This window comes from Hathewaya histolytica, assembly GCF_901482605.1.
GTDB classification, from domain to species: domain Bacteria; phylum Bacillota; class Clostridia; order Clostridiales; family Clostridiaceae; genus Hathewaya; species Hathewaya histolytica.
The window spans coordinates 1957226-2187911 of record NZ_LR590481.1 but is presented as its reverse complement, the minus strand read 5'-3'; the positions used below and the strand labels follow the sequence as shown (position 1 = coordinate 2187911).

201 protein-coding genes, 1 tRNA gene, 2 pseudogenes, 2 riboswitches and 3 other annotated features (2 of these 209 cut by a window edge) are annotated in these 230686 nt (G+C 28.6%); of the genes and pseudogenes, 163 read left to right on the top strand and 41 right to left on the bottom strand.

The window, feature by feature from the left end:
* Positions 1-1324: the 5' portion of an IS1182 family transposase gene (locus FGL08_RS10525; RefSeq protein WP_138208895.1), read on the bottom strand. The gene continues 140 nt to the left of window position 1, outside the view; only the first 1324 of its 1464 coding nucleotides appear in the window; it begins with the start codon at positions 1322-1324; the stop codon falls past the left edge of the window.
* 530 nt (positions 1325-1854) lie between these two features.
* Between FGL08_RS10525 and FGL08_RS10520 the strand changes: the two genes are divergently transcribed.
* From FGL08_RS10520 to FGL08_RS10505, 5 genes are all read left to right on the top strand, one after another.
* Positions 1855-2814, top strand: a complete 960-nt coding sequence (locus tag FGL08_RS10520; protein WP_138210748.1) for a toll/interleukin-1 receptor domain-containing protein — start codon at positions 1855-1857, stop codon at positions 2812-2814.
* 439 nt (positions 2815-3253) lie between these two features.
* The gene (locus FGL08_RS10515) at positions 3254-4771 is read left to right on the top strand and encodes a hypothetical protein (protein WP_197733550.1); all 1518 of its coding nucleotides are present in this window, start codon (positions 3254-3256) and stop codon (positions 4769-4771) included.
* 602 nt (positions 4772-5373) lie between these two features.
* Complete coding sequence (locus FGL08_RS13450) at positions 5374-5541, top strand: DNA methyltransferase family protein (protein WP_171012054.1); 168 nt, start codon at positions 5374-5376, stop codon at positions 5539-5541.
* A 43-nt stretch (positions 5542-5584) separates the two neighbouring features.
* Positions 5585-5779, top strand: coding sequence for a restriction endonuclease subunit S (locus FGL08_RS10510; protein ID WP_341472368.1), 195 nt, complete (start codon positions 5585-5587; stop codon positions 5777-5779).
* A 616-nt stretch (positions 5780-6395) separates the two neighbouring features.
* Positions 6396-8195, top strand: a complete 1800-nt coding sequence (locus FGL08_RS10505; RefSeq protein WP_138210746.1) for a hypothetical protein — start codon at positions 6396-6398, stop codon at positions 8193-8195.
* 285 nt (positions 8196-8480) lie between these two features.
* Here FGL08_RS10505 and FGL08_RS10500 read toward each other — a convergent pair whose 3' ends face one another.
* Positions 8481-8939: an ImmA/IrrE family metallo-endopeptidase gene (locus FGL08_RS10500; RefSeq protein WP_171012053.1), complete on the bottom strand. Its 459-nt coding sequence runs from the start codon at positions 8937-8939 to the stop codon at positions 8481-8483.
* 15 nt (positions 8940-8954) lie between these two features.
* A complete protein-coding gene (locus tag FGL08_RS13605; protein WP_243117977.1) occupies positions 8955-9401 on the bottom strand; it encodes a helix-turn-helix domain-containing protein in 447 nt (148 codons plus the stop codon).
* Between the two features lie 188 nt (positions 9402-9589).
* On the opposite strand from FGL08_RS13605, the gene FGL08_RS10490 reads away from it, so the two are divergent.
* From FGL08_RS10490 to FGL08_RS13595, 40 genes and pseudogenes are all read left to right on the top strand, one after another.
* A complete protein-coding gene (locus tag FGL08_RS10490; RefSeq protein ID WP_138210744.1) occupies positions 9590-9787 on the top strand; it encodes a hypothetical protein in 198 nt (65 codons plus the stop codon).
* Between the two features lie 32 nt (positions 9788-9819).
* On the top strand, positions 9820-10614 hold the full coding sequence (locus FGL08_RS10485; RefSeq protein ID WP_138210743.1) for a phage antirepressor KilAC domain-containing protein: 795 nt from the start codon (positions 9820-9822) through the stop codon (positions 10612-10614).
* 21 nt (positions 10615-10635) lie between these two features.
* A complete protein-coding gene (locus FGL08_RS13445; RefSeq protein WP_171012052.1) occupies positions 10636-10812 on the top strand; it encodes a hypothetical protein in 177 nt (58 codons plus the stop codon).
* A gap of 12 nt (positions 10813-10824) precedes the next feature.
* Positions 10825-11040: a hypothetical protein gene (locus FGL08_RS10480; protein WP_138210742.1), complete on the top strand. Its 216-nt coding sequence runs from the start codon at positions 10825-10827 to the stop codon at positions 11038-11040.
* Positions 11041-11049: 9 nt separating this feature from the next.
* Positions 11050-11970, top strand: coding sequence for a putative phage replisome organizer (locus FGL08_RS10475; RefSeq protein WP_138210741.1), 921 nt, complete (start codon positions 11050-11052; stop codon positions 11968-11970).
* Between the two features lie 87 nt (positions 11971-12057).
* On the top strand, positions 12058-12480 hold the full coding sequence (locus tag FGL08_RS10470; RefSeq protein ID WP_243117976.1) for a sigma factor-like helix-turn-helix DNA-binding protein: 423 nt from the start codon (positions 12058-12060) through the stop codon (positions 12478-12480).
* 213 nt (positions 12481-12693) lie between these two features.
* Positions 12694-13173 carry a hypothetical protein gene (locus FGL08_RS10465; RefSeq protein ID WP_138210740.1) on the top strand — a complete coding sequence of 160 codons (480 nt, stop codon included), beginning with the start codon at positions 12694-12696 and terminating at the stop codon, positions 13171-13173.
* A gap of 231 nt (positions 13174-13404) precedes the next feature.
* A complete protein-coding gene (locus tag FGL08_RS10460; RefSeq protein WP_138210739.1) occupies positions 13405-13833 on the top strand; it encodes a chloramphenicol resistance protein in 429 nt (142 codons plus the stop codon).
* Between the two features lie 23 nt (positions 13834-13856).
* Positions 13857-14336: a hypothetical protein gene (locus FGL08_RS10455; protein ID WP_138210738.1), complete on the top strand. Its 480-nt coding sequence runs from the start codon at positions 13857-13859 to the stop codon at positions 14334-14336.
* Between the two features lie 21 nt (positions 14337-14357).
* A complete protein-coding gene (locus tag FGL08_RS10450) occupies positions 14358-14702 on the top strand; it encodes a DUF6673 family protein (protein ID WP_138210737.1) in 345 nt (114 codons plus the stop codon).
* Positions 14702-15301 carry a bacteriophage Gp15 family protein gene (locus tag FGL08_RS10445; RefSeq protein ID WP_138210736.1) on the top strand — a complete coding sequence of 200 codons (600 nt, stop codon included), beginning with the start codon at positions 14702-14704 and terminating at the stop codon, positions 15299-15301. The genes FGL08_RS10450 and FGL08_RS10445 overlap by 1 nt, the downstream gene beginning before the upstream one ends.
* A 54-nt stretch (positions 15302-15355) precedes the next feature.
* On the top strand, positions 15356-15505 hold the full coding sequence (locus FGL08_RS10440; RefSeq protein WP_138210735.1) for a Com family DNA-binding transcriptional regulator: 150 nt from the start codon (positions 15356-15358) through the stop codon (positions 15503-15505).
* A 52-nt stretch (positions 15506-15557) separates the two neighbouring features.
* Positions 15558-17252 (top strand): phage tail protein, encoded by a 1695-nt coding sequence (locus FGL08_RS10435; RefSeq protein WP_138210734.1) that lies wholly within the window; start codon positions 15558-15560, stop codon positions 17250-17252.
* Positions 17252-17938 carry a distal tail protein Dit gene (locus FGL08_RS10430; RefSeq protein WP_138210733.1) on the top strand — a complete coding sequence of 229 codons (687 nt, stop codon included), beginning with the start codon at positions 17252-17254 and terminating at the stop codon, positions 17936-17938. Before FGL08_RS10435 ends, FGL08_RS10430 begins: the two co-directional genes overlap by 1 nt.
* Positions 17938-19149 carry a BppU family phage baseplate upper protein gene (locus FGL08_RS10425; protein WP_171012051.1) on the top strand — a complete coding sequence of 404 codons (1212 nt, stop codon included), beginning with the start codon at positions 17938-17940 and terminating at the stop codon, positions 19147-19149. Before FGL08_RS10430 ends, FGL08_RS10425 begins: the two co-directional genes overlap by 1 nt.
* A gap of 8 nt (positions 19150-19157) precedes the next feature.
* Positions 19158-21602 (top strand): phage tail spike protein, encoded by a 2445-nt coding sequence (locus tag FGL08_RS10420; protein WP_171012050.1) that lies wholly within the window; start codon positions 19158-19160, stop codon positions 21600-21602.
* On the top strand, positions 21592-21819 hold the full coding sequence (locus FGL08_RS10415) for a hypothetical protein (protein WP_138210730.1): 228 nt from the start codon (positions 21592-21594) through the stop codon (positions 21817-21819). Before FGL08_RS10420 ends, FGL08_RS10415 begins: the two co-directional genes overlap by 11 nt.
* A gap of 52 nt (positions 21820-21871) precedes the next feature.
* A complete protein-coding gene (locus FGL08_RS10410) occupies positions 21872-22075 on the top strand; it encodes a BhlA/UviB family holin-like peptide (protein WP_138210729.1) in 204 nt (67 codons plus the stop codon).
* A gap of 76 nt (positions 22076-22151) precedes the next feature.
* Positions 22152-23063 (top strand): N-acetylmuramoyl-L-alanine amidase, encoded by a 912-nt coding sequence (locus FGL08_RS10405; RefSeq protein ID WP_138210728.1) that lies wholly within the window; start codon positions 22152-22154, stop codon positions 23061-23063.
* Positions 23064-23329: 266 nt separating this feature from the next.
* Entirely contained in the window at positions 23330-24016 is a 687-nt protein-coding gene (locus FGL08_RS10400; protein ID WP_138210378.1) for a helix-turn-helix domain-containing protein, read from the top strand.
* An 11-nt stretch (positions 24017-24027) separates the two neighbouring features.
* On the top strand, positions 24028-24993 hold the full coding sequence (locus FGL08_RS10395; RefSeq protein WP_171012025.1) for an IS3 family transposase: 966 nt from the start codon (positions 24028-24030) through the stop codon (positions 24991-24993).
* Between the two features lie 466 nt (positions 24994-25459).
* Entirely contained in the window at positions 25460-26407 is a 948-nt protein-coding gene (locus tag FGL08_RS10390) for a hypothetical protein (protein ID WP_138210727.1), read from the top strand.
* A 42-nt stretch (positions 26408-26449) separates the two neighbouring features.
* Entirely contained in the window at positions 26450-27763 is a 1314-nt protein-coding gene (locus FGL08_RS10385; protein WP_138210726.1) for a radical SAM/SPASM domain-containing protein, read from the top strand.
* A 1-nt stretch (position 27764) separates the two neighbouring features.
* Entirely contained in the window at positions 27765-28853 is a 1089-nt protein-coding gene (locus tag FGL08_RS10380; protein WP_138210725.1) for a zinc metalloprotease, read from the top strand.
* Positions 28854-29002: 149 nt separating this feature from the next.
* A complete protein-coding gene (locus FGL08_RS13700) occupies positions 29003-29125 on the top strand; it encodes a hypothetical protein (RefSeq protein ID WP_279232955.1) in 123 nt (40 codons plus the stop codon).
* 38 nt (positions 29126-29163) lie between these two features.
* On the top strand, positions 29164-29286 hold the full coding sequence (locus FGL08_RS13695; RefSeq protein WP_279232956.1) for a hypothetical protein: 123 nt from the start codon (positions 29164-29166) through the stop codon (positions 29284-29286).
* Between the two features lie 37 nt (positions 29287-29323).
* A complete protein-coding gene (locus FGL08_RS13690) occupies positions 29324-29446 on the top strand; it encodes a hypothetical protein (RefSeq protein WP_279232955.1) in 123 nt (40 codons plus the stop codon).
* A 225-nt stretch (positions 29447-29671) separates the two neighbouring features.
* Positions 29672-31579 carry an FtsX-like permease family protein gene (locus FGL08_RS10375; protein ID WP_138210724.1) on the top strand — a complete coding sequence of 636 codons (1908 nt, stop codon included), beginning with the start codon at positions 29672-29674 and terminating at the stop codon, positions 31577-31579.
* Positions 31580-31605: 26 nt separating this feature from the next.
* A complete protein-coding gene (locus FGL08_RS10370; protein WP_138210723.1) occupies positions 31606-32301 on the top strand; it encodes an ATP-binding cassette domain-containing protein in 696 nt (231 codons plus the stop codon).
* A gap of 46 nt (positions 32302-32347) precedes the next feature.
* Positions 32348-32629: a phosphopantetheine-binding protein gene (locus tag FGL08_RS10365; RefSeq protein WP_138210722.1), complete on the top strand. Its 282-nt coding sequence runs from the start codon at positions 32348-32350 to the stop codon at positions 32627-32629.
* A gap of 6 nt (positions 32630-32635) precedes the next feature.
* Positions 32636-33829, top strand: a complete 1194-nt coding sequence (locus tag FGL08_RS10360) for a beta-ketoacyl-[acyl-carrier-protein] synthase family protein (RefSeq protein WP_138210721.1) — start codon at positions 32636-32638, stop codon at positions 33827-33829.
* Positions 33829-34269 carry an acyl-CoA thioesterase gene (locus tag FGL08_RS10355; protein ID WP_138210720.1) on the top strand — a complete coding sequence of 147 codons (441 nt, stop codon included), beginning with the start codon at positions 33829-33831 and terminating at the stop codon, positions 34267-34269. The genes FGL08_RS10360 and FGL08_RS10355 overlap by 1 nt, the downstream gene beginning before the upstream one ends.
* A gap of 22 nt (positions 34270-34291) precedes the next feature.
* Positions 34292-35350, top strand: coding sequence for a beta-ketoacyl synthase N-terminal-like domain-containing protein (locus FGL08_RS10350; protein ID WP_138210719.1), 1059 nt, complete (start codon positions 34292-34294; stop codon positions 35348-35350).
* A gap of 141 nt (positions 35351-35491) precedes the next feature.
* Positions 35492-36226 carry a 3-oxoacyl-ACP reductase family protein gene (locus tag FGL08_RS10345; RefSeq protein WP_138210718.1) on the top strand — a complete coding sequence of 245 codons (735 nt, stop codon included), beginning with the start codon at positions 35492-35494 and terminating at the stop codon, positions 36224-36226.
* Between the two features lies 1 nt (position 36227).
* The gene (locus tag FGL08_RS10340) at positions 36228-39410 is read left to right on the top strand and encodes a non-ribosomal peptide synthetase (RefSeq protein ID WP_171012049.1); all 3183 of its coding nucleotides are present in this window, start codon (positions 36228-36230) and stop codon (positions 39408-39410) included.
* A gap of 38 nt (positions 39411-39448) precedes the next feature.
* Complete coding sequence (gene fabZ / locus FGL08_RS10335) at positions 39449-39886, top strand: 3-hydroxyacyl-ACP dehydratase FabZ (RefSeq protein WP_138210716.1); 438 nt, start codon at positions 39449-39451, stop codon at positions 39884-39886.
* Between the two features lie 37 nt (positions 39887-39923).
* Complete coding sequence (locus tag FGL08_RS10330) at positions 39924-40481, top strand: 4'-phosphopantetheinyl transferase family protein (RefSeq protein ID WP_138210715.1); 558 nt, start codon at positions 39924-39926, stop codon at positions 40479-40481.
* Positions 40482-40541: 60 nt separating this feature from the next.
* On the top strand, positions 40542-40976 hold the full coding sequence (locus FGL08_RS10325; RefSeq protein ID WP_171012048.1) for an acetyl-CoA carboxylase biotin carboxyl carrier protein: 435 nt from the start codon (positions 40542-40544) through the stop codon (positions 40974-40976).
* Positions 40969-42303 (top strand): annotated as a pseudogene (locus FGL08_RS13600) (acetyl-CoA carboxylase biotin carboxylase subunit); the annotation flags it as partial. The gene FGL08_RS10325 and the pseudogene FGL08_RS13600, both read left to right, overlap by 8 nt.
* Positions 42280-44031 (top strand): acetyl-CoA carboxylase carboxyltransferase subunit alpha, encoded by a 1752-nt coding sequence (locus tag FGL08_RS13595; RefSeq protein WP_415803834.1) that lies wholly within the window; start codon positions 42280-42282, stop codon positions 44029-44031. The pseudogene FGL08_RS13600 and the gene FGL08_RS13595, both read left to right, overlap by 24 nt.
* Before the next feature lie 191 nt (positions 44032-44222).
* Here FGL08_RS13595 and FGL08_RS10315 read toward each other — a convergent pair whose 3' ends face one another.
* Positions 44223-46229 (bottom strand): methyl-accepting chemotaxis protein, encoded by a 2007-nt coding sequence (locus FGL08_RS10315; RefSeq protein WP_138210712.1) that lies wholly within the window; start codon positions 46227-46229, stop codon positions 44223-44225.
* 1149 nt (positions 46230-47378) lie between these two features.
* On the opposite strand from FGL08_RS10315, the gene FGL08_RS10310 reads away from it, so the two are divergent.
* Together FGL08_RS10310 and FGL08_RS10305 are read left to right on the top strand one after the other, a co-directional pair.
* Complete coding sequence (locus tag FGL08_RS10310) at positions 47379-47828, top strand: MarR family winged helix-turn-helix transcriptional regulator (RefSeq protein ID WP_138210711.1); 450 nt, start codon at positions 47379-47381, stop codon at positions 47826-47828.
* A gap of 11 nt (positions 47829-47839) precedes the next feature.
* Positions 47840-49201: an MATE family efflux transporter gene (locus FGL08_RS10305; protein ID WP_138210710.1), complete on the top strand. Its 1362-nt coding sequence runs from the start codon at positions 47840-47842 to the stop codon at positions 49199-49201.
* 113 nt (positions 49202-49314) lie between these two features.
* Here the strand turns inward: FGL08_RS10305 and FGL08_RS10300 are convergent, their stop codons facing one another.
* The gene (locus tag FGL08_RS10300; protein ID WP_138210709.1) at positions 49315-49992 is read right to left on the bottom strand and encodes a helix-turn-helix transcriptional regulator; all 678 of its coding nucleotides are present in this window, start codon (positions 49990-49992) and stop codon (positions 49315-49317) included.
* A gap of 492 nt (positions 49993-50484) precedes the next feature.
* On the opposite strand from FGL08_RS10300, the gene FGL08_RS10295 reads away from it, so the two are divergent.
* Genes FGL08_RS10295 through FGL08_RS10280 form a run of 4 tightly spaced genes read left to right on the top strand, consistent with a single transcriptional unit; the run spans position 50485 to position 54077 of the window.
* Positions 50485-51624 (top strand): trans-sulfuration enzyme family protein, encoded by a 1140-nt coding sequence (locus FGL08_RS10295; protein ID WP_138210708.1) that lies wholly within the window; start codon positions 50485-50487, stop codon positions 51622-51624.
* A gap of 12 nt (positions 51625-51636) precedes the next feature.
* Entirely contained in the window at positions 51637-52368 is a 732-nt protein-coding gene (locus FGL08_RS10290) for a gamma-glutamyl-gamma-aminobutyrate hydrolase family protein (RefSeq protein ID WP_138210707.1), read from the top strand.
* Between the two features lie 16 nt (positions 52369-52384).
* Complete coding sequence (locus FGL08_RS10285; RefSeq protein WP_171012047.1) at positions 52385-53671, top strand: APC family permease; 1287 nt, start codon at positions 52385-52387, stop codon at positions 53669-53671.
* Between the two features lie 25 nt (positions 53672-53696).
* Positions 53697-54077, top strand: coding sequence for a RidA family protein (locus tag FGL08_RS10280; RefSeq protein ID WP_138210705.1), 381 nt, complete (start codon positions 53697-53699; stop codon positions 54075-54077).
* Positions 54078-54347: 270 nt separating this feature from the next.
* Here FGL08_RS10280 and FGL08_RS10275 read toward each other — a convergent pair whose 3' ends face one another.
* Positions 54348-54860 carry a hypothetical protein gene (locus tag FGL08_RS10275; RefSeq protein ID WP_138210704.1) on the bottom strand — a complete coding sequence of 171 codons (513 nt, stop codon included), beginning with the start codon at positions 54858-54860 and terminating at the stop codon, positions 54348-54350.
* 234 nt (positions 54861-55094) lie between these two features.
* Here FGL08_RS10275 and FGL08_RS10270 point away from each other — a divergent pair, with 234 nt between their 5' ends.
* Entirely contained in the window at positions 55095-56441 is a 1347-nt protein-coding gene (locus FGL08_RS10270; RefSeq protein WP_138210703.1) for a glucose-6-phosphate isomerase, read from the top strand.
* A gap of 32 nt (positions 56442-56473) precedes the next feature.
* Here FGL08_RS10270 and FGL08_RS10265 read toward each other — a convergent pair whose 3' ends face one another.
* Positions 56474-57109: a DUF4397 domain-containing protein gene (locus tag FGL08_RS10265; RefSeq protein WP_138210702.1), complete on the bottom strand. Its 636-nt coding sequence runs from the start codon at positions 57107-57109 to the stop codon at positions 56474-56476.
* A 245-nt stretch (positions 57110-57354) separates the two neighbouring features.
* Here FGL08_RS10265 and FGL08_RS10260 point away from each other — a divergent pair, with 245 nt between their 5' ends.
* The 5 genes from FGL08_RS10260 (at position 57355) to FGL08_RS10240 (ending at position 62775) form a co-directional block, all read left to right on the top strand.
* Entirely contained in the window at positions 57355-57909 is a 555-nt protein-coding gene (locus FGL08_RS10260) for a manganese efflux pump (protein WP_138210701.1), read from the top strand.
* Between the two features lie 15 nt (positions 57910-57924).
* Positions 57925-59382: an aminoacyl-histidine dipeptidase gene (locus FGL08_RS10255; protein WP_138210700.1), complete on the top strand. Its 1458-nt coding sequence runs from the start codon at positions 57925-57927 to the stop codon at positions 59380-59382.
* A 123-nt stretch (positions 59383-59505) separates the two neighbouring features.
* Entirely contained in the window at positions 59506-59922 is a 417-nt protein-coding gene (locus FGL08_RS10250) for a Fur family transcriptional regulator (protein WP_138210699.1), read from the top strand.
* 48 nt (positions 59923-59970) lie between these two features.
* The gene (gene pepF, locus FGL08_RS10245; protein WP_138210698.1) at positions 59971-61776 is read left to right on the top strand and encodes an oligoendopeptidase F; all 1806 of its coding nucleotides are present in this window, start codon (positions 59971-59973) and stop codon (positions 61774-61776) included.
* A gap of 15 nt (positions 61777-61791) precedes the next feature.
* Positions 61792-62775, top strand: a complete 984-nt coding sequence (locus FGL08_RS10240) for a rhomboid family intramembrane serine protease (RefSeq protein WP_138210697.1) — start codon at positions 61792-61794, stop codon at positions 62773-62775.
* A gap of 116 nt (positions 62776-62891) precedes the next feature.
* On the opposite strand, the gene FGL08_RS10235 is transcribed toward FGL08_RS10240, so the two are convergent.
* Positions 62892-64640: an ATP-dependent metallopeptidase FtsH/Yme1/Tma family protein gene (locus FGL08_RS10235; RefSeq protein WP_138210696.1), complete on the bottom strand. Its 1749-nt coding sequence runs from the start codon at positions 64638-64640 to the stop codon at positions 62892-62894.
* Positions 64641-64820: 180 nt separating this feature from the next.
* On the opposite strand from FGL08_RS10235, the gene FGL08_RS10230 reads away from it, so the two are divergent.
* From FGL08_RS10230 to FGL08_RS10195, 8 genes are all read left to right on the top strand, one after another.
* The gene (locus tag FGL08_RS10230; RefSeq protein WP_138210695.1) at positions 64821-65834 is read left to right on the top strand and encodes a YkvA family protein; all 1014 of its coding nucleotides are present in this window, start codon (positions 64821-64823) and stop codon (positions 65832-65834) included.
* A 78-nt stretch (positions 65835-65912) separates the two neighbouring features.
* Complete coding sequence (locus FGL08_RS10225; protein ID WP_243117975.1) at positions 65913-66092, top strand: YtxH domain-containing protein; 180 nt, start codon at positions 65913-65915, stop codon at positions 66090-66092.
* Positions 66093-66323: 231 nt separating this feature from the next.
* On the top strand, positions 66324-67628 hold the full coding sequence (locus FGL08_RS10220) for a helix-turn-helix domain-containing protein (RefSeq protein ID WP_138211324.1): 1305 nt from the start codon (positions 66324-66326) through the stop codon (positions 67626-67628).
* Positions 67629-67654: 26 nt separating this feature from the next.
* Positions 67655-68926 carry a helix-turn-helix domain-containing protein gene (locus FGL08_RS10215; RefSeq protein ID WP_171012046.1) on the top strand — a complete coding sequence of 424 codons (1272 nt, stop codon included), beginning with the start codon at positions 67655-67657 and terminating at the stop codon, positions 68924-68926.
* A 156-nt stretch (positions 68927-69082) separates the two neighbouring features.
* Positions 69083-71680 carry an ATP-dependent chaperone ClpB gene (gene clpB / locus FGL08_RS10210; protein ID WP_138210693.1) on the top strand — a complete coding sequence of 866 codons (2598 nt, stop codon included), beginning with the start codon at positions 69083-69085 and terminating at the stop codon, positions 71678-71680.
* A gap of 218 nt (positions 71681-71898) precedes the next feature.
* Positions 71899-72885, top strand: a complete 987-nt coding sequence (gene galE / locus FGL08_RS10205; RefSeq protein WP_138210692.1) for a UDP-glucose 4-epimerase GalE — start codon at positions 71899-71901, stop codon at positions 72883-72885.
* A 24-nt stretch (positions 72886-72909) separates the two neighbouring features.
* Positions 72910-73842 carry an aldose epimerase family protein gene (locus FGL08_RS10200; protein ID WP_138210691.1) on the top strand — a complete coding sequence of 311 codons (933 nt, stop codon included), beginning with the start codon at positions 72910-72912 and terminating at the stop codon, positions 73840-73842.
* A gap of 141 nt (positions 73843-73983) precedes the next feature.
* Entirely contained in the window at positions 73984-74736 is a 753-nt protein-coding gene (locus FGL08_RS10195) for a polysaccharide deacetylase family protein (protein ID WP_138210690.1), read from the top strand.
* Positions 74737-74755: 19 nt separating this feature from the next.
* Here FGL08_RS10195 and FGL08_RS10190 read toward each other — a convergent pair whose 3' ends face one another.
* From FGL08_RS10190 to FGL08_RS10180, 3 genes are read right to left on the bottom strand one after another with little or no spacing between them, the layout of a single operon-like run.
* Positions 74756-75481 (bottom strand): type 1 glutamine amidotransferase, encoded by a 726-nt coding sequence (locus FGL08_RS10190; RefSeq protein ID WP_138210689.1) that lies wholly within the window; start codon positions 75479-75481, stop codon positions 74756-74758.
* An 18-nt stretch (positions 75482-75499) separates the two neighbouring features.
* Positions 75500-76858, bottom strand: a complete 1359-nt coding sequence (locus FGL08_RS10185) for a Mur ligase family protein (RefSeq protein ID WP_138210688.1) — start codon at positions 76856-76858, stop codon at positions 75500-75502.
* Positions 76859-76871: 13 nt separating this feature from the next.
* The gene (locus tag FGL08_RS10180) at positions 76872-78071 is read right to left on the bottom strand and encodes a CapA family protein (RefSeq protein ID WP_171012044.1); all 1200 of its coding nucleotides are present in this window, start codon (positions 78069-78071) and stop codon (positions 76872-76874) included.
* A 470-nt stretch (positions 78072-78541) separates the two neighbouring features.
* Between FGL08_RS10180 and pckA the strand changes: the two genes are divergently transcribed.
* Entirely contained in the window at positions 78542-80125 is a 1584-nt protein-coding gene (pckA, locus tag FGL08_RS10175) for a phosphoenolpyruvate carboxykinase (ATP) (protein WP_243117974.1), read from the top strand.
* 175 nt (positions 80126-80300) lie between these two features.
* Positions 80301-81110: an undecaprenyl-diphosphate phosphatase gene (locus FGL08_RS10170; RefSeq protein ID WP_138211322.1), complete on the top strand. Its 810-nt coding sequence runs from the start codon at positions 80301-80303 to the stop codon at positions 81108-81110.
* Between the two features lie 78 nt (positions 81111-81188).
* Here the strand turns inward: FGL08_RS10170 and FGL08_RS10165 are convergent, their stop codons facing one another.
* Positions 81189-82154, bottom strand: coding sequence for a ComEC/Rec2 family competence protein (locus FGL08_RS10165; RefSeq protein WP_138210686.1), 966 nt, complete (start codon positions 82152-82154; stop codon positions 81189-81191).
* A 282-nt stretch (positions 82155-82436) separates the two neighbouring features.
* Between FGL08_RS10165 and FGL08_RS10160 the strand changes: the two genes are divergently transcribed.
* Complete coding sequence (locus tag FGL08_RS10160; protein ID WP_138210685.1) at positions 82437-83141, top strand: lysophospholipid acyltransferase family protein; 705 nt, start codon at positions 82437-82439, stop codon at positions 83139-83141.
* Positions 83142-83262: 121 nt separating this feature from the next.
* Here the strand turns inward: FGL08_RS10160 and FGL08_RS10155 are convergent, their stop codons facing one another.
* The 5 genes from FGL08_RS10155 to FGL08_RS10135 form a co-directional block, all read right to left on the bottom strand.
* Positions 83263-83472: a DUF378 domain-containing protein gene (locus tag FGL08_RS10155; RefSeq protein ID WP_138210684.1), complete on the bottom strand. Its 210-nt coding sequence runs from the start codon at positions 83470-83472 to the stop codon at positions 83263-83265.
* Positions 83473-83581: 109 nt separating this feature from the next.
* A complete protein-coding gene (gene panD, locus FGL08_RS10150; protein ID WP_138210683.1) occupies positions 83582-83965 on the bottom strand; it encodes an aspartate 1-decarboxylase in 384 nt (127 codons plus the stop codon).
* A gap of 13 nt (positions 83966-83978) precedes the next feature.
* Positions 83979-84821, bottom strand: a complete 843-nt coding sequence (panC, locus tag FGL08_RS10145; RefSeq protein ID WP_138210682.1) for a pantoate--beta-alanine ligase — start codon at positions 84819-84821, stop codon at positions 83979-83981.
* Positions 84822-84875: 54 nt separating this feature from the next.
* On the bottom strand, positions 84876-85703 hold the full coding sequence (gene panB, locus FGL08_RS10140; RefSeq protein WP_138210681.1) for a 3-methyl-2-oxobutanoate hydroxymethyltransferase: 828 nt from the start codon (positions 85701-85703) through the stop codon (positions 84876-84878).
* 5 nt (positions 85704-85708) lie between these two features.
* Positions 85709-86563, bottom strand: coding sequence for a Rossmann-like and DUF2520 domain-containing protein (locus FGL08_RS10135; RefSeq protein WP_138210680.1), 855 nt, complete (start codon positions 86561-86563; stop codon positions 85709-85711).
* A 261-nt stretch (positions 86564-86824) separates the two neighbouring features.
* Here FGL08_RS10135 and FGL08_RS10130 point away from each other — a divergent pair, with 261 nt between their 5' ends.
* Both FGL08_RS10130 and FGL08_RS10125 read left to right on the top strand, forming a co-directional pair.
* Positions 86825-87193, top strand: a complete 369-nt coding sequence (locus tag FGL08_RS10130) for a hypothetical protein (protein ID WP_138210679.1) — start codon at positions 86825-86827, stop codon at positions 87191-87193.
* Positions 87194-87408: 215 nt separating this feature from the next.
* On the top strand, positions 87409-88479 hold the full coding sequence (locus tag FGL08_RS10125; protein WP_138210678.1) for a uroporphyrinogen decarboxylase family protein: 1071 nt from the start codon (positions 87409-87411) through the stop codon (positions 88477-88479).
* A gap of 62 nt (positions 88480-88541) precedes the next feature.
* On the opposite strand, the gene FGL08_RS10120 is transcribed toward FGL08_RS10125, so the two are convergent.
* On the bottom strand, positions 88542-91544 hold the full coding sequence (locus FGL08_RS10120; RefSeq protein WP_138210677.1) for a vitamin B12-dependent ribonucleotide reductase: 3003 nt from the start codon (positions 91542-91544) through the stop codon (positions 88542-88544).
* A 323-nt stretch (positions 91545-91867) separates the two neighbouring features.
* On the opposite strand from FGL08_RS10120, the gene FGL08_RS10115 reads away from it, so the two are divergent.
* From FGL08_RS10115 to FGL08_RS10105, 3 genes are all read left to right on the top strand, one after another.
* The gene (locus FGL08_RS10115; protein WP_138210676.1) at positions 91868-92374 is read left to right on the top strand and encodes a gamma carbonic anhydrase family protein; all 507 of its coding nucleotides are present in this window, start codon (positions 91868-91870) and stop codon (positions 92372-92374) included.
* A gap of 54 nt (positions 92375-92428) precedes the next feature.
* A riboswitch (Fluoride riboswitch) is annotated at positions 92429-92504 on the top strand.
* Between the two features lie 44 nt (positions 92505-92548).
* Positions 92549-93724: a cation:proton antiporter gene (locus FGL08_RS10110; RefSeq protein WP_138210675.1), complete on the top strand. Its 1176-nt coding sequence runs from the start codon at positions 92549-92551 to the stop codon at positions 93722-93724.
* Between the two features lie 214 nt (positions 93725-93938).
* Positions 93939-94826, top strand: a complete 888-nt coding sequence (locus FGL08_RS10105; protein WP_138210674.1) for a CvfB family protein — start codon at positions 93939-93941, stop codon at positions 94824-94826.
* A gap of 131 nt (positions 94827-94957) precedes the next feature.
* Here the strand turns inward: FGL08_RS10105 and FGL08_RS10100 are convergent, their stop codons facing one another.
* Complete coding sequence (locus tag FGL08_RS10100) at positions 94958-97627, bottom strand: calcium-transporting P-type ATPase, PMR1-type (RefSeq protein ID WP_138210673.1); 2670 nt, start codon at positions 97625-97627, stop codon at positions 94958-94960.
* 851 nt (positions 97628-98478) lie between these two features.
* Between FGL08_RS10100 and FGL08_RS10095 the strand changes: the two genes are divergently transcribed.
* From FGL08_RS10095 to FGL08_RS10080, 4 genes are all read left to right on the top strand, one after another.
* Complete coding sequence (locus FGL08_RS10095; protein WP_138210672.1) at positions 98479-99798, top strand: MFS transporter; 1320 nt, start codon at positions 98479-98481, stop codon at positions 99796-99798.
* Positions 99799-100004: 206 nt separating this feature from the next.
* Positions 100005-102071 (top strand): AraC family transcriptional regulator, encoded by a 2067-nt coding sequence (locus tag FGL08_RS10090; protein ID WP_138210671.1) that lies wholly within the window; start codon positions 100005-100007, stop codon positions 102069-102071.
* Between the two features lie 231 nt (positions 102072-102302).
* A complete protein-coding gene (locus FGL08_RS10085) occupies positions 102303-103697 on the top strand; it encodes an MATE family efflux transporter (protein WP_138210670.1) in 1395 nt (464 codons plus the stop codon).
* 95 nt (positions 103698-103792) lie between these two features.
* On the top strand, positions 103793-104215 hold the full coding sequence (locus FGL08_RS10080) for a YaaR family protein (protein WP_138210669.1): 423 nt from the start codon (positions 103793-103795) through the stop codon (positions 104213-104215).
* A gap of 26 nt (positions 104216-104241) precedes the next feature.
* Here the strand turns inward: FGL08_RS10080 and FGL08_RS10075 are convergent, their stop codons facing one another.
* Complete coding sequence (locus FGL08_RS10075; protein ID WP_243117973.1) at positions 104242-106164, bottom strand: NAD(+) synthase; 1923 nt, start codon at positions 106162-106164, stop codon at positions 104242-104244.
* A gap of 286 nt (positions 106165-106450) precedes the next feature.
* On the opposite strand from FGL08_RS10075, the gene FGL08_RS10070 reads away from it, so the two are divergent.
* The 11 genes from FGL08_RS10070 (at position 106451) to FGL08_RS10020 (ending at position 118067) form a co-directional block, all read left to right on the top strand.
* Positions 106451-106891: an NfeD family protein gene (locus FGL08_RS10070; RefSeq protein WP_138210668.1), complete on the top strand. Its 441-nt coding sequence runs from the start codon at positions 106451-106453 to the stop codon at positions 106889-106891.
* 12 nt (positions 106892-106903) lie between these two features.
* Entirely contained in the window at positions 106904-107848 is a 945-nt protein-coding gene (locus FGL08_RS10065; RefSeq protein ID WP_138210667.1) for an SPFH domain-containing protein, read from the top strand.
* Positions 107849-108023: 175 nt separating this feature from the next.
* Entirely contained in the window at positions 108024-109652 is a 1629-nt protein-coding gene (locus FGL08_RS10060) for a YceG family protein (protein WP_138210666.1), read from the top strand.
* 17 nt (positions 109653-109669) lie between these two features.
* Complete coding sequence (locus FGL08_RS10055; protein ID WP_138210665.1) at positions 109670-110764, top strand: toxic anion resistance protein; 1095 nt, start codon at positions 109670-109672, stop codon at positions 110762-110764.
* Positions 110765-110796: 32 nt separating this feature from the next.
* Positions 110797-111558 (top strand): tRNA threonylcarbamoyladenosine dehydratase, encoded by a 762-nt coding sequence (locus FGL08_RS10050; protein ID WP_138210664.1) that lies wholly within the window; start codon positions 110797-110799, stop codon positions 111556-111558.
* A 420-nt stretch (positions 111559-111978) separates the two neighbouring features.
* Positions 111979-113322 carry a Na+/H+ antiporter NhaC family protein gene (locus tag FGL08_RS10045; protein ID WP_138210663.1) on the top strand — a complete coding sequence of 448 codons (1344 nt, stop codon included), beginning with the start codon at positions 111979-111981 and terminating at the stop codon, positions 113320-113322.
* Between the two features lie 176 nt (positions 113323-113498).
* Positions 113499-115478, top strand: a complete 1980-nt coding sequence (tkt, locus tag FGL08_RS10040) for a transketolase (protein WP_138210662.1) — start codon at positions 113499-113501, stop codon at positions 115476-115478.
* A gap of 98 nt (positions 115479-115576) precedes the next feature.
* A riboswitch (purine riboswitch) is annotated at positions 115577-115678 on the top strand.
* 113 nt (positions 115679-115791) lie between these two features.
* Positions 115792-116364: a xanthine phosphoribosyltransferase gene (locus tag FGL08_RS10035; RefSeq protein ID WP_138210661.1), complete on the top strand. Its 573-nt coding sequence runs from the start codon at positions 115792-115794 to the stop codon at positions 116362-116364.
* 174 nt (positions 116365-116538) lie between these two features.
* Positions 116539-117078, top strand: coding sequence for a ribonuclease FAU-1 family protein (locus tag FGL08_RS10030; protein WP_171012042.1), 540 nt, complete (start codon positions 116539-116541; stop codon positions 117076-117078).
* Between the two features lie 78 nt (positions 117079-117156).
* Entirely contained in the window at positions 117157-117537 is a 381-nt protein-coding gene (locus FGL08_RS10025) for a NusG domain II-containing protein (protein WP_138210659.1), read from the top strand.
* Between the two features lie 26 nt (positions 117538-117563).
* A complete protein-coding gene (locus FGL08_RS10020) occupies positions 117564-118067 on the top strand; it encodes a Gx transporter family protein (protein WP_138210658.1) in 504 nt (167 codons plus the stop codon).
* Positions 118068-118100: 33 nt separating this feature from the next.
* Here FGL08_RS10020 and FGL08_RS10015 read toward each other — a convergent pair whose 3' ends face one another.
* The 7 genes from FGL08_RS10015 to FGL08_RS09985 all read right to left on the bottom strand — a co-directional run bounded on the left by FGL08_RS10015 (position 118101) and on the right by FGL08_RS09985 (position 124403).
* A complete protein-coding gene (locus FGL08_RS10015; protein ID WP_138210657.1) occupies positions 118101-118937 on the bottom strand; it encodes an RnfABCDGE type electron transport complex subunit B in 837 nt (278 codons plus the stop codon).
* A 15-nt stretch (positions 118938-118952) separates the two neighbouring features.
* Positions 118953-119531, bottom strand: coding sequence for an electron transport complex subunit RsxA (rsxA, locus tag FGL08_RS10010; RefSeq protein WP_138210656.1), 579 nt, complete (start codon positions 119529-119531; stop codon positions 118953-118955).
* A gap of 25 nt (positions 119532-119556) precedes the next feature.
* Positions 119557-120228 carry an electron transport complex subunit RsxE gene (gene rsxE, locus FGL08_RS10005; protein WP_138210655.1) on the bottom strand — a complete coding sequence of 224 codons (672 nt, stop codon included), beginning with the start codon at positions 120226-120228 and terminating at the stop codon, positions 119557-119559.
* The gene (locus FGL08_RS10000; protein WP_138210654.1) at positions 120228-120884 is read right to left on the bottom strand and encodes an RnfABCDGE type electron transport complex subunit G; all 657 of its coding nucleotides are present in this window, start codon (positions 120882-120884) and stop codon (positions 120228-120230) included. Before FGL08_RS10000 ends, rsxE begins: the two co-directional genes overlap by 1 nt.
* A 1-nt stretch (position 120885) precedes the next feature.
* Positions 120886-121818 (bottom strand): RnfABCDGE type electron transport complex subunit D, encoded by a 933-nt coding sequence (locus FGL08_RS09995; RefSeq protein WP_138210653.1) that lies wholly within the window; start codon positions 121816-121818, stop codon positions 120886-120888.
* Positions 121819-121832: 14 nt separating this feature from the next.
* Complete coding sequence (gene rsxC / locus FGL08_RS09990) at positions 121833-123158, bottom strand: electron transport complex subunit RsxC (protein ID WP_138210652.1); 1326 nt, start codon at positions 123156-123158, stop codon at positions 121833-121835.
* 693 nt (positions 123159-123851) lie between these two features.
* Positions 123852-124403 (bottom strand): QueT transporter family protein, encoded by a 552-nt coding sequence (locus FGL08_RS09985; RefSeq protein WP_138210651.1) that lies wholly within the window; start codon positions 124401-124403, stop codon positions 123852-123854.
* A 177-nt stretch (positions 124404-124580) separates the two neighbouring features.
* On the opposite strand from FGL08_RS09985, the gene nadA reads away from it, so the two are divergent.
* The 8 genes from nadA to FGL08_RS09945 all read left to right on the top strand — a co-directional run bounded on the left by nadA (position 124581) and on the right by FGL08_RS09945 (position 133212).
* Positions 124581-125483 (top strand): quinolinate synthase NadA, encoded by a 903-nt coding sequence (gene nadA / locus FGL08_RS09980; RefSeq protein WP_138210650.1) that lies wholly within the window; start codon positions 124581-124583, stop codon positions 125481-125483.
* A gap of 20 nt (positions 125484-125503) precedes the next feature.
* On the top strand, positions 125504-126832 hold the full coding sequence (locus FGL08_RS09975) for an L-aspartate oxidase (RefSeq protein ID WP_138210649.1): 1329 nt from the start codon (positions 125504-125506) through the stop codon (positions 126830-126832).
* Complete coding sequence (gene nadC / locus FGL08_RS09970) at positions 126810-127649, top strand: carboxylating nicotinate-nucleotide diphosphorylase (RefSeq protein WP_138210648.1); 840 nt, start codon at positions 126810-126812, stop codon at positions 127647-127649. The genes FGL08_RS09975 and nadC overlap by 23 nt, the downstream gene beginning before the upstream one ends.
* Before the next feature lie 68 nt (positions 127650-127717).
* Positions 127718-129010, top strand: coding sequence for a hemolysin family protein (locus FGL08_RS09965; RefSeq protein ID WP_138210647.1), 1293 nt, complete (start codon positions 127718-127720; stop codon positions 129008-129010).
* 115 nt (positions 129011-129125) lie between these two features.
* Positions 129126-130385, top strand: a complete 1260-nt coding sequence (locus tag FGL08_RS09960) for a M16 family metallopeptidase (protein WP_138210646.1) — start codon at positions 129126-129128, stop codon at positions 130383-130385.
* The gene (recX, locus tag FGL08_RS09955; protein ID WP_171012041.1) at positions 130378-131013 is read left to right on the top strand and encodes a recombination regulator RecX; all 636 of its coding nucleotides are present in this window, start codon (positions 130378-130380) and stop codon (positions 131011-131013) included. Before FGL08_RS09960 ends, recX begins: the two co-directional genes overlap by 8 nt.
* On the top strand, positions 131014-132192 hold the full coding sequence (locus FGL08_RS09950) for a transglutaminase-like domain-containing protein (protein ID WP_138210644.1): 1179 nt from the start codon (positions 131014-131016) through the stop codon (positions 132190-132192).
* Between the two features lie 66 nt (positions 132193-132258).
* Positions 132259-133212, top strand: coding sequence for a polysaccharide deacetylase family protein (locus FGL08_RS09945; RefSeq protein ID WP_138210643.1), 954 nt, complete (start codon positions 132259-132261; stop codon positions 133210-133212).
* Between the two features lie 56 nt (positions 133213-133268).
* Here the strand turns inward: FGL08_RS09945 and FGL08_RS09940 are convergent, their stop codons facing one another.
* The 3 genes from FGL08_RS09940 to FGL08_RS09930 form a co-directional block, all read right to left on the bottom strand.
* On the bottom strand, positions 133269-133619 hold the full coding sequence (locus FGL08_RS09940) for a tetratricopeptide repeat protein (protein ID WP_138210642.1): 351 nt from the start codon (positions 133617-133619) through the stop codon (positions 133269-133271).
* A 79-nt stretch (positions 133620-133698) separates the two neighbouring features.
* Positions 133699-134490, bottom strand: coding sequence for an ABC transporter permease (locus FGL08_RS09935; RefSeq protein ID WP_138210641.1), 792 nt, complete (start codon positions 134488-134490; stop codon positions 133699-133701).
* A complete protein-coding gene (locus FGL08_RS09930) occupies positions 134483-135217 on the bottom strand; it encodes an ABC transporter ATP-binding protein (protein ID WP_138211320.1) in 735 nt (244 codons plus the stop codon). The genes FGL08_RS09935 and FGL08_RS09930 overlap by 8 nt, the downstream gene beginning before the upstream one ends.
* Before the next feature lie 408 nt (positions 135218-135625).
* Here FGL08_RS09930 and FGL08_RS09925 point away from each other — a divergent pair, with 408 nt between their 5' ends.
* Positions 135626-139936 carry a 2-hydroxyacyl-CoA dehydratase gene (locus tag FGL08_RS09925; RefSeq protein WP_138210640.1) on the top strand — a complete coding sequence of 1437 codons (4311 nt, stop codon included), beginning with the start codon at positions 135626-135628 and terminating at the stop codon, positions 139934-139936.
* Between the two features lie 100 nt (positions 139937-140036).
* Here FGL08_RS09925 and FGL08_RS09920 read toward each other — a convergent pair whose 3' ends face one another.
* Complete coding sequence (locus FGL08_RS09920; RefSeq protein WP_138210639.1) at positions 140037-141059, bottom strand: ABC transporter substrate-binding protein; 1023 nt, start codon at positions 141057-141059, stop codon at positions 140037-140039.
* A 471-nt stretch (positions 141060-141530) separates the two neighbouring features.
* Between FGL08_RS09920 and FGL08_RS09915 the strand changes: the two are divergent.
* From FGL08_RS09915 to cls, 3 genes and pseudogenes are all read left to right on the top strand, one after another.
* A pseudogene (locus FGL08_RS09915) lies at positions 141531-142352 on the top strand (C40 family peptidase); the annotation flags it as partial.
* Positions 142347-142763 (top strand): peptidoglycan-binding domain-containing protein, encoded by a 417-nt coding sequence (locus FGL08_RS13440; RefSeq protein WP_243118016.1) that lies wholly within the window; start codon positions 142347-142349, stop codon positions 142761-142763. The pseudogene FGL08_RS09915 and the gene FGL08_RS13440, both read left to right, overlap by 6 nt.
* Positions 142764-143050: 287 nt before the next feature.
* Complete coding sequence (gene cls / locus FGL08_RS09910) at positions 143051-144484, top strand: cardiolipin synthase (protein WP_138210637.1); 1434 nt, start codon at positions 143051-143053, stop codon at positions 144482-144484.
* A gap of 68 nt (positions 144485-144552) precedes the next feature.
* Here the strand turns inward: cls and FGL08_RS09905 are convergent, their stop codons facing one another.
* Entirely contained in the window at positions 144553-144819 is a 267-nt protein-coding gene (locus FGL08_RS09905) for an ATP cone domain-containing protein (RefSeq protein ID WP_138210636.1), read from the bottom strand.
* Between the two features lie 111 nt (positions 144820-144930).
* Positions 144931-145155, top strand: a binding site (T-box leader).
* A 110-nt stretch (positions 145156-145265) separates the two neighbouring features.
* Between FGL08_RS09905 and FGL08_RS09900 the strand changes: the two genes are divergently transcribed.
* Positions 145266-147914 (top strand): valine--tRNA ligase, encoded by a 2649-nt coding sequence (locus tag FGL08_RS09900; RefSeq protein ID WP_138210635.1) that lies wholly within the window; start codon positions 145266-145268, stop codon positions 147912-147914.
* Positions 147915-147976: 62 nt separating this feature from the next.
* Here FGL08_RS09900 and FGL08_RS09895 read toward each other — a convergent pair whose 3' ends face one another.
* Positions 147977-148252, bottom strand: a complete 276-nt coding sequence (locus FGL08_RS09895; RefSeq protein WP_138210634.1) for a hypothetical protein — start codon at positions 148250-148252, stop codon at positions 147977-147979.
* A 196-nt stretch (positions 148253-148448) separates the two neighbouring features.
* Between FGL08_RS09895 and FGL08_RS09890 the strand changes: the two genes are divergently transcribed.
* On the top strand, positions 148449-149750 hold the full coding sequence (locus tag FGL08_RS09890) for a bifunctional folylpolyglutamate synthase/dihydrofolate synthase (protein ID WP_138210633.1): 1302 nt from the start codon (positions 148449-148451) through the stop codon (positions 149748-149750).
* Between the two features lie 47 nt (positions 149751-149797).
* Here the strand turns inward: FGL08_RS09890 and FGL08_RS09885 are convergent, their stop codons facing one another.
* Positions 149798-150040, bottom strand: a complete 243-nt coding sequence (locus FGL08_RS09885; protein ID WP_138210632.1) for a TIGR03905 family TSCPD domain-containing protein — start codon at positions 150038-150040, stop codon at positions 149798-149800.
* A gap of 139 nt (positions 150041-150179) precedes the next feature.
* Between FGL08_RS09885 and FGL08_RS09880 the strand changes: the two genes are divergently transcribed.
* Positions 150180-151046, top strand: a complete 867-nt coding sequence (locus FGL08_RS09880; RefSeq protein WP_138210631.1) for a YncE family protein — start codon at positions 150180-150182, stop codon at positions 151044-151046.
* On the opposite strand, the gene FGL08_RS09875 is transcribed toward FGL08_RS09880, so the two are convergent.
* Positions 151043-151573, bottom strand: a complete 531-nt coding sequence (locus tag FGL08_RS09875) for a DUF4364 family protein (RefSeq protein WP_138210630.1) — start codon at positions 151571-151573, stop codon at positions 151043-151045. The genes FGL08_RS09880 and FGL08_RS09875 overlap by 4 nt on opposite strands.
* A 141-nt stretch (positions 151574-151714) precedes the next feature.
* On the opposite strand from FGL08_RS09875, the gene pdaB reads away from it, so the two are divergent.
* The 3 genes from pdaB (at position 151715) to FGL08_RS09860 (ending at position 155015) form a co-directional block, all read left to right on the top strand.
* The gene (gene pdaB, locus FGL08_RS09870; protein ID WP_138210629.1) at positions 151715-152467 is read left to right on the top strand and encodes a polysaccharide deacetylase family sporulation protein PdaB; all 753 of its coding nucleotides are present in this window, start codon (positions 151715-151717) and stop codon (positions 152465-152467) included.
* Positions 152468-152670: 203 nt separating this feature from the next.
* A complete protein-coding gene (locus FGL08_RS09865) occupies positions 152671-153357 on the top strand; it encodes a single-stranded DNA-binding protein (protein ID WP_138210628.1) in 687 nt (228 codons plus the stop codon).
* A gap of 194 nt (positions 153358-153551) precedes the next feature.
* Complete coding sequence (locus FGL08_RS09860) at positions 153552-155015, top strand: IS1182 family transposase (protein ID WP_138208895.1); 1464 nt, start codon at positions 153552-153554, stop codon at positions 155013-155015.
* 147 nt (positions 155016-155162) lie between these two features.
* Here the strand turns inward: FGL08_RS09860 and dapD are convergent, their stop codons facing one another.
* Positions 155163-155870, bottom strand: coding sequence for a 2,3,4,5-tetrahydropyridine-2,6-dicarboxylate N-acetyltransferase (dapD, locus tag FGL08_RS09855; RefSeq protein ID WP_138210627.1), 708 nt, complete (start codon positions 155868-155870; stop codon positions 155163-155165).
* Between the two features lie 184 nt (positions 155871-156054).
* On the opposite strand from dapD, the gene FGL08_RS09850 reads away from it, so the two are divergent.
* Both FGL08_RS09850 and FGL08_RS09845 read left to right on the top strand, forming a co-directional pair.
* On the top strand, positions 156055-157209 hold the full coding sequence (locus tag FGL08_RS09850) for a pyridoxal phosphate-dependent aminotransferase (RefSeq protein WP_138210626.1): 1155 nt from the start codon (positions 156055-156057) through the stop codon (positions 157207-157209).
* Between the two features lie 135 nt (positions 157210-157344).
* Positions 157345-158514, top strand: coding sequence for a MalY/PatB family protein (locus FGL08_RS09845; RefSeq protein ID WP_138210625.1), 1170 nt, complete (start codon positions 157345-157347; stop codon positions 158512-158514).
* A 38-nt stretch (positions 158515-158552) separates the two neighbouring features.
* Here FGL08_RS09845 and dapB read toward each other — a convergent pair whose 3' ends face one another.
* From dapB to FGL08_RS09830, 3 genes are read right to left on the bottom strand one after another with little or no spacing between them, the layout of a single operon-like run.
* Entirely contained in the window at positions 158553-159305 is a 753-nt protein-coding gene (gene dapB / locus FGL08_RS09840; protein WP_138210624.1) for a 4-hydroxy-tetrahydrodipicolinate reductase, read from the bottom strand.
* 10 nt (positions 159306-159315) lie between these two features.
* Positions 159316-160197, bottom strand: coding sequence for a 4-hydroxy-tetrahydrodipicolinate synthase (gene dapA / locus FGL08_RS09835; protein WP_138210623.1), 882 nt, complete (start codon positions 160195-160197; stop codon positions 159316-159318).
* Between the two features lie 18 nt (positions 160198-160215).
* The gene (locus FGL08_RS09830; protein WP_138210622.1) at positions 160216-161211 is read right to left on the bottom strand and encodes an aspartate-semialdehyde dehydrogenase; all 996 of its coding nucleotides are present in this window, start codon (positions 161209-161211) and stop codon (positions 160216-160218) included.
* An 839-nt stretch (positions 161212-162050) separates the two neighbouring features.
* On the opposite strand from FGL08_RS09830, the gene FGL08_RS09825 reads away from it, so the two are divergent.
* From FGL08_RS09825 to FGL08_RS09750, 16 genes are all read left to right on the top strand, one after another.
* Positions 162051-163727, top strand: coding sequence for a peptide ABC transporter substrate-binding protein (locus tag FGL08_RS09825; protein ID WP_138210621.1), 1677 nt, complete (start codon positions 162051-162053; stop codon positions 163725-163727).
* 60 nt (positions 163728-163787) lie between these two features.
* Positions 163788-164723, top strand: a complete 936-nt coding sequence (locus tag FGL08_RS09820; protein ID WP_138210620.1) for an ABC transporter permease — start codon at positions 163788-163790, stop codon at positions 164721-164723.
* Positions 164724-164740: 17 nt separating this feature from the next.
* The gene (locus FGL08_RS09815) at positions 164741-165679 is read left to right on the top strand and encodes an ABC transporter permease (RefSeq protein ID WP_138210619.1); all 939 of its coding nucleotides are present in this window, start codon (positions 164741-164743) and stop codon (positions 165677-165679) included.
* Positions 165680-165693: 14 nt separating this feature from the next.
* A complete protein-coding gene (locus tag FGL08_RS09810; RefSeq protein WP_138210618.1) occupies positions 165694-166716 on the top strand; it encodes an ABC transporter ATP-binding protein in 1023 nt (340 codons plus the stop codon).
* A 2-nt stretch (positions 166717-166718) separates the two neighbouring features.
* Entirely contained in the window at positions 166719-167672 is a 954-nt protein-coding gene (locus FGL08_RS09805) for an ABC transporter ATP-binding protein (protein WP_138210617.1), read from the top strand.
* 693 nt (positions 167673-168365) lie between these two features.
* Positions 168366-169304, top strand: a complete 939-nt coding sequence (locus tag FGL08_RS09800; RefSeq protein ID WP_138210616.1) for an ABC transporter permease — start codon at positions 168366-168368, stop codon at positions 169302-169304.
* Between the two features lie 14 nt (positions 169305-169318).
* Complete coding sequence (locus FGL08_RS09795) at positions 169319-170263, top strand: ABC transporter permease (protein WP_138210615.1); 945 nt, start codon at positions 169319-169321, stop codon at positions 170261-170263.
* Between the two features lie 17 nt (positions 170264-170280).
* Positions 170281-171306, top strand: a complete 1026-nt coding sequence (locus tag FGL08_RS09790; RefSeq protein WP_138210614.1) for an ABC transporter ATP-binding protein — start codon at positions 170281-170283, stop codon at positions 171304-171306.
* Entirely contained in the window at positions 171306-172265 is a 960-nt protein-coding gene (locus tag FGL08_RS09785) for an ABC transporter ATP-binding protein (RefSeq protein ID WP_138210613.1), read from the top strand. Before FGL08_RS09790 ends, FGL08_RS09785 begins: the two co-directional genes overlap by 1 nt.
* Positions 172266-172449: 184 nt before the next feature.
* Positions 172450-174162 carry a peptide ABC transporter substrate-binding protein gene (locus FGL08_RS09780; protein ID WP_138210612.1) on the top strand — a complete coding sequence of 571 codons (1713 nt, stop codon included), beginning with the start codon at positions 172450-172452 and terminating at the stop codon, positions 174160-174162.
* 90 nt (positions 174163-174252) lie between these two features.
* Positions 174253-175974, top strand: coding sequence for a peptide ABC transporter substrate-binding protein (locus FGL08_RS09775; protein WP_138210611.1), 1722 nt, complete (start codon positions 174253-174255; stop codon positions 175972-175974).
* Between the two features lie 317 nt (positions 175975-176291).
* On the top strand, positions 176292-178013 hold the full coding sequence (locus FGL08_RS09770) for a peptide ABC transporter substrate-binding protein (protein ID WP_138210610.1): 1722 nt from the start codon (positions 176292-176294) through the stop codon (positions 178011-178013).
* A 120-nt stretch (positions 178014-178133) separates the two neighbouring features.
* Positions 178134-178376 carry an alpha/beta-type small acid-soluble spore protein gene (locus FGL08_RS09765; protein WP_138210609.1) on the top strand — a complete coding sequence of 81 codons (243 nt, stop codon included), beginning with the start codon at positions 178134-178136 and terminating at the stop codon, positions 178374-178376.
* A 132-nt stretch (positions 178377-178508) separates the two neighbouring features.
* Entirely contained in the window at positions 178509-179240 is a 732-nt protein-coding gene (locus FGL08_RS09760; protein WP_138210608.1) for a class I SAM-dependent DNA methyltransferase, read from the top strand.
* A gap of 18 nt (positions 179241-179258) precedes the next feature.
* Positions 179259-180137, top strand: coding sequence for an Hsp33 family molecular chaperone HslO (gene hslO, locus FGL08_RS09755; RefSeq protein WP_138210607.1), 879 nt, complete (start codon positions 179259-179261; stop codon positions 180135-180137).
* 154 nt (positions 180138-180291) lie between these two features.
* Positions 180292-180365, top strand: a tRNA-Cys gene (locus tag FGL08_RS09750).
* A 65-nt stretch (positions 180366-180430) separates the two neighbouring features.
* Here the strand turns inward: FGL08_RS09750 and FGL08_RS09745 are convergent.
* Complete coding sequence (locus tag FGL08_RS09745) at positions 180431-181129, bottom strand: DUF6873 family GME fold protein (protein WP_171012040.1); 699 nt, start codon at positions 181127-181129, stop codon at positions 180431-180433.
* A 127-nt stretch (positions 181130-181256) separates the two neighbouring features.
* On the opposite strand from FGL08_RS09745, the gene ytxC reads away from it, so the two are divergent.
* The 16 genes from ytxC (at position 181257) to FGL08_RS09665 (ending at position 201307) form a co-directional block, all read left to right on the top strand.
* Positions 181257-182156 (top strand): putative sporulation protein YtxC, encoded by a 900-nt coding sequence (gene ytxC, locus FGL08_RS09740; protein ID WP_138210605.1) that lies wholly within the window; start codon positions 181257-181259, stop codon positions 182154-182156.
* 61 nt (positions 182157-182217) lie between these two features.
* Positions 182218-182431 (top strand) — a binding site (T-box leader).
* 94 nt (positions 182432-182525) lie between these two features.
* Positions 182526-184433, top strand: a complete 1908-nt coding sequence (gene thrS, locus FGL08_RS09735) for a threonine--tRNA ligase (protein WP_138210604.1) — start codon at positions 182526-182528, stop codon at positions 184431-184433.
* A 214-nt stretch (positions 184434-184647) separates the two neighbouring features.
* Entirely contained in the window at positions 184648-185160 is a 513-nt protein-coding gene (gene infC / locus FGL08_RS09730) for a translation initiation factor IF-3 (protein ID WP_415578623.1), read from the top strand.
* Between the two features lie 29 nt (positions 185161-185189).
* Positions 185190-185387, top strand: a complete 198-nt coding sequence (gene rpmI, locus FGL08_RS09725; protein ID WP_138210602.1) for a 50S ribosomal protein L35 — start codon at positions 185190-185192, stop codon at positions 185385-185387.
* 25 nt (positions 185388-185412) lie between these two features.
* Positions 185413-185775 carry a 50S ribosomal protein L20 gene (gene rplT / locus FGL08_RS09720; RefSeq protein ID WP_138210601.1) on the top strand — a complete coding sequence of 121 codons (363 nt, stop codon included), beginning with the start codon at positions 185413-185415 and terminating at the stop codon, positions 185773-185775.
* A gap of 292 nt (positions 185776-186067) precedes the next feature.
* Complete coding sequence (locus FGL08_RS09715) at positions 186068-187420, top strand: TrkH family potassium uptake protein (RefSeq protein ID WP_138210600.1); 1353 nt, start codon at positions 186068-186070, stop codon at positions 187418-187420.
* 12 nt (positions 187421-187432) lie between these two features.
* Positions 187433-188092, top strand: a complete 660-nt coding sequence (locus FGL08_RS09710; RefSeq protein ID WP_138210599.1) for a potassium channel family protein — start codon at positions 187433-187435, stop codon at positions 188090-188092.
* A gap of 19 nt (positions 188093-188111) precedes the next feature.
* A complete protein-coding gene (locus FGL08_RS09705) occupies positions 188112-188915 on the top strand; it encodes a TrmH family RNA methyltransferase (RefSeq protein ID WP_138211319.1) in 804 nt (267 codons plus the stop codon).
* A gap of 33 nt (positions 188916-188948) precedes the next feature.
* Positions 188949-189171, top strand: a binding site (T-box leader).
* 75 nt (positions 189172-189246) lie between these two features.
* A complete protein-coding gene (gene pheS / locus FGL08_RS09700) occupies positions 189247-190266 on the top strand; it encodes a phenylalanine--tRNA ligase subunit alpha (protein WP_138210598.1) in 1020 nt (339 codons plus the stop codon).
* A gap of 43 nt (positions 190267-190309) precedes the next feature.
* Positions 190310-192688, top strand: coding sequence for a phenylalanine--tRNA ligase subunit beta (gene pheT / locus FGL08_RS09695; protein WP_138210597.1), 2379 nt, complete (start codon positions 190310-190312; stop codon positions 192686-192688).
* Between the two features lie 212 nt (positions 192689-192900).
* Complete coding sequence (locus tag FGL08_RS09690; protein WP_171012039.1) at positions 192901-193830, top strand: cell division protein ZapA; 930 nt, start codon at positions 192901-192903, stop codon at positions 193828-193830.
* 99 nt (positions 193831-193929) lie between these two features.
* A complete protein-coding gene (locus FGL08_RS09685; RefSeq protein WP_138210595.1) occupies positions 193930-196281 on the top strand; it encodes a U32 family peptidase in 2352 nt (783 codons plus the stop codon).
* A gap of 27 nt (positions 196282-196308) precedes the next feature.
* Entirely contained in the window at positions 196309-198669 is a 2361-nt protein-coding gene (locus FGL08_RS09680; RefSeq protein ID WP_138210594.1) for an endonuclease MutS2, read from the top strand.
* 31 nt (positions 198670-198700) lie between these two features.
* Positions 198701-199180 (top strand): 2-thiouracil desulfurase family protein, encoded by a 480-nt coding sequence (locus tag FGL08_RS09675; protein ID WP_138210593.1) that lies wholly within the window; start codon positions 198701-198703, stop codon positions 199178-199180.
* A gap of 47 nt (positions 199181-199227) precedes the next feature.
* On the top strand, positions 199228-200250 hold the full coding sequence (locus FGL08_RS09670) for an alpha-hydroxy-acid oxidizing protein (protein WP_138210592.1): 1023 nt from the start codon (positions 199228-199230) through the stop codon (positions 200248-200250).
* Between the two features lie 217 nt (positions 200251-200467).
* Entirely contained in the window at positions 200468-201307 is an 840-nt protein-coding gene (locus FGL08_RS09665; protein WP_138210591.1) for a hypothetical protein, read from the top strand.
* 33 nt (positions 201308-201340) lie between these two features.
* Here the strand turns inward: FGL08_RS09665 and FGL08_RS09660 are convergent, their stop codons facing one another.
* Positions 201341-202804, bottom strand: a complete 1464-nt coding sequence (locus FGL08_RS09660) for an aminotransferase class I/II-fold pyridoxal phosphate-dependent enzyme (RefSeq protein ID WP_138210590.1) — start codon at positions 202802-202804, stop codon at positions 201341-201343.
* A gap of 400 nt (positions 202805-203204) precedes the next feature.
* Here FGL08_RS09660 and FGL08_RS09655 point away from each other — a divergent pair, with 400 nt between their 5' ends.
* The 23 genes from FGL08_RS09655 to FGL08_RS09545 form a co-directional block, all read left to right on the top strand.
* Positions 203205-203795, top strand: coding sequence for a 50S ribosomal protein L25 (locus FGL08_RS09655; protein WP_138210589.1), 591 nt, complete (start codon positions 203205-203207; stop codon positions 203793-203795).
* Positions 203796-203957: 162 nt separating this feature from the next.
* A complete protein-coding gene (locus FGL08_RS09650; protein WP_138210588.1) occupies positions 203958-205658 on the top strand; it encodes a phospho-sugar mutase in 1701 nt (566 codons plus the stop codon).
* 105 nt (positions 205659-205763) lie between these two features.
* Positions 205764-206843: a tetratricopeptide repeat protein gene (locus FGL08_RS09645; RefSeq protein ID WP_138210587.1), complete on the top strand. Its 1080-nt coding sequence runs from the start codon at positions 205764-205766 to the stop codon at positions 206841-206843.
* A gap of 22 nt (positions 206844-206865) precedes the next feature.
* Entirely contained in the window at positions 206866-207774 is a 909-nt protein-coding gene (gene galU / locus FGL08_RS09640; protein ID WP_138210586.1) for a UTP--glucose-1-phosphate uridylyltransferase GalU, read from the top strand.
* A gap of 213 nt (positions 207775-207987) precedes the next feature.
* Entirely contained in the window at positions 207988-209835 is a 1848-nt protein-coding gene (locus FGL08_RS09635; RefSeq protein WP_138210585.1) for a polysaccharide biosynthesis protein, read from the top strand.
* A 138-nt stretch (positions 209836-209973) separates the two neighbouring features.
* On the top strand, positions 209974-211290 hold the full coding sequence (locus FGL08_RS09630; protein ID WP_138210584.1) for a nucleotide sugar dehydrogenase: 1317 nt from the start codon (positions 209974-209976) through the stop codon (positions 211288-211290).
* 79 nt (positions 211291-211369) lie between these two features.
* A complete protein-coding gene (locus FGL08_RS09625) occupies positions 211370-212662 on the top strand; it encodes an oligosaccharide flippase family protein (RefSeq protein WP_138210583.1) in 1293 nt (430 codons plus the stop codon).
* 7 nt (positions 212663-212669) lie between these two features.
* On the top strand, positions 212670-213707 hold the full coding sequence (locus tag FGL08_RS09620) for a hypothetical protein (RefSeq protein WP_138210582.1): 1038 nt from the start codon (positions 212670-212672) through the stop codon (positions 213705-213707).
* Between the two features lie 103 nt (positions 213708-213810).
* Positions 213811-214914, top strand: a complete 1104-nt coding sequence (locus tag FGL08_RS09615) for a Gfo/Idh/MocA family protein (protein ID WP_138210581.1) — start codon at positions 213811-213813, stop codon at positions 214912-214914.
* A gap of 18 nt (positions 214915-214932) precedes the next feature.
* Positions 214933-215682: an acyltransferase gene (locus tag FGL08_RS09610; protein ID WP_138210580.1), complete on the top strand. Its 750-nt coding sequence runs from the start codon at positions 214933-214935 to the stop codon at positions 215680-215682.
* A gap of 412 nt (positions 215683-216094) precedes the next feature.
* Positions 216095-217618 carry a polysaccharide deacetylase family protein gene (locus FGL08_RS09605; RefSeq protein ID WP_138210579.1) on the top strand — a complete coding sequence of 508 codons (1524 nt, stop codon included), beginning with the start codon at positions 216095-216097 and terminating at the stop codon, positions 217616-217618.
* 93 nt (positions 217619-217711) lie between these two features.
* Positions 217712-218809, top strand: coding sequence for a leucine-rich repeat domain-containing protein (locus FGL08_RS09600; RefSeq protein ID WP_138210578.1), 1098 nt, complete (start codon positions 217712-217714; stop codon positions 218807-218809).
* A gap of 7 nt (positions 218810-218816) precedes the next feature.
* Entirely contained in the window at positions 218817-220199 is a 1383-nt protein-coding gene (locus tag FGL08_RS09595) for an O-antigen polymerase (RefSeq protein ID WP_415578616.1), read from the top strand.
* Positions 220200-220232: 33 nt separating this feature from the next.
* Entirely contained in the window at positions 220233-221321 is a 1089-nt protein-coding gene (locus FGL08_RS09590; RefSeq protein ID WP_138210576.1) for a glycosyltransferase, read from the top strand.
* A gap of 176 nt (positions 221322-221497) precedes the next feature.
* Complete coding sequence (locus FGL08_RS09585) at positions 221498-222580, top strand: glycosyltransferase (protein ID WP_138210575.1); 1083 nt, start codon at positions 221498-221500, stop codon at positions 222578-222580.
* 14 nt (positions 222581-222594) lie between these two features.
* The gene (gene wecB, locus FGL08_RS09580) at positions 222595-223653 is read left to right on the top strand and encodes a non-hydrolyzing UDP-N-acetylglucosamine 2-epimerase (RefSeq protein ID WP_138210574.1); all 1059 of its coding nucleotides are present in this window, start codon (positions 222595-222597) and stop codon (positions 223651-223653) included.
* A 117-nt stretch (positions 223654-223770) separates the two neighbouring features.
* Positions 223771-225021: an O-antigen ligase family protein gene (locus tag FGL08_RS09575; RefSeq protein ID WP_138210573.1), complete on the top strand. Its 1251-nt coding sequence runs from the start codon at positions 223771-223773 to the stop codon at positions 225019-225021.
* A 144-nt stretch (positions 225022-225165) separates the two neighbouring features.
* A complete protein-coding gene (locus tag FGL08_RS09570) occupies positions 225166-225819 on the top strand; it encodes a sugar transferase (protein WP_138210572.1) in 654 nt (217 codons plus the stop codon).
* Between the two features lie 70 nt (positions 225820-225889).
* A complete protein-coding gene (locus FGL08_RS09565; protein ID WP_243117972.1) occupies positions 225890-226621 on the top strand; it encodes a WecB/TagA/CpsF family glycosyltransferase in 732 nt (243 codons plus the stop codon).
* Positions 226618-228027 (top strand): flippase, encoded by a 1410-nt coding sequence (locus tag FGL08_RS09560; RefSeq protein ID WP_341472377.1) that lies wholly within the window; start codon positions 226618-226620, stop codon positions 228025-228027. Before FGL08_RS09565 ends, FGL08_RS09560 begins: the two co-directional genes overlap by 4 nt.
* A gap of 13 nt (positions 228028-228040) precedes the next feature.
* Positions 228041-229159, top strand: coding sequence for a glycosyltransferase family 4 protein (locus tag FGL08_RS09555; RefSeq protein WP_138210571.1), 1119 nt, complete (start codon positions 228041-228043; stop codon positions 229157-229159).
* A 315-nt stretch (positions 229160-229474) separates the two neighbouring features.
* Entirely contained in the window at positions 229475-230110 is a 636-nt protein-coding gene (locus tag FGL08_RS09550) for a cyclodeaminase/cyclohydrolase family protein (RefSeq protein WP_138210570.1), read from the top strand.
* A gap of 148 nt (positions 230111-230258) precedes the next feature.
* Positions 230259-230686 carry the 5' end (the start) of an Eco57I restriction-modification methylase domain-containing protein gene (locus FGL08_RS09545; protein WP_138210569.1) on the top strand. The gene runs 1315 nt beyond the window's last position, so only the first 428 of its 1743 coding nucleotides appear in the window; its start codon is at positions 230259-230261; the stop codon falls past the right edge of the window.

The following is a 230686-nucleotide window of genomic DNA, read 5'->3' as shown; positions in this document are numbered from 1 at the left end:
CAATTTTATATCTCTCTTTTGATTTTTCTTTAAAAAAATCAGTTTCTTGAAATTCAATATGTTTTTGATGCGTATTCGTTTTGATTGAAACTGAGTATGATTTAGTTTTAGCACCTTCTTTATAGCACCCTTGTTTTAAAGGGCAACACTGACACTTTTTAACATCAAAAAAATAAGAAATTACTGTACCTAGTCCATCTTTGGCATGTTTTTTAGGTCTAGTACTAGTTTTCTTAGTACTCATATGGCCAGCTTCACACGCATACATATCTGCATCTTTATTATATTCAAACTTCGTTTTAGTTTGTCTTTTGTTACCATGAGATACTGATTTACTAAGCTTTGCAATTAGATTTTTTTCACTTTCATTTACATATTCTATATTTTCTTTTTCTGAATAAGCTGCATCTCCAATAATATTTTCTATGTTTAAGCCAGAGGCTTCGCTCTTTTCAATAAGTGATTTTAGTTGTTTTCCATCGTGTTTTTCTCCCGAAGTAACTACAGCAGCAGTAATAATACGTTCCTCAGTCATTGCAATATGAGTTTTATACCCAAAGAAAGATGTATCAGCAGTTTTGTGTCCAACTTTTGCGTCAGCATCTTTAGAGAATGACAAAACCTCTAAATCATCTTCGATTGTTTCTTTTAATAAATTTAATTTTTCTTTTACAGCTGGATAACTTGAAATGACCTCTTCTTTTTCAATAACTGATATAAGTTTTTGACAATACTCTATTTCATCCTCAAGAAGACCGTTGTTAACTTTATTAGGAAACCTTGCTTTCATTGACTCATCAATGTTATAAACTGACTTTCGAAGTTTTTTAGATTGTTCAATTAAAACTTCCCTAGGTGTTTTTTGATTGTATCTAGCTTTGGTATGAGTTGAATCAACAATAATTGATTTTGATTTTATAATTTCCTTTTCCAATGCTATTTCTACGGTTTTAGAAATTAGCATGTCCATTAGATTAGTGTCCTTTAAGCGTAGCTTTCTAAATTTAGTTAAAGAACTTGGATTAATTACATCCTCCTCCGGAGCCATATCTAAGAAATATTTAAAAGACATATCATATTTAGAGCGTTCAACAACATCTACATCAGAAATATTGAAAATAGTTTTTAGTAAAAGATATTTAAACATTCTTATTGGGTCAATCGCTCCGCGACCGTTATTATTGCAATATGTAGAAACTAATTCATCGTAGATGAATGAGAAATCTACCATTTCTTTAATCCTTCTCAACATATTATCTTTAGGGATAATCCTATCATATATATCACCATATTCGCTTAATATCATCTTTTGATGCATTAACATAAAATCACCTGCTTAAATTAGTAATATAAAAATTATACTAAAAAATAGACATAACATCTACACAAACTGTAGTGTTATGTCTATTAAGATTAGGAGGGTACTTTTTCAGTACCCTCGAGAAATTGCTCTTTTTTTATTTGTGTTAGACTTAATTAATATTTTCCATTTTGAAATGTTGCTATGTTTATGATACTTAACCCATACCTATTATAAGAATGACATGAGCATGAAGTATAGGTAAATCAATGGTCTTGAGGCTCTATACTAAATTAATTTGAAATTTTAGAAATAACTATTTATAATAGGATAATTTTATATAGTTAATAAGTTGCATACATAATCTAGATAGGCTATAGTTTTTGTAGGGCGGTTAAGGATTATAATGAAACTAAATATAATCTAGAATAATTAAAAAAATTTAGTATATAGTATATACTTTAAATAATTATTTTAAGATTAATTATGGGTCATCATAGTATAGCATAAGATAATATTTATGTTGAGAAAATAAATGAAAGAAGGTTATTTATATGAGTAGGAATAAAAAGGGAGATGTATTTTTATCATACTGTTGGGCAGATAAAGAAATTGTTGATGATATAGATAATTATTTTCGCAATCGTGGAATTGTTTTTAGAAGGGATAATAGAGATATTGAAGCATGGGAAAGTATTCGGGCATTTATGAACTCTATAAGAGAAAGTGACTATATGATACTTATAATAAGTGATAGATACTTAAAATCAATTAATTGTATGTATGAAATTTTAGAATTAGTGAAAGAACGAGAATATAAGAATAGAATAATTACAGTTGTATTAAACAATAAAATATATGATACAATGGAAAGGTTAAATTATATTAAATATTGGGAGAAAAAATACAATAACTTAAGCAGAAAAATTTCTGAAATAAATTGTTTGGAAAATGTAGGGAAGTCAATAGAAGATTTAAAAAGAATTAAGCAGATATCTCAAACTATTGGAGAGTTTTTGGACTTAATAAGTGATTTGAATAATCCATCTTCACAAGATGTTAAGATAGAAATTTTGAAAAAACTAAATGGAAAACATATTGGAATCGATCAAAAGATAGATGGGTTTGAAATTTTTTTAAATGCTCTAGATGAATGTAAGTTTATAGAGTTAGCTCTTTCAGCAGAAAATCCATATGGTGAAAAGAAGTATATTTTGGAAAAGTATGATGTAGACAATGATATTCATGGAGTTAGCATGAAATTTTATTTAAAAGATATAAATAATGCAGAGGAGCTTAAATTGATTGTTTCAGATATTACACGAATAGAAAAAAATACAATGGAAAGTGAGCAGCATAAGAAGTTTTATATGTGCTGCAAAGATAGAATCGCTGAAGATAAATATAAACAATTTATTAAAATGAAAAGTTATGGATTTAAAAGCGATCCCCAAGAGGAATTTGATTTATTAAATAGGACGCAAAATATTCATAGATGTATACTGTTATTTTAATCTTTGATTAATTTTTTAATAGATGCTTATTTAGTACATTAAAATTAATGAAAGACTTGTGAATTTAAAGGAATTTACGAAGAATTAATACTGGAATACTATATATGCAAGTAAATACATTATATTTTAATACAACTTAAAAAAATCCCTTCTGCTAAGTTAATGACACGAATTTCTCCAAATAATGAATGAAAATACTAATACAACAAAACATTGATAACAATGGCGTCAAGTAGGATTGGTCAACAAGTCAATCCCTTATAAATGTATAGATAAAGCCATAAAAATAGTCTAAATAATAAACAAAACTCCTGATTTTTCTCTGACCTAGCTTGTTAGTGATGTGCTATAATAATGACATAAGCATGAAATATAGGTAAGTCAATGCATTAGAAGTTCTATTTTAATTGAAACTATTAATAAGGTAGGAGAGTATTAATTGGATATTTTTTCGACACGTGAAATAGCTGTTATGATTTGGTCTTCAGTGTTTTTATTTTTTATACTCAAATATAAAAATACTAGAGAATCTATTGCTAATATAATAGAAATTTTATTTTCTAAAGTCATTATAATACCATTTATATTAATAATGAGTTACTCAGTATTTTTATTATTTGGATTTACGAGGTTTAAAATAAAAGAATATATTGAATTTAAGGAAGTAATCATGTGGTTATTATTTTCGGGGGTTCCATTATGTTACAGTGTAGCAACAAAAGCACCAGATAAAAATCATTTTAAAGAAATCATTAGTAAAAATATAAAGTTTGTAATTTTAGTGGAGTTTATTATATCCACATTTACATTTTCATTAATAATAGAGTTATTAATATTGCCTATGTGCACTTTATTATTTATGTTGGAAGCAGTATTTAGTATGAAAAAAGAATATAGGGGAGTAAATAAATTTATTTCTAATATCTTAGCAATTGCAGGGTTTATTATATTATATATGTCATTTTCTTTAGCAATAAAAAATTACAAAGAACTTAATTCAATTAAATCTTTGGTAAGTATATTAACACCAATTATGTTATCAATATTATATTTACCGATTATTTTTTTATTTGGGATATGGTTTAATTACGATAATATTTTCTTTAGGTTAAAAACTAACTTTAAATATAACTTTAAAGTTTTAAAGAACAATATTAAGAGGGATAAAAGAATAAAATATAAATATAAAATAGTAAAAGTTGATGACATATCAACAGGAGTTGCAAAAAGAAAATCTATAACAATTATTTTAGAAGAGCAATATGGTTTAAAAGATATAGAAAACATATGCATAGAGCAGTTTGCTAAATATAATTATAAAAATGATGTAGTATGGATATATGTTGCAACTAATAAAGAAAATTATATAATATCAAATTGGATAGTGCAAGCTCAATGGATAAGTTCTAAATTAGAAAACAAATTTAGACCTATGAAAATTGGTGAAATGATAAAAGATGATATCAATTTCAAATATAATAAATCTTATTATAAACAAGAAGAATATTATAGGAGAAATATATTCAAAGATGATAAATCATTATTTATAAATAATATGAAATTATATGATAAGGTCTCATCTATATACAACATAATGTCAGGAGGTTTTGAAGATAGAGAATTTAACGGTTTTTTTAATATATGTCAACAATATAAAGATTGTATAAATAATATAAGTTATAAATATGGGGATATAGGAATTTCAAAGAGTATTGAATTTGAGGACTATCTGCAAAGGTTTCAAAATTATATAGCATTGATAGGGAATATAATATTAGTTACTTTAGATGAATCAAGAGAATTTAAAAATAAAAAGTATTTAATTCAATCAAATATGGAAGAACTAGATAAAGTAATATCTAAAATAGAAGGTGAAAGATATTATTGGATGAAGAAATTAGGGATAACTTTAGAGGAGTATGAGCGAGCTAAATTCAAAGAGAATACTGTGGATTAGCTATATTAAATACGACAAATTAAATTAGAATAATAGTATAGTATAACTATATATCATGGAGAGTAATTATTGTTAGAAAAAAGTATAGCAAAGATTATAAAAAGTAAATAGTAGTTTTAATTAATAGGGAAAAGTTTAGTGTATATTAATAGAGAATAAATTCATTGGGAGAAAGTATATATCTTAATTACAGGAATTTATCAGGGAATTTTTAAAAGGAGGGTTTTAGCTATACAAGAATGAATAATCAGTTGTTAAAATAGACAATACTTATACTTAGTTAGCTCTATTCGACAAGTGACCCTCCTACAATTAGCTAAGACATACCGTGTCAAGCTAATGACATGAATATGTTTTAATAATAAGAAAAATTAAAAACACAATAAAATATAATAAACAACAATATTAGAGAGATTAACTAATAAAGCAATTCTCTCTACAATTATGTCCAAAACCATAAAAATATCCCAATGTTCATCTAATCCTGCTTGTGGTACTGCTGGATTTTTAATAATTAATTAGAATATATATTAGAGAAATGTACAAACCCTGATAGTGTATTTACAGATGAAGAAGGAAATCTGTATAACAAGATTGAGGACATGATGGGAAGTGAAGAATGGAAACATTTTAAAACTGAAATATTATATGGATTTGACTTTGACTCATTCATGTTTATAATAACTTTAATGAACCTAATGCTTCACAGTATAGGTAATCCTAATGTAAGACAAATGGATTCATTATCTAAAAACTATCTTGAGAAGTGAATCTTTTGTTAGTTATATTAGTGAGAAAATTGCAGGTGCGAAAATGCCTAGGGTATCTATGAATGATTTTAGAATTTTTTATGTAGCTGTACCTCCTATTGAATTACAAAATGAGTTTGAAGACTTCATTAAGCAAGTTGACAAATTGAAATTTGAAATGGAGGAGAGTTTAAAAGCATTAGAGAATAACTTTAATTCTTTGATGCAAAGGACATTTAATGGGGAGTTGTTTAATTAAGAGGTTTTTCTGCGATGACTACTCGCTCTAATGATTCCGTCTTATTCGAGATGAGATTAAGGAGCGACTACGTCCCTGAATAATGATTTCTAAGTTAAAGCTATATTTAAAGTTAAGAAGTCTATTTGTATGTTAAATAAATTAATATTATTGAAGAAATTTATTCAAATAATCAATGTGTTTGAATATCAATGGTAGTTAAGGATAATTTTTGAAATTAAGATAGCAAAAAATAATATAATATAAATGAAAGAAAATACAATGAATAATCAATAATTTGTATAACCATTGCAAGAAATTTAATGATTTTGCTTTATAAAAAATTATTATATGTTTTAAATACTAGAAGAAGATAAATGGTTTTGGATAGGGAAAGAAGAAATAGTGGACGGTGATTATGAGATTTGTATAAATAAGTATAAGGAAATAAAAAGTGTAGCTTTATAAAAACAAATAAAGAGTGCAATCGTCATGAGGGGAATTACCAAGGTAACCCATTTTCACGAGAGAGGCACTCATTTTTCTCTAATAATACTATATGCATTATGATATAATATTATATCATGTTTGTCAATAAGATGTAATAAAAAGGAAAAGTAACAACTAGAGGTGACAAATGAATACACAAAAAAAATTATCTGCTAAAAAATATTTTGTTTTTGCTTTTAAAAAATATATATCAAATGAAAATAAAATTTTATCAAAAAAGTTACAACCAAGTATAAGAGAATTGTTATTGGATTATATAAATGTTTATGAAGATATAATTCATAATGTTGATAATAAATTACTTATAAAAGCTAAAAAGGATTTAATCGGAGCTATAATATTTTATTTGAATGAAAGTGTTTTTTACAATAAAAAAATATATAAAGAAGAAATAGATTTTTTAATAAAAGACTTAGGAAATGCTAAAGATGGAAATTTGAATCAATTTGATGAGATAAAAATTTATAATAAGTGTAAATCTATAGTTAAGAAAATAGACAATGATAATATATATAGACATTTAGTCGAGGCAATTAAAAATACTTGTAGTTATGAAGAAATAGATGGAATTATCCAAGCTATGATTAGTGAGTTATTATATGATGGCTTTTCATTAAAATATTTAGAAAAATGGTATAATTCGGATATTTCAAAGTTTTTAAGTAAAATTGAACATGATAATGTAGATCAGATAATAGATTTGTTTTGCCAGTTATTTAAAGAAGATAGTGATTTTAAGTATTATTTAACTATAAAAAGTAAGGTAAAATTAGAAGAAAAAATATATTTAAGTTGTAATTTAATAATGAAAAAGGAAAACTATAGTGAATTATCGCTAATTAGTATTAAAGATGATAAAGAAACTAAAAATTATCTTCAGTATGGACAGGATATTAATGTTTATAGTATAAAAATTAAGGCTAAAGATTATTATAAAGGATTAGAAATAATAATCGACTCCATAGTATCATATTTCCAAATGATAAATTATCTAAGTGATGATAGCTATATTATGTTAAATGATAAAATAGTGGTTAAAATATCAGATGGTGTTTATGAAAAAATAAGAAAAGAAATGTATGATGAAAATATAATTTTTCATGAAACGGAAAGAAGAGAAAAAGGAGATATAAAGGACTTTATATCTTATAGAGATAAAGTATATGCTAAAGGGGTGGGAATAGATGAAATCCCCAATATTCAAAGGACCATAAATATAATTAAAGGTCAAAAGAAACAATCTAAAGAAAATAGATTAATAAATCTTTGGTCTGTTCTTGAGTATATGTTAACTTTTCATAGAGGTGATAGTATAATAGCAAAAGCTAAAGATATAATTCCCAAGGTTTGTTGTTTGTATGTATTAAAAGATAAAATAAATTTATTTTGGAATAGTTTAAATCAATATAAATCTTCGTCGTATGAGATTATTGGAGAAGTAATAAAAAGTTGTAGAGTTTATGAAGATGAGTATAGATATGATTTGGAGAAATTTATAAGTTTTGTTTGTATAAGAGGCGAAAATATAGTTAAAGAATTTGAATTTAATGATGTCTTGAAAAGAGGTATAGCTGAAATAGGTTCTTTATTATTTGATGTAAAAAATAGAAGTAATTTAATAAGAAAACTATCTATAGAGGTAGAAATGGATTTAATTAGAATTTACAGGTGTAGAAATATTTTAATACATTCTGGAAATAGAGATATTAAAAATATTAACTATAAAACTCTAAGATTATATCAATATAACAATAATATTTTGGGTTTGATAATACATTATAAGAGGAATAACCCAAGTTTAACTATTGAAGAAATATTAAATTCAATAGAATATACATATAAAAGATATATTAATAGTATTGAGAACGGAGTTGTAGAAGATGATTTAGTTAATCTGTGTAGACCTAAATATCTGTTTATTGAATAGATAGAAGTTAGAAGAATAATAAAGGATTATTTAATTGATGCAAAAAGCATTTTTGGGTATTAATCTAAATTTAACTGGAAAAATCTTTATGAAAAATTTCATATCACATATTAAATTTTAAGAAGCTATCAGTGGAGTAAACCTAAGTTCTATTAACAGTAATCATATAAATGTCTTAAATTATTTATGGAAGTTTATTTACTCCTCTTTTATCTACAACCACAAATAACATCATTTCCTCCAATACTATAATTTAGCCAGTTACTTAGTTTAAGTAACTGGCTTTTAAAAAATCTTTATTATGCCTAAGCAAGGCTCAAAGTATATTATATAATTGTCTATTTCACAGCATACACCGTATTTTGCTTTGTAATATGATATAGCGTCTTTTAGAAATTCTTCGGTTATGTTTAAATATTCTGCCATATCAAATGAGTTATGTGCTCCATTTTCGAAGGCTTTAATTATATTTTTAATTCCCACAAGTCTTTCGTAGCCCCATTTTCTAGCTATATATTCTTGTTTTCTATTTTGAATTTTGGATTGATCAGTGATGTCACCTACAGTTTTATGAAAATGCCCTAGTTCTTCAACTAATACACAACATCTTTCTTTGTCTGTTTTCAATCTTTTGCTAATAGCTATTCTATTACCTTTGCATAGGCCATCTTTAGTCTTCAAGTCTATTTCTTTAACTTGTATGTTAAGCTCAATTGCTTCTTCAAGTAAAGCGTTATAATTCACCAAATCACCCCATAATTATTCCCATAAATTATCATCATCCATTAGATTTAAATCACGTTGAATATCTTCTTTAGAGAAGTTACCATCCCTATCGTGCGCTGCAAATGGTATCAAATAGTCTTTTTCTTCATAGGTATATTTTCTTATTTCTGTAAGTTCCTCAACTCTTTTAGCTGCTTCTTTTTTTCCCTTTTTGTTTAGTTTATTAAAGTTTGATAATAAGGTAGTTTCTTCTTTACATAATCCATTATGATTTTTATCTTTTTCTAGTGGTTCAAAGGTTTTTATATCTACATTTAATATATCGCATATCTTAATGACCCTATCAACTGCCATACCACCGATATCTTTATCTAATGCACTTGTTAATGTTGTGCTTGGTATTTCTGCAATTCTTGCAAATTCTCTTATACTATTATATTTGCTTAAAATAATACTCTTTAACTTTTCAGTTTTAGTCATTTTTAGATCACCACCTTTCCCTTACTATATAATACCATATCCAGAATGAAATTTCAATCATTTTAAACGAAATATCATCTAAGAAATAAAAATAATTTAAAATACACCAAAAAAATCGTTGACTTTAAACGAAATATAGTTTAATATAAATTCATAAACGAAATATCGTTAAGTAGGGGGATAGGCATATGTATAACAATTTAGAAGCGGAAATTGCCAGAAAAAAAATAAAAAAGCTATTAATTGCAAAAGAAATAGGACGTACTTATAATACTTTAAATTTAAAATTAGCTGGCAAATATCCATTTACTTATGATGAGGCATTAATAATTCATGAGAAGTTTTTCCCAGAGTGCAATTTCAAAGATTTATTTAAAAAGTCATAGGTAAAAAACTTAAACTAAACAGGGGTGATTAAATGGATAATTTAAAGGTGTTTAATAATCAGCAGCTTATACCATTAAAAGAAAATGAAACTGGTGAAGTGTTAGTAAACGGAAGGGATATATATGAATTTCTAAAAGTTCAACAAGATTTTTCTGATTGGATTAAAAAACAATTTCAAATGATTGGAGCAGAGGAGAATAAAGACTTTACTTGCTTCCCTTTTAAAAGGGAGGGGAATAATGCAACTTTAATAGAATATGCTCTAACTTTAGATAGTGCAAAGGAAATTTGCATGGTGGCAGGTGTAGCTCCAAGGACTAATGATGAAACAAAAAAACTTAGTAGAGAGGCACGACAATATTTTATAAAGGTAGAAAAGGCATGGAATAGTCCGGAAATGATAATGAAAAGGGCCTTAGAGATTGCGAATAAAACTGTGGAAAATCTAAGGCTAGAAAATCATGAGCAAAAGAAACAACTTGAAGAACAAAAACCAAAGGTATTATTTGCAGAGGCCGTATCAACTTCCAAGACTTCAATATTGGTTGGAGAGCTTGCAAAGATTTTAAAGCAGAATGGTGTTGATATGGGACAAAATAAACTTTTTAAATGGCTTAGAGATAATGGTTATTTGGTTAGAAGGACCGGAAGTGATTACAATATGCCAACTCAGTATAGTATGAGTTTGGGATTATTTGAAGTTAAGCAAACAGCCATAACTCATAGTGATGGACATATAAGCATAAGCAAGACACCAAAGATTACAGGAAAAGGTCAGGAGTATTTTATTAATAAGTTTATTAAAAATCATTATATAAGTTTATGATAGAGTGGGGGATTTTTAGGTATGAGTAAAGCGTTAGAAGTTCTAATTAAAAGCATTAATTCACAAATAGTTACATTAAATCATAATAATTTTAAAATCTATGATGAGGAAAATCCAACATGGAATATAGAGATTATTTATTATGATAAATCAGAGGACAAACTTTATTTTAGGTGTAGGGAAGATGATAAAGCATAAGTGGGTGATTAAATGATAAGAGAATATACAACTAAATCAGCTATGGTTACAGAAATTATAGAAGACGAATGCCATAATAATAGAGCCGAATTTAATGGAGCTGATGGATTGAGAACATCAAGAAAGTGTTTATTTATAGATTATGAAAGCGATAATTCCGAAATAGTGGTTCACAATTTAACAGAAGAGGAGTTAATAGAGATTAAGAATATAATAGGAGATCTATAGGAGGAACATATGTCGGAGGTAAAGTGGATAAAAATTGTTACGGATATATTTGATGATGAGAAAGTACTGCTTATAGAGAGCATGCCTGAAGCTGATAGCATAATAGTTATTTGGTTTAAATTATTATGTCTAGCAGGTAAAAAGAATAATAGTGGGGTATTCCTGTTAAATGACAGGATACCCTATACAGATGAAATGTTATCAACTATATTTAGAAGACCTATAAATACTATAAGATTAGCATTAAAAACCTTTGAGGGTTTTGGAATGATAGAAATGGTGAATAACACTATAACTATTCCTAATTGGAGTAAACATCAGACTTTAGACCAGATAGAGGAAAGAAATAAATACATGAAAAATTATATGAGGAATTATAGGGAAAAACAAAAACTTTTAGCTAGTGGAGAATGTGAAGTTAACGGTAAAGTTAACAGTAAAACTAACAATAAAATTAACAGTAAAGTTAATGTTAGCGAACTAGAAGAAGAAGTAGAAAGAGAAAGAGAATTAGATATAGATAATAATAATATATCTAAAGATGCACTTAATACTAAAGTACAACCTATAGTAGAGAAATGGAACAGTTTAGAACTTCAGAAAATCATATCAATTAATCCAGGAACTAATAGATATAAACTTTTAAATGCAAGAGTTAAGGAATATGGATTGGATAAGGTTATATATGCTATAGATAATATAAATAAATCTTCATTTTTAAAAGGACAAAATAATAAGGGATGGACCATAACCTTTGACTGGTTAATTAAACCTAATAACTTTATAAAAGTTTTAGAGGGAAATTATGAAGATAAAATTCCTACAAATAATTTTAAAAGAAAATATGATAAAAAGAACAGTTTTTGTGATTATGAACAAAGAAACTATGATTTTAATGATCTAGAGAGAAAAATATTAGGGTGGGATTAATAATCTGCGGCATGTTTTATTGGAGAGTGGAATATTTGATTTAGAATCTAAAGGTTGTTACGTATAATGGAAAAAGAGGTGATTTGTATGAATCAATATAAGAGAACGGAAGATATATTACATAATTACAAAACAATAAAAGCAGAAATTAAGAATATACTAATTGAAATAGAGGATATAGAAAATTCATATAGAGGTGTAAGAGGTGTATCTTATTATGATATGCCTAAAGATCATAATATTAGTAGTTCTGTAGAGAATGAAATAGAGCAGAAGGAAAAGAAAATTGAATATTTAAGTCAACTTGTAATAAAAAAAGAAAATCAAGTTAAACGTATTGATAATGCATTGGAGACTTTAACAGATTCTGAATATAAAATAATTAAATATAGGTATTTTGATAAAATATCAAATAGAAAATTAGCTGAAATACTTGATTTGACAGAACAAAATACATCGATTATTAAAAGTAAAATAATAAATAAAATATCAAAGCTAATATTTTTTTAAACAAATATTAAATAGATATTAAACATATATTAAGTCATAGTTAAAATACTGTGCTAAACTATTATCATAAAGAGTGCTGGGAAAACCGGTGCTCTTTTTTACTATGCATAGTGGTTAAAAAGTGATTCTATAAAAATTATAGAATGTAATCAAAGTTAAATACAACTTAAGTTAAGGTATTAAAAAATAATAAAATAGAGAGGAATGATATAATTGACAATTAGAAAAAGACAAATTCAAGCTAACTATTTAAAAGTAAACGACAAATATGAATTATTAGGTACAGGTTTTACAGAATTAAACGAGAATCCAGGTGCACAATCAGCTAGTAAAAGATATATAAATCAATCTAGTGCTATACAATCTGTTACAGGCTATGAGTGGAACACATCTTTTAATGCTGACCAAATACTAAGTGAAGCTGCCATAGAACACATAAAAAGTGTTGGGGAAATGCAGAAAACAGGTGTTGATACAGAAGCAGAATATATAATTGTAGATTTAGACAAGCCTGCTGAAACTACAGGATTTAGAGCAAGAAAGCTTAAGGTAGCTATAGCAGTAGAAGCTTTTGAAGCTACTGAAGGTGAACTTGGAATGACAGGAAGTTTCTTAGGTATTAGTGATCCAATAGAAGGAACTTTTGATACAAATGAAAAAACATTCAAAGAAGGTTTTAAGCTTAAAGCTTAATTTTAAATACCCTCAAGAGCATAAGGATTAATAATTAATATTACGCTAATAAAATAGCTACGCCCCAAAAATCTAGATATGAAGGGGATAAATGAACAATAAATATTATGCTAATAGAATATTAAGATTTAAGTAAAAAAGTGAGCTTGAGGGTGAAATATAGGATAAATAAACATATATAAAACATAGCATTGAAAAAACAATAGCTGATTTTATAGGAGGCAGGAATAAATGATAATAGATAAAATTACAAACTATATAAGAACTTGCCCTCACCTAGATATCTTTAATAATGCTATAAGGTTAAATGTAGATTATTTAGATTCTAATACAGATACCTATTCTATAGAAGAAATTCAGGGAGAACCTATATTAAAAAAATACATTAATGGCGACAGTATATGTCAGTATGATTTTATATTTACGTCTAGAGAATCATTTGGTGATGAGGTATTTAAAAATATAGATAATAGTGGATTCTATGAAAAGTTTGTAGAATGGATTGAAGATCAAAATCATAATAAAGTATTTCCCAATCTAGAAAATGGGCTTGCACCTCTTGAGATTAAAGTTACTAGTACAGGGTATGCTTTTCCAGTAACAAATAACACAGCTAAATTTCAGATACAACTGAGGTTAAAGTATTTTAAAAAGAAATAATAAAATAGAGAGGAATGATATAATTGACAATTAGAAAAAGACAAATTCAAGCTAACTATTTAAAGATAAATGACAAATACGAATTATTAGGTACAGGTTTTACAGAATTAAACGAGAATCCTGGTGCTCAATCAGCTAGTAAAAGATATATAAATCAATCTAGTGCTAGTCAGTTTATTACAGGGTATGAATGGAACACATCTTTTAATGCTGACCAAATACTAAGTGAAGTTGCCATAGAACATATAAAAAATATTGGTGAAATGCAGAAAACAGGTGCTGATGCAGAAGCAGAATATATAATTGTGGATTTAGATAAGCCTGCTGAGGCTGCAGGATTTAGAGCAAGAAAATTTAAGGTAGCTATAGCAGTAGAAGCTTTTGAGGCTAATGAAGGTGAACTTGGAATGACGGGAAGTTTCTTAGGTATTAGCGATCCAGTAGAAGGAACTTTTGACACAAATAAAAAGACATTCGTAGAAGAGTTTACACATAAAGCTTAATTTTAGAAAGGGGACAAGATTATGAAAATTAATGGAGTAGAATTACAAGATTTAGATATATTAGATGTAGAGGTGGCTGAAAAATACGAAAAGGCACTAGAAAACGTTGAAGATGTATCAAAAAATGTACAAGATATGAAAATATCTGAAAGTATAAGAACTCAATGTAATGCTATTTTTGAAGTATTTAACATTATGTTTGGAGAAGGCACTGATAAGAAAGTATTTGGTGCTGAAACTAATTTATTAACTTGTTTAAAAGCTTTTGAAGAGCTTGCAACCCAAATGAATGCTAAAAGTGTCGAGATGGAAAAACTAGCTAACAAATATTCTCCTAATAGGGCACAAAGAAGAAATAAAAAGTAATGAATATTCTTATAGATATTTTACCTACTACAGTAAATATAGAGGGGGAAGATTATGAAATTAATTCAGATTTTCGTACTTCTATTTTATTTGAACTTTTAATGCAAGACCCTGAATTAAACCATGAGAACAAGGTTATACAGGTATTACAGCTTTATTATTCAACAATACCTAAAAATATTAATGAGGCAATAGAGAAAATTCTATGGTTCTATAGGTGTGGTAAAGATGAAATTAAGTCTAAAAATAAAGGAGCAGGTAAGACTATACAGGTTTACTCCTACGAATATGATGATGACTATATTTATTCTGCATTTTTAGATCAATATGGAGTTGACCTTCAGGATATGGAGTATTTACATTGGTGGAAATTTAAAGCTATGTTTAAAAGTCTTAAAGAAGATAATGAGCTAGTTAAAATAATGGGTTACCGTGTTATTGATTTAGGTAAAATAAAAGATAAAGAGCAAAAGAATTATTATAAAAAGATGAAAGAGCTTTACAAAATTCCAACTAATATAAGTAAAAATGAAAAAGAAAAGCTTAATAAAATAGAAGAAATATTACTTAATGGTGGGGATTTAGATAAAATATTATAATATATTCTTAAGCATCTACTAGTTAGTAAGTGCTATTTTTATGTTTAAAAGTAGGTGGTTAATATTAAAGACATAAGATGCCCTTATTGTAATCAGTTACTTTTAAAAGCTGACTACATTAAAGGTGAAGTAAAATGTACTAGATGCAAAAAAATAATTAAATTAAAAGTTATACAGAGAACAGAGCCTAGAGCCACACTATAGAGTAGTGAGCCAGTGTCTGTCTTTTTATTTTATATAAAAGGCAGGTGAAAATATGAGTAATGCAGTGATTTTAGTAAATGTTAATATGAATATTCAAGCTGCTAAAGAAGCTGAAAAAGAAGTAGAAGGACTGGCTAGTAAATTAGGTAAACTAGCTAAAACAGGGTTAAAGGGTCTTACTGATGGTGTAATTGCTGCTGGAGGAGCATTAAAAAAATTATGGGACATAGGTGTCAAATGTAATAGTGATATGGGAAGCAATGTGAGCACTATAAAAAATGCTTTTAATTCTCTTGCAAGTGAAGCATTTGCACCCCTAGCTGATACATTAAAAGATACTGTATTACCTGCAGCTTTAGGTCATATTGATACATTAAGTAAAGAATTTAAAGAGAAAGGTATTACAGGACTTGTAGGGGCAATTGGGGAAATAGCAGCAAAGATGCTAAGTAATATATCTAGTAATTTACCTATGATTATGAACATAGCAATGGACATAATACAGAGTTTCATAGATGGAATAAAGGGTAATTTACCACAGATAGTAAGCTCGGCTATAAAAATTATCGTAAGTTTGGCAGAAGGAATTTTAACAATGTTGCCAAAGATATTGGAGTTAGGATTACAACTAATAATAGAATTAGCTAAGGGATTAGCGGAATCTATACCTACAATGCTACCTGCAATAATAGAGGTTGTTATAGGCATATGTGACATGATAATAGATAATATAGATACTATTATAAGTGTAGGTATAAAACTATTACTTGCGTTAATACAAGGAATAATGGATTCTTTACCAACCCTAATAGAACATATTCCAAGAATAATTAATTCATTTTGTGATGCTCTATTCTGTAATTTACCGACAATTTTAAAGGCTGGTGTAGATATATTATTAACTCTTATAAAAGGTATAATTGAAAGTATACCTACATTAATAGCTAATCTTCCACAGATTATCCTTGCTATAGTTAATGTTATGATGTTATACGATTGGATATCTGTTGGTAAAAATTTAATTCAATTTATAGGCAATGGATTTTCTTCTATGGGAAAAGGTCTATGTACCATAGCAAGTGATATAGCTAAATGGGTACACAATGCAATAACAAGTATATTTACAGGCGGCTTCAGTTGGGGAGGAAATCTTATCTCTAGTATAGGCAATGGTTTTTCAGCCATGAGTACTTTCTTAGCAGAGTCTGCAAGAGGTGTTGCAAGGTACGCATTAAGTGCCATTACAAGCATATTTACAGGTGGAGTTAATATAGGTAAAAATTTAATTTCAGGAATTTGGACTGGAATTAAGAGCATGCAACAATGGATTTTAAATAACATCTCTACATTTGCAGGATGTGTAATAAGTGGTATTAAAGGTTTCTTTGGTATACATTCACCATCAAGAGTTATGAGAGATCAGGTAGGAAAGTACCTAGCACAAGGTATAGGATTAGGATTTGAAGATGAATCTTCTGATTTAGAAAATACTATAGAGAAAGATTTATCTAGTTTAGTTGGTAAAATGCAAATGGCAGTAGATTATAATGTAGCAAGTACCACTGCTGGAATTGTTGCTAGCAGGAATATTCCAAGTGAAGTATCTACTGTAACACATAATAATGATAATGGATTAAATGTTAATATAGAAAGCTTTGTGAACAATAGAAAGCAAGATGTAAGAGAGTTTGCAGAGGAACTAGAATTCTATAGAGGAAAATTATCAGTAGGAAAAGGAGGAGTATAATGAAGGACGGATTTATATGGAAGGGCATTCATAGCAATGAAAAGAAGTTTAAAATCATATCACTTCCATCAATATCAACTTTTGAAAAGAGAGAAGATAAAATAATTGTTCCAGGCAGAAATGGATACCTTATTAATACTGATAATACTTACGAAGGAGAAGTAAAATCAGTTGAATATGATTACTTTGATGATAAATTTGACGATATAAAAAAGTGGCTCACAGGAAGTGGAGAAGTTATCTTTTCAAATGAGCCTGATAAATATTATAAAGCCAGAATAATTAATAAAATAACTTTAGATCAAGTATTAAAAAAGTTTCATAGTGGAGTAGTCCAATTTGAGTGCCAACCTTTTGGATATTTCATAGATGGAAAGGACTCTTTGGAATTAGAAAAACCAACTAGCTTACACAATCCAGGTACTATATATTCGGAGCCAACTTTAACTATCTGGGGAACAGGAGATATAACCCTAGAAATAAATACAGAAACTATTAAATTAACTGGTGTAAATGAATATATAACATTAAATTCTGAATTAGAATTATGTCATAAAGAGAAAATACACAATCAAGGATTTAGAATGTATGGAGAATTTCCTAGATTTGAAGTAGGGGAGAATAAAATAAGCTGGAAAGGTGACGTATCTAAAGTTGTAGTAGAACCGAAATGGAGGTGTTTATAATGGCTAAAAGTATATATAATTTACCAATAGATATTAAAAAAGAAATATACGATAAAATAACAGTAAAACAAGAAGATACTAAATCAAGATATTTAAATATAACCTTAACTGATAACAGCCTGCCAATAGATTTAACAGGACATACAGTTAAGATTTTTATTTTAAAACCTGATAAATCTAAAATATTTAATAATGTAAAAGTTTTAAATCCTAAAGAAGGAAAAATAGAAGTTGAATTAACTACACAAGCATTACTTCTACCAGGAGATATTAATTTAGAGTTAGTGATCTACGGAAGCGACAATAGTATATTAAGTTCAAAAATACTTTCTATATGCATAGAGAAGAAATTGCGAGATGATAAAGTCATAGAAAGTACCAATGAATTTGGGGCACTTGGAGATGCGCTTACAAAATTAGGACAATGGGAAGGCATGTTCCAAAGCAAATATGACAATGTGGAAAATAATTATAAAAAAGACTTAACTTATGTTAAAAATCGCTTTGTAGATAAAACTAATCCAGTTATGAACAATTCAGCATTAGTACAAACAGCTGAAGGTGGAGATTCTGCCATACGTGTTAAAAATAATAAAGGTTCTATGAGAATGGTAACATCAAACGGAGTTTCATATCTTCAATCAGAATGGGTTGGTAAGGAACCTTCACCAACAGAATTAAGGATAACTGGGGATGCATCTAGCAATTTAAGCAATTTGGATTTAAAAGCGGATAATGTAAATATTAACGGCGATAAGTTAAATGCGAGAAGTTGGAAATTATCCCAAGCTAGTGATAACACTGGAACCATATTAACTAATTTATTAGCAAATAAAGAGTTAAGGTTAGGTAATGGTGGTAATGTTGCATATGGGGATAAGTTATTAGCTTTCCAAGATGATATTGTTAAGGTAGATAATCCAACAAAAGAATCTACAAGAATAACTATAGCAGGTAAATTTGTAATAGTTAGATATACCTTGAAAACTTCAGTTGATACAGGAAATCAGTTAAATGGAGCATATTTTGCATCGTTTAGTAACATCAATGCATATATGTCTCAGTGCTTGGGCGGATTTGGAAGTGTTGAAAATGGTATAGAACGTATTCAAGTAACACCAGGTGGAGGTAAATTTACAGCATATATAGTTAGTAATGTAAATAGTTTTAGTGGAAGAACCGTTTATGTTACATTATATGGATTGAAGTAGGTGATATTTTGATAAGTTTATATAATGCTAATGAAGTAGACTTTAATCATAATGGAACTATTATAAAGCCTACTGCATGCAAGGTTACAGAGGAGTTAAATGGTATATTCGAGTTAGAATTAGAACACCCATTAGATAAGGAAGGCAGATGGGAAGAGCTATTAGAAGAGAATATAATTAAAGCAAGTACCCCAAGGGGAGACCAGTTATTTAGAATTTATAAAAAAGTAAAGACAATGTCTAGTATATTAATTTATGCTAGGCATATTTTTTATGATTTACTTGATAATATGCTAGTAGATGTAAGAATAAAGAACTTAAAAGGCAATGAAGCTATAAAATCCATTTTTAATAATACGTTAAACCCAAATAAATTTAATGTATCTAGTAATATTCTAAAAGCTTCTACAGCTCATTATTCTATGAAAAATCCTGTGGAAGCTTTATTATCTGATAATGAAAACTCTTTTTTAAATTCTTGGGGTGGAGAACTTCTTAGGGATAATTTCAATATTCATATGGATTTTAAAATAGGCATTAATAATGGGGTTAGAATTAAGTATGGAAAGAATCTTTTAGGAATTAAAGAAGATTTAAACCTAGATACAGTTGTAACAAGGATAGTTCCATTAGGTTACAATGGGATAATGCTAGATAAAAGTAAACCTTATGTAGATAGTCCTTTAATAAATATTTACGGAAATATAAAGACTAAAGAAATAAAATTTGATCATATAAAACTAAAAGAAGATGCACAAGAGGGGGAAACTGGATATACACTTCAAGAAGCTAGGAAAAAGCTTATAGAAGAGTGTAAAAAGATTTTTGAAAATGGTCTTGATAAACCAGCAGTATCCTATGAAGCAGACTTTTTATTATTAAGTGAAACAGAGGAATATAAGGATTATAAAGTCTTAGAAAATGTAAATCTTGGAGATACAGTAACCATACAACATAAGAAATTAAATATAGATCTACAATCTAGAGTAATTGGTTATGAATACAATTGTTTAACTAAGAACTTTAATAAGCTAAACTTAGGTAACTTTTTAGGGGATTATATTAAATCTACTAATCAAATTTTAAGAAAAGCTGAAAAGATATTTAATGATAATGGAACTGTAAATCCAAATCAATTACAAGGGGCAATTGATTTTCACCAAGTAAAAATGAAGGCCATGAAGGATGTAGCTAAGCCTCAAGATGTTCTAGGAATAATATTCGAGGATAGGTTAATAGGAAGCAAAACTTATGGAGCCATGGCACTTGGAACTATGGGATTTATGATTGCAGATAGTTTTAAGCCAGGTACAGATGAATGGGATTTTAGAACCTTTGGTACTGGATCAGGATTTACTGCTGACTTACTTAATGCAGGGATATTACAGAGTTTAGATGGAACTATGAAAATTGATCTAGACAATGCAAGATTTTTAATGTATGAATTTGGCAAACGTGCCATTGAACTAAAAAATAACAGTGTTGTATTTTACGACTGGGAAGGTACAGAAGAAGTTGGAAAGTTATATTCAGCACAAATGGTGGATAATCCTAAACAAAAAGGCATTGACTTAGCTTGTGAACCTGGTAGTTTTTTATCATTATCTCATAAGCCACGCGGAGAATCTTATTATAAATCATATATGACTTTTGATAATAAGGCATTACAAGAACCGTTTCCAATAAAGTTCAATGAATCATTTAATGTAGGAGATGTTTCTCAATATTGGTGGGATTGGAAAACGAAAGATATAGACGCTATTATGTATTCATCAGATGATGGTACCTTATGTTTAGGCCATAATCATAAAAAGAATATATGCCTAGGAACATACTGGATAGGTGATAAATTCTTATCCCCTACACTTGAGATTAAAAATCCTCGAAATGATAAGTATGGCTATGGTATGTGGGTTTATCAGAGTGCTTGTGCAGATAAGGATTTACATGTTAATGGCAACTTCACCGTAGCTGGACAAAAGAACTGTGTTCAAAAAACTAAATTCTATGGTGATATAACATATAACTCCTATGAAACTCCTGGTTCTTGGCTAGGAGATTATTACTTTGGATCTATAGGAGAAGATGGTGTATGTTATGTAGAATTAAATGATAAATTTATTGAAAGTGTAAATACAATTATTAAATATCATGTTATTTCATCTATATACAAAGGCAAAATAAATGAAATAGAAACTTTGGAAAGGTTCGTGAAGGTAACAGGAACTCCAGGAACAGAATTCTCTTTAAATATAATTGCAAAAAGGCGTGGCTTTGAAAGTGTAGAGAATGAAAGTATAGCTACTAGAGAAATACAAAGCTATGAGGATATTGTACCTGTACAACCTTACCCAGAAGATGATGATATATTAGAAGAATCAGTAAAAAAAGAAGTAGAAGAAACTTTTAAGAGAGAAAAATTATTTATGGAGGAGATTATATATGATAACTAAAATAACAAGCATTTCTATTATTAATACAAGTGTAGGAGATAGGGTAGCATATACCTATACTACACTAGACGATGAAGGTAAAATATACAAGGAAAATGTTAAGGGCGATTTTGTGGCATTTAATAAAGAAGTGCTAGATCATGTAGTAGCAATAAAAGAATATGTAAAAGAAAATAAAATAAATAAAGAACTTAATAAAACAGAAGAAGATAAATAATAAAAACTTAGGTATAAAAAATCTAAATATTTTATTATTTAGTGAGGTGCATATGGAAAATCAAATTTTAAAATATCTTTTAACTCAAGGAGCTTTTGCAGGATTATTTACTTACTTGCTATTTTATGTACTCAAAGAGAACTCTAACAGGGAAAATAACTATCAAAATATAATCCAAAAGCTAACTGATAAGTTTAATTTATTAGATGATGTAAGTAAAAAGGTAGATAAAATAAAAGAAACATTAGATAAATAAAGCCAAGATTATATATCTTGGTTTTTTATTTAATAATCCATTTTATGTGAGGTTATGATTAAGGGAGGAATGTATTATGAAAATAGCAGTTGATACAGGGCATACTCTTACAGGTTCAGATACTGGAGCACAGGGCAATGGATTAAGAGAAGAAGTTTTAACTAGAGAGGTAGGAAAGTATCTTATACCTAAATTAAGAGCATTAGGTCATACAGTAATAGAATGTGCATTAGATAATGCGAGTACTCTAGTTCAAAGTTTATCACATAGATATAGCACTGCTAATAACAATGATGTAGATCTATTCATCTCAATACATTTTAATTGCTTTAATTCATGTGCATATGGAACAGAAATATATACATGGAAAGGAAAAGAAACATATAGGTCAGATGCAGTTTTAAAGAATTTAGTTTCTTTGGGTTTTAGCAATAGGGGAATAAAAGATGGTTCTAAATTAGCAGTTATTAAAAATACAAAAGCTGAATCCATGCTTATAGAGGTGTGTTTTATAGATAGCTCTACGGATATAGCAATATATAAAAGTCATGGTCCAGAGAAAATAGCAGATGCTATAGTAAAAGGTTTAGTAGGAGAAAGTGCAAGCACTGAAGCACAAAAACCAGTAGAGTCTACATCACAAATAGGATCTAAAAAGACATGGGAAATTAATATTCAAGGGGATGTAGTAAGAAGTTTACAAGAGGAATTAAATAAGCAATTTGGTGCAGGAATTAAAGTAGATGGATATGCTGGGGACAATACTGTAAATAAATTAATTACTGTAAGACAAGGTGCAAGAGGTAACATAAGTAAGGTAGTCCAAGAACTTTTAATAAGGAAAGGTTACAGTGTAGGAAGTTATGGAGCAGATGGAGTTTTTGGACAAGGAACATATAATGCAATTCTGCAGCTACAGAAGAAAAATGGACTTTCACAAGATGGAATTGTAGGGAAAAATACATGGAAGGTACTTTTAAAGAAGTAGTAAAAATAAGTAATATATAATAGCATATAAATCTTACAGTTATTTGATACAGAATAATTTATACTGAGTTTGTAGTATTTAGTAATTATCTTATTAAATAAACATTTGATAAAAATTATCAAATGATGTATACAAAAATTACAAGTAATGTTATAATTAACTTATGAAATTAGTCCCCTAAAATATATGAGGTAGTTGTGGTTTTGATATGATCCCTCTAAAGTAGACACGGTAAATAACCAAATCTATTTTGGAGGGATTTTATTATGTCTAGATCACGTTATTCAGCAGAACAAAGAATAATGGCTGTTGAAGATTATTTAAGTGGAAGAAAAAGTATGCAACAAATATGCTTAGGCCTTGGAATTTCAAGTCGTGAAGCAGTACGACGATGGGTACTTTTATATCAAATTCATGGAGCCACAGCATTTGATACAAGCCAAAAGAATAAAAGTTATTCTAAAGAATTTAAAATCAAGATTGTTGAAGAATACATTGCTGGAATCGGGTCAGTCACAGAGCTTGCTGCAAAATATAATATTCCAGGAGTTAATACCCTACAACAATGGATTTTGAAGTATAATAGCGATATGGAACTCAAAGATTATGATCCAAAACAGGAGGTCTATATGGCTGAAGCAAGAAGAAAAACAACATTTAATGAGCGTAAAGATATCGTCAAATATTGTATTGAACACAAAAGAGATTATAAAGCTACTGCTGAAAAGTATGATGTTTCCTATAGTCAAGTTTATAATTGGGTACATAAATATGATGCAGTCGGAGAAGAAGGATTAACAGACAATCGTGGACGTCATAAATCAGATGAAGAAGTAGATGAACTTGAAAAACTTCGTCGTGAAAACAAACGTTTAAAGCGACAGCTTGAGGAAAGGGATATGACGGTAGAGTTGTTAAAAAAAGTGAAGGAATTCGAAAGGAGGCGATTCTAGCCAAGGGAAAATTGGAGCCTAAATATCTTACTATCCAGTATTTCAATCAAGAAAAGAACTGGGATGTAAGTTGTATGTGTCAGCAATTAAACGTTTCTCGTGCTGGTTACTATAAGTGGCTTCATCGTGAAAAGACTGCAGATGAATTGGAAAATGAACAAATAGCTTTATGGATTAAGGAATACGATGAAAAATTCAAACATACCTTGGGATACCGCCGAATGCGTAACTATATCAATCGTGATAAAGACAAGCATTATAGTAGACGAAGAATTCAACGAATCATGCATGTATTAGGCGTTAAATCAGTAATTCGTAATCATAAAAAACCTTATCGTCATTCTACTCCAGAAACAACGGCAGGGAATGTTTTACATAGAGAATTTGAGGCTGCAAAGCCTAATGAAAAATGGGCAACTGATGTAACAGAATTCAAAGTACCAACGAGCAATAAAAAAGTGTATTTGAGTGCTATCTTAGATTTTTATGATAGATCTGTGGTGTCTTATGTATTAAGTAATCGAAATGACAATAAGCTTGTATTTGATACTTATGATTTAGCTTTGTCAAAGAACCCCGATGCTATGCCGATGTTTCACAGTGACAGAGGATTTCAATATACAAGCAAAGTATTTCAAAAGAAGCTTCAAGAACAGGGAATGACGCAATCAATGTCACGAGTTGGGTGTTGTATTGACAATGGACCAACAGAAGGCTTCTGGGGAATCATCAAATCAGAAATGTATTATATATCTAATTTCAGCACGGAAGAAGAACTAAGACAGGCAATAGCAGAATATATCGAGTACTATAATTCTGGAAGGTATCAGGAACGTTTTGATAATCTGACACCTATGGAGATTAGAAATGCTGCTTTACAGTCAAAGCAACCTAAACAATATCCGATTCCAGAGAATAAGCGTATACAAGCTTATAAGTCAGAATTAGAAGCAAAGAAACAGAAACAAATCGCATAAGAAATGCGATCAGAAAAGTGGTCGCATCATCTTATACATTTTTAATTATTTTACCTGTCTACTTGACAGGGGTCAGTTCATTTATGCCACAACTACCTCATTTTTTATTTATAAAACCTACAAAATTGTAAAAAAAAGAAGTAAATTTATTTTTTACAATATATGCTTTTAATAATACATTATTAAAAAAATTAACAGGAAATCATTAGAATTTTACTTAACTTTTAGAATTTCCTATCGATAAACATAATAATAGATATTTTCACATTTTCTGATAGATAATTCATGAATAATTTATGAAGAATATCTAAATAATCTACAAAATGTAAAGTGTTATTGTGATATATGGAAAATAAAAGTACATTTTTTAAAATTTTTGCAGGAAAATAAAAGAATATATAGAATAAAAAAAGTATAACAATATATATTTTTTAGAATTAAATTTTGGCGAAAGTAGGAGAAGAAAATGTTAAGTTGTGATATAGCAACAGTGACAAGTATATTGAAAAATGTAAAATACGAAGAGGCAATATTGGTAGGCGGACTTGGTAATATTTTATATAGAACTTCCTATAATAAACATAATATGTACATGGCCAATGGGAGAGGGGTCATGCTAGTTGATGAATTATTAGATAAGTTACAAGTAGCATATAAAGAATTAACAATGGATGAATTATATAAATTAAATAAGAATGATTATAAAAATGTATTAATAATTACACCTATACAATTAGTGGATCATATAGAAAAAATCAATAAAAAAGCAAGTCAATTTTTAAATACTTACTCGACTTTTAGGTTAGTAGACATAGAAAAAGATACTATTATATTAGAATTAGCTTCAGATGTAGAAGAAGTATATAAACGAATAAACAAGGAGCAATTAGAAATAATAGAATCTTTAAAAGTTATGCCTTTGGATATAAATATTAAGTATATATACATAGAAAATGATTATGAGTTTAGACAGGATAAAATAAACCTGCAAATAAATAAGTCCGTAGCACGATTTTTAAATTCAGAGCAAGTTAATGAAGAGGAATATGGTTGGTGGAAAGGTGATGTTTTTTATGAAAAATTATTTCATAGTATCAAGGAATGGGAATCTCACCAAATAAAAGTTATAAAGTTTATTTTATATCAAAGCTTATTATCTGGAAGTTCTTTTTTCTATAGAAAGGAATTTAGTGAGGCATTAGATTTACTAGAATTGCAGGATACCTCACCTATATCCCAATTAGAGGAAGCGGCTAAGAATTGGAGAAACTTAGGAAGGCATTTAAAAAATCATCTTGCAGAACAAAAGGATATAGACTTTGATTATGTGGAGCAGCTTATTAAAAATATTAAATATAATGAACTAAGTTCATTTAAAAATTTACAAAAACAGCTTGTTTATATTACTAAATAGATTAATGGGGAATCTAAAATTAATATTAAAAGGAGAAGTAACATGCTTTTTAAAATAGAGGATAACATATGGTTTGATAATAACAAAATGTTAATTTTAAGGGGGAATTACTCAGAAGATAAGTATGAAGAATATATCAGTGAGAGTCCAGATATTAAAATAAAAAATAGATTTAATGAGAAATGGAGACCAACAATAACATACTTATCCGCTGTAAATTGTAATTTAAAATGCAGTTATTGTTATGCCGATGAGGGAACTTATGGGGATCATCATAAAAAGAAATATTTTACGGCAGAAACTTATATAGAAACATTTGACCATTTCTATAAAATGTTTGATGGGATTAAAGCAGTATCTTTCTTTGGTGGAGAGCCATTATTGAATTATAAACATATTAAGAAGTTTGTGGAATACATACATAATAATTATCCAAAAGAATGTATACCAGAATTCGGTATCAATACAAATGGAACAATAATTAATAGTGATATTAAAGAGTTTCTGGACAAGTATAAAATTTCTATGGGTACTAGTTTAGACGGAAATAAAAGCTTAAATGATTTTAATAGAAAAGGTGACGGTATTCCAAGTGTGTATGATAAGGTGGTAGACACATTAAACTATTTGGAAGATTTAGATGTGCATAAAATTATACAATTTACATTAACTAAGGTACATGTTGATGAATATGAACCTGGAAAGTTAAAAAAATGGTTATCAGAATTAGAAAAGTTAAACATAGAGGCCTATGAAATTATTCCTGTAACAAGTAATAATAAAGAATTGAAAATTGATATAAGCGATGAAAAAGTTCTAACAAAGTTTAAGAGTATGTGTGAAGAAATGGCGGATTACTATTTAGGCAAAATTGCTTCTGGAAAAGCAGAAAAAGTTCCAAGAATGTTTGTTGGAATTTTGATGAGAATTATTCAACGAGAATATCATCAAGATTGCTCTGCAGGATATTCCTTTACCATTACACCTGATAAGATTATATATCCATGTCACTGTTTTTCTGATAAAAAAGAATTTGCTTTGGATTTCAGTGAACTTTTAACAAAAAACGATTTTATGAATAATAAACGATTTTATGAAGCTAGATTAGCTACAAGAGAACAAGTTTCAGAATGTAAAGAATGTATAGCTAAAAATGTTTGTGGAGCATGGTGTAAAGGATTAACATTTGTTGAGACTGGAAGCCTAGAATCTGTGCTAGAAGCAAGATGTATAATGGTAAAAATTTTAGTTGAAAAGATAGTTAAATTTTTGGTCAGTGAATACCCTAAAAATAAGGAAAATATAAGAAACAACATTATTAAATATAATAATAATGCATTAAGGAGAATAATATAAGGTGAAAATAAAATCGGAAGTAGAATATAAAGTTAATAATACGATTTTAGGTAAACAGCTTATTGTTGGTATTCGCAAAAAAAATAGTTTTATAAAATTTGATAAAAGTCATATTGACTCCACAATATCATTAATTGATAAGTTAAAAGAAAACGAAATAGAGGAAAGTATGGAACTCTTAACCCCTGTACAAAAACAAATAATAGATGGTTTTGAAAAGATAGGTTATTTAGATAATGGTGTAGAGGTAAAAGAATCCTTTAATGAATTTAATAAGATAGGTAAAAAGATTATTGAAATCTCACCTAAAAACTTTCAAAAGTTAAAGTTTAATTCTTATACTAAATTTTTTATATTTTTCACAATGTTAACTACGCTATGTTTATTAGGAGTGGCCTTAAACAAGCAACATATACCAAAAACTATTGATTATATTAATATGAGCATACCAGAAATTATATTTTCTATAACATGTTTTCCAGTATTAATATTAGGATTACATGAAATAGGACATTATATTATGGCTCAATTTATGGGGATAAAAGTTACTAAAATGACATTTGGTTGGTTTGTTATATATCCTATTGTATTGGTTCAATATGAAGGTATGCATTTTTACTCTCTTAAAAGAAAACTTACTGTAATTATAGGTGGAATTTATGGAAACTTTTTATGGGGAACCATTGGACTAGTTATTAAAGCTATGATGCCAAATCAACAGAATATCCTATTGGATTTATGGATTACATCTCACTTTGCATGTATTTTAACTAATTTGAATTTGTGGGGAATGACAGATGGCTATTTCCTTGTTACTTCCATAACAGGAATTATGAATTTAAGATTTAAAGGTTATAAGTTTTTAAACAATTTATTATGTAACAAAAAACAACATATGGACAAGCAACATGCTATTTGCGGTGTAATGCTTTTAGCCTTGTTTATATTAGGGTTTATCAATATATCTTTTCAAATAGTTTATGTATTTACGTTATTTTCAATAAACAAAATAATAATGATAGGCTTTATTATCCTTTCAATTAGTTTCTTATCTATTAAGTTTATACTTAGAATAATAAAAGCTTTTTAAAGATTTAAGATAACTAAAGCTTATAGGAATGTTTTTTAGAAATTTGTTAAGTTAGAAAAACTTAACCATAGGTTTGCAATCTTAAAAAATTTATATATTACAAATATGAATTTTCTTTTAAGATACATAATTAAGGGGGGTGAAATAGCATGAAAGACAACAAGAAGATTAATAAAGAGTTAGAACAACCAGAATTAAAAGTAGAAGTATTCGAGGAAATCGAAGATATCGTAACAGCTAACTGGACAGGTTGTGCAAATTGCTGTAATTAATGTCACACTACTTAATAAAGTAAGGGGGTGAAAATAGCATGAAAGATAATAAAAATACTAATAAAGAATTAGAGCAACAAGAATTAAAAGTAGAATTATTCGAAGAAATCGAAGAAATCGTAACAGCTAGTTGGACAGGTTGTGCAAGTTGCTGTAGTTAATACCACATTATTGAATAATTTATGGAGGTGAAAATACATGAAAGACAATAAAAAGATTAATAAAGAGTTAGAACAACCAGAATTAAAAGTAGAAGTCTTTGAAGAAATAGAAGATATTGTAACAGCTAACTGGACAGGTTGTGCAAATTGTTGTAATTAATAACAACTATATAAACATAACAACTAAAGCATTACTTCTAAACTTGTATATAGTTTAAGAATTTATATAGTAAATTCATACTTATTAAATACTAAAATTAAAGGTTTTTTATGAAAATTAAACATGTTTATCGAACAAAATTATAATTTACTAATATGCATTAGATAAACATGTTTGTTTTCTATAATAAATTTTAAGGGTTTATAAAGGAGGTGTGGTGGACGCTTGAAACAGTTAGTCTTACAATTAAGCAAAAGTAGTATTAAAGAAAGAATGGCAGCATATATCACGAACATACTAAACATTACAATAATTACCACGTTCATAATGGTTATATTAGAGTTACAAAGAATCCAAGCGGATATAAAAACTGTATCTAAAGATGAAAATTTAGCTAAGTTTACCGCAGTGTTAATTTGTATTTCCGTAGTAATTATTATTTTTACCTTATGGATAATATGTATTGTACATAAGACATTATTTATGCAGAGACAAAATTTTAATATTAATTTAAAGTTAGCTGGAATATCAAGTAAGAAACTTAGTCAAATCTATATATTAGAAGCACTTTTTATGCAACTACCAGTTATACCTATAGCCATAATATTAGAGCAGATTTTATATTATTTTATGGCAACTTATTATGAATTTCATATGAAATTTATCCCTATAAGTATGGTGCTCGTAGGAATATTAGCCCATTTGGTTATTATTAGTATATGCCTTATGTTTACTATGAGGAAATTAGCTAAGTTTGATGTAGTTGAGAAAATGAGAGGTAAGAAAAGTACAGATAGTTTAAAAACCATGGGTAAATTGGAATTTATTAAATTTATTATAGGGTGCACTGCCATGGTAGCTAGTCTCATTTTTAAACTTATTACTAAATCACAGGATAATACAATCATAAATTGCGTGCAAATAGCAGGTGCCTACTTATCCTTTGATGCTATTTTAATATTTATGCAGTATATCCTAATGTGGATTGGAAAAACAATCAAAAGTAGGACACTTGTATTAGCACAAATGAATATTTTAGGATACTACAAGAAAACAGAACCTATTATGGTAACACTAATAATAGGTATTATGTTAAGTGTAGGACTTAATGGTATGTTTTTAACATGTAGAGAGATAGGTAGAAAAACTGTAGAACAAAATGTTTATTTTAAGGATCTAATTATATACCAACGTTATAATAAAAAAGTTACTCAACCAGATTTAGAAAATATGATTTATGCTATAGACCCAGATGCTCAAGCAGCATTTTCATTTGGACTAAAAGTTTTAGATAGCGAAGGTGTAAAAAACGAAATTACAGGAATAGATGAGGGGTATCTTAAATATGGGGAAAAGATGGAACTCGTAGATGGTACAGATATTTCTAAAGTTATTAATGATGAGAATTGGGATGGGATTTTATTACCAGAATATTTTATATCCGAAAAAAAATTAGGTAAAAAGTATAAGGTTTCATTAAATGGAGAAGCATTAGAGTTTACAATAAAAGGACGTTTTATAGCAAATGGATCTAGAGGGCGTTATGGATTTGTAAGCAAGGCATACTTACAAAAACAGCTAGGTTTTAAGGGACTTGTTAACATGATTCATTTGAAGAAAGGTAATCAAATTTTATTAGATAAACTTCTTAAGTATGAAAATTCACCTAATATAGATCATATATCCAAAACAGATATAGCTAACAATAGCTATGAAAATGCTATAAAAGGAACAGAGATATTTGAGATAGGAGCTTTCTGTATAATACTTTGTGCCTTATTAATGTTAGTTAATTACTTTACAATCATATCTAAACAAAATAATTTGGATGTAGCAAGATTTAGGGCTATGGGAATGAACAAGAAGTTTATGATAAAAACCTATATTACTGAAATTTTAAGTATAGTTACGCAATCAAGCATAATTGGATTAGTATTTGCGTACATCTTTGAATCAGTAGGTGTAAAAATGGTATTACCATATATAGATGTTGTAATAGAGCCTATTATGCCTGTTCAATATGTAATAATGATAATAATAATGGTATTAGTTATAAGTATTATTATCATGTTAAATACAATAAAAGATTCATTAGGTAATAAGTATATTGGTTTTTTAAAATTTAGAGATTAAAGCATAAGTTGAAGAGGTGAATAAATATGAAAGGTTTCGATGTACAGACATCTAATGTTTCTTTTAGTGTAAAAGAAGGTAATGTAAAGAGGAATATATTAGATGATATAAGTTATAATTTCGAGGGCAATAAGATAACAACTATAGGAGGACCATCAGGTTCTGGAAAGACTACATTATTATATGCACTTGCAGGGATACTTAATATAGATAAAGGTGATGTGCGTATTGGAGAAAAATCTATATACGGTATGTCTTTAAAAGAAAGGGACGATTTTAGATTACATAATATAAGTTTTATTTATCAAAATCTGAATCTTTTCTCCTTTATGAATGTGGAACAAAACATACTACTACCATTTATGTTAAGAAAAGAAGAAGTTAATGAAAAGGTTAGAGAAAAGATGGATTATTATCTAGACCTTATGGAACTGGGGAATATTAAGAAAAAAGATATTCAATCTTTATCTGGTGGGGAACAGCAACGTATAGCTATAATCAGATCTATTATAGCAGATATGAAACTTATTTTAGCCGATGAACCTACAGGAAACTTAGATAAGCAAAATACAATAAAATTTATGAAATGCTTAACAAAGATTAAAGAGGATAGTGATACTACCATTATTATAGTAACACATGATGAGAATGTGTATGATTTTGGGGATAACAAATTAAAGCTTGATAATGGACAAATAGCTGAAAAGAACGCAAAGCAATAATATATTAATAACAACTATAAATGTATGAAAGGAACTGAGTGATAATATGACACATAACCAATTTAAAAAAGAAGTTTTAGAAATGATAATTGATGAATTAGGATTAGAAGATATTAATGTGGAAGAAGTTAATTATGATGCACCATTATTTATGAGTATAGATGAGAATGAAGAAGGATTAGGTCTTGATTCAGTAGATGCACTGGAGATAGTAGTAGGAATTAAGAAAAAATATAAACTTAAAATTACAGATGAAGATAAGAATGTATTAAAAAGTATTTCTACTATTGCTGAGTATGTACACTCTCACATGATAAAGGAGGAATAAAAAGAAATGGAGAAAGGGGGAGGGAGAAGAGTAGTAGTAACATCAATTGGGGTATTAAATAGTAATGGAAACACAACAGAAGAATTTTTTAGAAACTGTATGCAAGGTAAAGTGGGAATTGATAAATGTACAATATTCAATACAGAAAAATTAAGAACAGATTATGTAGGGGAAATAAAAAAAAGTTTGCCCTATGAAATAGATAAAGATAAACAGGAAACAAGAGTAACAAGCATTTTTAAGGATTTAGTAAAGCAAATGCTTGAAGATAGTAATTTATCAGTAGAAGACATACAGAAGTTAGAGGAAAGAGCGTGTATGTCTATAGCAACATCAGTTGGATCAAATGATTATATTATAGGCTATGTAAAACATAATTTAAAAGATTGTTTAGTTAATAATAATTTCTCCCAATTTGCTAGTATTTGTGGAGTAAATGGTCCATGTTATACGAATACATCAGCCTGTGCAGCAGGAACATCAGCTGCGGGTACAGCCTATTCTTTGATTCATTCAAATAGGGCAGATTTAGTAATAGTAGTTGGAATGGATCCTCTTACAGAATTCTCTTGCTACGGTTTTCATTCATTGCAGAATATGAGTGATAAACCTTGCAAACCTTTCGATAAAAACCGAGATGGTATTAATATAGGTGAAGGTGGTGCTATTTTTATATTTGAAGAATATGAACATGCCCTTAATAGAGGAGCTAAAATATACGGTGATATATGTGGATATAGTATAGGAAATGATGCATACCATTCAACTAGTCCTGATCCAACAGGGGAAGGTGCCTTAAGGGTGATGAAAAATGCACTTACTCAGGGTGGAATAGATGCAGAGAAGTTAAATTATATTAATGCCCATGGAACTGGAACTTTATTAAATGATGAAATGGAATTAAAGTCAATATCAGGCTTAGATAAGCAAGACCCAATCTATGTATCATCAACAAAATCAATGGTAGGACATTGTCTAGCTGGAGCAGGAGCAATTGAGCTCGCAGCTACATTATTAAGTGTTTATCATGATGTGGTTTTTCCTACAGCTACTTTGGAAGAGAGCCAATTAACTTATGATAATATTAATCTAATTAAAAATAAAGGTATATATGAGAAAGTAAACTATGCCTTATCAAATTCATTTGCATTTGGAGGTAATTCAGCAAGTATATTGGTAGGAAAGGGTAAGGACACATAATGGGTGAGAAATATATAACTTATGAGCATAAAGTATATCCAAGGTTTGAAGATACAGATGCATATGGAATTATACATCATAGCAGATATTTAACATATATAGAAGAGGCAAAAATAGCTTTTTTAAGTGATAAAAAGATGTTTGATAGTGACGTAATTGATGAAAAGGGAGGAAAATTTCCTGTATTAGATCTATATATCAAGTATATAAAAGCTGTCCATTATAAAAGTAAAGAACCTATATTAATTAAGTTGAAATTTATTGCAGTGGAAAATATAAAAATTAAATTTAAATTTAAATTATTTTATGAAAATCAAAAGATTGTGGTTGGGGAAATGACACATGTATATATAGATTCTAATGACAAATTAAGATTTGATATACCAGAAAAGATAAAAAGTAGGTATGAGACCATATTAAATGAAAAAATAGAAACTTAATTAATGAATAGGAGAATTATATATGAACAAAATCAGTATTATAGGGATTGGCGGTATTACTGCTTTAGGAACGGATATAAATGATATATGGGAAAAGTTAAAAAGCGACGAAGAAGTCAATATAGACTATGAATGTGAATATAATATTCCTTTAGTAATTAAGAAAAATCTTTTAAGAAGAATGGATAGATTTTCACATATGGGAGTTTATGTTACAACAAAAGCAATTGAAGATCTTAAGGAAGATTTAAGTAGTATTCCTAAACAGCGTATTGGAACTATATTCTCAACGGGATATGGACCTATGAAAACAAATATAGAATTTTGTAGACAAGTAGTTGAAGATGAACCGGATTTTTGTAGCCCAACAGTATTTTCAAATACTGTTGCAAATGCATGTTTAGGACACATATGTATGTTATTTAAATTCACTGGAGTAAGTACTATGCTCATGGGAAGTAATAACATAGGATATTCAGTAATGCTTATGGAGGAAAATAAGGCAGATTACATTGTAGTGGGAAGTATAGAAGAGCCTGATAGTGAATTAATTAAAGCTTTTAAGTCACGACAAGAGTTAAGTTATCCAATATCTGAGTGTGCATTGGCTCTTATACTTAAAAGAGAGGGTTGTTCAGAAACAAATAAGGGATATTGTAATATTGAAACATTTTCTGAATGTAATTTAGGAATACATCCTTTTAAAAAAATATTAGATAGTCATAGTATAGAATATAAAATTAGGCGCACAATTGAAAATACTATAAAACAATCTATAGATAAGAAAATTGATGCAATTATTTGTTCAGGAGATCCAATATGCATTAACAACCATGAAATTAAAACAATAAATCAATTAGTACCTGAATGTAAGGTAGTAGATAAGACTAAAGAATTATTTGGAGAAACCTTAGGAAGCACATTAAATTTAAATGTTGCCATAGCAGCCTTATGTATAAAAAATCAGCTAATTCCAAAGTCAATTACAAATACTAATCAAGATATTAAAAATCCTAAGCAAATATTAGTTTGTGGATATGATATATCAGGTAATTATACAACAATATTGGTAAGCAAATAGAAAGAATTGATTCAATTCTTAGAAAGTTAATTAATGCAAGAGGGGCTAATATAAGGTATGAGAAGTTAGGATGTTTTGGAGTTTATTTTAAAAGATAATTACTCTTTGTATTAATGTAAGGTATAGAAAGTAGGGATAATTATGTTAGAAAATAAAAATGTAGTAATAACAGGTGGCTCTAAAGGAATAGGTAAGGCTATAGTAGAAGCCTTTATTCAAAAAAAAGCTAACATCATTTTTACATATAATAATTCAGAAGAAGAAGCAAATTCAATAATAGAACAAAATGCAAATTATAAACATTTACTAAAGGCATATAAATTAGATGTTACCAATAGTACTGAAATTTCAACATTTGAAGAGTATATAGAAGAGCTTATCCCTAATGTAGATATTTTAGTTAATAATGCAGGTATAGTACATGATGATTCATTTATATTTATGGACAATCTTAAGTGGGATAGTGTGATTAAAACTAACTTATATGGCTGTTTCTATATATGTAAGGCTATACTTCCTATGATTTCAAGTAAAAAAGGAGGAAGTATAATCAATATTAGTTCAACATCTGCAGTAAAAGGGGCACCAGGACAAAGCAATTATTGTGCTTCTAAGGCAGGAATTATAGGATTAACGAAATCACTAGCAAGAGAATTTGCTAAAAAAAATATTCGTGTAAATGCTGTTGCGCCTGGGTTTATTGATACTGATATGATTGATACGGATAATAAAAAAATACAAGAAAGTATTCGAGAAATATCAATGAAAAGGTTAGGTAAACCTGAAGAGGTAGCTAATGTAGTAGTATTTCTTGCAAGTGAGGCAGCATCGTACATAACTGCACAAACAATAGTTGTAGATGGAGGAAGAGTATAAAGTGGATAATTTCTTATTAAATCAAGAAAAATATTGTAATAATGATTTTTTGAATGAATTTAATAGGAATTCAGTTATTTATGATACAAAGTTAACACTGATAGACTTATTTAAAAATGCAGTTACCTTGTATGGTAATGATATTGCTTTAAGAGATATAAATGGAAGTTTAACATACTTAGAGTTGGATAGAAAATCAGATTGTATTGCTATGAATATACTAAGAAATAATCTTGTTATGCCTGAAGTTATAGCTATTAATATGAAAAGGAGTAAGGAATATATAGTAACCATGCTAGGTATTTTAAAAGCTGGAGCAGCCTATATGCCATTAGATGAAATATATCCAGAAGAGAGAATAAGATATATGATGGAGAACAGCAATACAACAATGGTTATAGTGGATAGTAAGGAAAAAATTTATACAGATAATGCAATTAAGTATTATCCTTATTTAGAAATAAGTTATATAAGAAATGAAGAGGAAAAAGTAAATATAAGTTCTAAACTATCAAGTCAATCAAATGCATATGTGATGTATACATCAGGTTCAACAGGAAAACCAAAAGGTATAATCATAACACATCAAAATCTAGTAAGTTTATTCTATGCATGTCAAAAAGATATATTGGATATTCATAATCAAGTAAGATTGAATTTTGCAGTAATCGCACCATTTGTATTTGATATAAGTCAAGCCATGGTATATTTAAGTCTGTTTCATGGAAATGTATTACATGTCACTCCTAATGAATGTAAAAAACATGGCCAAGCATTAATTGAATATTATAACAAATATAATATTCATATTAGTGATGTTACACCTAGTCATTTAAGACTTATTGCTGATTATTTAGAAAGTGAACCATTAAACTACTTATGTGTTAAACATTTAATTACTATAGGAGAAACATTACCACTTAATCTTGCAAAAAGGATAGTTAAGTTAGCTTTAGATAAAGATTTTATATTAACTAATACATATGGTCCAACGGAATGCACAATATTGGTTACCAAATACAAAGTAAACAAAAGAATCATAGAAGATCTTCAAAATGTTCATATTGGAACACCAATAGGGAATTCGAAAATTTATATATTAGATGATAAAAAAGAAATTTGCCCAATAGGTGTAGAAGGCGAAATATATATTAGTGGAGATTGTGTGGGAAAAGGATATATAAACAATGATAAATTAACGAAACAAATATTTACTTGCGATATATTTGATGGAAGCAAGACGATGTATGCTAGTGGTGATATTGGAAAATGGACAATTGATGGAAATATCGAGTATATAGGTCGTAAGGATAAACAAATAAAAATAAATGGACATCGTGTAGAATTAGAAGAAATTCAATACCGAATAGAAATGTATCCTGGAGTTAAGGAAGCTAAGGTGCTCGTAGATAAGAGCAATTCATTAGAAAGAATAGTTGCATATTTCATAGTAATAAAGCCAATAGAAATAGATCAATTATTAAAATATATTAAAAAACATTTGCCATATTATATGATTCCTAGTCATATTACGCAAATAGAAACTTTTCCGTATAACAACAATGGAAAAATAGATGAAAGAAAATTATTAACATATAATACTAAAAGTACATATTCTTATTTAGATCAAAATTATTCTCATAATCAAAGACAAATACTTAAAATATGCGCAAATATTCTAGGGAAAAGTTATATTACATTAAATGATAATTTTTTTGAATTAGGGGGAAGTTCTATAGATTTACTTATGTTTAGTATAGAGGTAAATAAATACTTTAAAGTTAAGGTATTTATTCATAAATTATATGCAGCTAAAAATATAGGTGAATTTGTAACGTATATAGAAGAATTAAAAGATAAATCTATAAATAAGGTATCGGTGGCAATAAAATCACAAGATAAAACAAAATATATAAATGTTTTGCAAGGTCAAAAAATAATACTAGACAAAGAAAGTAAGCTAGTAAAAAAAGGAATAAAACATACTCAATATGAAGGAATAACACTTATATATATTGTAAAAGTAAACAAATACATTAATTATGACAGATTAAAAAGTGCAGTAACATTAGTTATAGATAAACATGGAATATTAAGAACAACTTTTACTAAAGAAAAAAATAAATATTATATGAAAGAACATACTCATTCAATAGATTATATTCGAAGAATAGATATTACTGAATCATGTCCTACAGAGGATTATAAGAATTATCTTAATACTTTAGAAATGAATCATCTTCCATTATTTGAGGTTATATTACTTGAAAAAAAAGAACAACAAAAGATACTAATTAATGTACATCATGCAATTATTGATTTTATATCAATAAGTATCTTACTTAAAGAAATTTTTCGTGCATATGAAGAAGGTTGCTTAGAGGAAATTGATACAAGCTATTTTGATTATATACAAAGATGCAATATGAAAAAGAACATAAACAATAATGAATTTTGGAAGAATGCTATTGAGAATAGAGATGGAATCACCTACATACCAGCAGATATAGAAGGTGAAGACTATTTTTGTTATGAATTTATAAATATACCAGTTGAAATACAAAAATATATAGAGCTATTAAGTAGGACATATAACGTAAGTGAATATAATATTTTATTAGGTATTTTTGGATTATTAGTTTCTATTTATACAAAGAGAAAAGACATTATAATTGGCACTTATATACCAGGAAGAGATTATGATACGCATAGTGAAACAATAGGAATGTTCACAGTGGCAGTTCCAATTAGGATGTATATAGATTATGATAATACATTTAATAAGTGTATTGATAATTTAAAATCATACTTGATTAAGGTGTTTGAAAATCAAGATATTACCTTGTCTGAAATATATAAAAATATGTCATTTGAGGAAGTGCTAAAGGGAGAACTCTTTACTATATTATTTAATTATGAAAGTATGCTGAAAAATCATCCTTGTTATAAAGAATATAGGGTAGATGTAAATACTATTAATTATAATCCAGATATTACTGATAAAGATATATATTTTGGAATAGTAGAAGAAACAGATAATCTAAGAATAGAGTTAAAATATAATAAAAAAAATCATTCAAAAGAAAAAATGAATAAATTTATCAAAGATTATTTTAACTTGATTAAATGCATTGCGGAAAGACCAGATGTAAAAATACGCAGTATATTAAAAGAAACACAATAGATAATTTAAATAATTAGTTTGAGAGAAAGGAAATAAACATGCAAGAAATATTAGATTTAATACCTCATAGATATCCATTTTTATTAGTAGATAGGATTTTGGAGGTAGTACCAGGGAAGTTTGCTAAAGGTATAAAAAATGTAAGTTATAATGAGCCTTATTTTCAGGGACATTTTCCTAATAATAAGATTATGCCAGGAGTTCTAATTATTGAAAGTCTTGCTCAAATGTGTGCAATTATGTATGCAACAGATATAGACAAGCAGAGTGATAATATAAATGTAGCTGATAAAATAGGTTATCTTGCTATGGTTAAAAACATGAAATTTTTTCAAAATGTTGTACCAGGTGATCAATTGTTATTAGAGGTAAAATTAGATACACAGATAGGTAACTTATTTAATATTAAAGCTAAAGCATTTGTGGATAATAAGAAAATTGCCTCAGGAATATTAGTAGTATCTAAGAAAGATTAGATATTTTCACGTATATGTAAGGAGAATTATTCAATAAATGCAAATATATATATATGATAAAAAAAACAGTTACATAAAAAATAGTACTTTAAAAAGTAAGGTAATTAAAAAAATAATAGGCATCAATGAAGAGAGGGAAATTTACAAATCCAAGTATGGGAAACCGTATGTGCCTAATTATCCTAATATATATTTTTCAATTAGTCATTCATATGATTATTGGGTAATGGTGGTTAATGATTACCCTATAGGAATTGATATAGAAAAAAAAAGAGATATTAATTCTTTTGATGAAATCATACAACTTTTACACAAAGATGAAGAAGAATATTTATCTATTCATCGTAAGGATTTTTTCAAAGTATGGTGTTTTAAAGAAAGTTATTTAAAGTTATTGGGGGTTGGACTTAATATTCCTCTTAAATCTTTTTCAGTAGTACAAGAACAAAAATTTAAAAAATCAATAGGGATGTTTTCATTAAGATGTCTTTATATAGTTGAGGGATATGAAATAGTTATATGTACTAAAAAAGAATATGATAAAAATGAAATAGAAGTAATAGACGTTAATAAATTTTTGAAAGATAAAAAATAAATTATTATTTTTTAATATATATGTACATAGTTTAAAAACGTATAAATGGTAGGTGAGATTATGGATATAAAAAACTTAGAAGAAATTGCAAAAATATTAAAAAAATACGACTTAGATAAAATTTGTTTAGAAACGGATGGTTTTAAATTAGATATTAGTAATTCAAATCAATCTTGTAAGTCTCAATCAGATGATAATGATAAATATAGTAGTCCAGTTAAAGTTGTTGAGGATGAGGATATTTATGTTCTTAAATCACCTTTAGTAGGAGTTTTTCATATCTCTAAAAATATTTATACTAAAAGCAGTTATTCAGTTGGCGATAATGTTAAAGAAGGACAACCTCTATGTACAATTGAAGCTATGAAAATGTTTAATGAGGTTTTATGTAAAAATAATGGCATTTTAATTGAAATATTAGTTTGTGACGGAGACTTTGTTGAGTATGATCAAGAACTTTTTAAAATAAAAAGGCAAGGGAAAGAAAATGTTTAAGAGAATATTGATTGCAAATAGGGGAGAAATTGCCGTAAGAATTATTAGAAGTTGTCGTGAACTTGGTATAGAAGTTGTTGGGATTTATTCCACTGAAGATAAACATAGTATGCATGTTAAGTTATCGGATATAGCAGTTTGTATAGGTCCACCACAGGCAACTGAAAGTTATTTAAATATGAATAAAATAATTTCAGTAGCTAAATTTTATAAGGTTGATGCAATTCATCCTGGATATGGTTTTTTAGCTGAAAGTTCAGAATTTGCAAAGCTATGTTTAGAATTTGGTATTAAATTTATAGGACCTTCATCAGAGGTAATTAGTTTAATGGGAAATAAGGCCTTAGCAAAAAGAAAAATTAATAGTTTAGGAATTCCGATTATTCCAGGGTCAGATGGTATAGTAACAGATGTTAATGAGGGAAAAAACATTTCTAACCACATAGGATATCCAATACTTATAAAAGCTGCTAATGGCGGCGGTGGAAGAGGTATTAGGGTTGTATATACTGAAGAAGACTTTGAAAAAATGTTTGAAGTTTGTAGGGAAGAATCTTATAAGGCATTTAATTGTGGTGAACTTTATATTGAAAAATATATTTTAGCACCAAGGCATATAGAAGTTCAGGTATTAGCAGATGAACATGGTAATGTAGCAGTTTTAGGAGAACGTGACTGTAGCATTCAAATAAGGAATCGAAAGCTTATGGAGGAGTCACCGGCTAGTATATTGGATCATAATGTTAGACAGAAATTATATGATGCATCTAAAAAGATTGTTTCTAAGAGTAATTATGTTAATGCAGGGACTATTGAATTTTTAATAGATGAAAATAAAAATGTGTATTTTATGGAGATGAATACAAGATTACAAGTGGAACATCCAGTTACAGAAATGGTAACAGATGTAGATTTAGTAAAAGAACAAATAAACATAGCTGAAGGGAAAAAAATTAAATTTAATAAAGAAAATAGTATTAGAAGCGGTCATTCTATTGAGTGCCGAATAAATGCAGAAGAATATAAAAATGGTCTTTGTCCTAGTACTGGAGTAATTACAAATTTAAATATTCCAGGAGGAAATGGAGTAAGGGTTGATTCAGCACTATACATAGGATTAAAAATAACTCCAATATATGATTCCAATATTGCTAAGTTGGTTGTCTATGGAAGAGATAGAGAGGAATGCATAAGAAAGCTTAGAAGGGCATTAAATGAATTTGTTATAGAGGGAGTTCAAACAAATATTAAATTTTTACTTGCAATACTAAATAATCAGTTGTTTGTAAGTAATAAGCAAAATATTTGTACGATAAATGAGTTAATAAGAAAAAGATATTTTGAAAATCTATGTTTAAGAGATAGAGATGAAGCTAAAGAATATATAGCGGCTACACTACAAGAAACTAAAATAAAAGAATCTTCTTATACAGTTTGTCCATCATGTAAAAAAGAATTGAAAGATACTGATATAACTAATATTAATGTATGTAATAATTGTAATTATCATTTTAAAATGAATTGCATTGATAGATTAAAATTAATTTTTGATAAAAGAAGTACAGAGTTATTTGATGAAAATATTTATAGTGAAAATCCAATAGAATTCCCAGGTTATGATGATAAATTAGAGCATTTAATAAACACATTAAATATAAAAGAAGCAGTCATAACTGGAAAAGGAGAGATATTTGGAAGTGAAATCTATTTTGGAATAATGGACTATAGATTTATTATGGGGAGTATGGGGTCCGTAGTAGGGGAGAAGCTTACAAGAATGGTAGAGAGGGCAACAGAAGAAAGTAAGCCCATTATTATTTTTACAGCCTCAGGTGGGGCAAGGATGCAGGAAGGTATGATATCACTATATCAAATGGCAAAAGTAGTTGCAGCAATTGAAAAGCATAGCCAAAAAGGATTATTATACATTAGCGTACTAACAGACCCTACTACAGGAGGTGTTATTGCTAGTTTTGCATCTATTGCAGATATTATTATTGGAGAGCCTAATGCAACTATAGGATTTGCAGGTAAAAGGATAATAAAAAATACTACAAATGAAGAATTTCCTAAGAATTTTCAAACCTCGGAGTTCTATTTTGAAAATGGTCATATAGATATGATTTGTGAAAGAAAAAAAATGAAAAAAACTATATCTGATATTATATCTTTTTATACTATAAATATAGATAGTAAGCTAAAATTAGCACAGTATAAAAATATTAGTACTACCTTTTCACATAAAAACCCAAAAGAAATTAGTCCATGGCATAGGGTTAAGTTAGCAAGAAATTCTAATAGACCTAATTTTCAAGATTATATTAATTATATATTTAATGATTTCATAGAATTACATGGTGATAGAATTTGTAGTGATGACCCAGCAATTGTAACAGGGGTTGGATATATTAAAGGTATTCCTGTTACTGTTATACTAAGTGCGAAGGAAAAAAGCTTAGATAAAAATATTACCAGAAATTTTGGTATGGCCAAACCAGAGGGTTATAGAAAGGTTATGAGAATAATTAAACAAGCAGAAAAATTCGGACGACCAGTAATAAGTTTTATTGATACCCCAGGTGCACATTGTTGTGTGGAAGCAGAAAGAAGAGGGCAAGGTGAAGCTATTGCAAATTGTATAAGAAGCTTTACAAAATTAACTACTCCGAGTATTGCTATTATTACAGGGGAAGGTGGTAGTGGTGGAGCTCTAGCTACTGGAGTTGCAGACTGGATTTTTATTATGGAAAATGGAATTTATTCAGTAATTTCACCTGAAGGTTGTGCTTCAATACTTTTTAAGAACAAAGCAAAGGCTAAGGAAGCAAGTGAATATCTAAGGTTAACCTCAGATGAACTTTTAAAATTAAATATTGTAGATGAGGTAATATCAGAACCCAATGGTGGAGAAAATATAGATAGTGAATATTTAACAAATAACATAAAGACTAGGTTGTTTAATAAATTAATAGAATTATTAAATCTCGATACCAATATACTTTTGCATAATAGATATAATAAATTTAGAAAATGTGGAGTATTTAAAGAAATATAGTCATTAAAAGATAATTAATATAATGCATGATTTTGTAAATATCTTATTGTATATATAAGAAATAGTTATCTAGGTGCCTTTACTTAAAAATAGTTAATGCCATCTAAAACAATTCTATCAATAATAAAAAAAGTTGAAGCAGTATATCAATTATCATTATACTTCTTCAACTTTTGTTTTAAATTATTAGTTTACTCAGTTTTAAATTTATTCATTTCATTTAACATATCCTGTGTCATTTCATTTAAGCTTTGAGCTGTGTTAGCCACTTCTTCTGATGATGCACTCATTTCCTCAGAAGATGCAGATATTTCTTCTGCAGAAGCAGATATTTCCTGTGATATAGATGCTATAGTTTCTGATTTAGTTAAAATTTCATCCTTATTTTTTTCTATAATATTAGCTGAACTGTTTATATTCTTTATTTTAGGTATCATACCTGTAACGGAATTTGATATTTCAATAAATGAATTCATAGCCACATCTGCAATAGATTTTTGACCATTTAATTTTTCATTTACGTCCTTTGAACTTTTAACCATATCATTAGCATCTTCTAAAACTCCATTTACTATGGAATATATATCCTCCGAAGATTTTCTACTCATTTCAGCAAGTTTTCTTATTTCCTCTGCTACTACTGCAAATCCTTTTCCTGATTCTCCAGCACGGGCGGCTTCTATAGCAGCATTTAAAGCTAAAAGGTTAGTTTTTTCGGATATATCATTTATAAAATTAGTTATCTCATTTATCTTTTGTACATTAGATTCCATAGTAGATATTTTCGCTTCAAAGTTTTCAAATACTTCGGTTAAGTTTTCCATAGAAGTTACAAGCGTATTCATATCTTTATTGCTAATATTGGCCTTTTCATCTATATCTTTAGATATTTCATCTATCTCTTCTATGTTATTTACTGTTGAATTTATTTTATCACTAAAATCATTAAGCATAGATACTATTTCTGTTAAGGCTTCTGCTTGGCTAGAAGCTCCACTAGCTACTTCTTGTATTGCTGTTGATATATTTTCTGTAGTAGCTGTGAATTCTTCTGATATAGCTGCTAAATTATTTGCTCTACTGTCTATATCAAAGGAATTTCCTTTTAAACTATTTATCATACTGCCTATAGAAAGAACCGTTTTAGATAGAGCCTTTGCCATATGACCTATCTCATCCTCTTTTTTCTCTATTTTTGAATCTATATTAGCAGTTAAATCCCCTGTTGCAACGATATTTAAACTATCTTTCATAGATATTAAATTATTAGATATTTGTGTAGAAATAAGCCAAATACAAACTAAGGCTGCACCTACTCCTAAGATAGATATTATAATTATATTTCTTGTAATTTGAGATACCTCTTTTAAAACTTCATTTTTAGGTGCATATATACCTAAAGACCATCCTGTACTTTTTATTGGGCTATAACTTATATATTTTTCAGATCCGTTAAATTTATATTGTCCAATACCTTCTTTTCCTTCAATCATAGACTGTTCTATAGCAGCGATTGCTTTTAATTCACTATTGCCTTTAGAATCCTTTATACTATTTTCTCTTTTAATAACAGCTTCTTTATTTTTATGAGCTATTATGGTTCCTGTAGAATCTAGCACATACGCTCCTCCAGATTCTCCAACCTTAATATTATTTGAAATATTACTTAAGGCATTTCCTTCTCTTATACACACAAGAACTCCTAAAATATTATTATCATTTTTAATTGGAACTGCGTATGCTACTAATAAAGTTTTGTTATCTAGCTTATTTATAAAAGGCTCTGATACATTACTTTTACCACCTATAGCTTTTTGAAAATAAGGTCTATCTTTTATATTTACCTTATCACCAGTAGTTTGTATTAGATTACCATTGTTATCTGCAATGCCCATATTAACATGTTCATGCAACTTAACTTCTTCATCTAATATAATCTTCTTTCTATCCCATCCTAATTTTGAATCTTTTATTGTTGGCATATTTGCTATAGTTTCTAATGAATCAATAGTACCGTTAATACGTGCCTCCGTACTTTGAACTGCTTGTCTACTTACTTCTAACATAAGATCCGATGCTTTTTTCTCTATCATTTTTTTTGACATAATATATGTTGTAAATGATATTGCAATACAAATTACTAAAAAAAGTGATAGAAAATATGTAACCATCTTTGCCCTCATGGTTTTAAATTTCATTTGTCTTTCCTCCTCGTAAAATAATACTTATTAACATTATCGTTAATTATAAGAAAACATTTTGCATTATTTTAAAAAAATTGTCGATTTATTAATTTAAAGTCTAAATGAAATGTAGAATATGGTATTATGTGGAGTATAATATAAAACAATGGAAAAAAGGATTGCAATAAAACCTATTAAATAATTATTGCAATTAATTTTAAATTTGAAATACAAGGAGGGTATAAAAGTTAGGAAATAGTATATGCTTTTATTATATTCATTTTTAGTGTATTATTAATTTAATAATACACGGAGGGGATGCAGATGAAGGGGAAAAGTAAGTACATAGCAGTATTATTATGTGTTTTAGGACTTATTTTTGGTGTAAATTATTTGTATCAAGGTGATTATATAAAAGCTATTTCATAACAGTGGGTTGTGGATGATTTTATATGGAGGTTTTACGAAATTATAAGAGCTCTCGAAAATAAATGATATAGATAGAAGTATAATGCAAAATAATAAAAGGAGGTTTGAAAAACCTCCTTTTATTATTTTAATATTTAATATGGCACCTAAGCATTACTTTTTAAATGTAAAAATTCTTTTAATTCATCAATAATTGATTCACCACTAAAAGTTTTTATAGCTTTAGAATAAAAATCTATTGTTTTATTTAAATTTAAATTTGCATGTATTATAGAGAATATGCTATCAATAATAATTAATAGAGTTATTAAATAAAAAAATTAAATAGAAGTTTATGTTTTTTATAAAGCTCTGAATAGAACATACTTGCTTTATTTGAAATTGATTTTAGATATTCAAATAACAATATGCACCTAAAAGTGAAAACAGTGAATACTAAAGATAGTTTGGGGAGAAAATTGTGGAGTATTTATCGGCGACAACCCCATTCCTATATAGACTAAAACACGTTAATTAATGATTTATTTATAAAACATAATAATCTTCTTATTTTCAATAAAATATTTTATCCCAATTATTTAATATACTAACAGGTATATATTAATATTAATCTCTTAATAAAACAATTATAAATAAAAGGTGAATTAACACTTATTTTAGTTGATTTTTGAACTAAAGATATATATACTAATAAATATAGTTTAAAAATAAACTAAATTGAAAGAGGGTTTATAAATGTCTTTTTACAAAGAAGAATCTAGTATTTTTTATATTTATTTTCAAATAATAAAAAAGTATAAAAAATACATGGAAAAGTTACTAGCAGATTTTGAATTAGCACCATCAGAAATAGATGTATTAACTTTTTTAGTGAATAATTCAGATAAAAATATTACAGCAAGTGATATTAGCATGTGTAGAGGAATTTCTAAGGGGTTAGTATCCCGTGCTGTTCATTCATTAGTAATTAAGAAGATAATTGAATTAAAGGAGAATCCTGAAGATGGTAGATCCGTGTATCTTAGAATTGTAGATGAAGAGGATAATTTAATTAAAGAAGTAAAAAAAATAAATGAAAAATTTAAAACACAATTAGTTAAAGGTATAGATAGTAAGGATTTTCAAATATTTTTAGAGATTAATAATAAAATGTTAAACAATATAAAATCTATAGAAATAGAGTAGGGGGTTAAGAAATGGAGGAGAGAAATCCTTTAGGAACAGAGAATGTAAAGAGTTTATTATTTTCCTTAGCCATACCAGCTATAATAGGGCAGTTAGTTAGCTTACTTTATAATATGGTTGATAGAATGTATATAGGTCATATTCCAGAAGTAGGAGGAAATGCCTTAACAGGTCTAGGGGTTACGGCACCGCTTTTAATTATTATATCAGCATTTTCTGTATTGGTAGGCATGGGAGGAGCGCCAAGGGCTTCTATTAAAATGGGGGAGAAGAATAATAAATCAGCAGAAGAGATTATGGGAAATTGTTTTATAACTTTAATTGTAATATCAGTTATATTAACGATTTTCTTTTTAATATTTAATGAGAAATTATTAGTCCTCTTTGGAGCAAGTGAAAAGACATTACCTTATGCATTAGAATATATGAAAATATATACCTTAGGAACAATTTTTGTTCAGTTGGCAATAGGAATGAATCCTTTTATAAGCTCTCAAGGATTTGCAAAAATAAGTATGATCACTGTATCAATTGGAGCTGTTGTAAATATAATATTAGATCCGATTTTTATATATGGATTTAAAATGGACGTAAAAGGTGCGGCACTTGCAACAGTTATATCTCAAGCTATATCAGCCATTTGGGTAATTCACTTTTTAAAAGGTGAGAAGACTAATTTAAAATTAAGAAAAGAAAATTTTAAGATAGATAAAAGAATAATGGGACCAGTATTGTTATTAGGACTGTCTCCTTTTGTAATGCAAGTAACAGAAAGTTTTATTATTATAGCATTTAATGCTAACTTACAAAAGTATGGCGGAGATGTGGCAGTAGGTGCAATGACAATATTATCTGCTGCTATGCAATTTACATTCTTACCACTATCAGGATTAACTCAGGGTGCACAACCTATAATGAGCTATAATTATGGTGCTAAGAATAAAGGAAGAATGACAGAGACCTTTAAATATTTATGTATCTCAACAGTGACTTATAGTATATTGTTTTGGTTATTTATTATGGTATTACCAGGATTATTCTCCAAACTATTTACAAGTGATAAAGCTATAATAGGCATGGCCACACAGGGACTTAGAATATATATGGGAGGGGCTTTTGCATTAGGAGTACAAATAGCTTGTCAACAGACATTTATTGCTTTAGGAAATGCTAAAACTTCCTTGTTTTTAGCATTACTTAGGAAGGTATTTTTATTAATACCACTTGTTTTAATATTGCCTAAGTTCATGTCAAATAAAGTTTTTGCAGTATTTTTAGCAGAGCCAATATCAGATATAATAGCAGCAACGGTAACAGGAATATTATTTTATAGAGAATTTAGTTCAACTTTAAGTAAAATAAATTTCAATTAAAAAGCTTCAAATTCTTATTTATAAATAAGAATTTGAAGCTTTTTTGCAAATTAATCATAGAACACGTAATATGATTAATTTGATTTTAATTTTCTTATAAAAAACATATACAATTACATACTCTTTATTTTTTGAAGATATCTATAAATAGTTGGTTCGGAGATTTTTAATTGTTTAGCTAGCTCAGTTACAGCACCTTTCAATAAAAATACACCATCACTATTTAGGTTAGCTATGATTTCTAATCTGTCGTGTTGTTTTAATTCATTTATATTCTTATTTTTCATAAGAAGTACGTCATTTATTGCATTTTCAACTATTTCTTCTATTGATGAAGTAAAGCGTTCAGTATCCTCTAGAATAAGGTTATTTTTTTCAGGTTGAAGAATGTTAAAATTGTCTTCTAAAAGAGAAGTTACTTCTTTTAATTTATGGAATATAGTTTCATCTGTATTAATGCATAAAAGACCTATAAGAGTGTCTTTACTATCTCTAATAAAGAATGTAGAGGATTTTAGTTCACAATTAAATTTACTATAACCATTATAATTAAGCATATATTTTTTGTTTTTATTATTTTTTTCATTTCTTATCATTTTTAAAGCGAAATTAGTTATGGGGGCACCTACTGTTCTTCCCGATACATGACCATTAGATATGGCGATTATTGAATTATCTAAATTACATAAGTCATGTAAAACTACTTCACTATTTTTCCCTAAGACATTTCCTAAGAATTCAACTAAAGGGATATATCTTTTTAATATAGGATTTATATTATCTAAGTCCATGTTATTCACCTCAACACCATTAAACTTTATATTTTAAATAAAATTATATAAAATTCCTGACAATATTTATTATAAAAAGTTTAGTGATTTAAAAATCATATTAAATAAATATTCGCTTTAATTCCTAAGATATACTATGTGGCGGGAAAAATCAATATAGTAAATAAAATCTTTTGGAAAAGCCTTAACTTTTAATTTACTATTTAAGTTTAGTATATTAAAAATATTTGGCATTTGAAGATTATAAAAAATTATTAAAATAATTAAATGTGATAAAATTTTCTCACTACATATATAACAGTTTATATAAATATTAGACTTTAAAATAAATATAAAAGATAAAATTGTAATAAAAGGGGAAAAGTTGTTGTAATTTAAGAATGAAACTTTAAATTATTCAGAAATTTTATATTATTTTTTATTGACACACAAATTTTTTGCAATTATAATAAAAACATAATAATAAATTATTATTAAAAGGAGATTGTGCTAATGAAATACGGAACTAAGTTATTACACGGATATACAGTTGTAGATGAAGTAACAGGGGCTGCATCTGTACCTAAATATCAAACTTCAACTTTTCATCAGATAGACATGGATAGAGGACAAGAATTTACATATACTAGATTTGGAAATCCAACACGTACAGCAGTAGAAGAAGCTATTTGTTGTTTAGATGACAGTAAATATGGCTTTGCTTTTTCTTCAGGAATGGCAGCAATTAGTAATGTACTTCTTTTATTTTCAAAAGGAGATCATATCGTAGCTTGTCAAGATGTGTATGGAGGTGCCTTCCAACTTTTCACAGAAGTTTTACCGAGATTTGGGGTTGATGTTACATTTGTTGATGAAACCTCAGTTGATTGTTGGGAGGGTGCAATTACTGAAAGAACAAAGGCATTTTATATAGAGACTCCTTCTAATCCTACTTTAAAAATTACTGATATAAGAAAAGTTACAGAATTAGCAAAATCAAAAGGTATATTAACAATTATGGATAACACTTTTATGTCACCTATGTATCAAAAACCTTTTTCTTTAGGTGTTGATATTTCTATAAATAGTGCTACAAAATTTTTAAATGGTCATAGTGATGTTGTTGCAGGTTTAGTATCTACTAATAATGAAGAGATTGCTACAAGATTAAAATGCCTTCAAATCACAATGGGTGGTATTTTAGGCGTAGAAGATTGCTGGTTATTATTAAGAGGATTAAAAACTATGCATTTAAGAATGGAAAAATCAGTAGAAAATGCTATAAAGATAGCTGAATTCTTAGAAAAACATCCTAAAGTTAAAAAAGTTTTCTATCCAGGTCTTAAGTCACATGAAGGTCATGAAATTCATATGAAACAAGCGGAAAATGGTGGGGTTATAATATCATTTGATTTAGAAACTTATGAAAATGTTGTTAAGTTTTTAGAAAATGTAAAAGTTCCTATTGTAGCGGTTAGTTTAGGTGGAGTAGAATCTATTTTATCTTATCCAGCGAAAATGTCACATGCATGTGTCTCTAGAGAAGAAAGAATAAAACAAGGAATTTCAGATGGTTTACTTAGACTTTCTGTAGGTGTTGAGGATGTTGAAGATTTAATTGAGGACTTAAATAATTCTTTAAATAAATTATAGGAGGTACTAAAGATGGATAAACCCGTTATTGGAATATCAGGTAGTTTAATAATTGATAATGGAGGTATGTTCCCAGGATATAAGCGTTCTTATGTAAACGATGATTACGTACAAGCTGTTATTAATGCAGGAGGGATTCCATTTATAATTCCTTTTTCTAAAGATAAGTCATTAGTAGAAATCACAGTTGAGCATATTGATGGATTAATTTTATCAGGTGGGCATGATGTTTTTCCATTGAATTATAATGAGGAACCGGATCAAAAGTTAGGGGAAGTATTTCCAGAACGTGATGAATTTGATTTTGCATTAGTGGCTGCAGCTAAGAAAAAACAAATTCCTGTTTTCGGGATTTGTAGAGGTTTTCAAATTATTAATGTAGCACATGGAGGAACACTTTATCAAGATCTATCTTCTAGAGAAAAAAAATGCATTAAACATTCCCAAGGACATTCTCCAAGTTTAGGTACTCATTCTGTGAAAGTAGAAAAAGATAGTATGCTTGCCTCTATTTTGGGAACAGATATAAGAACAAATAGTTTCCATCACCAAATTATAAAAGATGTGGCTCCTTCTCTTAAAGCTGTAGCTTATGCTTCAGACGGAGTAGTAGAAGCTATTGAAAGTAGTGCTGGAGAGCCTATATTTGGAACTCAATGGCATCCAGAAATGATGGCAGCAACAGAAAGCTCCATGTTAGATTTGTTTAAACATATTATCAACTTAGCAAAAAATAATAAATAATAAGGAATGGTGAATTGTGAAAGATAAATTGAAACTTCCAAGTATTATTCTATTAGGTTTAAACGCAATTATAGGTTCAGGTATATTCTTACTTCCAAATAAAGCAATGGCACTTATAGGACCAGCTAGTATTGGAGTTATATTATTTGATATGTTACTTGTTATCAGTATTGCTCTTTGTTTTGCAGAAGCTGCAGGTATGTTTAGCAAAAATGGTGGACCTTATATTTATGCTAAAGAGGCATTTGGTGATTTTGTAGGTTTTGAAGTTGGTTTTATGAAATGGGCTATTAGTATTATAGCGTGGGCAGCCATGGCAGTTGCATTTGCAACTGCACTTGGAAAGGTATGGGCTCCAGCAGAAAAACCATTTACCCACAATTTAATTGTAGTAGGTATTCTTGTAGGATTAGGAATTGTAAATATTTTAGGAGTTAATCTTTCTAAAATCCTTGGAAATATTATTACTGTTTCTAAATTAGTTCCTTTAATAATTGTTATCGCCGTAGGAATATTCTTTATTAACGGAAATAATTTCACTCCAATATTCTCAGGACCTAACGGAAGTTATGTATCAGGTTCTTTCGGAGCAACAGCATTATTAATGTTTTATGCATTTACCGGTTTTGAATCAATAGCAGTAGCTGCAAAAGACATGGAAGAACCACAAAAAAATCTACCAAAAGCAATAATTATAGTTATGTTTATAGTATCTATATTCTATATATTGCTACAAGTAATTTCTATTGGAGTTTTAGGAAAACAACTATCTACTGAACTTACTCCAATTCAAGCAGTTGCAAGAACTATTATGGGACCATTTGGAAGTGCTTTAGTAGCTGCAGGAACTTTAATTTCAATTGGTGGAATTAACGTAGCTGCTGCATTTATAACTCCTCGTAGTGGAGTTGCCTTAGCTGAAGATGGTTTAGTACCTAAGGTAGTTGCTAAACAAAGTAAAAAAGGAACACCATATGTTGCAATTATTATTACTGTTTTATTAGCTATTCCAATAGCTCTATCAGGAAGTTTCACTACTTTAGCAGCTATTAGTGTAGTTTCAAGATTTGTTCAATATGTTCCAACATGTTTAGCTATAATTGTCTTAAGAAAAAATAAGAACTTAACTAGTTCTTTTAGAGTACCATTTGGTCCAGTAATTCCTATTATAGCAGTTTTAGTAAGCTTTTGGCTTTTAATACAATCATCTATGCAACAAATAGTTTGGGGATTAGGTGGATTATTAATAGGCGTTCCATTTTATTTCATAATGCAATATTCAAATAAAAAAAAGGCAGAATAATTATGTTAGAAAGAAGGAAATAAAAATGAAGAAAGTTATTCAATCAGAATTAGCACCTGCAGCTATAGGACCTTATGTTCAGGCAGTAGAAGTCAATGGATTAGTTTATACTTCTGGACAATTAGGAATAGATAAAGCTACAGGAAAACTAGAGGAAGGTATTGAAAAACAAGCAAAACAAGTAATGAAAAATTTAGAATATGTTCTAAATGAAGCTGGTTGTACATTTAAAGATATAGTTAAAACTACAATATTTTTAGATAATATAGAAGATTTTGCAGTTGTTAATGAGATATATGGAAGCTGCTTCGAAGGAACATATCCTGCTCGTAGTGCATTCCAAATTGGAAAATTGCCACTGGGAGCTAAAGTAGAGATAGAAGCCATTGCAGTAATGCCTAAATAATAAAAAGAATTATATAATAAATTTATTATAGAGCAATAATTAGGGGGATGAATAAAATTTATTCATCCCCCTTTATAATAACAAATAAAATTTTTAGTTATAATTTTATGGTTTCATAGTTTAATCAAATTGTATACTCTTTACAAATTACATTTTAAATTTTAAAATCAGTTATAAACTTTACAATATACACTTTACATTTTACATTAAAATTTTAAATAATAATTGTATAAGGTTTTTTATATAACTAAAAATTTATTTGAATATTATCTACTCTATCTCTACAAAATTATTGGCATTAGCTTGTTGAATACAAGATTCTAAATTGTTAATTTCACTTTGAAGTCTAAGTTTTTCATTTTTATATTTTTCTATATCAAAGTTTAAGTCTTCAACTCTATAATAGGCATTTGAACCATTGCCATCAAAATATCTTTTTAGAGATGGTTCTTTAGAACATAATTCATCTAATAAAGCTAATTGCTTTTTTAAGTTATTCATATGATTTAAAGTTTCTAAAATAGTCATGCCTTTAGTTGCTATAATTTGAGAATTCGCTTTAGAGAGTTTATTTTTATAAGTTTCTAGTTTATGTAGACATTCTATATAAAGATTATATTTATTATTAAAGTCTTTTACGTTATTTAAAATAGTTTCTTTCCCATCTAATTCTCTATGCTTAATAATTATACTGTTTTTTACAATTTCTGATGAGCTAGTGTAAACTTTGTCGTTAGTTTGATTAATAAGTAAAATTAATTCTGATAAAGTAATTTTTTTCATAGGAATTACTCCTCTCGACTAAATATTGTATGGTAATTATATCATATAATAAATATGTTTCATATTTAAATTTTCTTAGTTTACAAATTAAATTTTATGCTGTTTTGGGACTATACTGTTACTATATTGATATTGTTTTTCTTTATGTATATAATAAAAAATATTATGAATAATAAAATCTACCTATATATTAATATAAATTAAAGGGGAGTATAGTAAATAGGAGGGCATAATATGTCAAAGATTACATTGGATTTAAACAAGGCAATACCATACTTAAGTAGTGATGAAGTTATGAAAATGCAAGGTGTAGTAACTGAGGTACATAACCAGTTACAAAATAGAACAGGTGAAGGCAATGATTTTTTAGGGTGGTTAGACCTTCCAGTAGGTTATGATAAAAGTGAATTTGAAAGAATTAAAAAATCCGCAGAAAAAATACAAAACAATTCTGAGGTTTTAATTGTAATAGGTATTGGTGGTTCATACTTAGGAGCCAGGGCTGCTATAGAAATGTTAAATCATTCTTTTTATAATTATCTTCCAAGAGAGAAGAGAAAAACTCCTGAGGTATATTTTGTAGGAAATAATATTAGTTCAACTTATATTACGCATTTAATAGACCTTTTAGGACATAGGGATTTTTCTGTTAATGTAGTTTCAAAGTCAGGAACAACTACAGAACCTGCCATTGCTTTTAGAATATTTAAGGAACTTTTAGAGAAAAAGTATGGAAAAGATCAGGCTAAGGAAAGAATTTTTGCAACTACAGATAAATCAAAAGGAGCATTAAAATCACTATCAGATAAAGAAGGATATGAGACTTTTGTAATTCCAGACGATGTTGGAGGAAGATTTTCAGTTTTAACAGCAGTAGGATTACTTCCAATAGCTACGGCTGGTATAGATATAGGAGAAATAATGCAAGGCGCTAGAGATGCTAGAGAATATTATAAAGATCCTTCCTTAGAAAAAAATTCTTGTTATACTTATGCAGCTGCTAGAAATTGTCTTTATAGAAAGGGAAAAACAACAGAAATATTAGTTAATTATGAACCAAGACTACAATATATGTCAGAGTGGTGGAAACAGCTATATGGTGAAAGTGAGGGGAAAGATGGAAAAGGAATTTTCCCTGCTTCAGTTAATTTTTCTACGGATCTTCACTCTATGGGACAATATATACAAGATGGATTAAGAAATATTTTCGAGACAGTTATAAATGTGGAAAAGTCTACAGAAGAAATAATTTTAAAAGCAGATAAAGAGGATATTGATGGACTAAATTATCTTCAAGGTAAGACTATAGATTTTGTAAATAAGAAAGCTTTTGAGGGTACAGTGCTTGCTCATAATGATGGAAGAGTTCCTAATTTTATATTAAATCTTCCAGAGATAACTCCATATTATTTCGGATATTTAGTTTACTTCTTTGAAAAAGCTTGTGCAATAAGTGGATATTTATTAGGAGTTAATCCCTTCGATCAACCAGGAGTAGAAGCATATAAGAAAAATATGTTTGCACTTTTAGGGAAACCAGGGTTTGAAGAATTGAAAAAAGAATTAGAAGAAAGAATATAAAAAATAATCCCCGATTTAGGGGATTATTTTTATTAGCTGTAAAAGTTTATATAGGAATTACCATCTAAAGGAATAAGCACTTGTAGTGGCGGTTCATCATTTAAAAGCCCTACAGCGTAAATTGTGTAAAAATTATTTGGTCTTAAAGCTATGTTAGGTACATATAATACAGAGGTCGTTGTGCCAGAAAGTCGTACATCTACATCATATACTCCAGGAGGTAGTTCTACATAACCTTGCAATTGTCTATAGGAAACATTTTTAAATAACGTTTTTCCTTTAGTGGTTACAATATCTAGTGGTGGGGTATTAGGAGATAAATGTGCAAATCGAAGGTATGATTTTCTGTTATCTGGAGTTATTTTAGGATCTAATATAGGTAAAAGTGCCAAGGATTCAGGACCCTTACCAATACCTGCTATGGTAAGAATTTTATTTGGTGCTATGGTTAGACTTTGATCTAATAATAATACATTTTTATTGGATGCAGGATAAATCTTCACATTATAGTTACCGGCAGGGAGAGGTAGATATTCAGTAAAACCCCTATATTGTAGATTTCTTATTACAGGTATATTATTTATATAAACGTCTACGGAAGGAGTTTTAGGGGATGCATGTAAAACTCTTATAAAAGATTTTAAATAACTTGGAATTTCATTATTCATAAACTAACACCTTTCAAAAATTATCTCATCCATATTATATGCTTATAAATTAAATTTGACAGTGTATTTATATTTTTTAGTTTTAAATATAAAATTATTGATAGCAAATATTATATAATATATAATCAATGTATAGAAATTTCTGATTAATTTTTTAAGTTTTTGCTAGTAAATCTAAATTCACAAGAATTTTTATGTGTTTTATATAATATATTTTAAAAAAGTGTGAGTTTAGAGGGATGAGATTGAGTTTAAATTATTTATTATTATTTGCATTAGCTTTATCATTAGATGCTTTTGGAGTGGCTTTAGGTATAGGTATAAATCCACTAGTAAAATTTAAAAATAAAGTAGCATTTACTTTATCTTTTGGATTTTTTCAATTTTTTTTCTCTTTTCTAGGTGCATATGGAGGATTTTTATTTGGTAGGTACATATTATGTTTCCCTAAAGTTTTAGGTGGGGCAGTTGTAGCTATTGTTGGAATTATGATGATTAAAGAGGGAATGGAAGAAAAGAAAGATAATAAATTAATTTTAAGTGCAAAAACTAATATAGTATTAGGTGCATCTGTAAGCATTGATGCTATGGTTTTAAGTTTTACTGTATTAAATAGATTTAAAAATTTAAGGTTTTTGCTTAACAGTACTATTCTAATAGGGCTTGTAGCCTTAGTGATGACTGCAATAGCATTTTTAATTTCTAAGAAGTTAAAAGAGATTGAAATTTTTGAAACATATGCTGATTTCATTAGTGGTATAATATTAATATTATTTGGAATAAAAATGATGTTCTTATAGAAAGGATGAGGATTTATGTTAGAGACACTAAAAAATCTAAAGAGTTATGAAGTTTTTAAATATTTTAAAGAAATGAACCAAATACCGAGAGGATCAGGAAATGAGAAAGCTATAAGTGATTGGTTAGTTAATTTCGCAAAAGAACATAATTTAGAAGTAAAGCAAGACGATGTTTTAAATGTAATAATAAGAAAACCTGGAACTAAAGGATATGAAAATTCACCTACAGTAGTACTTCAAGGACATATGGATATGGTATGTGAAAAGGAAGCTGGAAGCAATCATGATTTTACAAAGGATCCTATTGCATTTATAGTAGAAGGAGATACACTAAGAGCAGATGGAACAACTTTAGGAGCTGATAATGGAATTGCTGTTGCCATAGGACTTTCTATATTAGCATCAGAAGATATAAGCCATCCGCCACTAGAAGTATTAATTACAACAGAAGAAGAAACAGGCATGGGTGGAGCTCAAGGTCTTGATCCAAAGGATATTACAGGAAGAATGTTAATTAATATAGATTCTGAAGAAGAAGGAAAACTATTAGTTAGTTGCTCAGGTGGAGTAAGAGAGATAATAAGTCTTCCAATTGAAAGAAAAGATATGGAAAATGGAAAAGGTGTCTATAAAATTGTAGTAGGTGGGCTACAAGGAGGACACTCTGGAATGGAAATTAATAAAGAAAGAGGTAACTCTAATAAGATTATAGGACGTATTTTAAATGATTTAAGTGAGAATATGGACTTTAATATTGCATCTATAAATGGTGGGGCTAAAATGAATGCTATTCCTAGAGATGCAGAAGCAATAATTGTTTTAGATGAAAAACACAGTGAAACTTTAGAAAATAAGATTTCAGAGTGGAATAAAATATTAAGTGTTGAGTTAAATGCTCAAGATCCAAATGTTAAAGTATCTTTAGAAAAGGCAGAATGGACTAATAAGATATTTACATGTGATACCACTGAAAAAGTAATTCAAATGCTTATGTTAATACCTAATGGAGTTCAAGGTATGAGTATGGCTATAAAAGGATTAGTTGAAAGCTCAACTAACTTAGGTGTTGTAGTTATAAAAGATGAGGTTGTGGAATTTGAAAGTTGTATAAGAAGCTCAGTACAAACTCTTAAAGAAGATATAGTAAGAAGAGGAAAGGTAATAGCTAAGTTATTAGGCGCAAAAATTGAGTTTATTGCAGATTACCCAGCTTGGGAGTATAATCCTAATTCAAAATTAAGAGAAAAGTTTATAGAAATATATAAAGAATTACATGATAGAGAACCAGAAATTGATGCAATTCATGCTGGGCTTGAGTGCGGATTATTTGGTGGCAAATTCAACGGTGAAATGGATATGATTTCACTAGGACCAGATATGTTTGATGTTCATACTCCAAAAGAGAGTGTAAATATTCCTTCTACAGAAAGAGTATATGAATATATTTTAAAAGTATTGGAGAATCTAAAATAAAGTTAGTGTAAATAAATCCTATGATAATAGTCATAGGATTTTTTCTTTTTATGTGTTAAAATTAGATATAAAAGATATAGAATATAAGATTTTAGATTAGGAAGTTAAAAAGAGGTGAACCTCATGAATGAAAAAGAGTATTTGAAAAAAGCCAGAATAAAGATAACAAATGGAAGGCTTAATATTTTAAAGATTTTTACCAAGAATTCATCTCCGATAAATGCTGAACAAATATATTTATCCTTGAGAGAAGACGACGTTAAGATAGATTTATCTACAGTTTACAGAACATTGGAACTATTTGAAGAAAACAACATTATAACCAAAATAATATCAGAAGATCATAGAATGAGTTACATATTAAGAGAGAAAGGGCATAAACACATTATAGAGTGTTCTCTTTGTCATAAAGAAGTAGAATATGATTGCCCGATGCCACAGATTAAAGAGATTTTAAAAAAAGAGACTGGATTTTATGTAACTTGTGGAGACCTTAATTTAGAAGGGGTTTGCGATTGCTGTAAAGAAAAAAATAAATAATATTTATTTTTTTCTTTTATATATTTTTAATTAAAGGGGGACTTTGTTATGGGGACAAACTCAACTATTAAAACAAGACAAGAAATTGATAAGAAGTATAAATGGGCTATAGAGAATATTTATAGTTCTTTAGATGAGTTTGAGAAAGATTACTCAAAAGTTAAAGAAGAAGGAATTAAATTAAAGGAATTTCAAGGTAAGTTACATGTAGGAGAAGAACTTCTAAGATTTTTAAAGAAAGATGAAGAGGTTTGTAGACTTGCAGATAAACTTTTTGTTTTCTCAGCATTAAAATATGATGAGGATACAACAGTAACAGAATCACAAGTAATAAAGAAAAAGATGGATTCTTATATGACAGAACTTGCAAGCATTAGAGCATTTTTTATACCTGAAATATTATCTATAGATAATGAGGTTTTAGAGAAAGAAATATCAAGAATTCCAGAACTTGAAACATATAGATTTTATTTTAAAACAGTACTAGAAGCAAAACCTCATATGTTAGATAAGGAAAAAGAAGAATTAGTTGCAGGTATTTCAGATTCTTTCGGAGTTCCAGTAAATGTTTTTGAAATACTAACTAGCTCTACAATGAATTTTCCAACTATAGAAGATAAAGATGGAAAAGAGTTTAAATTAAGTGATAGTAACTTTACAGGACTTTTAAAAAGTAAAGATAGAACATTAAGAAAAGCTGCTTTTGAAGGCGCTTTTGGAACATACAAGCAATTTAGTAATACCTTTGCAACTTTAATGACTTCTTCAATGAAGAACTTCGCAAGCATGGCTAAGACAAGAAATTATAAAGACTCATTAGAGTATTCATTAAAACCTAATAATATACCAACAGCTGTATATTATACAACTATAGATACTATAAATAAAAATTTACAACATCTTCATAAATATATTGCATTAAAGAAAAGATTATTAAACTTAAAAGAAATGCATATGTATGATATTTACATGCCAATAATTGAAGAGATAGAAGATTATACTCCATATGAAGAAGGGGTAGAACTAGTTAAAAAAGGATTAAAACCATTAGGGGAAGAATACTTAAATGTTTTCCAAAATGGTATTGATACTAGATGGGTAGATGTATATGAGAATAAGGGTAAAAAAGGTGGAGCTTATTCTTGGGGAACTTATGATATACCAGCATATGTTCACCTAAACTACACTAACCACTATAATGATGTTTCAATGTTAGCACATGAAATGGGTCACTCAATCCATTCACATTACTCTAACAAAAATCAACCATATATATATTCAAATTATAGTTATTTCTGTGCTGAAGTTGCATCTACAACTAATGAGTCTTTACTTATTAGCTATTTAATAGATAATGAAGAAGATAAGTATAAGAAAATGTTCTACATTGCAGCTCAATTAGAACAAATGAGAGTAGTTGTATTTAGACAAGCATTATTTGCAGAATTTGAATTAAGAGTGCATGAAGAAATTGAAAAAGGTAATATTCTTTCAGCAGAAGAATTATGTAAAATGTATGTTGAATTAAACAAAAAATACTATGGAGATGCTATAATAGTTGATGAGGCTATAGGCACAGAATGGGCTAGAATACCTCAATATTATATGGACTATTATACTTATCAATATGTAACAGGATTTGCAGCTGCTAATTCCTTTAGTAAAGCTATATTAGAGGAAGGTGAAGAGGCAATAGAAAGATATATGAATTTCTTGAAGAGTGGTTCTTCTGATTATTCAATAGAGCTTTTAAAGAAGGCTGGGGTTGATATGACATCTCCAAAACCACTTCAAGATACTATGGATATCTTTGCTGAAAGGTTAGAAATGTTAGAGAAATTAATAAACGATTAGGAGAGTTTATAATATATGACTAAAAACACTAAAACCTTTATGGATATTTTAATAAATAAAAAAGGTTATAGGGTCATAGAAATAGACGGTGAAGGAAAGGTGCCAAATGTTTGGTGCCTTTCTTATAATAAATTAAATGTTGAGCAATATTTTTTAATTTTAAATCCGAAAACTTATAGCTATGCCTCTATGTATGAAAATATTATTTTAAATAACACTAAAAATAGTAATGGATATATTAGCATATTTAAAATATTAATATTAGAAAAAGAGATGAATATTCCTATTGCTAGAGACACTCTTATTTTAAATTTTGAATTAAAAAGTTTTCAATTAGCAGGTGAATTGGGTAAGGAAAATTTAAATGATTTTGAAGAAGCATTAAATGAAGTTGTTACTATAAATGATAGAAAACATAATGTATTTAAGGAAAGCAAGGTAACTACAACTTTTATAATTATTAATATTTTATATTTTCTAGTTTCTCTGTATTTTAACTTGAGGGCAGGTGCAGGGATCGTAGATATAGATATCTCTGTTTTATATGCACTAGGTTCTAATACCAATATTTCTATACTTAATGGTGAATATTATAGATTTTTAACTAGTATGTTTTTACATGGGGGAATAGTACATTTAGGTTTTAATATGTATGCTTTATATTCTATAGGTCCTTTAGTAGATAGGGTATATGGCTTTAAAAATTTTATTAAAATATATTTAATTTCTGGAATTACGGCATCTTTTATAACATCTTTTAATTTACAAGGTATTTCTATAGGTGCCTCAGGTGCAATTTTTGGTTTACTAGGAGCTACTTTAATTTTTGCATATAAACTTAGGAACAACATAGGTAAAGGTTTTTTATATAATATAATTATTGTTATAATTACTAACATATTTATAGGAATAACCTTACCTAACATAGATAATTCTGCTCATATAGTTGGACTTTTATCTGGAATGTTAGTGAGTCTTATACTTTATAAAGAACAATAAGTTAACTGTGGCTGTTATTAGCACAAATATTTCTTATAAAATAAGCACTATACATTATAAATAGTAATAAATAAAAAGCTGAAATGAATTTTAAAATTCATTTCAGCTAATTTTATTTATGATGCTTTATTTAAAATTTTATTTATGTCTTGGTCATATAAAGTTTCTACTTTCAGTAGTTCTGAAGACATATTGTCTAGGAGATATTTATTTTGTATTATTAGATTTTTCGTATCATCATACAACTTTTGTATAGTAGATTTACACTCGTCTACAATTACATGATTAGTATTCACTCCGAACTTATTTAGCTCCTCAATATTAAGTAACCCTAGGCTTTCTCCCATACCGTATCTGGTTACCATATTAAAGATTAAGTCTGTTGTTTTTTGAATATCATTATAAGCACCAGTTGTAATATTATTTTCTCCAAAACAAACTTCCTCAGCAGCCCTACCAGCTAAAAGTACCATAATTCTATTTTTAAGATAAGTTTTATTTCTAAAAAGCCTATCTTCAGGAATGCTTAATGTATAACCACCAGCGCCCTTAGTACTTGGTATAATTGTAACTTTAGAAACCTTTTCTTCTGGTAGAAGAAGATGCGATACTAAAGCATGTCCACTTTCATGAACCGCAGTTATTTCTCTATCCTCATTCTTTATATAATCCCTATTGACCTTCTCATAACCTGTTAGAACGATAGAAAAAGCTTTATCAAGTATTCTATCATCAATAAATTCACTTTCCTCATTACAAGCTATTATAGCAGCCTCATTAATCAAACTTTCCAGCTTAGCACCTGAGAAATAAGCAGTTTTTTTCGCCCATTCTTTTATATTTATATTATTTGAAGGTTTATTCTCTAAATAAAGTTCTATTATTCTCTCTCTAGCAGTTAAATCAGGTAAGTTTATTTCTATATGCCTATCAAATCTACCAGGTCTTAAAAGAGCAGAATCGAGAATATCAAGCCTGTTAGTTGCAGCTATGACTATTATACCTTCTTTTTCATTGAAACCAGACATTTCTGTAAGTAAGGCATTTAATGTTTGATCTTTTTCATCAGAACTACCACTACCAGAACCGCCATCTCTCTTCTTACCTATAGCATCTATTTCATCTATAAATATAACAGCTTTTCCATGCTTTCTAGCTTTTTTAAATAAATTTCTTACACGACCTGCACCAACACCTACATACATTTGCACGAAGTCAGAACCAGATACTGCATAAAAGGGTACTTTTGCCTCTCCTGCAATGGCTTTAGCAAGAAGAGTCTTTCCTGTACCAGGATCTCCATAGAAAATGATACCCTTTGGCATTCTTGCACCATATGAAGTATATTTTTCAGGATTTTTAAGAAAATCAACAATATCTTTAACGCTATTTTTAGCTTCATCATTTCCTGCTACAAGTGAAAAGTTGTAAGGTGAGTTCTCTATAGCTTCTACATTTAAGTTTGATGCAGAAAACATGCCTTTAGATTTTACTTTATGATTTTTAAAAGAGGAAAACACTAGAAACCCAAAAGATATAAATAATAAAACAGATGGAACTAATTCAGGCATTAAAAGAAATGAGTTTTCATATACTTTAATATTTTTATTTAATAAGTTTTCCTTAAAATTTTCTTTTCTAGGATTATCAGTTTCGTATACTTGTCCGTTTTTTAATTTTATCCTTATTTTAGGTGAGTCATTTAAATAAACTGAGGAAACTTTATTAGTGTTTATATCAGAAATAAAACTAGTATAATCTTTTTGAAGGTTTTTTATATAAACTAATTTAACAAAGATCAATATAGTGAGGGAAACTAGAGTAGCAACTAATGAAATCTTCCATAAATTTTTCTTCAAATTCATCTATTATCACCTACCATATAATTATATTTACTAACTGAGTGTAATTATATTGTTTTTTTATATGTATGTCCAATTAAAATCATAAAATATGGTTATGTAATTTCTGCATAAATTATATTTAATATCCTTAGATATTAGTGTATACTAGAATAAAAAGGTAAAGTATTAGAGGTGAAACTATTGAATATATCCAATGTGAAAATACTTTTAAGCGAAGAGGACTTATTGAGTATTTTTAAAGAAATTATTGTATATGGAAAAATAAAAGGTTTAGATATAAGTTCAGTAAACTTCGAAGGTGATAAATTAAACATAAAAGGAACCTATAAGTTTAAAATTAAAATACCATTTAGTGTGAAAATAAGCTTTATGTACTTAAAAGATAATATGCTAAAGTTAAAAATAAATAAGGTTTCCATAGCTAGCTTAGGCATATTTACTTTTATAAAAAACTTTGCATTAAGAAAACTTTTAAAGGATTTCATGGTTATAGGAATTATAAGCTATAAGGATCAAGTGTGTATAGAACTAGATACCTTATTTACAATAGTTCCTTATGTATCCTTAATTCTAAAGAACATAGATTTAAAAGAGGACAAGCTTTTTGTAGAATGTGAAAAATTAGATGTAAATTTAGAAAAGAAATATATTACTTTTAATGAAGCTCTTAAAGCTAATGAAAAGATTAAAAGTGTATGGGAATTAAATGAGAAACCAGAAATTTATGAGGAGAAACCTTTAAATAATAAAAATAAAATTGAAGATGGTTATTCTATAGTTAGAAATGATATTGAAAGTAGTGCAAATAATACAGAGTATAAAAATGCCATCAAATATGCTTTAATATTGCCAGATTTAATAGCACTTTTATATAGACTCTTTAAAGAGCCGAGAGTAGATAGAACCAGTAAAATTATATTAGGAACTGTTATGGCATATATAGCTACACCTATAGATATTATACCTAATAAAATTCCCTTTGTAGGTAAAATAGACGAGCTAGCTTTAGTATTTTTTGCCTTTGATAGAATATTAAACTCTGTTCCCCAAGAAGTTATACTTCAGAATTGGGAAGGTAATGATGATATAATCTTTATTATAAAAGAAGGAGTAAGTTTTATAAAGCCTTTAGTAGGTGGAGAAAATGTTGATAAAATTTTTTCTTTTATTAATTCAGGGTTAAAAAATATATAAAAATTTAGAGTTAAGGTTTAAAATTTTGAAAAATACATACCCTATAAGTGATAATATTTATAGAAAGGGTGTGTTAAAATGGGATCAAAATTTTTTAGAGGTATGACAACAGGAGCTTTAGTAGGAATAGCAGCTGGAATGATGATGCTACCTTCAATGGATAGAACAACAAGAAGAAGAATAAAAAGGGCTGCTAAAACATTTAGAGGGACAACAACAGGCATGATGGATTCTATGATGGGAATGATGAATAGATAAATTATAGATTATAGAAATTAAATTTAATAGTATTATATGTTTCTATTAAGTATATCATAAAACACCTTATATTTAAAAATATAAGGTGTTTTAATTTTATTATATAAAAATATTTATATAATTTTGCAGTAATATATAAATTTATGCTATAATATTCTTAATATTTTATTAAAAATTTTAAATTTTATTAAAGATTTCAATACCTTGTAAAGGAAGAGTGAATGTATGGACATGGAGATTCTGTCTTTGGGAGAGAAAATAAAAAGGAAGAGAAAAGAACTTAATATGACTCTTAAAGATTTGGCAGGGGAAAGAATAACACCAGGTCAAATAAGTCTTGTTGAGTCTGGCAAATCTAACCCTAGCATGGATTTGTTAGAATATCTAGCTCAGTCATTAAATACTTCTGTAGAATACCTAATGGAATCGGAAGAAAGCCAAGCAGAGAAAATTTGTGTTTTCTTTGAGAATATTGCAGAAGCACATATGTTAGATAATGATTTAATTAAGAGTGACCAGTATATAGAAAAGGCTTTATATTATGCTGAAATATATAAATTGGAATATACTAGGGCTAGAACTTTATTTTTAAGAGGAAAAATTCATATGCTAAAATCTGAGATGGCTTTAGCACAACAATTATTCCTTTCTGCCAATGTAATGTTTATAAAGCATAATAAGCATGAAGAAGTAATAAATACATTTTTAAACTTAGGAATAATAACTTTAAAATTAAAAGCATATCATTCATCTTGCACTTACTTTCAACAAGCTGAAAAGGTTTTTCTAGACAACAATATAGGGAATGACTTTTTAATAGGAGAAATTTACTATTATATAGCATATACCTTCTTTAAATTAGAACAAATTGAAAAATCTATAAAATACTCTTATGTAGCACAGGAAAAGTTTAAACAACTAAATGATAAAAATGAATATGCTAAGTCTTTATTATTAATATCAGACCAATATTCTAAAAAAGAGGATATGGAAAATGCTATTAAATACTCTGAAAAAGCTTTAGAGGTATTCAAAGAAATACATGATGTAGAAAATATATCTGAAATTGAAAATAGCTTAGGAAGACTATTTTCAGATTTTGGTAATATTGATGAAGCTTTTATACATTTAGAAAGAGCCAAGCAGTTAAGGAATAATAACAAAGATCCGAAACTAATAGAGACTCTAATTACAATGTGTGAAAATTATATAAGACTGAAAGATATAAAAAGGTCAAAAGAGATCTTAGAAGAGATAATGGTTGAGGTTCATAATGGAAATAAAAAGGCTCTAGTTAAATACTATCTTTTGAAATATAGAATAGACATGCAGGAAGAAAATTTTATTGAGGCAGAAAATACTTTAATAATAGCACTGAATTTTGCGAAAAGCATGAATTATATAAAAGAATCTGCTGAAATTTCCATGATGATAGGAAAATTCTATATAGATAAGGGGGATGAATCTTCAGCTGCTAAGTATTTAAGCGACGGAGTTGATATGTTTAAGGAATTAGGAATTATTAATTATGTATAATGCTACTTGAATGGGTGAGGTTGAGTATGGAAATATTATCAACAGGGGAAAAAATAAAAAAATCTCGTGTATATAAAGGATTAACTTTAAAAGAATTATGTGGAGATAAGATATCCGTATCTAAAATGAGTTGTATAGAAAACAACAAAATAAAACCAGATCTATGGGTATTAGAGTTTACAAGTAATAAATTAAATATCGACTATAATTATTTGAAAAAAGATGTAGAGGATCATTTAAAAGAGAATCTAGAATTAATCGAAACATATCCTTTAGATATGGAAGGGTACGAGAAAAAGTTAAAATATAATCTAGAATATTCTCAAGATTATAATTATCCTCAAATTTCTATGAAGATTATGCATCTATTATTTCAATATTACTTAAATAATAATGATATTCAATCTTTAGAAGAATTACAATGTACATATTATGATATTTATCAAAAAGCATATAGTATAGAAAATCAGGAAATATATTATATGGATATGGCTAATTACCTTTATATGAGTAAGGAATATGTACAAGCAGCTAACTACTATGATAATGTAATAAAATCTATTACTAGTAGAGAGGATTGTAATGTAGAATATTATACTTTACTTGTAAAAGCTATTTATAAGGAAGCATATTGTTATGTAAAGCAAAAGGATTATGAAAAGGCTTATGAGCTTGCTATGAAAATTAGTGATTATATGGAACATATCGATGATCAGTTACTAAAGGCTAATTGTTATCATATGATGGCATTCTTATGTCTAAGAATGAATGATGATAGATTTTTAGCATATGAAAAGAAATCACTTAGGTTATATAAGGAAAAACATTTTGACAAGGTAAAAGCATTTAATGAATATGCAGATATAATGATAGAATTAGGACTTATGTCTGAGGGTATGGAATATATTGAAAAAGCTTTAAAGGTATGTCCTGATGAACCGAAAGAAAGAGTAGTAGAATATAAGCTCATGCTCACAGAAACCTTAATAAAAGGTAACTTTATAACAAAGGCGGAAGAAATAAATAGTGAGATTTTAAATATAGCTATAGAGTTAAATAATTTAATATTTATAGAAAAGGCTTATCATAATAAGTCCATTATTTGTATGATGCAAGATAATGATTACTCAGCTGAAATGTATATGAATTTATCTTTAGATGCTTTAGTTAAATTTGGTACAAAGAAACAATTGTATAATAGATATTTAGAACTGGGTAAAATGTATTATAAATTTAATAATACAATGGAAGCTTTAAAATATTTTAATCTTGCAATAAAAATGGAAAAGTACATATGATAAATTAGATTAACAAAAACATCTTATATTAATTTTATATAAGGTGTTTTTGTTTTAAAAAATTTAATTATATTTTTTGTCATATAGTATTATAATAAAAGTTAATAGGAAAAATATATGAAAAGTGATTTAAATTATAGAAAGGAGAGAGCAATATTGGATATTGAAAAACTTACTATAAAGGTACAAAAATCTATTAATGAAGCTCATGGAATTGCAGTAAAATATAATCATCAGCAATTAGAATCAATCCATTTATTTGAGGCTTTAATTTCTGAGGATGAATCACTTATCCCTAATATATTTTCTAAGATGGGTGTTAGTATAAATAAGTTAAGGGAAAAAACTCATATGGAGTTAGAAAAAATGCCAAAAGTATTAGGAGAAGGAGCTAAAACTTCAGGTGTATATCCTACAAGAAGATTCGAGGAAGTATTTATTAAAGCTGAGGAAATATCTAAAAGATTTAAGGATAGCTATATAAGTGTGGAACACCTAATTCTTGCTATGATGGAATTAGAGGATAAGGGAGCTGTAGGTGATATATTAAGAACCTTTGGCATAACTAAAGATGGCTTCTTAAAAGTTCTATTAGAAGTTAGAGGAAACCAAACTGTGGATACTCAAGACCCAGAAGGAACATACGATGCCTTATCTAAGTATGGAAGAAATCTAATTCAAGATGCAAAAAAACACAAATTAAATCCTGTTATAGGTAGAGATGATGAAATAAGAAGGGTAATTAGGATTTTATCAAGAAGAACAAAAAATAATCCTGTACTAATTGGAGAACCAGGAGTAGGTAAAACTGCTATAGTTGAAGGAATCGCCGAAAGGATTGTAAGAGGAGATGTTCCTGATGGTCTAAAAGATAAGATAGTTTTTTCTTTAGATATGGGAGCTTTAATAGCTGGAGCTAAATACAGGGGTGAATTTGAAGAAAGACTGAAAGCTGTATTAAAAGAAGTTAGTTCTAGTGAAGGAAAAATAATATTATTTATAGATGAGATTCATACTATAGTAGGTGCAGGTAAAACAGAAGGTTCTATGGATGCAGGAAATCTTATAAAGCCAATGCTTGCAAGAGGAGAGCTTCATTGTATAGGAGCTACAACTTTCGATGAATATAGAAAGTATATAGAAAAAGATAAGGCACTAGAGAGAAGATTCCAACAGGTTCTAGTTGGAGAACCTACAGTGGATGAATGTATTACGATTTTAAGAGGGCTTAAAGAAAAATTTGAGATATACCATGGGATAAGAATACATGATAATGCAATTGTAGCAGCAGCTAAGCTTTCAAATAGATATATAAATAATAGGTTCTTGCCAGATAAAGCTATAGATTTAATTGATGAAGCTTGTGCTATGATAAGAACAGAGATAGATAGTTTACCTGAAGAAATGGATGATATAAGAAGAAAAATATTTAATCTTCAAATAGAAAAAGAAGCACTTTCAAAAGAAAAAGATGAGGTTTCAAAGGAAAGATTAAAAGAAGTTGAAAGAGAATTAAGTAACCTTAATGAAAATGATATAGAGTATACAGCAAGGTATGAAAGGGAAAAATCTCAAATTGATGAAGTTAAATCATTGAAAGAAAAAATAGATAATTATAAAGCAGATTTAGAAAAGGCTGAAAGAGAATATGATCTAAACAAAGTTGCTGAAATAAAATATGGAGTAATTCCAAGCTTAGAAAAACAACTAAATGAAAAAGAAAATCAATTAAAGGGAGAAAATTCATCCTTACTTAAGCAAGAAGTTACAGAAGTTGAAATATCAGATATAGTATCTAATTGGACTGGTATTCCTGTAACTAGATTAGTAGAAGGTGAAAGATTAAAACTTCTTAGATTAGAAGAAGAACTTGAAGAAAGAGTAATAGGTCAAAGTGAAGCAGTTAAGGCTGTATCTAATGCTGTAATAAGAGCACGTTCAGGACTTAAAGATCCTAGAAGACCTATAGGTTCATTTATTTTCTTAGGTCCTACAGGTGTAGGTAAGACTCAACTAGCTAAAACTCTAGCTAACAATTTATTTGATAGCGAAGACAATATTATTAGAATTGATATGTCAGAGTATATGGAAAAGTATGCTGTGTCTAGATTGATTGGAGCGCCTCCAGGATATGTTGGATATGAAGAGGGTGGACAATTAACAGAAGCAGTTATAAGGAATCCATACAGTGTTATTTTATTTGATGAAATCGAAAAAGCACATGAAGATGTATTTAATATTTTCTTACAAATATTAGATGATGGAAGACTTACAGATAATAAAGGTAGAGTAGTAGATTTTAAAAATACTATAATAATTATGACATCTAACATGGGAAGTTCATATTTACTAGAAAATATGGAAAGTGGAGAAATTTCACAAGAGGTAAGAGAAGAGGTTTTAGATGAACTTAAGTTTAAATTTAAACCAGAATTTTTAAATAGGCTTGATGATGTCATAATGTTTAAAGCTCTCGGAGTTAAGGATATAGAGAAAATAATAGATATATTCTTAGAAGATACAAAGAATAGATTAAGAGAAAAAAGTATAGAGCTTAAAATAACTGAAAAGGCAAAGAGTGTTATAGCAAGAGAGGCATATGATCCTATCTATGGGGCAAGACCTTTAAAGAGATATATAGAAAACAATATAGAAACTGTACTTGCAAGGGAAATAATAAAAGGTGAAATTTATGAAGGAAGTACAGCTATAATAGATGTGAAAAACGATGAAATAATAGTAAACAAGTTATAAGTTTTAAAATAGAATTTTAGAATATTAAAAAAGGATTTACTACTTAATATAAAATTTAGACGTAGTAAATCCTTTAATTAAATAAATTTAGAATAACTATTGTATAAATATAGTATAAGGAATAAAATTGAATGAAATTTAAATAAATGATATACTAATTATAGGAAATATTAGTTCGAAATAATTATAGAAAAGGTTTTCTAAAAGGAGTGAAATAAATGAAAGTTTTAGTTTGTGGTGGTGCTGGATATATTGGAAGTCATATGGTAGCAGAACTATTAGAAAATAATCATGAAGTTATAGTATTAGATAATTTTCAAAAAGGTCATAGGGATGCTATTTTAGGTGGGAAAATATACGAAGGTGATATAAGAGATAGAAAAATTTTGGACAAGGTATTTAGTGAAAATAATATAGATGCAGTTATAGATTTTGCTGCAGAATCCTTAGTTGGGGAAAGCGTAGTAGAACCCTTAAAATATTTTAATAATAATGTATATGGAACAATATGTTTATTAGAGGCTATGAGGGATTATGATGTTAAATACATAATATTCTCATCTACAGCAGCGACTTATGGAGAGCCTGAAAATATTCCCATAGTAGAGAATGATAAAACTTTCCCAACAAATCCATATGGAGAGTCTAAACTAGCTGTGGAGAAAATTCTAAAATGGTGTGACAATGCATACGGTATAAAGTATACTGCATTAAGATATTTTAACGCAGCAGGAGCACATATAAACGGAAAAATCGGAGAGGATCATAGTCCAGAAACTCATTTAATTCCAATAATAATGCAAGCAGTTTTAGGTAAGAGAGAGAAAGTATTTATTTTTGGAGATGACTATAATACTAAAGATGGAACATGCGTTAGAGATTATATTCATGTTACAGACCTTGCAAGTGCACACCTCTTAGCCTTAGAAAGGTTAATGAGGGGAGAAGAAAGTGATATATATAACTTAGGTAATGGAAAGGGATTTTCAGTAAAAGAAGTAATAGATACAGTAAAGAAAATTGCAGGTAGAGATTTTAAGGTAGAAATTTCTGAAAGACGTGCAGGAGACCCAGTCACTTTAATTGCTTCATCAGAGAGGGCAATTAAAGAACTTGGATGGAAGTCTAAGTACGATTCATTAGAAACTATAATAGAAACTGCTTGGAACTGGCATTTAAATCATTTGGAAGGATATGAAAAATAGAATATAGTATTGGAGATTGGGGTTATGTTTAAGGAAGTATTATTTAAAGGGGTAAAAACTTTAGAATTTGAAAATGATATTTTAAGAGTTAAGATAATTCCTTCAATAGGAGGAAAAATAGCTTCTATTTATCATAAAGTAAAAGACTTTGAACTTCTTTTTCAAAATAAAGAGGATAATTATAAAAAACCAGAACTTTATTCAAAATTTGAAGAATATGATGCTGCAGGATTTGATGATGCATTTCCTACTATTGATCAATGTAAAGTAGAAATAGAAGGTAAAAAAGTTATATATCCAGATCATGGTGAAATATGGACTTCAGAATTTAATTTAGATTTAGTTACTGAGAATAGTATTACATTGAGTTTTAAAAGCTCTATATTACCATATATATATACTAAAAAAATTTCTATAGATAAAGAAACTATAGATATAAATTATTTTATAAAAAATATTGGAGAAGATGATTTCCCATGTATTTGGACAGCACATTATTTAGTTAATTGTGAAGAAGATATGGAAATAAATTTTCCAGAAGGCACAAAAGAAGTGGTAAATGTTCAAAAAAGCTCTATGCTAGGAAATGTTAATGAAATACATACATATCCAGAAACAAAAGATTTAAATGGAAAAGATTATTGTTTAAACAGAGTATTAAACATTAATAGTAGTCATACTGAAAAGTATTATGCTAATAAAAAGGTAGAAGAAGGCTATTGCTCTATTTATTATAGGAGTAAAGATATAAGGTATAGCTTAAGTTATGATAGGGACATATTGCCTTATTTAGGTTTTTGGGTTACAGAAGGTGGATTTAGAGGTGATTATAATTGTGCCTTAGAACCAACTAATGGATACTATGATAGTATACAGATTGCATCTAAAGAAGATAAACTTTTTATTTTAAAAAGTGGACAGGAATTAGAATTTACTATGACTATAGGATTAAGCTAAATATTTAATTTTTAGATGTATAGAATAATAATTATTTATTTAATTATGTAAACTTTTGTTTATTAAAGAATATTTATATATGTTTAAACAACTTTAAAATGCATATCCTAAATTTATAATAACTTAAGGAGATGCGTAATAATGAGAACCAAAAGAACTTTGAGTTTAATGTTAGTTTTTATCTTAGTTATTTCAGTATGTTTTTTAAATACAAATATAGCTAAAGCAGAAGAAGAAAAAAAAGAGAAGGTGATATATCTTACTTTTGATGATGGGCCATCTCCTAATAATACTTTAAAAGTTTTAGATATATTAAAAGAGGAAAAAGTAACAGCAACTTTCTTTTTAATAGGAGAAAGTGCAGAGAAATATCCTCATATAGTGAAGGAACTTAATAAAAATGGTATGGCCATTGGAGCTCACAGTTATACACACAAGACATCATATATTTATAGATCACAAGAAAACTATAAGGAAGATATGTGTAAATGTGTTGCTTCACTAGAACAAATTATAGGCAAGGACTTAATTAATATAATAAGAATGCCCTGCGGTTCTAGTACAAATATTTGTAATAAAGCAGTAAAAAAGGAAATTAAGAAGTGTGTTTTAAATAAAGATCTATATTATATTGATTGGAATGTTACTGGAGAAGATGCTATAGGAAAAAATGTACCTAAGGCTAAGATTAAAAGAAATATTTTAAAGACTACAAAGGGTAAGAATGAGGTAGTATTACTTTTACATGACGGATACTATAACACCACGACTAGAGAAGTTTTAAGAGATGTAATACAGCATTATAAAAAGGAAGGTTACACATTTAAAAATCTAAAAAACTTACCTAAAGAAGATATAGAAAGATTAAAAAATCTAAAGGTTTTAAACAAATAAGACAGCTATTTTAGCTGTCTTATTTGTTTGAATATGTTTTAACTATATGTTCTTTTGCATTTAATTCTAAAGAATCATCTAAGGGTTCTAAAGTTAATTCTGGATATTTAGGTTTTAATGCTGATAATAGAAGTCTGTCAGCAAGCTCAGGGTTTTTTGATAATAGAGATCCATGAAAGTAAGTACAGAAGGTATTTTTGTAAATACAACCTTCATATCCGTCAGTTCCATTATTTCCATATCCTGAAATTATTTTTCCAAGAGGCTTTACATTACCAATATAGGTTCTACCAGAATGGTTCTCAAATCCAACATAAGTTTCCTTAAACTCTTCATTATATATTATGGTATTTCCTATGAATCTAGTATCTCCAGCTTCCGTATAGATGTCTAGTATAGAAAGACCTGGAAGTTTTTCTCCACTTGGTGTGGTATAATATTTTCCTAGAAGTTGATATCCACCACAGATACTTAAAAATACTTTTCCGTCTTCTATGTATTTTTCAATATTATTTTTCTTAGTTTCTAATATATCGTTTGATACTATAGATTGCTCAAAATCTTGCCCACCACCAAAGAGAACAATATCATATAAATCATTTTGAAAATCTTCTCCAATAGATAGGTTGTGTATATTTACTTTTATACCTCTTTTTTCTGCTCTATATTTAAGAACTAATATGTTCCCATAATCTCCATATACATTTAATAAATCTGGATATAGATGGCATATATTTAATTCCATAAAATCTACTCCTTTAAGTTACCAAATTTCTTTTGCATATCCTTTAGCATTTAAGAATTTTCTAAAGTCGGTCATTGCAGTATAAGTAGCTAAAATATAAGTAAAATCTTCTGTGTTGGATTTAATTGACTCCACGATATTTTCAAAGTCATTACATATAATAAAATCTTTTTCATTAAATCCACAAATTTTTAACCTAACGGCCATATCATATTTTCTCATACCAGATACTATTATTTTACTTACGTTTAATTTTTTTAGTTTTTCAAAGTCTACATCCCATATCCAAGATACATCTCTACCATCAGCATAATTATCATTTAACATAAAACTTAAATTTATTTTTCTTTTATCCAATAATAATGTATTTAGAGCTTCATCGTATCCAGCTGGATTTTTAACTAGAATAATTTTTATTTTTTTATTATCTATAGATATTTCTTCTTGACGACCAAAGCTACTTTCCTGGTTTTCTAAAGACTTATTTATATTTTGTTTATCAATAGAAAGTTCAGAACCTATTGCGTACGCACATAGTGCATTATATATATTATAAGTACCAGGTTGATTTATTAGTATTTCTTCATTATTAATCACAACTGTTGAACTATTAGGAGTTTTATCTAAAACTTTTTCAACTTTATATTTTAATTCAGGGTGCTTATAACCACAATTAGGGCAATAGTAATCCCCTAGGTGATTATAAGTTACAAAATTATATTTATAGGAAGTTTTGCAGAACTTACAAAACTTTGCATCAGAGTTAATATGGACTTTATTAGATTCTGAGTCATAGCTTTCAAATCCATAGTAAATAACTTTATTTTTAAGATCTAAACTTCCTAAAAGAGATTCATCACCATTTAATACAAGGGTAGAGTTAGGCACATTTTGTACTCCATCTAGGATCTTCTCAAGAGTAGTATACACTTCTCCATATCTATCTAATTGGTCTCTAAATAGATTAGTTATAGTGATTATTTCTGGATTTACATGTTTAGTTATAAACTTTACATTAGCTTCATCTACTTCAATAACTGCAAATTTTTCATCATTATTATTTTTAAATGAAAAGTTTGATACAAAAGAAGTTACAATTCCAGGATAAAGATTTGCACCAGAGGAATTAGTTATAACTTTTTTGCCAGTAGATTTTATTATATTGTATATCATATTAGTAGTGGTAGTTTTGCCATTTGTTCCTGTTACAAGGATGACTCTGTAGCCTTTAGCTACTGTATTTAGAATGTTTTTGTCTATTTTTAAGGCGATTTTTCCAGGAAAATTAGTACCTCCTTTAGAAAAAATCTTGCAAAGCTTTATAATTGTTTTAGAACTTATAATACTGAAAAAAGATTTAATATTAATTTTAGTCACCGCCTCTTAAGCATTAATGTTTTTCAAAATGAAACTCTTCTGAAATGTTAAAACCTGCCCTCGGAGAAATTTTATTTAATCTTTGTAATATCCTAGCACCTGAATCACCTTTTAAAGGAGTAGGGCAGTAATCGTTTTTATAATTTACAGAGGATATTCTACAAGGGATTGCTTTAATACCTGTTTCTATAAGTTTATCATTTTTAAATTTAAACTGAGTTTGAAGTATAATTGTATCTTTGTCCTTAGGGTTTGTATTTCCACCAAAACAAAAATTACCTAAACTATAGCATATATATTTTCCTTTATATGTTTCAATACCTTGAAGTACGTGTGGGTGATGGCCAATTATTAAATCAGCACCATTATCTATAGAGAACTTAGCAAGTTTCTTTTGAAACTCTATAGGATAATTTTGTCTTTCCATACCCCAATGAAAATTTATAATTACGATATTTCCTTCATTTTTTAACTTAACTATTTCATTTTTAAGTTTTTCAAAATTTATATTTTCTTCCCAACCTCTATATCCTAAAAAAGCAAACTTTTTATTTTTAATAGTAGTCTTCCAAATGGTGCCTTCGCCAAAAAAATTTACACCTTCATTTTTAAGAGTTTCTTTTGTATCATCAAACCCTTTTTTATTATAATCATAAATATGATTATTAGCAATATTAACAGCTTCAATAGATCCTAAAGTTAAGGCCTTTGAATAAGAAGGTGGAGCCTTAAAGTTAAAGGCTTTAGGCATTTTATTAGTAGCATTAGTAAATGTTGTTTCTAAGTTTGCAACAGTAAGATCATCGTTCTTAAAATATGTTGCTACATTTTTAAAAAAATAAGAATAATCCATACCTTTATTTGCAAGTACTACGGGGAGGGTTTCACCAGAAAACTTTGAATCGCTACCTATAGTACAATCTCCAACAGAAGAAATTAAAACTTCTGTATGGGTATCGGGTTTTGGATTAGATATATTTTCTTTTTTAGGTGTGCTTATATTTTTCTTAGATGAATCTTCATTTTTTATATCTTGCTTTGCTGTAATAGGGGTGGAAGTATGTTTACTACCTTTAGATTCAATTAAATTACTTGCAATAAAAATTACGGAACTTATAATGCCAAGTAATAAGACAAATAGGATAACAAAAAAGAAATGCTTTAATCTTTTTTGTTGCCTACCAGTTAAATTAGTAGTTCTTTTGTTAGCCAAATTAAAACCACCTTTCTTTAAGTAGTACAATTATATTGTATCAATTTTTACTCTTTAAAACTAGAATAATAAGTAAGTTTGTAGGAAAAAGATTAAGTAAAATAAAACTTTTTATTATATATTATTGGTTATAATAAGACATTTCTTATGAAATTCTTACAATAATTCATAAAATAATAGCAAATAATGTTGAAAAAGATCATATGCAATATTGTGCCAAGTATAATGGTGATGTAACTTATTTATCATATTATTAAAAATAAAATCAGGCATTTAACTTTTGGAAGCATTGTAAAATACACTTTTTAAGGAAAAATTAATTTATTAAAAATAAAAAATGTGTTATACTAATTAAGGAATTAAAATCAATATTAGTATTATATGAGTAGAAATTGAACAAAAAATAATTTTTAAACATAATTAAATGTCATAAATTAAAAGGTTTAGTAAATTCATAGGGAGTGAATTAAATGGGTAATTGTATAAAAGAAGATTTACAAAAAATGAACATAGAAACTTCAAAAGAAATATATGTAAATCTATCTTCTGCTAAATTAGTAGAAGAGGCTGTTAAAAGGGGAGAAGGTATTCTAGCAAACAATGGTTCATTGGTTATAAATACGGGTAAATATACAGGAAGATCACCTAAGGATAGATTTATTGTTAGACATGAGAGTATTAATGAAAAGATAAACTGGGGAAGCAGCAACCTTCCTATAGAAGAAGAAGTATTTGATAAATTATACAATAGAATGTGTGATTATTTAAAAGATAAAAATTTATATATATTTAATGGATTTGTAGGAGCTATGAAAGAGCATAGATTATCCATTAGAGTAATTAATGAATTAGCATCTCAATCACTTTTTGCAAGTTCATTATTTAGAAGGCCAAGTGAAGATGAATTAAAAGAACATAAACCAGAATTTACAGTTATTGCAGCACCAGGTTTAAAAGTAGATCCAAAGGAATATGGAATAAATTCAGAAGCTTTTATATTAGTTAACTTTAATAAGAGAATAGTTTTAATAGGTGGAACTCAATATTCAGGAGAAATTAAAAAATCTATGTTCTCTGTAATGAATTTCTTACTACCAGAGAACAATATATTCCCAATGCACTGTTCTGCAAATATTGGAGAAGAAGGGGATACGGCTATTTTCTTTGGACTATCAGGAACAGGGAAGACAACATTATCTGCAGATAAAGATAGAAGATTAATTGGTGATGACGAGCATGGATGGTGTGATCAGGGAGTATTTAATTTTGAAGGTGGATGTTACGCTAAGACTATAAAGTTAAGCAGAGAAAAAGAGAGAGAAATTTATGATGCTTTAAAATTTGGAGCTATATTAGAAAATGTAGTTTTAAATGAAAATAGAGAGCCAGATTATGATGATGGAAGTAGAACAGAAAATACAAGAGGAGCATATCCACTACATCATATTTGTAATTTAGAGGAAAGCGGAAAAGGTGGACATCCCAACACTATAATTTTCTTAACAGCAGATGCTTTTGGAGTACTACCTCCAATTTCAAAGCTTACTAAGGAAAGTGCTATGTACCACTTTATGTCAGGATATACAAGTAAACTTGCAGGGACAGAAAGAGGAATTACAGAACCTAAAGCTACTTTTTCAGCATGTTTTGGAGAGCCATTTATGTTAATGAGTCCTTATGTATATGCTAAACTTTTAGGAGAAAAAATTAATAAGTACAATACAGAAGTTTATCTTGTTAATACAGGATGGATAGCTGGTGGATATGAAAAAGGTTACAGGATGCATCTTCCATATACTAGAGCAATGGTAAGAGCAGCTTTAAAAGGAGAGCTTAAAAATGTGGAATACGTTAAAAATGAAAGATTTAATGTCTTAGTGCCAACAGAAGTTCCAGGTGTACCATCAGAATTATTAAATCCTAGAAATACGTGGGAAAATAAAGAAGAGTACGACATTAAGGCTAATGAACTTGCAGAAAAGTTCATAGAAAACTTTAATAAATACAAGGATGTACCAGAAGAAGTTATAGAAGCTGGTCCTAAAAGTATATAGTACAATATAAATTAAAAAATGACTTACAAATCCAGGCATTTGTAAGTCATTTTTTAGTATTAATTTATTAAAATTTATTTACAAATGTATTATTGTTAAATAGTTTATAGTATAATAAAAAAGTATGATTATTATACATAATTAAAAAACTAGAAAAGGTGGAAAAAGAATGGATATAATCTTAATATTAAAGTCTATTATTATAGCCATCGTAGAGGGGATAACAGAATTTTTACCTGTATCATCTACAGGTCATATGATAATAGCTGGCCACTTTATAAATTTTAAAGGTGAGTTCGCTAATTTATTTGAAATTGTAATTCAACTTGGAGCTATACTAGCTATAGTGGTTTTATATTGGAATAAAATTTGGACAACCGTAGTGGAATTTTTTACTTTAAAACAGAGAGGATTAAAGTTTTGGTTCACTATTTTGGTAGGGGCTATACCAGCTGCGATTTTAGGAGTTTTATTTGATGATATGATTGAAGAAAAACTTATGAATCCATTCACTGTAGCACTTGCTTTAATCGTTGGGGCAATATTAATGATAATTATAGAGGGCAAATTTAGAAATAGAAATGGAATACAAGAAATAGAAGATATAAGTTATAAAAAAGCTTTTATTATAGGTATGTTTCAATGTTTAGCTATGTGGCCTGGAATGTCAAGGTCAGCATCTACAATTATGGGTGCATGGATTGTAGGATTAAACACTGTAGGAGCTGCAGAATTTTCATTCTTCCTAGCACTTCCTACTATGGTAGGTGCATCAGGGTTGAAACTTTATAAAAGTGGATTTAACTTAACAACAAATGAAACAATTGCACTTGTAGTTGGATTTGTAGTATCTTTTATAGTAGCTATAGTTGTTGTAAGGCAATTTATAGAATATTTAAAGAAAAAACCTATGAGGGGTTTTGCAATCTATAGACTTATATTAGGTTTTGTGATTTTAGGTCTTATGTACTTTAAATTCTTTTAATTACTATTTATAAAAAATAACTTTATATAATAAGTTGGGACTGTCTTATCTAATATTTTAGAGACAGTCCCAATTTCTTTATTTCTTATTTAATTTTTGTATATTACTTCCGTCACTTACTAAAATGATATCACCGTCTATGTCTGTTCTATAAGTTTTTATTTGGAACTCTTTAATTTTACTTAAAGTTTCCTTATGTGGATGACCATAATTATTTCCTTTAGCGCAAGATACAATTCCTATTTTAGGATTAACTTTTCTTAAAAAGTCTTTTGAAGAAGAAGTGCTACTTCCATGATGTCCAAATTTTAATACATCAGCACTTATATCAAAGCCTTTAGCTAAAATTTCTTTTTCACTTAAAGTTTCTGCATCGCCAGTAAATAGGAATCTATTCTTTCCATAAGTTAATTTTACTACAGCAGAATAGTTGTTTAAGTCATCATACTTATCTTTATTTGGAGCTACAAATTCACATTTTAAATTTTTATGAATATCTAATTTTAGACCTGCTTTAGCAGTGGTGATTTTTAGTCCTTTACTTTTAAGATTTTTAAGCATCCACTCAAAACTTTTAGTATTAGCAGAAACTTTAGGGGCTATAAATTCACCAATTTCAAATTCACGAATCACATCATCCATGTTACCTATATGATCTTCATGAGGGTGAGTTGCAATAACAAAGTCTAGCCTTTTAACACCAGTCCTTCTTAAATAAGTAAGAAGTTGTTCACTAGATTTATTAGGACCAGCATCGATTAAAAGATTTTTTCCTTTAAATTGAATTAACTCTGCATCTCCTTGTCCAACATTTATATAATGTATAGTCAATTTATCTTTTACAGATTCCTTCACAGCATTAGTTTTAGGTTTATCTGTATTTTTTTGTGAAGTGTTTTTAGATATATTTTTATTTTCTGTAGAAACTTTTTCTTTTTTATTTGAGTTTTCAGTATTGTTCTTAGGACTACATCCGGAGAATAATAAACTTAGGGATAAAAATATACTTATAGATACAAAAAATAGTTTGTTCAACTTTTTCATATAGTTATTGCTCCTTTTCATCAGTTATATAAGGTAATTATAATTGTATAAATACTATTTAACAATGGATTTGTAGTATTTTTAAATATTCAAAAAGTTTTTCAATGAAGATAAAATGATTAAAGAATATAATAAATAATCTTTAATTATAATATTAAATTAGAAATGATAAGTAGGAATACTGTAAGTGATGATTTTAGTACAGGTTAAGAGTAATTGAAAAAAAATATATATAAATGTATAATATTTATGTGACAAAGTAAAATTTGAAAGGAAAAAATTATGAGAACGTACATACTTTTTTTAGAATTTGGAATATATATGATAGGTTGTTTTTTCAAGAAAATAAAGCATACTAGTTTAAAAAAGAAATCTAAGGAATTATCAGGTGAATATTTAAGAAAGGTAGTTAATGGATGGTCCAGCTTTATAATAAGAAAAGTTCCAATGAAACTTGATGTAAAGGGGATAGAAAATATTCCGGAAGAGGCATGTTTGTTCGCATGTAACCATCAGAGCTTATTAGATATACCTGTTATGTTAAATGTAATACCTAGGAAAGTTGGATTTGTAGCTAAAAAAGAACTTAAAAAATCACCTATGATAACATACTGGATGGAACAAATAAAATGTGTTTTTATAGATAGACAAAACCCTAGAGAAGGTATTAAGGCTATAATTTCAGGAAGTGAATATTTAAAAGAAGGTCACTCTATGCTTATATTCCCAGAAGGGACAAGGAGTAGATCTTCAAATATGAATGAATTTAAAAAGGGTAGTTTAAAGATGGCTTTTAAATCAGGAAGACCTATAGTTCCAGTTACTTTAGATGGAACTTATAAAAGCTATGAAGGGAATAATAATAAGTTAAATGGAAGTGAAGTTAAAATAATTTTTCACGAACCAATCTATTTAAATGATATGTCTAAGGAAGAAAAAGATAGTATACACTTAAAGGTGCAAGATATAATAAAAAGCTCAATATAAAATTAAACTTTTTATATGATAAATGATTTAAACTTAGATTATAAAATTAAGATTTAAAAATTAATTTTAAGACTAAAGAATTAAAACCCCATATGGGGTTTTAATTTTTAAAATACTTTAGTTACTGTTCTTCCACAGCTTCTCTATCTCTTCCATAAAAAGAAATAGCATATAATCCAGCTAATCCAACTAGTGAATAGATAACTCTAGTGAACGCTGTCATTGTACCAAATAAAGTTGCTACAAGATCAAATCTAAAGAAACCTATAAGTCCCCAGTTTATAGCTCCGATAATAACAAGAGTAAGTGCAATAGCATCTAAAGTTTTCACTGTTATACATCTCCTTTATTATGAATTTCATACTTATTATTAGCATTTTTCGATATATTATAAGTTTTTGAATGAAAAATTTAAAGGAGAATAGTTATAATTATGGAGATTATTTTATTTCTCCATGAGATTCGTAGTTAGTAACTTCAGATACTCTATTTTTTTCATCTACAAAAACTACAGTAGGATTGTATTTTTTAGCTTCTTTCTCATCCATTAAAGCATAACTCATAATTATAATTTTATCACCTTTTTGAACTAGTCTAGCAGCAGCACCATTTAGACATATCATGCCACTGTTTTCTTCTCCTGGGATAACATAGGTTTCTAATCTTTCTCCATTATCAATATCTACAATTTGCACTTTTTCATATTCTAATATTCCAGAAGATTTTAAAAGAGCAGTGTCTATGGTAATACTACCTACGTAGTTTAGATTAGCTTCTGTAATAGTTGCACGATGTATTTTCGATTTAAGCATAGTAATATGCATTTATTCCACCATCCTATTTTATAATAATGTTATCTATAAGCCTAGTTTTTCCTATATAAACTGCTATAGCAATTAAAGTTTCATTAAGAATTTTCTCTGTGTCTTTAATAGTATTAAAATTTACAACTTCAACGTAATCTACCTTTGCAACAGGTTCACTAGAAATAATAGATAAAATTAAATCTTTTATTTTATTTGCAGAAGTCTCACCTTTCTCTATTTCTTTCTTAGCTTCCAATAGACTTTTATTTAAAACTAAAGCAGAGTTTCTTTCATCTTGAGATAGGTATGTATTTCTAGAACTTTTAGCAAGTCCATCAACTTCTCTTACTATAGGACAAGATACTACCTCTATATCAAAGTTTAAATCTTTAACCATCTTTTTTATAACAGCTAATTGTTGAGCATCTTTTTCGCCAAAGTAAGCTCTTGTAGGATTAACTATATTAAATAATTTTGAAACTACAGTACAAACACCATCAAAATGACCTGGGCGTTTTGCACCACAAAGTCCATTTGCAAGATTTTTTAATTTTACAGAAGTTAAAATTTCTTCTGGGTACATTTCTGAAACTTCTGGATTGAAAATTATATCAGCACCAGCACTTTCACAAAGTTTACTATCTTTTTCTATGTCCCTAGGATATTTATCATAATCTTCATTAGGTCCAAATTGAATAGGGTTTACAAAGATGCTTACTATAACTTTATTATTTTGAGAATGAGCTTTTTCTATAAGACTTTTATGTCCATCATGTAAATATCCCATAGTAGGAACTAATCCTACTGAATATCCTTCACTCTTCCATTCATTTATTTGCTTTCTTACTTCAGTAATACTTTTTAATATTTTCATGATATTCACTGCAATATGCAGTTTCACATCCTTTCTATAGAGTATTCAATATGTCTAATATAATTTTTTTAAAGTATCTTCAGAAATTTTAAAACTATGTTCTGATGAAGGGAAGGTTCCATTTTTTACTTCAGAAATATAGCTGTTTATACCTTCTCTCATAACATCTCCTACATTTGAAAAGGTTTTAACAAATTTAGGCTTAAGATCTGAAAACATATTTAACATATCGTGATATACTAGTATTTGTCCATCACATCCAGCGCCAGCACCAATACCTATAGTAGGGACAGATATTTCTTTGGAAATTATTTCAGCTAGTTTTGCAGGTATACATTCTAAAACAATAGCAAATACACCGGTTTCTTCTAGTTTTTTTGCATCTTCTATTAACCTTTTTGCATTTTCTTCATTTCTGCCTTGGACTTTAAATCCACCAAACATATTTACAGATTGAGGAGTTAAACCTATATGACCCATAACAGGTATTTGAGCTTTAACAATAGCTTTAATCTCTTCTACTACAGAAGCCCCGCCTTCAAGCTTCACGGCAGAAGCACCACCTTCTTTTATTAATCTTCCAGCATTTTTTACAGCATCGCAAATTGAAGTTTGGTAAGACATAAAAGGCATATCTCCAACTACAAGTGTATTTTCTGTACCTCTAGTTACAGCTTTGGTATGATGTATCATGTCTTCCATAGTTACACTTAGTGTATCTTTATATCCTAAACAAACCATTCCAAGTGAATCACCAACTAAAATACCGTTTATCCCTGTATCGTCCATTAATTTAGCAGTAGAGTAGTCATAGCAGGTTAGCATGGTAAGTTTTTCACCCTTTGCTTTTGATTCCAAAAAAGTTGCTACTGTATTTTTCATTTTAATTATACCTCCATAAGGATTTTTTCTAATTTACTATAATCCCTTTTTTTATTTTTTTCTTTTGAAAGTTTTAATAAATTTAAAGATAAAATTTTATAAAGTTCCCTATGCTCTTTAGGAATTGCATCTAAATGATGAATTATAGTACCTATATCATCTCTTTCAATGGGACCTGTGAGAGACGATATAAAGCCTTTATTCTGTATATTTTGTACGTTGTTAAGCATTAAGGGCATTAAAGCATTTAAGGCTTGATTTTCTTCAACCCCACAAAGCTCTAGATAATTTGTACCTAGATTTAATATAGATAAAACTAAATTAGACACAGTTACATTGGCTAAATGATATAAATATTTATCATCTTTAGAAATTATAAAGGAATTGTTACCTAGAAAATTTATAAAATCTTTTACAATACTAATTTTTTCGTTAAATCCTTCTATGGAAAAATAGGCATCTTCTAAGCCTATATATGAGGTATGTTTATCTGAAAAGGGCCACATTGGGTGGATTGAAAATCCATATGCACCAAATTTGTTTATGTCTGTAAATACATCAGAACTCAAGGAACCACTTGCATGAGCAAGGAATTTATTCTTTAAGTTATTACAGAGTTTTAGAGAATTCCATACATTTTTTATTTCATCATCAGGAGTAGTTATGAATATTAAATCACTACTTTCTAATAAAGAATCCATGGAATCGAAAGTGTGTAAGGTTAAATGTTTATGTACAAATTCTTCTGATTTTAGAGAATTGCAAAAAAAGCCACTAACTGTTATACCTTTTTTCATAAAATACTTTGCAAGGTTACAACCAACCTTTCCTGCTCCAATAAAACCAATATTATTAAACAATATTATCACCACCAGTCTTAAATATACTGGTTCCGTAAGTTGTCTTATTCCTATAGAAGGATATAAGCACTAAAATATAAACACTAACAATAAACAAACGGTGCAGTTCTTTCAGATAAGATACTACCCAAAAAAATTTTAACATATATTTTTTACATATCCAACAAATTAAGAATTTTCAGATTTAAAAATAAACTTGATAATATCTCCAAAATATTCAATAATAATATTGGTATATATTTTTTAAGGAGGAAGACGTAAATGAGAATTTTAATGGCGTTATTGTCTACATTATTATTTGCTGCAATTGGTTTTGTTATTTTTGCTTTTTTAAGAGAATTTGTTTTTTCAAAAGTAAAAGTGAATAAATGGATAATTCTTAGTATTACCATTCTAATAGTTGTCCTAACATCATATTTTGGAGTTTCAGGTAAGAGTATATTGGGAAGATATATTTTACCTACAATTTATGTAATATTTTTCTTATGGTTTTTAGATACATCAGGATTATTTAATGCTGTTGAAAGCAAAGGTAAAACCTATGAACAGAATAAAAATAGAAAAAAAGATGTAATTAGACCAAAAGCTAAGCCTAATAGAGTAAAAAACACAAATAAAAATGATAAATAATATAAAATTAATAATTAAATAGGAATAAAATACTTAAAGTATTCACTATTTAAAATATAAATAACGAATATAATGCCTATAGTTTTTTTTTATTAGACTAAAAATCCTCAATAGTATAGAATCGGATAAGGGGATATATGGTATAGGATACTATAAAATCCTATATAATCATTATGAAAAATCCCTAGAATTTTACTAGAGGGGAAATGTTATATATGTTTAGGGAAATAAAATGTGATGAAATGACTTCAAAGGAAAGAATGAAGGCTTTTGCCAGGGGAGAAGAAGTAGACAGAATTCCTTGTTCTCCTATTATGGGCGAAACATGCGCACCTTTATTTGGAATATGGCCAAGAGAACATAATCATTCTGCAGAATTAATGGCTAAGGTAGAGATAGAGGTATATAAAGCATTTAAGGCTGATGGAGCAGGAATAGGTACAGGATTAAGAGGGGTTGCTGAGGCTATGGGAACAGAACTTGTATATCCAGAGAAAAGTATGTCTTATGTAAAGGAACCTCTTCTAAAATCCTATGATGAATTACATAGGCTTAAGCCAGCAAACCCTCATAAAGACGGTAGGTTACCTCTTATTTTGAAGGCTCTTCAGATGATAGATAAAGAAGTAGGGCATGAAGTAGGTGTTTCAACAGATATAGCAGGACCTATAAGTGTTGCATCTGCCATCCGCGGGGCTGAAAATTTAATGAAGGATATTAGAAAATGTCCTGAAAAAGTACATGAATTATTGGAAATAGTTACAGAGAGTAATTTACTATTTATTGATGCTGCTTGTGAACTTGGGTATGGAGTAGGCTTTTCAGATCCTGTTGCATCTTGTAGTATGATTAGCTCTAAGCAATTTAGAGAATTTGCTAAGCCATATTTAAAGAAGTGCATAGATAGGGTTGCCTATTGGAGAGGTGCAGGAGCATTATTACACATTTGTGGTAAGAGTAAAGATATATGGGAAGACATGGTGGAACTTGGTATTTCAACACTAAGTATAGATAATGTTGAAGATTTAAGTGAAGCAAAAAAACTAGTAGGGGACAGAGTTTGCTTAGTTGGAAATGTTAGACCAGTAGAAACTGTAAAAATGGGTTCTATTGAAGATATATATAAAGAATGTAGTACTTGTATAGAAAAAGGATGGGACAATCCTAATGGATATATTTTAAGTACAGGATGTCAAATTCCTATAGGTACAAAGAAAGAAAATATACAGGCTTTAATTGATGGTGCTAGGATTTACGGAAGCAATTATAGGATTCCAAGGAAATAATAGTGATAAAAGCTCTACCGCAGATATACGGTAGAGCTTTTATATTAATAAAATTATAAATTTTAGCTACATCCAGTAGTAGTACCACAGTCTAGGCATACTTTACAAGTACCATTTCTAACCATTCTAGTACTAGCACAATTAGAACAAACCTCTGTATACAATCTTTCACCATCTATTTCATCTTTACTTGTAGTGGTGTTTTCTGAATTAGTAGGAGCGATTATATCATTAGCATTATTTATAGCATTATAAGGAAGATCGTAACTGTCAGGTTTAACTTGGCAACGACTAAAATCCCCATTTTCAATATCTATAACTTTACTTATTAAGTCTGAAATAGAAGTTACATATTTGATGTAAGGGTGCTTTTGAACAAAACCATATGGTTCATATTTTTGGCCTCTTAACATCTTAGCTATATCTTTTGGTGGTACATGGTATTGTAGCATAACTGAAATTGACTTAGAAAGAGAATTTAAAAGTCCTGTAATAATAGTACCTTCTCTATCTGTAGTTATATAGATTTCGCAGATCTCCCCATCCTCACGTCTATTTACAGTAGTATATACTTTAACATCATCTATTTGCGCAGGATGAGTAGTTCCCATTCTAATACCTTCTGGTTTATCCCTTTCAGAGTATTTAGAGTAGTGAAGTTCTTTAGCTTTAGCTAATAATTCACTATAGTTTAGATCTTCTAATTTTTTATTTTCTCCATCAGTTAAAGTAGTATTAAGTGGTTGGCTAGCCTTTGAAGAATCTCTATATAATGCTATACCTTTAACACCTAACTTCCATGATAGAAGAACTACTTTCTTAAAGTCATTTATTGTAGCATTTTTAGGTAGATTTACTGTTTTTGAAATAGCACCAGATATTAATGGAGTAATAGCAGACATCATTAAAACATGGCCTTCAGGTGATATATATCTTTCCCCTGAACCGCATTTATTTGCAGTATCAAAAATAGTTAGGTGTTCTTCTTTTAGATGAGGAGCTCCTTCTATTTTTCCATCTACTATTTTTTCATATTCATATCCATCTTCATTTACAGTTTCTTTTCTTAAAATATATTCTAAAATATCATTTATTTGTTCTTCAGTATAACCAAGATTTTTAAGAGATAATTCTATAACTGGGTTAACTATAGTCATATATCCGCCACCAGATAATTTTTTGTATATAAAGTGACTGAAGTATGGTTCAATTGATGTAGCACCACAATCCATGGCGAAGGATATTGTTCCTGTTGGTGCAATAACTGAAACTTGAGCATTTCTATAACCATGCTTTTCTCCAGATTCTAAAGCACGAAGCCATGATTTTTTAAGCTCTTCTCCTAAATAATCTAATCCAATTTCTTTTAGTATGTTATGTTTAACTTTAATTGGTTCATAGTTTAGACCTTCATAAGCTGATTCTAATGCACCAGCAACTCTTGAGTGGTTTCTTATAACTCTCAACATATGATCTTTATTTATGTCATATTTTTCAAAGGCACCTAACTTTTCTGCCATTAAGGAAGAAACATAATATGATTGGCCAGTTAATGTACCAATTAAGCTAGCTGTTAGGTTTCTTGCAGCTTCTGACTCATATGAATATCCCATTACCATGAATAAAGATGCTATATTAGATATTCCAAGACCAGTTGTTCTAAATAAATGTGTCTTTCTTGCAATATCTTCTGTTGGGAATTGTCCCCAATGAATTGAAGCTTCAAGAGCTAATTGTAATAAACTAACTAAATGAGTGTATTTTTGAATTTCAAATTTCTTAGTTTTTAAGTTATAGAATTTGAAAATATTTATTGAAGCTAGGTTACATGCTGTATCATCTAAGAATGCATATTCACCACATGGGTTTGTTGAGTTTATTCTATTATGTTTAGCATTATAAACACCATCTTCTCCACAAGGACAAGTATGCCAAGCATTAAAAGTATCATCAAATTGAGGGGCAGGGTCGGCACATTTCCATGCGGACTCGTTAAAGGCATCCCATAACTCTTGTACTTTAACATTTTTATTTATACTTTTATCAACTCTTCCAGAAAGTTCTATCTCTGCATTAGGTTCTTTCTTTAAGTTTTCTACTTTATCCATGAATTTATCGGAGAATCTTATAGAGTTATTTCCGTTTTGTCCTGAAACAGTTTCATATGCTTCACCTTCAAAGCTAATATCATATCCCATTTTTCCAAGAGCACGGACTTTATCTTCTTCATTAGCTTTCCATGTCATAAATTCCATTATCTCTGGATGATCAACATCTAAGATTACCATTTTTGCTGCACGGCGAGTTGTTCCTCCAGATTTTATAGCCCCAGCATTTCTATCAAAGGATCTTAAAAAACTCATTAATCCAGAAGAAAAGCCTCCGCCAGATAATCTTTCACCTTTAGCTCTAATGGTTGAGAAGTTTGTTCCTGTACCTGAACCACCTTTAAATAATTTAGTTTCAGTTACAAACTGCTCAGATATAGAATGCTTTCCAAGTAATTTATCTTCTATAGATAGGATAAAGCAAGCTGATGCCTGAGTTCTTGTATAGAAATCTTTTGATTTAACTGCTTTACCTTCTTTTTCATCATAATAAAAATTATTATTGCTATTTCCCTTTATTCCATAAGCTAAATTTAATCCTGTATTAAACCATTGAGGTGAGTTTGGAGCATACATTTGATTTAAGAATGCATAAACCATTTCATCATAATAGATAGATTTTTCTTCTTCAGTCTCTATGATTTTTTCATCAATAAGTGCTTCTGTCCAGAAACTTACTAATCTATGTGCTACTTGCTTCATACTATTTTCGCAGCCTAACTTGGTGTTTACACCAGCTTTTCTAAAATATTTTGAAGCTATAATATCACAAGCATTTTGTGAGTAATGGATAGGAAATTCTAAATCTTTCATATCTACTAAGACTTTATTAGTTTTATAATCCTTTAAGATTACATTTACTTTTTTCCAATTAAATAGATCGTATACTGTAATATCTTTTCGGTTTTCTAATTCTTTTGTAAAGACTCTTTTAAAAATGTTATGGATTTTATGCATAATATACTATCAGTAGCTTAAAAATATAAGCTACATCTAGTGTTCACCTCCTAATAAATTATAAACGCAAACAAAATACTATATATAGTATTTTGTTTTTCAATCAAACACTATATATAGTATTATATGATATAAAATATATAATTTCAATAAAATAATTTTAATAAAAATAATAATAAAAATTGTACTTATATATAATACCATAATATATGCTGAGGAGCTAATTTTCAGTATTTTTAATTAAATGATATTGATTTACAATATAAAATATATACAATATAATTTAAATATATTATTAAAATCGTAGGAAGAAGGGATTTAGTGTGATAATAGAATTTAATAATGAAAAGCCTATTATTCATAATGAAACTTTTATTGCAGAAAATGTGGTATTGGTGGGAGAAGTTATTTTAGAAAGAGACGTTAATATATGGTATAATTCTGTGCTTAGAGCAGATATAAATAAAATAACTGTAGGTGAAGGCACTAATATACAAGAAAATTCTACAGTTCATGTGGCACATGAATATGGAGTTAAAATAGGGAAGAATGTTACAATTGGACATAACTGTGTTATTCATGGATGTAATATTGGAGATAATACCCTAGTAGGAATGGGTTCTATAATATTAAATGGAGCGGAAATAGGAGAGAATACTTTGATAGGGGCAGGAAGTGTGGTAACTGAAGGAAAGACAATACCTTCAGGGGTACTTTGCCTTGGTTCTCCAGCAAGGGTAATAAGAAATCTGACAGAAGAAGAGATTATCTCATTAAGAAATTCTTCTAAAAATTATGTGGCACTATCAAAAGCATATTTAAATAAATAATTAATATAAAATATTATTGAAATGGAGATAAATTAATTATATAATGTTTTTAGCTAAATATATGGAGATGAAGCTCTCCTGAAAAGTATTTTTTCAAATCGCTTGTTATGCTAATGGCTTCTACGATGTTAATCGTAGAAGTTTTTTGTTTGTAAAGAATGAGGAGGAGATTAAATGATACAGAGTATAGCAATTATTTTATTCTTTGGTTTAATATTTAATAAAATCTTATCTAGTATTAAAGTACCAGGAATATTAGGTATGATAATACTTGGTGTAATTATTGGACCATATGGCTTTAACATACTTCATCCATCTATATTAAATAATAGTAGTGAAATTAGGAACATGGCCTTAATAATAATTTTACTTAGAGCTGGACTTGGTCTTAATAAAAGTATACTTAAGAAAGTAGGTATAACATCTATAAAAATGAGTTTTATTCCCTGTATATTTGAAGGGATAACTGTAATGATGATTTCAAAAACTTTACTTAAAATTTCTTATATAGAATCAGGAATGTTGGGGTTCATTCTGGCAGCTGTATCCCCAGCTGTTATAGTACCTTTTATGCTTAAATTAAAGAAGAATGGAAACGGAATGGATAAAGACATTCCGGTTATAATACTTTCTGGTGCGTCTATTGATGATATCTTTGCCATTACATTATTTGGTGTCTTTATTGGGATTTTTAGTAATACTGGAGATAGTATAGGAAAGGTTATGTTAAACATACCAATAGAGATAATAGGTGGCATAATATTAGGGGTGTTTTTCGGATTTGGTTTAAATTGTCTTCTTACAAAATTTAAAGATAGATTAAATTCTTTAGAAAAGCTCTGTTTGCTTCTTTCTATAGCTTTCTTATTGAAAATTTTAGGAGACTATACTAAAGTTTCAGGTTTACTAGCTATAATGACTTTAGGTTTTTGTTTACTAGAAAAAAATGAAGAGGAAGCCATTATGTTAGAAAATATGTTAAAGAATATATGGTTCTTTGCGCAAATATTTCTCTTTGTATTAATAGGCTCAGCAGTAGATGTGAATGTAGGATTAAAAGCTGGCATACTAGGAATAATAATAATAGCTATAGGTTTAGTAGGGAGAAGTGTGGGAGTTAATATAGCTTTAATAGGCTCTAATTTAAACTTTAAGGAAAGATTATTTTGCTCTATAGCATACTTACCAAAAGCTACAGTTCAAGCTGCTATTGGTGCCATTCCATTATCAAAAGGAGTTCCATCTGGTGAGATAATACTTGCTATAGCAGTTTTATCTATAATAATAACAGCACCTTTAGGAGCCATGGGAATTGATTATACAAAGGATAGATTACTTAATAAAGCATAGGCTGAAATCAAAATAAATTGAATAAACATAGCCTTAATGGTATACTTTTCATAGATAACAGACATTTACTATTTCATATTGATAGAGTAGTAAGAGAAGGTTTTGAGAAGTTTATATATATGGTATTTTAAATTACCTTTTATGGAATTATAAGAATAGTATTTAGCAAACTTATTTAAAATTAGATAAATACCGGAAGAAAAAGGAGAATTTTATGATAAAAGTAGGAGAATTTAATAATTTAGTAGTAAAAAAGAAAAGAGATTTTGGATATTTTTTAGTAGAAGATATAGACATAGTAAAATCAGAAGAGATTTTGCTTCCCTTTAGTAGTGTAGAAGGTAAAGAGTTTGAGGTTGAAGACCAAATAGAAGTCTTTATATATAAAGATTCAAAGGACAGAACTATAGCTACATGCAAAAAACCTTTGGCACAAGTAGGGGATATAGCTCATTTAAAGGTTGTAGACCAAACTAAGATAGGTTGCTTTATAGATTTTGGACTTGAAAGAGATATTTTGGTGCCATTTAAAGAAATGGCCTATGAGCTTTCAGTAGGTGAAAGTTATTTATTTTACATATATCTAGATAAGACAGGAAGAATATCTGCAACTACCTATATTGATAAGTACCTTCATAATACAAATCATTTTGAAATTGGAGAAGAGCTAATGGCAACGTCTTATGGCGAACAAACCAATGGTAGTGTTATGGTGGCTATTCAAAATCTATATAGAGCTGTAGTTTTAAAGAAAGAGAATTTCACAGGTATAAGACCAGGTGAAATAGTCAGTGTTAGGGTAAAGAGATATTATGAAGATGGAAAGATTGAAGTAACACCAAGAAAAAAGAGATTAGATGAAAAAAATGATCTAGAAGGTGCTATAATTCTTTATTTAAAACTACATGATGGTCATATGAAATTTAATGATAATTCATCACCTGAACAAATTAAATCCACATTTAGATGTAGTAAAAATGCTTTCAAGAGAGCTTTAGGTGGACTTATGAAAAAAGGAATGGTATCACAGGATAAAGAGGGAACACACTTAGAAAGAGAAAATCCTATTAAAGAAAAAAAGAAAGTAAGCCTAATTATATAAAGAAGGATAACAGGAAAAATTCTAATAAAAATGATAAAAAGCCTTCTAAGAAGGAAAACAATGAAAATAAGTTTTTTAATAAGTTTGTAGAAAAATAAAAGTAAGGGGGTCCTAATGGACTCCCTTACTTTTTATGTTAAATTCTCTTCTCTTTTGCGTTTAAATATTTTAGCTATTTCATTTAATATTAATGGTATTATACTTAAACCACTTACGAATAACCAATCTATAGCTGTTAAATCATGTACATTAAATATTTTAGCCAAGAAAGGTAATGTGATAATAACGTCTTGTAGGAATATACCAACTAATATAGATACGACTAAATATCTATTAGTAAATAAACCTATTTGGAATATAGATTTACTTTCATTTCTCATGTTTAATGAATGAACTAATTGAGATACACTTAAAACTACAAAGGCCATAGTTTGTGCATGTCTTAAAGCATCTTCACTAATGTTTTTAGGGAACAGTGGGAATAATCCAGTAGTTCCACTAAATACTCTAGCACCAATTACAAAGGCTGCTAAAGTTAATAATCCTATTAAGGTACCATTTAATATTAGGCTAAGGGTAGATCCTTTAAATAAACTGTCCTTAGGATTCCTTGGTTTATTTTTCATAACATCAGGATCACCTGGATCTACACCAAGAGAAAGGGCAGGTAAGGTATCTGTAATTAAGTTAACCCATAGAATATGAATAGGTTCTAATGGAGCTTTCCATCCAAGTAGTATAGCAAAGAATAATGCTATGATTTCTCCTATATTACAAGAAATAAGGAATATAATAGATTTCTTTATATTATTAAATATATTTCTTCCTTCTTCTATTGCACTTATTATAGTAGAGAAATTATCATCAGTTAAAATCATATCAGATGCACCTTTAGCAACATCAGTACCAGTAATACCCATAGCTACGCCTATATCTGCAATTTTTAGTGAAGGGGCATCATTTACTCCGTCACCAGTCATAGACACAATGTTTCCTTTTGATTTAAAGGCTTTAACAATTTTAACTTTATGTTCTGGTGAAACTCTTGCAAATACTCTTAATTCGTCTATTTTTGAACTTAATTCCTCGTCAGACATCTTATCAAGTTCTGAACCAGACATAACTTGTGATTCATCTTCTGCTATATTTAACTCTTTAGCAATAGCAAATGCAGTTTTCTTGTGATCACCTGTAATCATAACTGTTTTAATTCCAGACTTTTTACATATAGCTATAGAATCTTTTACTTCAAGTCTTGGAGGATCTATCATACCTACAAGTCCTATGAAGATTAAATCTTCTTCTAAAGAGTCAATTTCAATATGAGAAGTTGAAATTTCTTTATAAGCAGAGCCAAGTACTCTTAAAGCTTCATCTGACATATTATAGGAATTATCTAATATTTGTTTTCTTATATCATCAGTTAAGTCTTTAATTTCTCCGTTAGAATAGTATTTTGTACATATTTTTAGAAGGTTATCTATAGCACCTTTTGTCATAACTAAGTATTTTTCATCAAATTTATTTACTGTAGTCATCAGCTTTCTATCTGATTCGAAAGGTATTTCATTTATTCTAGTGTACTCTGAGTCTAGTTCTTCTTTAATTAAATTTTTATTAAATCCTGCTTCTAAAAGAGCTATTTCAGTAGGGTCTCCTGTTTTAGAGTCTGCAGAATAAGTAGCATCATTACAAAGGATAAGATTTTGAAGTAATAATTTTTCAGTTTTATCTTCTAAATTAATCTTACCTATGTCCTGTAATACACCGTTGGAGTAGTATTTTGTAACAGTCATTTTATTTTGAGTTAAGGTACCTGTTTTATCTGAGCAAACTATATTTACAGAACCTAAGGTTTCAACAGCAGGTAGTTTTCTTATAATAGCATTTTCTTTAATCATCTTTTGTACACCCATAGCTAAGACTATAGTAACAATAGCAGGTAATCCTTCAGGAATTGCTGCTACAGCTAGACTTATGGCTGTTAAGAACATTTCTAATATGTTTCTACCTTGAAGTAAGCCTATAACAAGCATTGCACCACAAATACCTAGAGCTCCAATTCCAAGGAATTTTCCTAGTTCTTCAAGTTTCTTTTGAAGAGGAGTTTGACTATCTACATCTTCATCTAACATTTTAGCAATTTTACCTATTTCAGTATTCATACCAGTACCAACTGCTATTCCAATACCTCTACCATAGGTAACTAAAGTAGACATGAAAGCCATATTTTTTTGATCTCCAAGAGGAGTATCTCCTTCTTTTAAAACTAAATTACTATTTTTCTCTACAGGAACAGATTCCCCAGTAAGAGCAGATTCCTCTATTTTTAGGTTAGCTGTTTCCACTAATCTTAAATCACATGGGATATATCTACCAGCATCTAAAATAATAACATCTCCTGGTACAACTTCCTCAGAAGGTATTTCACTTAAAGTCCCATTTCTTTTTACAACAGCTTTTGGGGTAGATAGTTGTTTCAAAGCTTCTAGGGCCTTTTCAGCTTTTGCCTCCTGAATTATTCCCACAATAGCATTAACTAGAATAACTATACCTATAATAATTGCATCACTTACTTCTCCTAAAAATCCTGAAATCAATGCTGCAGCTATAAGAATAAAGATTAAAATGTCATTTAACTGAGCAAGGAAAAGTTGAATAAGAGTTTTTTGTTTTTTACCAGCTAATTTGTTTTCACCATATTTCTCTAAGCGTTTTTTAGCTTCTTCTGAACTCAAACCAGCACTTGGAGAAGTATTAAGTTCTTTTAAAACCTCTTCATTGCTTTTACTGAACCACATAATATCACCTCTTTCATAGTATTAAATATAATTATAAAATTTATTATAGAATATTAAAAAAACCTTTGTCCTAAATGTTATTTAGGACAAAGGTCTTGCAAACTCGTTAAAAGAGTAAGTTGTCCGGGATATACCGTAATGACGAACAACTAGAAGCGTAAAAGCTTATGCTACTCCCCTTTGTTTAAACTATATGCTGATTATAACATAGAGTTTAAACTGTTTTCAATATAAATTAAGAATATTATTCCACGTATGCATTTTCCATATGATTTATTATTTTAATCGTTAAAGTTAAAATAAATATATATAAAATAATATATATTTATTATTAAAATTTAAAAATAAAAGAAATTTCATAATATTTTTATAGATAAATATGAAATTTATTCCAAGTTATTAGTGTAGTATTTAGTCGTAATTTGTACAAAAAGAAGTTTTTATATAAATGTGATTCAAATGTTTTAAAAAGTCATATTCTATGGATAAATTAAATGTATAAAATTTAACATAGATAAATGTATTAAAAGGCATTTCAAAATAAGCTTTATTTGATTTTATAATAGATTTTTAATAATGATTTTAAATATAAATAATTAGAATTTATTAATACATATTTTTATAAAAACGAAATAAAAAAACCACATAAAATCAATTATTGAACTATTTTATAAAGTATTGCTTTTCTTAACAAAATGGACTATATTTATTTGTGAAATTACAAATTCGTACAAGGCCTGTATGAAAAAGACCATTTTTTAATACTTAATATTTAATGTTATTTAATATATGTAAAATTTAAATGTATTTTAAACTAGTTAAAACAATAAAAAACAATAGGGGGTAAACAAATGGATAAAAGATTTAAACGTAATAGTTGGATGTTTATTATTGCCTACATATTTATGGGAATATTAGGTGGAGTATCCCTAGATACAATGGTAACCTTCCTTGATGCATCTTCAGCTACAAAAGGTATTGCAGCTAGTATGTCAATCATAATGGGGGTAGGTTTCTACGGTGGAGCAGCACTTTTATTAATAGTACCTAAGTTAGGATATAAAAAAGTACTAGCTTTTTCACCAATATCAATTATTATCGGAATTCTTCTTATTACTAAAGTTGAATCAGTTCCAGTAGTTGCAATAGCAGCTTCAGTAATTATGATTGGGGTTTGTATGTTTGATGCTATATTATCACCATTCTTAAGTTGTTATACTTTAGAAGAAGAGAGAGAAAGAGTATTCTCTACTACATTATGGACTAATATTGCTGGTATGGTATTTGGAACATGGTCAGGTGGTAAATTAATTGCAAATAGATTTGCATCTAGATTAAATGTAGATTATGCGCAAGCAAAGGCTTTAACATCTAAAATAGCAGAGTTTAATCCAGAGCAATTATCAGCTTATATAGGAGCTCACAAAGATGCGCTTCTAATTTATGCAGGAGTTGCAGTAATAACTCTTATACCTATTTTATTCATAAAAGAAATTGATACAGATTATAAGAAAGTTAAAAAAGAAAAGAAAGAAAAGATTAATTGGAATGCTTTCTTTAATAAATACATAATATTATATATAGTTTTCGCATTTTTAATAAGATTAGGGGCATCATTAATTACTCCATACTTCTCAGTATTCCTAAGCAGAATGGGAATAGATAGAGATACTACTTCACAACTTATTTCTTACCAGTATTTTGCTATGGTTATATTTATATTTGTATCTCCATGGATTGTTAAAAAGTTAGGAAGAGTTGTATCTTTAGGTGGACTAGCCTTAACATCAATACCATTTATGCTTTTAATTGCAAATGGTGCAGCTTTCGGAAGCCGTATGGTCGTGGCAGTTGGTATCGGACTATTCCTAAGATCAGGATTCATGAATGCAGCTCAACCAGTGCAACAAGCATTACCAATGGAATTTGTTAATAAAGAGGCTAGACCAGCGTACAATGCTGTAATATATGTTGCCCAAGGACTTGCACAGGTAATAGCAGGTATACTAGGAAAGCAATTCTTATTCTCTAGACCAAATGGATATTCAATTGCTTACTATGTTACAGGAACAATTTATGCGATAGCTGCTATTATGTTGTTAGTAGTATTTACAAAACAGTACAATAGACCTAAATTGAAAGAAGAGAAAACAGAAAGTCCAGTTGCTTAAGTAATTTAATTATTAATAATAAAAAACGTCGTAGATAATACGGCGTTTTTTTATATTATAATATATAATATATTTAATGGTATAAGATAGAAAACTTTAATATACGTAATAATAAGGTAAATTACACAGTCTATAAGTGGAAAGGTGGTGAACTTTAGTGTGGAATTGGTGTCTTACATACTACACCAACCTACTAAAGGTAAATCATGAGAAATGAATATATAACTTACAATAATAATCTACCTATAAAAGTTGAATTAGTAAATATAAAAGAATATCCTATTCATTGGCATGATTCTATAGAGGTACTTATGGTATTACAAGGGAACATAACTGTAACCATAGAATCTGGGACTTATACGGTATCGGAAAAAGAAGTTGAGATTATTAATGTTGAAGAGGCCCATCGTATATTCTCTGAAGATGATAATAAGGTATTGATGTTCCATTTAGATCCTAACTTTTTTAAGAGATATTATGATGATATTAGAAATATGTTTTTTTATACAGATACCTCTGATAAAGTGGTTCAACATGATGAAAAATATCAAGTTTTAAGAAAATATTTAGCCATAATGCTTTGTGAATTTGTTCAAAAAGGTGATGATTATGATGAATATATTGAAGAGACCATGATTGAACTTTTATATCATTTAATAAATAATTTTCATTATCTTATGTATGAAAAGGAAGAACTTAGAGAAAATGAGGTTCAACTAGAGAGATATCACAGAATAATAAAGTATATATATAATAATTATGATAGTAAGATAACTTTACAAGATATAGCTAAAAAAGAATTTCTAAGCTCTCATTATTTATCTCATGAAATTAAAAATACTATGGGATTAAGCTTTAAGGAATTTGTTAATTTAACTAGAGTAGAGGAATCTATAAAACTTTTATTAGATACGGATATGACTATATCGGAAATATCTCAAGAAGTAGGATTTTCACATTCAAGATACTATAATAAAAATTTTAAAATACACTATAAAATGACACCTATGCAGTTTAGAAAAAAATATAAAATAGATGAAGATAAGCTAGAAGAATTAAGGGATATAAAGTATTATGATTTAAAAGAAGCTTTAGAAGAACTTTCCATTTACTTAGAGGATTACGATAGGTTTAGCTACGAAGATAGACTAATTAAACTTTCCATAGATGCATCTAAAAATAGTGGTTCATTTAATAAGGAATTTAAAGAGGATCTTGTTCTGCCTAAGGCGTGGGAAGTTAAAAATCAACATTATATGGATCAATTAAGATATATCCAGAAAGAGATTGGATTTGAGTATGGTAAGATAGGTGGATGGTTTTCTGAAGAAATGGGTATATTCTCTGGTAATAGTTTTATAAATTTAAGTAATGCAATGGAAGTCATTGAGTTTATACTATCCATAGAATTAAGACCCCATATAATATTGAAAGAGGATATAGGAACGAAGAAGTTTGGAGAATTTCTCGTAAAATTCATAGAGTTTTTTATTGATAAGTATGGAAGTTATGAAGTAGGAAAGTGGAAGTATTCAATAAGTAATAAGCTCCCAGAGGAAACTAAAGAAGAACTTCTAAAAATATTAGGAGAATATGGTCTAAAAGTTGTTGATGAAAATATAAAAGAGGATAATAATCCTATATATGATACTTCATACATGTTACCTTACATTATACATAAGATTATAAATGAAAAAAACATCCAGGGAATAAACGTAATGGATCATATAAGTTTATGTAAAGATGCTAAAAATGAAGTGTTTTGGGGAGGAAAGTCTCTTTTAAATTGGCAAGGTATAAAGAAACCATCCTATTATGCATATTACTATCTAAGTAGATTAGGAGATATAGTAGTTGAAAAAGGGGATGGGTACATAGTTACATCTAAAGGAGATAAATTTCAGGTTATCTTATATAATTATGATGATACTATGGAAGAGATAATAGATTTTAATAATTTAAATAAATTAAGAGGTAAAAGAAATGCAGCTCAAAAGAATATATCCCTTAATATTAAAAATCTTTCTGGAAGTTACAGAATAACTATATATGAAGTTAGTGAAAAATTAAATACATTTTATAGTCAGTGGTTAGATATGGGATCCCCTAAAAGAATAGAAGAGGAAGAGAAGAAAATAATTAGTATTGCATGTCAACCTAGAATTAAGTTTGTTTGCAGTAAAAAAAATATAGTTCATCATTTAGGTATAAAAATAAAAGGATATGGAGCTGTTTTAATAGAGTTTATCCCTATAAATGTACCTAAAGTGTAACTAAAAGTACAAAAGCACCTTTAAAAGGGTGCTTTTGTGCTTTATATGGAAAAAATGGTTTTAATAAAGTACGTAAAAATGTACATTTTTGTTCACAAGTAAGTGAATGCGGTATATAAAAAAAGAATCTATAATATAGTTAAGAAGTATGTTTTGAAAGTGAGGGATTAATGAAGTGATAATAGATGTTAAAAATATTAATTCAAAATATATAAATAAGAGAGGGATATTATGGGAATTGACGATAAGATATTTACTGACGGGAAGGTAGAAAAGGTATTATTAAAATTTGCTATACCTGCTGTAATAACTTTATTAGTTTTAGAACTTTATAATATGGTAGATACTTTCTTTGTGGGTAGATATGTAGGCCCTAATGCTATAGGAGCTTTAACTATAGCCTTTCCAATACAAAAGTTAATGGTATCTACGGCACTTCTTATAGCAATTGGTACAAGCACCACTGTTGCTAGATACCTTGGAGAAGAGAACTATGATGATCTTAAGAAAACTATAAAAAGTGCTCTAAGTTTAGGTATTATTTCAATGACTATTTTGCCAGTAACTATATATATGTCACTAGATTGGTTATTAATAAAAATCGGATCAACTCCAAATATTTTACCATTGGCGAAAGAATATGTAACAATTATATTAATAGGTGGAATATTTCAATGCCTAACACTTATTATGTGTTATATAATGACTGCATTAGGTAATACTAAAATAATGCTTATAGCAACCACTGCAGGTGCCATCGGTAATGTAATAATAGACTTTATATTAGTTAAAATATTTGGAGTGGGTGTGAAAGGGGCAGCTATTGCCACAGTAGCTTCACAATTTATAAGTTTCTTAGTAGCGTGGTATGTTTATGCCGATGTACACAAAAAGTTCAATTTAGGATTAGGTTTAGGATTTTGCCGTGGGGCAGTTAAAATAATAGTATCAGTAGGATTTACAACTTTTATAATAGAATTTTCTGATGCTATAGTAGCTACTTTATTAAATAATATGTTGTCAGATTTTGGTGGAGATGGTGCTATAGTAATAGTAGGAGTAATTACTAGAATATCTATGTTCCTTTATATAACAATGCTTGGAATAAGCTCCGCAATGCAGCCTATAGTTGCCTTTAATTATGGAGCTAACAATTTTAAAAGGTTAAAAGAAACAGTTAAAAAGACAATTATAACTGCATCAATTACTTGTGTTGCCTTATGGGCAACTATGATGATATTTACAAAACAAATAATAGGTAGTTTCTTAACTGATCCTGCTCTATTAAACGATGCTGTTAGAGCTTTTAGAATTTGTATATCAGTATTCCCTATAATAAGTCTTTACTATATAGCAACTTATTACTATCAGTCTATTGGACAGGCTAATGTAAGTTTTATTCTATCTATATATAGGCAACTACTAATATTTATTCCTGTTTCTATATTATTTATAAAGTTATGGGGAGTAAATGGAGCTTGGATTACTTATCCCGTAGTGGATGTAATAGCTGCTGTAACAGGATATATATATATTAATAAAGCTAATAGAGAATTACATGAGGAGTATGAAGAGTATAAAGAAGCTAAAAAACAGAAAAAGAATAGAAATCCTTTAGAAGCATAGCATAAGCTATGCTTTTTTATTTAGTCTATAGAATTTTATTATTTTTTGGTATACTTATTATAAGAGTAAATTTGTTGTGAGATTGAGGTGAGATTATGGAGATAGGAAGAGTTGGCAGAAATGGAAAAGTAATGACAGAAACTAAAAAGGTTACTGGAAAAAAAGATTTTTCTAATAGCATGAATTTTGCAAAACAAAAAAAATCAAAAGAAGAGATTAAAAAATTACTTGAAACTATAAAGAAAAAAGGAAATAGACTTGCTATTATTAAATCTTATAGTGATGTTAAGAATTATAAAAATCTTATTAGAGAGTATTTACAATCTGTATTAGAGCATATGTATAGTGTAAATAAAGATATAAGCTTTTGGCAGGCAGGATATTTTATAACAGTAGAAACTATAGATAGGAAGCTAGAGGATTTAACAGAAGAGCTTTTAAAAGAAGAAAAAGAACATATAAATATAGCTTCTACTATAGATGAGATTACTGGATTATTAGTAGATATATATAGATAGGAGCAGTATAAAGCTGCTCCTAATTTTTATTTATAGTTTAGAAAGTCAACATAGCTACTGTCAGAAGGCATTTTTAAATCTCCCCTTGGAGATAAGCTTATACTTCCGACCTTTGGCCCATCAGGCAATGCTGAACGTTTAAATTGTTGAGTAAAGAATCTAAATAAGAATTTATCTAACCACTTTTTAATAGTATTTTCATCATAATCTTTTTTGAAAGCATGTTTTGCTAAAAAATAAATTCTTTCAGGTGATGCCCCTTCTTTCATAAAATGATATAGGAAAAAGTCATGTAATTCGTAAGGTCCAACAATATACTCTGTTTTTTGAATTATATCTCCATTACTATCCTTAGGCAGTAGTTCTGGACTAACAGGCGTATCTAAGATATCTTGTAATATATCTCTACAATCTTTAAATTCTTCTGAATGCATAGAAGCATAATTAACTATATACCTAACTAAAGTTTTAGGTATAGAGGAGTTTACAGAGTACATAGACATATGGTCTCCATTATAAGTACACCAACCTAAGGCTAATTCAGATAAATCTCCAGTTCCTATTAAAAGCGCATTATTTTTATTAGCAATGTCCATTAGAATTTGAGTTCTTTCTCTTGCTTGAACATTTTCATAAGTCACATCATGGATTTCCCTATCATGGTCAATATCTTTAAAATGTTGAATACATGCATCTACTATATTAATTTCTTTTAACGTAACTCCTAAAGTTTCACATAAATCTAGGGCATTATTATAAGTTCTATCAGTAGTACCGAATCCAGGCATGGTTATGGCAAAAATATTTTTACGAGATACTTTTAGCATATCAAAAGTTTTAATTACCACAATAAGTGCTAGAGTGGAATCAAGTCCTCCAGAAATGCCTAATATAGCTTTATTTATATTGGTATGTTCTAATCGTTTTGCCAAAGCATTACTTTGAATATTTAAAATTTCTTCAAAACGATCATTCATAAGTTTTTCATTACTTGGAATAAAAGGATGTTTATTAATAATTCGATCAAAGTTTTTTATTGATGTATTCCTAAATTCAAATGTTATTTGTCTAAAACTTAAATTAGTATTTGAATAATTCTTTTTAAAACTAGTATTTTTTCTTCTTTCCGATGCTAATTTTTCTAAATCAATTATAGAATAGATAACTTCGTTATCACGATTGAACCTTTTATTCTCATTTAATATAGATCCATTTTCTGATATAATTAAATGACCACTAAAGCATAAGTCTGTGGAAGATTCATGTACACCTGAAGAGGAGTATATATAAGCACACATACAGCGAGCACTTTGGTTTTCAACAAGACTCTTTCTATAAGTAGATTTACTTACGAGTTCATTAGAAGCAGATAGATTACAAATAATATTTGCCCCATCCAAAGCTGAATATGAGCTAGGTGGAATTGTAACCCACAAGTCTTCACATATTTCATATGATATTTTTACATTTTTATATTTAAAAATTAAATCTGTACCAAAAGGTATGTTTTCTTGAAAATATAAATCCACAGAAGAGCTTTTAATATTTAATCCTTCTGTAAACCAACGCTTTTCATAAAATTCACTATAATTAGGCAGATAACTTTTAGGGACGATACCTAGAATAGTACCTTCAAAAATAATTACAGCGCAATTATACAAGTTATCCTCATGTAAAATAGGTGCGCCAATAGAAATTATCATATCTTTATTTAAAGAAATCTCACATAATTTATGTAAAGCTTTATTTGATTCTTCTATGAGTTTGTTTTGAAAAAATAAATCTGAGCAAGTATAGGAAGTAGTGCATAGTTCTGGAAAAACAACTAATTTAGCCTCGTTTTTAAGCGCATCTTGTATACAAATATTTAAATTTTCTAAATTATAACTTATCTCTGCAACCTTTGTTTTAGGACATGCAGTAGCTACTTTTATAAAAGGAATTTTCATAATAATTCACTACCTTTCTTATAAAACGGATTTTTATAACATACGAAAAACTAGCATTTCACTTATTATACCACTGAAGATTATTATATAGTATTATATAGAGGAAATTAATATTTTATAAAGAATAGATTATTTAAGAAAAAAGGATATAGAATTAGGAAAAACGTATTAAGGGGTATTTAATATTACTTTTAGGGTGAAAATAAAACTTTTAAAAAGAATTAAAATACTGTATTATTAATATAACAAATTAAACCATGAAAATATATTTTAGGGAGGTGATATAATGGAGTGGAGTATGTTTACTATTTGGATAATAATAGCTTTATCTACACTTTTTATAGATGTATTTACAAGTTCCATATTATTTGTTTGGTTTAGTATAGGATCGATATTTTCATTAATAGCTTTAAGTTTTGGACTTGGAAGCACACCTCAAATTATTATTTTTATAGTAACAAGTTTAATCGGATTAGTCTTGGGATATCCATTGGCTAAAAAGTTTAATAAAAGATCAAGTGAAAAGGTAAAAACTATGGAACAGAGCTATATAGGAAGAGAGTTTACAGCAGAGGAAGTTATAAAATTAAAATCTAATATAAAAATAAATGGTGTATACTGGACTGTTGTAAATAAAGGGGGAGTGATAGAAAAAGGTAATAGGTTTATAATAGTGGGTATAGAAGGAAATAAGTTAATAATTAAAAATTTAAAGGAAATAAACTAGGAGGGAATAGTTATGGGACCAATAATACTTATAGTTATTTTAGTTTTTGTTGGATTGACAGTATTGTCTTCAATAAAAGTAGTTAACACAGGTTATGTTTATATAGTAGAAAGATTTGGGCAATATAATAGAACTTTAGAGCCAGGGTGGCATACAACTATACCATTTGCTGATTTTGTGAGAAAGAGAATTTCTACAAAGCAACAAATTTTAGATATCCAACCTCAAAGCGTTATAACTAAGGATAATGTTAAAATATCTATAGATAATGTTATATTTTATAGAGTAATAAATTCAAAGGATGCAGTTTACAATATTGAAGATTATAAATCAGGTATAATATATTCTACAATTACTAATATGAGAAACATAGTTGGTGATATGACATTAGATGAAGTATTATCAGGAAGAGATAGAATTAACTCTAAACTTTTAGAAATAATAGATGAAATTACAGATGAATATGGAATTAAAATTCTTTCTGTAGAAATAAAAAATATAATTCCTCCAGCTGAAATACAAGAAGCTATGGAAAAGCAAATGAGAGCTGAAAGAGATAAAAGAGCATTGATACTTCAAGCAGAAGGACAAAAGCAAAGTGAAATTGCTAGAGCTGAAGGAGAAAAACAAGCTAAGATACTTGAAGCTGAGGCAGCTAAGGAGGCTAATATTAGAAAAGCAGAAGGTCTTAAAGAATCACAATTATTAGAGGCAGAAGGTAAGGCAAGAGCTATAGAAGCTATATCAAAAGCAGAAGCAGATGCTATAGTTAAAGTTAATAAAGCTATAATCGAATCTGGAACAAATGAAACTGTAATTGCATTAAAGCAAATTGAAGCCTTAAAAGAAATGGCAACTAATCCTGCAAATAAATTAATATTACCTAATGAAGCTTTATCAAGTTTAGGTAGCATAGCAGCTATGGCTGATGTATTAAAAAGTGAAAAACAAAAGTAAATATTAAAATAATAAACCCTACTAGGTTAAACCTAGTGGGGTTTTACATAACAATCAAAAATATCTTAATAAGTTTCTCAATAAAATTAAGACAATATTTCATTAATTATTAGTAGTTAATATGATATACTATATAATATAAAATCATAGGTATTTAAAGGGTGAAAAGTTGATTATGAAAGCTAGATTAAGTAATATACAAATAAATGCTACGAATTTAGAATTGGATGATAAAATCTGGGAGGCATTAAAGACACCTTTAACACATAGAAAGGGTTATAAATTAAATTCTAATGTGGTTAAACTACCAGCATATTTTTATAGATTTATTGGCATAAAAGAAGATGAAGAAGCTTATTATGATGAAATTTTAAGACTTCATAAAGAACTTATGTTTCTAGGACCGCTATATTTAAATGTTTCCAATGGTTTTACAAAGGATATCGGAGTTAAAATTCAAAGTGTACTTTGTAATATAAAGGAAGGGAGTTTAACTAATGATATAGGATTTTTAATGCAAAAAGTAGATCAGAACTCTCTTTTAAAGGGATTTAATAATTTATATTTTGGGGAACAAGTAAAAAATAATTTGAAAGTAGTATTAGAATATTATAAAAATATAGCTAAGGGTGAAGTAAAATTAAATGAAATTTTAGCTTACTTAATATATTGGGCAAATTTTTATATTCCTGATTTAACAGTCAATTATGATTATGAGGAACTTAATCCTAAAGTGATTTATTACGGTAAGGTATATGAGGAAGAGAGTTTATTTTTGATATTACTTTGGACGCTAGGAATAGATGTATTATACTTTTGTACAGAGGATGATGAGGTTTTCAAAAAAGTTGATCCCAACAATACTTTTTCAAGAGAAGTCATATATTCAAAACGTTGTAGTATAAAAGAATTACCAAAAACTTTTACTGAAAGAATTGGTACTGTAGCCTATGGTGCTAAAGAGGAATTAGATAGAATATTATATAATGATAAGGGTAATTTTTATAGACCTTGGCAGTTTTCAGAGTATAAAGTAAAACCTATTACCTTAAAAACCACTTTTGAAGAGATATTTATATGGATGAAAGAGCCTGGAAGTATGAGACAGGGATGGAAGGTTGAAAATGACACAGTATATATTCCTAATATATTTGGTAAGATAATAGGTACTAAAGAAAATGGGGAAGATTACTTTAGACTTATAGATAATATAATAAATGAGAAAAATACTATTTTTGTAGATAAGTTACCTATTATAGACTATATTCATTTAGAATATAGTAAGTTTAATGAAGTTTATCCTAAAGATAGTCTATATTTCGACGTAAATAAAATGATAAATTCTTCATGGTGGCGTTATGGAGAATTAAGGATGGGGATGCAAAGAGCTTTAGGAGAAGCTATAAAGGAACTTTGCTTGAATCCTGTAATATATAATAAGCAAAATGAAAAAGCTAGAGATTTTCAAGTAGAGATATTTTCTGTATTAATAAGTAGTATAGATAAAAAATTTCAAGAACTTCTACAGTCCTTTGATTATACAGGAGCAATTCCTAAAATAGTTATATATAATAATGAACAAAATGGAAATGTATCTATGGAAGATTGTGTCCTTCTAACATTATTAAACTATATGGGTATTGATATATTTGTATTTAATCCATCTGGTTACAGTGATATTGAGAACTATATATATGAAGATTTATACGATACACATACCTTAGATAAGATGAGGTTTAATTTAGGATTTAGAAAACCAAAAGAAAAGAAAAAAGGAATATTTCAAAGAATATTTGGATTTTAATTTGGGAGGAATGTTCTATGGAGAATAATATAGATAATTCAATTATTGAAATTAAAGAAGATGATATGAAAGATGTTGCAAATAAATTTAAAGAGGAGTTACAGGACTCAAAGGAAGTTATGGCTCTTACCACAAAAATAAATATTAATGACGGAAATGCTATTTTGGATTTTGGTAATGAACCTGCTAATAAAATAGCTGAGTTTTCAGATAGAATATTAAAAAGTATAAAAACTTCTAGTGTTGAAGGTTCTAGTGAAATGATAAAACAACTAACTTCAATTATGAAGAAATTTGATAAAAATGATTTTATAGAAGAAAAACAAGGGTTTTTTCAAAGATTATTTAATTCACCTTCAAAAGCCATAGAAAAGCTTATGGGTAAATATAAAACCATAGGGGGAGAAATAGATACTATATATACGCAATTAACAGGTTATAAAAAAGATATAAATGATGTTAATATCATGTTAGATGCCATGTATGAAGAAAATGTTCATTATTATAGAGAATTAGAAAAGTATATAGCAGCTGGTAAAATTATTGAACATGACATAGAAGAAAATCTTCTTCCTAAATTAGAAAAAAAGGCAGCAGATAGTGGAGATCAGATGGATATTATAAATGTGGAGAATATGAAGAATTCTTTAGAGCTTTTAAAGCAAAGAATATATGACCTAGAGATGGGAAAAGTCGTATCCCTTCAAACTGCTCCACAGATTAGAATTATTCAAAAAGGTAACTATAAGCTTGTATCTAAAATTCATTCTGCCTTTGTGGTAACTATACCAGTATTTAAAAATGGTATTATTCAGGCAGTAGCTTTAAAAAGGCAAAAACTTGTGGCAGATTCTTTAAGTGAATTGGATAAAACTACAAATGAACTTCTTATAAAAAATGCAGAGAATATAAAGAATCAGAGTGTGGATATAGCAAAACTTGCAGGATCATCAAGTGTTAAGATTGAAACTTTAGAACAAACTTGGAACACTATAATGCAAGGAATAGAAGAAACAAAACAAATAGAGGAAGATAATAAGAAGAACAGAGAAGAAAGTTTAGTAAAAATAAGAGATATGCAAGAACAAATGAAAGAAAAATCTATAGTCTAGATTATAAATAGATTAGCTGAAGGGAAGATAGCATGGTGAAACATTCATTATCAAGAACAGAACTTTTAGTAGGCAAAGAAGCACTAAATAAACTTAAGAATTCTAAAGTAGTTGTACTAGGGATAGGCGGAGTAGGTAGTTTTGCAACAGAAGCTTTAACAAGATCAGGAGTAGGGAATTTAATATTAGTTGATGTTGATACAGTTTGTGTTACTAATATTAATAGGCAAGTTATTGCAAACTATAATACTATTGATAAACCTAAAGTAGAGGTCATGAGAGAAAGAATTTTAAGCATAAATCCTAAATGTAATGTTGATATTTATCAACGTTTTATAAATAAAGATAATATGAAGGATATTATACCTACAGATGTAGATTATGTTATAGATGCAATAGATACAGTTTCTTCAAAAATTGATGTAATAGAATACTGTGTTAAAAACAATATAAATATTATAAGTTCAATGGGAACAGGTAATAAATTAGATCCAACTAAGTTTAAGGTTACAACCTTAAATAAAACTAAAATATGTCCTTTAGCAAAAGTAATGAGACATGAATTAAGAAAAAGAGGTATAGAAAAGGTAAAAGTTCTTTATTCAGAAGAGACACCTAGAAAACCTAAAGTTGAAGATGTAATTACTAGTAAAGAAGTGTGCATAAGTAATAATGCAAGTGAAAAACGGCCGACTAAGAGGCAAACTCCTGCAAGTATATCTTTTGTACCACCTGTGGCAGGTATGATAATTGGTGGAGAGGTTATAAAAGAAATAATAAAAGAATATCTATAAAAAATAGCTCCTTAAAGTTTAAGGAGCTTTTAATTATTAATGTCAATTCCTATTCATCCATTATTATAATGGGGGGCATTGAATAAGTTTATGACTTAATATGATGTGATGAGGAAACTTTAAGTTATTTTGCGGTATATTTTTAATATTCTGAAAATAACGTAAAGTTGTATTTGTAATTATAAGGATACCATAATTAATTTAACATGTAAATAAGAAATTGAATAAATTATAAAAAAGTTTTAATATTCTGTATAAATGTATAATATATAAGTTAAATCTATAGTTAATATTTAGCTATACATTTAATTAATAATACTATTTCACTTTATTGGTATATGATATAGTTTTTAGTAACATTATTTAATATACATATACATAGGAGGTGAATATTTAGTCTTATACAGACTAAATGATATTATGAGTATAGGGAAAGGAAAAAACTCAAAAGGGAACCCCATAGCATTATTACCAATGTTAGTATTTTTAGTTCTATATCTTGCAACATCTATAATAACAGCTGACTTTTATAAAATGCCTGTTATTATAGCTCTTTTAGCAGCATGTATAGTAGCCTTTATAATGAATAGAAAGGAATCTATAGATACTAAGTTGGAGTTATTTGCTAAAGGTGCGGGAAATTTAGATATTATAATAATGATTCTTATCTTTATCTTTTCAGGTGCTTTTGCAAGTGTAGCCAAATCTATGGGATCCGTAGAATCTACAGTAAATATAGGGTTAAAATTTTTACCGAGTAATATTTTAATTGCAGGTGTGTTTTTAATTTCATGTTTTATTTCACTATCAATTGGTACATCCATGGGGACTATAGCAGCACTTGCACCTATTGCATTAGGTATAGCAGAGAAAATAGGAGTATCAAATGCCTTAGCTATAGGGGCTGTTGTTGGAGGATCAATGTTTGGGGACAACCTATCAATGCTTTCAGATACAACCATAGCAGCTGTTAGGACACAAGGTACTAATTTGAAGGAAAAATTTAAGATAAACTTATATATGGTGATTCCTTCTGTTATTATAACTACAATGATATTAATATTTATGACTAAAGGTGCTAAAGTTAATTTAACAGGTAATTATGAATATAGTTTAATAAAAGTAGTTCCATACATAGTGGTATTAGTTGGAGCATTATCTGGAATAAACGTTCTTACTGTATTAGTTACAGGGGTTGGGCTTGCAGGTATTATAGGGCTTGCAACCAAATCTTTTGGAGTATGGGAATTTTTAAAAGCAGCTAATGAAGGAATTTTAGGTATGTCAGAACTTATAATAATATCTATGTTAGTTGCAGGATTAGTCCAGATAATAAGTCATAATGGTGGAATTGATTACATGTTATACATAATTAGTAAGAACATGAAGAGTAGGAGAGGCGCTGAACTTGGTATAGCCTTCTTGGTAAGTTTAGTAAATCTTTGTACAGCTAATAATACAGTATCAATTGTAATTACAGGTTCTATAGCTAAAAATGTAAGTGAGGAATATGGAATAAGTCCAGCTAAGACAGCAAGTATACTAGACATATTTTCTAATGCAGTTCAAGGTATTATTCCATATGGTGCACAGTTATTATTAGCATCTACTCTCTCAAAGATATCACCAATAGAAATAATGAGATACTTGCATTATCCTTATCTTATGTGTATAGTATCTGTAATTTGTATAATAGTTGGTTTTCCAAAAGATAAGAATACAAAGCTTAATGAAAAAACAGAAAAATTCTCTATTGTAAAATAGAATATAAATTATAAAACCTGCTAATAACTAAAATGCAGGTTTTATAATTTTAATTTACTGTGAAAGTTAAAAAAACTAGATAACTCACTAGATATATTCTAAAAGCTGTTTTATAATTAATGAGGGAAACTTTTATACAAAATAATTAATAAGTTATACAAATGGGAGGTAAAGTGATGGATATTAATGAATTAGTTGTAAAGAATATAAGAATGCTTTCGGTTGAATCAATAGAAAAAGCAAATTCAGGTCATCCAGGATTACCATTAGGGGCTGCTCCTATGGCGTACACTCTATGGAGCAAAGTGATGAATCATAATCCAGAAAATACTAACTGGGTAAACAGAGATAGATTTATTTTATCAGCAGGACATGGCTCTGCATTATTATACTCTTTATTACATACTTTTGGATACGATCTTTCAATTGAAGATTTAAAAAACTTTAGACAATGGGGAAGTAAGACTCCAGGACATCCAGAGTATGGCCATACAGTAGGTGTTGAAGTAACTACAGGACCACTTGGTCAAGGAATTGCAAATGGTGTAGGTATGGCTATGGCAGAGGCACATTTAGCTGCTAAATTTAATAGAGAAAATTATAGTGTAATTGATCACTATACTTATGTTTTAGCAGGTGATGGATGTATGATGGAAGGAATTGCATCAGAAGCTTCATCTTTAGCAGGAACATTAGGTTTAGATAAGTTAATAGTTTTATATGATTCTAATAATATTTCAATAGAAGGAAATACAGATATAGCATTTAGAGAAGATGTAGCTAAAAGATACGAAGCTTACGGATGGAATGTTTTAACTGTAGAAGATGGAAACAATATAGAAGAAATAGAAAAAGCTATTTTAAAAGCTAAAGAAGATAAAGACAGACCATCATTAATAGTTGTTACAACTACTATAGGATATGGTTCACCAAAACAAGGTACAGCTGCAACACATGGTTCACCTTTAGGAATTGAAGGGATGAAGTCTACAAAAGATTTCTATAAGTGGTCTGAAGGAGAAGATTTCTCCGTACCAACAGAAGTAAAAGAATTCACTGAAAGTATGAAAAAACTTGGGGCAAAGAAGGAAGCAGCTTGGAATAAGTTATTTGAAGAATATAAAGAAAGTTATCCAGAATTAGCTAAGGAATGGGATAAACACTTTAATCAAGATTTAACTGAATTTATAAATAACGAAGATTTATGGAATCATGAAAGTTCAGTTGCTACAAGAGCAGCTTCAGGAACAATTATAAATAAATTAACTAAGCTTATGCCAAACTTGTTTGGTGGTTCTGCAGACCTTGCACCATCAAACAATACAAACATGAAAGGCTTAGGTGAATTCTCTAAAGAAGATAGGAATGGTGCTAATATACACTTTGGAGTAAGAGAACATGCCATGGCTGCTATTGGTAATGGTATTGTAATTCATGGTGGATTAAGAAGCTTTGTAGCTACATTCTTTGTATTCTCTGACTACATGAAAGCTTCTATGAGATTATCAGCTTTAATGAAATTACCTTTAACTTATGTTTTAACTCATGATAGTATTGGTGTAGGAGAAGATGGTCCAACTCATGAGCCAATAGAACATTTAGTAGCTTTAAGAAGTATTCCAAACTTTACAGTATTTAGACCAGCAGATGCTAGAGAAACTACAGCTGCATGGGTAGCTTCAATGGAACGTAAAGATGGACCAACAGGACTTGTATTATCAAGACAAAAGCTACCTTTACTAGAAGGTACAGGAAAAGAAGCTTTAAAAGGTGCTTATATATTAAAAGAAGCTGAAAAGGAAACACCAGATGTTATATTAATGGCATCAGGTTCAGAAGTATCTTTAATATTTGAAGCTGAAAAAGAATTAAGAGAAAAGGGCATAAGTGCAAGAGTTATTAGTATGCCATCATGGGAACTATTTGAAGAGCAAGGGGAAGAATATAAAGAGAAAGTTCTTCCTAAGAATGTAAGAAATAGAGTTGCAGTAGAGGCAGCTTCTTCTATGGGTTGGCATAAGTATGTAGGATTAGATGGAGATATAATATCTATGGATACTTTTGGTGCTTCAGCTCCTGGAAATATATTATTTGAGAAATTTGGATTTACTGTAGAAAATGTAGTTGAAACTGTATTAAGACAATTAAATAAATAGCAATTTTAAAAGGAAGTTGCAGAGCTGCAACTTCCTTTTATACATATTTTATAAAGATTATATTTACATATATAATCTTTTATATTATTATAGTTTTTAATAGGTTTTAGAATTGTACTCATATATATTTGACAATAAGGGTCGAATGTTTCTACGGGGTTGCCTTAAACTATCCCACTATGAGTAAGTAATTTTAATTTTATGGACATACATAAATTTTAATTAGTTACTTCTAGTCTGATATCAGTTTTCTAGGGATTTTATTATTTAAGGAACTTTCTAAAATAATTCATATATAGGAAGGATGAAAATTTTGGAGTTATTAAAACAAAAAATTCTAAAAGAAGGTAAAATACTAGAAGGTAATATTCTAAAGGTGGATATGTTCTTAAATCACCAAATGGATGTAAAACTTTTTAATGAAATGGGAAAAGAATTTAAAGAGAGATTTAAAGGTGAGAAAGTAGACAAAATACTAACCATAGAAGCTTCAGGAATAGGTATAGCTTGTATAGCATCTCAATATTTTGATTATGTACCAGTAATTTTTGCAAAAAAATTTCAAAGTGCTAATTTAGATACAGAATGCTATCAATCTGATGTGTTTTCTTATACAAAACAAAAAAGATATAATGTTAGAGTAAGTAAAAACTATTTAAATAAAGGTGAAAGAATTTTAATTATTGATGATTTCTTAGCCAATGGAAGAGCAGCTTTAGGGCTTATAGACATTGTAAGGCAAGCGGGAGCTGAACCTGTTGGAATAGGTATTGTTATAGAAAAAGGTTTCCAAATAGGAAGGTCAGAGATAGAAAAAGAAGGAGTTAGAGTAGAATCTTTATCAATATTAAAAAGTATAGAGGATAACAGACTAACCTTCAAATAAGCATTGTGTTACTTATACATAAAGGAATATATTAATAAATATATGAAAATAACTGCGGACATATGGTTGCAGTTATTTTTTATTAATTTAATATTTATAGTAAAAGAAAATTCCTGTACAATTTATACTATATATGATATTTTCAATTTATATAATCATGGAAAGGGGATAAAAATGAAGGTTAAATATGCAGATCATATAAAATGGAACAGAATATTAGAAAAAGATTTTAATTTTAAATACATAGATAGAGATGAGTTTAGGGGATATGCTGCTATATCTTATTTTAAGAAGGTTACAGCTCCACGTTATGCAGAAATGAATGGTGTAGACTATCTAATATTAGATGAAGGGCATACTTGGATTCAATATTTTCCAGAAGGTCTAAATTATGCAGTAACAGTTATGTTTGATTGTAATAAGAAAATAGTTCAGTGGTATTTTGACATTTGTACCAGTAACAAAATAGATGAAAGGGGAATTCCATATTTCAATGATTTATATCTTGATGTAGTTCTTTTACCTAAGGGGGATACTATGTTATTAGATGAAGATGAATTAGAAGAAGCACTTAAAATAGGGGATATAACTGAGGAAGAATATCATATGGCTAAAGAAGTAGCGGAAGATATTTTGAAGGAATTAAAAGAAGATAAAAATTCGATAGTTCATTTTAGTAAGGTTAATCTAAAGGAAATGCAAGAAATTTTATAGACATTATTAGAATTTTACAATAGTGATATAAGTTATAGTATAATAATAAAATAAGTATAACTGATGGAGAGTTTACCTATGAAAAAAGGAGATAAGTTTATTTTAGTATTTGTAGCGCTTATATTTTTAACAAGTATAGGATCTTTATGGTTTTATAGAACTGGTAAGCAAGAAAATCAAATAGCTGTAATAGAGAAAGACGGTAAAGTTTTGCATAAAATAGATATTAAAAATCTAAAAGAAAAAAAAGAAATTAAAATAGAATTAGAAGATGGTCGTTATAATATTATAGAAATAGAAAAAGGAAGAATTAGATTTAAGGATGCTAATTGTAGAGATAAAGTTTGTATAAGAAGTGGATGGCTTTCCCGAAATGGAGATATGGCTATATGTTTACCTAATAGAGTTTCCATTAAAATTTTAGGGGAAAGAGAAGATGTAGATGGAGTAGCTTATTAGATAAATGTAGAACTGGACGTGATGTTATGAAAAATACCAAAAAACTATTATATTTAGGGTTTTGTATAGGGATTGCACTTGTAATATATTTTGTGGAGGCACAGATACCTGTACTTTTCCCGGGAATAAAATTAGGACTTGCTAATTCTGTTTCTTTATTTGTACTATTTTTTTTCGGATGGAAAGAAGCCATATCAGTAATGATAATCAGAACTTTCTTGGGTTCCTTATTTGGAGGGAATTTATTTGCTTTCTTTTTTAGTCTTTCAGGTGGTTTATTTAGTAATATAGTTACTATAATAGCATTAAAATATTTTAAAGAAGATGTTAGTATAGAATGGCTAAGTGTGTTAGGTGCTGTTTTTCATAATATAGGACAACTTTTAATAGCAGCATTTTTAATAAGAGATTTTAGGATATATTTTTACTTCCCAATATTAAATATATCATCAATTATAACTGGATACTTTACAGGAATAGTCACAAAAAACTTATATCTCAGGCTCAATAAAATTAAGCATATTAAATAAAAATAGGTTACCTTAAGGTAACCTATTTTTATTTTAAGCATTCACTTTAATTTCGTTTACTTTAATTTCATTTCCATATGCTCTAATTACTTTTGTAGGACATTTTTGAACACAATTCATACATAAAGTACATTTATCCTTATCTACTACTGGTAAATTATTTTCCATAACAATAGCACCTTCAGGACAATTTCTTGCACATAATCCACAGGTTATACATCCAACATTACATGCATCTTTAACTTCTTTAAGTTTGTCTTTAGAGCTACAAGCAACTCTAATTATAGCTGATTTTGGTTTTATCTCTATTAAATTCTTAGGACATGCTACTGTACAGGCAGCACATGCTGTGCATTTATCATCATCTACAATGGCAACACCATCTACCACATGTATAGCATCAAATTTACAAGCTTTAACACAGCTTCCTAAACCTAAACATCCATAAGTACAAGATTTATTTCCACCACCAGGAATCATAGCAGCTTGCTGACAATCCATTTGGCCATAATATTCACCATTAAATTTAGCATCATTGCAAGAACCTACACATTTTACAAAGGCCTTTTTAGGTTCTCCCATGTCAATTGAGACTCCCATAATTTTACCAATTTTTTCAGTAGCATCACTAGCTGCAACTGAACATAAATTTGCTTCGGCTTCTCCACTTACTACAGCTTCTGCATAGGCATCGCATCCAGCATATCCACATCCTCCACAATTAGCACCAGGTAGACAATCTCTAACTAGGGGTACTCGTTCATCTACAGGAACATGGAATTTTTTTGATGCATAACCTAGTATTACCCCAAAAACTAGTCCTAACCCACCTAAGCTAAGAGCGGGAAATAGTATTGAATTTAATTCCATAATAGCACCTCCAAATTAGTGAAATAGACCTTGGAATCCTAAAAATGCAATGGACATTAATCCAGCTGTAATTAAGGATATTGGAAGGCCCTTCATAGATTCTGGCATAGATTGATTTTCATCTAATCTTTCTCTTATACCAGCAAGTAAAACAATGGCAAGCATATATCCAAGTCCAGATGCAAGCCCAGATATAACAGATTCAATCATAGTGTATTTTTCATTCATATTTATTATAACAGCACCTAGTATAGCACAGTTAGTAGTTATAAGTGGTAAGAATATACCTAAAGCACTATACAAAGAAGGGCTTGTCTTTTTTATAAACATTTCTACAAATTGAACTAAGGATGCAATAACTAGTATAAATGCTATGGTATATAAGTAGGTTAGATTAAGTGGTATTAATATTGTATGATAAACTATATATGATATAAATGACGCAAGTACCATAACAAAAGTAACAGCACAACCCATACCAAAAGCAGTTTTTACTTTCTTCGAAACTCCAAGGAAAGAGCATATACCTAGAAATTTTGAAAGAACAAAGTTATTTACTAGTAAAGCACTTAAAAAAATCATAAATAATTTCATTTATTTCACCTTCCCCTATATTAGGTTAGTTATCGTGTTTAACAGAGCAACTAGCACAGTTTCCACTACAACCAGCAAATTCTTTTATTCTCTTATTTTCTTTTTTCTTCTTAGCATTTCTATAATTAATTAAGGCCATTAAAATACCAAGAGTAAAGAAAGCACCAGGAGCTAAAATCATTATAATTGCAGGTTGAAAAGATGCTGGCATTATCTGAAATCCAAAAACTTTACCAGTTCCAAAAAGTTCTCTAATCATTCCTATAATACCTAGTGAAAAAGTAAAGCCAAGTCCTTGACCTAAACCATCAAATATAGAAAGTATAGGACCATTTTTAGACGCAAAAGCTTCAGCTCTTCCAAGTATTACACAGTTAACAACTATAAGAGGAATAAAAATTCCTAGAGATTTATAAAGTGAAGGTACAAATCCTTGCATTAGTAGTTGTAATAAGGTAACAAAAGATGCTATAACAACTATGAAAGAAGGAATACGTATTTTTTCAGGGATAAATTTTCTAAGTAAAGATACAACAAAATTTGACCCCATTAGTACTACTGTAGATGCAAATCCCATACCTAAAGCATCTTTAGCACTAGTAGTTACCGCAAGAGTAGGGCACATTGCAAGTACCTGAATAAATATTACATTTTCATTTAAGACACCATTTTTAATTCTCTCTAAAGGAGTATACATTATTTACTACCTCCTTTTAATGTATTATTATATAGTTTAATTGCTTCGTTAACTCCAGAAGTTATGGATTTTGAGGTTACAGTAGCGCCTGTTAGAGCTGTAATATCATTTTCTGTAGCTTCTTTTGAATCTGTAGTGGCGCTGGATGTAGCTTCTACGTCTTTTTTTTCATTAGAGCTTTTTTCTTCATTATCCTTTTTAGAAGAGGATTTTACAACATTAATATCACTTTTAGCAGATTTTCCTTTATATTGATCATAAAATTCGGGTTTAGTTGAGTTTGCACCTAAACCAGGTGTTTCAGATTGGCTTAGTATTCTAACACCTTCAACAGAACCTTCTTTAGATATACCAACCATTAATTCTATTAATCCACCATAGCCCTTAGTCTTAACTTTTATAGCATGACCAACAAGGTTGCTGCCTGATTTGGCTTCATTTACTTCTATTATATTTTCAGGAAGTTTAATATCTACTTTATTAAAATTATCTGCCTTAGAAAGAATTTCTTTCATAGCTTCTGTATTTTGTTTTTGTGCTTGCTTTTCTATAGGTCCTTTAGTTATAGTGTAGGCTAAACCTAATATTACACCAGCACAAGCTGTAATAATAAGAAGTATAAGACCTAATTTAAATGTATTTTCTTTTTTCTCCATATTATTTCACCCCCCCAAAAGTTTTAGGAGTAGTGTATTTATCAATTAATGGCACGAATAAGTTCATTATTAATATAGAATAGGATACACCCTCAGGATATCCTCCAAATAGACGAATAACAGTTGCAATAATACCACAACCTATTGCAAATACTATTTGACCTTTTTTGGTAACAGGTGATGTAGTGTAATCGGTTGCCATGAAGAAAGCACCTAGCATTAATCCACCAGTAAATATTTCATATAAACCGTTTCCAGTCATGAAACCGTTTCTGCCTATGATAGTAGTTAATAAGGCAACAGTACCTATATACATTACAGGTATTTCCCAAGATATTACTCTTCTATATAATAGATAGGCAGCTCCTATTAAAATAGCTAGAGCAGAAGTTTCCCCTATACAACCACCAATGTTTCCTAGGAATACACTTGATAAGGAAGGTAGATTTTCAAAGCCACCTCTTAAAGCAGCAAGTGGAGTTGCAGTGGTAACACCATCTATAGTCCAAGTAGTCATAGCTACAGGCCAAGATGCAAGTAAAAATGCTCTAGCTGCTAAAGCGGGATTTACTATGTTTTGGCCTAAGCCACCAAAAAACTGCTTAACAACAATAATTGCAAATGCACAACCTATAGCAACCATCCATAGTGGAATTGTGGCAGGTACATTGAAAGCTACTAATAAGCCTGTAACTAATGCACTATAGTCATTTATTGTAACTTTTCTATGGGTTAATTTTTGCCATAGATATTCTGATAAAAGTGAAGATAAGATTGCAGTTAAAATAACAAATAACGCTTTCCATTTAAAAAAGTATATTCCAGCTATAGTAGGAGGAATTAAAGCTATAACTACATCTCTCATAATAGTCTGAACAGAATCTTTTGATCTAATATGAGGAGATGACGATAAAGTTAACATTGGTTCATTCATTTAAGTCACTCTCCTTACTTTGTTTTCTTTTTGCTGTTAATCACAGAACGCTTTGCAGTACGAATAGATTGTATAAGATGTCTTTTTGCAGGACATACAAAAGTACAACATCCACACTCAATACAATCTAAACCATGAAGAGACTCAAAATCTTCAAGTTCAGATCTATTAGCAAGTGAGTCTAATTTGCATGGTATAAGTCCCATTGGGCACGCTTGTACACATCTTGAGCATCTAATACAATTTGTTGGTTCTGGTAGTACAGCAGCTTTACTTGTAAGACAAAGAATTCCAGATGTTCCTTTCATCACAGGTACATCTAAAGTACTTAAGGTCATTCCCATCATAGGACCACCAGAAATAATTTTAACTGGCTCTTCACTAAAGCCATTGCAAGCATCTATAAGTTCTTTTACAGAAGTACCTAATTTTACTTTTAAATTCTTAGGCTCTTTAATAGCATCTCCAGTTATAGTTACTACACGTTCTATGAGTGGAGTCCCCAATACTACAGCTTTATAAATTGCTTCTATAGTAGCTACGTTTTGAACAATGCAACCTACATCAGCAGGGAGTTTTCCAGAAGGTACCTCTCTTTTAGTTATAGAATAAATTAATTGTTTTTCTGCCCCTTGAGGATATTTTGTTTTTAAGGCTTTTACTTCGATATTTTTTTCTTTTTCAACTAGTTTTTTCATTGCTAATATGGCATCAGGTTTATTATCTTCTATGCCTATATATCCTTTAGCTTCTGGGAATAGTTTAAGTACAATTTTTAATCCTTCTATTATATTTTTTCCTTGTTCTAACATAAGCCTATGGTCACAAGTTAAATAAGGTTCACATTCAGCACCATTCAATATGATAGAATCTACTTTTTTATCTTCTGGAGGTGATAATTTTATATGCGTTGGAAAAGCAGCGCCTCCCATACCCACAATACCTGAATCCTTTATAATTTCTTTTATTTCTTCCACTGAAAGAGTTTTATAGTCTCTTTCTTTTAATTCAGAAACTATGTTTTCATATTCACCATCATTTTCAATAATGATTGACATTACTTTTACTCCACTAGCAGTCATTAGTGGAGTGATATTTTTTACAGTTCCAGAAACACTGCTATAAATTGGAGAAGATACAAAAGCTTTTGATTCTGCTATTTTTTGTCCTACAAGAACCTTATCCCCCTTTTTGACTAAAGGTTCACAAGGTGCTCCAATGTGTTGAGAAAGAGGGAATACTAAGTCACCTTTTGGTAAGAACTCTTCTATTTTCTTATTTTGAGTAAGAATTTTACCATGGGGCGGATGAATTCCCTTTTTAAAAGTTAGTAAGTTCATTTTATTACTCCCCTTCTAATATTGGATTAGAAAATTAAATTTATATTATTATAAATTAATACATGCCTTACGCATAAAGTTAGGTATGTAAAATAAAATCAATAGTTAAAATAAAGTTGTTTTTATAGAATTAATTTTATTATTAATTTCATGTAGGTAGAAAAATTGTTAAAAAATAAATTTTCTAATTTACATGAAATATTTGTTTTAATTAGATGAATTTAATGTATTTTAAAAAAATTCAATTTATTATTGATATAATTACAGATATTTTTACATTAATGAACAAGATTTTCTTTATATGAATTATATTTTAACATATATAGAGCGAAATTTACAGTAGTGAATTTTACACTAATGATTACTATAATTATGGTAAACAGTAAATATATTACTAATACTGAATCTTTTACAATATTAATCTAATATTTAACTTCATTTGTTATTTTATAAAATTTATGTTTTATGTTTATATATGAAGAAGTTCTATACTGTAGTTTTTCATTTAAAAATATAATAAGGATTTCTAATATTAAAAGTATAATTAGTATAATTAGTAGTTTTTTAAACTTTTTATTCATTAAATCAAATCCTTTTCAATATCTATTTAATTAATACTATGAGAATAAAAAAGAAATTATAAATAAAAAAATAAAAGCTTAGAAACTAAATAGTTTCTAAGCTTTATTATCCTTATTTTAATATCTTATTTAGAGATTTATTTTTCTCAATTATTGACATTAAGGGTAGACCAAGTCCATAACAACATACAAGTTGGCCAACGCCTACGTATATCATGTTTAAGTAAAGGGGCATATCTTTCACATATAATATTTTTAGCATAGTTCCTATTATAATAGCATTTATTAAAACTGAAGGTAAGGGAGCAAGAACTTTTTTATATTTTAAGTTACTTCTACCTATATAATAAGTTAGAATAGCTGCTATAAGTGTAGCTATAGAACCAAAAATTAGATCTGGTATACCCATTGGACTTATAATATTAGATGCAATACATCCTATAAAAAGCCCATAAATTGCGTAGGGTGAGAAATAAGGTAAAACTGTTAATCCCTCCGCGATTCTAAACTGAACTGGACCGTAACTTAAAAAGCTTAAAGCTAAAGTTAAGGCAGCATAGATAGCAGCTAGTAAAGCTGCAAAAGTAATTTTTTGCGTCTTAGATTTACTATTGTGCTTTTCTTTCACGATGTTCTTAGACGCCTCCTTTGAATTTTTTAACATAATAATCCCTCCGTAGTTTTATTTAAAGACAGGATATTGCGAACTGTCCTATAAAATTTTAATATAATATTTATTATTAGTCAAAAGTAAATTTTTATTGATTTAATAAGAACATAGTGATAACATTATTTTCACAGGTGTATATACACCTGTGAAAGAAAAATAACGAGGTGTAATATGAGGGATATAAGAGAAGAAATTTTAAGACTAAAAAAAGAGAGAAATGCTATTATATTGGCGCATTATTACCAAAATCCAGATATACAGGATATTGCGGATTATGTTGGGGATTCATATTATTTGAGTAAAGTAGGTAAAGAGACAGATGCTGATGTAATTGTATTTTGTGGTGTTAAATTTATGGCAGAGGGAGCTAAAATTTTGTCACCAGAAAAAAGAGTTCTTTTAACTCATGAAGATGCACTATGTTGTATGGCTTTAATGGCAGACAAAGAGGGTATAGAAGAGATGAAAAAAAATCATCCCAATGCTAAAGTTGTTTGCTATGTTAACTCATCTGCTGAAGTTAAAGCTTGTTCCGATGTTTGTTGTACGTCATCTTCTGCACTTAGTATAATAAATAATTTAGAATCAGATGAGATTATATTTGTTCCAGATAAAAATTTAGGATCTTATGTTGCTGAGAAAGTTAAGGATAAGAAAATTATATTATGGCACGGATGTTGCAATATTCATGACCATATAGAACCTAAAGATATTATAGATGCGAAAAATAAATATGGAGAGGATATTGTAATTTTAGCTCATCCAGAGTGCAGGAAAGAAGTAAGGGATATGGCTCATTATGTAGGAAGTACTGCTGGAATCATAAAATATGGTACTGAATGCAAAAGTAAAAAGTATTTAATAGTAACTGATGAGGGGGTTATTCATCAACTAAATAAAAATAATAAAGATAAAGTTTTCTATAGTTTAAATATGAGGTGTAATAGCATGAAGATAACTACTTTAGAAAGAGTATATAACTGTCTCTTACATATGGAGGGGGAAATAACTGTAGATGAATATATTAGAAAAAGAGCATATAGTGCATTAGAAAACATGCATAGATTAGGATAATAAATGGGGTAGAGGATATTATGATTAAGGAAACAGAAGTCTTAATAATAGGTTCTGGAGTTGCTGGATTATATTTTGCTTTAAACTTAGATAAGAAGATTAAAGTTACCATAGTAAGTAAAGGTGATTTAAGAGAATGTAATTCTTATCTAGCTCAAGGAGGAATTTCAAAAAGAAGAGATTTTAACGATACAGAGGCTTATTTTGAGGATACTATGAAAGCAGGGCTTTACAAAAATAATATTGATAATGTTAGGATTATGATAGAAGAATCAGAAAATAATATAGATAATCTATTAAGTTATGGAGTTCCCTTTGATAGAAGTGAGGGTAAATTAGATTATACAAAAGAGGGTGCACATAGTGATTTTAGAATAGTGCATTGTAAAGATAAAACAGGAGAAATTGTTACCGATACCTTAATAAGAGAAGCGAAAAATAGAGATAACATTAAAATATTGGAAAATGTAAATATTATAGATTTAATTTCTATGAATAATAAATGTTACGGGGCAACAGGAATTTTAAATAATAAAAAAGAGATAATCAGGATTTATAGTAATTATACAGTACTTGCATCAGGTGGTATAGGTGGTTTATTTAAAAACTCAACTAATCAAAGAAATTTAACAGGGATAGGATTAGCTTTGGCAATTAAACATAATATAGATTTATGTGATATAGGGTTTATACAATTTCATCCAACAGCATTGTATGAACAAAGTGAAGGAAAGAAATTTTTAATTTCGGAATCGCTACGAGGTGAGGGAGGAAAACTTGTAAATATTAACAATGAAAAGTTTGCGTGCGAATTGCTTCCTAGAAATATTTTAACAAAGGCTATTTTAGAGGAAGAAAAGAATACTAGGGTTCCCTACGTTTTACTGGATGTAACCCACCTAGGGGAAGATTTTATTAAGTCTAGATTTCCTGGTATATATAGTGGTTGCTTAGAAAAAGGAATTGATATAACCAAAGAAAAAGTTAGAGTTACACCGGTGCAACATTATTTTATGGGAGGGATAAATGTAGACTCTTATACTAGAACATCTATGAAAAATTTATTTTCTTGTGGTGAATGTAGTTGTACTGGAGTACATGGAGAAAATAGGCTAGCTAGCAACTCTCTTTTAGAAGCATTAGTATTTTCTAAAAGAGGCGCAGAATTTATAAATAAAAATATGTGCAAAACGGATATGGTTAATTTTATAAGTCATATAAAAAATTTTCTATGTAAATATTCTTACGAAGAAGCAATTAAAGAGGATAAAAAAAATACAAAACTAGCTATAGAAAAAATAAAAGAAGTTAGGAGGGATATTCAAGATGAATTGGTTTATTATAGATAAAATTATAAAAGATGCTTTAAGTGAAGATATAAGTTTTGGAGATGTAACTACAGAGGGGATAATTTCGGAAGAGAGTTTTTGTAGTGTAGATTTAATTGCAAAAGAGGAAGGAATTATTGCTGGGATTGAAGTGTTTAAAAGGGTTTATAGTATAGTTGGGGAAGTAGATGTTGAGTTTTTTATATCAGAAGGAGAAAAGGTTAATAAGGGACAAGTTATAGGCATAGTAAAGGGGAGAACAAGAAAGGTTTTATTAGGGGAAAGAGTTTCTTTAAACTTACTTCAAAGATTAAGTGGTATAGCAAGTTTAACAAGGAAATTCGTAGATAAGTTAGAAGGAACTAAGGTAAAGTTACTGGATACAAGAAAGACAACTCCTAATTTAAGAATTCTAGAAAAATACGCAGTTAGAGTTGGGGGAGGATATAACCATAGGTTTAACTTAAGCGATGGAGTTTTGATAAAAGATAATCATATAGATGCAGCTGGTGGAATAAAAGAAGCTATTGAAAGAGCTAGGGAATATGCTCCTTTTGTAAGAAAAATAGAAGTAGAAGTTGAGAATTTAGAAGAAGTAAAGGAAGCTCTATATGCAGAGGCAGATATTATAATGCTTGATAATATGAATGTAGATACAATAAAAGAGGCTTTGAAAATAATAGATGGGAAAGCAGAAGTTGAAGTTTCTGGAAATGTAACTTTAGATACTATAAAGAGTATTGCAAATACTGGTGTAGATTATATATCATCAGGATATTTAACTCACTCTTACAAGGCTTTTGATTTAAGTATGAAAAATCTTAGAATTTTAAAATAGAATGCGTAAAATTTTATAAATAGCACAAACTAATAGGGAATCTAACTCTTATTAGGTGGTGAATTAATATGAAAGATTTACTTATAATAATACTTTTAATAGGAGTAAACGGTTTTTTTGCGGCAGCAGAAATAAGTATAATATCTTTAAATGAACTTTCTCTGCAAAAAAGAGCAGAAGACGGAGATAAAAAATCTATTCAACTACTAAAAATATTAAAGGAACCTAGTAAATTTTTGGCAACAATACAGGTAGGAGTTACTTTAGCTAGTTTTTTTACATCAGCATCTGCTACGGTAGTATTAGTGAAAATCTTTGAAAGAGTTTTTAAAAATAGTAATATAGATTTTTTTATAATATATAGTCAAAGGCTAGCTTTTATAATAGTAACATTAATAATTTCTTACATATCACTTTTATTTGGGGAATTGATTCCTAAAAGAATTGGATTAAAAAAATCTGAAAAAATAGCAAATAAATCTATTAGAATTATAAATGTTTTAGATAAAATAGCAAGACCATTGGTATATTCCCTTACGTATAGTACAAATTTTTTTATAAAATTATTATTTGGTAAATTAGAAGATGAAGATAAGAATATTACAGAAGAAGAAATTAAAATGCTAATTGACGTAGGAGAAGAAAAAGGACTATTTGGTAAAACAGAAAAAGAAATGATAAATAGTATATTTACCTTTGATGATTTAACTGCTTTCGATGTTATGACTCCTAGAATTGATATGGTTTCTTTAAATTTAAACTCTGATTTTAAAGAGGTTTTAAGCTTTGTAAAGGAAAATAAACGTTCAAGAATACCTATTTATGAAGAATCTCAAGATAGGATAGTAGGTATACTATATGCAAAAGATTTAATTAACTTCTTTGATACAAAAGAAGAATTTTATATGAAAGATATAATTAGAGAACCTTTTTTTGTTACGGGATATATTAAGATAGATCAATTATTTAAAGAAATGCAGATTAAAGGTACTCATATGAGCATAGTAATAGATGAATATGGCAGTACAGCAGGACTAGTGACTATGGAAGACTTAGTTGAGGAGATATTCGGAAATATTTATGACGAATATGAGGAGCATGTAGAAGACATATATGCTAAAGATGAAAATGAATTTGAGGTAGATGGTGGAGTTAGTATTTCCGAATTAAATGAATCATTAGGTTGTGAGCTACAGGATAATTATGATACTATAAGTGGTCTTATATTAGATAGTCTTGGTAGATTTCCTAAAGTTGGAGAAAATTTATTAATAGAAGGATTTAAATTTACTATATTAGATATAGAAGACAAGCGGATTAAAAAGATTTTGATAAATAAAGATTTTAATAGACAAAAATAATTAAAAGTATGTTATCCTTTAGAGATAATATACTTTTAATTTTTATAAAATAGTTATAAAAATAAACAATCAGTTAATTTAAATAAAAGTGATATAAACTTAAAGGAGATTATAGATGCAGGACAAGGTATTTAATTCAGAAATTATAAAATTAGAAAATGGATTAACTATAGTAACTATAAAAAGAGATACAGGGTTAATTTCTATAAATTTAGGTGTAGGGGTTGGAGCAATAAACGAAACAAAAGAACAAAAGGGAATTAGCCACTTTATAGAGCATATGCTTTTTAAGGGAACTAGTATTAGGGATAATGAAGGGCTAAATAACGAGCTTGAGAATTTAGGTGGCGAATATAATGCTTACACAGATTATACTTGTACAGTGTACACCATTGATGCCTTAAAAGAGGAACTTGAAAATTCATTAGACTTACTTTCTGATATGTTGATAAATTCACAATTTAAAGAAAAAGAAATAGAGAAGGAAAGAGGTGTGATTTTATCAGAATTAAGAAGTAGTAAGGATGATATAGAGGAATTAAGCTTTAAAAGAGTAAAAGAATTAGCATTTTCTGAAAGTCCATTGAGAATTGATGTTCTAGGTACAGAGGAACATATAAAAAGTTTTAATAGAACAAAACTTATAAATTATTATAAGGATTATTACGTACCAAATAATTCTGTAATTTCAATAGTTTCATCATTTGAACATAATGAGGTACAAGCCTTAGTGAAAGAATATTTTTCTATTTGGGAAAATAAAACTATAAGTAAACCTCATATTAAAAGTGAAAATAACAAAAAAGTAACCTTCACATCTTATAAAAAGGATATAGAACAAAGTACTATAGTATATTTATATACATTTTATGGTTTAACTAAAGAAGAAGAATTAAGCTTAAGAGTTTTAAACCATAGATTTGGAGAGAGTTCAAATTCAATATTATTTAGGGAGCTTAGAGAGAAAAGGGGACTTGCATATGATATATATACTCATATGGACTGTTCAAACAATATAAAAACATTATATATATACACAGCTGTAGAAGAGGAAAATGTTGAAGATACTTTAAAATATATAGATGAGTCTATAAGTGATATTAAAAATGAACAAATTAAATTTGATAGTGATACATTAAATCTTATTAAGAAAGTTTTTAAAACATCTTTAATATCTACTGTAGAGAATGTACAAGAATTAGGCCATTATGCTTTGATACAGGTTATGGAAGATGAGAGTATTTATGAGTTCATGAATGATGTAAAAAGATTAGAAATGATAAAAAATGGCCATATTTATGATATAGCAAGAAGAATTTTAAAAGATCCAACTATACATATTTTAAAACCAGAAATGAGTGAAGAAGTTGAATAATATTATTACTAAAATTGAAGTTCAAAAGTTTAATAAAGAAAGGGTTAATATATATGTAGACGATGAATTCTTTATAGGTTGTAGCATGGAACTTATATATATAGAAGGAATAAAAAAAGGCGAGGTAGTTCATAAAGAAAAGTTACAAAGTATAATTACAGAAGATAATTTTATGAAGGCAAAAAGTAGAAGTCTTAGATACTTGGGCAAATCTCATAAGACTGAAAAAGAAGTAGTAGGTAAATTAAAAGAAGAAGGATATGAAATAAGTATAATCGATAGAACTATATGTTTTTTAAAAGAGTACGACTTTATAAATGACGAGAGATATGTGGAATTATTTGTTAAAGAAAAATTAAAAAAGTGGGGAGAAAATAGAATAAAGTATGAACTTTTAAGAAAAGGCATAGAAGAAAAGTTGGTATTAGATAAAATATATAGTATAGACTCTGAAGAAAAAAATAAAGTATTATATGAAGTTGCTTTAAAAAAATATAATTCTCTTATTAAAAGTGAAAATGATTCATTTAAGATTAATAGGAAATTAAATGATTATCTTTTAAGGAGAGGATATGGTTTTGATGAAATAAAATCCGTAATAAATAAAATAGTAAAAGCAGGTGACTAAATGATTATAGATCCAATATCTTTAATACTTATATTAGCATTTTTCTTACCAATTCTAAAAGGATTTTTAATGAGCTATAGATCAAATGATCAAAAAGATACTATAAATAAGTTGTTAAGTAGTATATCATTTACACTAGCTATTTTTATAGGTATAAAGTTTTTTAAAAGTATAGTATTAAAAAGTGATTTCATAAAGGGATTAGAACTAGATTGGCTTTTTAATAGTGAATTATTCAAATTTATAAATAAAAATCAGACAATGATGTATTTAGTAGTTATGCCTTTAATTGTATTTATAATATATATGATTTTAAAGTGGGTAGCTATAGGAATATTTTCAATAATACTTTATCCTATATTTGATATTATAGAAAAGTTTTCTAGGAATCGAAGTAGTATTTCAAGAAGGATTTTAGGAGCTATATTTAAAATTCCTAGGGCTATTGCATATATTATCATTATTTGTCTTATTTTTAATTACTTATCTACATTTAATTTATTAAAGGCTAAGATAGATTTAAATTCTTATTTAGAAAAGTCAGAGCTATACGATACCGTGTCTAAAAAGATCTTAGTTCCTATATCAAATTCTGACATAGCCAAAAATTTACCCAATATATTAAGTGATTCTTTTAAGATAGAAACCTCTGAGATAAAAAATACTATACCTACAAAAAGTAATAGTAATAAGAAAGTAATAGTATATTATAATGGTGTTACTTTGGAGGAAGCAATCAAATCTAATGAAGAAATAGATAATTTTAGTAAAAAGTTAACAGAAAATAAAGTGGGTAAATACAATAAGTCTTATGCTATATACTCTTGGATATCTTCAAATATAACATATGATTATGATAAAGCTAAGAGGATATTAAACAATGATTTTTCTAAAAAGTCTGGTGCTATTAGTAGTTTTTACTCTAAAGAGGGTATTTGTTTTGATTATTCAACCCTTTTTGTAGTCATGTGTAGAGCAAATAATATTAAAACAAGAATAATAACTGGAAAAGGATTTGATGGACGTAGCTGGGTAAATCATTCATGGAATCAGGTATATATTGAAGATAAGAAACAATGGATTAATGTTGATACTACTTTTGGAATAGGCGGAAAGTATTTTAATAATGAAAAATTTGATTTAGATCATAAAGAATCAAAAATAGCTGGGGAATGGTAATAAAATGTTCTAAAAAAGTTAAAAAGTGGTATAATGGTTAGTAAGAACTGTTTAGGGGGAATTTAAATGAAGTCAGAAAAAGAAAAGGAGAATATTAAAAATAAGAAAAAAAATTTAAATGAAAAAATAAAAAGACGAAATAAGCGTATGGACTTTTTTATATATTCCGGTTGTTTATTTGGTATATTCGCATTAGGTATATTTATAGGTTGTCAGCTTTTTAATATATCTACAGAAAGTCAAAAGGCTTATGCTAAAGTAAATGATATTAATAGTAAAAAAGAAGATTTAAAGATAGAAACCAATAAAGCATCTATTAGTACTAAAGCTTTAGAAACATTTAATTCTACTACTAATAAAAAACTTACTAAGGAAAATACGGTTAATTCTAATGTTGAAAATATAAAACCACAGAATAATGAGAAGTTTAAGGATGAAAAGATTTGTTATTTAACTTTTGATGATGGACCAACTAAAAATGTAACCCCAGAGATACTTAATATTTTAAAATCTAAGGATGTAAAAGCAACTTTTTTTGTTTTAGGTAAAATGGCTGAAGTGAATAGTGATTTAATATTAAGAGAAAAAAGGGAAGGCCATTTAGTTGCAAATCATACTTACTCTCATGATTATAAACATATTTATTCAAATCCAAATAATTTGCTTCAGGATTTTAAAAAGTGTCATAATGTTTTAAAAAAAATTTTAGGAGAGGAGCCTGCAAAGATAGTAAGATTTCCAGGTGGATCTTTTAATAAGGTTGAGTATCAAAAAAAGGTAAATAAAGAAGGGTTTCACTTTGTGGATTGGAACTGCTTAAATGGGGATGCGGAAGCCTTAAATATACCAGAGGAAAAGTTGTTTAATAAAGTTAAAAATACTATGGGTTCTCAAAAACACATTGTAGTTTTAATGCACGATTCAGGTACTAAGCAAACTACGGTAAGATCCTTAGAAAAGGTAATAGAACATATTAAATCACAAGGATATAAATTTAAAACTCTTGATGAAGCATTTTAGCATAGTAAAAGCTACTACATTTATAAAAAGAAGTAGTAGCTTTTCATTTATTAAAATTAATTTCTGTAATTTTCTAATATTAGTTTTATTGCTTTTTCACAGTCTTTGTCTTCATTGTTTATGCTCCAAGATAAATTAAAATAGTACAATGCTTTTTGGTTATTATTTAGCATTGCGTAACAATAGGCTAAGTTAAAAACATATTTACTATCTTTTTTAAAATTTATAGCATTTTTAAGAAAATCAATAGCTTTATAATAATTTTTCAATTTAATATGGCATACTGCTGTATTATAAAGAGAACTTGATTCATTTTCATTAGTTTTCAGAGCTTTCTCATACATGGTAATTGCCTTTTCGTACTCTTTGGCATTATAAAAATCATTAGCCTTTTTAAAGTAACTCATTTTATCCTCCTTATTCCATAGAAAGGTTTGTTATTTTAATAATGCCCATGTTGAGATAATTTAAACATTAATGTTAAATTTAAGCTCTAAATTTTTTTTCTATAAAAGATACAGTTTCATACATTAAATATGCTAGTATAGATAGAAGAATTACACTCATCATTACCATATCTAATTCAGATACTTGACCGCCATAGATAATTAAAAAACCTAATCCTTCTTTAGCTACGAGGAATTCACCCATAATAACTCCAACCCAAGATAAACCTACATTTATTTTCAAGGAAGATACTAATGTAGGAACAGAAGAGGGGATAATTAAATACTTTAAAATCTGAAATTTAGTAGCTCCAAAAGTTTTTAAAAGTTTAATTTTTTCTTTGTCTACATCATTAAAACCAGATAAAACTCCTATTATTGTAACTACAATGGAAATTAGGAGAGCAATTACAATAATCGCAGTTACTCCATTGCCTACCCAAAATATAATAATTGGGGCTAGAGCAACTTTGGGTAGGGCATTTAATACTACAAGGTAAGGATCTAATACCTCACATAAAAACTCAGACCACCATAAAACAATAGCTATGAATGTTCCTAAAATAGTACCTAATATAAAACCTAATATAGTTTCAAAACAAGTTATAAGCACATGATTTAATAAAGTGCCTTCATTGTAAATCTTTATGAAACTTTTAATCATCCTAGAAGGTGTACTTGTTAGGAAAGGATCTATCCAATTTAAATTTCCGGCAATTTCCCAAAGTCCAAAAATAAATATTAATAAAGATATCCTAGTTATTAAAACTTTTCTTTTTCTATTTTTAATTTTTCTTAAGTATTCCAAATGTTCTTCGCTATAGTTATTCATAACTGTTCAACTCCTTCCAAAATAAGTTAAAGTAGGTGCTGAAGTTAGGTGCTTCCCTTCGTTTTAAAGGGGTATTATATTTATTGTCAAATTTAATTTCAAGATTTTTATTTATAGTAGCCGGACGAGGAGTTAATAATATTAACCTGTCTGACATAGATATAGCTTCAGCTATATCATGGGTAACCATTATAGTTGTTTTATTTTCTCTTTTTATTATCTCATAAATTTCATCACTAATATTTAATCTAGTTTGATAATCAAGGGCAGAGAAGGGCTCATCTAATAATAGAACTTTAGGGTTTAAGGCTAATGTTCTAATTAAAGCTGCTCTTTGTCTCATACCACCAGAAAGTTCTGATGGAAAAAAATCTTTAAATCCCCATAAATCATATTTTTTTAATAGGTTGGTTATATAATCTACTGAACTATCATCTAATTTATTTTTAATTTTCAAACCTAAGCATACATTGTCCCATACAGTAAGCCAAGGAAATAGATGATCCTTCTGGAACATATAGCCTATGCTGTTTGTAGGTTTTTCTATTTTATTAGTACCTATATATACATTACCAGACGTAGGGTGAATAAGCCCGGATATAATATTTAAAACTGTTGATTTACCACATCCTGAAGGCCCTATTATACTTATGAATTCACCTTCATTTACTTTAAAATTAATGTTTTTTAGAGCTGAAGTTTCGCCTTTTAATGTATGATAAGTCATGGATATATTATCTATATTTACATTCAAATTATATCAACTCCTTTTGTATAGCAAAATGTAATGGTACGTTATTTATAAAATTAATCTATTAGAAATTATCATTAATTTTTTAACCATAAACACTCATACAATAAAATATGAGGGAGGGTCACATTTGGTTAACATTCAATAAATATTTATATACTAAGGATTAAGAGTATCAAATATTAATAAGAATTATTGTTATATAAATAGATAATTTAATATAAAAAACAAATATCATAATAAACATACAAATTAGTTTATTAATGATATTTGAAAAAAAATGTTTCAAACCTTATAATAATAGAAATATGGAGCAATTTTCAATATAAGGTTTATATAGTTATTATGTAACAAAATAATATTAAATGGAGAAGTGATAGTATTATGGATAAACTCTTAAGATTAGGACTAGATATAGGTTCTACTACGGTAAAGGTAGTACTACTAGGTAAGACTGGAAACGTTTTATATTCAAAATACCAACGTCATTTTTCAGATATTAAAAATTCTGTTAAAAATATATTAATTGGTTGCTATGATAGATTGGGCAATAAAAATTTAAAGGTGTGTATAACAGGTTCAGGTGGACTTTCAGTATCAAAATGGTTAGGGGTTCCTTTTGTACAAGAAGTAATTGCATGTACTGAAGCGATTGAGGAAAATCTAAAGGATGTAGATGTAGCTATAGAGTTAGGTGGAGAAGATGCAAAGATAACCTATATGAAAGATACTATAGAACAGAGGATGAATGGTACATGTGCAGGGGGAACAGGAGCATTTATAGATCAAATGGCAACACTTTTAAAAACTGACCCAAAAGGTCTTAATGAACTTGCTAAAAATTATAAGATTATATATCCCATTGCAGCAAGATGTGGTGTATTTGCTAAAACTGATATTCAACCACTTTTAAATGAGGGAGCAAGAAAAGAAGATATAGCAGTGTCTATATTTCAGGCTGTTGTAACTCAAACTATAAGTGGACTTGCTTGTGGGAGAGCTATTAAAGGTAATGTAGCTTTTCTTGGAGGACCTTTATTTTTTTTATCAGAACTTAGAAAAAGGTTTATAGATACCTTGGGTTTAAAAGAAGAGGAAGTTATTTTTCCAGAAAATTCTCAGTTATATGTAGCCCTTGGAGCTGCTTTAAGTGCGGAAAATAGTGAAGGCGTTTATCTAAAAGATTTATTAGATAGATTACATAATTTAAATGAATATGTATCCGAAAACATAAATTCACTTCCTCCACTATTTAATTCAGAAGAAGATTATTTAGAGTTTAAAAAAGAACATGAAAAAAACTGCATTAAAAGGAAGGACATTAAGGAATACGTAGGTAATGCATTTTTAGGGATAGATGCAGGGTCGACTACAACCAAAGCAGCACTAATATCTGAGAGTGGAGAACTTATGTATTCTTATTATAAAAGTAATGAGGGAAATCCTTTAAAGGCTACAATAAATATTTTAAAAGAAATTTACAGTATAATTCCTTCAAAAGTTAAAATTAAAAATTCTACTGTTACTGGATATGGCGAAGGTCTTATAAAAGAAGCTTTGAAGATAGATATGGGAGAAATAGAAACCGTAGCTCATTTTAAAGGGGCAAATTTCTTTTTGGAAGGTGTAGATTTTATTTTAGACATTGGTGGGCAAGATATGAAATGTCTAAAGATAAAAGATGGTGTTATACAAAGCATAATGCTTAATGAAGCATGTTCTTCAGGATGTGGGTCTTTTATAGAGAGTTTTGCAAAATCACTAGAAATATCCGTAGATGAATTTTCTAAGAAGGCCTTATTTAGTAAAAGACCTGTTGATTTAGGATCTAGATGTACAGTATTTATGAATTCTAAGGTAAAGCAAGCACAAAAAGAAGGTGCTACGGTGGAAGATATTTCAGCGGGACTTTCTTACTCTGTTATTAAAAATGCCATATATAAGGTAATAAAGCTTAGAGATTCAAGAGACATGGGAGAGAAGATTATAGTACAAGGTGGAACTTTTTATAATGATGCGGTTTTAAGAAGTTTTGAACTTATATCAGGGAGAAAAGTTGTAAGGCCAGATATATCAGGAATAATGGGGGCATTTGGTGCCGCTTTAATTGCAAGGGAAAGATGTAAAGAGGGATATGTAAGTACTCTAATAAATGAAAAAGAGCTAGGTGAATTTAAATCAAATACTACCATGAGAAGGTGTGGTCTTTGCCCAAATAACTGCCTTCTTACTATAAATAGTTTTAATGAAGGAGAATTTATAACAGGGAATAGATGTGAAAGACCTTTAAGGGGAGAAAAAACTAAAGAAGAGATACCAAATATGTTTAAGTATAAGTATAATAGGATATTTAAATATAAACCTTTAGATATAAAAGAAGCTAAAAGAGGTGTTATAGGTATACCAAGAGTTTTAAATATGTACGAGAATTATCCCTTTTGGTTTACCTTTTTTAGTAGTTTAGGATTTAGAGTTCAGCTTTCAAGTGGGTCATCTAAAAGGATATATGAAAAGGGTATGGATACTATACCTTCAGAATCAGCTTGTTATCCTGCAAAGTTAACTCACGGCCATATTATTGATTTAGTTCAAAAGGGAGTTAAGAATATATTCTACCCATGCATAGTATACGAACAAATTGAATATAAAAATGCTGATAATCACTATAATTGTCCTATTGTAACCTCATATGCAGAAGTGATAAAAAATAATATGGATGTTTTAAATGAAAAGGGAATAAAATTTATTAATCCTTTTTTAGCACTGTATAATAAACGAAAACTTAAACAATGTTTATATAATGCTTTTAAGGAGTTTGATATAAATAAACTTGAAATAAACTCAGCCATAGAAAAGGCTTTTGAAGAGGATAAAAGATTTAAGGAAGATATAAGGGCAAAAGGAAAAGATGTTTTAAAATATTTAAAAGAAAATAATAGAAAAGGAATAGTATTATGCGGACGTCCATATCATATTGATCCAGAAATTAACCATGGAATAGATAATTTAATAACAGCTTATGGTATGGCCGTATTAACAGAGGATTCTATAGCATATGAAGAGGCAATTAATGTACCTTTAAGAGTTGTGGACCAATGGATGTACCATTCAAGACTTTATAGAGCAGCAGCAGTAGTGGCTCAGAATTCAAACCTAGAATTAGTACAATTAAACTCTTTTGGGTGTGGACTTGATGCTGTAACTACAGATCAAGTGGAGGAGATATTAAAACTAAATGAAAAAATATATACTCTACTAAAAATAGATGAAGTTAATAATTTAGGGGCAGCGAGAATAAGAATTAGATCATTAAAAGCTGCTATTGATGAAAGAGAAAATAGAGTGGTTACTGGGAATAAAAGTGATAAAAATATTTCTTATGTTAAGAAGGTTAGTTTTACTAAGCAAATGAGAAAGAATCACACTATTTTATCACCGCAAATGTCGCCAATTCATTTTCAGTTTTTAGAGAACGCATTAAATTCTGAAGGATATAATGTTAAAGTATTACCTAAAGTGAGTGAAGAAGACATAGAAGAGGGATTAAAATATGTAAATAACGATGCCTGTTACCCTTCTATAATTACTATAGGACAAATAATGAATGCTTTAAAATCAGGTGAATATGATCTGAATAATACATCTGTAATAATATCTCAAACTGGTGGGGGATGTCGGGCAACTAACTATATAGCTTTTTTAAGAAAGGCTTTGAAAGACTCTGATATGGAGCATATACCAGTAATATCTTTAAATGCCTGTGGACTTGAAAGTAACCCAGGATTTAAATTTAGTTTTAATATGTTTAGAAAATCCTTAATGTCAATTTTATATGGTGATTTATTTATGAGAGTTCTTTATGCAACAAGACCATACGAGAAAATTAAGGGTTCAGCAGATAAGTTATATAAGGCGTGGGTTAAAAAATGTAAAGTTTCAGTTCAAAATGGAAACTTTAAAGAGTTTACAAAAAATATTTATAGGATAGTAGAAGAGTTTGATAATTTGGAGTTAAATGATTTAGTAAAACCTAAAGTAGGTATAGTGGGAGAAATATTAGTTAAATTTCATCCTGATGCAAATAATAATATAGTAGAAGTTATAGAAAATGAGGGGGGAGAGGCTATTATGCCTGATCTTATCGACTTTTTCTTATATTGTGTTTTTGATCAAGATTTTAAATATAAATATCTTGGGGGAAGTGCTATAAATAAAATAGGGAGTAGTATTGCTATAAAATATATAGAAATGTACAGAAAACCTATTAGAAAAGCACTTATACAGAGTACAAGATTTTCTCAACCAAGCAATATTAAAGAATTAGCTAGAGGAGCAAAGCCTATAATTTCTATGGGAAACCAGACAGGGGAAGGATGGTTCCTCACTGCTGAAATGGTAGAATTGATAGAAGGTGGTACTGAGAATATAGTTTGTGTACAACCTTTTGCTTGTCTTCCGAATCATGTAACGGGTAAAGGGGTTATAAAAGAACTAAAAAGAAGATATCCTAAAGCAAATATAGTTGCTGTAGATTATGATCCAGGTGCAAGTGAGGTAAATCAAATAAACCGTATAAAACTCATGTTATCAACAGCATTTAAAAACTTAGAGAGTAGTACAATAAACATAAATTTAAACGTAGATAAAAATGAAATAGAAGATGCTTATGGTGAAGCAGCATCAGCAAAAGAATAGTTTTACAAATAATAATTAGTAAAAAAGCACTAAGAATATAGGCTGAAGGCAGATTTGCATCAGATATATTATTAGTGCTTTTATTTTTTAATAGTTAGAATTAATTTTTCATTACTTTTTCAGCAAAAGAGTTATCCACAATTTTGTTAAAATCAGGCCTTTCTTTTATTAAATCTTTTTTATAATTTTCAATAATGTCCATTAGTCTATTTAATTCTTCTTCTTTTAAAACTGGATCTTTAGCAAAGGCATTTATTTGTTTATAACTTTTTATAGAATTTACCAGAATTTCTTTATCAGCAGAAGGAAAAAAGGATTGTATGGATTTTATAATTTCTGCATCTGAGTGTTCATATATCCATTTTTGACCTTGATAAATTGCTCTTGTGAAAGACTCTATAGTTTTAGGGTTTTTTTCTAAATAAGATTTAGTGCCGAAGAATGAAGTGTACGGAATATTTCCTGCCAATTCACCAATAGAAGCTACTACATAACCAGAATTATCTTTTTTTAACATACTAGCAGTAGGTTCGAATAAGGTTGCATAGTCTTCATTACCACTTTTAAATGCACCAGCAGTTGCATGGAAAGCTATATTAGTAATTACATCTACATCTTTACCTGGGGTTAATCCTTTCTGCTTAAGTACATATTCAAAGGTCATTTCAGGCATCCCACCAGGTCTTCCGCCAATTACTTTTTTCCCTTTTAGATTATCCCACTTAAAATTCTTATCCTCTTTTCTTCCAACTAAAAAAGAACCATCTTTTTGTGTTAGACCAGAGAATATTACAGGGTGATCTTCTCTTTTTTGGTTATATATATAAATGACTTGTTCAGGTCCACATAAACCTATGTCAGATCCCTTACTTAAAACTTGCTGCATAGTTTTATCAGCACCTTGCCCTGTAAATAAGTTTATTTTTAGTCCTTGTTTTTCAAATAAACCTTCATTTATAGCCACATACATCGGAGCATAGAAAATAGAACGCGCAACTTCATTGACTTTTACTTCCGTAAGTTTATTTTTAGATGAGTTTTTATTTCCGCAAGATGTAACTGAAATACTTAATATAAGTATTAAAAAGGAAGATAACATTCTCTTAAAATATTTTTTACTCATAAACCTATAAGCCTCCTTTACTTAAAATTTTGATAAAATATCAAGTTTCGTTTAGCAATTTATAATATGTTAATTATTATATAAATGTTAATTTATATAATTGTATTATTAGTAATTGTTCTTATTGGGTAGAAAAGGTAGTTACTTTTTCTATAGCATTTCTTAATGTTTGTATATACCTATATAGATTAGAAAAGTTGATAAAATTTATTTCACTACACTATATAGATTGTATACGATGTTTCTACTGGATTTAGGGCATGATTTACATATTTTAAGGGAACCGATGCTAATTTAATATGGAGTTCCATAGAATATATTCTGAATCTTGTTTAAGTAGGTATGGCAGAGGAATACAAGAACATAGGATAAGGTTGGATTCTTATATTGTAAAATTTTATATATGTAAAAAGGAATTTCCTTTTAGGTATAGAATTATATTATATACCAATTAATAAAGGAGATGGGATTATGAAGAAAAAAACAAGGGTATTAAGTGTACTTATGGCTCTACTCTTAGTTCTAGGTTCGTCACTATTTAATATAGTTCAAGCAGCGACTGGGCAAGATGTAGTTAGTTATGCAAAAAAGTTTATGGGAACTCCTTATGTGTGGGGGGGAACAACTCCAAAAGGCTTTGATTGTTCAGGATTTGTTCAATATGTATATAGAAATTCAGCAGGAATAGAATTACCAAGATCAACTTATGATCAAATTAACGTTGGAACTGCGGTATCACAAAATGATTTACAGCCAGGGGATTTAGTATTCCCACATACAGGTCATGTGGGTATATATGTTGGAAATGGACAAATGATACACTCACCTAAGACAGGGGATGTAGTTAAAATAAGCTCTGTTTATAAATTTTATGCAGGGAGAAGAATAAAAGGAATATCTTCTAACAACTATACAAAGGATTTTATTGCATCAGTACAAAAGAATTTAGCAAAATGTAGCTTTTACTCTGGAGCAGCAACAGGAGTTATAGATCAAAAAACAAAAGAATCTATTAGTCATTTTAGAAGTACAATGGGATTACCAGTTAATAATACCTTAGATAATTCAGTTGTTACTGCTTTAAATCAAATTGTTGGTAAACCACACTTAGCAGTTAATACAGATCTTAAATATGCTACAAGATTTATACAATGGTGGCTTGGTTCTACTAGAGATGGAGTATACAGCAATAAAACTAAAGAAGAAGTGCGTCAATGGCAAATTAAAGCTGGAATATGGAGTGCTGCAGGTGCAGATGGTGTTATAAGAGAAAAGGATTGGAATAAAATATTAAAAACAGTAGATCCAAGTGGATACACAACAGATTTTATTGCATCCGTTCAAAGAGACTTAATAAAATGTAGTTTTTATTCTGGAGAGGTAACAGGAACTATAGATCAAAAAACAAAAGAATCTATTAGTCATTTTAGAAGTACAATGGGATTACCAGTTAATAATACTTTAGATGATTCAGTTGTTACTGCTTTAAACCAAATTGTTAGTAAACCACACTTAGCAGTTAATACAGATCTTAAATATGCTACAAGATTTATACAATGGTGGCTTGGTTCTACTAGAGATGGAGTATATAGCAATAAAACTAAAGAAGAAGTACGTCAATGGCAAATTAAAGCAGGAATATGGAGTGCTGCAGGTGCAGATGGCGTTATAAGAGAAAAAGATTGGAATAAAATATTAAAATAACGGGTATATAGTTCTAGTATGTGAGAACCATTTTAGGTTGTTAATAAATATATTTACTAACATCTTGAAGCCACCATTTGGTGGCTTCTTTACATTTAATAAAATATCTTATTCATAAGCTTAAAAATCTTTTTTACTTAAAATTTTCATAAAATATAAAGTTTTATTTAGCAATTTATAATATGTTAATTATTATATAAATGTTAATTTATATGATTGCATTGTATTAATCATAATTTTTGCTTAGAATATTATTAAGCAAAAGATTTTTACTTAAGGAGAATAAGATGAATATAGGGATAATATTAGGAACATCAATTATAATTATAAATATTTTATCTATGCTAGTACTGATTTTTTTTGAAAGAAAAAATCCAACTACTACTTGGGCATGGTTACTGGTAATTATGTTTTTACCTGTTATTGGTTTTATAGTGTATTTGCTTTTTGGGCAGAGTCTTACTAAAGAAAAGATGTTTAGTAATAAGATTTTAACCGACCAAAAAAAGAAAGAGTACTTTAATAAGGTTAAAAATCAATATAAATATAAAAATGAGGTCTTAGAAAATATAGATATTATACAAATGAATTTTAGAAACACAAATGCTATATATACTCAAAAAAACTCTGTGGAATTATTTTTTGAAGGTAAGAGTAAGTTTTCTAGGTTATTTAAGGAAATAAAGGATGCTAAGAATTTTATTCATATGGAATATTATATTATCCAAAATGACAGTATAGGAAATGACCTTATAGAACTTCTTACAGAAAAAGTAAAAGAAGGTGTAGAGGTAAAGTTACTTTTTGATGCAATGGGATCTTATAAAATAAATAATAAAAAGTTTTTAAGAAAATTTACAGAAGCTGGTGGAAGATATGCTGCATTTTTTCCAAGTATTATACCTCATATTAATTTACGTATAAATTATAGAAATCATAGGAAAATCGTAGTTGTAGATGGAAATAAAGGATTTATTGGAGGATTTAACGTAGGTGATGAGTATTTAGGTAAAGATAATAAAATTGGAAACTGGAGAGATACACATATAATTGTGGAAGGAGAAGCCGTTAAAGAATTAGAAGAGAGATTTTTATTAGATTGGGCTTATGCATCTGGAGAAGAATTAGGAAATTACAATAAGTATTTTGAAATAAATTATCTTCCAAGTAGTTCTACAGGTATGCAAATAGTATCTAGTGGACCCGATCATGAAGAACCTTATATAAGAAATGTATATCTTAAAATATTAAATAAAGCAATGGATTATGTTTATATTCAATCTCCATATTTTGTACCCGATGAGACCATGCTAAGCGCTTTAAAACTCTCATCATTATCTGGAGTAGATGTTAGAATTATGATACCTGGAAGACCTGACCATAAGTTTATGTCCTGGGCTGCCAATTCTTATATAGGTGAATTATTAGAAGTGGGTGTTAAAATATATTTGTATAATAATGGATTTATACATTGTAAGACGGTTGTTTCAGATAATTCGGTATGTACAATAGGTACGGCTAATATGGATATTAGAAGTTTTGATCTTAATTTTGAGACTAATGCTGTAATATATGATAGGGAAATAAGTGAAAATCTTAGCAAACAATTTATAGAAGATATGAGCTATTGCAAACAAGTTACTTTAGAAAATTTTATAAATAGAGGCAGGGGAAGTAAAATAGCAGAATCTATAGTAAGGCTTCTATCTCCCATACTTTAAGTGAAAGAAAATGCCTTATACAATGATTTTTTCAATCATTGTATAAGGCATTTTGTATGTTAAATTTACTATTCTTCAAACATGTATGCTTTGCAAAGAGTTTCAAATTTATGATTAATTAATATGGTATATATTAGCCCTCTAATTTCATATACAGAAGTTGGAGAGGCGTCTTTTCTAGTTTTTTCTAGAGTAGATAAAATATCAGATAGAATAGTTTTTATGTCTCCTTCTGTTAGAGTAACATTTACATCATTAGCACAATTTTCAAGACTAGTTCTTATTTTTTCTAAATTAAAACTTTCTATGTTCCCACTTCTTTTTATTATTTTCATTATATTTTCCTCCTTTTATCATAATATTAGGTCTATTAAGATATATTATACCATTTTTCTATCTTGACATATTAAAAATCTAAGATATAATTTTAAGATATAAGTAAATATATAAAAGCTAGGAAAAAGAGGAGTAAAAGTGTGGAATATTAAGAGAGAAGGACTCATGGGCTGAAAGGTCTTTTATAGGAAACATTTTGAAGGTAGCTTTGGAGCTTTTCTACAGAAATTAAGTAAGTAGAAACGGTAAAAATCGTTAAAATTTTTGAGAGCTTAGAGTATAATATAAATTGTATTTTAAGAATAAAGGTGGTAACGCGCGCTGTCGTCCTTTTTTAGGATTACGGCGCTTTTTTATTTTAATTCAGTAGAAATATATATAAGTCATACTAAAAGTATTTGTTATTTTATATTAAACATAAGTAAAGTGAAAGGAGAAAATGATAATGGAAGAAAATAAAAATATAGCTAAGACATATGACCCGAAAGAGTTTGAAGAAAGATTATATGCATGGTGGGAGGAAAAAGGCTTTTTTACCCCTGTAGTAGATAAAAACAAGAAACCATATACAGTTATAATGCCACCACCAAATATAACAGGACAGTTACATCTAGGTCATGCTGTTGATAATACTCTTCAAGATATTTTAATTAGAACAAAAAGGATGCAGGGATACAGTACCCTATGGCTACCAGGACAGGACCATGCTAGTATTGCCACAGAAGTTAGAGTAGAAAAAGAAATAATAAAAGAAGGTCTAGATAAAAAAGAAATGGGAAGAGAGGCTTTCTTAGATAGAGTTTGGCAATGGACAGATGAATATAGAAATAGAATAAGAGGACAAATAAAAAAAATAGGATGCTCTGCAGATTTTACAAGAGAAAGCTTTACCATGGATGAAAATTTAAGCAAGGCTGTTAAAAAGGTTTTTGTAAAGCTTTATGAAGAAGGATTAATTTATAGAGGAGATAGAATTACAAATTGGTGTCCGAAATGTATGACAGCAATTTCAGATGCTGAGATAGAGCATGAGGAAAAAGAAGGTAGCTTTTGGCATATTAAATATCCAGTAATAGGTTCTGATGAATATTTAGAAATAGCAACTACAAGACCAGAAACTATGCTTGGAGATACAGCTGTAGCAGTAAACCCAGAAGATAAAAGATATGCTCATTTAATTGGAAAGAAGCTAATGTTACCACTTGTTAATAGGGAGATACCGATCGTAGCAGATGATTACGTTGACGTGGAATTTGGAACAGGGGCAGTTAAAATAACTCCAGCTCATGATCCAAATGATTATGGCGTAGGTCAAAGACATAACCTTCCTCAAATTGTAGTTATGAATGAAGATGGTACTATAAAAGAGGGATATGGTAAATATTCAAATATGGATAGATACGACGCAAGACGTACCATAGTGGAAGACCTAAAGGAAGCAGGACTTTTAGTTCAAATAAGAAAGCATGATCATAATGTAGGAACACATGATAGATGTAGTACTGTAATTGAACCAATGCTTTCAAAACAATGGTATGTTAAAATGGAGCCTCTTGCAAAACCAGCTATAGATGCAGTTAAGAATAAAAAAATTAAGTTCGTTCCAGAAAGATTTGAAAAAATTTATTTTAACTGGATGGATAATATTCAAGATTGGTGTATATCAAGACAATTATGGTGGGGGCATAGAATTCCAGTTTGGTATTGCAATGATTGTGGAGAACTTACAGTAACCATGGAAGAACCATGTTGTTGTTCAAAATGTAAAAGTAAAAACATAAAACAAGACGAAGATGTTCTAGATACATGGTTTAGTTCAGCTTTATGGCCGTTTTCAACTCTAGGTTGGCCTGATAATACTGAGGATTTAAAATATTTTTATCCTACATCAACACTAGTTACAGGCCATGATATTATATTCTTCTGGGTTGCTAGAATGATATTCTCAGGTCTTCACAATATGGGAGACATTCCTTTTGAAAATGTATTAATGCATGGACTTGTAAGAGACAGTGAAGGAAGAAAAATGTCTAAATCCTTAGGTAATGGAGTGGACCCTCTAGAAATTATAGATAAATACGGGGCAGATGCTCTAAGATTTATGTTAGTTACAGGAAATGCTCCTGGAAATGATATAAGATTCTATGAAGAGAGAGTAGAATCTGCTAGAAACTTTGCAAACAAGATTTGGAATGCTTCAAGATTTGTTATGATGAATCTAGACAGAGACATAATGAATAAGTATAAAGATAGTAACAATTACTCTGTAGCAGATAAATGGATATTATCAAGATTAAATACTGTAATTAAAGAGGTTACAGAAAATATTGAGAAGTTCGAGATAGGTATAGCACTTCAAAAAACTTATGACTTTATGTGGAATGAATTCTGTGATTGGTATATAGAACTTGTAAAACCTGTATTCTTCTCAGAGGATGAAGAAGCAAAGGGTATTGCATACAATGTACTTTACACAGTACTTACTAAAGGATTACAGCTATTACATCCTGTAATGCCATTTATAACTGAAGAAATTTATACTCATTTAGATACAGAGAATGAATCCATTACAATTTCTAAATGGCCTGAGTATAAAAAGGAATTAGAAGATCTTAAATCAGAAGAAAACATGAACTACATCATAGAGGGAATTAAAGCTATAAGAAATGTTAAAGCTGAAATGAATGTTCCACCGTCTAGAAAAGCGAAACTTATGATTTTAGCTCACAATGGAAGGGAAGCTTTTGAAGAAGGAAGAGTTTATTTCGAAAAATTAGCTTCTGCAAGTGAGGTTAATTTCCTAGAAAATAAAGAAGATGCTCCTAAGGATGCTGTATCTGCAGTTACTAAGAATGCAGAAATATATATGCCGCTTTTAGATCTTATAGATATTGAAAAGGAAGTAGAAAGATTAAATAAGGAAAAAGAAAAACTTCAAAAAGAAATAGATAGGGTGGAGAAGAAACTTTCTAATGAAAAGTTTGTAAGTAAAGCTCCAGAGGCTGTAGTTAAAGAAGAAAAAGAAAAAGCTGAAAAATATAAATCTATGTACAATACTGTACTTGAGAGAATAGACTCTTTAAAAAATTTATAATAAACTAAAAAGGACCTGCAATTGCAAGTCCTTTTTTATTTAAATTATAAGTAATCAAAAAATTATTGCTTGTTTTTTTCTAATAATTCTTTTCTCCATTCATATAATACAGTTTCAGCAGCCGATATTGTAGCATTTATACTGATATCATGTCTACTTCCACGTCCAAGCTGATCATTACCTTGAACAATATATAAACTATCTAAAAGAGCTTCTAAGTTCTCTATAGTATAATTAGGATCATCTTTCATTGTAGTAATGAAATCATTATACGCATTTTCAAAAATTATATCATATTTTTCTTGATCTTGATCTTTTATAATTTCATCATTTGACATAGAAAATCACTCCTAAGATTTAAGCATAACATTATTAATAGATATTGATTATCATTAATATTCTACTATAGAAAATAAATTTAATCAATGGATATTTTATTATAAATTATTCATATTAAGGTTTAATAAAAAAATACTATTTGATATAATTATTTAAGTACTAATTGAAAATGCTCATGTTAGCGAGGGATAAAAAATGAATTATGTTGAAGCTATTAATTATCTTGAAAGTACTTCAAAATTTGGAATGAAGCTTGGATTAGAGAGAACAGAAAGAATTTTAGAATTACTAAATAATCCACATAAAAGAATAAAGACTATACATATTGGTGGCACTAATGGTAAGGGCTCTACCACAGCTATGCTAAATGCTATTTTAGCGGAAGCTGGTTATAAGGTTGGTATGTATACATCTCCCTATATAGAAGAGTTTGAGGAGAGAATACAAATATCTAATTCTTACATAAAAAAAGAAGAATTTGCTGATACAATAACGGAGCTTTCCATTATTATAAGAAAGGTTATAGATGAAGGTTTTGGAGAACCTACATATTTTGAAATATTAACTTGTGCTGCTTTTTTATATTTTTATAAAAAGGAAGTTGATATTGCTTTAATAGAGGTAGGGTTAGGTGGGAGACTTGATTCTACCAATGTAATTTCACCAATTTTAACTTTAATAACTTCTATAAGTTATGACCACATGGATATATTAGGAGATACTTTAGAGAAAATAGCGTCTGAAAAAGCTGGTATAATAAAAGAAGATACTCCATTAATTTTGTATCCACAGAAAGAAGAAAGTAAAAGCGTTATAGAACAAGTTTGTAGAGAAAAAAATTCAAGATTAATAGAAGTAGATAAAAATTGTTCAGAGTTTATAAAGGTTTTAGAGGAAGATTCAAGTTTAAGACAATTAATAAAAATAAAAGGCAAAAAAAGTGATTATGAAATTGAATTAAACTTGCTAGGTAAGCATCAACTTTTAAATTGCGCTTTATGTATACATGCCTTTGAAGTATTAAATGATATAGGATTTAATATAACTGAGAACCAAATGATTAGTGCACTTAAGAAAGTAAATTGGCCAGGTAGATTAGAAATTATGAAAAGAGGCCCATTGGTAGTTATTGATGGTGCTCATAATATAGACGGTATAACAATGCTAAGTGAAAGTGTTACAACTTATTTTAAATATAAAAACATAATACTTATACTAGGTATTTTAAAAGATAAAGAAGTAGAAAATATGGTTAAGACTATAGTTCCTTTAGCTAAGGAAGTTATAAGTGTAACACCACATAGTGATAGAGGAAAATTAGCACTAGAATTAAATGAAGTAGTAGAGAGATATAATAAGAAATCTTCTTATGAAGAAGATTATGAAAAGGCTTATGAGAAGGCTTTAAGTATTGCATCAGAGGAGGATTTAATTTTAATATCGGGTTCCTTATATATGATAGGTGATATGAGAAAAATAATTAAAAGTAAAATTTAAGTTATAAAAGATAAAACATCCATAATTTAATATGGATGTTTTATCTTTTATTTTACCAGTTCTTTAAGTGCACAGGCAAATTGATCAGGGCAAGAAGTAGCTTTACTTCCACAGGATATCCCTTCAAGCTTATTGATAGCATCATCTACAGATAAACCTTCTAAAAGTTTTGATATACCTTGAAGATTACCGTTACAACCACCAATAAAATTTACATTAGTTATTTTATTATCTATTACTTCAAAGTGTATTTCTTTAGCACAGACCCCATTTGGATAGTATGTGTACATGTTATATAGTCACCCCTTATTATAAAGTTACATATATTATTTTATATTAACATATATAATACATCAATAACAATCAAGTGTCTTTTTATAAAATATATACTTTAAACATTCTCATATTTAATAGAAAGGAGGGGGATAAATGTATATTTATATCTGTAATACATTTTCAGATTCTATATCTGAAATAAATATTAGAGAGTTTAAAGAAGAAAGAAGAATTAAAATTAACTCTAATCAAAGAGTCGGTCCACATGGGATTCATAAATTTAGTGATATATTATTTACAGCTAATAATTATAGTAATGATATAAGTTTAATAGATTTAAATGATTATAGTGTTAGGTCTTTTTATGTAGGAACTAATTGTACTGACATAAAAGTTAATGGTGATAAGGCCTATATAGTCTGTGGAGATTCTAATGATATGAAAGTATTTAATCTTTTAGATGAAAAGATAGAAAAAAGTATATATTGTGGAGACTTTCCACATAGCATAGATATTCAGGGCGTGATAAATAAGATTTTGGTATGTAGTATGAGGGATGGATATGTAAATTTATTAGATTTAAATGAAGAAAAAGTTATTGATAAAGTTAAAGTGGGGAACTATCCTACAAAGGCAATATTTTGTGATAATGGAAGGTTTATATTGGTGTGCGAGAGTCATTTTGGTGAAAAGTTTGGAAATATTACTGTATTAGATAAGGAACTAAAACATATAGAGAAGTTAAAGGTAGGAAAAGGTCCAGTAGATATGTATTCAAGCGGTGATAAGTTATATATATCTAATATGGGGGATGGTACTGTTAGCGTTATAGATTTAGAATTATTAAAAGAAGTGGATAAGATAAGTATAGGAGGAATGCCTAGAGGTATTATTGAAAAAGATGGTTTTTTATATGTAGGAGACTACTTTAGAAGCAGATTGATTAAAATTTGCTTAAAAAGCAGGGTAAAAGAGTGTATATATATTGGGAAAGAGCCCAATAGTATGATATTGGTTTAAATATCATTTATAAGTGTTTTTATTACAGTATCATACAATTGGGCAGAATTTTCCTTCCACTTGGTACAGAGGTCTCTCGCCTGTTTATTGTTAGGCACACTTAATTTTACTTCAATTAAAATAGATTCATTTTCATGAGCAGCTAAGGTTACTATAAAGTTATCATTGTTTTCTATAGTATAGTCTGCTGTAACTGTTATTTGCTTTTTTATATTTTCAATATTTTTTTCTAGATATGTATCTATTCTTTCGACTTTATCTTCGGATATTCTATTAAAAAACATATTTAAAACTCTTTCGCCTTTATCCGTGATACAAAGTCTTATTTTATCTTCTTTTTCTACAGCTTTAATAAAACCAGAGGAATTAAGTTCTAACAAATATTGTTGCAGATTAAAATAGTTTAAAAAATTATTTTGGAGAACTATTTCCGTTAACTGTATGTTTGAAATGGGGAGTTTAATTTCATGGATTATATATAGTAGTAATAATTTACTTTCTGCCAATTCGAGTGTATCTTCCTTCATTATATCCCTCCTTTAATAGGAATTAATAAAAAAGATATTCTAATTAAGTATATAATATGCTTTTTCAATATTATTCTATCATATTAAGTAAAAATAATGAATATAAATTTAATGATAATTTATACTTGGAGGTAAAAAAACTTGCTTAAATTTAAAAAAAAACATACTATATCTATAGGAATTTCTTTACTTATAGTTGTTTTATTGGCCCTAGGTTTTAACAATAAAAATATTATTTCTACAATTTCAAAGAATAAAAAAATACCCATTTATTCTGTAGATACAAAGGATAAAAAAGTTGCTATTTCTTTTGATGTTAATTGGGGAGAGGACAATACTCCTAAAATACTAGATATTTTGGATAAACACAAAGTTAAATGTAGCTTTTTTTTAATGGGAGGATGGGTTGAAAAATACCCTGATAAAGTTAAAGCTATTCATGAAAGAGGTCATGAAATTGGAAATCATTCAAACAATCATCCTGATATGACAAAGGTATCTAATGAAAAAATAATAAATGAAATTGCAGTAACCGATGCAAAAATTATGAGTGTAACAGGAGAAAAGCCTAAATTATTTAGATTTCCATCAGGTGCTTATAACGACAAGGCTATAGAATGTGTAGAGAGTACCAATCATATACCAATTCAATGGGATGTTGATAGTATAGATTGGAAAGAGCAAGGGGCCAAGGCAGAATATGAAAGAGTTATAAAGAAGACTAAACCAGGATCTATATTGTTATTTCATAATAATGCTAAATATACTCCAGATAATTTAGATAAAATAATAGAAAAGCTAAAGTCTGAAGGATATACCTTTGTGAATATATCTGAATTAATATATAAGGATAATTATGAAATAGATAGTACAGGAAGACAGATAAAAAAGTAATTATGAAATTTATGTTAAAATGATCATCTATTATAAAATATTATAGTTAATGTATTGAAATTAGAAGATGATATGTATTATAATGGAAACGTAGGTATAAATATAACAATAATTATAAAAATACTAATTTGGTTATAAAACTTTACAAAATTTAATATAAATAGTATTAAGAAACTAAAAAAGCTAAGGGAAGAGGGGTTACAATGGATAATTTGATGAATAATAACAACATTTACTTGGAGGGTACAGTAATAACAGATTTAGAATTTAGTCATGAAATGTATGGGGAAGGCTTCTATTCTTTTTACATAGAAGTTTCAAGATTAAGTGAAGCAAAGGACAAGGTGAATATTACAATTTCTGAACGTCTTCTAACAGGATTTGATATTAAAATTGGTAGAGATATTATTGTAGAGGGGCAATTAAGATCTTATAATAAGTATGTGGATGGAGCAAATAGATTAATACTTACAGTGTTTGCTAGAGACGTATATGAATGTACAGAAAAAAGTAAAAATCCTAATCAAATCTTCTTGAATGGATTTATATGTAAGAAACCAATATATAGAAGAACGCCATTTGGAAGAGAAATTTCAGATATGTTACTTGCAGTTAATAGACCATATAATAAATCAGATTATATTCCTACTATAGCTTGGGGAAGAAATTCAAGGTATTGTAAAGTTCTTGAAGTTGGTGATAATATAAGAATTTGGGGAAGATTACAAAGTAGGGAATATCAAAAGAAGATAGGTGAAGATGTTATACAAAAAATGGCCTATGAAGTTTCTATATCTAAGATGGAAATAATAGATAAAGATGTAGAATTAGATGATGAAGATGAAAATACTAATGATGTAAAAGATGTAGAAGAGAAGGATGCTATTTAACAATGAATCAAAGGTTATGAAAATTTGAATAATTCCATGAAAATAAGTTTATAGATAAAATAAAAGCTGGGTTAACACGAGGGTACTGAAAAAGTACCCTCCTAATCTTAATAGACATAACACTACAGTTTGTGTAGATGTTATGTCTATTTTTTAGTATAATTTTTATATTACTAATTTAAGCAGGTGATTTTATGTTAATGCATCAAAAGATGATATTAAGCGAATATGGTGATATATATGATAGGATTATCCCTAAAGATAATATGTTGAGAAGGATTAAAGAAATGGTAGATTTCTCATTCATCTACGATGAATTAGTTTCTACATATTGCAATAATAACGGTCGCGGAGCGATTGACCCAATAAGAATGTTTAAATATCTTTTACTAAAAACTATTTTCAATATTTCTGATGTAGATGTTGTTGAACGCTCTAAATATGATATGTCTTTTAAATATTTCTTAGATATGGCTCCGGAGGAGGATGTAATTAATCCAAGTTCTTTAACTAAATTTAGAAAGCTACGCTTAAAGGACACTAATCTAATGGACATGCTAATTTCTAAAACCGTAGAAATAGCATTGGAAAAGGAAATTATAAAATCAAAATCAATTATTGTTGATTCAACTCATACCAAAGCTAGATACAATCAAAAAACACCTAGGGAAGTTTTAATTGAACAATCTAAAAAACTTCGAAAGTCAGTTTATAACATTGATGAGTCAATGAAAGCAAGGTTTCCTAATAAAGTTAACAACGGTCTTCTTGAGGATGAAATAGAGTATTGTCAAAAACTTATATCAGTTATTGAAAAAGAAGAGGTCATTTCAAGTTATCCAGCTGTAAAAGAAAAATTAAATTTATTAAAAGAAACAATCGAAGATGATTTAGAGGTTTTGTCATTCTCTAAAGATGCTGACGCAAAAGTTGGACACAAAACTGCTGATACATCTTTCTTTGGGTATAAAACTCATATTGCAATGACTGAGGAACGTATTATTACTGCTGCTGTAGTTACTTCGGGAGAAAAACACGATGGAAAACAACTAAAATCACTTATTGAAAAGAGCGAAGCCTCTGGCTTAAACATAGAAAATATTATTGGAGATGCAGCTTATTCAGAAAAAGAAAATATAGAATATGTAAATGAAAGTGAAAAAAATCTAATTGCAAAGCTTAGTAAATCAGTATCTCATGGTAACAAAAGACAAACTAAAACGAAGTTTGAATATAATAAAGATGCAGATATGTATGCGTGTGAAGCTGGCCATATGAGTACTAAGAAAACTAGTACTAGACCTAAAAAACATGCCAAAGATGGACTAGGTACAGTAATTTCTTATTTTTTTGATGTTAAAAAGTGTCAGTGTTGCCCTTTAAAACAAGGGTGCTATAAAGAAGGTGCTAAAACTAAATCATACTCAGTTTCAATCAAAACGAATACGCATCAAAAACATATTGAATTTCAAGAAACTGATTTTTTTAAAGAAAAATCAAAAGAGAGATATAAAATTGAAGCTAAAAATAGTGAAATGAAACATAGACATGGGTATGATGTTGCGTCAGCCGCAGGTCTTGTTGGCATGCAAATGCAAGGTGCATTGACCATTTTTGCTGTAAACTTGAAGAGAATATTGACTCTAAGCAATCAGTAAATATACCCGATTAGGGTTTAATAATACAAAAAGACTCAAGCTCATACCACAAAATGGTATAAACTTGAGTCTTTTAAATTATGTAAAAAGTAAACCCCCGAAAAACTATAAGTTTTTCAGTGGTCTCGGTTAACACCCGGCCTTTGTTTATCTTAAATCTTCTAATATTTCTGTCTTACCCTTTGTTTTATCATCTACAGATTTAATTATTTTAGCAGGTGCGCCAGCAACAACTACGTTTTCTGGAACATCAGTAGTTACTATAGAACCAGCAGCAACTACAGAGTTTTTTCCTATTTTTACACCTTCTAGTATAACTGCATTTGCTCCAATTACTACGTTGTCTTCAACTTCACATGGAGATTTACTTGGTGGTTCTAGGACTCCAGCTATAACAGCACCAGCTCCAACGTGGCAACGTTTACCTACTTTAGCTCTAGCACCAAGTACAGCATTCATGTCTATCATAGATTCTTCACCAATTTCAGCACCTATATTTATAACAGCGCCCATCATAACTACAACTTTTTTACCAATAGACACTTTATCACGAATTAAAGCACCTGGCTCTATACGTGCATCTAATTTACTTAAGTCTAATAGTGGTATAGCAGAATTTCTTCTATCAACCTCTAGTCTATATTTTTCAATTTTAGTTTTATTATCATTAATAAAAGCTTCTATTTCATCATTTTCTCCAAATAAAACAAAAAAGTTGTTTTCACCAAAATGGTCTATGTTAGCAAAAGAACATTCGTTTAAATTTCCTTGAATGTAAGCTTTGCAAGGAGTAGATTTTTTAGCTTCTTTTATGTATCTTGCAATTTCATATGGATCTGTTAAATTGTAACTCATTTTGTTACTCCTTTCATGGAACTTTAAATTTATAATTAGTTTAACACAATAATAAAAATTTAAACTATATATTATTTTACATCATTTTAAGTGGAATGAGCAACATAAATATAAAATTTATTGAAATAGAGGGTTTTTCAAGTTACAATACTAAATATATAGTATTAAGAATTAAGGTGATGAAATGGAAGAATTTATATCTAAAAATATAAGAGAAATTGAGATTTCTGGTATAAGAAAATTTTATAATGAAGTGTTAAAAGTTCCTGGTGCCATTTCCTTAACTTTAGGAGAGCCAGATTTTGAGGTTCCAAAAGAAATAAAAGAAGCCATGATATATGCTATACATGAGAATAAGACTAGATATACATCTAATAATGGCATTATAGAATTAAGAAGAGAGATTAGTAAATACTTAAATACCATGGATATAACCTATAATGAAGAGGAAATATGTGTAACAGTAGGGGGTAGTGAAGCTTTAAATTCTACTTTTTTAACTTTAATAGAAAAAGGTGATAAGGTTTTAATTCCCAGTCCAGCATATCCAGCATATGAGAGTTGCGTAAAGATAGCAGGAGGAGAGGTGGTAAATTATCATCTTAAAGAAGATTTTAGCATAGATATTGATAATTTAAAGGAACTTATTGAAGTAGAAAAGCCTAAGATATTGGTATTATCTTTTCCTACAAATCCAACAGGAGCTATTTTAGATAAGAAAACAAAGGAAGATCTTTACGAACTGGTAAAAGATAAAAATATTATAATTTTATCAGATGAAATATATGCATCTATATATTATGAAAATGAGTATTTTTCTTTAGCTCAATATGAAGATATAAAGGAAAAAGTTATAATAATAGGAGGTTTTTCTAAAATGTTTTCCATGACAGGGCTTAGAGTGGGATTTATTTGTGCACATGAGAATTTAATGAAACATATAATAAAAGTTCATCAATATGGGGTATCATCAGCAACGTCCATAGCACAATGGGGAGCTTATGCGGGGTTAAAAAGCTCTATGTATAATGTAAAGCTTATGACAGAAAAGTTTAGAGAAAGAAGAGATTTCCTTTGTAGTAGGTTAAATCATATGGGCTTAGATGTAATTACGCCTAAAGGTGCTTTTTATGTGTTTCCATCCATTAAAAAATACAGTAATAACAGTTTTGAATTTTGTAAATCATTATTGGAGGAAGAAAAAGTTGCTATAATTCCTGGAGTTGCATTTGGTGATAAAGGGGAGGGGCATGTTAGAATATCATATTCTTATTCTATAGAGGAGCTTACAAATGCTTTAAATAGAGTTGAAAAATTTCTAGCAAAACAAAGTATATAAATTTTTTATAAGTTATTATAATTTTGTAATTTATAATTATTTTCTATTAGACATATACATTTACTAGTATTAAAATCATAAGTATACTTATTATATAATAATTCTTAGATTATGCGAGAGTGAGTGTGATCTTTAATGTATAATTTTGACGAGGTTATAAATAGAAGGGGAACTAACAGCGAAAAATGGGATACTATTAAAAATGAATTCGGAAGAGAAGATCTAATTCCCTTATCCATTGCTGATATGGATTTTAAAGTAGGAGATTTTATTAGCAATGCTATACAAGAAAAAATAAAAGAAGGTGTATTTGGTTATAATTGTATTCCTGATTCTTATTATGAATCTATTATAAGCTGGAATAAAAAAAGACATAATGTAGATATAGAAAAAAGTTGGATTTTATTTGCACCTACCGTTGTTCAGGGGATTTATTTTTCTTTGAAAGGTATAGTGAAAGAGGGGGATGAAGTTATAATACAACCACCTGTTTATCCTAAATTTCGTAAAATAATTGAAGCATGCGGTTGTAAGGTGGTAGAAAATCCTCTTATTTGTAGTAACGAGAAATATTATATGAATATTGAAGACTTAGAGAAAAAGATAACAAATAAGACAAAAGTTCTAATACTATGTAGTCCTCATAATCCAGTAGGAAGAGTATGGAGACAAGAAGAATTAGAAAGATTATGTGAAATTCTATTAAAATATGACATTACCATAATTTCAGATGAAATTCACAGTGATTTGATTTTTAAGGGAGAAAAATATATATCCCTAGGTAATTTAAATGAGCAGATAATGAATAATGCGATTATAGCTACAGCACCGACGAAAACTTTTAATTTAGCAGGAATTCAAGTCTCTAATTTAATAGTACCAAATAAAAAAATAAGAGATAGAATTACAAATATTATTGAAGATAATTTGACAGCTCGTCCAAATGCCTTTGCGACATGTGCATTAGAGGCTGCATATAATGAGGGAGCGGAATATTTAGAAGAATTGCTTGTTTATATAGAAGACAATAAGGATTATGCTATAGAATTTTTTAAAAAGCATATTCCCAAGATAAATCCTGTAGAATCTGAAGGAACATATCTCTTATGGCTTGATTGCTCTAAATTAAATTTAGATGATGAACAATTACATGATTTTTTTATAAATAAATGTAAACTAATTTTAAAGCCTGGTATAAGTTTTGGAGAAGACGGAAAAGGATTTATGAGGATGAATATTGCGTGTTCACGTAATATTTTATCTAAAGCTTTAAATAATATATATAAAGCATTGAATAGTATATAAAAAAATGCCTTCCATAAAATTGGAAGGCATTTCAATTTCTATAGGTATACTAAGTCATCCATTGAATATATTCCAGGTTCTTTTTTATATAAAAATTCAGCAGCTTTAATAGCACCTATTGCAAAGACTTCTCTTGAGATAGCTTTGTGAGTAAGTTCGATACATTCTCCTTCTCCAGCAAATATTACAGTGTGATCACCTATGATATTACCACCTCTTATAGCATGGATACCAATTTCTTTTTTCTCTCTTTTTTTAAGTCCTTCTCTACCAAATTCAAATTCTGTATCATCCTTTATAGAATCTTTTATAGTATTTGCAAGTAGTAAAGCAGTACCACTAGGTGAATCAACTTTTTGGTTATGATGTTTTTCAATTATTTCAATATCATAGTCTCCAAATAATTTATCACTTATTTGTCTAAGCAAATTATTTATTAAGTTTATACCTATTGACATATTAGCTGAATGAAAAATTGCAACTTTTGAGCTTAGAGATTCTATTTCCTTTAGTTGTTCTTCTGAGTATCCTGTAGTGCATATTACTATAGGAGTTTTTTTATCCGTTGAATATTTGATCAAACTATCTAGGCTTTCTGGTCTTGAAAAATCTATTATTACATCACCATCTACATTACAATCTTCAATATTATTAAATACAGGATAATCTAAGGTAGTATTTTTATTTAAATCTATACCAGCAACTATGGAAGAATTTAAACTTTTTTTAGCACATTCGCTTACCATTCTCCCCATTTTGCCCGAACATCCACTTAAAATAATTCTTATCATTATTTCCCTCCTAAATTAAGTTACAGTTTTCCAATTCTTTTCTTAAGACTTTTAAGTTTTTATCTTCCATTTCGCATAAAGGAAGTCTTAAAGCTCCTACACCTTTATTCATAAGATTTAGGGCAGCTTTAACCGGAATTGGGTTAGTTTCAATGAAAAGAGAATTAGTTAATGCTAAATAATCTAACTGTAATTTTAATGCATTTTCAGTATCTCCCTTAAGATAGTTTATTACCATATCATGCACTTCTTTAGGAATTACGTTAGCAAGTACGGAAATAACACCTATACCTCCAAGAGATAGTACTGGTATTATTTGGTCATCATTTCCAGAGTAGATATCAATCTTATCTTTGCAAAGAGCTTTTATCTTTGCTACTTGGCTAATATCTCCACTAGCTTCCTTAATAGAAGTTATATTCTTGCATTCAGTACATAAAGTTAAAATAGTTTCAGGAAGTATATTCATACCAGTTCTTCCAGGGACATTATAAAGAATAATTGGAGTATTTACAGCTCTATCTATGGCTTTAAAATGTTCTATTAAACCTTTTTGAGTAGTTTTATTATAGTATGGTGTTATAACAAGTAATCCATCTATACCAATACTTTCAGCCCATTTACTCATTTCTATAGAAGTAACTGTGTTATTTGTACCTGTTCCGGCTATGACAGGAATTCTTTTATTTACTAAATCTACTACAAATTTTATAGTATCTTTTTTCTCAGTTTCAGTCATTGTTGAAGCTTCACCAGTTGTACCACATACTATTATCGCATCTGTAGAAGAATTTAAATGTAGCTCTACTAGTTCCTTCAACTTTCCGTAATCTACGCCTTGCTTATTAAATGGAGTTATTAATGCAACTCCTGAACCTTTAAATAATGACATAAATTTCGACTCCTTTTTCTATTTAATAGTAGGAATTAATAATTCAGCTATTTGTATTGTATTTAATGCTGCACCTTTTCTTATATTATCTGCAACAACCCATAAGTTAAGACCATTTTCTAAGCTAAAATCTCTTCTAATTCTACCTACGTATACAGGGTCGGTACCTGCAGCTACAATTGGCATTGGGTAGATTAAATTTTTTATATCATCCTGTAGGACTACACCTTCAGCATTTTTAAATAATTCGAAAACTTCATTTAAATCAAAACTAGATTTAAGTTCTACATTTATGCTCTCACTATGACCATGTACTACAGGAACTCTTACTGTGGTAGCTGTGATTTTTAAATTTGAATCATGAAGTATTTTTTTACTTTCTTCAATCATTTTCATTTCTTCTTTTGTATATCCATTATCCATGAATACATCGATTTGAGGTAACATATTACCAGCTATAGCGTAAGGGAATTTTTTAGGTTCTTCTCCCTTATAACCATTTATCAAGTCATTTTCTCCAGCAACTCCTGCACCAGATACAGCTTGATATGTGGAGTATACTATTCTATTTATTCCGTATTTATCATGAACTGGTTTTAAGGCCACCATAGCTTGTATTGTAGAGCAGTTAGGATTAGCAATAATACCTTTATGCCAGCTGATATCTTCAGGGTTAACTTCTGGTACTATTAATGGTACTTCAGGATTCATTCTCCAAGCACTACTATTATCTACAACCACAGTACCATATTTAGTGAAGATTGGAGCAAACTCTAAAGAGGTAGAACCTCCAGCAGAGAATAAAGCAATATGAATTTTTTTATCTTTAACATTATCTTCAGTTAATTCTTCAACTAAAACTTCTTTTCCACTAAATTTCATAGTTGTACCAGCAGATGTTTTAGAAGAATAAAAATATATATTTTCTATAGGGAAGTTTCTTTCTTCTAATATATTAGTAATTTGTCTTCCAACCATACCTGTTGCACCAACAACTGCTACGTTAAGATTCATAAAATCCCTCCTAAATTATTTCTTAGTTATATTATATAACTTAACATATAAAATTTATATAGTTTTCTATATAAGAATATTATATGTATAAAATCTACTGCTTGATAGAAAAAAATATAACACTTGCAGAAAAATGCAAGTTACATATCCTTGAAAATTCATAAATGAATTTAAATTAGGTTATATCTAACATTTTATAAAAAAATAATATATGTATAATAAAGAATATTATGAAAAAATATTTAATATTAAAAAATGATATATAGAAATTGTTTTCTATAATAAATTTTATAAATCTACTTATATCAGTGGATATAAATAATAAATTTAAGCTTGCAAAATAATAAGTGCATACAAATATGCTATTCAATATGCAAAAAATTATAAAAAAACTGAATATTTATTCAATGTAATGTGATAACTTTATAAAAGCAGAGTAATTATAAGAAAAAGCATAATAAAATAAATGCATACACTAAATTCTAAGTTTAATATGATTTAAAAAATAAAAAAATAAATTGACAAAGAAAATTTGAGGTGATATATTATTAATAATACTTTTACATGTGAGTTTTTAGAAAACTAAATTAACACATAAATTAAATTGCAATTTAAAGAGTGTTACTAAAGTGTTAAAACAAAGGATATCCTAAGAAAAGTTTTGTAAATGGTTAATAATGAATGTAATAAATATTTTAATTTTCATAAAAAGATTCTTAAATTTAAAAACGTACCTATTTTAAAATATACTTAATATGTCTTAATGTGTCTTAAAATGTCGTAATTAAGAAGTTGTAAGGTAATATATAAAATATAGATTTTGATGAGGGGGAAATAAAATGAAGAGTAAAAGGTTATTATCAGCTGTTGTTTCCGTATCATTATTAGCATCTGCAGTCTTAGCAGGATGTGGCGGAAGTAAAGGCTCTGAAAATACAGCCCAACAAGGAGAAATGGATAAAGAACAATATTTAAATGTAGTTTTAGGAGCTGAACCTAAATCACTCGATGCATCTAAAGCTTCTGATAGTTATTCATCTCAAGTTCTAAATGAAGTAATGGAAGGTTTAACAAGAGTTGAACAAGAAAATGGTAAAGATGTAGTAAAACCTGCTGGAGCAGAAAAATGGGAAAAGAATGAAAAGGGTACTGAATGGACATTCTATTTAAGAGATAATAAGTGGAGTGATGGTAAACCTGTAACAGCAAAAGATTATGTTTATGGTATTACAAGAACTTTAGAACAAAAAACAGGTTCACCTTATGCGTTCCTATTATATCCAATTAAGAATGCTGAAAAGTTTAACAAGGGGAAAGTAAAAAATGAGGAGCTAGGAGTAAAAGCAGTAGATGATAAAACTATAAAATTTACTTTAGAATCACCTTGTGCATATTTCTTGGACTTAACTTACTTTAAAGTTATGCATCCTCAAAGACAAGATATAATAGAGAAGTCTGGAGATAGATACGGAACAGAAAAAGATACTATGGTTTTCTCAGGACCGTTTGTAATTTCAAATTGGACTCATAATAATAAGGTAGAACTTACTAAAAACAAAGAATATTGGGATTCTAAATCTGTTAAACTTGAAAAAGTTACTATGAAAATTATAGCTCAAGAACCATCAAGAATGAGTGAGTTATTTAATGGTTCATTAGATATGGGTGCAGTTACTCACCCAGACTGGGTTAAGAAGTTTAATGATACAGGAAAATTTGATGTAATTAAAGGATATGATGGAGCTACGGTTTATAAGTTCTTCAATCAAAAGGATAAGTACTTTAAAAATGCTAAAATTAGAAAAGCGTTTATTTTAGCAGAAGATAGAGAAGGGCAAGCTAAAACTTTATTTAGAGGCTTAGCTACACCTGCTTATGCTTGGTGTCCACCTCAAGTTCAAATAGAAGGTGAAGAATTTAGAAATATAGTTACTAATGATCCTATAAAGAAATTAAAGGAAGAAAACAAAGATCCTAAAGCTTTATTAGTAGAAGGATTAAAAGAAATTGGTGCAGATCAAGATCCTGCAAAAATGGATTTAACAATTCTTCAATCAGGAACAGATGCTAGAGCTAAAGAATTTGCAGAATTTGAACAACAAAACTTTAAAAGAGTATTAGGTGTAAATCCAAAAGTAGAATATGTTGAGTGGCCAATATTCCAAAAAAGAACTGACGAAAACAACTATCAATTAGCTGGTATGGGTTGGACTGGAGATTATAACGATCCTATGACTTTCTTTGATATGTTTACTTCAAGTGCTGGGGTAGTATCAACAGGATGGTCAAATAAGAAGTATGACGAACTTATAAATAAAGCAGGAAGTACTGTAGATAAGAAAACAAGAGTCGAGGCATTTAAAGAAGCTGAGAATATTCTTTTATATGATGAAGCTGTTGTATCTCCTTCTATATATAGAATGAGACAAACTTACGCAAGAAAATATGCTAAAAATATAATGGTTCCTTTATTTGGTACTGTAGAATTCAAATACGCCTATACTAAAGGAAGATAGAAAATTAAAACAGCAGTATCTTTGATACTGCTGTTTTAGATAAAATGGAGGGGTGTAAAATTGGGTAAATTTATTCTTAAAAGATTAGGATATATGATTTTAACGCTATATATTACTATAACTATAACCTTTTTCTTAATACATGCAGTTCCTGGAGATCCTCTTGCAAGCCTTGCAAGAAATTTACCTCCACAAATAAAAGCAAATTACTATGCAAAGTATGGACTAGATAAACCTGTTGCAACTCAATATGGAATATTTATGAAAAATTTAGTTTTACATGGAGATTTGGGTGAATCCTTAACTTATCCAGGAAGATCTGTAGGTGAGACAATAAAAAATTATGCACCTATATCTGGAAGGATAGGTATCCAAGCTATTTTAATGGGATTTGTTATTGGAGTAACTTTAGGTATAATCGCTGCATTTAATAGGAACAAGGTTCCAGATTATGTAGTAATGTTTCTAGCTATATTAGGTATTTCTATACCAAGTTTTGTCCTAGCGGCATTGTTACAATATTTTTTCACGGTTAAATTTATGATACTACCAAGTACAGGTTGGGGAGAAATTAAACACACTATTTTACCAACAATAGCTATGAGTTTTGGTTCTATAGCAACTTATGCTAGATATATGAGAGCTAACTGTCTAGATGTTTTAGGGCAGGATTATATTATAACAGCTGAAGCGAAAGGTGTATCAAAAATATCTTTAATCGTAAAGCATGTTATTAGAAATGCAATACTTCCAGCAATAACTATATTAGGACCTCAAATTGCTATGATTTTTATAGGTTCATTTGTTATAGAAAGTATTTTTTCTATACCAGGTCTAGGTCAATACTTTGTATCCTCAGTTAATGATAGAGACTTTACGATGATAATGGGACAAACCATATTTATGTCATCTCTCTATATAATAGCTTTAGTAGTTGTTGATATAGTATATGGCTTAGTTGATCCAAGGATTAGATTATCATCAAGTTCAAAATAATGAGGGGAGGTTCTTTCATGAGTGAAATAACAAAAAATAAAATAGATATAACTAAAGAAAAATTTAAGTTTATAGAAAAAGATGAGAGATATTCAGAAAAAATATTAAGACCAAGTATGACATACTGGCAAGATGCATGGAGAAGGTTAAAGCAAAATAAGATTGCTATATTAGCTTTAATAGTTTTAGCTATAATTACAATTATGACTATAATAGGTCCAACTATATCAGGAAAAAATTTTGCACAGACAAATAATGAATTGATAAATATGTCACCATCATCTCAAAATTGGTTTGGGACAGACAATTTAGGAAGAGATTTGTTTTCAAGGGTATGGAGAGGTGGAAGAGTTTCTATAATAATAGGAATTATAGGAGCTATTATTGATACTGTAATAGGTGCAATATATGGTGGTATTTCAGGGTATTTTGGTGGTACTGTAGATGATATAATGATGAGAATTGTTGAAATACTTATCAGTATTCCATATTTAATAGTTGTAATACTTGTATCCCTTATATTTGGTAAAGGTATGTTTTCTTTAATATTAGCAATGACTGTTACTGGATGGTGTGGAATGGCAAGGCTTGTAAGAGGGCAAGTTTTACAGGTTAAAGAACAGGAGTATGTATTAGCAGCTACAGCCTTAGGTGCTAATTCAGCTAGGGTAATAAAAAAACACTTACTTCCAAATACTTTAGGTATAATGATAGTTTCTATTACTTTTGATATTCCATCATTTATCTTTGGAGAAGCTTTCTTGAGTTTTATAGGACTAGGAATACAATCTCCTAAAACAAGTTGGGGAGCATTAGCAGCAACAGCACAGCCTAATATGATGTTTTATCCTTATCAATTACTATTCCCATCACTAATGATAAGTTTAACTATGCTATCTTTTCAATTGCTTGGTGATGGATTAAGGGATGCTCTAGATCCCAAATTACGTCAGTAGGAAGGATGAGGAAAATGAATAAAATATTAGAAGTTAAAGACTTAGAAGTATCTTTTCATACTTATGCTGGAGAAGTTAAATCCGTTAGAGGTGTAAGTTTTGAATTAAATAAAGGTGAAACTTTGGCTGTGGTAGGTGAGTCAGGGTGTGGTAAAACAGTAACATCTAAAGCAATTATGAGGCTTATTCCAGAACCTCCAGGAGAGATAAAAAAAGGATCTAAAATATTATTTGAAGGAAAAAATATTTTGGACATGAGTAAAAATGAATTACGTAATTTAAGGGGATCAGAAATATCTATGATATTTCAAGATCCAATGACTTCATTAAATCCTACTATGACAGTTGGTAAGCAAATTGCTGAAAGTCTTATTATCCATAGAGGAATGAAGAAAAAAGAAGCTTTAGAAGAAGCTATTAAGATGTTAACCTTAGTAGGTCTTCCTAATGCTGACAAGAGAGCTAAACAATACCCTCATGAATTCTCAGGTGGTATGAGACAAAGGGCTATGATAGCAATAGCTCTAGCATGTAATCCTAAGATATTAATAGCAGATGAACCAACTACAGCACTAGATGTTACTATACAAGCACAGATTATGGATCTTATTGGAGATCTTCAAAAAAAGCTTGGAACTGCTGTAATATTAGTAACACATGATCTAGGGGTTGTTGCAGATGTAGCTCATAAAATTCAAGTTATGTATGCAGGGCAAGTTATAGAAAGAGGAACTACGGATGAAATATTCTATAATCCTAAGCATCCATATACTTGGGCCTTACTTCAATCAGTTCCTAGACTAGAGACTGGTAATAAAGAAAAATTATATGCTTTAGGGGGAACACCACCAGATTTAATTAAACCTCCTGTTGGATGTCCTTTTGCAGACAGGTGCGATTATTGTATGGATATCTGCAAACAAGCTATGCCAGATACTACAAAGTTATCAGATACTCATGAGGCATCTTGCTGGCTACAGCATCCATATGCACCAAAAGTGGATGTGCCAAAGGTAATTAAGGAAAGGAGGGAATAGAAATGGATAATAACCTTATTGTTGTTAATAACTTAAAAAAGCATTTTAAGGTTGGACCTAAATCTATTTTAAAAGCTGTGGACGGAGTAAGTTTTAACATTAGAAAAGGTGAAACTTTAGGTTTGGTTGGAGAATCAGGTTGTGGTAAGACAACATGCGGAAGAACAGTTATGGGATTATATAATGCCACAGAGGGAGAAGTATTATTTGATGGAGTAGACGTTCATAAGCTAAACAAGAAAGAAAAGAAAGAGTTTACAAGAAGAGCACAAATAATATTCCAAGACCCATATGCTTCATTAAACCCAAGAATGACTGTAGGAGACATAATAGGTGAGGGAATAGATATTCATAACCTTTATAAAGGGCAAGAAAGAACAAATAGAATATATCACCTGTTAAACTTAGTAGGATTAAATAAAGAACACGCATCAAGATTTCCACATGAATTCTCTGGAGGACAAAGACAAAGAATAGGTATAGCAAGGGCTTTAGCAATAGAACCAGAATTTATAGTTTGTGATGAGCCTATATCGGCATTAGACGTTTCTATACAAGCACAAGTTGTTAACCTATTAATAAAACTACAAAAAGAGTTAGGTTTAACATACCTGTTTATAGCGCATGATCTTTCAATGGTAAAGCATATATCTGATAGAGTTGGAGTTATGTATGTTGGACATTTAGTAGAACTTGCAGGAAGTGAAGAGCTTTATGCAGAGCCATTGCATCCATATACTAAAGCATTGTTATCTGCAATACCAATTCCTGATCCAGAAATAGAAAGGACTAAGGAAAGGATCCCACTTGAGGGAGAAGTACCAAGTCCTATAAATCCTGGAGAAGGTTGTAGATTTGCAGGAAGATGTAAATATGCAAAAAAAGAATGTTTTGAAAAGACACCTGAGCTAAAAGAAGTTAAAAAAGATCATTTAGTTGCGTGTCATCTATATTAAAATGGGGGAAACCCCATTTTTTTTGATTTAATGCCATAAATCTTGGATAAATACGTTTTTATAAGGTTAATATATATATATCTACGAATAGTTAAATATAACTCTATATTTCGTACTTGTTTGGATATATGTGTTCTGTGTAAAAGTGTGTATAATATTAATAATAATTTATTTAACTAACCTTTTGAGAATTTTCTCAAAATTAAAATAATTAAATGCTTATATCATAATTAAATTAAAAATCTTTTAAATTTTCATGTACAAATAATATAATTTATTATATTATAATTAATAAAAGAATAAAACTAAGTATTAGTATCAATTGTAAAATAACATTTGCATTTAATAAAATATGTAAGAAGGTATGTTATAACTTTTTATGTCTGAAATTTCATTATATTAAAAATATATAATGTGTGAAATTTGAAATTAATGAATTTCTAAATTTCTTATTTTAGAAAATATTCAAAAAGTATAAAAAGGTTTAGACTAGTTTTAGTAAGTTGAATCATAATATTAATCATAATTTAATATAATTTCATAATAATAACTTTTAAGTATAATTTTTTATAAAACTAGAATACGTTTTCATTATATTTACAAAAGATTTAAATTATTAATTAAAATAATAGAGTTTAATTAATAATTAAAATAAACTAATAACTTATATTATATTTTAGGGGGGAGTATTTAATGTTTAGATTTATTCTAAAAAGACTTGGATATGGAATCTTTACTACACTTGTTATTATTACATTAACATTTTTCCTTATTCATTTAAAACCAGGTGATCCAATGGCTGACGGGGCTAAAAATCTTCCAGCAGAAGCGAAACAAGCATATTTGCATAAGCATGGCTTGGATCTTCCTATTTACAAACAGTATTTTAGATATATGAAAAAACTTGTTTTCGAATTCGACCTTGGAGAATCTTTAATTTATGAAGGAAGGACTGTATCAGGAATAATATCAAAACATGGACCTATATCAGCGACTTACGGTGGTCTAGCTATACTTTTAGAAGTGTTATTTGGTGTTACACTAGGTGTTATTGCAGCGTTTAAACGTGGTACTTGGGTTGACCAAGCCATAGGGGTATTAATTATATTAGGGATTTGTGTTCCCGGGTTTGTACTTGCATCATTACTACAATATGTATTTTCTATAAAATTAAAACTTGTACCTATATTTGGGTGGGGGAAATTCAGTAATATAATTTTACCAGCTATTGCCGTATCTTTTGGAGGAATGGCCAGTTACTGTAAATTTATGAGAAATAGTACTCTTAGTGTTATAGGGGAAGATTATATTATAACAGCTAAGGCGAAGGGTGTTTCAAAATTTGACTTAGTAACTAAGCACGTTATTAGAAATGCTATAATTCCTATTATTACTTTTTTAGCACCTGCTATAATGGGTATATTTATGGGTGGATTTGTTATAGAAAGAATATTTTCAATTCCAGGTTTAGGTGATAACTATGTTACAGCTATTAATAGTAATGACTATATAATGATAATGGGATTAACTATATTTATAGCAATTACTTACATTATAGCTCTTATATTAGTAGATATTTTCTATGGTATTGCCGATCCAAGAATAAGGGTTGGACAAGAAAAGAGTAAATAATAGGGGGGAACATCATGGCAGAAGTAATAACCAAAAAAAATAATGATCTCGAACTAACTCCAGAGAAATTTGAGATTGTTGGCATAGATAGAGATGAATCAGAAAAGATATTAAGACCTAGTTTAACATATCTTCAAGATGCGTGGAGAAGATTAAAGAAAAATAAGCTTGCTATTGTAGCGGGTATAATCTTATTGTTAATAATATTACTTACGGCTTTTGGCCCAATGTTTACAAAAGACTTTACAAAAATGAATACATCGGCTAAAAATTTAAGACCTAGTGCTACCTATTGGTTTGGTACGGATAATGTGGGAAGAGATTTATTTGCTAGAGTGTGTCAAGGTGGTAGGGTATCTATTTTAATAGCTATAATTTGTACAGTATTAATGGCTGTTATTGGATGTGCCTATGGTGGTGTTTCTGGATATTATGGTGGATTAGTTGATGATATAATGATGAGATGTATTGAAGTACTTGGAAGTTTACCAAATCTTGTTTTAACTATATTATTATCTGTAGTTCTTGGTAGAAGTATATTTTCTTTAGTGCTAGCGATTTCTTTAACTTCATGGATAGGTACAGCAAGAATTGTAAGAGGAAAAATACTACAGCTAAAGGAACAAGAATTTGTCCTTGCGGCTCAATCTTTAGGTGCAGAACCTTCAAGAGTTATTATAAAACATTTACTTCCAAATACTTTTGGATTGGTAATGGTTGATATTACTTTCTCAGTACCATCATTTATATTCTATGAGGCATTTTTAAGTTATATAGGTTTGGGAGTTCAATCACCTAATACAAGTTGGGGAGCTTTAGCATCTGCTGCACAATCTAAGCTACAATTTTATCCTTATCAGTTGTTTTTCCCTTGTTTATTTATTAGCTTAGTTATGTTGTGCTTTAACCTATTTGGAGATGGTTTAAATGACGCCTTAGATCCACGATTACGTCAATAATAGGGGGGTATACTATAATGGAAAAGATTTTAGATGTTAAGAATTTAAGAGTTTCCTTTCATACTTATGCAGGAGAAGTACAAGCAGTAAGAGGGGTGAGTTTTTATTTAAATAAAGGTGAGACTTTAGCAGTAGTTGGAGAATCAGGATGTGGAAAATCCGTTACGTCTAAGGCTATAATGAGACTTCTTCCAACTCCACCTTCAGAAATAAAGGAATGTTCTGAGGTTTTCTTTGAAGATAAAGATCTTTTAAAATTAAAAGAAAAAGATATGAGAAAATATAGGGGATCAGAAATATCTATGATATTCCAAGATCCTATGACTTCATTAAATCCAACAATGACTATTGGTAAACAAATTGCTGAAAGTCTTGTTATTCATAGGGGAATGAGTAAAAAACAGGCCTTAGAAGAGGCTATTAAGTTATTAGATTTAGTTAGACTTCCTAACCCAGAGAAAAGAGCAAATCAATACCCTCATGAATTCTCAGGTGGTATGAGACAAAGAGCTATGATAGCAATAGCACTGGCATGTAATCCTAAAATATTAATAGCAGACGAGCCAACTACAGCACTAGATGTTACTATACAAGCACAGATTATGGATCTTATAGGAGATCTTCAAAAAAAGCTTGGAACTGCTGTAATATTAGTAACACATGATTTAGGTGTTGTTGCAGATGTAGCTCATAGAATTCAAGTTATGTATGCAGGACAAATTATAGAAAGAGGAACTACAGATGAAATATTCTATAATCCTCAACACCCATATACTTGGGCATTACTTCAATCAGTACCTAGACTAGAGACTGGAAATAAGGCAAAACTGTATGCTTTAGGGGGAACACCACCAGATTTGATTAAGCCTCCTGTTGGATGTCCTTTTGCCGCTAGATGTGAATATTGCATGCCAATATGTAAAGAAGCTGTGCCAGAAGTTACAAAAATCTCTGAAAGTCATGAAGTTTCTTGTTGGCTAAAACATTCAATGGCACCTAAAGTTGAAATACCAGAAGCTATAGTATCAGGGGGTGCAAAATAATGTCACAAGATAAAGTGTTAATTGAGGTTAATAACTTAAAAAAGCATTTTAAAGTTGGACCTAAATCTATTTTAAAAGCTGTGGACGGAGTAAATTTTAAAATTAGAAAAGGTGAAACTTTAGGTTTGGTTGGAGAATCAGGTTGTGGTAAGACAACATGCGGAAGAACAGTTATGGGATTATATAATGCTACAGAGGGAGAAGTATTATTTGATGGAGTAGACGTTCATAAGCTAAACAAGAAAGAAAAGAAAGAGTTTACAAGAAGAGCACAGATAATATTCCAAGACCCATATGCTTCATTAAATCCAAGAATGACTGTAGGAGATATAATAGGTGAGGGAATAGATATTCATAACCTTTACAAAGGACAAGAAAGAACAAATAGAATATATCACCTGTTAAATTTAGTAGGACTAAATAAGGAGCACGCATCAAGATTTCCACATGAATTCTCAGGAGGACAAAGACAAAGAATAGGTATAGCAAGGGCTTTAGCAATAGAACCAGAATTTATAGTTTGTGATGAGCCTATATCAGCACTAGACGTTTCTATACAAGCACAGGTTGTTAATCTATTAATAAAGCTACAAAAAGAATTAGGATTAACATACCTATTTATAGCTCATGATCTTTCAATGGTAAAGCATATATCTGATAGAGTTGGAGTTATGTATGTTGGACATTTAGTAGAACTTGCAGGAAGTGAAGAACTTTATGCAGAGCCATTACATCCTTATACCCAGGCATTGTTATCTGCAATACCAATTCCTGATCCTGGCATAGAGAGAGCTAAGGAAAGAATCCCACTTGAAGGAGAAGTACCAAGTCCTATAAATCCTGAACCAGGTTGTAGATTTGCAGGAAGATGTAAATATGCAAAAAAGGAATGTTTTGAAAAGACTCCAGAATTAAGGGAAGTTAAAAAAGATCATTTTGTTGCGTGTCATATATTATAATATATAGATAGCAAACACATATAATAATTTCAAATATATCCATTATAAATAATAAAATGTTTATAATGGATATATTAAATTATTATTGATTTTATACTAAAATTAAGTTATTGTATATTTAGGATTATAAGTTAATGATAGTACTATCATTAACTTATAATTATTTATCATAGGGGGGCTTTTTATGAAGAGCAAAAAGGTGTTAGCAAGTTTATTGGCTTTATCTGTTCTTGCTTCTTCTACATTATTGGGATGTGGTAACAAAGAAGAAGCTAAACCAGCTAATAAGACTGAAAATTCAGTAGAAACTACTGGGGAAAAAGACAAAGATCAAACTTATAATGTATGTGGACATGAACCAGATACATTAGATCCGAATTTGTCAAGTTCTGATACTGCATGGAGACCGCAAGGATTTTTGTATGAAGGGTTAACTAGATATACACCTACAGAGGATGGTCTTGGGAAAATAGATCCAGGAGTTGCAGAAAAGTGGAATATGAGTAAAGACGGGCTTAAGTACACTTTTAATATTAGAAAAGATGCTAAATGGTCCGATGGAAAACGTTTAACTGCAAAAGATTTTGAATATTCTTGGAAAAGGGCTGTAGATCCTAAAAACGGTGCTCCATATCAGGCATTGTTTAATGGAATAGTAAAAAATGCTACTGAGGTTGGGAAAAATAAGAAGTTTATAGATGAATTAGGTATAAAAGCTATAGATGATTATACCTTTGAGGTAACCCTAGAAAAACCATGTGGGTATTTTATGGAGTTAACATATTTTCCAGTTTTAAAACCAGTTAGAAAAGATGTTATAGATAAACATGGTAAGAAATATGGTACGGAAGCAGATACTATAGTTGGAAATGGTGCCTACACATTAAAAGAGTGGACAAATAAAAATAAAATGACATTTGTAAAGAATGAAAATTATTGGGATAAAGAAAATGTATTTTTATCCACAATGAATTGGAAAATTATAAGAGATGAGAATGCTAGAATGCAGGCATATCAAACAGGAGAAATCGATTCTGTTTTTGTAGTAGATGGGCAGTGGATTGAAAAATTCAAACAAGATACAGAAAGCATTTATGATAATACAGTAGGAAATAGTTTAGATTATTTCATTCTTAATTTTAAAAATAAATATTTTGCTAATGAGAAGATTAGGAAAGCTATGGCAATATCTTTTAGTAGAGAAGGATTTATTGATGTTGTTGCCAATGGCCTTGGTAAAGCTACTTATGGATTAATTCCAGATTCAATTACCATGGGTGGAACACCATACACTAAGTTGGTAGATAATAAGTTTATTAAGAAAATAATGGATGAAAATAAAGATCCTAAGAAATTATTTATGGAAGGTTTAAAAGAAGTTGGTGGGGAACAAGACCCAAACAAACTTACTTTTAGAATATATACAAGAGGAACTTCAGAACAAGATAAACAAGAAGCTGAATACTACTCACAACAATGGAAAGAAAACTTAGGAATTAATATAAAATTAGAACAGATGGACTATAATATAATGTATAAAAAGATAGAGGCTGGAGATTTTGATATAGGCCTTGCAGGTTGGTCTGCAGATTGGAACGATCCAAGTGCGTATTTGGATAATCATAACTCTGATACTGGTTACTATAAAACAGTGGGATGGGTTAATAAGAAGTTTAATACTGCTTTATTAAAAGCAAAAGAAACTATGGACATGAATGAAAGAGCAAAGTTATATGGAGAAGCAGAAAAAATATTAATATATGATGATACTGCAATAATTCCAATTTACTTTGGAATGACTTCCACCTTTAGAAAGAAATATATTAAAAATTATAAAACAGGAAGCTTTGGATTTGGAGATTTAAAAGGTGTCTATATTTCAGGAAGAAATAAATAATTGCAACGAAGTCTATTAAATGAGGGCTATATAACTAGCTTATATTTAATAATAAATTATGGTAAAGTATGTTTTTAAGGGGGAAAAAACATGAAAAGTAAAAAGCTTTTAGCTACATTACTAACAGTTTCAATAGCTGCATCTGCTGGTTTAACTGGATGTGGTAATAAAGAAGAGGGAAAAAATGATTCTGCTAAAGAAGTAGATAAGAAACAAGAGGGAAAATCAGAAAAGGATAAGGAACAATACCTAAATGCTGGATCTGGAGAACCGACTTCATTAGACCCTGCTCTTGTAAATGATGATACCTCATTAGCTCCTCAAGGACTATTGTATGAGGGCTTAACAAGATTAACTCCTCAAGAAGATGGAACAGGGAAATTGGACCCTGGCGTTGCTGAAAAATGGGAAGTTAGTAAAGATGGATTAAAATATACTTTTAACCTAAGAAAAGATGCTAAATGGTCTGATGGGAAGCCTGTTACAGCTAAGGATTTTGAGTATTCTTGGAAAAGGCTATGTGACAAAAAAACAGGTGCCAAATCTGCAGGTGTTATAAAGGATGTAATAAAAAATTCTGGTGATATAATGGAAGGTAAAAAATCTGTGGATGAATTAGGGGTTAAAGCTGTAGATGATTATACTTTCGAAGTTATGCTTGAAAAGCCATGTGGTTATTTCATGGAACTAACCTATTTTGGTGGTTTAAAACCAGTTAGAAAAGATATCATAGAAAAGCATGGTAAAAAGTATGGAAGTGAAGCAGAGTATGTAGTGGGGAATGGAGCATATACATTAAAAGAATGGACACATAAAAATAAGCTTACTTTTATTAAAAATGAAAATTATTGGGATAAAGATAAAATTCATTTAACAACTATTAATTGGAAAGTAATGCAAGATGATAATTCTAAAATGCAAGCATTTCAAAATGGTGAATTAGATTCTATATTTGTTATAGATCCAGAATGGATAGAAAAGTTTAAACAAGATCCAAATAATGAGTTTATTAATTCACATGGAAATAACGTTGACTACTTACTTATGAATGTAAAGAAAAATAAATTTTTAAAAAATGAAAAAATAAGAAAAGCTCTTGCTGTATCTTTCAGTAGAGAAGAGTTTGTTAAAGGTGTATGGAATGATCAAGCAGTTCCTATGTATGGATATGTAACAGAAGGCTTAAGTTTAGATGGTGTTTCCTATAAAAAATTTGTAGATAACGATTTCATAAAGAAAATACAAGAAGAAAATAAGGACCCTAAAAAATTATTACAAGAGGGGTTAAAGGAATTAGGATTATCTGAAGACCCATCTCAAGTAACGTTTAGCTTATTTGCTAGAGGTACTTCTGAAGCTCAAAAACAAGAGGTAGAATTTTTCCAACAAAAATGGAAAGAAAGCCTAGGAATTAATGTTAAAATAGAACAAATGGATAATAATATAATGTACTCTAGAGTACAAAAGGGAGACTTTGATATGTCTTTTAATGGTTGGTTTGCCGACTATAATGATCCAAATGCATTTTTATATGCATTCCACTCAAAAGATGGAGATTACAAGGATGCTGGATGGGTTAACAAAAAATATGATGATGCTTTAATTAAAGCAAAATCAACCACAGATCCTAAAGAAAGAGCTAAGTTATACGGTGAAGCTGAAAAGGCTTTAGTGTATGAAGATACAGTTATAATTCCTGTTATGAGCACAAAGAATCCAAGATTCAGGAAGAAATATATTAAAAATTATCACACTACAGAGTTTGGTCGTGACGATTATAAAGGAGTTTATACTTCAGGAAGAACAAAATAAAATAATATCAAGTTTAAAAGAGTCTATTATATAATAGGCTCTTTTATGTATTTAATATATAATTTTTAATATTGTATCTATAAAATAAACTAGTCATATAATATAATTAAATGAATATAATTAAATAAAATTTATTTTAAGTAGCTATAGTTATTATACGTTTAATCTAACATTTTTGAAACTTTTGAAAATTATATATTGATTTATTTTGAAGATTGATGTATTATATAATAAAATAAAAAATAAAATGAATATTAATAATTTTCTAAAAATTAAATTATGATCTTTATATTCAATCTTAAAGGGGGATTTAGTCAATGAAAAGTAAAAAGCTTACGGCTTCTTTATTGGCGTTAATGGTGGTTACATCTTCTGCATTAATGGGATGTGGGGGACAAGCAAAGAAAGATGAGGATAAGAAAGAAACAGCAGAGGTAGCAAAGGTGGATAATGATTCACCGAAGGATGCTGAACAGCATTATAATGCACACGCTGGTGAACCAAATACTTTAGACCCAGTAAAATCAGGTTCTAATACAGCATGGTCACCTCAAGGTATGATATATGAAGGATTAACAAGATATCAGCCTCAACCAGATGGTTCAGGTAAAATAGAACCAGGAGTTGCTGAAAGTTGGGAAATGAGTAAGGATGGTTTAAAATATACATTCAAACTTAGAAAAAATGCTAAATGGTCCGATGGTAAACCTGTTACAGCAAAGGATTTCGTTTATTCATGGAGAAGAGTTGTTGACCCAAAAGTTGGATCAGGAAGTTCTACTATGTTTAATGGCATCATAAAAAATGCTAAAGATATAGTGGATGGTAAGAAAAAACCAGAAGAATTAGGCATAAAAGCAGTTGACGATAATACCTTTGAAGTAGAATTAGAAAATCCATGTGGATACTTCATGGAACTTACTTATTTTGCTGTTTTAAAACCAGTAAGACAGGATTATGTTGAAAAATTTGGTAGCAAGTACGGAACAGAAGCTAATACTGTAATAGGAAATGCTGGTTATGTATTAAAAGAATGGGTCCATAAAAATAGATTAGTTTTTGAAAAGAACGAAAATTATTGGGACAAGGATACCAGATTCTTAACTAAGGTAACTTGGAAGATAATAAGTGATACAAATGCTAAGATGCAATCTTATCAAAATGGAGAAATAGATGCAGTATTTGTAAGAGATGGAGAATGGATTGAAAAATTCAAACAAGATGATAATGCAACATACTCTGATAGAGTTGGTAATAACGTAGAGTATTTCTTACTTAATTGCAAAAATAAATATTTAAAGAATGATAAGGTAAGAAAAGCTTTAAATATATCCTTTGATAGAGAGGATTTCTGTAAGAATATTATAAATGGACTAGGAGCTCCAACATACGGATTGGTTCCAGATGGTATATCATTAGATGGAAAACCTTATAAATCATTAGTTAAAAATGATCATGTAAAACAATTACAAGAAGAGAATAAAGATGCTAAGAAATTATTAACTGAAGGATTAAAAGAATTAGGATTACCAGAAGATCCATCAAAAGTTAATTTAACATTATTCTCAAGAGGTACAGATGAAAAGGATAAACAAGAAGCTGAATTCTTCCAACAACAATGGAGAGATAAACTAGGAGTTAATATAAAGATAGAACAAATGGATTACAATATAATGTATGATAGAATAGACAAAGGAGACTTTGAAATTGCTATAGCAGGATGGTTTGCAGACTGGAATGATCCAAGTTCTTATTTAGATAACTTTAACTCAGTTGATGGATACTACAAAACAATAGGTTGGACAAATAAAGAATATGATGAAACAGCTAAAAAAGCTAAAGAAACTATGGATTTAAATGAAAGAGTAAAACTTTATGAAAAAGCAGAGAAGATTCTAATGCATGATGAATCTGCTATAATACCTATATATGTTGCTAAAAACTCAACATTCAGAAGAAAGTATATTAAGAATTTCTTCTCAGCTGATTTTGGTTTTGGAGATTATAAAAATGTGTATATTTCTGGAAAGAAAAAATAAGTTAATATATTAAGTTTGTTTTTAAGACTGGAACAGAATAACTGTTTCAGTCTTTTTTAGAATAAAAAACACCAATCCGGTAAAAGATATAAATGAAAATAATATCGGAGGGTGAAAAAAATGGGTAAAACGCCTTTAAAAAAGGTTATAAAATCAAAGTTAAAATCAAAAAAAGAATTAAGCGAAATGGAAAAATTACGAGAAAAAATAAAATATGAAATTGCAGAAGAACTAGGACTTAAAGAAAAGGTTGATAAGTATGGGTGGGCAGGATTAACAGCAGAAGAGACAGGTAGAATAGGCGGTATAATGACAAGAAAAAAACGAAATTTGAAGTTACCTAAAAATGATGATATGGTATAAGGCTATTTATATAATATAAATGGCCTTTTAATATTTTTTAATCTATAGAATTTTGATATAAATTAAATATACTTGATAAACTTCTGTTTTATTTTATAATATAACTATAATATACGAAGAGGGAGAAAATATATGGATAGTTATAGGGAGTTATCAGATATATATGATGAACTTATAAATAATGATATAGATTATGAAGGTTGGGCTACTTTCATAATGGAAAAATGCAAAAAATATAATGTAAATAGAGGTTCTTATTTAGACTTAGCTTGTGGAACAGGAAATTTAACTATTCATCTAAGTAATAATTTTAAGAATTGTTGGGCTGTAGACCTTTCACCATATATGTTAACTAAGGCAGAAGAAAAGTTACGACGACAGAAAGTGAAATTTATATGTCAAAATATATGTAAATTAAATATTAATCGTAAATTTAATCTAGCTACATGTGCTTTAGATGGGACAAATTATATTTTAAATGAGGAAGAGGTTTTAAACTTTTTTAAAGGTGTTTATAATCATTTAGAAGAGGAGGCTCTTTTTATATTTGATATAAATTCTTATTATAAACTAACAGAGGTTATGGGAAATAATATTTTTAATTATGATTCTGGGGATGTAACTTACATATGGGAAAATTATTTAGAAGATGATATATTAGAAATGTACTTAACCTTTTTCATAAAAGAAGGAGAGTTATATAAGAGATTTGATGAGTGTCATAAAGAAAAAGCTTATGATGAAAAAAAAATAGAAGACCTTTTAAAACAAGCAGGTTTTAGTTTGAGAGAAAAACTAGATGGATATACTAATGCTACAATAAAAGATCATAGTGAAAGAATTTTATTTGTTGCACAAAAATAAATTATAAGGAGGAACAATATGAGTGATAAATTAGTTAGAGGTACTGCACATAATGGAGACATAAGAATATTAGGTGCCATAACTACAGATATGGTAAATGAAGCAGTAAAGATTCATGGAACAAGCCCTACAGGGAGTGCTGCATTAGGCAGAATGCTTACTGCAGGAGTGTTAATGGGAGCAATGCAAAAATCAGATAAGGATAAAATAACTTTAAAAATAGATGGCGGTGGTGGTGCAAAAGGAGTTCTAGTTACGGCTTATGCTAATGGTGGCGTAAAAGGATATATAGGAAATCCACTTATAGATTTACCACAAAATTCTAAGGGAAAATTAGATGTAGGTGGGGCTATAGGATTAGATGGTGAATTGATAGTTATAAGAGATATGGGACTTAAAGAACCATATGTGGGTAGAGTGCCGATATATACAGGAGAAATAGGTGAGGATTTAGCTTATTATTTTACAGTTTCAGAGCAAACTCCTTCAGCTGTAGCTTTAGGTGTTTTAGTAGAAAAGGATCTGACTATAAAGGCAGCTGGTGGTTTTATAATTCAAATGATGCCAGGTGCTGATGAAATGTTAGCTGATATTTTAATGTATAGACTACAAGAAGTACCATCAGTTACTGAGATGATAGCTTCAGGTAAAGGTATAGAAGAAATATTAGAATATATATTTGAAGATATGGATCTTAAAATATTAGATAGTATAGAACCTAAGTATACTTGTGACTGTAGCAGGGATAAGGTTGAAAGAGCCTTAATAAGTATAGGTAAAGGCGAACTAGAAGAGATAGTTAAAGATGAAAAGAATGAAGAAATAAAATGTCAATTTTGTGGTAAAAATTATACATTTACTCCTAGTAATATAAAAGAAATTTTAGGGAAGTTGTAAAAGTTAATTATAAAAAAAAAGAGTATAGGTAAAAAAATTATGAAGAATAATTTTATAAAAACCTATACTTTTTTATTATATTTAATTATTAAAATAAAGGGTAACAATACTTAGTTAATTACATATAATATTATTAAATCTACTTAATAAGTATGGCGCTATGGCCAAGTGGTAAGGCAAAGGTCTGCAAAACCTTTATCCCCAGTTCAAATCTGGGTGGCGCCTCCAACTAAGAGTTAGTAATTTATTTACTAACTCTTTTTTTATAGATAAATACATTAAATATCTCTCACTTATATTGAAAGAATACTTCCTCTATCTATTAATTTGCTCTTTCTTAAGAATAGAGGTTCTACTTTACATTCCTTTAAAAATTTTAAAACTTCCCTTCCATAAGCGTAATAATTTAAATCTCCATAAAAGGCTAATACATTATCTTCTACTAGTCCACAAGTACCACCTATAAACCCATAATTCAATCCTTCTAATATAATATCACCTGGTGGTATCAAAAGCACATTAAAATTATTTTCTTTTAAATTTTTAGCGATAGTTACGTCACTTGTTATAATAGAATTTTTGTTTACTAAAGCAGTAGAACATTTTGTATATCCCTGATTAACAGAAATTAATTTTTTATGCATATTTTTTTTAAGGAGAGTTTTATCAGTAAAATTAAGATTATGTATAAAAAATTCTTCTGTAGATAGTGCATTTATGATTATATCTTTAGGGTAAGTAGCTTCTAAAGAGTTTTCTGTATATAGTACTTTTAAATTTTTACTTTCTAATAATTGTATAAAATCCATTTGAATATCTTTATGAACTAAAATACTTTTATTATCTATAATATTAATAAGTATATCTGGATGCCCTTTAATTGAGGGATATAGGATATCTAATTCAGGAACTTTTAATATATTTTTATTTAAAGTTTCTAATTTTTCTAATTCCTCTGGAAAGATTCTATTATCTACAAAAACACAATTCAATATAAATCACTCCTTATAAGTCAATTATACCATAAAGGTTATGCGGATAAATTGTCGATAAATGAGGATATAATTTTGAATATACATTAAGAAAACACACATAATAAATCTGAAGGAGTGAGGTGAAGTGCTAATATTGACAGTAGTATATGATGAAAAGCATATGGATTTTATAGAAGAAATAAGTCTTATAAAAAATTATTTTAAAGTAAAAGATATTCATTTAGGTATAAGTGAAGAGATGTCTAAAAATGATCATTTTGTCAAGATATATTGCGATGATGAAAACAATAGTTCAAGTGTGAGAAATAATTTATGTATGTATATAAGTATGTCATTGTACACTATAATAGTATCAGAATTTTGTATAAGTGAATTAGAGAATTATATTAGGGATAGATATTTTTTCTTAAAAAATTCCGAAACTAATTTTCTTATAAATAAAACAGAAAAAATATTAAGTTCCCAAAAATTACTTTTACAGGAGAATGATATACAGTATATAAATAAAAAAAATGATATAATAAGAAAGATTTTAGAATGTATAAAAGAGAATGAAATTTTAAATATAGATGGTTTTTTGAGGTTTAGAAAAAAAGAAATTAAAGAAGATTTGACTTTCTTAGCAGATTCTATAATTCAAAAATATATAAGTGAAAAAGAGTATAAGGAATTTATAAGGTTATTAAAGTATTTTGTCGATATACAAGAAAGTAAAATAGATGAAGTTAATATAATAGTTAAAGAAGGTGGAAAATACTCCTTAAAGAATAAAAGAGGAGAAGATATTTTAGATGAAATTTTAAAAGGACTTGAGGATACTAAATTTAACGAAAGTATTAGTGTGGAAGATATAATCATAAGTGGACTTATTACAAATGTACCCAAAAGGATAGTTATTCATTCCGGAGAAGATTGTATATGTACGGAGTTTATTAATACTATTAAAGATGTTTTTTTAGAGAGGGTTGCATTTTGTAGAGGATGTTCTTTTTGTAATAAAAATAAGTATGGCATGAAGTTATAATATATACTTGACAAAGGTATTTAATTATAATAAAATTCTTATTAAGAAAAAATATAATAATTTAAATACACTGACGAGGAAGAGTAAACAAAATTCTATTCTCAGAGAAGAAGGATCATTGGCTGAAAGTCTTTCTGAATAAGAGTTGTTGAAAACCACCTCCGAGTATAATATTGAAATTTAGTAGATATTTACGCTACCAGCGTTAAAGGGCTATGAGTGGATAGAATTTATTCTATCAATTTGGGTGGAATCGCGATTAACTCGTCCCATTTTTGGGAGGAGTTTTTTTATTTATAATTTTACAATTAATAATTAATATTAAATGATAAACATTAAATTTGAAATGATAATTAAGGAGGAGAATATATGGTTAAAGTTACACTTAAAGATGGAAAGGTAATTGAATGTGAAAAAGGTACAAAAGTAAGTGAAATAGCAATGAAGATAAGCCCTGCATTATATAAAAAATCATTAGGTGCCCTTATAAATGGAGAAAAGGCAGAATTAATGACAGAAGTAAATGAAGATTGTGCTTTAGAAATATTAACATTCCAAGATGCAGAAGGACAAAAAACTTTAAGACATACAGCAGCTCATATTTTAGCACAGGCAGTAAAAAGACTTTATCCAGAAGTTAAGCTTGCTATAGGACCGGCTATAGATAATGGATTCTATTATGACTTTGACGCTCCATTCTCATTTACTCCAGAAATTTTAGAAAAGATAGAAAAAGAAATGGGCAACATAGTTAAAGAGAATTTAGAATTACAAAAATTCGTTCTATCAAGAGATGAAGCTTTAAAATTAATGAAGGAAAAAGGTGAAGATTATAAGGTTGAATTAATAGAAGATCTTCCGGAAGATGAAGTTCTTTCATTCTATACTCAAGGAGAATTTACAGACTTGTGTGCAGGACCTCATGTGCCAAGTACTAAAATTGTTAAAGCAGTAAAATTGCTTTCCATTGCAGGTGCATATTGGAGAGGTGATGAACATAATAAGATGCTCCAAAGAATATATGGTACTGCATTTACTAAAAAGAGCGAATTAGAGGACTACTTAAACTTATTAGAAGAGGCTAAAAAGAGAGATCATAGAAAGTTAGGTAAAGAGTTAGAACTATTTGGATTATTAGAAGAGGGACCAGGATTCCCATTTTTCTATCCAAAGGGAATGGTATTAAGAAACTCTCTAGAAGAATATTGGAGAGAAATGCACACTAAGGCTGGTTACCAAGAAATAAAAACACCGATCATATTAAATGAAGCTTTGTGGCATAAATCTGGGCATTGGGATCATTACAAGGACAATATGTATTTTACAAAAATAGATAATGAAGACTTTGCAATTAAACCAATGAACTGTCCGGGATCTATTTTGGTATATAAGAGTGCTCTACATTCATATAAAGAATTCCCACTAAGACTTGCAGAATTAGGATTAGTTCATAGACATGAATTATCTGGAGCTCTTCATGGATTAATGAGAGTAAGATGCTTTACACAAGATGATGCTCACATTTTTATGACTAAAGATCAAATAAGAGATGAAATAATAGGTGTTATGAAGTTAGTTGATGAGTTTTATAAGGTATTTGGTTTTGAATACTTTGTAGAGGTATCAACAAGACCAGAAGATTCTATGGGAAGCGATGAAGATTGGGATGTTGCAACAAACAGTTTAATAGATGCCCTAAAATCTATAGATAAAGACTATAGAATTAATGAAGGGGATGGTGCTTTCTATGGACCTAAGATAGATATTCATCTTAAGGATTGCTTAGGTAGAACATGGCAATGTGCTACAATACAGTTAGATTTCCAAATGCCAGAAAGATTTGATTTATCTTACGTTGGAGCAGATGGAGAAAAACATAGGCCTGTAATGGTTCATAGAGTTATATTCGGCAGTGTGGAAAGATTTATAGGAATATTAATTGAACATTTTGCAGGGGCATTCCCAACATGGCTTGCACCAGTACAAGTTAAAATAATGAATATAACAGATGCTCAAGAATCATACGCACAAGAAGTATATGAGAAATTAAAGGAAAATGGAATAAGAGTAGAGCTGGATCTAAGAAATGAAAAAATAGGATATAAAATTAGAGAAGCTCAATTAAAGAAGGTTCCTTATATGCTTGTTCTTGGAAATAAAGAAATGGAAGAAGGAAAAGTTTCTGTGAGAGCAAGAAAAGAGGGAGACCTAGGGGCTATAAGTGTTAATGACTTTATAAATAAGATAAAAGATGAAATTAAAATAAAAGCACAATAATATATTGACAACTTTTTAAATAGGGTATATAATATTCTTGTTGTTAAAATTTAATAGCTGATTTAAGTAGGAATTGTCGTTTCTCACCTAACAGCATAGCTAGTTAGGTTATAATATAGTGATTACAAAGTATTTACTTTTGTATATAAAAAGAGACGGCATGTGCCGTCTCTTTTCTTATATAAATTTATAAACGGCACAGGAGGTGGCTAGTATAAATAAAAAGGAACAACTTTTAAATGAAGAAATCAATGAAAAGGAAATTAGAGTTGTATCTGATGATGGAGAGCAATTAGGAATAATGTCCTCCAAAGAAGCTTTAAAAATAGCTGAAGATAGAGAAAAGGACTTGGTCCTAATTTCACCGGGTGCAAACCCACCAGTATGTAAGATTATGGACTATGGCAAATTTGTTTATGAACAATCTAAAAAGATTAAAGAAGCTAAGAAAAAGCAAAAAGTTATAAGCATAAAGGAAGTTAGATTAAGTCCAACTATAGAAGAACATGATATTACAATAAAAGCTAACAATGCTAGAAAGTTTTTACTAGATGGAGATAAAGTTAAAGTTACAGTTAGATTTAGGGGCAGAGAAGCGGTTTATTCACATGTAGGTCAAAAAATCTTAGAAACTTTTCGTTCTAAGCTTGAAGAAATTTGCGTGGTAGAAAAACCTGCTAAATTAGAAGGTAGAAATATGGTTTTAATTTTAGCTCCTAAAAAATAAATACCTAGTTTAGTAAGGAGGAATTGATTATGCCAAAAATGAAAACTCATAGAGGTGCAGCTAAGAGATTTAAGAAAACAGGAACTGGAAAGTTAAAAAGAGCTAAGGCTTATAAAGGTCATTTATTAACTTCTAAGTCTTCAAAAACAAAAAGAAATTTAAGAAAATCTGCATTAGTTTCTGATTCACAAGAAAAAGTAATGAAGAAATTATTACCATATTTATAATAGGTGTACTTAAGGAGGTAGTGAAATGGCAAGAGTTAAAAAGGCTGTAAACGCTCGTAAAAAACATAAAAAAGTATTAAAACTTGCAAAAGGTTACTATGGTTCAAGAAGTAAGTTATTTAGAACAGCTAATGAAACTGTAATTAGAGCATTAAATAATGCTTTCATAGGCAGAAAGTTAAAGAAAAGAGATTATAGAAAACTTTGGATAGCTAGAATAAATGCTGCAGCAAGAATGAACGGAATGTCTTATTCAAGATTCATGAACGGCATTAAATTAGCTGGAATAGATATAAATAGAAAAATGCTTTCAGAAATAGCTATTAATGATGCAAAAGCTTTTGCAGAATTAGTAGAAGTTTCAAAAAAACAATTAGAATCTAAATAGTAAATTTAAATGCAGCTACGGCTGCTTTTTTTTGTTTTTTTTAATATTAATTTGTGGTAGAATATAAGTTATATATTAAAATAAAATTATACATTAATGGAATAATAAATATAAATAACTATGATAGCTTCTCTACATTTTCTTTTAGGAAAATAAGCTATATAGTTTATGAAAGGAGTGAGTTTATAAGGCGCTAGCTTGCGCTATAGTATGTAGAGTTACTATAAGGTATGAGTATAATATATTATATTTATACAAATAAAATCTTTTAGATTTTATAAAGCATAGTTTTATGGAAAAAAGTATATTAAAACAACCTAAAAGAATTAAGCCAGTTCAGGTGCTAGCAGTAGGGTTTGCTAGTGTTATTTTTATAGGAGCATTACTATTAATGTTACCTATTTCTTCGGCTAAAGGAAATTGGACTAACTTTATAGATTGTCTGTTTACTTCTACATCAGCAACTTGTGTTACCGGACTTATAAGTGTAGATACAGGTACCTATTGGAGTTACTTTGGGAAAACAGTTATAATAAGCTTAATTCAAATTGGTGGTCTAGGGTTTATGTCTTTAGCCACTCTTATCTTTTTACTTTTGGGTAAAAAGATAACTCTAAAAGAAAGACTTGTTATGCAGGAAGCTATGAATTCATTCTCTATGCAAGGATTAGTTAAGATGTCTAAATACATTTTATTATTTACATTTTCTATAGAAGGTATAGGTGCATTAATATTATCAACTCAATTTATACCAAGGTTTGGTATTAAAAAAGGTATATATTATAGTATATTTCATTCTATATCTGCATTTTGTAATGCCGGTTTTGATTTAATGGGTAACTTTACTAGTTTAACTAATTATTCAAATAATACTGTAATAATACTTACAATTTCTGCTTTAATAATAACAGGTGGACTTGGCTTTTTTGTTTGGAATGAAATATATAGTAGAAAGAAACTTAAAAAATTTTCACTTCATACAAAGTTGGTACTATGGGCTACTTTAATTTTAATTGTAGGTGGAGCTATTTTAATGTTTTTATTTGAAATGAATAATCCGAATACCATTGCAAACAAAGGAGTAAAAGAAAAGATATTATCTTCAATTTTTGCTTCAGTTTCTCCTAGAACTGCTGGATTTAATTCTATTTCTACATCTGATATGAGCCTTTCAGGGAGATTTTTAACCACATTACTAATGTTTATAGGTGGTTCACCAGGTTCAACAGCAGGTGGTATAAAAACAACAACTATAACACTTTTAATTTTTACCTTACTGTCAGTTATAAAGGGTAGAGAAGATACTGAGATATTCAATAAAAGAATTTCAAAAGAAGTTGTGTATAAAGGTATAGTAATATTAATGATAAGCTTTCTTTTAATAGCAGGCGTTACTATGGCACTATGTATAACTGAGACAGGGTTTACTTTAGAAGAAATATTATATGAAGCTGTATCTGGCTTTGGAACCGTAGGGCTTACTTTAGGAATAACTACGAAACTAAGCAATTTAGGTAAAATAATAATTGCAATGACTATGTATTTTGGTAGGGTAGGACCTTTAACAATAGTCCTTGCACTTACAAATAGAAATGGAAATAAAGGTGGTATAAAATATCCAGAAGGAAAAATTTTAATAGGATAATGAGGTGGAGTTATGAGTAAAAAACAATATGTGGTCTTAGGTCTTGGGAGATTTGGTACATCTGTTGCAGAAACCCTATATGCTTTAGGTAATGACGTACTTGTTATTGATGCTGATGAGGAGCGTATCCAAAGTGTTTGTGATAATGTTACCCATGCTATACAGGCAGATGTTACAGATGAAGCGGCTTTAAGAGAAGTAGGGGCTAGAAATTTTGATGTGGCAATAGTAAGCATAGGGTCTGATATACAAGCTAGTATAATGGCCACAATACTACTAAAGGAACTTGGAATAAAAGAGGTTGTAGCAAAAGCTACTAATGCAATGCATGCCAAAGTTTTAAGAAAAATTGGCGCTAACAAAGTAATATTCCCAGAAAAAGATATGGGAGTGAGAGTAGCTCATGGTTTGGTATTTTCTAATATCTTAGAATATATAGAGTTATCACCAGACTACAGTATAGCAGAGTTTTTAAGTCCAAAAGAATGGCATGGTAAAAGTCTACAAGAATTAAACCTTAGAAGTAATTATGGCATAAATGTTATGGCTATAAGAAGAGGATCAGAAGTAGATGTATCTCCATCTGCAAATGAAACTATAAATAGCGGTGATATTATAATTGCCATAGGTAACATAGAAGATTTGAAAAAGATGGAAAATAGTATAGAGTAGAAGGAGTTTACCTGTGATATTGGATTTTATAGAAAGTAAGAATAATTCTCTTATAAAAGAAGTAAAAAAATTAAAAGAAAAAAAATTTAGAGAAGAAAAAAATTGCTTCATAGTTGAAGGTATTAGATTTACAGAAGAGGCTATTAATTCAAATTTTGAAATAGAATATATTTTTTTTGATGAAGATTCTTTACAAAAAAAAGAAGTGAAAAAACTTTTGGAAAATAGAAATTCTTTATTAGATAATAATACTAAAGTATATAAAGTTACGAAAGAAGTTTTTAGGATTATATCTAATACTGAAACTCCACAGGGTGTTCTTGCAGTAGTTAGAAATAAAGAAATACACATTAAAGATAATAAAGGTTTTTATATATTAGTTGATAGAGTTCAAGATCCAGGTAACCTTGGTACTATAGTTAGAACTGCTCATGCTACTGGGGCATTAGGTGTGATTTTGACGAAAGGTACTGTTGATATATATAATGAAAAAACCTTAAGGTCTACTATGGGATCTATATTTAAAGTACCTATAATTAGAGATGATGATTTAAGTTTTACCTTTAACTTAAAAGATAATGGCTTCAAGATAATAAGTAGCTCCTTGGATACAGATACAAACTTTTATAGTTTAAATTTAAAAGAAAATGCTATAATAGTAATTGGGAATGAAGGTAATGGTATTAGTGATGAGATATATTCTATTAGTGATATAAAAGCCAAACTTCCAATGGTTGGGGATTCCGAATCTTTAAATGCAGGAGTAGCAGCAGGAATAATGATGTATGAAGTTCTTAGACAAAATACATTTGAAAAATTTTAGAAAAGAATATATAATAGTTAATAATTTAATAGTATAAAGGCTGTGAAAGAGAGAGTAGATATAAAAAAGCTTAAAGGGAGGGCAGACCCTAGACTGAAAGTTTGCCTAGACATTTTTTATATTGAAGTTCACTCTAGAGCACTAATGGTGAATTAAGTAGTCATTAGCGGTTTTTACCGTTATATAGATAAAGTGGATTTAAATTAATTTTAATTAAATCAATTAGGGTGGTACCGCGACGAAGCTCGTCCCTTTGTGGGAGGAGTTTTATTTTTTTTGCAAAAAATTAAAACATAATAAAAAGAGACTTTTTATTAGAAGGAGGATTAAGATGAGAGAAAAACTAGAATCTATAAAAATCATGGCTTTGGAAGAAATACAAAGAGCGTGTTCAAAAGAAGAATTAGAAAGCATTAGAGTTAGGATCTTAGGTAAAAAAGGAGAGTTAACTTCAATATTAAGGGGTATGGGAGCGCTATCCAAAGAGGAGAGACCTGAAATTGGTAAACTAGCTAATGAGGTAAGGGAAAACATAGAAGAGGTTTTAACAAAAGCTATTAACCATATAAAGAATAAGGAGAAAGAGGAAAGACTTAAAAATGAAGTTATAGACATTTCTATGCCTGGTGTTAGAAAAGGAATAGGTAAAAAACATCCTTTAGAGCTAACACTAGATAAAATTACAAATATATTTATTTCTATGGGATTTTCAGTAGAAGAGGGACCAGAAGTAGAATATGATTATTATAATTTCGAAGCTCTTAATATTCCAAAAGATCATCCAGCAAGAGGAGAACAAGATACTTTCTATATAAATGAAAATTTAGTGTTAAGAACACAAACATCACCAATACAAGTAAGAACTATGGAAAATCAAAAACCTCCAATTAAGATGATAGCACCTGGAAAAGTGTATCGTTCAGATGCGGCTGATGCTACACATTCACCAATCTTTTATCAAATCGAAGGTCTTGTTATAGATAAGAGAATTACTTTTGCAGACCTAAAAGGTACTTTGGAGTTATTCACAAAGAAGATGTTTGGAGAAAATATGCAAACTAAATTTAGACCACATCACTTCCCATTTACAGAACCATCAGCAGAAGTAGATGCTACATGCTTTGTATGTGAAGGAAAAGGATGTAAGGTATGTAAAGGAAGTGGATGGATAGAGTTACTAGGTTGTGGTATGGTTCATCCAGAGGTACTAAAAAATTGTGGTATTGATCCAGAAATATATAGCGGATTTGCTTTTGGATTTGGACTTGATAGAATGGTTATGCAAAATTACGAGATAGATGATATAAGACTTTTATACGAAAGTGATATGAGATTTTTAAATCAATTTTAATAAATAAAATATAACTTAAAATGATAATACAGGAGGTTTAATTATGAAAATACCTTTTAAATGGTTAAAAGATTATGTTGATATAGATATTTCTGCAAAGGAATTAGGGGATAGATTAACTTTAAGTGGTTCTAAATTGGAAGAAATAATTGTGTCAGGAGCAGAAATAGATAAGGTTGTTACAGGAAAAATAGAAGAGATTAGAAAGCATCCAGATGCTGATAAACTTTCAATTTGCCAAGTTAATATAGGTGAGAAGGAAAATATACAAATAGTAACTGCTGCAACCAATATGAAAGAAAATGACATCATTCCAGTGGCATTACATGGTTCTACTCTTCATGGTGGAATGAAGATTAAGAAAGGGAAGTTAAGGGGAGAAGTTTCTAATGGGATGTTTTGTTCAGAAGAAGAACTTGGCATTGCAGATGGTAAGGTAATTGAAGGAATAATGATTCTCCCAGAAAATACGCCACTAGGAAAAGATATAAAGGATGTATTAGGGCTTCAAAGTATAATACTTGATTTTGAAATTACATCAAATAGACCTGATTGCTTAAGTATGATTGGAATGGCAAGGGAAACAGCTGCTACATTAGGAAGTGTATATAGTTTTCCTAAGTTATCATATACAGAGGACGTATCTTGTGATATTAATGATATAATTTCTGTAGAAGTTAGAGATGATAAGTGTAAAAGATATATGAGTAAGTATATAAAAGATGTTAAAATAGAGCCATCTCCTGAATGGATGCAAGAAAGATTGTTAGATGCAGGTATAAGACCTATAAATAACATAGTAGATATAACTAATTTTGTAATGGTAGAATTAGGTCAACCAATGCATGCTTTTGATAGAAGAGATATTAAAACTGGTAAAATCCGCATAGAAAAAGCTTTAGAGAACGAAAAAATTACAACTTTAGATGGGATAGAAAGAGAAATAAGCAAGGAAACATTATGTATAAAAGATGAGAATAGAATTCTTGCTATAGCAGGCATTATGGGAGGAATTGATTCTGAAGTTAAGGAAGATACAAATGAGATAATTTTAGAATGTGCAAGTTTTGATCCAGTGACTATTAGAAAAATATCATCAAAATTAGGTCTAAGAACAGAAGCATCAGGGAAATTTGAAAAAGAACTAGATCCTAATAATACAGAATTAGCCATACAAAGGGCTTGTCATTTGATAGAAGAATTAGGTGCCGGAAAAGTTGTTTCAGGGGTTATAGATGTATATAATGAAAAAAAGGTAGCTCATTCACTATCAGTTGACTATAATTGGATAAATGAATTTTTAGGTACAGAAATATCTAAAGAGGAAATGTCAAATATATTAAATTCTTTAGATATAAAAACAGAAGTAAAGGATAATATTTTGTTAAGTGAAGTTCCTACTTTTAGATGTGATTTAAATATAAAAGAAGATATAGCAGAAGAAATTGCAAGAATATATGGATATAACAATATAAATGCTACAATTCCTCATTGTGAAACTTTAAAAGGTGGTAAAAGTAAAAAACAATTATTTGAAGATAAACTTAAAAACTCTTTAATTTCTTTAGGATTAAATCAATCAATAAGTTATTCTTTTATCAGCCCGAAAGTGTTTAATAAAATTCTTTTACCGGAAGATAGTGAACTTAGAGATGCGGTTAGAATTAAGAATCCATTAGGGGAAGACTTTAGTATAATGAGAACTACTACAATAAGCTCAATTATGGAATCTTTAAGTAGAAACTATTCAAGAAGTAATGGAATAGTAAGATTATTTGAAGTTGGTAAAGTATACTTAAAAAATAAAGAAGAAGAAAAACTTCCAAAAGAAAATAATATATTAACTATAGGAATGTATGGTGATGTAGATTATTTAAATTTAAAAGGAATAGTGGAAGAATTGTTACAAGAACTAGGAATAGAAAAAATTTCTTTTAAAAGAGAGAGTGAGAATCCAAGTTTCCACCCAGGAAAGACTGCAGCGCTATATGTTCAAAAAGAATATGTGGGAGTTATTGGAGAGGTACATCCTGATGTATGCGAAAATTATGAAGTGGACGAAAAGGCATACATTGCAGAATTAAATATAGATATTCTACTTAAAAATTGGAAGGAAGATAAGAGTTATACCCCACTTCCTAAGTTCCCAGCAGTAACTAGGGATATAGCTATTTTTGTACAGGATGAAGTTCTAGTGCAAGAAATACAAGATACTATTACTAAAGCAGGCGGTAATCTATTAGAAAGCATAGAATTATTTGATATTTATAAAGGTAAACAAATTCCAGAAGATAAGAAGAGTATTGCATATGCTCTAAGTTATAGAGTACCTGAAAAAACACTTACAGATGCAGAAGTAAATAAGGTTCATAATAAAATAGTTAGGGCCTTAGAGCATAAGTTAGGTGCAGAATTAAGATAGCAATATGCATAATTAAAAAATAAAAATTTAAATAACTCTATAAAGTAGCAAATTAATACAAATTCGAGAGAACTTGATTAAATAGTTACTAAATTATAGAGTTATTTTTATTTTGTTAAAGTATAATTGCATCATAAATGTTATTTTATAGTTTAATATATGTTAGTTATATGTTAGAATATATGTTAATAATGCATATATGGGGTGTTTCTATGAACATTATATCAGTTAAAATTGACGATTTTGAATACTCATTAAAAGGTTCTGAACAACCAGAATATTTATATAAAGTAGCTGAATATGTAGATGAAAAAGTTAAAGCTGTAAAAGAGAACAATCCCAAGCTGGGAACTAGTAATGCAGCTATACTTGCAGCATTAAATGTAGTAGACGATCTTTTTAAATTTAAAGCAGAACAATCAGGATTAGAAGAAAAGTTAAACAAAAAAGAAGAAGAAGTTAATAAGATTTTAGAAAAGTATAATGAAATTATGAAACAAAATCTCGATATTAGAGAAGAAAATAACGCATTACAGGAAATCATAGCCTCCTTGAGAGAAGAAGGTAAAAGCTTTAGTGCAAAACTTAATATTATTGAGAAAGATAAAAATGATTTAGAAAAAGTTATTAACAATATTAAGTTGCAAAATAGTGGATTGCAAGAAAAAGTTCAAGAATTACAAAAACAAGTTTCTGAAATGGATGAACAGAATAAAAATCTCAATTTAACTATTAATGAGCTTAAAGATAAGAATGATGTTTTAAATAATAAGAATAAAGATTTAAAAGAAACGAAGGATAAATTGCAACAAAGCAATGAGTTACTACATAAAGATCTTAATGAAAAAGAAGAAGATATTAAATCATTAAAATCAAAGGTAGCAATTGAGAGTAAGGAAGAAATAGAGTCTTTAAAATCTCAAAATGAACTTTTAAAGAAAAAAAATTATATATTAGAGAATCAATCAAAGGATCAACTACTACAAATAAAAATGCTTAAACAAAGTAGCAAAGATGCAAAATTCAATCTACAAACATATAGATATAAAGTGTTAGATTTAGAACAAAGACTGCAAGAAAATCAGATTTATTTAGCTAAAGAAAGAGTACGAAAAGAACCGTTTAAAAAGAATAGTATATAATCTTAAAAGTACAGTTAAAACTGTACTTTTATTTTATTAACAGTAGATTTGGTGTATAATAGTGTATTATAGACAAGGGAGACTAGGAGAAAAATATTTATGAAGAAAATTGAGTTATTAGCACCAGCAGGAACTATGGAAAGTTTAAAAGCCGCAGTGCAAAGTGGTGCCGATGCTGTTTATTTAGGTGGAGATAAATTTTCAGCTAGAGCCTATGCTACAAATTTTAATGATGAAAATATGAAATCAGCCGTTGACTATTGTCATTTTTACGGAGTAAAAGTTTATGTTACTATAAATACTCTTTTAAAAGAAGGTGAGGTAACAGAAGCTTTAGAATACGCTAATTTTTTATATAATATAAATGTTGATGCCGTAATAATCCAAGATTTAGGTCTGGCATATTTAATTAAGAACCACATAAAAGGATTGGAAATACATGCATCAACACAAATGACTATACATAATGGTGAAGGTGCTTTATTTTTTAAGGAAAAAGGATTTAGTAGAATAGTACTTTCAAGAGAATTATCTTTAGACGAAATAAAATATATATCTGAGGATTTAGGAATTGAAACAGAAATATTTATACATGGTGCTTTATGTATATCATATTCTGGACAATGTCTTATGAGCAGTATAATAGGTGGAAGAAGTGGTAATAGGGGAAGATGTGCTCAAACTTGTAGAATGCCTTTTAAGCTTATAAATAAAACTAAGAATATAGAAAAAGAAGGATATATAATGAGTCCTAAGGATATATGTACTATAGAGAATATAAAAGAAATTATAAGTAGTGGTGCATCATCTTTAAAGATAGAAGGAAGAATGAAAAGACCAGAATATGTGGCAGGCGTTGTTAAGGCATATAGAAAAGCTATAGATGAATATTATAACAATTTAGAAACTCCGAAACAGGAAGAAAAGAAAATTTTAAGTCAACTTTTCAATAGAGAAGGCTTTTCTAAAGCATATTTATTTGGTAATTCTGGTAAGGATATGATGGCTTTTAATTTTCCTAAAAATACAGGTATTTACTTAGGCAAAGTAGAAAATGATAAGAGCATAATATTAAAAGAAAAATTAGACATAAAGGATGGTATAAGGGCTGGAGAGGATGGATTCATCGTATCTGCAATAATTAAGGACGGATGTGAGGTTAAAACAGCAAAACTTGGTGATAAGGTAAAGCTTAAGCCAAATAAATATAAAAAGGGTGATAACCTATATAAAACTTCAGACAATGAGCTTTTAGAAAGATTAAGTAATTATCATAAAAATATATATAGAAAATATTCCTTAGATATAGAAGTTAGTTTTAAGATAGGATATCCTATAAATTTAAAATGTAATTTTATGAATAAGGAATTTGAAATTAATGGTGAGAAGGTACAAAAAGCTTTAAATAAGCCCTTACATAAAGATAAAATAGTTAACAACTTAAGAAAAACGGGAAATACGGCTTTTGAAATAAAAGAAATTATTTTTAAGGATTTTGAGGATGGTTTTTTAAGTCTATCTAATATTAATGATATTAGACGTGAACTAATAGAAAACATAGAGAAGAATTTACAACCGGTAAATATCATTGAAAATAAATTAGATATGGAACAGGTGTATAAAGAAAAAAGTTTTAAAGGAAAGGAAAATCAATCTATTCCTTTATTGGTTTGTGTAAATGATTTAGATCAATATAAAGCTTGTGTGCAATTGGGTATAGAAGATATTGGAGTTAATGTATTTAATAAGTTTAATAATATAGGCTTAGATAAGATTGACAAAAAAATATTTTTAAAAGTTCCTAACATTACAAAGGATAGGGAATGGAAATACGTATGTGGAGTTATAGAGAGATTCATGCCTAAGATAAAGGGGATTATAACTTCAAATTTTGGATTAATAAATAAGTTCAAGGAAAGAACCTTGGTTTTATTAGATTATAAAGCCAACTTATTTAACTCATATTCTTATAAGTTTTTAGAGAATCAGGATTTAATTTATATTAGTGCAGAATTAAATAAAAAAGAGATAAAAGATACTTTTAAGAAAGCACCATCACATAATAATTTGGGAATTGTGTTATATGGAAAGTATGAGCTTATGATAAGTGAATACTGCCCTATAGGAGCTTTCTACGGAAATAAGACCAATAAAAGCTCTTGTAATGAAAGTTGTAGAGATGGAAGATTCTATCTTAAAGATAGAAAAAATGAAGAGTTTTTAGTTAGTACAGATAAATTTTGCAGGAGTTATATATATAATAGCTCCACAACTAACTTAATAGATAATAAAGAAGAAATATTTAACATGGGAATTAAAAATTATAGAATAGACTTTACTGATGAAAGTTTTAATGAATGCGTAAAGGTGTTAAACTATTTCTTAGGAAGAGGAGAGGAGTTACCTTCATTTAATTACACTAAAGGCCATTATAAAAGAGGTGTAGAGTAGATAAAAATTTATAAAGGTGGTTTTAGTATGAATAAAAAAGGACTTAAGGTTTTAGAATTTTATAAAATTAAAGAAGAAATAAAAAGATATATTCACACTGGTGCGGGAAAAGACTTATTAGAGAAATTAGAACCATATAATAATATATATGAAGTAAAAGAACATTTAAAAGAAACAGAAGAGGCACTTCAACTTATAATAAAAAAGGGTAATCCACCTTTCGAAGGCATATATGATATTAGAGAAGACTTGATTAGGGTAGAAAAAGGTGCAAGTTTAATGGCTGATTCTATTCTTAAAGTTGCTCAAATGTTAAAAAGTTCTAGGAATTTTATAGAGTATATTTCTCATAAAGAAGAGGAAGAAGGTTATAAGATTTTAGAAGATATATGTAGTGGCATTGTTCCTTTAAAAAGGATAGAAGATAAAATATTTAACGCTATAATAAGCGAAGAAGAAATTAGTGATAGAGCCAGTGAAAAATTATTTAGTATTAGAAAATCATTAAAAGAAAAAAATAATTCTATTAAAGATAGAGTTAATTCAATGGTTAGACAATACTCAAACTATCTTCAAGAATCTCTATATACTATAAGAGGAGATAGGTATGTAATACCAGTAAAATCAGAAAATAAAGGTCAGGTGCCAGGGATAGTTCACGATCAAAGTTCTTCAGGGGCAACTTTATTTATTGAACCAATGGGACTTGTAAATTTAAATAATGAAATAAGAGAGTTAAAATTAAAAGAAAAAGCGGAAATTGATAGGATATTGGCTGAGTTATCAAGAGAGATTTATAACAATATAAAGGTAGTTAAAAATAATGCTAGTATTATTTTTGAATTGGATTTTATATTTGGAAAGGCTAAATATTCTAGTAGTATAGATGGGATTAAGCCTGTAGTTAATGAAGATGGAATAATAGATATTATAGAGGGGAGGCATCCTCTAATTGAAAGAGATAAAGTAGTTGCAAACAGTATTTACCTAGGAAAAGAATTTACATCCTTAATAATTACAGGACCTAATACAGGTGGTAAAACTGTTACCTTAAAAACTTTAGGACTTATACAAATTATGGCTTTAAGTGGTATACTTATTCCAGCAAGGGAAAATTCCATAGTGGGGTATTTTGAAGAGATTTTTGCAGATATAGGTGATGAACAAAGCATAGAGCAAAATCTATCAACTTTTTCTTCTCATATGACTAACATAGTTAAGATAATTGATAAGGCTGACCATAAATCTCTAGTTTTGTTTGATGAACTTGGAGCAGGTACTGACCCTACAGAAGGGGCAGCTTTAGCAGTAAGTATTTTAGAGGAATTAAGAAAAAGAAAATCAAAGATATTAGCAACAACTCACTATAGTGAAATAAAGGCATATGCACTTAAAACTATTAATGTAGAAAATGCTTCCGTGGAATTTGATGTAGAGACTTTAAGACCTACATATAAACTTTTAATAGGGGTGCCAGGGAAGTCTAATGCTTTTGAGATATCTAAGCGTTTAGGATTACAAGAATATATTATTCATTCAGCAAAAAACAATATTTCTGAAAATAATATAGAGTTTGAAAGCCTTATACAAAGTCTTCAAGAAAAAAATATTCTAGCTGAGAAATATGCAAGAGAGAGGGAAATACTAAAGGAAGAATCTGTAAGATTAAAGGAAAAATATGAGGAAAAATTATTTAAGCTTGAAAATGTAAGAGAAAAAACTATACAAGAAGCCAAAGTTGAGGCAAAAAGGCTTATAAAAGATGCAAAAGCAGAAGTAGAAGATGTTTTAAAAGAAGTAAGAAGATTGGAAACATCTACTGATCTTAAAGATGCTAGAAATAGGTTGGAAAATGAGAGAACTAGAGTAAAGGATAGATTAAATAAGCTTGAAACTGTTAGAGGAAAAGAAAGAGAAAAAGGTAATTTAAAAGATGTAACCATAGGTGATGAAGTAACATTAATTAGGTTAAATCAAAAAGTTACTGTACTTACAAAACCAGATAATAAAGGCGAAGTGCTAGTTCAAGCAGGAATAATGAAAGTAAGTGTAAAGTTAGAGGAACTAAAATCTATAGAGGGTAATGTTAATATAAAAGAGAATAAAAAGGCTGCTAAGAGAGAAGCAAAACTTAGGATGAGATCTGTATCAAGTTCAGTAGATTTAAGAGGTATGGATTCAGAAGAAGCCTTGTTTACTGTGGATAAATATCTAGATGAAGCATATTTAGGTGGACTGGGAGAAGTTTCTATAATACACGGTAAGGGAACAGGTATATTAAGAAAATCTGTTCAAAATATGTTAAAAACCCATAATCATGTTAAATCATATAGATTAGGAGAATATGGAGAAGGTGGTATAGGCGTAACCATAGCAGTGTTAAAATAGAGAGGTAAAATGAATGAGAGGTAAAATTTAAATGATACTAGTTAGTGCTTGCTTATTTGGTGTTAATTGCAGGTATGATGGGAAAAATTCTCTTAGCGAACAGCTAAGAGAATTTTTAAAAAATCATGACTTTGTTTTAGCTTGTCCAGAAGAACTTGGAGGAAAACCTACCCCAAGAGAACCAAATGAAATTATTAATGGTACAGGAAAAGATGTTCTAGAGGGAAAGGCAAGGATAAAATCTAAAAAAGGAGAGGATTCTACAGAAGAATTCTTAAAAGGAGCATACAAAGCTTTAGAGATTGCAAAAGAAAATAAATGTGAATTTGCAATTTTGAAGAGCAAAAGTCCCTCTTGTGGATATGGAAGAATATATAATGGAGAGTTTAATGGTGATAAGATTAGAGGTAATGGTGTAACGGCAGAACTTCTTTCTCAAAATGGAATTAAGGTATTTACTGAGGAGAATTTAGAGGAGTTTTTTAAAGAGTACGAGATGCATAAAAGTTAAACAATATATAATTAATATATAGGTAACAATTTTAGGAGGGGTTATATATGGATTATAAAGAAACATTAAATACTGCTAGGGAAAATTTAAATGGAAGTTGTAAGGTTTGTAAAATATGTAACGGTGTAGCCTGTTCAGGGGAGGTACCTGGTATGGGGGGGCTTGGAACAGCTTCATCATTTAAAAATAATGTTGAAAGTCTAGCTAAGGTTAAATTGAATATGAGAACAATACATGATGCTAAGGATCCTAATATGGAATTAAAACTTTTTGGAAGGAATATGAGTATACCTGTATTTGCAGCTCCTGTATCCGGCACGATATTAAATATGGGAGGGAAATTTAAAGAGGAAGATTACATATCCTGGGTCATAGATGGATGTCTTCAATCAGGGGTATATCCAATGGTAGGAGATACTGCAGTAGACTCATTCTTAGTTACTAATTTAGAAGAATTAAAGAAAAGAAAAGGTAGAGGAATAGCATTTATAAAACCTTGGGAAAATAGTAGTGTTATAAAGAAGATAAAAACGGCAGAACAAGCAGGAGTTTTTGCAGTAGGGATGGATATAGATGCTTGTGGACTTATAACACTTGCATTACATGGTAAACCAGTTATGCCTAAAAACTTAGAAGAAATAAAAGAAATTATAAATAGTACAAAGCTTCCCTTTATTATAAAAGGAATAATGACTCCAGATGAGGCTAAGTTAGCTGTAAAGGCAGGGGCAGATGCCATAGTTGTATCTAATCATGGAGGAAGAGTTTTAGACCATACACCAGGTGTAGCAGAAGTATTGCCTGAAATCGCAAAAGCAGTAAAAGGAAAAGTGAAAATTTTTGCTGATGGTGGAGTTAGGACTGGGGTAGATGTATTAAAATTTATAGCACTAGGTGCAGATGCGGTACTCATCGGAAGACCATTTGTTTGGAGTTCTTTTGGAGGTGGCATTGAGGGGGTAAAATCTTACTTAGATAAGATAAAAGGAGAATTAAAATCAGCTATGATTCTTACAGGCTGTAAATCTATAAGTGATATAGATGATAGTATAATATATAAATCTAAATAATGTAAAAATATTTAGATAGGCATTAAAGTTTAAAAAATGATTTTAATTAAAATTGCACTTAATCTATTAGAAAATTGAACTTAGAGATTAAGTGCATTTTATATAGCCTTAAATATTAGTTAGAAAATTAAAAAAATAAATAACAATGAATCTTTCATTATTTAAATATTTTTAGTATAATAATCTATAAAACAGAGACACTAACAGGAGGTAGAAAATGGGGTTTTATGAATTGGCTTCAAAGGACCAACATAAGGAATTTAAAAAATATGCAAAATTCGGTGAGAAAATAAAAGTTTCGGCACCTCTAGAAGTTAAAGGGAAATTATATAAAGAAGTTATATTTTATAAAAAGTTTTTGGCAGGTATTTCTGGAGGAGTAGCAGGGGGTGTTTTTTTAGATTCTGATAATAAAAAGGTAGAAGATGAAGATATAGTAAAAGATCTCGTTAACCTCTCATATTTTGCAGAAGTGTTATGTGATGATGAAAGCAAGATAGCTTTAAATAGAGCATTAAAGGTTGAAGGTGATTTAAGGAAGGATGAACAGGATCTACAAGATATAAAGCAAGCTTTCCTTATATTATATAAAGAAGGTATTTTTAAGGAAGGAGAAGGCTTAGAATTAGAAAATATCATAAAAGAATTTTATAAATTAAGAAAAGAAAATAATGAACTGATGAAAAATCTTTTAGATAAGTCTAAGGAGATTACAGCTAGAGATGGAGGTATAAATGATAAGTTTGTAAATTCTATTTATGATGAATATATGGAAGTTCTGGTTAAAAACTTTATGAAAATAAGACATCTACTTACGGGAAAACATCTATACAATGATCTATATGATAAATTAAAAAAGTATAAGAAAAAATTTAAAGTTAAATTGAGAAGTGATAATATGAATCTTCTAAATAAACTTGAGTATACTATGTTGTACTTTATTAAAATACTTAATACCTACGAACCTGTTCTCTATATGAATAAATCTCAGTATGAAAGACATCTTAAAAATGTAGAAAAAGATAATATAGGAATAAGAACTAAAATTATAAGATAGAATAATAAAAAATCCCCATAAGGGGATTTTTTATTATTCTATAACAACTTTTATATTTTCAACAGTTGGGTCTTCTGTTCCTTGAACATATAAACCAACTTTTTTAAGTTCTAAAACATATTCTACTACATCTTTAGTTATAATTTCACCAGGACATAATACTGGGATTCCTGGAGGGTAAGCCATTAAGAATTCAGCACTAATTCTACCAATACTCTCCATTATGCTTATTGATTCTGTAGTACTGTTAAATGCCTCACGAGGTTTTTTAATTTGTTCTGGAATTGCAGGGATATCTAAGAAATCAGCAATTGCTTTTCCTTTTCCGTAGTATTCGTTACTAATTTCTTTTAAAGAAGTTAATAATTTATCCATTCCTTCTTTAGTATCACCGAAAGAACCAACAGCTAAAACACTGTAAAAATCGGATAATTCCATTTGAATATGATACTTTTCAGATAAAATCATATCTAATTCATATCCAGTAATTCCAAGATCTCTACATGTAATAGTTATTTTAGTTGGGTCAAAAGCATATGCACCAGGTTTTCCTAAAACTTCTTCACCAAAACAATAGAATCCAGGAATTTTATTAATTTCACTTCTAACATAACTAGCAAGTTCTATAGTTTTGTCTAACAATTCTTTTCCATTAACAACTATTTGTCTTCTAGCACAATCTAAAGATGCCATAAGTATATATGAAGGTGATGTTGTTTGAAGTAAACTTAACATTTGTTTTACTCGAGCAACAGAAACTCTTTCTGATCTAACTTGTAGAAGAGAACCTTGAGTCATTGCACCTATTATTTTATGAGTTGATTGAGCACAGATATCTGCTCCAGCTTCAATAGCACTTACAGGTAATTTATCATTAAATTTTAAGTGAGGTCCGTGAGCTTCATCTACTATAAGTGGTATATCATAGTTATGAACAATTTCTGCTATCTCTTTTATATCAGTTGCTACACCGTAATAGGTTGGATTTATAATTAAAACTGCTTTTGCATCTGGATTAGCATCTAAAGCTACTTTAACAGTTTCAGGTGTAACACCATGAGCTATACCTAATCTCTTATCAAGTTCTGGTTGCATATAGACTGGGATTGCTCCACTTAATATAATACCAGCCGTAACCGATTTATGTACATTTCTTGGTATAATTATTTTATCCCCGTCTCCTACTACAGACATTATCATTGCTTGTATAGCACCAGATGTACCATGTATTGAGAAGAAACATGCATCTGAACCATAAGCATCTGCAGCTAATTCTTGAGCTTTTTTTATTGGTCCTGTTGGATGATGTAAACTATCAACTAACTTAAAAACAGTTACATCAATCTTAAAAGGGTTTGGTCCTATAAAATTTTTAAACTCTTCGTCTATTCCTATACCTTTTTTATGACCAGGAACATGAAAAGGAAGAGTTTCCCTATTAACATACTCCATTAAAGCATCAAATAATGGAGTTTCCATTTGATTTAGCTTGTACACTAACAACACCCACCTTTTTAAATATTTTTACTCTATCCCTAAGATTAACCAATAACTATTATAAATTATCAATTATTTAAAATCAACTACAAAGTAAATACATATTTTAGGAATATATAACAAAAACTATTATTATATTGCATATGTATAATATAAAATCTATAAATATGCTTTAATATATTATCATAAATATCAAATGAAGTAAATTAAATTTATATAACTTTGATTTACTCTAAAATACTTTAAATAATGCATTAAGTTGAAATTGAATAAAAATTACAACTATTCTTTCTATTATTATAAAAAATAAAAGTAATTAAATGATTTATTGTAAAAGTGAATAAACTTACTCTCTTTTGTTAAGAATTTAAATAAAATAATTCTTTTGGGAGGAATTACTATGGAAAATTTAATTATAAATAAAAGAGAGAAAAGATGTAGTAAATATGCTAAAAAGGAAAGAAAGAATGGTAGGATTCCAGGAGTATTATATGGAAAAGAATTTAATAATTATATGTTTGAGGTTGGCGAATTGGAGCTTAATAATAGCATAAGAAAACATGGAGAACATAGTATAATTGATGTAATAGTAGAAGGGGAAAATAAAAAGGTTTTGATTAAAGAGGTTCAAAGAGAACCACTAAATAATAGAATTTTACATGTGGACTTTGAAAACATATCTTTAGACCAAAAGATTATAACAGAAGTCCCACTACAATTTATAGGAGAAGGTCGTGTAAGTAGCAAAGGAGGGATCCTCCAAAAAGAAAAAGATTCATTAAAGGTAGAATGCAAAGCAGATGTAGTACCTCAAAGTATAGAAGTTGACTTATCTAATTTTGATACTGGAGATATATTTAGAATAAGTGATTTAGAATTAGGTGAAGATTTAACTTTTATAGAACCTTTAAACTCTGTAATAGCAACAGTTACTCATAATAGTTTTGCACTTGATGAAAAAGAGGAAGAAGAAGAAATAGCAACAGAATAATTTAAGCTAATGCAGGAATATATGGACTAGATATATTAATATGGTAATTTATTATTAAAGAAAACATCTTTTGAATTTAGATGTTTTCTTTTTTAGTTATAAGTACCAAAAGTGATTGTTATTCATATAAAGTATTATAGAGTAATATTATGGGGGATTTATATGAACTGGAAGAATAGATACAATAACTGGATGAATTCTAATTATGTAAGTAAGGAAGTTAAAATAAAAATTAATAATTTTACAGAATCAGAATTGAGGGATAGATTTTGTGATGAACTTACCTTTGGTACTGGAGGGGTAAGGGGTATAATGGATTATGGTACTAATAGAATAAATGAGTATACTATCGAACTTATAACTCAGGGATATTCTGATTATTTAAATAGTAAGTCTAGTGAAAAAAAAGAAGTTGCTATTGCTTACGATACTAGGAACAATTCTAAGTATTTTGCAGAAATTGCAAGCAAAGTTTTTCTAGGAAACAATATAAAAGTTAAAATATTTGAAGAGCCTACACCAACACCACTATTGTCCTATGTTATTACTAAACTTGGGTTAGATGGTGGTATTGTTATTACAGCTTCTCACAATCCTAAGGAATATAATGGTTATAAAATTTATAATGGATTTGGAGGTCAAATAACTGAGGATAAGGCTAATAAAATTAGAGAGTATATACGTAAGGTAACATCTTTTGATTATATAAAAAAAGTTTCTTCTATAGATGAAAAAGTTTCTTTTATACAAGAGGAAGTAATAGAGGAATATATTAAGGACGTAAAATCCCTTATAATAGATAAAGAAATTCTTAATTATGCTAAAGATGTAAGGATAATATATTCACCCTTATATGGAGCTGGCTCAAAAATGGTGAAGAGGGTATTAAAAGAATGTGGATTTGAAAATGTCAAGGCTGTTTTAGACGAACCAGATGGAGATTTTCCTTTAGTTACTTATCCAAATCCTGAAGAGAAAGAACTCTATAATTTAGTTTGGGAATTATCCAAGGAAAATCTTAGTGATGTACTTATATTGACAGATCCTGATTGTGATAGAGTTGGCATAGCTGTATTATGTGAAGATAAATATAGATATTTTACTGGAAATGAACTTGGAGTTTTATTAGTATATTATATTTTGGAGAGAGATTGTAAGTTAAAAGAAGACATGAAAAAGTTTATTATAAAAACTATAGTTACTACAGATTTGGTCAAAGAAATTGCAAAGGGCTATAAAAATACTAAAGTTATAGAAACTTTAACAGGATTCAAGTATATAGGTGAAAAGGTTGAAGAGTTAGAAAAGAATAAAGAGTGCAAGTTTATATTAGGATTTGAAGAGAGTTTAGGATATTTAAGAGGAAATTTTGTTAAGGATAAGGATGGAGTAATTGGATGTATTAGTATATTAGAGATGATATTATATTATAAAGAAAAAGGAAAAAACTTGATAGATGTTCTTCAAGAGGTTTATAATAAATATGGATATTATAAAGAGGAACTTGTATATTTTAATTTTGAAACTATTGCTGGAAAGAATAATATTAAAAATATAATGACTAATTTTAGAGAGAATATTAATTTAATAAAAGGAAAATTTCAGGTTAAAATATTAGAGGACTATAATACAGGGGAAAGAATTTATTACGACAATAATAATATAGAAAAAATAAATCTACCATATTCTAATGTTTTAAAATTTATTTTAGAAGATAATTGTTCCTTTGTGATTAGGCCATCCGGTACTGAGCCTAAATTAAAAATATATTTTTCAGTAAAAGGTGAAAATTTAGATGACGCAAAATGTAAAATAAATCAATTAAAATTAAAAGTTGTAGAAGTAATTAAAAATATGATGTAAAATATTATAGAAACTAAAGCTAATTTATAATAAAATTATAGATTAGCTTTTAAAACTTGTTTTTTAAAATTTATATATAAATTGTTATTATAGAAAGGAATTAGTATGGATATAAAGTCAAAAGTTAATGAAGGTCTTTCAAAACTTTTATTTTTACAATTAAAAAAGAATAATTATTTAGGAGAATATTATATAAAAGAGGATATATATGCGCCAATAAAAGCTACAACAATTATAGAAAAAATAAATAAAGGTGAAAAGGTGGATAACATACCAGTATCAGCTTTTATTGAAGGTATGTGTTATGTATTAGGTGCAGATGAAGAGTTTCGATTTAAAAATGAATATATTGAAATTTTAAATACTTTAAATGGTAGTGTAGATTTTATAAAAAATAGAATTTTTATGGAAGTAAAAGATAAAAAGTATGAAGAAGCTTATATTTTTATTAAGGGACTTTTAAAAATAGAAAACTCTGAAGAAGTTTATAACAAGGCTTTCTTACTTCTTCAAGAGCTAATTTCCTTGGATGAAGATTATAGAGAGGAAGAGTTTTATATAATAGATTCGGCAAAAAATATACCGAATTATTCACTACCGTACTTTTATGAGGCTATGGCTTATAGAGATGTAAAGGAATTTGAAAAAGCCTTAGTTTCAATTCATACATACTTAGAAAAAGGCGGTAAAGAGACGGAAGAAGTTATTGAACTTAAAGAGAATTTAATTAGTATTAATCAGTTTAATAAAGGAAAGAAACTTTCAACAGAAAACCCTGAAGAGGCATTGAAATATCTAATTCCATTAATCGATTATTATGGTGAAACTGCTAATATATATTATTATATAGCAGTTTCATATAGAAATTTAGGGAATTTTGAAAAAGCTATTTATTATCTAAATGAGGCTGCAACTATAGATGATGCTCTTATCGAAGTTTTAAACGAATATGGAATAAATTACGCAAGTTTAGGTGAATTTAATAGAGCTGTAGATTATTTTGAAAAAGCTTTTGAAGCTTGCAAGAATATTGAGATATGTACAAATATAGTTATGTGCTATATTAATTTAAAAAATATAGAAAAAGCCAAAGAATATATGGAAAAAGCTATAAAATTAGATGAACAAGATGAAATTGTAAAAGAGCTAATCACTTATTTTAATAATATAGATATACAAATTTAATTTTTTGAGAGGAGCAATTATAATGAAAGTTAAAAAAGCCGTAATACCTGCAGCAGGATTAGGAACTAGATTTTTACCAGCTACAAAGGCACAGCCAAAGGAAATGCTTCCTATAGTAGATAAACCTACTATACAGTACATAATAGAAGAGGCTGTTGCATCAGGTATAGAACAGATACTTATTATAACTGGAAGGAATAAAAAGTCTATAGAAGATCATTTTGACAAGTCTTTTGAATTAGAAGAACAATTAAAAGCAAGTGGAAAAGAGCAATTGCTTGATGTTGTCCAAGATATATCTAACATGGTTGATATACACTATATAAGGCAAAAAGAACCTAAAGGCTTAGGCCATGCCATAAATTGTGCAAGAATATTTGTTGGCAATGAACCTTTTGCCGTGTTATTGGGTGACGATGTAGTAGATAGTGAAAAACCTTGTTTAAAGCAGCTTATGGAATGCTATGAAGAAGTTAATACTAGTGTCCTTGGAGTACAAGAAGTTAGTCCAAAGGATGTTTCTAAATATGGAATAATAAAAGGTGATAAGCTTAGAGATAGGGTATATAAAGTGGAAGATATGGTGGAAAAACCTGCAGTCGGGGAAGCACCTTCTAATGTAGCCATATTAGGAAGATATATAATAACTCCCGAAATATTTGACATATTATCTACTTTAGAACCAGGAAAAAACAATGAAATCCAATTAACAGATGCTCTTAAAGAGTTAATGGGAAAAGAGAGTATGTATGCCTATAGTTTTGAAGGAAAAAGGTATGATGTAGGAGATAAGTTAGGATTCTTAGAAGCTACTGTTGAGTATGCACTTAAAAATGAAAATCTACAAGATGGATTTATGAAGTACTTACAGTCTATAAAGAATAATAGCAATTTTTCAGAGTTATACAATAAAGTTTTAAATAATAAATAAAAATCCCTTTTGGGATTTTTATTTATTATTTAGTAAAAGTTATATAGTAAGTAAATTAATTTTTATATGGAAGAACTATTTCTATGTAAAAAAATGATGAATTAGTAAGTTAATTAATAAAAAAAGTTGAATAATTTCTAAAATGATGTAAAATTAATAAGAAGATAAAATTATACTATTTAAAAAATGCTTTAGCAAGGACGTGATTTAGGAATGAAGAAGGATAGATTATTTGTGGTTTATGATTCCATCCTAGTTGTAGTTGCACTTTATATTTCCTTGGCATTAAGATTTGACTTTAAAATACCTAAAGAATATTTTCAGTTTTTTTTATATTCAATAATTCCAGTAATATTAATCACAATATTTTTTAACTGGATATTTAAACTATATAAAAATATATGGAAATATGCATCTACAGATGAGTTATTGTCTACTACATATTCTGTATCTTTAGCAAACCTTACAGTTATAGTTTATAGTTATTTAATTACATATAAGTTATTAAAGAGTTCATACTATAGATTTCCGCTTACAGTTCTTTTAATATTTTGGTCATTAAGTATAGCATTGTTAGGCGGAGTAAGATTTTTAAGTAGAATAATGTCAAGACAAGATAAAATAAAAGATACAAAATGTGCGCTTATAAACTTACTAATTATAGGAGCTGGTGATGCCGGTGCATTGTTAATGAAAGAAATCAATAAACATGGGGAACTTAAATATAATCTTGTAGGGTTTATAGACGATGACTATGATAAAAAAGGAAGGCATATAGGTGGAGTAAAAGTTTTAGGTGGAAGAGAGGATATTATTAAAGTTTGTAAAAAATATAATATAGAAGAAATCATAGTATCTATGCCATCTACAGATTTTGCAACAAAAACTGAGATACTAAATATATGTAAAAAAACAAAATGTAAGCTAAAAACGATTCCTGGAATATATGAAATTATTGAAGATAAAGTTAGCATAAAACAAATAAGAGATGTTAATATAGAAGACTTGTTAGGAAGGGATGAAGTAAAGCTAAGTAATGAAAATATTAAGGAATATATTGAGGGGAAAAACGTATTAGTAACTGGTGGTGGAGGGTCTATAGGATCTGAATTATGTAGACAAATTATAAAATTTAATCCGAAAGAGTTAATAATACTAGATATATATGAAAATAATGCTTATGACCTTCAGATGGAGCTTATAAGAGAGTATCCTAATTTAGATGTGAGAGTTATTATAGCTTCTATAAGAGAACTAGCAAGACTAAGAAATATATTTAAAGAACACAGACCAAACGTTGTCTTTCATGCTGCAGCTCACAAACATGTACCTTTAATGGAGAATAATCCTGGAGAAGCTATAAAGAATAATATTGTAGGCACGTATAATGTAGCTAAATGTAGTAGTGAATTTGATGTTAAGAAATTTGTTATGATAAGCACAGATAAGGCTGTAAATCCCACAAATATAATGGGAGCTACAAAAAGGTTCTGTGAGATGATTATTCAAGCTTTTGATGCAGTTAGTTCAACTGAATACGTTGCAGTACGATTTGGAAATGTTCTAGGAAGCAATGGTTCTGTAATCCCATTATTTAAAAAGCAAATAGCTAAGGGAGGGCCAGTTACAGTAACGCATCCTGAAATTAATAGATTTTTTATGACTATACCTGAAGCTAGTCAATTGGTAATACAAGCTGGGGCTATGGCAAAAGGTGGAGAAATATTTGTTTTAGATATGGGTAAACCAGTTAAAATAGCCGAATTAGCTAAGGACTTAATAGAGCTATCTGGACTTAAACCTAATGTAGATGTAAAAATTGAGTATACAGGATTAAGACCAGGGGAAAAGTTGTATGAAGAACTTTTGATGGATGAAAAAGCTTTAGAATCAACAGAACATAAAAAAATCTTTGTTGAACAACCTAGGAAGTTTGATATTAAGGAAATTGAAAGTAACATAGAGGAATTATTACAAACTGTGAAAAGTGGGAATCCTGAAAGTATATTCTCAAAAATGGAAGAAAAGGTTCCAACTTATAGAAGAAAAAAGAATTTATAAAAAATAAACAATTAGGATAATAATATTTATATAAACAAAGTTAAAAAGTTAACTAATTGGTATAGAATTTTACTGCTAATTAGTGATAAAATACATGTATTAATGAAAATATTTTTTTAACTTTTAGGAGGTTAAATAATGTCAGAACTTAGAGAACAATTATTAAAAAAAATAGAAAATAAAACTGCAAAATTAGGTGTAGTTGGACTTGGATATGTAGGTCTACCTCTTGCTGTAGAAAAGGCAAAAGCTGGTTTTCAGGTTATTGGGTTTGATGTACAAGACGAGAAGGTTAGCATGGTTAATGAAGGTAAGAACTATATTGGAGATATAATAGATTCTGATTTAGAAGAATTGGTTAATAAAGGAATGATAAAAGCAACAACTGATTTTTCATTCGTTGGGGAAGTCGATGCAGTTGCTATAGCTGTACCTACTCCGCTAGATAAATTTAAACAACCAGATGTATCTTATGTTAAAAAATCTACAGAAGATATAGCTAAATATCTACATAAAGGTATGCTTGTAGTATTAGAAAGTACTACATATCCTGGTACAACAGAAGAAATAGTAAAACCTATATTAGAAAGTAGTGGATTAAAATGTGGAGTGGATTTCTTCTTAGCATTTTCACCAGAAAGGGTTGACCCAGGTAATAAACAATTTAAAACTAAAAACACTCCAAAAGTAGTTGGAGGATGTACTCCAGAGTGTACGGAAATAGCAGCTAAACTATATAAAAGTGTATTGGAAGGTGATGTATTTGAAGTATCTTCACCAGCAGTTGCTGAAATGGAAAAAATACTTGAAAATACATTTAGACATATAAATATAGGTTTAGTTAATGAAATGGCTATATTATGCAAAAAAATGGGTATAGATATTTGGGAAGTTATTGAGGCAGCTAAAACTAAGCCTTATGGATTTATGCCATTCTACCCAGGTCCAGGACTTGGAGGGCATTGTATACCATTAGACCCATTCTACTTAACTTATAAAGCAAGAGAGTTTGATTATCATACAAGATTAATCGAAACAGCGGGAGAAATCAATGACTTCATGCCAGAGTTTGTAGTAGAAAATTGTATGAAGTTCTTAAACGAAGATAAGAAGGCATTAAATGGAGCAAAAGTTTTATTACTAGGTGTAGCGTATAAAAAAGATATTGATGATATGAGAGAGTCACCAGCTTTAAAGGTGATAGAGCATTTAGAAAAAGCAGGTGCGAATATAATAGTTAACGATCCATATGTTCCAAATTTCAAACATATGGGAAAAGAATATCTATCAGTTGATTATAAGGAAGTTATTAAAGATGCTGATTTAGTAATTATTACAACAGATCATACAGACTATGACTATGAGTTTGTAGTAGAGAATGCAAAGATTCTTTATGATACAAGAAATGCTACAAAAGATGTAGTTAATAATAGAGAGAAAATTAATAAGCTTTAGTATACAGAAGTATAATTTTAGCAAGGAATATCAATTTTAAAATGGTATTCCTTGCAATAATATTAAATGAGGTATTTAAATGAGTAATTATAAAAAGAACATATTGAACAATTTTATTACGAATATATTTAATATGATCTTGGCGTTTTTTGTCAGTATTTTGATTTCTAGAAAGTTAGGACCTGGGGGTAAGGGATACTTATCTTTTTTTATGTTATTAGCAGATTTAATAGCGAGTTATGGACATTTAGGTGTAATAAATGCTACTAATTATTTCCAAACAAGAAAGGGTTTCAAAAAACAAACTATATATAACATTAATTTAACTTATAATATACTTATATGTGGAATAGTAACAATAGTATCTGGTACATTATATGTAAATGATGTTATTTTTAAGGGATATAATATTTGGGTGTTTATTGCTTTTATACTGTATACTATTTTTATCTTATTAAGATCCTTTTTTAATAGTATCTATATTGGTGATGAAAGAATTAAAGCCATGAATACTTTTACAGTATTACCTGCAACCATATCAGCTATTGCTGTTATTTCTATGATTAATCATTTAACTATCTTTACATACATTTGTATAAAAGTTATAGAGGTAGGGATAAATGTATTGCTATTGTTATTTAACTCAAAGTATAAATATAGACCATATTTTTCATTTAACATAATTAAAGATGAAATTAGATATGGAATTAATCCATTACTTGCAAACTTATCTATCTACCTAAATTATAAAATAGATCAATTTTTAATTAAATTTTTAAACGGAAATATAGAATTAGGATTATATACTACGGCTGTAATGTTATCTGAATTAGTTTTAGTAATTCCACAAGCTATAGCTAATCCTATAACTGCAAAGTTATATAATCTTCCATTGGAATCAAAAGAAAGAAAAGATACTATAGTAAAAACTTTAAGATATGGTTTTACAGCATGTGTAATTTTAACTTTAATAGGGATGTGTTGCATACCCTTAATACCTATAGTTTATTCAGATAAATATATACCTTCTCAGTTGATTACTTTTATACTATTTTTGAGTATACCTTTTGTTTCTATTGGTAAAATTACAACTCCTTATTTTTATTCAAGTGGAAATGTAAAAATTATAACAAGATTTTCAATAACATCATTAGTTGTTAATACTGTATTGAACGTATTGTTTATTCCTAAATTCAGAGGTATAGGTGCAGCGATGGCCTCAAGTATTTCTTATTGCGTTTATGGAGTTCAATATATTAGATATTTTAGAAAAGAACTTGACATTAAAGTTTTAGATTTACTTTTCATTAGTAGAGATGAGTTTAATCAATTGATTAAAAGTGGAATAAATTCCTTTAGAAGAATGAGGTGATATTAGTATGAAATATTTTATACACTCAGATTATGTTAATGCATGGACCGTTAAAAAAGGTTTAGAAAAACTTGATAAGGAACTGATAAATACTGGGGAAAATGATAGGCTATTAGTTAGAAGAGAAGAAAAAATTGAAAAAGGGGATTGGATATTTTTTACAGAGGAAAAATCATTGAAAAAGTATGTAAATAAAGGTACTTACAAATTTTATCCCCAAACCCTAGAAGAAAAATTATTAGATAATAAATATGAGTTTGGGAAATTCTTAGAATACATTGGGGAATTAGCTATACCCTATACGATTAATGAAGAAGAAGTAGAGGAATTCCCTGTCTTTTTTAAATGTAAATATTCATGGAAAAATGGTGAAAAGAAACCTAGGGGTTATATAGTTAAAACTAGAGAAGAAATTAATAAGTTAAAAAAGGATTTAATAAACAAAGGAGAAAACTTGGAAGATTATTTCTTCCAAAAGCTTTTAAAGTCTCCACCAGAAAATAATATTTCTGTTTCAGGTTTTTTTGATTATGAGAATAATAAAAGAAATGTTACTATAGTAACTAAAAAAACATTAGGTGAAGAGGGTAAAATAGCTACAGGATGTATAGTTGAAACTATAGAAGATCCGATAAACTTAAAAGAAAGAACTTTTGATATTTTAAGTAGTATGAAATATAAGGGACCCTTTGAATTAGAATTTTTTTATGAGGAAGCAGATGATTTATATTATGTTTTAGAACTTAATCCTAGATTTTGGATGCAACATGGTATATTTGTAGATAAATATGACAATGCACTTATTAAGAGATATCTTAACCTAGATACAGAGGAAGATTGGAAAAAGGATAATGTTTATAAAAAAGTTGTATGGATAAACAACTTATTTTATTTTAAAGATAAGATGAAAAGTAATAGGGAAAGATTAAGTATATATAAGGAAGTTAAAAATAAGAACAAAGATTGCGTAGTTCTATTTCCAGATAATATTACGACTATTAAATATTATATTAAATCTAAAGTCAAAATGTTATTTAAAAAGTAGTACTAGGTGTATCATTAGTGAGATGGATATTAAAATTTATGATTTTTTTATTGAGTTATAATATAATAAGTTAGTAAAGATTAAGAAGAGAGGATGTAATGGTATGTTAAAATTTGCTATAATCGGATGTGGGAGAATATCATATAAACATGTAGAAGCACTAATTAGCAATAAAAGTGAGGCTATCTTAGTTGCTACATGCGATGTCGTAGAGGAAAAGGCAGTTGAAAAGAAAAATCAATACATAGAAGCAATGGGATCAGATTTCCCAGTAAATATATACACAGATTATAAAGAAATGTTAGAAAAAGAAGATATAGATGTAATTGCAATAGCTACAGAGAGTGGATATCATCCAGAAATAGCTATTTACTGCATGAACCATAAAAAACATGTTATAGTAGAAAAGCCAATGGCCCTTTCCATAGAAGATGCTGATAATATGATTGCATGTGCCAAAGAAAATGGAGTTAAGTTATGTGTGAGTCATCAAAATAGATTTAATAAACCAATACAAGAATTAAGAAAAGCTATAGATGGGAATAGATTTGGAAGACTTGTTAACGGGACTGCAAGAATACTTTGGAACAGAAATATGGGATACTATAATCAGGCACCTTGGAGAGGTACATGGAAACAAGATGGTGGAACCCTAATGAATCAATGTATACATAATATAGACTTGCTTCAATGGATGATGGGTGGAGAAATAGATACTGTTTATGCCCAATGCGATACATTTTTAAGAGATATTCAAGCAGAAGATTTTGGAGCAATAGTTATAAGGTTTAAAAATGGTGCTATTGGTATTATAGAAGGTAGTGCTTGTGTATATCCAAAGAATTTGGAAGAAACTCTAAGTATATTTGGAGAAAAAGGAACTGTGTGTATAGGTGGACTTGCAGTAAATAAAATAGAAACATGGAGATTTGAAGATGAAAAAGATGGGGAAGAAGAAGCTATTTTATTAGCACAAGATGGAGATCCGGATACAGTTTATGGATTTGGACATAATCCACTATTTGAAGACATGATAGCTGCAATAAAAGAAGATAGACAACCACTTGTAAGTGGAGAGGAAGGAAAGAAGGGAATGGCTATTATATTAGCTGCTTATAAATCAAGGCTAACAGGAGAAGCTATAAAGTTCCCATTAGAAAAATTCTCTACTATGGAAATGGTAGATGTCGAAAAGATAAAAAAATAGTATATATGGAGAAATAATATGGATATTAATTATATATCAGAAAAGGCCGTTTTAGGGCAAAATGTAAAAGTGGGTAGGTTTTCTATTATAGAAGGTTATGTTACCATAGGAGAAAATTGTATTATAGGAAATAATGTTGTTATTCATTCAGGAAGTATTATAGGAACTAACGTTAGAATTGATGATAATACAATAATTGGTAAACAACCTATGAGAGCTGTAAATAGTATATTTAAAAATGATAAAGTATTTGACCCTTGCAGAATACATGATGAATGTTTAATTGGAGCGGGAACAATTATATATGTTGGATGTGAGATAGGATCTAAAACCTTAATTGCCGATTTAGCAGTAGTTAGGGAAGATGTAAAAATAGGAGAAAAAACTATTATAGGAAAAGGCGCTACTATTGAAAATTTCTGTACTGTAGGTTCGAATTGTAAAATACAAACTAATGTATATTTGACAGCTTATTCAGAAGTAGAAGACAATGTTTTTATAGCTCCATGTGTCGTAACTTCAAATGATAATTATGCTGCAAGATCAAAAGAAAGATTTGGTAAATTTAAAGGGGTAACAGTTAAGAAGGGTGGAAGAATCGGAGCAGGGGCGATAATTTTACCAGGTAAGCTTATAAAGGAAGATGGATTAGTTGCTGCAGGGGCTGTGGTTACTAAAGATGTTGAAAAAGAGGTTATAGTAGCTGGGAATCCTGCTAAATACTTTAAAAGCGTTCCAGAGGACCAATTACTTAGAAATCAGGAATAGAAATTAATCATTTTGGAATGGAGTACAAGTTGATAATTTAATATAAGGTATTTGTAACCCAAATACCTTATATTATTGTTATAAACATTTTACTTAAAATGTTTATAACATATTTATAGAAATTATAAAGGAAAGTATGTATTGCAAAATCTTTTCAAATAAGTTTTATAAATGAATATTGGACAAGCATAAGATATTGCGTTAAACATCAAACATCCTTATAATAATATGATCTATATTTCGAAGAGAATAAATGTAAATAATGGTGAGTATGGAAGTATGATTTTAAGAAATTAAAATATTAAATGAAAGTTGAGTTTAATATTAAACATAGAGTATTTTTGTCAAAAAAGATAACAAAATTTCAATATAAAACAAAAAATACAGTTAGGACTTTATTCAGGAGAAGAGTATGATATATATATATATACAAAATAAGAGGTATTTAAAGAATATAAGATATGTTTTTGATATTATATTTTTTAATTTAGGATTAAAATATGAGTATATAAATGATGATGAAGTAAATGTTAATGAAGAAGATATATTAATAACATATACATTTGATAATACTAAAGGTGAGTTTTATAACTTATTTAAAAATCACATTGACTTAAAAGATAGTTTGAGATTATTTAACGATGATTATTATATGAATGACAGTAGTATTAATAATATAGATGTAAAGAAAGTTGATTTATATAAAAATAATGAAATAATTTCATTATTCTGTGATGAAAAAGAGCTTTATCTAAATATATTACAAGATAATGAAAATACTATTTATAACACAAATTTTGATTTTATTTCGGATATATTTTTTATGCTTACAAGGTATGAAGAAGTTATAAATAATAAGGTAGTAGAAAATGAAACACATAATAGATTTTCAGCACTAGAATCAGTAGCATTTAAAAATAATTTTTTAAATAGGCCTATAGTAAATGAGGATATAGATTTTTTATGGGAACTTATCAATAATTTTAATTTAGGTTATGAAAGAAAAGAATGGTGGGGAGAACAAAAATTTGCTGTTTGTTTAACACATGATGTTGATAAAGTTTTTAAATATTTGAATTTTAAAAGTGAAATAAGAAATTCCATGAGATATTTAATAAAGGAAAGATCTTTATATAAATGCATAAAGAATTTTATATTATATATTCAAAGTAAGTTAAATTACAAAAATGATCCATATTGGAATATAGAAGATATATTAAATCTGGAAAAACAAAAAGGATTTAAATCTAGTTTTTACTTTATGAGTGGAGGAACTTCTAAACTAGATAACTATTACAATATAAATGATCCTAGAATTAAAGGCTTAATTAAGGTTGTTGAGGAAAATGGATTTGAAGCAGGATACCATGCAAGTTTTAATAGTTATAATGACATTTCACTTATGAAAGAAGAAAAACAAAGGTTAGATAATATAATTAGTTCAAAAGAATATGGATGTAGACAGCATTATTTAAGATTTTCTACACCTAATACATGGAATCAGCATGAACAAGTAGGATTAAAGTATGATGCTACATTAGGGTATGCTGATAGACAAGGTTTTAGATGTGGATATTGTTTTCCATTTAAACCATATGATATAGTTAACAATGAGGTTTTAAGCATATGGGAAATCCCCTTAATTATTATGGATGGCACATTAGCAGGTAGTAACTATAGTAATTTGAGTGTAGAAGAAGGGATTGCTGAAATAAAGGAATATATAAAAATAATCGAAAAGCATAAGGGAGTCTTTAATATACTATGGCATAATTCCTCTTTTGATCAATTAAATAGTGTATGGAATTTATGGAAAAATGTCTATGAAGATACTCTTGATTATGTTTCTTGTAAAGATGCATTAGTTACATCTGGTTTAGAAGTTTTACAAAATATAGAGGAAAAATGTGTATCAAAAGAAAAAGAACTTGTTTAAGATAGTTGACTAATAAAAAATAAATATATTAATTTAGAATTTAAATTAATATTATATATGATAGAGATTCAATCTTAAGATTTGGAGGTAGTTATGAAAGAAGCTTTCAATAAAATAAAAAAACTAATTTTCAACAAAAGAATGATTTTCTGCATTTCTTTTTTGATTGTTTTAGGTATAGGATTTGCTGTAATAAGTATTTCTAAAATAAAAGGTGAAAACAATAATGATATAGTTTTAGATAATAAAGAAATTGTGTTTAAAGATATAAATTTAGAAAAAGCAGTAAGAGAAACAATAAAAAAGCCTATTGGTAAAATATATAGAAAAGACATTATGAATATGCAGAGATTAGATGCATCTAAAAGAGAGATTAAGGATTTAGATGGAATAGAAAACTTATCAAATTTAAATATGCTAGATTTGCAAAAAAATAAAATTTTAGATATTTCACCAATAAGGCAATTAAAAAAATTAGATGAACTATATTTAAACAATAATAACTTATATGATATAGGTCCATTAAAGGAGTGTAAACAATTAAGAGAGTTATATATTTATAATAATAATCTAATAAGTGCTGAAGATATAAAGAATTTAAATTCCTTAATTATTTTAAAAATTGGAAGTAATCATATTGAGAGTTTAAAACCAATTACAAATTTAAAAAATCTAAAGGATTTAGATATATCCAAAAATATACTATCGGATATATCGGATATATATACTTTAGAGAATCTTAGTGTATTAAATATAAATGATAATAATATACGTTCACTTGATGGAATGGAGAAGATGAAAAGTTTAACTGAACTTTATGCTAAAGGAAATGCCTTAGAGAATATAGATTCTTTAAGGGAAATGAAATCAATCATAAAGTTAAACATAAGTGAAAATAGAATAAAAGATATAGCTGTGTTATCGAACTTAGAACAAGTGGAGGACCTCAATATAGCCTCAAATTTTATTAAGGATATAAATGTTTTTAAAAACTTTTCAAATTTAAAATGTGCTGATATAAGAAGAAATCATATAACAAATTTAGAACCCTTAACTAATAATAAGAAAATTGAGGAAATTTATTTAGAGGAGAAAGCAGATATAAAATATATAAAAAAGTTTAAAAATCAAATTAAAAATGCTGATGTATATACAAAGGCAAAGTTATTAAACGAAGAAATTTTTAAATGATTGGGTGATGAATTTGAAATTTATGTTAGTAATAAGTACACTTTTTTTAAGTTTATATCTGTTTTATAAAGCTAGTGGAACTCTTAATTTACAAAAGTTAAATATTATATCATATTTATTTTATTTATTTATTATGCATGATTTTTTGGGTGCCAGCCTAGTTTATTTAGGACTTACGGATCATTATTTAATAAGAAAAATTACAAGTCATAGTACCATAGATAAGACTTATTATATTATCTGTTTTGTAGCAATAGCCTTGCCATTATCAATGGTAATAATATCAAAAATATTAAAGGTAGATGTAAGAAAACAGTATAATACGTATTTAAAGTCTGAAGTGAATTTAGAAAATGAAAATTATATATTTTTAATAACTCTTGTAATAAGTTTTATTTGTATATTTTTCTCTTCCCTAATGTTTTTAAAGATGGGAAGAATACCTTTATTAGATTTAATTTTTAATAGAAAGCTTTCCAATACTGGAGTACAAAGAATCTATATATCTAATGCTAACTTTATAAATCCATACATTAGAAATATATTAGTATTAGGATTTACTCCATTACTTTCATATTTTTCTTATATATATTATAAATGTACTAGAAGTAGAAGTTGGTGTATATTGTTTTATGTATTATTTATATTTTCATTATGCATAAAAACTTATAATTACGCTAAATCACCAGTAATAACTTATATGTTTATATTTCTTTTAATTAATATAGTTATTAAGGGGAGAATAAAAAGAAAGAGCTTGATTATATTTACAATTCTTAGTGCTTTTGCTCTTATAATAATTTATATTAAGTTTGGATATGTTAGTGATAAATTTATAGATATATACAATGGTCCTTTAGGAAGAGTTATATTTACTCAAATAGCAACTTTATTTTTACACGTTGATTTATTTCCTATGTATATACCATATTTAAGTGGAAGAAGCTTTTCACCTACAATATTAAAAATTTTTTATCCAGGAGCTAGGCATATTAGATCAGGAAGAGCGGTTATGAAATTTTATAGTCCTGAAAAGGTAGTAGCTGGAACTGCTGGAGTTATGAATACATTATTTGTAGGAGAAGCATACGCTAATTTTGGCATGTATGGAGTTATATTGGGAACTTTGTATGTAGGGGTATTATTTGAATTAATTTTTATATTCTTTATAAAAAGACAAAAAACGCCTATAAATATAATTATGTATATATTTTTAACTTTTAGTTTGGTATCATCTTCACAGAGTGGATTTGTTGATTATATATATAGCTTTAGTATTATAAGCTCATTAGGATTGCTTATTTTTATACTAATATCATCAAAGCTTTTAGCTAAAAAACAGTATTGTAGAAACATTATAGATAATCTAGAGAAGTTCAATAGTAAATAAAAATAGAATAGTTAGATTAAAGGACTGATTAATTTGGAATGTAAAAGATGTATATTTCACGTACCTTATTATATAAATTTAGATTGGCCATCTGGAACAAATATAAGACCAATTAAGCTTATAGAGGCTTTTAAAAACATAGGATATGATGTAGAGGTAATAAGTGGATATGGAGAAGAAAGAAAAAAGAAGATTCTGGATATAAAAGATAAAATTAATTCTGGGATTAAATATGAATTCTTATATACTGAAAGTTCTACTGAACCTACATTATTAACTGAAAAAAATCATATACCTAAATATTTAACTTTAGATTTTTCATTTTGGAAGTTTTGTAAGGCTAGAAATATAAAAATAGGTCTTTTTTATAGAGATATATATTGGGCTTTTGATGAATATTCTAAGAGTGTTGGTTTTTTAAAAAGTAATATTGCTAAAATTTTTTATAAATATGATTTAATAAAATATAATAAATTGGTAGATATGCTATATTTACCTTCTATAAAAATGAAAGAGTATATCCCAATAGATATAAAAACAAAAGTTAAAATGCTGCCACCAGGAATAAATAAGATAGTTGAAAATTCAACTAATACACATGAAGAGTTAAATATCTTTTATGTAGGTGCTATAACAGGGCTTTACAACCTAGAAAAACTGTTTAAAGTAGTAAATGATATTGAAGGTATAAAGCTTACGGTTTGTTGTAGGGAAAAGGAATGGGCAGATAATAGATATATTTACGAAAAGTATTTACATAAAAATATAAATATTGTTCATGGATCTGGAGATGATATTGAAAGATATTACTTACAAGCGGATGTTTTAAGCTTATTTTTTCAACCAAGCGAATATAGAAAATTTGCAATGCCTATTAAATTATTTGAGTATATAGGATATGGAAAACCAATGATTGCTACAAAAGGGACAGCAACAGGAGAGTTTGTTGAAAAATATGATATAGGCTGGAATATAGAATATAGCGAAGAAGCTCTATTTGATTTATTACTTGATGTGCTTAGAAATAAGAAATTAAAAGAAAAGTCTCAGAATATAAAAAATATAATTCCTTTAAATACATGGGAAGAGAGATGCAAAGTTATAATAGAAGATCTTTCTTAAATCTTAATGGTGAGCTTTATAAATAGTTTTTTTAAATGATAAAATAAAAGATGATTCTAATAATTTTACAAAAAGATTTATTGGATTTTTATATGTTCACCTATATATTTTTTAAATTAAATAAGCTATAACAGATATAAAATTGCATAAAGTAATACATTATTAGGAGGAAAAGGATGAAGGTATGTTACTTGTCGGATGCTAATAGCATACATACTAAAAAAATGTGTGAATTTTTTAGTGAGAGGGGCTATGAGATTCATGTTATATCTTTGAACTATGGTGAAATTAATAATGCTACGGTGCATAGTTTTGATATGGATATGAAATTAATTAAGAATAAAACTGGTATTAAGAAATTAAAATATATTTCTTTTATAAAAGAGATAAGAAAGATAATAAGTAAAATAAATCCCGATATAATTCATGCTCATTATGCTTCTAGTTATGGATTTTTAGGTGCACTTTCTGGAAAACATCCTTTTGTATTATCTGTATGGGGAAGCGATGTGTTTGATTTTCCTAAGAAGAATTTTTTAAATAAGATACTATTAAAGTATAATTTAAGTAAAGCAGATAAAATACTTTCAACTAGTAGTGTTATGGCTAAAGAAACTGCTTTATATACAAATAAAAAAGTTTATGTAACACCTTTTGGAGTCGATATTAATTTTTTCAAACAAGATACAAGTAAAAGAGATGAAGTAAAAAAAGAAATAGTGATTGGAACGATAAAGTCTTTAGAGGCCCATTATGGTATAGAATATCTAATAAGAGCTTTTTCAGAAATGACTTTTACAAATCAGAATTTAAGATTAGAAATAGGCGGTGTAGGAAGCCAAAAGGAATTTTTGGTTTCATTATCTAAGGAATTAAATATAGAAGATAAAGTTAAATTCTTAGGATTTTTAAATAGGAATGATGTTGTTAAGAAGTTTAATGATTTTGATATAGCAGTTTTCCCATCTACTTTAGAAAGTTTTGGTGTAGCAGCTGTAGAGGCACAGGCCTGCGGTATTCCAGTTATTGTGTCTAATGTAGGAGGACTTCCTGAAGCTACTTCACCTAATATTAGTAGTTTACTTGTAGAGAAAGGGAATATTCAAGAACTCAAAGAAGCCTTAGAGAAATTGGTTAATGATAGCGAGCTAAGAAAAACTATGGGGGAAGCAGGAAGAAAATTTGTTGAAGAGAATTACAATATACAAGATAATTTTAATAGTATTGATAAGATATATAAAGAATTAATAAATTATTAAAGGGAGATGCATTTATGAAGATTATAACAGTGGTTGGTGCGCGTCCTCAATTTATTAAGGCAGCAGCAGTTTCAAATGTCATAAGAAAAGAACATGAAGAAATATTAATACATACTGGACAGCATTATGATGAAAATATGTCAAAGATTTTTTTCGAAGAACTAAAGATACCTAAACCAGATTATAATCTGTCAGTTGGTTCTGGTGGGCATGGCGAACAAACTGGTAAAATGTTAATAGAACTTGAAAAAATTTATTTAAAAGAAAAACCAGATTTAGTTTTAGTTTATGGCGATACAAATTCAACTTTGGCTGGTGCATTATGTGCAAGCAAGCTTTTAATTCCAGTAGCTCATGTAGAGGCTGGTCTTAGAAGTTTTAATATGTCAATGCCAGAAGAACAAAATAGAATATTAACAGATCATATATCTAAATTTTTATTTGTTCCAACAGAAACAGCTGAAGGCAACCTTTCTAATGAAGGAGTTAATGAAGGCGTTTATAATGTAGGCGATGTAATGTTTGATGCTGTGCTTCATTTTAAAAGGTTAGCATGTGAAAAAGAATTTATACTAGATAAGATTGGAATTAAAGAGAATGAGTATATTTTAACTACTATTCATAGGGCAGAAAATACAAATGATATCAATAGATTAAAGAATATTATCGAAGCACTAAATGAAAGTGATAAAAGAGTCATCCTCCCCTTACATCCAAGAACTAAGAAGTATATGATGGACTATGGTTTGAATTTTAATGAAAATATAAAAATAATAGATCCAGTAGGATATTTAGATATGATAACTTTAGAGATGCATTCACAAAAGATTGTTACTGATAGTGGTGGTGTTCAAAAAGAGGCATTCTTCATGCATAAACCTTGTGTAACAATGAGAGATGAAACTGAGTGGGTTGAAACTGTTCAAAATGGATGGAATATAATTGTTGGAACAGACAAAGATAAGATATTGGATGCTATTATGCATTTTATACCAACTAAAGAGCAAAAAGAAATTTTTGGTGATGGAAATGCAGCAGAGAAAATTCTGTCTATAATAAACAGAGGACTTTAATGAAAATTTAGATAAGATCATACATAGAACATTACTCAAGAGAAAATATAGCAAGAAAATTAGAGAAAATATTATTATAACTTAAATAAGGTATTTTCTTCATTAGGAGATAAAAGAATGAGTTTATTAGAGTCTTTATTAGTTTACTTAATTTATACGTATATTATAGTCTTACCTATAACACCAAGTAAATTTATGATAGGAAAGAGGATTCCTTTTAATGGGGATAGTATAATTATAGTTATAATTATATTTTATATAATAAATCTAATATTTAATAAGGAATCTAGGGGAAGATTTATAAGTGGAATCCAGAACTCTTTTAAAGATAAATTTTCTATTTGTTTAGTTGTGTGGATTTCCATGATGTTTATTTCTATTACATATTCTGCAGATAGGAAATTAGCTTTAGGTGAAAGTGTAAGATTCTCAACATATATAATTTTATTCTTTATTATAAAATATGAGATATATAAGAAAAGTACTTTAGACAGGATCTTGAATGTTATAACTGGAACTATCCTAATAATAGATGTAGTAGGGATTATTGAATATTTTAAGGGAATGGGCATAGTTCAGGGGAGTGGCTCAAATTCATTTTTAAGAATAGTATCCACCATAGAAAATTCTAATAATCTAGGGGCACTATGTGTACTTCTTCTTTTCCCATACATAATGCTTGCTATAAAAGAGAACAATAATATTAAAAAGATTTTATATACTAGTATATCATTCCTAACAGTATTCAATATTATATTATCATTTTCTAGGAATGCTTTTATTGGATTGTTTATAGGTTGCTTAGTTTTTATATTTACTTATAATATAAAATTGCTTTGGGGACTTGGTACTATAGTGCCATTAACTCTTTTACTACCTAAAGTACGAAATAGAGTAAAAGATATAGGTAATATATCTCAAAACCTATCTAGAATAACTTTATGGGAAATAGCCTTTTTAATGATAAAAGATCATCCTTTTTTGGGAGTAGGTGCAGGGAATTATAGAGCTTATTATAAACAATATGTGAGTAAAGTAAAGTACTTAGGCTATAGTGCCTCTAGTAAATTTCATCCTCATAATATATATATAAAATCCCAGGTAGAGCTTGGTATAATAGGATTATGCTCATTATTATTATATTTAATTTTTAATTTGAATAATATTATAAAATTTTATAATACAGTGGAAGAAAAACATTATAAATACTTTTATAAAGGATTTATAAGCTCATTAGTTGCATTTATGATAATGAATTTTATAGATAATTTCTTTTCAGCTCCTAAAGTTATAGGATTCTTTTGGATTATAATTGCGATAGCTAATTCATATCAATATAATATAGACAATCAAAAGCTCAACATGTAAATTAAGGTTAAAAAAACATCCTATATTACAATAGCATATTTTTGCGATATAGGATGTTTTTTACACCCATGTTGTAATAATATAAGTTTTTTGCTATATTATAAATGATATTTTAAATTTTTTATATTACATCTAGGAGGAACTATGGAAAAGAATTTACCCAAAATAGATATTGAGAAAGACATAAAAAATAAAAAGTTTCAATTTCTGATTAAAAGGTTTTTTGATATATTATTATCTTTATTTGGAATTATAGTTTTATTACCGATTTACATAATATTATTTATATCTATAAAGTTAGATTCAAAAGGTGGAGCTGTTTTCAAGCAAGTGAGAGTTGGAAAAAATGGAAAGAGGTTTACGATATATAAATTTAGAACTATGATAGTTAATGCGGAGAAGAAATCTGAATTAGATATCGATCCATCAGACCTTAGTAACTTTGTATTCCAAAGTAAGTCAGATAATAGAGTAACCAGGGTTGGTTCATTCTTAAGAAAGACAAGTTTAGATGAACTTCCTCAATTATTTAATGTTTTAAAAGGAGATATGAGTCTTGTAGGACCTAGGCCGGAAATTCCAGATGTAGTTAAGTACTATCCGGATGAATATGCACAAAGACTTCTGGTTTTGCCAGGGATAACTGGACTTGCTCAAGTAAGTGGAAGAGGGGAAATAGAACTAGGGAAGACTGTATTTTATGATCTAACTTATATAAAAAACTTTTCAGTATTTTATGATTTTAATCTATTAATAAAAACAGTAGTTTCAGTTGTAAAAAAAGAAGGGGCTTACTAATTAAATATAAATGTAAGAGAACATTGTTTAAACATTGTTCTCTTTTAATATAAAATGAAGGTGGATGAAAATGTTTAGTAAAATACTTTTTTATAATATATTTAACCAAGGGAAGAAAGAGCTTCTAGATGAAATCGAAAAAAGGGACAAGGTAAATATAATATCTGGAAATCCAGAAATATTATATTCAGGGCTATATAATGATATCCTAAAAGAATGTTTTACAGATAAAACTGCTCTTATAATACCAGATGGAATAGGTACGGTAATATCGTCTAAATTAGTTAATCAGCCTGTAAAAGAAAAGATTGCAGGAATTGAAGTAATGGATCTAATTATAGAAAAAGCCTATAAAGAAAATAAGGGTATATACTTAGTTGGTGCTAAAAAAGAAATTATTGAAAAGTGTATTTATAATTTAAAAGAAAAATATGAACATTTAAATATCTTAGGACATCATGATGGATATTTCTCTATGGACAACTGTGAGGAAATTATAGAAGATATAAAAAATAAAAAACCGTATGCTTTATTTGTTGCTATGGGTTGTCCAAGACAAGAAACATTTATATGGAGAAATATAAATGAGCTACCGTGTAAGGTATTTATGGGGGTTGGAGGAAGTTTTGATGTTTTATCAGGTAATACAAGTAGGGCACCTGAATTTATGATTAATATGGGTCTTGAATGGCTTTATAGAACTTTTAAAGAACCTTTTAGGATAAAGAGGCTATTTGTAATACCAAAGTTTATAATAAAGGTATGCTTTTATAAGAAAGGTGGAAGAGGGTGTGAAAAATAAGTAAGATAATTAAAAATGTCCTTTCTCTAGGATTTGCTAATATTTTTGCACAACTTTTTGCTTTTCTTTTTATTATGTATTACACTAAGATTTTAAATCAAGACTCTGTTGGTTTAATTAATTTAGCACAATCAATTTTGGTATACTTTACTATGATGACCTTATATGGTCTTCAGACATATGGAACAAGGGAAATAGCAAAACATAAGGATAACATAGAGGATTATGTACAACATATAATAATGATTAGGCTTATCATAGCATGTGTTTCATTTTTACTATTGATAGTTATCTCTATTGGATCTAATAAAGGGAGTTCATTTACATACATAGTAATTCTTTATGGACTTACATTATTTCCAACAGCCTTTAATCTTGATTGGGTTTATTCAGGAATATCTGAAATGCAACATAATGCAGTTTACAATAGTATTAAAAGTTTTACTCCTTTTATACTTTTAATACTATTTTTAAGAGAAAATAATAATATTTTTATTATACCTATATGTACATTTTTGGGAGTTTTTTTAGCCAGTATATATCACCTAATTATTTATAAAAAGAAGAATTTTAAATTTAAAATAAGCTTTGATTCAGAAAAAATCATGTATTACCTAAGAGAAGCTTTTCCTTTCTTTTTATCTGGAATGTTATCTATGATAAACTGTAATGTGGATTCCATTATAATAGGTTTTTTAATAGGCAATCAAGAGCTGGCTATTTATTCTACAGGTTATAAAATTATATTCTTTCTAATTAATTTAATAAGTATAATATTCATACCGATTTTTCCCAACTTAATAAGTTACTATAATAATAGGGATATGCATAAGTTAGAGATATTATTATCTTATCTAGGTAAAATAATAGTAATGATAGCAACACCTATTTTAGTAGGTTCTATCATGCTTTCAAAAGAGATAATGGTATTTTTATTTAAAGAGGAATATGTAGCTTCGGCAACTTCTTTTAATATACTATCTGTTTATATATTTATATTGTTTTTACGTGAAACTTACGCATATAGTTTAAACGCATGGGGGAAGGAAAAGTTTTATTTAAAAGTGGTATCTATATCGTCTATTATTAATCTAGTGTTAAATTTTATTTTAATACCTAGGTTTGGTATTAATGCTGCAGCGGTTACTACAGTAATATCTGAATTATTTAATTTATTTTTAATGAGAAAAGAAGCATGTAAAATAGTTAAAATTAGTTATATAAATAGTTTGTATAAAATTATACTACCAGTTGCAATAATGGCAGTAGGCATTAAAATACTTTCACCTTTTCATGTCTTAATAAAAATATTATTATCAATAATTATATATTTTAGTTCAATACTATTATTTAAATATATTTCTATAAAAGAACTTAAGAGTATAGTAAATAAGAAAAGTAATTGAGGTGACTGTTAATATGAAATATTGCGTATTATATCCAAATACATGGAACGTAAATTTGGTGAAGGAAATGGGGATGATTCCTTATAAGCTACATAAATTATATGACTATGATGCTAAGATAGCTTGTTATAAAAATGAAGAAGAATATTCATATTTAGAGGATGAGGTAAAGGGATTAAAAATTGATTTTATAAAGAAGACTACTGGAAATTATGCTATTGATGGTGTTTTATATCTATTGAAACATAGCAGAGAAATAGAAACACTTCAAATCTTTCATATTACTTTTTACTCTATGTGCTATGCTATAGTATATAAACTTTTAAATAAGGATGGTAAGACTTATTTAAAATTAGATTGTAGTCATAAGTTAATTGATAAACTTAAATCTTTAGGCAAATTTAGAATGTGGATAATTAATTATTATTTAAACAAAGTTGACCTTATAAGTGTTGAACAAAAAAAATTATACTCAGAGTTAAAAGAACTTTTACCAAAGCAAAAGGATAAAATAATAAATATACCTAATGGAGTAGATTTTAGTTTTTTAGAAGAAAATAATATAAGGTATGATTACGAATCTAAAGAAAATATTATCTTAAATGTTGCAAGAATAGGGGCAGAAGAAAAAAACACTCCATTACTACTAAATGCTTTTTCAAAAATAAGAGCTATAGAGAATTCTGGATGGAAATTATATTTGGTAGGTCCAATTGAAGAAGACTTTAAAGAATATATAAGTACATTCTACGAAAATAATCCTAAATTAAAAGATATAGTTATATTTAAGGGGGAAATAAGAGACAGAAGAGAACTTTTTACCTTATACAAAAAATCTAAAATCTTTACACTTACCTCTGAGTTTGAGAGCTTTGGTATATCATTCATAGAAGCTGCAGCATTAGGAAATGCTATAATTTCAACAGATGTAGGCATAGCTAATGAGATTGTATTAAATGGTGGTGGAACTATAGTATCTAATAATAATGAAGAGATATTGAAAAATAGTTTTGAAGAATATATCTACAAGAACGATATTGAAATTACTTGCAATAGATCATATAAATACTGTTTATACAACTATAACTGGGATAAGATAATAAATAATTTGCACAATAGTATAAATAAGTAATAATATGTTTGTAAACAGATGTTGTATGTAGATAATGAAAGTAAAAAATACAACTTAGTCTTTTTATAAGTACTATAGTAGTTACAATTATATAATTAGTATATTAAATTATAAACCTATATAAACATAAAAAATGCATATAATATCTCATATAAGAGGTTATTATATGCATTTTCATATAATAAAAACTATATTCATATATTATATCTATAATACTAAAATTAGCGTACTAATCATACAAATTTTAATATAAAAAAATTCTTCCATATGTTATATTATATATAAATAAAATGAAAAGAAAAGGGGGCGTTAAATGTGCTGGAGAATAAAACTGTAAGAGGATATGTAGATCAATTGAGTTCTAGTGAACCGATTCCAGGTGGTGGAAGTGTAGCAGGATTATGTGCCGCACTTGGAAGTGCATTAAATAGTATGGTTTTTAGCCTAACAGTTGGAAAAAAGGCTTACAATGAATTAAGTATGGAAGAAAAGAAAATTATAGATGAACATTATGATAAAAGTTTAAAATTAAAAGATGAATTTATGGATTTAATGAATAAAGATGCTCAAATTTTCAGTAGATTTATTGAGATTTTTAAACTACCAAAAGAAACAGAAGAACAAAAGAAAATGAGAGCAAATAAGCTGGAACAAGGATATAAAGAAGCATTACAAATTCCATTAGAGACTTTAGAAAAAAGTGAAATTTTATATGACTATATTTTAACTGCTTCAAAGTATGGGAGTAAGGGTGTAATTTCTGATGCTGGTGCTGCTGTAATTATGTTACATGCTGCACTAGAGACTTCAATTATCAACATAAAAATAAACCTTAATGGAATAAATAATAAAGAGTTTAAAAGAGAGATTTTACAAAAGTGTACTAAAATAGAACAATCAACTTTATCTAAGAAAGCTGAAATAATTAAAATAGTTGAAGAAAGAATGTAGTAGAATTTAAATTCAAATGATATTTATAAAAATAACTTACACTTAATATAAAATATTTAAGTAGTAAGTTATTTTTATATAATTATGTAATTAAGTTATTATGATATAATTATTATGTTTAAATAAAGATGATGGATGGTAAATAGTAATGAATGATACTACATATGATGATTTTAAAAAAGTAATAAATGATTTTTATTCATCAATATTAATAGAAGGAAAGAACAACTTTTCTACTTTCAATAGGACATATAAAGGGATTTTAAAAGGTAGATATAAAAATTTAGGTGAAATGTACAATGAAATTTTGCAAGAAAAGAAGAATAAGGGGGTAGTATATACTCCTGAATATATAGCTATATATATTATTAAAAATACTATAAAAGAAAAGTCAGTTATAGAAAATCCTTTTTTAAAGATATGTGATCCAAGCTGTGGTACTGGAAATATATTAATACCTACTTTTAAGTACTTGTACAATATATATATAAATAATTTAGAGTATATAAATAAGAAGCATAATTTAAATTTAAATGATAGTAATGTACGAGTACATATATTAAAAAATAATATATA

Excerpts from the sequence above, each read along its gene's own strand:
- FGL08_RS10520 (WP_138210748.1), top strand. The coding sequence starts at position 1,855 with ATGAGTAGGAATAAAAAGGGAGATGTATTTTTATCATACTGTTGGGCA.
- FGL08_RS13450 (WP_171012054.1), top strand. The coding sequence starts at position 5,374 with ATGATGGGAAGTGAAGAATGGAAACATTTTAAAACTGAAATATTATAT.
- FGL08_RS10510 (WP_341472368.1), top strand. The coding sequence starts at position 5,585 with ATGCCTAGGGTATCTATGAATGATTTTAGAATTTTTTATGTAGCTGTA.
- FGL08_RS10505 (WP_138210746.1), top strand. The coding sequence starts at position 6,396 with ATGAATACACAAAAAAAATTATCTGCTAAAAAATATTTTGTTTTTGCT.
- FGL08_RS13605 (WP_243117977.1), bottom strand. The coding sequence starts at position 9,401 with ATGACTAAAACTGAAAAGTTAAAGAGTATTATTTTAAGCAAATATAAT.
- FGL08_RS10490 (WP_138210744.1), top strand. The coding sequence starts at position 9,590 with ATGTATAACAATTTAGAAGCGGAAATTGCCAGAAAAAAAATAAAAAAG.
- FGL08_RS10485 (WP_138210743.1), top strand. The coding sequence starts at position 9,820 with ATGGATAATTTAAAGGTGTTTAATAATCAGCAGCTTATACCATTAAAA.
- FGL08_RS13445 (WP_171012052.1), top strand. The coding sequence starts at position 10,636 with ATGAGTAAAGCGTTAGAAGTTCTAATTAAAAGCATTAATTCACAAATA.
- FGL08_RS10480 (WP_138210742.1), top strand. The coding sequence starts at position 10,825 with ATGATAAGAGAATATACAACTAAATCAGCTATGGTTACAGAAATTATA.
- FGL08_RS10475 (WP_138210741.1), top strand. The coding sequence starts at position 11,050 with ATGTCGGAGGTAAAGTGGATAAAAATTGTTACGGATATATTTGATGAT.
- FGL08_RS10470 (WP_243117976.1), top strand. The coding sequence starts at position 12,058 with ATGAATCAATATAAGAGAACGGAAGATATATTACATAATTACAAAACA.
- FGL08_RS10460 (WP_138210739.1), top strand. The coding sequence starts at position 13,405 with ATGATAATAGATAAAATTACAAACTATATAAGAACTTGCCCTCACCTA.
- FGL08_RS10450 (WP_138210737.1), top strand. The coding sequence starts at position 14,358 with ATGAAAATTAATGGAGTAGAATTACAAGATTTAGATATATTAGATGTA.
- FGL08_RS10445 (WP_138210736.1), top strand. The coding sequence starts at position 14,702 with ATGAATATTCTTATAGATATTTTACCTACTACAGTAAATATAGAGGGG.
- FGL08_RS10435 (WP_138210734.1), top strand. The coding sequence starts at position 15,558 with ATGAGTAATGCAGTGATTTTAGTAAATGTTAATATGAATATTCAAGCT.
- FGL08_RS10430 (WP_138210733.1), top strand. The coding sequence starts at position 17,252 with ATGAAGGACGGATTTATATGGAAGGGCATTCATAGCAATGAAAAGAAG.
- FGL08_RS10425 (WP_171012051.1), top strand. The coding sequence starts at position 17,938 with ATGGCTAAAAGTATATATAATTTACCAATAGATATTAAAAAAGAAATA.
- FGL08_RS10415 (WP_138210730.1), top strand. The coding sequence starts at position 21,592 with ATGATAACTAAAATAACAAGCATTTCTATTATTAATACAAGTGTAGGA.
- FGL08_RS10410 (WP_138210729.1), top strand. The coding sequence starts at position 21,872 with ATGGAAAATCAAATTTTAAAATATCTTTTAACTCAAGGAGCTTTTGCA.
- FGL08_RS10405 (WP_138210728.1), top strand. The coding sequence starts at position 22,152 with ATGAAAATAGCAGTTGATACAGGGCATACTCTTACAGGTTCAGATACT.
- FGL08_RS10400 (WP_138210378.1), top strand. The coding sequence starts at position 23,330 with ATGTCTAGATCACGTTATTCAGCAGAACAAAGAATAATGGCTGTTGAA.
- FGL08_RS10390 (WP_138210727.1), top strand. The coding sequence starts at position 25,460 with ATGTTAAGTTGTGATATAGCAACAGTGACAAGTATATTGAAAAATGTA.
- FGL08_RS10385 (WP_138210726.1), top strand. The coding sequence starts at position 26,450 with ATGCTTTTTAAAATAGAGGATAACATATGGTTTGATAATAACAAAATG.
- FGL08_RS13700 (WP_279232955.1), top strand. The coding sequence starts at position 29,003 with ATGAAAGACAACAAGAAGATTAATAAAGAGTTAGAACAACCAGAATTA.
- FGL08_RS13695 (WP_279232956.1), top strand. The coding sequence starts at position 29,164 with ATGAAAGATAATAAAAATACTAATAAAGAATTAGAGCAACAAGAATTA.
- FGL08_RS13690 (WP_279232955.1), top strand. The coding sequence starts at position 29,324 with ATGAAAGACAATAAAAAGATTAATAAAGAGTTAGAACAACCAGAATTA.
- FGL08_RS10370 (WP_138210723.1), top strand. The coding sequence starts at position 31,606 with ATGAAAGGTTTCGATGTACAGACATCTAATGTTTCTTTTAGTGTAAAA.
- FGL08_RS10365 (WP_138210722.1), top strand. The coding sequence starts at position 32,348 with ATGACACATAACCAATTTAAAAAAGAAGTTTTAGAAATGATAATTGAT.
- FGL08_RS10360 (WP_138210721.1), top strand. The coding sequence starts at position 32,636 with ATGGAGAAAGGGGGAGGGAGAAGAGTAGTAGTAACATCAATTGGGGTA.
- FGL08_RS10355 (WP_138210720.1), top strand. The coding sequence starts at position 33,829 with ATGGGTGAGAAATATATAACTTATGAGCATAAAGTATATCCAAGGTTT.
- FGL08_RS10350 (WP_138210719.1), top strand. The coding sequence starts at position 34,292 with ATGAACAAAATCAGTATTATAGGGATTGGCGGTATTACTGCTTTAGGA.
- FGL08_RS10345 (WP_138210718.1), top strand. The coding sequence starts at position 35,492 with ATGTTAGAAAATAAAAATGTAGTAATAACAGGTGGCTCTAAAGGAATA.
- fabZ (WP_138210716.1), top strand. The coding sequence starts at position 39,449 with ATGCAAGAAATATTAGATTTAATACCTCATAGATATCCATTTTTATTA.
- FGL08_RS10330 (WP_138210715.1), top strand. The coding sequence starts at position 39,924 with ATGCAAATATATATATATGATAAAAAAAACAGTTACATAAAAAATAGT.
- FGL08_RS10325 (WP_171012048.1), top strand. The coding sequence starts at position 40,542 with ATGGATATAAAAAACTTAGAAGAAATTGCAAAAATATTAAAAAAATAC.
- FGL08_RS10315 (WP_138210712.1), bottom strand. The coding sequence starts at position 46,229 with ATGAAATTTAAAACCATGAGGGCAAAGATGGTTACATATTTTCTATCA.
- FGL08_RS10310 (WP_138210711.1), top strand. The coding sequence starts at position 47,379 with ATGTCTTTTTACAAAGAAGAATCTAGTATTTTTTATATTTATTTTCAA.
- FGL08_RS10305 (WP_138210710.1), top strand. The coding sequence starts at position 47,840 with ATGGAGGAGAGAAATCCTTTAGGAACAGAGAATGTAAAGAGTTTATTA.
- FGL08_RS10300 (WP_138210709.1), bottom strand. The coding sequence starts at position 49,992 with ATGGACTTAGATAATATAAATCCTATATTAAAAAGATATATCCCTTTA.
- FGL08_RS10295 (WP_138210708.1), top strand. The coding sequence starts at position 50,485 with ATGAAATACGGAACTAAGTTATTACACGGATATACAGTTGTAGATGAA.
- FGL08_RS10290 (WP_138210707.1), top strand. The coding sequence starts at position 51,637 with ATGGATAAACCCGTTATTGGAATATCAGGTAGTTTAATAATTGATAAT.
- FGL08_RS10280 (WP_138210705.1), top strand. The coding sequence starts at position 53,697 with ATGAAGAAAGTTATTCAATCAGAATTAGCACCTGCAGCTATAGGACCT.
- FGL08_RS10275 (WP_138210704.1), bottom strand. The coding sequence starts at position 54,860 with ATGAAAAAAATTACTTTATCAGAATTAATTTTACTTATTAATCAAACT.
- FGL08_RS10270 (WP_138210703.1), top strand. The coding sequence starts at position 55,095 with ATGTCAAAGATTACATTGGATTTAAACAAGGCAATACCATACTTAAGT.
- FGL08_RS10265 (WP_138210702.1), bottom strand. The coding sequence starts at position 57,109 with ATGAATAATGAAATTCCAAGTTATTTAAAATCTTTTATAAGAGTTTTA.
- FGL08_RS10255 (WP_138210700.1), top strand. The coding sequence starts at position 57,925 with ATGTTAGAGACACTAAAAAATCTAAAGAGTTATGAAGTTTTTAAATAT.
- FGL08_RS10250 (WP_138210699.1), top strand. The coding sequence starts at position 59,506 with ATGAATGAAAAAGAGTATTTGAAAAAAGCCAGAATAAAGATAACAAAT.
- pepF (WP_138210698.1), top strand. The coding sequence starts at position 59,971 with ATGGGGACAAACTCAACTATTAAAACAAGACAAGAAATTGATAAGAAG.
- FGL08_RS10240 (WP_138210697.1), top strand. The coding sequence starts at position 61,792 with ATGACTAAAAACACTAAAACCTTTATGGATATTTTAATAAATAAAAAA.
- FGL08_RS10235 (WP_138210696.1), bottom strand. The coding sequence starts at position 64,640 with ATGAATTTGAAGAAAAATTTATGGAAGATTTCATTAGTTGCTACTCTA.
- FGL08_RS10225 (WP_243117975.1), top strand. The coding sequence starts at position 65,913 with ATGGGATCAAAATTTTTTAGAGGTATGACAACAGGAGCTTTAGTAGGA.
- FGL08_RS10220 (WP_138211324.1), top strand. The coding sequence starts at position 66,324 with ATGGAGATTCTGTCTTTGGGAGAGAAAATAAAAAGGAAGAGAAAAGAA.
- FGL08_RS10215 (WP_171012046.1), top strand. The coding sequence starts at position 67,655 with ATGGAAATATTATCAACAGGGGAAAAAATAAAAAAATCTCGTGTATAT.
- galE (WP_138210692.1), top strand. The coding sequence starts at position 71,899 with ATGAAAGTTTTAGTTTGTGGTGGTGCTGGATATATTGGAAGTCATATG.
- FGL08_RS10200 (WP_138210691.1), top strand. The coding sequence starts at position 72,910 with ATGTTTAAGGAAGTATTATTTAAAGGGGTAAAAACTTTAGAATTTGAA.
- FGL08_RS10195 (WP_138210690.1), top strand. The coding sequence starts at position 73,984 with ATGAGAACCAAAAGAACTTTGAGTTTAATGTTAGTTTTTATCTTAGTT.
- FGL08_RS10190 (WP_138210689.1), bottom strand. The coding sequence starts at position 75,481 with ATGGAATTAAATATATGCCATCTATATCCAGATTTATTAAATGTATAT.
- pckA (WP_243117974.1), top strand. The coding sequence starts at position 78,542 with ATGGGTAATTGTATAAAAGAAGATTTACAAAAAATGAACATAGAAACT.
- FGL08_RS10165 (WP_138210686.1), bottom strand. The coding sequence starts at position 82,154 with ATGAAAAAGTTGAACAAACTATTTTTTGTATCTATAAGTATATTTTTA.
- FGL08_RS10160 (WP_138210685.1), top strand. The coding sequence starts at position 82,437 with ATGAGAACGTACATACTTTTTTTAGAATTTGGAATATATATGATAGGT.
- panD (WP_138210683.1), bottom strand. The coding sequence starts at position 83,965 with ATGCATATTACTATGCTTAAATCGAAAATACATCGTGCAACTATTACA.
- panC (WP_138210682.1), bottom strand. The coding sequence starts at position 84,821 with ATGAAAATATTAAAAAGTATTACTGAAGTAAGAAAGCAAATAAATGAA.
- panB (WP_138210681.1), bottom strand. The coding sequence starts at position 85,703 with ATGAAAAATACAGTAGCAACTTTTTTGGAATCAAAAGCAAAGGGTGAA.
- FGL08_RS10130 (WP_138210679.1), top strand. The coding sequence starts at position 86,825 with ATGAGAATTTTAATGGCGTTATTGTCTACATTATTATTTGCTGCAATT.
- FGL08_RS10125 (WP_138210678.1), top strand. The coding sequence starts at position 87,409 with ATGTTTAGGGAAATAAAATGTGATGAAATGACTTCAAAGGAAAGAATG.
- FGL08_RS10120 (WP_138210677.1), bottom strand. The coding sequence starts at position 91,544 with ATGCATAAAATCCATAACATTTTTAAAAGAGTCTTTACAAAAGAATTA.
- FGL08_RS10110 (WP_138210675.1), top strand. The coding sequence starts at position 92,549 with ATGATACAGAGTATAGCAATTATTTTATTCTTTGGTTTAATATTTAAT.
- FGL08_RS10105 (WP_138210674.1), top strand. The coding sequence starts at position 93,939 with ATGATAAAAGTAGGAGAATTTAATAATTTAGTAGTAAAAAAGAAAAGA.
- FGL08_RS10100 (WP_138210673.1), bottom strand. The coding sequence starts at position 97,627 with ATGTGGTTCAGTAAAAGCAATGAAGAGGTTTTAAAAGAACTTAATACT.
- FGL08_RS10095 (WP_138210672.1), top strand. The coding sequence starts at position 98,479 with ATGGATAAAAGATTTAAACGTAATAGTTGGATGTTTATTATTGCCTAC.
- FGL08_RS10090 (WP_138210671.1), top strand. The coding sequence starts at position 100,005 with ATGAGAAATGAATATATAACTTACAATAATAATCTACCTATAAAAGTT.
- FGL08_RS10085 (WP_138210670.1), top strand. The coding sequence starts at position 102,303 with ATGGGAATTGACGATAAGATATTTACTGACGGGAAGGTAGAAAAGGTA.
- FGL08_RS10080 (WP_138210669.1), top strand. The coding sequence starts at position 103,793 with ATGGAGATAGGAAGAGTTGGCAGAAATGGAAAAGTAATGACAGAAACT.
- FGL08_RS10075 (WP_243117973.1), bottom strand. The coding sequence starts at position 106,164 with ATGAAAATTCCTTTTATAAAAGTAGCTACTGCATGTCCTAAAACAAAG.
- FGL08_RS10070 (WP_138210668.1), top strand. The coding sequence starts at position 106,451 with ATGGAGTGGAGTATGTTTACTATTTGGATAATAATAGCTTTATCTACA.
- FGL08_RS10065 (WP_138210667.1), top strand. The coding sequence starts at position 106,904 with ATGGGACCAATAATACTTATAGTTATTTTAGTTTTTGTTGGATTGACA.
- FGL08_RS10060 (WP_138210666.1), top strand. The coding sequence starts at position 108,024 with ATGAAAGCTAGATTAAGTAATATACAAATAAATGCTACGAATTTAGAA.
- FGL08_RS10055 (WP_138210665.1), top strand. The coding sequence starts at position 109,670 with ATGGAGAATAATATAGATAATTCAATTATTGAAATTAAAGAAGATGAT.
- FGL08_RS10050 (WP_138210664.1), top strand. The coding sequence starts at position 110,797 with ATGGTGAAACATTCATTATCAAGAACAGAACTTTTAGTAGGCAAAGAA.
- FGL08_RS10045 (WP_138210663.1), top strand. The coding sequence starts at position 111,979 with ATGAGTATAGGGAAAGGAAAAAACTCAAAAGGGAACCCCATAGCATTA.
- tkt (WP_138210662.1), top strand. The coding sequence starts at position 113,499 with ATGGATATTAATGAATTAGTTGTAAAGAATATAAGAATGCTTTCGGTT.
- FGL08_RS10030 (WP_171012042.1), top strand. The coding sequence starts at position 116,539 with ATGAAGGTTAAATATGCAGATCATATAAAATGGAACAGAATATTAGAA.
- FGL08_RS10025 (WP_138210659.1), top strand. The coding sequence starts at position 117,157 with ATGAAAAAAGGAGATAAGTTTATTTTAGTATTTGTAGCGCTTATATTT.
- FGL08_RS10020 (WP_138210658.1), top strand. The coding sequence starts at position 117,564 with ATGAAAAATACCAAAAAACTATTATATTTAGGGTTTTGTATAGGGATT.
- FGL08_RS10015 (WP_138210657.1), bottom strand. The coding sequence starts at position 118,937 with ATGGAATTAAATTCAATACTATTTCCCGCTCTTAGCTTAGGTGGGTTA.
- rsxA (WP_138210656.1), bottom strand. The coding sequence starts at position 119,531 with ATGAAATTATTTATGATTTTTTTAAGTGCTTTACTAGTAAATAACTTT.
- rsxE (WP_138210655.1), bottom strand. The coding sequence starts at position 120,228 with ATGTATACTCCTTTAGAGAGAATTAAAAATGGTGTCTTAAATGAAAAT.
- FGL08_RS10000 (WP_138210654.1), bottom strand. The coding sequence starts at position 120,884 with ATGGAGAAAAAAGAAAATACATTTAAATTAGGTCTTATACTTCTTATT.
- FGL08_RS09995 (WP_138210653.1), bottom strand. The coding sequence starts at position 121,818 with ATGAATGAACCAATGTTAACTTTATCGTCATCTCCTCATATTAGATCA.
- rsxC (WP_138210652.1), bottom strand. The coding sequence starts at position 123,158 with ATGAACTTACTAACTTTTAAAAAGGGAATTCATCCGCCCCATGGTAAA.
- FGL08_RS09985 (WP_138210651.1), bottom strand. The coding sequence starts at position 124,403 with ATGTTAAAAAATTCAAAGGAGGCGTCTAAGAACATCGTGAAAGAAAAG.
- nadA (WP_138210650.1), top strand. The coding sequence starts at position 124,581 with ATGAGGGATATAAGAGAAGAAATTTTAAGACTAAAAAAAGAGAGAAAT.
- FGL08_RS09975 (WP_138210649.1), top strand. The coding sequence starts at position 125,504 with ATGATTAAGGAAACAGAAGTCTTAATAATAGGTTCTGGAGTTGCTGGA.
- nadC (WP_138210648.1), top strand. The coding sequence starts at position 126,810 with ATGAATTGGTTTATTATAGATAAAATTATAAAAGATGCTTTAAGTGAA.
- FGL08_RS09965 (WP_138210647.1), top strand. The coding sequence starts at position 127,718 with ATGAAAGATTTACTTATAATAATACTTTTAATAGGAGTAAACGGTTTT.
- FGL08_RS09960 (WP_138210646.1), top strand. The coding sequence starts at position 129,126 with ATGCAGGACAAGGTATTTAATTCAGAAATTATAAAATTAGAAAATGGA.
- FGL08_RS09950 (WP_138210644.1), top strand. The coding sequence starts at position 131,014 with ATGATTATAGATCCAATATCTTTAATACTTATATTAGCATTTTTCTTA.
- FGL08_RS09945 (WP_138210643.1), top strand. The coding sequence starts at position 132,259 with ATGAAGTCAGAAAAAGAAAAGGAGAATATTAAAAATAAGAAAAAAAAT.
- FGL08_RS09940 (WP_138210642.1), bottom strand. The coding sequence starts at position 133,619 with ATGAGTTACTTTAAAAAGGCTAATGATTTTTATAATGCCAAAGAGTAC.
- FGL08_RS09935 (WP_138210641.1), bottom strand. The coding sequence starts at position 134,490 with ATGAATAACTATAGCGAAGAACATTTGGAATACTTAAGAAAAATTAAA.
- FGL08_RS09930 (WP_138211320.1), bottom strand. The coding sequence starts at position 135,217 with ATGACTTATCATACATTAAAAGGCGAAACTTCAGCTCTAAAAAACATT.
- FGL08_RS09925 (WP_138210640.1), top strand. The coding sequence starts at position 135,626 with ATGGATAAACTCTTAAGATTAGGACTAGATATAGGTTCTACTACGGTA.
- FGL08_RS09920 (WP_138210639.1), bottom strand. The coding sequence starts at position 141,059 with ATGAGTAAAAAATATTTTAAGAGAATGTTATCTTCCTTTTTAATACTT.
- cls (WP_138210637.1), top strand. The coding sequence starts at position 143,051 with ATGAATATAGGGATAATATTAGGAACATCAATTATAATTATAAATATT.
- FGL08_RS09905 (WP_138210636.1), bottom strand. The coding sequence starts at position 144,819 with ATGAAAATAATAAAAAGAAGTGGGAACATAGAAAGTTTTAATTTAGAA.
- FGL08_RS09900 (WP_138210635.1), top strand. The coding sequence starts at position 145,266 with ATGGAAGAAAATAAAAATATAGCTAAGACATATGACCCGAAAGAGTTT.
- FGL08_RS09895 (WP_138210634.1), bottom strand. The coding sequence starts at position 148,252 with ATGTCAAATGATGAAATTATAAAAGATCAAGATCAAGAAAAATATGAT.
- FGL08_RS09890 (WP_138210633.1), top strand. The coding sequence starts at position 148,449 with ATGAATTATGTTGAAGCTATTAATTATCTTGAAAGTACTTCAAAATTT.
- FGL08_RS09885 (WP_138210632.1), bottom strand. The coding sequence starts at position 150,040 with ATGTACACATACTATCCAAATGGGGTCTGTGCTAAAGAAATACACTTT.
- FGL08_RS09880 (WP_138210631.1), top strand. The coding sequence starts at position 150,180 with ATGTATATTTATATCTGTAATACATTTTCAGATTCTATATCTGAAATA.
- FGL08_RS09875 (WP_138210630.1), bottom strand. The coding sequence starts at position 151,573 with ATGAAGGAAGATACACTCGAATTGGCAGAAAGTAAATTATTACTACTA.
- FGL08_RS09865 (WP_138210628.1), top strand. The coding sequence starts at position 152,671 with ATGGATAATTTGATGAATAATAACAACATTTACTTGGAGGGTACAGTA.
- FGL08_RS09860 (WP_138208895.1), top strand. The coding sequence starts at position 153,552 with ATGTTAATGCATCAAAAGATGATATTAAGCGAATATGGTGATATATAT.
- dapD (WP_138210627.1), bottom strand. The coding sequence starts at position 155,870 with ATGAGTTACAATTTAACAGATCCATATGAAATTGCAAGATACATAAAA.
- FGL08_RS09850 (WP_138210626.1), top strand. The coding sequence starts at position 156,055 with ATGGAAGAATTTATATCTAAAAATATAAGAGAAATTGAGATTTCTGGT.
- FGL08_RS09845 (WP_138210625.1), top strand. The coding sequence starts at position 157,345 with ATGTATAATTTTGACGAGGTTATAAATAGAAGGGGAACTAACAGCGAA.
- dapB (WP_138210624.1), bottom strand. The coding sequence starts at position 159,305 with ATGATAAGAATTATTTTAAGTGGATGTTCGGGCAAAATGGGGAGAATG.
- dapA (WP_138210623.1), bottom strand. The coding sequence starts at position 160,197 with ATGTCATTATTTAAAGGTTCAGGAGTTGCATTAATAACTCCATTTAAT.
- FGL08_RS09830 (WP_138210622.1), bottom strand. The coding sequence starts at position 161,211 with ATGAATCTTAACGTAGCAGTTGTTGGTGCAACAGGTATGGTTGGAAGA.
- FGL08_RS09825 (WP_138210621.1), top strand. The coding sequence starts at position 162,051 with ATGAAGAGTAAAAGGTTATTATCAGCTGTTGTTTCCGTATCATTATTA.
- FGL08_RS09815 (WP_138210619.1), top strand. The coding sequence starts at position 164,741 with ATGAGTGAAATAACAAAAAATAAAATAGATATAACTAAAGAAAAATTT.
- FGL08_RS09810 (WP_138210618.1), top strand. The coding sequence starts at position 165,694 with ATGAATAAAATATTAGAAGTTAAAGACTTAGAAGTATCTTTTCATACT.
- FGL08_RS09805 (WP_138210617.1), top strand. The coding sequence starts at position 166,719 with ATGGATAATAACCTTATTGTTGTTAATAACTTAAAAAAGCATTTTAAG.
- FGL08_RS09800 (WP_138210616.1), top strand. The coding sequence starts at position 168,366 with ATGTTTAGATTTATTCTAAAAAGACTTGGATATGGAATCTTTACTACA.
- FGL08_RS09795 (WP_138210615.1), top strand. The coding sequence starts at position 169,319 with ATGGCAGAAGTAATAACCAAAAAAAATAATGATCTCGAACTAACTCCA.
- FGL08_RS09790 (WP_138210614.1), top strand. The coding sequence starts at position 170,281 with ATGGAAAAGATTTTAGATGTTAAGAATTTAAGAGTTTCCTTTCATACT.
- FGL08_RS09785 (WP_138210613.1), top strand. The coding sequence starts at position 171,306 with ATGTCACAAGATAAAGTGTTAATTGAGGTTAATAACTTAAAAAAGCAT.
- FGL08_RS09780 (WP_138210612.1), top strand. The coding sequence starts at position 172,450 with ATGAAGAGCAAAAAGGTGTTAGCAAGTTTATTGGCTTTATCTGTTCTT.
- FGL08_RS09775 (WP_138210611.1), top strand. The coding sequence starts at position 174,253 with ATGAAAAGTAAAAAGCTTTTAGCTACATTACTAACAGTTTCAATAGCT.
- FGL08_RS09770 (WP_138210610.1), top strand. The coding sequence starts at position 176,292 with ATGAAAAGTAAAAAGCTTACGGCTTCTTTATTGGCGTTAATGGTGGTT.
- FGL08_RS09765 (WP_138210609.1), top strand. The coding sequence starts at position 178,134 with ATGGGTAAAACGCCTTTAAAAAAGGTTATAAAATCAAAGTTAAAATCA.
- FGL08_RS09760 (WP_138210608.1), top strand. The coding sequence starts at position 178,509 with ATGGATAGTTATAGGGAGTTATCAGATATATATGATGAACTTATAAAT.
- hslO (WP_138210607.1), top strand. The coding sequence starts at position 179,259 with ATGAGTGATAAATTAGTTAGAGGTACTGCACATAATGGAGACATAAGA.
- thrS (WP_138210604.1), top strand. The coding sequence starts at position 182,526 with ATGGTTAAAGTTACACTTAAAGATGGAAAGGTAATTGAATGTGAAAAA.
- rpmI (WP_138210602.1), top strand. The coding sequence starts at position 185,190 with ATGCCAAAAATGAAAACTCATAGAGGTGCAGCTAAGAGATTTAAGAAA.
- rplT (WP_138210601.1), top strand. The coding sequence starts at position 185,413 with ATGGCAAGAGTTAAAAAGGCTGTAAACGCTCGTAAAAAACATAAAAAA.
- FGL08_RS09715 (WP_138210600.1), top strand. The coding sequence starts at position 186,068 with ATGGAAAAAAGTATATTAAAACAACCTAAAAGAATTAAGCCAGTTCAG.
- FGL08_RS09710 (WP_138210599.1), top strand. The coding sequence starts at position 187,433 with ATGAGTAAAAAACAATATGTGGTCTTAGGTCTTGGGAGATTTGGTACA.
- pheS (WP_138210598.1), top strand. The coding sequence starts at position 189,247 with ATGAGAGAAAAACTAGAATCTATAAAAATCATGGCTTTGGAAGAAATA.
- pheT (WP_138210597.1), top strand. The coding sequence starts at position 190,310 with ATGAAAATACCTTTTAAATGGTTAAAAGATTATGTTGATATAGATATT.
- FGL08_RS09690 (WP_171012039.1), top strand. The coding sequence starts at position 192,901 with ATGAACATTATATCAGTTAAAATTGACGATTTTGAATACTCATTAAAA.
- FGL08_RS09685 (WP_138210595.1), top strand. The coding sequence starts at position 193,930 with ATGAAGAAAATTGAGTTATTAGCACCAGCAGGAACTATGGAAAGTTTA.
- FGL08_RS09680 (WP_138210594.1), top strand. The coding sequence starts at position 196,309 with ATGAATAAAAAAGGACTTAAGGTTTTAGAATTTTATAAAATTAAAGAA.
- FGL08_RS09675 (WP_138210593.1), top strand. The coding sequence starts at position 198,701 with ATGATACTAGTTAGTGCTTGCTTATTTGGTGTTAATTGCAGGTATGAT.
- FGL08_RS09670 (WP_138210592.1), top strand. The coding sequence starts at position 199,228 with ATGGATTATAAAGAAACATTAAATACTGCTAGGGAAAATTTAAATGGA.
- FGL08_RS09665 (WP_138210591.1), top strand. The coding sequence starts at position 200,468 with ATGGGGTTTTATGAATTGGCTTCAAAGGACCAACATAAGGAATTTAAA.
- FGL08_RS09655 (WP_138210589.1), top strand. The coding sequence starts at position 203,205 with ATGGAAAATTTAATTATAAATAAAAGAGAGAAAAGATGTAGTAAATAT.
- FGL08_RS09650 (WP_138210588.1), top strand. The coding sequence starts at position 203,958 with ATGAACTGGAAGAATAGATACAATAACTGGATGAATTCTAATTATGTA.
- FGL08_RS09645 (WP_138210587.1), top strand. The coding sequence starts at position 205,764 with ATGGATATAAAGTCAAAAGTTAATGAAGGTCTTTCAAAACTTTTATTT.
- galU (WP_138210586.1), top strand. The coding sequence starts at position 206,866 with ATGAAAGTTAAAAAAGCCGTAATACCTGCAGCAGGATTAGGAACTAGA.
- FGL08_RS09635 (WP_138210585.1), top strand. The coding sequence starts at position 207,988 with ATGAAGAAGGATAGATTATTTGTGGTTTATGATTCCATCCTAGTTGTA.
- FGL08_RS09630 (WP_138210584.1), top strand. The coding sequence starts at position 209,974 with ATGTCAGAACTTAGAGAACAATTATTAAAAAAAATAGAAAATAAAACT.
- FGL08_RS09625 (WP_138210583.1), top strand. The coding sequence starts at position 211,370 with ATGAGTAATTATAAAAAGAACATATTGAACAATTTTATTACGAATATA.
- FGL08_RS09620 (WP_138210582.1), top strand. The coding sequence starts at position 212,670 with ATGAAATATTTTATACACTCAGATTATGTTAATGCATGGACCGTTAAA.
- FGL08_RS09615 (WP_138210581.1), top strand. The coding sequence starts at position 213,811 with ATGTTAAAATTTGCTATAATCGGATGTGGGAGAATATCATATAAACAT.
- FGL08_RS09610 (WP_138210580.1), top strand. The coding sequence starts at position 214,933 with ATGGATATTAATTATATATCAGAAAAGGCCGTTTTAGGGCAAAATGTA.
- FGL08_RS09605 (WP_138210579.1), top strand. The coding sequence starts at position 216,095 with ATGATATATATATATATACAAAATAAGAGGTATTTAAAGAATATAAGA.
- FGL08_RS09600 (WP_138210578.1), top strand. The coding sequence starts at position 217,712 with ATGAAAGAAGCTTTCAATAAAATAAAAAAACTAATTTTCAACAAAAGA.
- FGL08_RS09595 (WP_415578616.1), top strand. The coding sequence starts at position 218,817 with ATGAATTTGAAATTTATGTTAGTAATAAGTACACTTTTTTTAAGTTTA.
- FGL08_RS09585 (WP_138210575.1), top strand. The coding sequence starts at position 221,498 with ATGAAGGTATGTTACTTGTCGGATGCTAATAGCATACATACTAAAAAA.
- wecB (WP_138210574.1), top strand. The coding sequence starts at position 222,595 with ATGAAGATTATAACAGTGGTTGGTGCGCGTCCTCAATTTATTAAGGCA.
- FGL08_RS09575 (WP_138210573.1), top strand. The coding sequence starts at position 223,771 with ATGAGTTTATTAGAGTCTTTATTAGTTTACTTAATTTATACGTATATT.
- FGL08_RS09570 (WP_138210572.1), top strand. The coding sequence starts at position 225,166 with ATGGAAAAGAATTTACCCAAAATAGATATTGAGAAAGACATAAAAAAT.
- FGL08_RS09565 (WP_243117972.1), top strand. The coding sequence starts at position 225,890 with ATGTTTAGTAAAATACTTTTTTATAATATATTTAACCAAGGGAAGAAA.
- FGL08_RS09555 (WP_138210571.1), top strand. The coding sequence starts at position 228,041 with ATGAAATATTGCGTATTATATCCAAATACATGGAACGTAAATTTGGTG.